This window comes from Pseudomonas sp. ES4, from assembly GCF_050586665.1.
Lineage (GTDB): Bacteria > Pseudomonadota > Gammaproteobacteria > Pseudomonadales > Pseudomonadaceae > Aquipseudomonas > Aquipseudomonas frederiksbergensis.
On sequence record NZ_JBOBDO010000001.1, the window covers coordinates 1 to 230,686 of the forward strand.

Here is a 230,686-nt window from a genome sequence, read left to right on the forward strand (position 1 = left end):
TCTGCGTGGGAATGCCTCTAGGGACGCTCCGCGTCCAGTGACGCGGAGCGTCACGGGCTGCATTCCCACGCAGAGCGTGGGAACGATCATCACGCCCCAACCCGCGCCTGCAAACTCAAATGCGCCCTCTCCCCCGGTGCCAGGCTCAAGCTATCGGTCCCGCCACTCGCCGCTTCAACGCACACAAACTCGGAAATCTCATTCCAGCTCACGCCCAGCAACGGTCGCGAGCCCGGATGCCAGACCACCGTGTCCGCCCTGTCTCCCGTATCGATGCACAACTCGCGCTGCCAGGCGTGGTCCTTGAGCTGTAATTCACCGTCATGCTGGAACACCCGCTGACAGCCACCCTCTACCCGCAATTCGCCTTCCTGATGACAAATCTGCCGATTCAACTGGTCGTAACCCTGGGCCCCGTCCAGGCCAGACAGCGCTACCTCGCCGACGTCGCCAATACGCCAATACGCATGCAACGCCTGACTCAATTGGCACGGCAGGCTGTCCTGATGCTCGGTGCTCAGGCGCAAATCCATGCGTTCGCCCAAATGCGCGTGCAGGTCTACTTGCCAGTCGCACAACTGAAGTTGCCAGTGCAAGCGCACGCCGTCGTCATCAGTGCTGCTGTCCAGCAGCTTCCAGTCGATCAACCGTGCCCAACCATGGGAAGGCCAGGCGTTTTCGCTCGGATGACGGCCATACCACGGCCAGCACACCGGAACGCCACCACGAATCGCACCGACCTGCGGCCACTTCGCCGCGCACCAGAGCCAGGGTTTCTGGCCCTTTGGCTGGAAGTGCAGCAATTGCGCACCCTGGCGACTGAACACCGCCTGACACAGCGGATGGTCGATCACCAGCACGTCGCGCTTCTGATAGCGCTCCCACGCAAACACCGGACGTTCGCGCAAGGATTTGAAGAAGCGTTGTAGCGGATGCTCATGCATGTGCCACGGTCCTGAAAATCATGGGTGTACTCACCATCTCTGAAAACAACAGCGCTTTTGTAGCCAGTGAATGTCTCTGTGGCGAGGGAGCTTGCTCCCGCTGGGCTGCGAAGCTGCCCTAAAACCATTCACTGCGGTGCTTCAGGCAAACCGCATTCGCCGCGTTTACGACTGCTTCGCAGCCGAGCGGGAGCAAGCTCCCTCGCCACGATGCTTTCGCCAGCCGCCTGGCGGATCAGCCCCAAAAAAAAGCGGACAGCCATGGCTGTCCGCAAAAATGCGCACATAGAGAGGAGCTTATCGCAACAGCGTTAGAACACCGACTGAATTTTCAGGCCGGCGACCAGCGCGTTGTCCACTTCATCAACACCACCCGGGTGAGTGATGTATTGCAGGTTAGGACGCACGGTCAGCCAGTTGGTAACGTGGAAGCCGTAGTTGATCTCGTAGTTGTACTCGGTGCTACGCAGCGGCGAGAACAGCGGATCTTGGTAGTCGGTGACGCCATTGGCGGCGTTGACCAGCTCGGCGTTTTTCTTCACGTCATCGTTGACATGGATACGGGCGAAACCGATACCCATGTCATCTTTCGGACGTGCATCGAACGGGCCTTTGTACACAAACATCAGCGACTGATAGTTGTCGACGAAGTTGGTGTCCTTGTCGTGGAAAGTGGCGTTGGCTGCGATGTTCAGACCGCGGGACGCGTCACCGTTGTGGCTGGTGAGTTGTTGCTGCGCCACGAACCAGTAGCCGTGTTTGCTATCGTGGCTGCGATAGGCATTACCGCTGGTGGCTGCGTCATTGCCGTCGGCATCCTTGCGGACGTCATCGGCGTTGGCCGTGCTTTTGTAGTAACCGACACGGTATTCGCCCGGCAGGTTGCCAGGGTTCGGCAACCAGACCAGTTCGACCGGCAAGACGGTGCCCTTGGTACCACTGCCGCTCAGCTTGAAGCCGTTACCATGCTCCAGTTGCGACGGGTTCTGGTTGTACGCGCCGATCTGCGCATAGAACTCAGGCGAAATGTTGTACTTCACGCGGACTGCAGCCTGCATGACCGGCCAGTTGTACCAGATGTTGGTTGCCCAGTTACCCGCCTGGGAACCGCAGAACGCCAGGTTCTGGAACTCGCACGGGAAGGTGTTGAAGTCTTCGCCTTCGCCGAAGTAACCGGCCTTGACGTCCAGTTTGCCGTCGAGGAACTGGTGTTTGATCCACAGTTGGGTCAGGCGGACCATATGGCCGCGGCCGTAGACTTCCTGGGACGAACTCAAGGTGCCGGCACGCGGGTCGCCGACGCGGTCATTGGAAATGTTCTCACCGTTACGGTTGGTGAGCTGGATCTTGGCCTGGGTGTTATCCCAGCCCCACAGTTTTTGCAGGTCCAGCGCCACGCCCAGACCAAACTGGTCGGCGTAACGCGCCGTCTTGTCGTCGTTGTAGCCGCCGTGGAGGTTGGCGCCCACTTCACCGACGTAGTCCATCTTGATGTCGATACCCTGCTCGATCAGCCTGGTCCGCTCGCCACCCCAATCACCGGTCATCCATTCGGAATCGGCGCTGAACGCGTCAGCCGCATGTACGCTGCCGGCCAACATCATTGCCGCAACGGCTGACAACTGGCAGATAAGCTGAGCGTTGTTGTTCTTCTTCATCCCTACATCCTCGTTTTATTGTTATTAACTGTTTTTATCTAACGCGGTGACATCGGTTACGACGGACTACAGACCACCCGCCATGGATTTCCCCCCTGTGGGAGCGAGCCTGCTCGCGATAGCGGTGTATCAGTCGACATCGATGCTGAATGTCAGTCCGTCATCGCGAGCAGGCTCACTCCCACATTTTTTTATTTTCAGCGGCCTTTGAACTGGGCGACGTTGGCGCTGTGAGCTTCGGTTTTTGGCAGGCCGGCCACCCCCAGGCGTTCACCGGTCTTGGCATCGAACAACAGCACTTTCGATGGATCGAATTGCAGGGTCAGGGTCTCGCCCACGGCCGGTGCAACGTCCGGCGCCAGACGGCAGCAGACTTTGGTGTCATTGAGATTGACGAACACCAGGGTGTCGGGACCGGTTGGCTCGGTGACCTGGACTTCGGCACGAATGGTCGGCAAACCATTGGGCTCACTGCCGGCCAAAACGATCTGCTCCGGGCGCATGCCGAGGATCACTTCGCGGTCTTCGAGACCGGCGTCCTGCATGCCCAGCGGCAATTCGCAGCGCGCCTGACCGCTGTCGAGCAGCGCCACCAGACGACCTTCCTTGCGCTGCAAGCGCAGGGGGATGAAGTTCATCGGCGGCGAACCGATGAAGCTCGCCACGAACAGGTTGGCCGGGTTGTTGTAGATGTCTTTGGGCGTGCCGAACTGCTGGATGATCCCGTCCTTCATCACCGCCACTTTGTCGCCCAGGGTCATGGCTTCGATCTGGTCGTGGGTCACGTAGACCGTGGTGGTTTTCAGGCGCTGGTGCATCAGTTTCATTTCGGTGCGCATCTCGACGCGCAGCTTGGCGTCGAGGTTGGACAGCGGTTCGTCGAACAGGTAAATCTTCGGCCGCCGCGCCAGCGCCCGGCCCATTGCCACGCGCTGTTGCTGACCACCGGAGAGCTGGCCGGGTTTGCGGGCGAGCAAATGTTCGATCTGCAACAGCTTGGCCACACGAGCGACTTCTTCGTCGATTTCGGCGGCGGGCATTTTGCGAATCTTCAAGCCGAACGCGATGTTGTCGCGCACGCTCATCGTCGGGTACAGCGCGTAGGACTGGAACACCATGGCGATGTCGCGATCTTTGGGGCTCATGCCGCTGATGTCGGCGTCGTCCACCAGGATCGCGCCGCCGCTGATGTTTTCCAGACCGGCGATGCAGTTCATCAGCGTGGACTTACCACAGCCCGATGGACCGACCAGGATCAGGAACTCACCGTCATTGATCTTCAGTTCGATATTTTTCAGGGTGTCCGGCAAACCGGCACCGTAGGTCTTGTTGACGTTGCGTAATTCGAGAGTTGCCATGTTCTACCCCTTGACCGCGCCGGACGTCAGCCCACGCAGGAAATACTTGCCAGCGAATATGTAGACCAGCAGTGTCGGCAGCCCAGCGATCATCGCGGCAGCCATATCAACGTTGTATTCCTTGGCCCCAGTGCTGGTGTTGACCAGGTTGTTCAGGGCCACGGTAATCGGCTGTGCATCGCCACTGGCGAAGACCACGCCGAACAGGAAGTCATTCCAGATCTGGGTGAACTGCCAGATCAGGCAGACCATCACGATCGGGATCGACATCGGCAGCAGGATCTTCCAGAAAATCGTGAAGAAGCCCGCGCCATCCAGCCGCGCTGCCTTGACCAGCGCATCCGGAATGCTCACGTAGTAGTTGCGGAAGAACAGCGTGGTGAACGCCAGGCCGTAAACCACATGCACCAGCACCAGGCCGGTGGTGGTGTTGGCCAGGCCGATCTTGCCGAGGGTGAACGAGGCTGGCAGGAGCACGGTCTGGAACGGCAGGAAGCAGCCGAACAACAACAGGCCGAAGAACAGTTGCGAACCGCGGAAACGCCACATCGACAGCACATAACCGTTCATGGCACCGATGAACGTGGAGATCAGAACCGCCGGCACGGTGATTTTCACCGAGTTCCAGAAGTAGCTGCCGACACTGTCCCAGGCCTTGATCCAGCCGATGCCGTCAATCACTTGCGGCCAGCTCAGCAGGTTGCCGGTGCGGATGTCTTCCGGGGATTTGAAACTGGTCAGCAGCATCACCACCAGCGGGATCAGGTAGATCGCCGCGGCCAGCAACAGCGTGGCGTAGATTGCGATGCGGCTGAAGCTGATCGCCGGTTTTCCGAGTTGATTACTCATGGCGTTTGCCTCGCAATTCGGAGTACAGGTACGGCACCAGAATCGCCAGGATCGCGCCGAGCATCATCATGGCGCTCGCCGAACCAATGCCCATCTGGCCACGGCTGAAGGTGAAGGAATACATGAACATCGCGGGCAGGTCGGACGAGTAGCCCGGGCCGCCAGCGGTCATGGCCGCCACCAGGTCGAAGCTCTTGATCGCGATGTGCGCGAGGATCATGAAGGCGCTGAAGAACACCGGGCGCAGGCTCGGCAATACGATCTTCAGGTAGATGGTCGGCAGGCTCGCTCCGTCGACTTGCGCAGCTCGGATGATCGATTGATCGACACCCCGCAGGCCGGCCAGGAACATCGCCATCACAAACCCGGAGGCTTGCCAAACGGCGGCTATCACCAGGCAATACACCACGCGATCCTGATCCACCAGCCAGTCGAGACGAAAGCCTTCCCAGCCCCAGTCACGCAGCATCTTGTCCAGGCCCAGGCCTGGGTTGAGCAGCCATTTCCACGCGGTACCGGTGACGATCATCGAGAGCGCCATCGGGTACAGGTAAACGGTGCGGATGAAGCCTTCCTTGCGAATGCGCTGATCCAGCAGCACCGCGAGGAACACCCCCAGCACCAGGCTGATGCCGATGAACATGCCGCCGAACACCGCGAGGTTCTTGCTCGCGACCCACCAGCGATCGTTGTCCATCAGGCGGATGTATTGCTGCAGGCCGACCCATTTGTAGCTCGGCATGAAGCTCGAATTGGTGAAGGACAGAACGAATGTCCAGATGATGTAACCGTAAAAACCAACCAGGACGATCAGCATGCTTGGCGCCAAAACCAGCTTGGGAAGCCAGCGCTGCAATGCGTCGAACGGTGAGGCTTTGCTGAAAACCGCCACAGAGCTCATCGGGATAATCCAGGTGAAGAGGAAAGAAATCGGCACGGCGATCCCTTGTAGGAGTGAGCCTGCTCGCGATAGCGGTGTATCCGTCGACATCCATGTTGAATGTCAGTCAGCTATCGCGAGCAAGCCCGCTCCCACACAGGGTCACGCGGCGTCAGGGATTACTGGGCGGCTTTGACGGCCGATGCCAGTTGGGCGCTGGCCTTGGCCGGGTCAGCGTTCTTGTCGTTCATGAAGTTGGTGACCACATCGAAGATCGCGCCCTGCACAGCCAGGGAAGTGGCCATGTTGTGCGCCATGCTCGGTTGCAGGCCGCCCGTCTTCTCGTCTGCAAGGAAATCCTTGGCGGACGCTTGAGCGCAAGAATCGAAGCCCAGCGTGCTCATGTCGTTAAGCATGTCGGTGCGCACCGGGATCGAGCCTTTGTTGATGCTGAAGACTTTCTGGAAGTCTTTACCCAGCGCGACCTTGGCCAGATCCTGCTGAGCGGCGATGTCGCCTTTGCGATCGGCCTTGAGCTTGAACACAGCCATCGAGTCGATGTTGTAGGTGAAGGCTTTTTCGGTGCCCGGGAATGGCACGCACTGATAGTCCTTGCCGGCTACTTTATTGGCAGCGGTCCATTCGCTCTTCGCCCAGTCGCCCATCATCTGCATGCCGGCCTTGCCGTTGATGACGTCGGCGGCAGCGATGTTCCAGTCACGACCGGCGCGGTTCGGGTCCATGTAGCCGGTGAGTTTTTTCAGCTCGGTGAACGACTTGGTCATCTCGGCGCCCGAGAGGGTTTTCTGATCCAGGTCTACCAGGGCTTTCTTGTAACCGTCGGCGCCCATGACCGAGAGCACCACGTCTTCAAACACGGTGCTGTCCTGCCAAGGCTGGCCACCGTGGGCAAGCGCGATGAAGCCTGCGGCTTTGAGCTTGTCGCCAGCGGCATAGAATTCTTCGAGGGTGGTCGGGGCTTTTTCGATCCCGGCTTTCTTGAAGACTTCCGGGTTGATCCACAGCCAGTTGACGCGGTGAATGTTCACCGGCACGGCGACGTAGTCACCTTCGTACTTGACGGTGTCGGAGACTTTTTTCGACAGCAGGCCATCCCAGCCTTCGGACTTGGCAACGTCTTTGAGGGTGTCGGTGCTGAGCAGGCCAGTGCTGCCCCACTCCTGGATGTCCGGACCTTTGATCTGGGCAACGCCCGGCGGGTTACCGGCGACGGCGCGGCTTTTGAGTACGGTCATGGCAGTGGAACCGCCGCCACCGGCGACTGCGCCGTCCTTCCAGGTAAAGCCGTCTTTTTCGACTTGAGCCTTCAGGACATCGACCGCGGCCTTTTCACCACCAGAGGTCCACCAGTGAACGACTTCCACCGAACCTTTGGAATCGGCGGCAAGCGCACTCAGCGGGAATGCAGACAGGGGAAGCAGTGACGCGAGAGAAATGACAGTAGCGAGGCGAGAAATCGCATTCATCTAGTAGTACCTTTCTTGTTGTTATGCATGCAAGTCTGGTGCTTGCGCTGCATAGGATTCTAAACAGGGGATGCCCCTTCGCAGGTAACGAAGGGACGTTCGAATGTCACCACATGGTTACACAGGAGCGCTCTGGGATAACTGTGCCAGGGCAGTCGCCAAGCTTGGCGCCAGAGGCAATCGCGGGATCAACACGGCTTGCCAGGCGTGATAAAGATCGGGTTTACCGGCCCAGATATCGGCGCTCGGGCGGTTCTGCGGATCGAGTTCGTGGTACCAGCTGCCGCTTTCGCGGTCGATGAAATGGCTGTCGCAGAATTCCCAGAAAAGTCGGTACCAGCGTTCGTATTGCGCATCGCCTGTGCGTTTTAGCAGCGCGCTGGCGGCGGCGCTGGCTTCGCAATGGGTCCAGTGCAGGCGATGGCGAACCACGGCGCGATTGTCCCAGTCGAGGGTGTAGACAATCCCGGGCGCCCCGTCGACATCCCAGCCGTGACGGCAGTTGTGGTCGAAGAGTTTTTGCGCGTCGCCGGCGAGCCAGCCTGGCGTGAGCATCCCGGCCTTAACCCGCGCCGCTTCGAGATGCAGCATCAACCGCGCCCATTCGAAACCGTGGCCTGGCGTGGTGCCGTAGGGGCGAAAACCATCGGCCGGGTTGTCGTGGTTGTATTCGCGCAAGGGTTGCCAGTCGCGGTCGAAATGCTCGACCACCAAGTAATCGTTGGCAGCGGCGTGACCGTGGATCACCCGCTCGACGATGCGCTGGGCGCGGACCAGCCAGCGGTTATCGTCGGTGACATCGGCCAGCGCGAGAAAGGCTTCGGTGGCGTGCATGTTGCTGTTGGCGCCGCGATAGCTTTCCTCTTCACTCCAGTCGCGGTTGAAGGATTCGCGCATCGCGCCCTCCTCCTCGCTCCAGAAATGCGTGTCGATGATGTCGATGGCATCGTCGAGCAAGGCCTGCGCGCCGGGACGCTGAGCGACCACCGCAGAACTGGCGGCCAGCGCGACGAAGGCGTGCAGGTAAGCGGCTTTATCGGTGTTGCCGTCACGATGCTCGGGAGCAGCGAACCAGCCGCCGTGTTCGGCGTCACGCAATGGGCCGCTGAGGGCTTTGACGCCGTGATCCACCAGCTCGGCGAAACCCGGCAAGCCCTGGATGTGGGCCATGGCGAAGCTGTGGGTCATGCGCGCGGTGTTCATGGTTTCGGCGTGGGCGTTGGCCGCAAGGTAGCCCTTTTCATCAAGATTGCCGAAACCTTCGAAAAGCTTCGAAGCCTTGGCAAACGCCAGCAGGCGCAGGCCTTCGGCGGCGAGCCATTGCTGATGGGCGGGGGCGTTCAGCCAACTGCTGAAAGCGGGTTGGAAGATGTCCATGGGGCTGCCTTTTTTTGTTGTTATGACTGGGGGCAGTCTAAACAACGGGCGGTGGCGGGCTTGTAACGAAGGGGGCGAGTTATGTCACCGGGTTGTGACATTGACCGAGATATTGGGGTGAGCGATTACTTGTGGCGAGGGGGCTTGCCCCCGTTCGGCTGCGAAGCAGTCGCAAAACCTGCCAATACATTTCTTCCAGGTAAACCGTGGTGACTGTTTAGGACCGCTTCGCGGTCCAACGGGGGCAAGCCCCCTCGCCACAGGCTAATCAACACTACGCGGTAACTGCAACGTCACCCGCAACCCGCCTTCGCGCAAATTCTGCAGGCTGACCTCACCGCCATGGCTATGCGCAATATTTCGCGCAATCCCCAACCCCAACCCATAACCCTGCTGCTGTCCGGCCAGGCGAAAGTGCGGCTCGAACACCTGCTCCATCCGCTGTTCCGGCACGCCAGGCCCTTCATCGTCCACATGCAGGATGAACGCACTCTGGTCGTCATCAATGTGCAAATGCGCTTTCTGCCCATACTTCAAGGCATTGTCGATCAGGTTGCCGATGCAACGCTTGAGCGCCAGCGGCTTCCCCGGATACGCCGCCAGCGCACGCCCTTGCTGAGTGACGCGACCATTGCCGTTGGGCGCCAGGTACGGCTCCACCAGGCAATCAAGGACATGGTTGAGGTCCACCGGCTCGATGTTTTCGTGGATGTCGGTGTCTTTCACGCATTGCAGCGCGCCTTTGACCAGCAGCTCCAGCTCATCCAGATCACGGCCGAACTTGGCTTGCAGCGTTTCGTCTTCGAGCAGTTCAACGCGTAACCGCAAGCGGGTAATCGGCGTGCGCAAGTCATGGGAAATCGCGCTGAACAACTGGCTGCGCTCGGTCAGGTAACGGCTGATGCGTTCGCGCATCGCATTGAAGGCGCGGCCGACTTCGACCACTTCACTGCCGCCACCCTCTGCCACTGGCTCGACTTCCGCGCCAAGGGACATGTCCCGTGCTGCCCGCGCCAAACGCTTGAGCGGCCGGCTCTGCCAGTGCACCAGCAGGCCGATGAACAACAGCAAGAAGCCGCTCGTGAGCACGATGAACCAGACTTGCTGCGCCGGCAGGCCTTGCTCTTCAAGACTGGTGTAGGGCTCGGGCAACAGCGAGGCGATGTACAGCCACTCGCCCGGCGCCATCTGGATTTGCGTGACCAATACTGGCGGGTTCACCGGTTCCAGGGTCAGCGCGTAGTGCGCCCAGGAGCGCGGCAATTCATCGAGTTTCAGGCCGCCGTTGAAGATCCGCAGGTCTTCAGGACTGACGAACGTCACCGAGATATCCGTGTCCTGGCCCAGGGACTGGCGCAGCACTTCATCCACCGCTTTGAGCACGGCTTCCTTGCGCGGGGTGATCGGCAGCACTTCCATGCCCAAGGGTTTGTCGTTGAGCGTCACCACAAAACGGGTGCCGCCCATGCTGCGCAACTGGTCGAGTACCAATGGCCGAAACGCTACCGGCAGCGAGCGAAAATAACTGACGCTGGCGGTCATCGAATGAGCGAGGCTACGGGCGCTGGTGACCAGGCCTTCAAGTTGGGTGGCGCGCAATTGCGAGACCCAGATCACGCTCGACAACGTCTGGGCGAACAACACTGCCAACAGCGTCAGCAGCAACATCCGCCCGAGCAACGAACGCGGCACGGGAATCCGTGCGGCGAGTTTGCGGAAAAATTCAGTGGCCATTGCTGGCAACCACATTGGCGGCCAGTTGGTAGCCGCTGCCGCGCACGGTACGGATCAGCCGCGGCGGTTTTTCGGTGTCGCGCAGACGCTGGCGCAAACGGCTGACGGCCATATCGACGATGCGGTCGAGCGGCATCAAGTCACGACCACGGGTGGCGTTGCCGATGGTGTCGCGGTCGAGGATTTCCTGAGGGTGATCGAGGAACAGTTTCAGCAGCGCGAAATCCGCACCGGAGAGAATCACTTCTTCGCCGTCGATGTGGAACAGGCGATGGCTGACCATGTCCAGCCGCCAGTCATCGAAGGCCAGCACTTCACCACCGGAGCGCTCCTGCCCGAACTGCGCACGACGCAACAGGGCTTTGATGCGCGCCTGCAATTCACGCGGGCTGAAGGGTTTGCCGAGGTAATCGTCGGCGCCCAGTTCCAGACCGATGACGCGGTCGGCTTCGTCGGAGCTGGCCGTGAGCATGATGATCGGCACCTGAGCCTGACGCGGGTGCTGACGGATCCAGCGGCAGAGGCTGAAGCCGTCTTCGTCCGGCAGCATCACATCGAGGATCACCAGATCGCTCGGCGCCTCGTTCATCGCCTGACGAAAGCCTGCGCCGTCGGGCGTGGTACGAACCTGGAAACCGGCGCGGGTCAGGTAGGTGTCCAGCAACTCGCGTATCTCTTGATCGTCATCGACCAACAAAATCGACTTGTTGACTGAGCTCACGGGGCGGCGTCCTTGTTGTTTGAATTGGGCGGATTATGCCTGATCGTGCGTAAATTCGATCGTTCCCACGCTCTGCGTGGGAATGCCTCAAGGGACGCTCCGCGTCCAGTGACGCGGAGCGTCACGGGCTGCATTCCCACGCAGGAGCGTGGGAACGATCATTACTGTGCTTGCTCCAGCGCCACACCCGCGCCAACAAGGCCGGAATACGGCGCCGTCACCAGCCACACCGGGATGCCTTTGAAGTAATCGCTCATGCAGCCCTTGTCGGCAAAGCACCGGGCAAAGCCGCTTTCGATGAAGAAATCGGCGAACCGTGGAATCACCCCGCCGACGATGTACACACCGCCGCGCGCGCCTGTGGTCAGCACGTTGTTGCCGGCCACACGGCCCAGCCAGCAGCAGAACTGCTCAAGCACTTCCAGGGCAATCGGGTCACCGGCCAGGCCGGCCGCCGTGATCGACTCCGGGGTATCGAGCACCGGTTCATGTCCGTCCACCGCACAAATCGCCCGGTAAACCCGCGGCAAACCGCTGCCGCTCAAGGCCGTTTCAGCGCTGACATGGCCGATCTCATTGAAGATGTGCTGCCACAACTGTGTTTCCCGCGGGCTGCTCAGCGGCAAATCGACGTGACCTCCCTCCCCCGGCAACGCGGCAAACCGTCCTTCACCCAGATCCAGCAACGTGCCAACACCGAGGCCGGTCCCCGGACCGATCACCACCGCCGGCCGCAGCGGTTCCGGCGTGCCTTCACAGACCACGCGAAATTCGCCGGGCTGCAAACGGGTCATGCCCAGCGCCATCGCCGAGAAGTCGTTGACCAGCAACAGTTGATCCACCTGCAAGGCCTTGCAAAACCCCTTGCGGCTAAGTCGCCAGTGATTATTGGTGAACTTGAATTCATCACCGCTCACCGGGCCGGCGACCGACAGGCACACCGAACCGATCGAACCCGGCGCCAGGCCAAGCCCGCTCAGGTAGAGGGCAATCGCCTCTTCCGGGCTGGCATGGTCGGCCGTTGCCAGCACCTGGACCGATTCCAGCTGCTGGTTTTTCCACAACGCGAAACGTGCGTTGGTGCCACCGATGTCACCGACCAAAGCCAGTTTCAATTAAGCGTCTCCAGGGCAGAAGTAAAGGCGCTGGCGCCCTGCTCTGCGGAGCTGAAGGCCATGCGCATGAAACCAAACAGTTCGCGACCGCTGCCGATGTTGTTGCCCAATAGGCCTTTGGCAGGTTCGCGCGCTGCGAATTCTTCGGCGTCCACCTTAAGCTCCAGAGTGCCTTTGACGCCATCGACGCGAATGATATCGCCCTCCTGCACCCGCGCCAAAGCGCCGCCCACATATGCTTCGGGACTGACGTGAATCGCCGCCGGGATTTTCCCCGACGCACCGGACATGCGTCCGTCGGTGACCAGCGCCACTTTGAAGCCGCGATCCTGCAGCACGCCGAGGAACGGCGTCATCTTGTGCAGCTCCGGCATGCCGTTGGAGCGTGGGCCCTGGAAGCGCATTACCGCGACGAAATCCTTCTCCAGCAAACCAGCCTTGAACGCATCGGCCAGATCCTGCTGATCCTGGAACACCATGGCCGGTGCTTCGACGACCTGGTTTTCCAACGCGACGGCGGACACTTTCATGACACCGCGGCCGAGGTTGCCTTCCATCACCCGCAAGCCGCCCTCTGGCGAGAACGCGCGAGCGACCGGACGCAGGATGGTTTCGTCGAGGCTTTCGATCGGGCCTTCGCGCCAGACCAGTTCGCCGTTATCGAGGAACGGTTCCACGGTGTAGCGGCTCAGGCCGTGGCCGAGCACGGTGTTGACATTTTCGTGGAGCAGGCCGGCTTCCAGCAGTTCGCGGATCAGGAACGACATGCCGCCCGCCGCCTGGAAGTGGTTGATGTCGGCTTTGCCGTTCGGGTAGACGTGGCTCAGGGTCGGCACCACCTCGGAGAGGTCGGCCATGTCCTGCCAGGTCAGTTGAATGCCCGCCGCCATGGCGATCGCCGGCATGTGCAGCGTGTGGTTGGTCGAGCCGCCAGTGGCGTGCAGGGCCACGATGGAGTTGACCAGTGAACGTTCGTCGACGATTTCGCCGATCGGCATGAAGTCGCCGTTCTGCTTGGTCAGACGCGTGACTTGATGCGCCGCTTCACGGGTCAGGGCATCGCGCAACGGGGTGTTCGGGTTGACGAAAGAGGCGCCCGGCAAGTGCAGGCCCATGACTTCCATCAGCAACTGATTAGTGTTGGCGGTGCCGTAGAAGGTGCAGGTGCCAGGGCTGTGGTAGGACTTCATCTCCGATTCCAGCAGTTCCTCGCGGCTGGCCTTGCCTTCGGCATAACGCTGGCGCACATCGGCTTTCTGCTTGTTGGAAATGCCCGAGACCATCGGCCCGCCCGGCACGAAGATCGTTGGCAGATGACCGAAACGCAGCGCGCCCATCATCAAACCCGGGACGATCTTGTCGCAGATGCCGAGCATCAGCGCGCCGTCGAACATGTTGTGGGACAGCGCCACGGCGGTCGACAGCGCAATCACTTCACGGCTCGGCAGGCTCAGCTCCATGCCCGGCTCGCCTTGGGTCACGCCATCGCACATCGCAGGGGTGCCGCCGGCGAACTGGCCGACGGAGCCGATTTCGCGCAGGGCCTTTTTGATCTGTTCAGGAAAGACTTCGTACGGCTGGTGCGCCGAGAGCATGTCGTTGTAGGACGAAACAATCGCAATGTTCGCGGAGTTCATCATCCGCAGACTGTTCTTGTCGTCGGTGCCGCAACCGGCCACGCCATGGGCGAAGTTGGCGCATTGCAGCTTGCCGCGCATGGGACCGTCGCTGGCAGCACCACGAATCAGTGCAAGGTAAGCCTCACGCGTGGCGCGGCTACGGGCGATAAGCCGTTCGGTGACCTCAAGGACGCGGGGATGCATGTTTAGAACTCCAGGCTAACGGATGTGGCGACCTGATTGTCTATGCTGAGCAAGAGCCGTTGTCGATGGGATGACAGGCGGTTTTCTTGATCGGTCGGACCAGTTGATTCAGGTCACTCGTTGTAGATTGAACAAAATATTGCCATTAAAAAGGCTTGTTTTCTATTTTTATGCGAATAATCTTGTAATTCCAACAACAAAACGACGGCGGCCCTGTTAAATGACTCTTCGAATCGCAATCAATGGTTTTGGCCGAATTGGCCGTAACGTCCTGCGCGCACTGTATACCCAAGGGTATCGCCAGGATCTGCAGATTGTTGCCATCAATGACCTGGGCGACAGCGAGATGAACGCTCATCTGCTCAAGTACGACACTGTTCACGGCACGTTCGATGCCGATGTCCAGCATGATCGGGAAAGCTTGACCGTCAACGGTGACCGTATTTCTGTCAGCGCCATTCGCAACCCGGCCGAGCTGCCGTGGGCTGCCGAGCAGATCGACGTTGTATTCGAATGCACCGGTTTGTTCACCGATCGCGCCAAAGCCGCCGCGCATATTACGGCCGGTGCACGCAAAGTGATCATCTCCGCCCCGGCCAAAGGTGCCGACGCCACGGTGGTGTATGGCGTTAACCACGACATTCTGCGCCAATCGCACCAGATCATTTCCAATGCTTCGTGCACCACCAACTGCCTGGCCCCGGTGGCCCAGGTGTTGCACCGCGAGCTGGGTATCGAAAGCGGCCTGATGACCACTATTCACGCCTACACCAACGATCAGCACCTGACCGACGTCTATCATGTCGACCCGTATCGTGCGCGTTCGGCCACCCAGAACATGATCCCGAGCAAAACCGGCGCGGCTGAAGCCGTCGGTCTGGTGCTGCCGGAACTGGCGGGCAAACTGACCGGCATGTCGGTACGCGTGCCGGTAATCAACGTGTCACTGGTGGACCTGACCGTGCAACTCAAGCGCGAAGCGTCGGCCGATGAAGTGAACGCGCTGCTGAAAGAAGCCAGCCAGCACTCGAAGATTCTCGGTTACAACACCCTGCCGCTGGTCTCCAGCGACTTCAACCACAACCCGCTGTCGTCGATCTTTGACGCCAACCACACCAAGTCCAGCGGCAAGCTGCTCAAGGTGCTGGCCTGGTATGACAACGAATGGGGCTTCTCCAACCGCATGCTCGATAACTGCCTGGCGCTGTGCAACGCCGAGTAAGCGAAGCTACGAGCAGGAGCAGCACCGATGATCGGTATCAGCTTTACGCAAAAGACCATGGCAGCGCGCAAGCGTATTGCCTTGGTCGCCCATGACCACTGCAAGGTGTTTTTGCTGGACTGGGCCGAGCGACAGAAAGACCGGCTCGCACAGCATGAACTGGTCGCCACCGGCACCACCGGGTTGTTGTTGCAACAACGCCTGGATTTGCCTGTGGAGAGCATGATCAGCGGCCCATTGGGCGGCGACCAGCAACTCGGTGCGCGAATCGCCGAGCAGCGGGTCGACATGCTGGTGTTCTTCTGGGACCCGTTCGAACCACAACCGCACGACCCGGATATCAAGGCATTGTTGCGAGTCGCGGCGGTGTGGAACATTCCGGTGGCGTGTAATGAATGCAGCGCCGACTACCTGCTCAGCAGTCCCTTGATGGAGCAGGCTCACCCACACCGCATCCCGGATTACGCGACCTACCTGTCGGGACGGAGCTAAGACAGGCCTGCGGTCTATCGCCAGGTTTTAACCTCGGGGAATCGCTCGCCGCGCAGGCGTTCAAAATGAGCCTGCGCGTGCTCTTCAGGCCTCGGCTCCCAGTTTTTGATGCCGGGCGTGTGTGTCTCCCTCAGGCGCTCGACAACCAAAAAATGCAGCTGCTCCGGCGTCTGCCATCCCCACCGCTGTGCCAGGTCGAGTTGTTCTATCAGCCAGGCTCTCGGCGACAGCGCTTCCGGCAATCGGGCAAGGTCCTCACTGTGCTCGGCCAACAGGTACTGACCCACATTAACCAACAGAATCGCCCGTTCCTGGTTGACCGGTACCGGGGTCTCCAGCCATTGCGCAGCGTCGGGGACCGGGTATTCGCCCGACGCCGGATTGTCTACGGTCGCCCAATGTTCGCCCTGCCAGTAACAGGCACTGATGACCGGCCCCAGGTATTCGGGATACGCCGACTCGGGAAGATGGGCCAACGCTCGCGCCAACACCCGATTATCGTGAAAACGGTACAACGCCTGCTGCGGTCGTTTCCCGATCAACAGGCGTTCGCGCCAATGTTTCACCAGTATGGCGATCGAGTGATTTTCGATGCTCGCCAGCCATCCCCAATCCCGCGTCTGACCTTCGAACAACTCATTGAGCGATGACGGATTCAGACTATCGATGGAAAAAATAAACGGGCCGCCCACGGACAGCGCGGCAACGGCGGTTTCCCTGTAGACGCTGCGATAGTGTTCATGTGTCAGCTGGTGCAACAAAGCTTGATGGATCCCCGGCACCGCCGTGGAGTCAAGAATCAAACACAGATGACGGCCACGTTGTGATTGCTCGGCCATCCACTGAACAGGCAGGTTGTTCATGCGCTGATTCCTTCGGTTGAACAAACGCCCTCTCGACAGGCCTCGCAGATCGGGCAGAAGTCTGCCGATTGCTCGCCAGCCAATGTCATCAGCACCCTTTGGACAAAGGCGATGACCGGGGCTCGCTCGATCGGGGTCGTCAAAGCCTGCGTTGCCCCCGGTACCAGCGGCGCCACCAGCGTCCCCCGTGCGGGGCTGCCCCCCACCTCGATTGCACAACTGCTGAAAATGCCACTTGAATCGATCACAAGATGCTGATCGCCAGCACACAAGGTCATGTTATGGCCTGCGTCGAGCACCAGCTTCACACCGGCCTTGAAATGAATTTCCTGACCCGCCTCTGCAACCAGCACCTCGCCTACATAGGTATGGCTGCTTTGTGCGACGTGCAGATGATCATTGGCCATCAGTCGGGTTTTACGGTCGCCTGTCGTCGTGCGATGTTCCTCGGTCTCGAACACACTGGTGCTGGTGCCCTTGATGGTTTCCCGGCGCTCGCGACCGACTTCCAGCCGACTGTCGTTTTCAATTTTTTGCTCCATATCACGTTGCGCCCGAAGGTAGATCAACTCTTGCCCCGCGCGATCTTCGACATGCAATTCATTGAACCCCGTGCTCTTGCTCGAACTGCGGCTACGAAAGACGCTTCGGGTCTTGTTCTGCGGCAGTGGATAGGGCACCGGGTTGGTACGGTGAGGCAAACAACCGGAAATTACTGGCCGATCTGGGTCGCCATCCATAAAGGTGACCAACACTTCCATGCCGACACGGGGAATACTGACCACGCCGTAGCCGTCGCCAGCCAAAGCCGTCGAGACTCTTAACCAGCAACTGCTTTTGTCGGTTTGCGGGTCGGTACGGTCCCAGTAAAAACAAACTTTGACCCGACCGTATTCATCACAGTGAATCTCCTCTCCTGCCGGCCCGGTGACTTTGGCGGTCTGACTGCCGGAAATGGTCGGCTTGGGGTGTTTTTTCGGCGGTCGATACGGTGAATCCCAAGGTGTCGCGGCGAAGGTGTTGCGATAGCCTTGAAAATCCGCGGTATGGATCTGGCTGGGCATTGCCTCTTCCAGCACTTGCAATTGCAGGCCTTCATGCGTCACCTCGGTCAGGAGCCAGAGGTCATTCCATTGCGCACGATGATGATCCGTCATGTCGAGGTAATGGCCGCTGTGCAAGTTGCCGAGGTCGCTGGCGCCTTCCGCCAGGCGGTAATCGCTGCGATGTTGCTCCAATTGGCGCGCAGCCAGTCGCTTGCCCTCATCACCGGTTTTGAAACGCCCCGGCGCCCGGTAATCCTCCAGCGGCGGAACGACCGGGCTTTCGCTCTTCTGTTCGAGAAGCCGGTTCGGCTTTTCGAAGTCATAGTCACGAATCGCCACTTGGCTGGGACGCGTGGCGAAACGCACGCCGAACGTATCGATCACCGGGTGATCGGCGACCTGACCATTTTTTTGTCGAAAAGTGGACGGAGCCAACCGTCGAAAGCACGTCTGATCATCCCCAAACACTAATAGGTGCCCGTGTGGGCTGTGCTGAAAATGGTAGTGAATGCCCGACTCTTCACAGAGCCGCTGGATAAAACCCAGGTCGGATTCATTGAACTGAACACAGTATTCACGGGGCAGATAGACGCTTGGACCCAACTGAAACGTGAACGCATCGCCGAGCATGCCGTGCTTGTTTAGGACTTCGGTAATGATCTGTTCGACGCTGCGTTGCTGAAAAATTCGCTGGTCGCTGCACAGCGCCAGATACGCCAGTTGAGGCACTAACGTCAGTTCGTAGCGCGTCAGTCGATTACCGGTCTCGCGCTGCGCAAAATTATAAATCAGCCCGTGCAAGCCCTCGCCGGGAGGACCAAAGCCAAGGAATGCAGGCTTGTGCAGTGGCGTCTCGAGGTCGAGATTTGACCGCTCACTGACCAACTCCAGCGTCACCTCATAGGGCTGGCTGATCGACTCACTGGCTTTGAAGGCCAAGACCTGAAAATCATGCTGCATGCCGCTGATATCAAAGTAGAAGCGCGGCCTGGAGATTGAGTCATGCATCGGATAGTCCTTTAAATGCAGGTTGGCCACACTCAGCAGATCGAATCGATATCCAGCGGCTCGCGAGCCAGTCGAAATCCATCGTCCGGTTGCCTTGGAATCATTGCGTACTGCACCGAGCTGCGGTTTTCAGCGTGTTTTGCCCAACGCTCCACGCTACCGGTGAACTCCGGCAACTGGGCGGCACTGCCGTACACATCCGTCAGGGTCAGGCGGCGATAGCGCACGGTTTGCAGGCGTTCGCGGGTTCTCAGCAGGCGATCCTGCTCCCTGTGGAGGGCACTCATCGCAGCACTTTCATTCTTCGTCGCACCACGCGGCCCCTCGTTATGGCGCACCTTCCGGGCATACTCGTAAAGTTTCTCATTGAGTGTTGCCAAGGCATCTTCGACGACGCGGAACTCTCGTTCGGTGACCACGGACGAGGCGTTCTCCAGGGTTTGCTGCCAGCGCCGCAAAGTCGCCCAGGCGCAAGGGATGTAGCTGGCGATCATCATATGGTCGGTGTAGTTGATCAGTTGCGCGAGCAGGCCATCGCGGGCGGGCATATCACCCCGCCGGATCTTTTCCAGCATGACGGTACAGGCGGCGCCTTCGATGGATTCACAATCCGGATCCCACAAAATCGCCGACCACTCGCGTTCATCAAAGCGCACGGGCATGAAGTGCTGCTGTTGCCCGTGATGCTGATAGGGATCACCACCGATGCGCACCAGACCGGCACCGAACACCAACATGCCATAAGGTCCGGCAAGGACGATCGTCGCCAGGCCCGGGACCCAGACCTTCCAGTTGGCGTCCATCCACGGCGCCGGTACGCCGGGCACCGGGTCGTTATTGTTGACCATGCGGTGATGGACGAGGTCGGTGGCGCCTTCGACGAAGGTTGAGTCGCCGGCACGTGGGGCGCCGTAGGTGTAGAGGAGGATGTTGTATTTAACGCCTGCACGTCGACGGAGCGCTTCTGCCAACAACAAGGCGATGGCACCGCCCAAGCTGTGGCCGCAGATAATGATTTTTTGCCCCGAGTGAAATTTATCCAGATAACGCAAGACGAACGCTTTCATCGCTCGAAACGCGTTGTAAAAGCCTTGATGGACGCTCCCGACACCTTCTTCGAACGGAACTTGCAGCGCGTCCACATCACGCAACGCATCTTTCAGACTGGCCGTTCCACGCACCGAAATCAGCACGACTTCGTCGTGATGACAGATAAACGCCTGGGTATCGCCGCCATTCACCTGATCATCAAAAAAATGCTGGTTCTCGGGGTGTTCCTGGTCTTTGCCTTTGTCCGGATGGTTTTGCTCATACAGCGTCGGGTCGAAGGGCAGGATCTCCAGCCGCTTTGAATACGGCACATCCTCGTACAATGGGTAAAACCTTTGCGACTGGGTCCTATCGACTCGCCAATTCTCCTGATAACCGGCTAACGCCTCGCCAAACCAATTGCCAATGCTCGGGTCCAGCATAAAGTGCACCTTGTCCAGCGGTTTTTCGCGCGGGTATTGAGCGAAATCGGTGTAACTCAAGGTCGCCATCAACGCCAGTTGATAGAGGTTCAAGGCACAGAATTTGTCGTCGGTGGAGAGCATGGGCCGCAAGGCGCGCATGGGCCGCACTTCCAGCACGTTGTGTTTGTTGGGGCTCAGGACAATTCCAAATGAATGCTCGGGGCCGAAACCCAACTCGCCCATGCCCCGCAGCAATACGCTTTGCGGTTCGTAGGAGCGCCCGACCTCCGGTGGCAAATGCGCCCCATCGCGGACCAGGTCCCGCACCTCGACCTGGACGAAGATATCGGCCTCCTTCATCGCCGGGTTGTATTCGCGACGAAATCCGTTTTCGTGGAAGAAGCGGGTTTGTTCGGCGCGGAACTGGAGTTCGGTGATGGGGAGAGGGTAGTGTTTCCTTTTCAACAAAGCGTTGTACACGTCATCCACACCTCGGAATGCGGTACTCAGCGTGAGCACAACGGGGCCGCGATAGTGATTCTCCAACTTGGCAAAACCCTCTCCATCCAACCGTCCGGTATATTCCTGGCCAATGCTGTCCATAACGGTGTAGTGCAAGCCGCCATAGGGTTTTCCATCACCGTGCTCGTCAACTAACCGAAAACTCGTCCAATGTCCCCGTAAAGGACAAGCCAGCATTTTTTTGCTGAAACAAGGGATATCTCGCTCCTGGAGTGCCATATCTGATTTCCTTATTCGGTGCAGTTGGGGTAAACGGTGCAGGTTCTGCCGTCGGGCATTTTGAAAGACTTGAAATCCGTGGTGTTGCCGTGACAGAAGGCATATTGGTCTTCAAGGCTTTTACCCAAGCAACGTTTCCAGCCTTGCGGAAAGCGAATCCAGTTGTCCCCCATGTACGGTTCCTCTTCCTTTGCCATACCGAACACCATCCTCACCGTTCGGCCCGACAACCGATTGCGTTGCAACGCCCCACCCGCCATGCGTTTCATCATCTGTCCGTTCGCATCGACGGCACGGCAGTGCAGGATTTTTATGATCGCCCGCTCGGGTCCCACCGTGCGAAACAACCACTGGCACTGCCCTTGAAACGCCTGAGCGCCAGTGGCTGGAAAACCTGGACGGTCATCGGCAAGTTCGTCGTAAAAGGACAGGCTGGCAAAGTCGCCCCCTATGTCAGACCAACGCGTTCCCCACTTCGCGTCGAGATTCAACCTCAAGCTACTCAACACCAACGGGCAGCCACCTGGGCGAGTCGTCAGCGGGACCTGAAACTCTGCCGTGCGCGCAATGCTTTGGTATTCGCTGGTGAAAAACTTGCGATTCGGCGCCACTTCACCGCGCTGGCGCGGCGGGGCTTCACAGGTTTCTCCGGTGGCCGGCTCGTAATAAGCGTCGACCTTGACCCTGAAATCCGCCGGCACTTCTGCCTGCAACGTGAAGCTTTCTGCCGGCGCAAAAACACAACCGCCCGCGGTGAGCGCCAATGCAATGATTGCCAGTGCGCGGGCAAAATGCCGGCTCGCGAAACACAACGAAGGAGCGTTGTCGAGAATTGGCGTTTCCCATTCCTGGAGTGCCGTCACTTGATGCCCCTGTCAAAAACCACGCTAAAAAAACGAAGTATCAACAGGGGTATAGCAGTCATCCAGAACTGTCTGAGGGGCCAGGAAACGTTTGGGATCGTGCCTACGCCAGTCTCTGAAATATCTGACATTTGCAGCCAAGCAATGGCTGGGAGCTGCGCAATTTTCCGCAAAGCGGACAGTTTTCTATCTGCTTTTGCGCTCTGAACGAATGACGGCTTGGAAACCAGTGCTTGACCACTGATACAGATGATAAGCATTATCATTCGCTAGAAATGGATCAGGTCCTCCCGTGAGTCAATCTCGCTTCAATCACGTCTTCATCGCTCAGCGAGTCTCTCTGCTGCGTACATTGGAGCGGATGGTCAACAATCACAGCACCGCCGAAGACCTCCTGCAGGAGACCTACCTGCGAGTGACCCGGGCGCTCAGCGAGCGGGCCATCGATCACCTTGAACCCTTCGTTTTCCAGACCGCCCGCAACCTGGCGCTGGACCATTTGCGCGCGCGGCGTATTCAGTCCCGCACGATGCTCGAAGACGTGCCGCTGGACGTTGTGGAAAGCGTCGCCGCCCCCGCCAGCAGTGCCGAGGACGCCGCCCATGCCGAACAATTGCTTGAGCGCTTGAACGTGAGCCTCAATGAACTCAGCGCCCGTCAGCAGCAGATTTTCATCCTCAGCCGTCTGCACGGGCACAGCTATCTGGAAATCGCCGAGAAGCTCGGCGTGTCGTTGAGCACGGTGCAAAAGGAGCTGAAATTGATTATGGCGATCTGCATCGGCGTGGCCGAGCGGTTAAACGGCGACTGAATCTGTAGGTTAATTCTCTATGTGTGAGGATGACCTGCACTGGCTATCGGGCTTTGCTACCCTTGCCCCACTTTCGAGCTTCACTAAAAAAACAGCGGTGCCAAGACACTGCCGAGGAAACACCGTGACGGACACGCTCCCAGTGCCTCCCCCCGCCCCTCCGGCGCGGGACCCCGCAAGCGCGATGGACCAGGCCCTGGACTGGCTGATCGTGCTGGACAGTCCGAGCGAGGAACAAACCCGACAGTTTCACGATTGGCTGGCCGCCGATCCGTTGAATGCCGAGGCGTTCGCCAAGGCGAAGGCAATCTGGGAAGGCCAGCAAGTTGTGCAATGCGCGCAAAGCCTGGCTGCCCGGCCGCCGAAAGTGACCGCCCTGTCGCGCCTGCGACCGCACTGGAAACCCTTGGCCACCGCCGCCGTGCTGATCCTCGGTTTGTTCAGCTTCAGCAATCTGCCGATTCGCCTGCAGGCCGATCACCTGACCGTGGTCGGTGAACGCCAGCGGCTGCAACTGGAGGATGGCTCGAAGGTCCTGCTCAATACCAACTCAGCCTTCTCCAGCACCATCAACGATCAACAGCGCGTTGCCCGTTTGTATCAGGGCGAGGCGTTTTTCGAGGTCGCGGCCGACCGCGGCCAGCCGCTGGAAATCGACGCCGGGCCGGTCAAGGCCAGCGTACGGGACACCGCGTTTGCGGTGCGCTATCTGGACGGCGTGGCACAGGTTCGGGTGCAGCGTGGGGATGTCGACTTGCGAGCGACCCGCGACGACGCGCGAATTCGATTGTCCGCCGGACAAAGCATCCGCATCGGCCCCAACGGTTTCGATCGCCCCGCCAGACTCGATGCCGCGACCGACCTGGCATGGGTCCAGGGCCGACTGGTGTTCGAAAACTGCCCGCTGAGCCAGGTGCTGGCGGAGCTGCGTCGTTACTATCCCGGCTGGATCATCAACAACAACGAGCAGTTGGCCGACATCGCCGTCACCGGCAATTACCGCCTCGACCAGCCGTTGGACGTGGTCCGTTCGCTGGCCCAGATCACCTCGGCGCGGCTCCAGGAATTTCCGGCGCTGGTGATTTTGAACTAAATGAGAATTATTTTTACTCGATAGCCAACTTCCGTACGTCTCGTTATAGCCAATGCAATTGATTCGCATCTTCAGATGCCAATCAGCACCTATAAAGATTCGTGCGACACGGAGCGCTATCGATGTCCTCTCGCCTCACCCGCCAATCCTCTTCACCTTCTTGCGTGCTGTCGCTGCTGACCGCCGCCATCCTGATGGCCGGCAGCGCGCAGCTCTACGCCGCCACCGCGGCAGAGCAACCGACCCGCAACATGGGCGATTACGCGTTCGCCATCCCTCAGCAGTCGCTGGTCTCGGCACTCAATGCCTTTACCGCCGTGACCGGTTGGCAGGTCGGCTTGCCGGCAGAACTGGCTGAGGGCGTGGCCTCGCCGGGCGTACGGGGTTCGCTACCACCAGAGAAAGCCCTCGATCGCCTGTTGGTGGGGACCAACCTGAGCTATCGCAAACTGGGCACCAATAACATCGTGCTGGAGAAGCGCAGCAACGGCAGCGCGCTCAACCTGGACCAGGTGACCATCAGCGCCACGCGCCAGGAACAAAGCATCGCCAGCGTGCCGAGCACCGTCACCGTTCACACCCGTGAAGAGCTGGACCGCAACAACGTCAATACCATCAAGGATCTGGTGCGCTACGAACCGGGCGTCTCGGTGGGCGGTGCCGGGACCCGCGGCGGAATCAGCGGCTACAACATTCGCGGCATCGACGGCGACCGGATCCTGACCCAGATCGACGGCGTCGAGATTCCAAACGGCTTCTTCAACGGCCCGTATGCCAAAACCCAGCGTAACTATGTCGACCCGGAAATCATCAAGCGCGTCGAAATTCTGCGCGGCCCGGCCTCGGTGCTCTACGGCAGCAACGCCATCGGCGGCGCCGTCAGCTATTTCACCCTCGACGCGGACGACATCATCAAGCCCGGCCAGGACGTCGGTGCTCGCCTGAAGACCGGGTACAGCTCCGCCGACGAGAGCTGGCTGAAGTCCGCCACCGTCGCCGGCCGCGCCGATCAGTTCGATGGCTTGTTGCATTACAGCCAGCGCGACGGTCACGAAACCGATTCCTTTGGCAGCAACAACGGCACCGGTCTGGACCGTACCGCGGCCAACCCGGAAGACGTACGAGCCACCAACGTATTGGCCAAGATCGGCTGGAACTACAACGAAGATTCACGCCTTGGACTGACCTACGAGAAGTACAAGGACGATCGCGACACCGATCAGAAAAGCGCTTACGGCGGCCCGTACTTCAACGGCCAGCCGACGATCCCGAACAGCATGCTGCCCGGCGGCATGTACCAGTGGCGCACCGGCAACGACACCATTACCCGTGAGCGCTTCGGCCTGGAACACAGCTTCGCACTCGACAGCCTGCTGGCAGACAACGTCAAGTGGAGCCTGAACCACCAGATCGCCAAAACCGATCAAAGCACCGAAGAATTCTATTACCCGATCACCCGTCGAGTGCTGCGCACCCGCGACACGCTTTACGAAGAGAAACAGTGGGTCTTCGATGCCCAACTGGATAAAGCCTTCAACATCGCTGACACCGGGCACTTGCTGACTTACGGCACCACGATCAAGCAACAGAAAGTCACCGGCTCGCGCAGCGGCGACGGCAAGTGCCTGGCGGTCGGTCGCGGCTGTACGGCCGTCGGCGCGACCAGCGCGGCCGATGTGCTGAAGAAATCCAGCGACTTTCCCGACCCGACCATCAATACCTACAGCCTGTTCGCCCAGGACGAGATCAGCTGGAACAAGTGGACCTTCCTGCCAGGCCTGCGCTACGACTACACCCAGCTCAAGCCGCACATCACCCAGGAATTCCTCAATACCGTGGCCGCCGACGGTCGCGGAACCGTCAGCGATGAGAACAAAACCTGGAACAAGGTTTCACCCAAGTTCGGCCTGACTTACGCCCTGACCGATCAGTACACCTGGTATGGCCAGTACGCTGAAGGTTTCCGCACGCCAACCGCCAAGGCGTTGTATGGGCGCTTCGAGAACACCACCACCGGTTATAGCGTGGCGCCGAACCCGGACCTGGAACCGGAAAAAAGCAAAAGCTACGAAACCGGCCTGCGCGGCAACTTCGAGTCGGGCTCGTTCGATGTCGCGGTGTTCTACAACAAGTACCGCGACTTCATTAACGAAGACGCTGTCACGCCCGGTTACAGCGAGCTGACCTTCCAGAGCAACAACATCAAACACGCGACCATCAAGGGCGCAGAGATCAAGGGCCGCCTGAACCTCGACGCGCTCGGCGCACCGCAAGGTCTCTACACCCAGGGCTCGGTGGCCTACGCCTACGGCCGCAACAACGACACCGGCGAGCCGATCAACAGCGTCAACCCGCTGACCGGTGTGTTCGGTCTCGGTTACGACCAGGACAACTATGGTGGTTTGCTCAGCTGGACACTGGTGAAGAAAAAGGATCGCGTCGACGACAGCAACTTCAAATCGCCGGACGGTGTGAGCAGCCAGTTCAAGTCGCCGGGCTTCGGCGTGCTCGATCTGACCGGTTTCTACAAGGTCACCGACGATGTCACCGTCAGCGCTGGCGTCTACAACCTGACCGACAAAAAGTACTGGCTGTGGGATGACGTGCGCGGTTACGACAGCGTCGGCGAAGCGGCAGTGCTGAGCCCGGCCAACCTCGATCGCCTGACCCAACCGGGTCGCAACTTCGCGGTCAATCTGGTCTGGGATATCTGACCCTGCCACCTCACTTCGCCGCTTTCACAGAAGTGGCGCCGTGAGGTTTTTTTACTGTCACGCACCTTGTTGTTCGTCTCGTTACCAAGCGCCTCTTTTCTCAAGGACTTCTCATGACCACTCAGGACACTGCTCAACGCCCTGCTCTGCGTTCGCAACGTTTGAACCAGATCACAAACGAACCTCATACCAAGCTTGATGCCTTGGTCAAAGCCCACGCACCGTTCGAAACCCAGGCCAACTTCGCCCGTTTCGTGGTGGCTCAGTATTTGTTTCAGTCGGAACTGGTGTCGCTGTACAACGATGCCGAATTGACCGCCATCGTCCCGGACCTGCCTGCCCGCTGCCGTGCTGACGCGGCCAAGGCTGACCTGGCCGATCTGGAAACCGAAGTGCCGGCCCCTGTCGCCGGGGCGGTGAAGAATCCAGCCAAAGCCGAGGCGCTGGGTTGGCTTTTCGTCTCGGAAGGTTCGAAACTTGGCGCGGCGTTCCTGATCAAGCGTGCGGTGGGTCTCGGCTTGAGCGAAACCTTTGGCGCTCGCCATCTCGGTGAACCGGCCGGTGGTCGTGCTGAAGGCTGGAAGAGCTTCGTCAAAACCCTCGACGGGCTGGAACTCAGCGCACAAGAAGAAGCCGAGCTGGATAAAGGCGCAATCGACGCGTTCAACCGCTTCACGGTGTTGCTCGAGCAGGCCTACACCCCAGAACTCGCCTGAAGAAACACATCCGCTCTGTAGGAGTGAGCCTGCTCGCGATGACGGAGTGTCAGTCGACATCATTGCCGCCTGACCCACCGCTATCGCGAGCAGGCTCACTCCTACAAGGGACCGAGTGTGCCTGCACGATCCCGATCAAGCTTTAGTCGCGCAACTTGAGTCCAATGCCTCACCTTTCCTCCTCAAAACCCGCCCGAATCCTCTTTGGCCTGCTCGCCTACATCAGCCTGGCCATCGGCCTGATCGCCATCGTCGTACCCGGCCTGCCGACCACCGAGTTCATCCTGCTGGCCGCCTGGGCCGCGACCAAAAGCTCGCCGCGCCTGAGTGCCTGGCTGGAAAACCATCGGCTGTTCGGTTCCATCCTGCGCAACTGGCGCAACGGCAAAATCATCGCCCGCCGCGCCAAGGTCAGCGCCACCGTGAGCATGCTGCTGTGCGCCGGGTTGATGCTGGTGATGCTCGAACCTGGCTGGCCGATCTTTCTGGCGATTGCCGGCATGAGCCTGGGCAATCTGTGGATCTGGTCGCGGCCGGAATCATTGCCGACAATTTCCTGAATTCCTGCGCTTTTCAGGGCTTTTTCCTGCGCAAACGTTCACCTGCTACCGTTCGTCGGCTTAGCGTTCATGCAACCTCTGCCCACGCCGATGAGCATTAAATGGCGCTGAATGGACTTGGCGAATTGGGTCGATCCCGACTCACAGCCAACACCTCATCCATTCGCGAGCTCGTCCTATGTTCGACTCTCTCTCCATCCGCCTGAAAATCGTCCTGCTGTCCGGTCTGTGCCTGCTGGGCGTGGTCGTCCTGATCGTCGGCATGAACATCTACCAGACCGATCAGAACGATGAACTGGTCAGCGCCTCCAGCAGCAAGATGCTCACCGCCAGCGTGCAGAACCTGCTCCAGGCCAAGGCCGCCGAGCAAGCGGTGCGGGTGCAGAAGACCTTCGGTGAAAGCCTGCTGGTGGTGACCGCCCTGGCCGATCAGATCAAGGACCTGCGCAACATGGCGAGCACGCGCTCCCTTGACGCCGGTGCCCTGCGTGAAGAGTTGAATCAGAGCCTGAAAACCGCCTTCGAACGCAACAGCAAAGTGCTCGGCATCTGGCTGGCATTCGAACCCAATGGCCTCGACGGCAAGGACAGCGAGTTCGCCAACGATGCCGCTCGCCAGTCCAACGAAGCCGGTCGTTTTGCCAGCTACTGGAGCCGTGCCGGCGGTGTCGGGATCAACACGATCATGGTCGAAGACGACATGACCAAAACCACCTTGAGCCTCAGCGGCACGCCCTATAACAGCTGGTACACCTGCCCTCGCGACAGCAAGCGCACCTGCCTGCTCGACCCGTATGCCGACACTGTCGCCGGCAAGGAAATGCTGATGACCACCATTTCCGTACCGCTGCTGGTGGATGGCAAGTCCATCGGCGTGGTCGGTGTAGACATCGCCCTCGACGCGCTGCAAGCGGCGGCTGTCGACTCCCAACGCGATCTGTTCAACAGCGCCGGACACATGCTGATCGTCTCCGGCAGCGGCGTACTCGCCGGTTACAGCGTGGACGCGAGCAAGGTCGGCAAAAGCATCGGCGACACTCTGGGCGCAGACGGCAAGGACGTCCTGCAACTGCTCAGCGCCGGCACACCGAAGATTCTCGAACAGGGCGACCTGATCCGCGCGGTGTACCCGGTCAGTCCGATTGCCGATTCCAAAGCCTGGGGCGTGGTGATCGACCTGCCAAAACAGGTGCTGCTGGCCGACTCGGTCAAGTTACAAACCGTTCTCGATGACGCCCAGCAAAGCGGCACGATCAAAGCCGTTTTGGTGGCAGTGATTGCCGGCCTGGTCGGACTGTTGCTGATCTGGCTCACGGCGTCCGGCGTGACCCGGCCGATCAACAGCGTGGCCGAAATGCTCAAGGCGATTGCCAGCGGCGACGGCGACCTGACGCAGCGTCTGCACTACGGCAAGAAAGACGAACTCGGCGAACTGGTGAGCTGGTTCAACCGCTTCCTCGACAAGCTGCAACCGACCATCGCGCAGATCAAACAAAGCATCACCGATGCGCGCGGCACCGCCGACCAGTCTTCGGAAATCGCCCGTCAGACCAGCGAAGGCATGCAAGTGCAGTTCCGCGAAATCGACCAGGTCGCCACCGCGTCCAACGAAATGAGCGCCACCGCCCACGACGTCGCCAACAGTGCCTCGAACGCGGCTAACGCGGCCAAGGGTGCCGACCAGTCGGCCCGCGACGGCATGCAGATCATCGAACGCAGCACCCGCGACATCAATCAATTGGCCGACGAAGTCAGCAAGGCCGTGACCGAAGTCGAAGCATTGGCGGTCAACAGCGAGCAGATCGGCTCGGTGCTGGAAGTGATCCGCAGCATCGCCGAACAAACCAACCTGCTGGCGCTCAACGCGGCGATTGAAGCGGCGCGTGCCGGCGAAAGCGGTCGCGGGTTTGCGGTGGTCGCCGATGAAGTGCGCAACCTGGCCAAACGCACCCAGGATTCGGTGGAAGAAATCCGCATCGTGATCGAGCGCATCCAGACCGGCACTCGCGGCGTGGTGGCCACGATGCATTCGAGCCAGACCCAGGCCCACAGCAACGCCGGGCAGATCCAGCAAGCAGTGCAGGCCTTGAGCAAAATCAGCGACGCAGTGACGGTCATCAGCGACATGAACCTGCAAATCGCCAGCGCCGCCGAACAACAAAGCGCGGTGGCCGAAGAGGTCAACCGCAACGTGTCGGCAATCCGCACCGTCACCGAAACCCTGACCAGTCAGGCCACCGAATCGGCGCAGATCAGTAGCCACCTCAACTCGCTGACCTCGCACCAGATGAAATTGATGGATCAGTTTCGGGTGTAACCCCCTAATGATCGTTCCCACGCTCCGCGTGGGAATGCAGCCCGGGACGCTCCGCGTCCCAAGCGGACGCAGAGCGTCCATTGAGGCATTCCCACGCAGAGCGTGGGAACGATCTATCATGAAGCCCTCTCCCGGAGGGCCTTCGATGACTGGTTTACTCACGTCCATTCAAGCCGCACTCGGCTTGCCTCACACCCAGGTCAAGTTCACCTCGAGCGGCGCCCTGCCCTCGGCGTTTGCCGTCACCGACCTGGCGTGCGCCAGCATTGCCGCTGCCGGCCAGGCTGTCAGCGAATGGCTGCAGCAACAAACCGGCCGCCTACCCACCCTTGAGGTCGACCGCCGCCTCGCCTCTTTCTGGTTCGCCACCTCGATCCGCCCGATAGGCTGGAGCGTCCCGCCACTCTGGGACCCCGTCGCCGGTGACTACGCAGCCAAAGACGGCTGGATCCGCCTGCACACCAACGCACCTCATCACCGCGCCGCAGCCGAAAAAGTGCTCGGTGCCTGTGCCGACCGTACAGCGATGGCGAGCAAGGTTGCTCAATGGGCCAAAAGCGATCTGGAGCAGGCCGTAGTCGATGCCGGTGGCTGCGCCGCCGAGATGCGTAGCTGGGCGCAATGGCAAGCGCATCCCCAAGGTCAGGCGGTGAACGCCGAGCCGCTGATTCAGTTGGCTGACAACAGCCGCCAGAACGCGAAACCATGGCAAGGCTCGGTGGCGCAACCGCTGGCCGGGATCAAGGTGCTGGATTTGACCCGAGTGCTCGCCGGACCGGTTGCCAGCCGTTTCCTGGCAGGCCTCGGCGCCGACGTTTTGCGCATCGACCCACCGACCTGGAACGAACCGGGCGTGGTGCCGGAAGTCACCCTGGGCAAACGCTGCGCGCGTCTGGACCTGCACGACAAGACTGATCGCGCGGTGTTCGAAAGCCTGCTCAAAAACGCCGACATTCTGCTCCACGGCTACCGCGCCGACGCACTGGAACGCTTGGGTTACGGCGCCGCCGAACGCCAGAAACTGACGCCCGGCCTGATCGACGTCAGCCTCAATGCCTACGGCTGGAGCGGCCCGTGGCAGAACCGTCGTGGCTTCGACAGCCTGGTACAAATGAGCAGCGGAATCGCCGACGCCGGCATGCAGTGGAAACGCGCAAACAAACCGACGCCATTGCCCTTGCAAGCGCTCGATCACGCCACCGGCTATTTGATGGCGGCCGCTGCGATTCGATTATTGGGGCGCAGTGGCTCGGCGCGCTTATCGTTGGCGCGTACCGCGAAGTTGCTGATTGAAAACGGCGCGGGAACAGATGAGCCGCTGCGGGCGGAGGATGACAACGATCAAGGGCTGGTGATTGAGCAGACGCCTTGGGGCCCGGCGCATCGACTTCATGTACCGCTGAAGATTACGGGGACGCCGTTGCAGTGGACACTGGCGGCTTCGGAGTTGGGCTCCCATCGCGCGCAGTGGTAACCGACTGATCGTTCTCACGCTCCTGCGTGGGAACGATCAGTTAGAACTCCCGCGCAGGATTTCACCATTGGCCCGCCCCAAGGCATACTTGCCACCCTCCGCACTCCAGAACCCAAAAACGCCCCATGCGTATCCACGTCAGCTTCATCGACCGCGTCGGCATTACCCAGGAAGTCCTGGCCCTGCTGGGTGGGCGCAATCTCAATCTGGATGCGGTGGAAATGGTCCCGCCCAACGTCTACATCGACGCCCCGACCCTGAGCCCGGAAGTTCTCGAAGAACTGCGCGATGCGTTGTTCAGCGTGCGCGGCGTGCAAGCGGTGACGGTGGTCGACATTCTTCCCGGTCAGCGTCGGCACCTGCAACTTGATGCGCTGCTCGCGGCCATGACCGACCCGGTCCTGGCGCTGGACAGTGCCGGCAAGGTGCTGCTGGCCAACCCGGCGCTGATTGCGTTGTACGGTCGCGAGCCTGACGGCGAAAGCATCGCCGAGCTGTTCGCCGACCCGGCACTGCTCGAAGCCCTGCTGGAAAACGGTTTCCGCCTGCCGCTGCGGGAAGTCACCGTCAACGGCCAGACGTTACTGCTGGACGCCACACCGATTACCGACGCTGGTGCCCTGCTGACCCTCTATCAACCCAACCGTATCGGCGAACGCCTCTCGGCGCTGCACCACGACCACGCCGAAGGGTTCGATGCACTGCTCGGAGAATCTCCGGCCATTCGCACCCTCAAGGCCCGCGCCCAGCGCGTTGCGGCTCTCGATGCACCGTTGCTGATTCAGGGCGAAACCGGCACCGGCAAAGAACTGGTGGCGCGTGCCTGCCACGCCATCAGTGCTCGGTACGGTTCACCATTTTTGGCACTGAACTGCGCGGCTTTGCCGGAGAACCTCGCCGAAAGCGAACTGTTCGGCTACGCCCCCGGCGCCTTCACGGGCGCACAAAGGGGCGGCAAACCGGGGCTGATGGAACTGGCCAACCAGGGCACGGTGTTTCTCGATGAGATCGGCGAGATGTCGCCGTACTTGCAGGCCAAGTTACTGCGCTTCTTGAACGACGGCAGCTTCCGCCGGGTGGGCGGGGATCGTGAGGTCAAGGTCAATGTGCGGATCCTCAGCGCCACGCACCGCAACCTGGAAAAAATGGTCAGTGAAGGTTCGTTCCGTGAAGACCTGTTCTATCGCCTCAATGTCCTGAACGTCGAAGTCCCGCCCCTGCGCGAACGCGGCCAGGACATCCTGCTGCTGGCCCGCTACTTCATGCAGCAGGCCTGCGCGCAGATCCAGCGCCCGGTCTGTCGCCTGGCGCCCGGCACCTATCCGGCACTGCTGGGCAATCGCTGGCCGGGCAACGTGCGGCAATTGCAGAACGTGATCTTCCGCGCTGCTGCGATTTGCGAAAGCAGCCTGGTCGACATTGGCGACCTCGATATCGCCGGCACCTCCGTGGCGCGTCAGAGCGACAGCGACGTCGACAGCCTCGAACAGGCGATGGAAGAGTTCGAAAAAACCCTGCTGGAAAAACTCTACGTCAGCTACCCCTCGACCCGCCAACTGGCCAGTCGCTTGCAAACCTCCCACACCGCGATCGCCCATCGATTGCGCAAGTACGGCATTCCCAACAAGCCATAGGTTCTACTCGGTTGATCGTTCCCACGCTCCGCGTGGGAATGCCTCTAGGGACGCTCCGCGTCCAGTGACGCGGAGCGTCACGGGCTGCATTCCCACGCGGAGCGTGGGAACGATCATTTACTCAACCCAAAAGCGACCTATATCTGTACTGAAAGCGCTACAGCGGAACGATATCGCTACACCCTCTCCCGATCACCGCTGTGCAAGGCTTTGATCCACTTAGGCTTTTTTCTTCGCCCCGAGCTGTAGCGATTTCGCTACAGTCAGCCAATCGCTGCATCTCGAACAAACACATAACCTATTGATTTATAACAATAAAAAAACATTGGCCGCGATTTTGCTTAGTAACCATCCATAAAGTACGGCATTGCCGAGTATTCAATCGCGTCCACCAGACGAGTCTGGCCCCCTTAGGAGTTTCCATGAGCGAGTTGCGTTTTACTGAAGATCACGAATGGCTGCGTACCGAAGCTGACGGCACCGTCACAGTCGGCATCACCGCTTTCGCACAGAACGCCCTGGGCGACGTGGTTTTCGTACAACTGCCGGAGCTGCAGTCCTACGACAAAGGCGCTGAAGCCGCCACCGTGGAATCGGTAAAAGCTGCCAGCGGCGTGTACATGCCACTGGACGGTGAAGTGCTGGAAGTGAACCCGGCGCTGGACAGCAGTCCTGAACTGGTCAACGAAGATCCGCTGGGCGAAGGCTGGTTCTTCCGCTTCCAGCCTACCGATGCATCGGCTGTTGCCAAACTGCTGGATCAAGACGCTTACGACCGTCTGATCAAAGCCAACGCCGAAGCCTGAGGAACGCTGACATGACTCAAGTAAGCCTGACCACCGCCAACGAATTCATCGCCCGTCACATCGGCCCGCGCGCCGGCGACGAGCAAGCCATGCTCAACAGCCTCGGCTTCGACTCCCTGGAAGCCCTGAGCGCCAGCGTCATCCCGGACAGCATCAAGGGCACCAGCGTCCTCGGCCTCGAAGACGGCCTGAGCGAAGCCGACGCCCTGGCCTTGATCAAGTCCATCGCCGGCAAAAACCAGCTGTTCAAGACCTTTATCGGCCAGGGCTACTACGGCACCCACACGCCGTCGCCAATCCTGCGCAACCTGCTGGAAAACCCGGCCTGGTACACCGCCTACACCCCGTACCAACCGGAAATTTCCCAGGGTCGTCTCGAAGCGCTGCTGAACTTCCAGACCCTGATCAGCGACCTCACCGGCCTGCCGATCGCCAACGCCTCGCTGCTGGATGAAGCCACCGCCGCCGCCGAAGCGATGACCTTCTGCAAACGCCTGAGCAAGAACAAGGGCAGCCACGCCTTCTTCGCCTCCGTGCATTGCCACCCGCAAACCCTCGACGTGCTGCGCACCCGCGCCGAGCCGCTGGGCATCGACGTAGTGGTCGGTGATGAACTTGAACTGACTGACGTGACACCTTTCTTCGGCGCCCTGTTGCAATACCCGGCGAGCAACGGTGACGTGTTCGATTACCGCGAACTGACCGAACGCTTCCACGCTGCCAACGCCTTGGTGGCCGTGGCCGCTGACCTGCTGGCGCTGACCGTGCTGACCCCGCCGGGCGAATTCGGCGCCGACGTGTCCATAGGCAGTGCGCAACGCTTCGGCGTGCCACTGGGCTTCGGTGGCCCGCACGCGGCGTATTTCTCCACCAAGGATGCGTTCAAGCGCGACATGCCGGGTCGTCTGGTCGGTGTGTCCGTGGACCGTTTCGGCAAGCCGGCCCTGCGCCTGGCGATGCAGACCCGCGAGCAACACATCCGCCGCGAGAAGGCCACCAGCAACATCTGCACCGCGCAAGTCTTGCTGGCCAACATCGCCAGCATGTACGCCGTGTACCACGGCCCGAAAGGCCTGACCCAGATTGCCAACCGCGTACATCACCTGACCGCGATTCTGGCTAAAGGCTTGAGCGCATTGGGCCTGAAGGTCGAGCAGGAAAGCTTCTTCGACACCCTGACCCTCAACACCGGCGCGCACACCGCCACGTTGCATGAAAAGGCGCGTGCCCAGCAGATCAACCTGCGCGTGGTCGATGCCGAGCGTCTGGGCCTGTCCCTCGACGAAACCACGTCGCAAGCTGACGTGGAAACCCTATGGGCCCTGTTCGCCGACGGTAAGGCGCTGCCAGACTTCGCCGCCCTCGCCGCCTCGGTGGTCAGCACTCTCCCGGCCACACTGGTTCGCCAGTCGCCAATCCTCAGCCACCCGGTATTCAACCGCTACCACTCGGAAACCGAGCTGATGCGCTACCTGCGCAAGCTCGCCGACAAGGACCTGGCACTGGATCGCACCATGATCCCGCTGGGCTCGTGCACCATGAAACTCAACGCCGCCAGCGAAATGATCCCGGTGACCTGGGCCGAATTCGGCGCCCTGCACCCGTTCGCCCCGGCCGAGCAAAGCGCCGGTTACCAGCAGCTGACCGACGAACTGGAAGCGATGCTCTGCGCCGCCACCGGTTACGACGCGATTTCGCTGCAACCGAACGCCGGTTCCCAGGGTGAATACGCCGGCCTGTTGGCGATCCGCGCCTATCACCAGAGCCGTGGCGAAGACCGCCGCGACATCTGCCTGATCCCGTCCTCGGCACACGGCACCAACCCGGCCACCGCCAACATGGCCGGCATGCGCGTGGTCGTCACTGCCTGCGATGCCCGCGGCAACGTCGACATCGAAGACCTGCGCGCCAAGGCCATCGAGCACCGCGAACACCTCGCCGCGCTGATGATCACCTACCCGTCGACCCACGGCGTGTTCGAAGAAGGCATCCGCGAAATCTGCGGCATCATTCACGACCACGGCGGCCAGGTGTACATCGACGGCGCCAACATGAACGCGATGGTCGGCCTCTGCGCACCGGGCAAGTTCGGCGGCGATGTATCCCACCTGAACCTGCACAAAACCTTCTGCATTCCGCACGGCGGTGGCGGCCCGGGCGTTGGTCCGATTGGCGTCAAGTCGCACCTGACGCCGTTCCTGCCGGGGCACGCGCAAATGGAGCGCAAGGAAGGCGCGGTTTGCGCCGCACCGTTCGGCAGCGCGAGCATTTTGCCGATCACCTGGATGTACATTCGGATGATGGGTGGCGCCGGCCTCAAACGCGCTTCGCAACTGGCGATCCTCAATGCCAACTACATTTCCCGTCGCCTCGAAGAGCATTACCCGGTGCTGTACACCGGCAGCAACGGCCTGGTGGCCCACGAATGCATCCTCGACCTGCGTCCGCTGAAAGACAGCAGCGGCATCAGCGTCGATGACGTCGCCAAGCGCCTGATCGACTTCGGTTTCCACGCCCCGACCATGTCGTTCCCGGTCGCCGGCACGTTGATGATCGAACCGACCGAAAGCGAATCCAAGGAAGAACTGGACCGTTTCTGCGACGCCATGATCCGCATCCGCGAAGAAATCCGCGCAGTGGAAAACGGCACCCTGGACAAGGAAGACAACCCGCTGAAAAACGCCCCGCACACCGCGGCGGAAATCGTCGGCGAGTGGACGCATCCGTACAGCCGTGAGCAAGCGGTGTACCCGGTTGCGTCGCTGATCGAAGGCAAGTACTGGCCACCGGTCGGTCGCGTCGACAACGTGTTCGGCGACCGCAACCTGATCTGCGCCTGCCCGTCGATCGAAAGCTACGCTTAAAACAGTGTGGGGCGGGTTCGCCTGCCCTCACTTTCAAGAACACCGCATACCCCCTGTGGGAGCGGGCTTGCTCGCGAAAGCGGTGGATCAGTCACTCAACATTGCCTGACCCACCGCTTTCGCGAGCAAGCCCGCTCCCACAGGGGATTTGTACCAGGCCTCAAGCCCGCCATTCCTATAACAAGAAACCGGAGAACAACTCATGTCTTTAAGCGTGTTCGACCTGTTCAAGATTGGCATCGGCCCCTCCAGCTCCCACACCGTCGGCCCGATGCGTGCTGCTGCGCGCTTCGCCGAAGGTTTGCGCCGTGAAGGGCTGCTGGCCGCGACTACTTGCGTCAAAGTCGAGCTCTACGGATCACTCGGCGCCACCGGCAAAGGCCACGGCAGCGACAAGGCTGTGTTGCTGGGCCTGGAAGGCGAACACCCGGACACCGTGAACACCGAAACCGTCGCCGCCCGTCTGCAAGAGATTCGCGGCAATGGTCGTTTGAACCTGCTCGGCGAACACAGCATTGCGTTCAATGAGAAAGAACACCTGGCGATGATCCGCAAACCGTTGGCCTATCACCCCAACGGCATGATTTTTCGCGCTTTCGATGCCGCGGGGATACAAATCCGTAGCCGCGAGTACTACTCGGTCGGCGGCGGTTTTGTCGTCGATGAAGACGCCGCGGGCGCCGACCGTATCGTCGAAGACGCCACGCCACTGACCTTCCCGTTTAAAAGCGCCAAGGACCTGCTCGGTCACTGCACCACCTATGGTCTGTCGATCAGCCAGGTGATGCTGACCAACGAAAGTGCCTGGCGCCCGGAAGCGGAAACCCGCGCCGGCCTGCTGAAAATCTGGCAAGTGATGCAGGATTGCGTCGACGCCGGTTGCCGTAACGAAGGCATCCTGCCGGGTGGCTTGAAGGTCAAACGTCGAGCGGCAGCCCTGCATCGGCAACTGTGCAAGAACCCGGAATCGTCCCTGCGCGATCCGCTGTCGGTGCTGGACTGGGTCAACCTCTACGCACTGGCGGTCAACGAAGAAAACGCCAACGGCGGACGCGTGGTGACGGCGCCGACTAACGGCGCGGCTGGGATCGTCCCGGCTGTTTTGCACTACTACATGCGCTTCATCCCCGGCGCCAACGAAGACGGCGTCGTGCGTTTTCTGCTGACCGCGGCCGCGATCGGCATTCTCTATAAAGAAAACGCCTCGATCTCCGGCGCCGAAGTCGGCTGCCAGGGCGAAGTCGGCGTGGCCTGTTCCATGGCCGCTGGCGCCCTGTGTGAAGTCCTCGGCGGCACCGTGCAACAAGTGGAAAACGCCGCGGAAATCGGCATGGAACACAACCTCGGCCTGACCTGCGACCCGATTGGCGGATTGGTGCAAGTGCCTTGCATCGAGCGCAACGCCATGGGCTCGGTGAAAGCCATCAATGCGGTGCGCATGGCCCTGCGCGGCGACGGTCAGCACTTCGTCTCCCTCGACAAGGTCATCCGCACCATGCGCCAGACCGGCGCCGACATGAAAAGCAAATACAAGGAAACCGCCCGTGGCGGTTTGGCGGTCAACATTATCGAGTGCTGATGCTCACGCGCATCTGCACACTTTTTCAGGAGCTGGATATGTCCACCGAACAACTGTCGAAAACCCCGCTGCACGCACTGCACATCGAACTCGGCGCCCGCATGGTGCCGTTTGCCGGCTACGACATGCCGGTGCAATACCCGCTCGGCGTGATGAAAGAACACCAGCACACCCGTGATCAGGCCGGGCTGTTCGATGTCTCGCACATGGGCCAGATCCGCCTGACCGGCGCGAATGCCGCCAAGGCGCTGGAAAGCCTGGTGCCGGTGGACATCATCGACCTGCCGGTGGGCATGCAGCGTTACGCGATGTTCACCAACGAGACTGGCGGCATCCTCGACGACCTGATGGTCGCCAACCTGGGTAACGACGAACTGTTCCTGGTGGTCAACGCCGCCTGCAAGGATCAAGACCTGGCGCACCTGCGCAAGCACATCGGCGACCAGTGCACCATCGAGCCGCTGTTCGAAGAACGCGCCCTGCTGGCGCTGCAAGGTCCGGCCGCCGTCACCGTGCTCGCACGCCTGGCGCCTGAAGTGGCAAAGATGACCTTCATGCAGTTCACCCGCGTGAAACTGCTGGGCGTGGACTGCTTTGTCAGCCGTTCGGGCTACACCGGTGAAGACGGTTACGAAATCTCCGTGCCGGCTGCCAACGCCGAAGCCCTGGCTCGCGCCCTGCTGGCCGAACCTGAAGTGGCGGCCATCGGCCTTGGCGCTCGCGACTCCCTGCGCCTGGAAGCCGGCCTGTGCCTCTACGGCCACGACATGAACACCGAGACCACCCCGATTGAAGCAAGCCTGCTGTGGGCGATCTCCAAGCCTCGTCGCGCTGATGGCGCACGTGCCGGCGGCTTCCCTGGCGCAGAAACCGTGTTCGCACAGCAACAAACCGGTGTCAGCCGCAAACGCGTTGGCCTGTTGCCCCAGGAACGCACGCCGGTGCGCGAAGGAGCGGAGATCGTCAATGAAGCAGGCGACATCATTGGTGCGGTTTGCAGTGGCGGCTTCGGTCCGACCTTGGGCGGCCCTTTGGCGATGGGTTACGTCGACAGTGCTTACACTGCTCTCGATACGCCGGTATGGGCGATTGTTCGTGGGAAAAAGGTGCCTTTGCTTGTAAGCAAAATGCCATTTGTTCCACAACGCTACTACCGCGGCTGATTGACTGTTTCTATAAGTAACGCGGTTGCGTTAATAGTGCACTAATGTGTAACGCAACCGCCATAAAACAGTGCACACCTTCGATAACGAACTTGGCTTATAACGATCGAAAACAATTGAACACCTCTATCACATAAGCTAACGCTAGTTGCCGCTGAACGGCATCAACGCGAGCAATTCCGGGCCCTCCACAGGGCTTGTTTTTTCTCCCGTAGTTGGCGTAGAGTTTGTTCACTGTGTTTGCATGGGTCGCTTGGAATCGTGACCTGGGCAGTAGCCTACAAGTTAGCTACATCCCGTTCGACGTCTTCTTACTCTCCTGCAACCAGCCCCAGTACTCTTTCACAAGAAAGAGGCTGTCATTAATTTTTGCGTCAAAGGAAATAAGAAATGTCCCAACGTCAGAGCGGTACCGTCAAGTGGTTTAACGACGAGAAAGGGTTTGGTTTTATCACTCCAGAAAGCGGTCCGGATCTGTTCGTGCATTTCCGCGCTATTCAGGGCAACGGCTTCAAGAGCCTGAAAGAAGGCCAGAAAGTGACTTTCGTTGCTGTGCAAGGCCAGAAAGGCATGCAGGCTGACGAAGTACAAGCAGAAGCCTGATCTTCTGTAACGAAAAAGCCCCTGATGCTGACATCAGGGGCTTTTTTGTGCGCGTAAATACGTAAAATGGCTTCTTTTTTCCGTCCAGAGGCTGCCATGTCGAAACATCTTCTCAAACCCCAGGGCGACTTTCCTGCCGCCCCCTTGGGTCGTCGCCTGGCAGCGATGTTCTATGACTTCTTGTTGTGTACTGCCCTGCTGATCGTCACCAGCGGCATTTACAAGATGATCCAGATGGCGATCATCGGCGAAGACAAAATGCGCACCTTGACCGAAGCCGGCGCGCTGGACGGTGATCCATTGCTGTCAACGGTGCTGCTATTTGTGTTGTTCGGTTTCTTCGCCAAGTTCTGGACCTGGTCCGGCCAGACCCTGGGCATGCAGGTCTGGTGCATCCGCGTACAAAACGCCGACGGCTCATCCATCAGCCTGTGGCAGGCATTGCTGCGCTTTGTGGTGTCGATCGCGTCCTTGCTGTGCGTCGGGCTGGGGTTCTTCTGGTCGCTGTTCGACAAACAGAAACGCAGCTGGCATGACATCTACTCCGACACCCAGCTCGTGCGGATTCCAAAGAAAGCCAAGTAGTTCAGCCATACAAAAACCAATGTGGGAGCGAGCCTGCTCGCGATAGAGGCGTATCAGTCAACATGGTTGTGACTGACAGAACGCTATCGCGAGCAGGCTCGCTCCCACAGTTTTTGCGGCTTAACTGACAGATCTCAGGCGTTGCCGGCCAATTTCATCCGCGCGGCCTGTGTGAAGTCGAGCATCCGCTTCAACGGCCGAATCGCTTGCGGAATCAACGCTGGATCGACAAATATCTCGTTTGTCCCTTCCTTCAAGCTCTTGAGCGTGCGCTCAAGGGTATTCATCGCCATCCACGGGCAATGTGCGCAACTACGGCACGCTGCGCCGTTACCGGCCGTTGGCGCTTCGATGAAGACCTTGTCCGGGCACAGCTGCTGCATCTTGTAGAAGATGCCGCGATCAGTGGCAACGATAAAGGTCTTGTTTGGCAGGCTCTGCGCTGCTGCAATCAACTGACTGGTGGAGCCGACGGCATCCGCCAGCTCGATCACCGACGTCGGCGACTCCGGGTGCACCAGAATCGCTGCGTCCGGGTACAGCGCCTTCATATCTTCGAGCTGCTTGGACTTGAACTCTTCGTGAACGATGCAGGCACCGTCCCACAGCAGCATGTCCGCGCCAGTCTGGCGCTGGATGTAGGTGCCCAAATGCTTGTCCGGGCCCCAGATGATGGTTTCGCCGTTATCCATCAGGCTTTCGACGATCTCCAGCGCGCAGCTTGAAGTCACCACCCAATCCGCCCGGGCTTTGACCGCCGCCGACGTGTTGGCATACACCACCACCGTACGTTCCGGGTGCTGATCGCAGAACGCCGAGAACTCGTCCACCGGGCAACCCAGGTCCAGCGAGCAGGTCGCTTCCAGGGTTGGCATCAGGATGCGCTTTTCCGGGTTGAGGATTTTGGCAGTCTCGCCCATGAACTTCACACCGGCGACCACCACGGTCTTGGCCGGGTGAGCATTGCCGAAGCGGGCCATCTCCAATGAGTCGGAGACACAGCCGCCGGTTTCTTCGGCCAGGGCCTGAATGACCGGATCGCAATAGAAGTGAGCAACCAGCACCGCGTCCTGAGCCTTGAGCTCGGCAGCGATGGCAGCACGGTAATAGGCCTCCTCCTCGGCAGTCAGCGGCTTGGGCTGCTTGGCGTCGAGGTGGGCTTGAACCAGAAGGCGTTCGGAAATCTGCGTCATGTTCGCAAGACCTGCAGGCGCGTTCGCGCGAAAGTCGAGTATACACCCGGCTCCGGCCCCTTCAGGGTACCGCCGGGAAAGTGAGTATCATCAGGCACGGACAACGTTGAAGCTGCGCAAGGCTACAGAATATCCCGTAGATGCAAAAGATGATTCTGACCTGCGTCACGCGGCTCAGCCCAGAACCCGGGCAACCTTAAATCGCAGGCAAAAAAAAATCCGGAAATCCTCACTTGCGTGGGCCTTCCAGACTTTTAAAACTGCTACAAAAATGGTGGGTCGTGTGGGATTCGAACCTACGACCAATTGGTTAAAAGCCAACTGCTCTACCAACTGAGCTAACGACCCGCTGTGTGGTGGCGCGTATAATACTGATTTTTAAGGACTATTCAACACCTAATTTGAAATAAATCAAAAATAAGGTGTTGGGTCACTGATTCCGGCTGCCGCAAAGCCTTCTGCACGCAGGCGGCAGCTGTCGCACTTGCCGCATGCACGACCGTTATCGTCGGCCTGATAGCAGGAAACAGTCAGGCCGTAATCAACACCGAGCTTCACGCCCGCCTGGACTATCTGCGCCTTGCTGAGGTTCTGCAGTGGCGCCTGGATACGAAAACCATTCCCCTCGACGCCGGCCTTGGTCGCCAGATTGGCCATGCGCTCGAAGGATTCAATGAACTCAGGACGGCAATCCGGGTAACCGGAGTAATCCACAGCGTTCACACCAATAAAGATGTCGCGGGCGCCGAGCACTTCAGCCCATCCCAACGCCAGGGACAAGAAAACGGTGTTGCGCGCCGGCACGTAAGTCACCGGAATACCTTCGCCCGCTTCTTCCGGCACATCGATGCTGGTGTCGGTCAATGCTGAACCGCCGATCCCGTTCAGGTTCAGGCCGATCACCTTGTGCTCGACCACACCCAGGTCGCGAGCGACACGTTCGGCGGCGTGCAATTCTGCGTGAGAGCGCTGACCGTAGTCGAAGCTCATGGTGTAGCAGCTGTAGCCTTCAGCGCGAGCCATGGCCACCACGGTCGCGGAGTCCAGACCGCCGGACAGCAGGATGACCGCACGTTTTTCAGCAGTGTTCAGTTGTTCAGTCATTTCAGCGCCCCGGCTCGTCATTCCAAAGATATTTATGCAACTGCAATTGCAGACGCACAGGCAGGTTGTCCGCCACCACCCAGTCAGCCAGGTCCCTAGCATTGAGGTCATGGTGACTCGGCGAGAACAGGACTTCGCCGGCACGCTGATCCAGACCGTACTGGATCAGCTTGGACACAGCCCAGTCATAGTCTTCCCGCGAGCAGATGACAAACTTCACCTGATCGTTGCGCGTGAGCAGTTCGATGTTCTCGTAGCGGTTGCGGTGGGCTTCTTTCGAACCCGGGGTTTTCAGGTCGACGACGCGACTGACCCGTGGATCGACCGCCGAGATATCCAGGGCACCGCTGGTTTCCAGCGAGACCTCGTAACCGGCGTCACACAACTGCTTGAGCAATGGGATGGCATTGGGCTGTGCCAGCGGCTCGCCGCCGGTGACACAGACGTAACGCGGACGAAAACCGGCCACTTGCTCGAGGATGTCGTCGAGCGTGCGAAGGGTGCCGCCAGTGAATGCATAAGCGCTGTCACAGTATTGGCAACGCAATGGGCAACCGGTCAAGCGCACAAAAACAGTGGGCAGCCCGGCAGTCCGCGTTTCACCCTGCAACGAGTAGAAAACTTCGGTGATTCTCAATGTGTCTTGCATAGTCGCCACGGGCATGACAGCTAAACAGGCTGTCCGCCTCCGTCAGGCACTTCAAGGAACCCCGCCATCGCGCAGATCCCAAAAAGCGTGTTTCATAAAAAGGGCGTGAATTCTAACGAAAAAACCCGCGACAAGCGCGGGTTTCTTCAAGACGGGTAAAGCCGCCCTTACATTTTTTGCAGATCACGCTGGGCCAGCTGAGCGGCGGAAGTGCCCGGATATTGGGACACAACCTGTTGCAAAATACCTTTGACCTTGTCGGGATGACCAAGACGGCGCTCTACATCAGCCAGCTTGTACAGCGAATCAGGCACTTTTGGATGCTTGGGGTACAGCTGAGAAACCTTGGCAAAAGCCTGACCTGCACCTTGCAGATCGCCTTTGGCCAGGTTCACTTCCCCCAACCAGTACTGGGCATTACCCGCGTACTGACTGTTCGGGTACTTGCGCAGGAATGCGGCAAAAGCCTGACTGGCCTTGTCGAAGTCCTTGGCTTTGATCAGGTCGAAGGCTGCATCGTAATACAGTTTTTCCTTCGCCGGATCAGCCGGCTCGCCACCCGCGGCAGGCGCTTGTGTGGAAGTGGCAGCGGCTGCCGCTCCCGCTGCTGCACCGGGGGCATTCAAACTGCCACCGGTGGAAGAATTATCAGGAGTCGCGGCTGGTGCAACGCCGGTTCCTATGCGCCGATCAAGGTCCTGATATCGCTCCAGGCTCTCTTGCTTCATGCGCGCTACATCATTTTGCAGAACTTCGATGATGCCTTGTTGGCGCGAGATCTGCTCCTGCATCGATTGCAGTTGGTTGAACAGCTCGCCCTGTGCCGAGACAGGGGCCGAAACCCCTCCCCCGGCATAGGCGCCGTTCGTACCGTAACCTGCAGGCGGATTATTAGTCCCGCTATTGGTATAGCCGGAGTCATTATCGACCACAGGAACCGCAGCCCACACCGCAAGCGGTGCGAGGCTGAGAGCCAAAACAGTTACAGCACGACGGCACGTTCGCATGACGAATTACTTACGCAGTTCGACGCGACGGTTTTGAGCCCAGGACTGCTCGTCGTTGCCGGTAGCAACTGGACGCTCTTCGCCGTAGGAAACCAGTTCCAGCTGAGCTGGGGAAACACCTTGCAGTACCAGGTAACGCTGAACGGCTTTCGCACGACGCTCGCCCAGTGCCATGTTGTACTCACGAGTACCACGTTCGTCGGTGTTGCCTTCCAGAACAACGCGAGCGCCGTTTGCTTTCAGGTCCTTGGCGTGAACGTCCAGAGCGCGCATGGCTTCTGGCTTCAGGTCCGAACTGTCGTATTCGAAGTAGAAAGTGGTGATTGCGCGCAGAGCAGCTTCTTCGCTCAGGGAGCCGTCAACTGCACCAGTGTTTGCGCCGTAACCAGCGTTTGGATCTACAGCGCCTTCACCGGCATTGTCGCCGCCTTTGGACGAGCAACCTACAGCTACAGCCATGGCCAGAGCCAGCGCAGCAAATTTACCAAACTTCAGCATTTCCATCGTGAAACTCCTAATGAACCCCAATGTGTTAAGTACAACGTGTAGCGCCGCGTCAGTTCAGGTAAGGGGACCAGGAAGGTTCTCTGACTTCGCCTTGTGCGGTAGGAAGCGGGAGCCTTACGCGTCCATTAATGGACACGAGCATCAAGACTCCCCGGCCCTGCTGGCGGGTGGCGTAGATTACCATGGTGCCGTTGGGCGCAACAGTAGGCGACTCGTCCAGAGTGCTATCAGTAAGGATTTTTACGCTTCCGCGCTGCAAATCCTGGGCCGCCACCTTGAAATTAGTGAAACCTTCCTGACGATGGATCATCACCAGGGTCTTTTCATCAGCCGAAAGCTTAGGGTTGGCGTTGTAGTTACCGATAAAGGTCACACGTTCCGCACCGCCACCACCTGCACTGGTTTTATAGATCTGCGGCTTGCCGCCACGGTCCGAGGTGAAGTAGATGGTCGAACCATCCTTGCCCCAGAACGGTTCGGTGTTGATGCCAGGACCGTTGGTGACACGGGTGATCTGACGCGAACCCAGGTTCATCACATAGATGTCCGGGTTGCCATCTTTCGACAAGACGAATGCCAGGCGATTGCCATCAGGCGACCATGCTGGCGCGCCGTTCAGGCCTTCGAAGTTGGTGATCTGCTCACGGCGACCGGTGTCGATGTTCTGCATGAAGATACGCGGACGCTTCTGCTCGAACGACACATAAGCGATGCGCTTGCCGTCCGGTGCGAAACGCGGCGACAGGATCGGCTCGCGCGATTGCAGCAGGGTCACGGCACGGGCACCGTCATAGTCAGAACGTTGCAGCGTGTAGCGAGTGTTCTTTTCAGAGAAACGCTCAGCCGTCACGTACAGCAGACGAGTCGAGAACGCACCTTTGATACCGGTGAGTTTTTCGAACGACTGGTCCGCGATGTAGTGCGACATGTCGCGCAGTTGATCGACGCTGCCCGACACGCTGCCGGTCAGCACTTGCTGCTCGGTGGCGACGTTGAACAGTGCGTATTGAACCTGCAGGCGACCGCCCGCAGGAGCAATGCTGCCGACCATGACGTACTGGGCGCCCAGCGCCTTGAAGTCACGGAAGATGATTTCGCTGGCCTGGCTTGGCTGGCTGATCATGTTCTGTTTTGGAATCGGCGAGTAATAACCCGAGTTGCGCAGGTCGTTACCGATGATTTCGGCCATGTCGTCCGGCAGAACGCTGCCGCCCTGGTTGCCAAACGGAACGACTGCGATCGGGGTGGCCCGATCACTGCCGCTGGTGACCAGAATGTTTTTCTCATCAGCTGTCGCTATCCCTGCCAGGCAGCAGATAACGACAAGCATTCCTCGAAGAAGGTTTCTCACAAGGCTAGATCCTCAGGTGTGAATGTCATCTTGAATGAACGATACGGAGCGAAATCACTCGGCTTCATTCCCTGCATTTCTGTCAAACGTCCAATGTTCTTGACCGCCGCTACAGCGGAAGCGTCAAACGGACCATCGCCACTGGACTTGGCCACGCTCACCGAAGTCAACGTACCGTCCGGCAACATGCCGATTTGCAACACGACTGTCATGCCTTTGCGGGCCGAAGGTGGACGAGCCCAGCCTTCCGCTGCACGAGCACGAATCAGATCATCGAAACTACCGGCGACTTCGTCACCCTGCTCATCCGCCAAGGCCTGCTGACGCTGCGGCGTGTCAGAAAGCAGATCTGCCAAGGCCTGAGCCTTTTTGTCTTCGGCGGATTTACGTGCTGCTTCCTGCGATTTTTTCTTCGCAGCATCGGCAGCAGCTTTCTTCTTCGCGTCTTCGGCGACTTTCTTCTTCGCCTCTTCAGCTTCAGATTTCTTCTTGGCGTCTTCGGCAGCTTTCTTCTTCGCGTCTTCGACGATCTTTTTCTTCGCTTCTTCAGCGGCCGCTTTCTTGGCCTCTTCTTCAGCTGCTTTCTTGGCTTCTTCTTCAGACTTCTTCTTGGCTATATCAGCCAATTGTTTCTCTTCGGCCTTTTTAGCTTCGGCGGTCTTCTTGGCTTCATCGGCTTTCTTGGCTTCATCAGCCTTTTTTGCCTCTTCCGCTTTCTTCGTCTCGTCGGCTTTTTTGGATTCTTCGGCTTTTTGAGCCGCGTCTTCCTTCTTTTGTTCCGCGGCCTTGATCGCTTCCTGCTCGATCTTTTTCTGTTCCATCTGTTCGACTTCGGTCTGGCGCGCGGCGGATTTCTTCGCCTCACCCGCAATCTTCTGATTGGTCTGGGTGGTCGCCTGACTTTTCGATTTCAGTTGGTACAGGGTCGCCTGGACAATCGGCTTGGCCGGCGGCAGTTCGGGCGTGAAGGCGAAGCTGACGAACAGCATGCCAAAAACCAGCACGTGCAAGACAAGCGCCCAGACGCTAGGCCAGAAGTAGCTTTCCGAGGCGGACGGCTCTCGCATTTGCTGCATCAGGGTGCCTCGGTAATCAAGCCAACATTACCGACCCCGGCTTTCTGCAATCCGCCCATGGCGCCCATGACAGAACCGTAGTCGACGGTCTTGTCGCCGCGGATGAACACCTGGGTACGCTTGCCACCTTCAGTGCCGGCGCGAATGATCTTGGTCACGGCGTCAGTCATCTGCGGCAAGGTCATGGCCTTGTCCTGTTGCTTTTCAGTGTCGACTTCGCTGCCAAGGTTCCAGTAGTAGGTCTTGTCAGCCTTGATCGAAATGGTCAGGACCTGGGTGTTGTTGTCCTGCGGCAAGGCTTCGCTGGAAACCTTGGGCAGATCAACTTTCACGCCCTGATTGAGCATCGGCGCGGTCACCATGAAGATGACCAGCAGCACCAACATCACGTCGATGTAAGGCACCACGTTCATCTCGGCAACCGGCTTGCGCTTTTTGCGAGCTCGAGCGATTAAAGCCATTGGAAATTACCTGCTTATTCTTCGCTGGTGTGCACTTTGCGGTGCAGGATCGCCTGGAATTCATCGGCGAAGGTGTAGTAACGGCCCAGCAGGGTTTCACTGCGCGCAGCAAAACGGTTGTAAGCGATAACGGCCGGGATGGCGGCGAACAAGCCAATCGCGGTAGCAATCAGTGCTTCGGCAATACCCGGGGCCACAGTGGCCAGGGTCGCTTGCTGGGCAGTGGCCAGGCCACGGAAGGAGTTCATGATCCCCCAGACGGTACCGAACAGACCGATATACGGGCTGACGGAACCGACGGTCGCGAGGAACGGCAGGCTCTGCTCGAGCTTTTCTTCTTCACGGGAAATGGCGACGCGCATGGCACGGGCCACGCCTTCCATGACCGCTTCCGGGTCAACGCCTGGCTGCTGGCGCAGACGGGAGAATTCCTTGAAACCGGCACGGAAGATCTGCTCTACGCCTGAATCCGGATCAGGGTTACTGCCAGCCTGACGGTAGAGTTTGGACAGGTCGATACCGGACCAGAAGCGCTCTTCAAAGCTCTCCAGGGCACGTCGACCGGCGCGCAGCAGATTGCTGCGCTGAAAGATCATGATCCATGAGGTCACCGATGCGGCTACCAGGATCAGCATTACCAGTTGCACCACGATACTGGCATTGCTGACCAGGCTCCACATGGAGGAATGGTCGACGACGTTAGCTTCCACGCTTTATCTCCTGCTTTGAGTGTGTACCCGCGCCGCTCACGTCGGCAAAGGCCGCACGTAGAGCTTCGGGAATGGCCCGGGGTTTTAAACTGTTAGTGCGCACACAGGCCACCAGAAACTGCCCTTCGCAGAGCAGCGCATTATCCGTAGCCCGCCTGACCTGCTGCTTGAAGCGCAGGCTGACACGGTTCAATTCGATTACTTCAGCGCTTACCAGCAACTCGTCGTCCAGTCGCGCCGGCGCGTGGTAACGCGCTTCGCTGGAATGCACGACGAACAACAGGTCCTCACCTGCTAGCTGGGATTGGGCAAAGCCCAGCTCCCGGAGCCGCTCGGTTCGAGCCCGTTCCATAAACTTGAGGTAATTGACGTAATACACGATGCCGCCCGCATCGGTGTCCTCGTAATAAACGCGACAACGAAGTGCGAAAGGCTCAAGCCCGTTTTGCGCGCGCATACTCTAGTGCTTACTCCTCAGGTTGCCAATCCGGCCAGGCAACTGTTTTTCATTGATTCACGGCTTTCTGGCGAAAGTACGGTCCTGGGACCACACAAACCCCGAATATATCAGCGCGCAAAGGTTATTAATCGTCCACGGCATCGAGGAACTCGTCTACCACGGGCATCTCGCCCAATCGTGACGGGATGTTTAAACCGAAGTGCAGATACGCATGCCGGGTCACCACCCGCCCCCGTGGCGTACGCATGATGTAGCCCTGCTGGATCAGGTACGGCTCCAGCACGTCTTCAATGGTGTGGCGCTCTTCACTGATGGCGGCGGCAAGGCTATCGACCCCGACCGGCCCACCGTCGAACTTCTCGATCATGGTCAACAACAGACGTCGATCCTGGTGATCGAAGCCTCGCTCGTCGACATCCAGCAGGTTCAAGGCCAGGTCGGCAATCGGCTTGGTGATGTGGCCCTTGGCGCGAACTTCGGCGAAATCGCGAACCCGGCGCAGCAAGCGGTTGGCGATCCGTGGCGTACCACGGGCACGACGGGCGATTTCGAAGGCGCCTTCCGGGTCCAGTGGCAAGCCGAGGATATTCGCCGAACGACTGACAATCGTTGCCAGGTCGGCGGTGTTATAGAACTCCAGGCGCTGGACGATACCGAAACGGTCGCGCAGCGGATTGGTCAGCATCCCCGCCCGCGTCGTCGCACCGACCAGGGTGAACGGCGGCAGATCAAGCTTGATCGAACGCGCGGCCGGCCCTTCGCCGATCATGATGTCGAGCTGGAAATCTTCCATGGCCGGGTACAGCACTTCTTCGACGATCGGTGAAAGCCGATGGATTTCGTCGATGAACAGAACGTCGTGTGGCTCGAGATTGGTCAACAGCGCCGCCAGGTCACCCGGACGTTCAAGCACGGGGCCCGAGGTGCTCTTGATCGACACGCCCATTTCCTGGGCGATGATGTTGGCCAGGGTCGTCTTACCCAGGCCCGGCGGGCCGAAAATCAGCGTGTGGTCCAGGGATTCATTGCGCCCACGGGCGGCCTGGATGAACAACTCCATTTGCTCGCGAACGGTCGGCTGGCCAATGTATTCGGCCAGGCTGACAGGACGAATCGCCCGGTCCTGGACTTCCTCGCGATCACGAGGCCCCGGTGTGGCGGCAATCAGACGATCAGCTTCAATCACTTAGATCATTCCCTTCAGGGCACGACGAATCATGTCTTCACTGCTCAAACCTTTCTCCTTGATCGCAGAAATCGCCTTGCTGGCTTCCTGCGGCTTGTAGCCCAGGGAGATCAGCGCGCTGACCGCGTCATTTTCGGCGGTGGCGACCGGCGTCGTATCAGGCCCACCCGGCTGGTTTGGCACCAGGGCAAACATGGCCGGCACGGTTTCCCAGGCCTTGAAGCGATCCTTGAGTTCCACCAGCAAACGCTCGGCAGTCTTCTTGCCCACGCCCGGCACCTTGGTCAGCGCCGAGGTGTCCTGGGATTGTACGCAACGGACCAGCTCATCGACTTCCAGGCTCGACATCAGGGCCAGGGCCAATTTCGGCCCCACACCATTGAGACGGATCAACTCGCGAAAAAAGTCTCGCTCACGCTTGCCGAAGAAGCCATAGAGTAATTGCGCGTCTTCGCGTACGACCAAATGGGTGTGCAAGGTCAGCGGTTCACCGACCGACGGCAAGCGATAAAGCGTGGTCATGGGCACTTCCAGCTCATACCCCAGACCGTTTACATCCAGAATCAGGTGCGGCGGCTGTTTCTCAGCGAGTGTGCCGCGCAAGCGTCCAATCACGTTTCAGATCCTTGAGCGTTGGCCAGATCAGTGCTGGCGACTGACAGAACGAGGGTTTTGCGCCGACGACACAGGCGCAAAACCCTCGCTCCATAAAAAATGATTGCTGATGCTATCAGAGACGCAGGCGTCCGCCACGACTGCGTGCCGTACCCAGGCCATGGGGCAACAGGCTGGAGCGGGTGTGAGCATGGCAAATAGCAATGGCCAGGGCGTCCGAGGCATCGATTTGCGGCTTGCTGGTCAGTTTCAGCATGTGCATGACCATCATTTGCACCTGCTCTTTATTCGCCGCGCCAGTCCCGGTTACCGCCTGTTTGACTTGGGTCGCCGTGTACTCAGCGATTTCCAGGCTTTCTTCCGCCCCGGCAACGATGGCCGCGCCGCGGGCCTGGCCAAGTTTCAGCGCAGAATCGGCATTGCGCGCCATGAAGACCTTTTCGATGCCCATGGTCACCGGCCCGTAGGTCTGGATGATTTCGCGCACGCCGCGATAGACGATTTGCAGGCGTTCATGCAGCTCGCCGGACCCTGTGCGAATGCAGCCCGACGCCACGTAAACGCATCCACGCCCGGTATCGCGTACCACGCCATAACCGGTGATGCGCGAACCGGGGTCGATACCAAGAATTAAAGTCATAACGCCTGCAGAAAGAGATCGCGGTGGCTTGAGGATAACTGTGTAGGAGCTGCCAAAGGCTGCGATCTTTTGATTTTCGATCTTAAAGTCAAAAGATCGCAGGCTTCGCCAGCTCCTACAGGGGTCAGGTGAAGGCTGCGATCTTTATCAATGCATCAACCGAGCTGAGCGGCCACCGATTCAGGGATGTCCGCGTTGGAGTAGACGTTCTGCACGTCATCCAGGTCTTCAAGCATGTCGATCAGCTTGAGAACCTTCTCGGCGCCTTCCAGGTCGAGTTCGGCACTGGTGGTCGGCAGCATCACGATTTCCGCATCATCACCCTTGAAGCCTGCGGCCTCCAAAGCGTTGCGCACGGAATAGAAACCGGCGAACGAGGTGAACACGTCGATGGAGCCGTCTTCGTGGGTCACCACGTCATCGGCATCGGCTTCCATCGCCGCTTCCATCAGCGCATCTTCATCAACGCCAGGAGCGAAGGATATCTGCCCCTTGCGCTCGAACAGATAGGCCACCGAACCGTCCGTACCGAGGTTGCCGCCGCATTTGCTGAACGCATGACGAACAGCGGCGGCGGTGCGGTTGCGGTTGTCGGTCATGCACTCGACCATCACCGCCACGCCACCCGGGCCGTAGCCTTCGTAGGTCAGCTCGACCATGTCGTCGGTGTCGGCAGCACCGGCGCCGCGGGCGACCGCACGGTCGATGATGTCCCGGCTCATGTTCGCGCCGAGGGCCTTGTCCAGCGCCAGACGCAAACGCGGGTTGGAACCCGGATCGCCACCGCCCTGACGGGCCGCAACGGTCAGTTCACGAATCCACTTGGTGAAAATCTTGCCCTTCTTGGCATCCTGACGTTCTTTGCGGTGCTTGATGTTCGCCCACTTGGAATGACCCGCCATATCTCGCTCCGAATTCTCTTTGAAACATTGCCCGCCGCGCCATGATGCGCCAGCCAGCAAATAAAAATCTCGACCATTCTATAAAGAAAGGGCGCATCCGAAGATGCGCCCTTCTGGTCAGCCTTACTCAGCCTTAGGCGTTTCGCGCAGACGAATGTGCAGTTCGCGCAATGCCTTGGCATCTACCACACCCGGGGCCTGAGTCATGACGCAAGCGGCGCTCTGGGTTTTCGGGAAGGCGATCACTTCACGGATCGACTGGGCGCCGGTCATCAGCATCACCAGACGGTCCAGACCGAAGGCCAGGCCACCGTGCGGCGGTGCGCCGTATTTCAGGGCGTCGAGCAGGAAGCCGAATTTTTCTTCCTGTTCCGCTTCACTGATACCCAGCAGGCGGAACACCGACTGTTGCATTTCCTTGCGGTGGATACGGATCGAACCGCCACCCAGCTCGGTGCCGTTCAGGACCATGTCGTAGGCACGGGACAGAGCGGTCGCCGGGTTGGCTTCCAGTTCTTCCGGGGTGCACTTCGGCGCGGTGAACGGGTGGTGCAAGGCCGCGAAGCTGCCGTCGTCGTTCTCTTCGAACATCGGGAAGTCGACTACCCACATTGGCGCCCACTGACAAGTCAGCAGGTTCAGGTCGTTACCGACCTTGATCCGCAGCGCGCCCAAGGCTTCGCTGACGATCTTGGCCTTGTCGGCACCGAAGAACACGATGTCGCCGTCAACCGCGCCAACGCGATCGAGGATCACATTGAGGTTGGCTTCAGGGATGTTCTTGACGATCGGCGATTGCAGGCCTTCGACGCCTTTGGCGCGCTCGTTGACCTTGATGTACGCCAGGCCCTTGGCACCGTAGATGCCGACGAACTTGGTGTAGTCGTCGATCTGCTTGCGCGGCATGCTCGCTGCGCCAGGAACGCGCAAGGCGGCAACGCGGCATTTCGGGTCGTTGGCCGGGCCGCTGAAGACTTTGAAGTCGACTTCTTTCAGCTGATCGGCAACGTCAACCAGTTCCAACGGGTTACGCAGGTCCGGCTTGTCGGAGCCGTAACGACGCATGGCCTCTTCCCAGGTCATGTGCGGGAAGTCGCCGAATTCCACATCCAGCACTTCCTTGAACAGGTTGCGGATCATGCCTTCGGTAATGCCAATGATGTCTTTTTCATCGAGGAAGCTGGTTTCGATGTCGATCTGAGTGAACTCAGGCTGACGGTCGGCACGCAGGTCTTCGTCGCGGAAGCATTTGGCGATCTGGTAGTAGCGATCGAAGCCAGCCACCATCAGCAGTTGCTTGAACAGCTGCGGCGATTGCGGCAAGGCGAAGAAGGAACCGGCGTGAGTACGGCTCGGCACCAGGTAATCGCGAGCACCTTCCGGGGTAGCGCGGGTCAGGATCGGCGTCTCGACATCGAGGAAGCCGTTCTCGTCCAGGTAACGACGGATGCTGGTGGTCATGCGCGAACGCAGGCGCAGCTTCTCGAGCATTTCCGGACGACGCAGGTCGATGAAGCGATAACGCAGGCGGGTTTCTTCGCCGACGTCGGAGAACTCGTTGAGCGGGAACGGCGGGGTTTCCGCTTCGTTCAATACTTCCAGCTCGTAGCCCAGCACTTCGATCATGCCCGACGCCATGTTGGCGTTGCCGGCACCGGCCGGACGCAGGCGAACCTTGCCGGTGACCTTGACCACGTACTCGCTGCGCACGCGATCGGCGGCGGCGAAAGTTTCAGCGCGGTCCGGGTCGAACACCACCTGGGCCAGACCGTCCCGATCACGGATATCGAGGAAAATCACCCCACCGTGGTCACGGCGACGGTGAACCCATCCGCAAAGGGTAATTTCCTGGCCTTCCAGGCTTTCGTTCAGTTGGCCGCAATAATGGCTGCGCATCATGGTAGTGGTTTCGCTTCTCGTAATTCGAAATTCGGTTGGAGGCCTTGCTCATATCCGGCCCTGGTGAAAGGCGCCAGATGATGCAAGAGCTCGCTCGTGTCGTTCAACTCAGGCTCAAGACCCTAGTCAGCTTTGTCGCCGCCGGCCAGATTCTTCTTGGAACCGGTCTTGAAATCGGTTTCGTACCAGCCGGTGCCGCTAAGGCGGAAGCCCGGCATGGACAGCATCTTCTTAAGCTCTGGCGCCTGGCAGGCAGGGCAGTCGACCAGCGGTGCTGCGCTGATCTTTTGAATGGCTTCCAACTGATGACCACAGGAAGCACATTGATAGTCGTACATCGGCATGGGGGTTGTCTCGGCGATCAGATTGCTACCGCACACGCTGGGTTTTGCGGCAAAGAGCGGGATTATATCCATTAAATGCAGCCTGTGCAGCCGTAAGACTGCACAGACCGACACTCTATTCATTCACCCCTGTGGTCAAGGCATGGCGATGCAGCCACCTTCCTTCAGGCTGTGCACGACACACACAACCCGCACCAGCCCGGTGAAATTCTTGACCCCGCCGTGACGCAAATGCACCTCGCGGTCCACATGGGACAACAGCGCACTGACGGAACAGCAGTTGACCTTGGCCATATCATTCAAAATATCCCAGTACACCTGTTCAAGTCGCAAGCAGGTGGCGAAACCATTCAACCGCACTGATCGGGATAAAGGCTGGGCCAGGCCCATATCAAATTCGCTGACAAATGGATCGATCCTTATCTCCTTGACCGGACCGACCTGCCCCTCGCTTCTCCTGTCTTCGTCATCCATTTCGTTGACACTCCTTAGCCATCCTTGCCTTCTTTAAGAGCAATATCTGTTGCCCTATAGAAGCGCAGGCGCATAGGTATATCCAGATGACTTTATGACCATCAACGTAGGAGAAGCCAACAATTGAAGGGCGATCATGGAGACCGTCCTAGGCCGGACGTTTTCCTACATAGTCAGACGCCATTTGACTAGCGCATAAGGGATTTAAAGAGACAGCAGACCGCAGCACCCACGCAGTTTTCTTATGGAGGGGCATGCGCGCCGATCACCTGCGACAAATCGACTCTCAGAGCACCGCTGGACTGCCTGATTTGAGTAGCCGCAGGCTTTGCTGTTAAATAGGCAGTGTGTCGCTACCGCCTATTTTCCGGGGGCTGCGCATAGGCTGATACCGGGTACGTGCCCAACGCCTCCTATTGTTCTGAAGCGAACCGTGCTCAATCAGCTCTTCCTTGTGATCCGTCTTAACGTGAGTTACTCAAAATGTTGAAAATTGTCCACCTGCTAATGGGCGCAGCAGCCTTGCTGCTGTCCTTCATCCCTAGCCTGCGATCCGAAGCCGTACCTTACCTGCAACAACCTGATGCGCTGTACCTGGCCTTTTTCGGCCTGCTCAACCTCACCCTCGCTCCTGTTATCCCTTACTGGAACAAAGGCCCGCGTCATCAATTGCAAAACCTGGTCAGCGCCCTGCTGGTTCTGGCCGTCGTCCTGCAAACCCTGACGCTGCTCGCGCCAATGCCTGTCATTGCCGGTCAACCTGCCGTTCTGTTCAGCCTGGTCGCTGCCCTGATTGCCGTTCTTCTGCACCTGACCATCAGCTTCTACAAATCTTCACCGGCCGCCGCCTCGCCAAGCTATGACATGAGCAACCGCGATACCGGTACCGTAAAGTGGTTCAACACATCCAAAGGCTTCGGCTTTATTTCCCGTGATTCCGGCGATGATATTTTCGTGCATTTCCGGGCCATTCGTGGCGAGGGTCACCGTGTCCTGGTCGAAGGCCAGCGCGTGGAGTTCTCTGTCATGAATCGTGACAAAGGCCTGCAAGCCGAAGATGTGATCGCCGCACTGCCGCGCCGCTGATCCGAGGCTAAAAAAAACCGCGAACAGCCTGGCTGTTCGCGGTTTTTTATTGCGTGCCGTCTAGTAATGCGGTGGTGGCGCCTCTTCTTCGAACGTCTCGAACTGACCGGCCATTTCTTCTTGCCGCTTGAGCAATGCGGCCATTTGCAGCTGCAAGCGCTCCACTGCACGCTGCTGCGTCGCCAGCACATCGCTCAGTGCCTGGATGGTGTCATCCTGAAACGCCAGTTGGCTCTCCAGATCGGTAACGCGTTCTTCCAGGCTCATGATTCAACCCTCCAGAAACGTAAAATCATCGGTCAATACCAGGCGCAACCGTTCGCGTATCAACGCGATCTGCTCCGAACCATAAGGTTTGGCCGGGTGTTTACCCCAGACCGGTGCCGGCCAGGCGGCGTCTTCACGCTTGCGCACTATCACATGCATGTGCAACTGACTGACGACGTTACCCAGGGCCGCGACATTCAATTTGTCCGCGTCGAACGAGTCCTTGAGCATTTCCGCCAGTGCGGTCGTTTCCTGCCACAGCTGCTGTTGATCTGCGACATCCAACTGAAATATCTCACTGATATCCTCGCGTCGCGGCACCAGAATGAACCAGGGGTAGTTCGAATCATTGGACAGCAGCAACCGGCAGAGTGGGAAATCCCCGATCGGTAACGTGTCTTGTTGAAGCCGTGGATCTAGAACGAACACTGCGCGCACTCCCGCCTGGTCATCAATTTCAGCTTAGCGTCCATTCCGAGAGACGGCGCACCAAGCGACAGGACGGCAGCATACCTGCGAACGCCGCCGGCTTCACGACGAACCATGGCCGAAGCCAACCCGAGAAAGCACAAACGACCAGCCACGCGCCCCGACATGAATCGTTTTCGATCAGGACGCACCATTACAGAACCAGCAACCACACAAAAAACGCCGAACTGACTGATAAACAACGACCCGTTCAATGTTGCCAAACGACCGCACTGTATGAATTCGGTACAGTGATTAAAATTTTTTGCACCAAAACCGCACAGCGCGTCTACGCTGAGTCGGTCAGGCATCCGCCATTTACTCACTGGTGGGGTGAACCGGTAACGTTTTGGGTTGTCATGCAGTCGGCCACAAGGGTGCAACACGACGCAAACCATGGCGTCAAGCCCAAACAAAATATGGATGAACACCCCGGTTTTATGAGGTTTTTACAGCGACAGGCAGGCTTTCAGAAAAAAAACCGTCAGGATTCTGATTTGTGCACGTTTGTTGCATTCACACCCACATCGCCTTTAAAGCGTCCGCTGGAAGTGGACGCCTTAAGGCAAATAAAAACAGCGGCAGGGTTGCCCGATGGAGATTCAAGCGTTTCACCCAGGGACTCTTTTTACCGATGCTCAGGTCCTGGAAAACAACGCTAAAAGTTGTCAGTCCGCTTGCGTCGGGGCTGTAAATTTGCGACATCTACCAAGCTGTTTGCGACAGGGTCGTAAAGAAGCTGAAAGGTTAGATGCGCAAGTATCGCCAACATGGTCGGCGTGATATAAGTTTGCGCCGACACAAAAAGAAAGAGCCGCCCAGATAATAAATCAGGTGGGACGGCAGTACTCTTCTAAAACCAAAGGAGCAAATCACGATGCGCGTGATGAAGTGGAGCATGATCGCACTGGCAGTTGCAGCAGCAGCCAGTACTCAATTGGCTACGGCCGCACCTTTTGTAAGTGACCAGTCTGAAGCCAAAGGCTTTGTTGAAGACGCGAAATTCGACTTGCTGCTACGCAACTATTACTTCAACCGTGACAACAAAGATGGCAGCAGAGACCAGAAAGACTGGACTCAGGGCATCTGGGGCAACCTCAGTTCCGGTTACACTCAAGGTACCGTAGGCGTCGGCGTTGATGCATTCGGTTACCTGGCCGTCAAACTGGACGGTGGCGACGGCACAAGCGGCTCGGGCAACATGTCCCGCGGCGCCGCCGATCCAAACGATCCACGGCGTATTCGCCACGCCAACGACAGCCAAGGAAAGGCAGGCGCAGCCATTAAGGCCCGCATCTCCAAAACCGAGTTGAAATTCGGCGAAATGCAGCCAAGCACCTCACCAGTGTTCGCTGTTGGCGGCTCCCGGATTCTTCCTCAAACGGCCACTGGCTTCCAGCTGCAGAGCAGCGAAGTCAAAGATCTTGACCTGGAAGCCGGTCACTTCTATTCGGCGAGCAGCCAGGATAACAACTCCAGCGATGGCGGCCTGTACGCAAACTACGCTGGCGTAGAAGCCAATAAAATCGACTACTTCGGTGGCAAGTACGGCATCACAGACAACTTGAGCGCATCGCTGTACGGCGCCAAGCTGGAAGACATCTGGAACCAGTACTACGCCAACCTGAACTACACCATCCCGATGGGTAGCGATCAGTCGATTAACCTGGACGGTAACATCTACCGCACTACCGATACCGGTGATGCGAAGGTAGGCGATATCAGCAACACCACGTTCTCCCTGGCAGCCGCTTACTCGTTCCTGAAAGCACACACCATTACCCTCGGCTTCCAGAAGGTCAACGGCGACACTCCGTTCGACTACATCGGTGTAGGCAAGAACAACCGCGGTGGCGACTCGATCTTCCTCGCCAACTCCATCCAGTACTCTGACTTCAACGGTCCGAACGAAAAGTCTGCTCAAATTCGTTATGACCTGAAAATGGCCGAGTACGGCGTTCCTGGTCTGAGCTTCATGACCCGTTACGTAAAAGGCTGGGATATCGATGGCACCGGTCTGGCTGCTAACAGCCAGTACCGCAATTCCGAAGGTGACCCGCTGTACGGTGCAGACGGCAAACACAACGAAACCAACTTCGAAGCCAAGTACGTTGTTCAGTCTGGCCCGGCAAAAGATCTCTCCTTCCGCATTCGTCAAGCATGGCACTTCGCTAATGCCGACCAAGGTGAAGGCGATATCAAAGAGTTCCGCCTGATCGTTGACTACCCGCTGTCGATCTTGTAATCGCAAGCAGTTAATTTGCGGTAACAAACAAAAGGCCCATCTTCGGATGGGCCTTTTTTATTGGCTACAACTCAGCATTTAAATGATCGACTTTTTCCAGAACATGCCTGACCCAACAGTCAGGCATTGTTCGAAGGATCAATCACTGCACCGCTGATTCCTGAACCACCCGAATCACCCGCTGTGGAAACGGGATATCGATACCAGCTGCTTTCAAACGATCACGGGAGTGTTCGTTGAACATGAACAGCACATCCCAATAATCCGCAGTCTTCACCCACACTCGCAGGGAAACAGTAATCGAACTGTCGCCCAGGGTAGAAATCACTGCCTGAGGTTCCGGGTCAGCCAAAACACGCTCATCGTTGGCCAGGTCCAGCAAGACCTGACGGGCTTGCTGCAAGTCCGCTTGGTAATCAACGCCCACATCAAACACAATTTTACGTGTCGGTTGACGGTTGGTATTGGTGATGATGCCGTTCGACAGGTTGCCGTTCGGCATGATGATGGTTTTGTTATCGCCGGTACGCAACACAGTGTGGAAGATCTGGATGCTGTCGACAGTGCCGGCAACACCTTGGGCTTCGATCCAGTCACCAATGCGGAATGGGCGGAACAACAGAATCAGCACACCACCGGCGAAGTTCGCCAGGCTGCCCTGCAAGGCCAAACCGATGGCCAGACCGGCCGCACCGATGGCCGCAACAAACGAAGTGGTTTCCACGCCGATCATCGAGGCGACGCTGACGATCAGCAGAACCTTGAGAATAATGTTCGCCAGGCTGCTGATGAAGCCTTGCAGGGCGAGGTCGGCGTTACGCAGCGCCAACAGGCCACCGAGCTTTTGCGTGACCTTGTTGATCAGCCACCAACCGATGGCCAAGGTAAGCACCGCCAGCAGCACGCGGCTGCCGTATTCCATGATCATTGGAATCCAGGCTTGAGACGCCTTGACCAGGTTGTCCACTTCAGTATTCAAATCCATCTATATTCTCCTGGGTTAAGCACAATCCCGGTGGGAGCGAGCCTGCTCGCGAAAACGGGGTGTCATTCAACAGTGATGTCGACTGATACGCCCTTCTTCGCGAGCAAGCTCGCTCCCACAGGGTTTCCGCCTGAAAGGTCAGTCGCGGAAGTTGTTGAACTGCAGCGGCATATCGAACGTCTTGGCGCGCAGGGCCGCGATGGCTTCCTGCAAATCGTCACGTTTCTTGCCGGTAATGCGCACTTGCTCGCCTTGAATGGCAGCCTGAACCTTGAGTTTGGCGTCTTTGACATGAGCGACGATTTTCTTCGCCAGCTCTTTGTCGATGCCTTCCTTGAGGACTGCTTCCTGCTTCATCAGCTTGCCCGACGCATAGGCATCCTTGACTTCAAGGCACTGCACGTCGATTTTGCGCTTGACCAGGGCCAGCTTGAGGATCTCAATCATCGCTTCGAGCTGGAAATCGGCTTCAGCGGTCAGGTTGACGGTCAGGTCCTTTTCCTTGAACTCGAAGGTGCCTTTGCCTTTCAGGTCATAACGACGATCGAGTTCCTTGACGGCGTTCTCGACCGCGTTGGTGACTTCGTGTTTGTCCAGTTCGGATACCACGTCGAACGACGGCATGTAATCTCTCCAATAAAAGGGCATGCTCGATCACGATGGAGCACGCCTGGCTTGCGGTTAAAATCCGCGCTGATTATAACGGGTCTTTCCCATCATTCACTGCGAGCCACCCATGCGCGCGATAAACAGAGCAAAAAGCTGATGTCCACCACCTGGCATGTTCTTGGCGCCGGCAGCCTTGGCACCTTATGGGCGACTCGACTGGCGCGGGCCGACGTGCCGGTCAAGCTGATCGTGCGGGACGCTGCCCGCTTAGCGGCGTATCAGGCGGCGGGTGGGCTGACGCTGGTCGAGCATGGTGAAGCGAAGTGCTATCCGGTGCCCGCCGAGACACCCGACCACCCTGAACCGATCCACCGCTTGCTGGTGGCCTGTAAAGCCTACGATGCCGAGGCAGCCGTGGCCCAACTGGCCCCCCGCCTGGCCCCCGACGCCGAGCTGATCCTGTTGCAGAATGGTCTTGGCAGCCAGGACGCTGTCGCCACGCAGGTACCGCAAGCCCGCTGCATTTACGCGTCGAGCACCGAGGGTGCCTTTCGCGATGGCGACTGGCGCGTGGTCTTCGCCGGCCACGGTTACACCTGGCTGGGGGATGCAGGGCATCCCGTGGCGCCGATCTGGCTGGATGACCTGAGCATCGCCGGCATTCCCCACGAATGGAGCACCGATATTCTGACCCGGCTGTGGCGAAAACTGGCGCTCAACTGTGCGATCAATCCGCTGACCGTGCTGCACGATTGCCGTAATGGCGGTTTGCAGGAACACCACTGCGAAGTCGCCACCCTTTGCGTCGAATTGACCGAGTTGCTTGAGCGGTGCGGCCAGCCAGCCGCCGCCGAAGACCTTCAACAGGAAGTCGAGCGGGTGATTCAAGCGACCGCCGCCAATTACTCTTCGATGTACCAGGACGTCGCGAACCAGCGCCGCACCGAGATCAGCTATCTATTGGGTCATGCCTGCAAAGTCGCCGCGAGACATCAGTTGAACCTGCCGCACCTCAATCAACTTGAACAAAGATTGATCACCCATCTGCACAGCCTTGGATTGCCCAGCGACTGAGCAGCGGCTACGCTGGCCACTTGTTCCTTTTCAGCGATGAACCAGATGCCATTGCGCCAGCGCCTTGAAAACCTTCCGGTCGGCCAGAAATTGCTGGCCGCCCTGCTGGTGCTGTTGACCACCGTCCTGCTGGTCGCCAACCTGACCTTTATCAGCGCTGCGTACTACATCTCCCAGGAAAGCATGGCACCTCAGGCCTTGCAGACCATCGGCCGCCTGGTGTCCAACCCCAGCCTGGTGTCCGAAGCCTTGCAGTCACCGCAAAGCGCCGAACGCCTGCTCAATGAACTCAACAGCTATTCACCGCTGCGCGCGGCGGCTCTTTACGACGGCAAGGGCGAGCGCCTGGCGCAGTTGCAGCATGGCGAGAAGCTGAACCTGCCAACGCGTTTTCGGCACATTGAAGCCTGGCAAGCCACGGAGTTTCGCAGCAATCAAATCATCACCCTGCCCCGCCCTGGCACCGCGCCTGGCCACCTGTTACTGGTCGCCAGCAGCGAACTGCCGATGGCGTTCTACACCGGGACCCTGACCGCGAGTCTCGGGATTCTGATCTTCAGTGTGCTGTTGTGGCTGGTGATTGCCCGACAAATCAAGCGCCTGATCACCCAGCCGATTCACCAACTCGAAGAGTTGTCCCGGCAAGTAACCCGGGAAGAGAACTACGCCCTGCGCGCCTCCCGCGGCAACCATGATGAAATCGGCAGCCTCGCCGAAGCGTTCAACACCATGCTCTCGCGGATCGAAGCCCGGGAGCAGCAACTCAAGCGCGCCCGGGACGATTCCCAGGCGGCCTATGATCAGGCTCAGGGCCTGGCCGAAGAAACCCGTCATACCAATCGCAAGCTGGAACTCGAAGTTCAGGTGCGCAGCAAGATCGAGAAGAAGCTCACCGGTTTCCAGAACTACCTCAACAGCATCATCGACTCCATGCCCTCGGCGCTGATCGCCCTTGATGAACAGCTCTATGTAACACAGTGGAATCAGGAGGCCAGCGCCCTCTCCGGCACGCGCCTCGACGAGGCCTTGAACCAGCCGATCTTCCTGGCCTTCGAACCACTCAAGCCGTTTCTGCCGCAACTCAAGCAAACCGTCGAGCAGCATACGGTGGCCAAGATCGAACGTGTCACCTGGTTCAAGGACGAAGAACCCAGGCATTACGCCCTGACGTTCTACCCGCTGATGGGTGGCGCCGGGCGCGGTGTGGTGATCCGGATCGACGACATCACTCAACGTCTGTCGCTGGAAGAAATGATGGTGCAGTCGGAAAAAATGCTCTCGGTCGGCGGCCTCGCCGCGGGCATGGCTCATGAGATCAACAACCCGTTAGGCGCGATCCTGCACAACGTGCAAAACATTCGCCGACGCCTTTCGCCTGAGCTGCCGAAGAATCTCGAGCAAGCCGAGCAAATCGGGGTCACGCTGGAAACGGTCAACAAATACCTGCAAGCGCGGGAAGTGCCGCAGTTGCTCGACGGCATTCAACAGGCGGGCGCCCGGGCGGCAAAGATTGTCACGCACATGCTCAGTTTCAGCCGTCGCAGTACCCGGCAAATGGCCCCCTGCGACCTGCCGGCGTTGATCGATCAGGCAGTGGAAATCGCCAGCAACGACTTCGACCTGGCGATCGGTTTCGACTTCAAGGGCCAGGCGATCATTCGTCAGTTCGATCCAGCGTTGGGCCCGGTACCCGGGACCGCCAACGAATTGGAGCAAGTACTGCTCAATCTGTTGAAAAACGCCGCTCAGGCGATTCACCAGCGTGAAGACGACCGCGAGCCGGGACGGATCATTCTGCGCACCAAACTGAATCCACCCTGGGCGGAAATCCAGGTGGAGGACAACGGCATCGGCATGAGCGAGAGCGTGCGCAAACGCACTTTCGAACCGTTCTTCACCACCAAGGAAATCGGTCAGGGCACAGGCCTTGGCCTGTCGGTCTCGTATTTCATCATCACCAACAACCACAAAGGCCAGATGGAAGTGCAATCGACGCCGGGCCAAGGCACCTGTTTCACCTTGCGCCTGCCGTTGTCGGGCACGCCGGTGGTCTCTCAAGAACTCAATCAGCTGTCGAGGTAACCATGGGTTTTCGTTTGTCGAAGATTTACACCCGCACTGGCGACAAAGGCGAAACCGGGCTCGGCGATGGCCGCCGGGTGCCAAAGGACCATCCGCGGATCGAAGCCATTGGCGAGGTCGATACGCTGAACAGTCAGGTGGGTGTGCTATTGGCCGGGTTGGCGGCGGAAAGTGGCGAGTATCCGGGCTTGAACGAAGTCATCGAGGTTTTGGCGCCTTGCCAGCATCGGTTGTTCGACTTGGGCGGTGAGTTGGCGATGCCGGTGTATCAAGCACTGAACACGGCAGAAGTCGAACGGCTGGAAGCCGCGATCGATGTGTGGAATGAAGAGCTGGGACCGCTGGAGAATTTCATTTTGCCAGGTGGCTCGGCGCTGATTGCCCAGGCTCATGTGTGCAGATGTCTGGCGCGCAGTGCCGAGCGGCGGTGTCAGCATTTGAATGCAGTCGAACCGTTGGCCGGGGTTGGGTTGGCGTATATCAATCGATTGTCGGACTTGTTGTTTGTGGTGGCACGGTTGATTGCCAAGCGGCAGGGGATTGCCGAGATTTTGTGGCAGCCTGCGGCGAAACCCTCTAACTGATCGTTCCCACGCTCTGCGTGGGAATGCAGCAAGGGACGCTCCGCGTCCCAAGAGCGGACGCAGAGCGTCCGGGGATGCATTCCCACGCAGAGCGTGGGAACGATCGGGTGCTACGCCTCAGGCCAAAACGCCCGGATCCCCGCCGCACCTTGTGCGCCCGCTTCCCAGGCTTTCTGAAGATCCGCCGGGCCAACACCTCCGAGCAAGAACACCGGTTTGCTGAAACCTTCGATCAACGCGCGAGCCTGCTCCCAACCCAGCGGCTGAGCCCCCGGATGAGTCAGGGTCGGCTGCACCGGTGACAGGGTCACAAAATCCACCCCCATTTCCTCGGCCAACGCCAGTTCTTCAGCGTTATGGCAGGACGCCGCCAGCCAGCGCGACGCCGGTAGCGGGCGGCCAGCCGCCGCATATTTGCGCAGCTGCGCGGAGGTGATGTGCCAACCGGCCGACGGGAAATCTCCCAGCCACTCGAACGGCCCCTTGATCATCAACTGCGCCTTGCCCGCACATAGCCCCGCCGCGTCCACCGCCAGATCACGGTACTTCGGATCGTAGCCGTTGGGTGCCCGCAACTGGATCAGCTTGATGCCGCCGGCAATGGCTTTTTGAATTCCGCGCAGCAAGGCTGGGGTTTCCAGGTCGTCCGGGGTAATCAAATACTGCGCGGGTAACCGTGCAGCCGCGACAATCGGCTGGTTGGCGGCCGGGAACTCGTAGCTCAGCAGATCCCGAGGCGCGACCCATTCCAACGGTTGGCCTTCGGCGCCGTGCGGTTCGCCGGTAAAAGCCGACACTTCCCAAACGTCCAGCAACACTTGCTTGTCCGGGTAATCGTGCCGGACCTTGATCAGCGTGCGAGCCACGTTGACCACAATGCCCAACTCTTCGTGCAGCTCGCGAGCCAGGGCGGTTTCAACGGATTCGTCGGCCTCGACCTTGCCACCGGGAAATTCCCACAAACCGCCCTGATGCTGGGTGTCGGCACGGCGGGCAATGAGGATCTTGCCACTGCCATCGCGAATGACAGCGGCGGCTACGTGTACTCGCTTCACTGCCCGACCTCCTCCAGACCTGCCTTCTGCCAAGCCTTGAAGGCTGGCCATTGGTAGATGGTTTCGACGTAGGCCGCGTCCGCTGCGGGCAGCCTCACCTGATAGGTGCGCAGGCGTACGGCGATCGGTGCGAAGAAGGCATCCGCCAGGGTCGCGCCGCCAAACAGGAACGGACCGGTTTCGGTGGCGGCTGCCCGGCACTCGGCCCACAACGCCAACATGCGCTCGATGTCAGCCTGGACGTCAGCCGGTACCGGCGACAGCGCAGCGTCGTGACTCAAGTCGAATGGCATGTTGCCGCGCATGGCGAAGAAACCGCTGTGCATCTGCGCGCAGGCCGATCGCGCCTGGGCGCGGGCGGCGGTGTCTTTGGGCCAGAGGCCGGCGTCGGGGAACTGCTCTGCCAGATACTCGGCAATCGCCAGGGAGTCGGCGATGGTGCCGTGTTCGGTTTTCAGCAATGGGACTTTTGCAGTCGGCGAGTGCTTGAGCAGACGCTCACGCGTATCCGGCTGGTTCAGCTTGATCAGTTCTTCGGTGTAGGGGGCGCCGGCCAGGTCGAGGGCCAATGCGCCGCGCAGGGACCAGGAGGAATGCAGTTTGTCGCCGATGATCAGGTGCAAGCTCATGTTCGGGACCTTTTGGTGGAGGGAACAAGCCAGTCTATGCAGTGACTGACAGACCGCTTTCGCGAGCAGGCTCGCTCCCACATTGGATCCTGCTGTGCACAAAACCTGTGTCCACTGAAGATCCCCTGTGGGAGCGAGCCTGCTCGCGAATGCAGCGACTCGGTCTAACGGTTGGTTAGGTGCGGTACTCGGCGTTGATTTTCACGTATTCGTGGGACAGGTCGGTGGTCCAGATGGTTTCGCTGCAATCACCGCGACCCAGCTCGATACGGATGGTGATTTCTTCCTGCTGCATCACGGCCGCGCCCTGGGCTTCGGTGTAGGTCGATGCGCGAGCGCCACGGCTGGCGATACACACTTCACCGAGGAACACGTCGATCTTGCTCACATCCAGGTTCGGTACGCCGGCACGACCCACGGCGGCCAGAATGCGGCCCCAGTTCGGATCGGAGGCAAACAGTGCGGTCTTGATCAGCGGCGAGTGAGCCACGGTGTAACCGACGTCCAGGCATTCCTGATGATTGCCGCCTCCGTTGACTTCAACGGTGACAAACTTGGTCGCGCCTTCGCCGTCGCGAACGATGGCCTGGGCCACGTCCATGCACACTTCAAATACAGCCTGTTTCAGCTTGGCGAACAGATCACCGCTGGCCTCAGTGATTTCCGGCAGTGCTGCCTGACCGGTGGCGATCAGCATGCAGCAGTCGTTGGTCGACGTGTCACCGTCGATGGTGATGCGGTTGAACGACTTGTTGGCACCGTCCAGCAGCAGGTTTTGCAGCACGTCGCGGGAGACTTTGGCGTCGGTGGCGATGTAACCGAGCATGGTCGCCATGTTCGGGCGGATCATGCCCGCGCCTTTGCTGATACCGGTGACGGTGATGGTCACGCCGTCATGCTGGAACTGGCGGCTCGCACCTTTTGGCAAGGTGTCGGTGGTCATGATGCCGGTGGCGGCAGCTTCCCAGTTATTGACCGACAGGTCGTCGAGGGCGGCTTGCAGGGCCCCTTCGATTTTCTCGACCGGCAACGGCTCGCCGATCACACCGGTGGAGTACGGCAGCACCAGGCTGGCGTCGACGCCGGTCAGCTCAGCCAGTTTGGCGCAGGTGCGCTCGGCAGCGGCAAGGCCTGGTTCGCCAGTGCCGGCGTTGGCATTGCCGGTATTGGTCAACAGGTAACGCACCGGACCTTGCACACGCTGCTTGGCGAGGATCACGGGAGCGGCGCAAAAGGCGTTCAGGGTGAACACGCCAGCGACCGTGGAGCCTTCGGCACAGCGCATCACCACAACATCCTTGCGCCCCGGGCGCTTGATGCCAGCCGAGGCGATACCGAGTTCAAAACCGGCAACCGGGTGCAACGTTGGCAACGGACCAAGACCAACAGCCATGAATGCGCTCCTTAATAAATGATGTCAGCACCGCTTTCAGGAAGAACGGTGGTTTAAATGGCAAAACGCCGCGACGGCATAAGCCGGTCGCGGCGCGGGTATTTCAGCGTATGAAACGGGTTTTACTGGATCTGCCCGTGGCAATGCTTGAACTTCTTGCCCGAGCCGCAGTAGCAAAGTTCGTTACGGCCCAGCTTCTGTTCATTGCGTACCGGCGCGGTGGCAAGGGCGACATCGACCTCTTCACCCAGCAGCTCCGGTTGCTCAAGCCCCGGTGCTTCGTCGTGCTGGAACTGCATGCGCGCAGCCAGCGCTTCGGCTTCCTGGCGCAGGCGTTGTTCTTCTTCGATCGGATCTTCGCGGCGAACCTGAACGTGAGACAGCACACGGATCGAGTCGCGCTTGATCGAATCCAGCAGCTCGGAGAACAGCGTGAAGGACTCGCGCTTGTACTCTTGCTTCGGGTTCTTCTGTGCATAACCACGCAAGTGGATGCCGTGACGCAGGTGATCCATAGTCGACAGGTGGTCTTTCCACAGGTCGTCCAGTACGCGCAGAACGATTTGCTTCTCGAAGGTGCGCAGTGCCTCGGCACCGGCCTGGTCTTCTTTCTCGTTGTACGCGGCGATCAGCTCGGTCATGAGCTTCTCGCGCAGGGTTTCTTCGTACAGGTGATCGTCTTCGTCGAGCCATTTCTGGATCGGCAGCGCCACGCCGAAGTCGCTCTGCAACGCCGCTTCCAGACCGGCCACGTCCCACTGCTCAGGCAGCGATTGTGGTGGAATGTGTGCGCTGATAGTGGCGTTGAGCACGTCCTGACGGAAGTCGGCGATGGTTTCACCGATGTTGTCGGCGGCCAACAAACTGTTACGCATGTGATAGATCACTTTACGTTGTTCGTTGTTGACGTCGTCGAACTCGAGCAGTTGCTTGCGAATGTCGAAGTTGCGGCCTTCAACCTTGCGCTGAGCCTTCTCGATGGCGTTGGTCACCATGCGGTGCTCGATCGCCTCGCCAGGCTGCATGCCCAGGGCCTTCATGAAGTTCTTCACCCGATCAGAGGCGAAGATGCGCATCAGGCTGTCTTCCAGCGACAGGTAGAAACGGCTGGAACCGGCGTCCCCCTGACGACCGGCACGACCACGCAGCTGGTTGTCGATACGGCGCGATTCGTGACGTTCGGAAGCAATCACCTGCAAACCGCCCGACTCGAGCACTTGCTGGTGACGTTTCTGCCAGTCGGCCTTGATCTGGGCAATCTGCTCAGGGGTCGGGTTTTCCAGGCTTGCCACTTCCACTTCCCAGTTACCGCCCAACAGGATGTCGGTACCACGACCGGCCATGTTGGTGGCGATGGTCAGTGCGCCTGGGCGACCGGCCTGGGCAATGATCTCGGCTTCTTTTTCGTGGAACTTGGCGTTCAGAACCTTGTGTTCGATGCCTTCCTTCTGCAGCAACGCAGACATGTGCTCGGAAGTTTCGATGGTTGCAGTACCCACCAGCACCGGACGGCCCTGGGTCATGCATTCCTTGATGTCGTTGATGATCGCCGCGTATTTCTCTTCGGCGGTCAGGAACACCAGGTCGTTGTAGTCTTTACGCGCCAGCGGTTTGTTCGGCGGGATAACCATCACCGACAGACCGTAGATCTGGTGGAATTCGAACGCTTCGGTGTCAGCGGTACCGGTCATGCCGGACAGCTTGTTGTACAGACGGAAGTAGTTCTGGAACGTGGTCGAAGCCAGCGTCTGGCTTTCGGCCTGAATGTTCAGCCCTTCCTTCGCTTCGATGGCCTGGTGCAGGCCTTCGGACAGACGACGACCCGGCATGGTACGACCGGTGTGTTCGTCGACGAGTACGACCTGACCGTCCTGCACGATGTATTCGACGTTGCGATTGAACAGTTTGTGCGCACGCAGACCGGCATAGACGTGAGTCAGCAGACCGAGGTTGTGCGCCGAGTACAGGCTCTCGCCTTCAGCCAGCAAGCCAACGCGGGTCAGCATGTCTTCGATGAACTGGTGACCGGCTTCGTTGAGCTCGACCTGACGGGTCTTCTCGTCGACGGTGTAGTGGCCGGCCTTGGTGACTTCGCCTTCAACTTCCTCGACGTGCAACTCAAGCTGCGGGATCAGTTTGTTGATCTCGATGTACAGCTTGGAGCTGTCCTCGGCCTGACCGGAAATGATCAGCGGGGTACGGGCTTCGTCGATGAGGATGGAGTCGACTTCGTCGATCACGGCAAAATTGAGTTCGCGCTGGAATTTTTCTTCCATGCTGAACGCCATGTTGTCGCGCAGGTAGTCGAAACCGAATTCGTTGTTGGTGCCGTAGGTGATGTCGGCGGCGTAAGCAGCGCGCTTTTCTTCCGGCGGCTGGAATGGTGTGACCACGCCGACCGTCATGCCGAGGAATTCGTAGAGCGGACGCATCCAGTTGGCGTCACGACGGGCCAGGTAGTCGTTCACCGTCACAACGTGCACGCCCTTGCCGGACAGCGCGTTGAGGTAAACGCCCAGTGTTGCCACCAGGGTCTTGCCTTCACCAGTGCGCATTTCCGCGATCTGGCCTTCATGCAAGGTCATGCCGCCGATCAGCTGGACATCGAAGTGACGCATACCCATGACGCGCTTACCGGCTTCGCGGGCGACCGCAAAGGCTTCTGGCAGCAGCTTGTCGAGGGTTTCCCCTTTGGCGATGCGGGCCTTGAACTCATCTGTCTTGGCACGCAATTGATCGTCCGAAAGGGCCACCATTTGCTCTTCGAAGGCATTGACGAGTTGCACCGTCTTGAGCATGCGTTTGACTTCACGCTCGTTCTTGCTTCCAAAAAGTTTCTTTAACAAAGGCGCAAACATATCGGCAGGATCTTCCACACTAAAGGGATGGAGGGCGGCCCCGTGAGTCGCCCGAGCAGCCCTCATGGCCGCATGCGAACGAGCATTCTACCCGGAAACGGTGGTGAGGAAAGTGGCGTTGTTCCACGATGCCGGCACAGCGTTGTGACGGGGCTCACTTAAAATAAGGGCTTTTTGCTCAACTTCAAGCCATTCACGACAGAAGTTACTTGTTGATTTAATGGGTAAAGCGCTCGCAAAGCAATGGCTCGGGTGCATCCGATGCTTTCTGCTACCATGGCGGCTCTGTTACTTCAGGTGTCTGATCATGGCATTTCGCCCTCTTACGGCCAGAGCACCCGCCGTCCTGCTTCGCGAAGCCAAACCGCTGAAAGCCATCTTCGGCCACGCTCAACGCCTGGGTCATTTACAACGTCTGCTGGAAAGCCAATTGCAGCCCGCCGCCCGCGAGCATTGCCATGTGGCGTCGTGGCGCGAGGGCAGTTTGCTGCTGATCGTGACCGACGGGCATTGGGCGACCCGCCTGCGTTATCAGCAAAAGCGTCTGCAACGGCAATTACAGATGTTCGACGAATTCGCCAGTTTGACTCGGATTCTGTTCAAGGTTCAGCCACCGACCGTTCAGCAAGGGGCGGCTGGCCATACCATCAGTTTGTCGACCGATGCAGGCGCGACCATTCAGGCCACGGCCGACGGGATCAGCGATCCGAATCTTCGGGCGGCGCTGGAACGGCTGGCGGCGCACGCTAAACCCAAGACCTGACTCCTTCTTACCGATCGTTCCCACGCTCTGCGTGGGAATGCCTCTTGTGACGCTCTGCGTCACGCTTTGGGACGCGGAGCGTCCCTGGCTGCATTCCCACGCAGAGCGTGGGAACGATCAATGAATCAGCGGCGTTTGCTGCCGCCGAGCAACGAGCCCATCAGACCGCGCACCAACTGTCGGCCCAATTGATTGGCCGCCTGGCGCATCGCTGATTTCAATGCCTGCCCCGCCGCGGTGCCGAGGAATTCCCCGGCCTTGTCGGTGAAGCTTGGCTCTTCGGCTGCCGGTTTGCCCGGAGCAGCGTCAGGCTCTGGCGCCAGCCCCTTGCGTCCCATCAACACTTCATAAGCCGATTCACGATCAACAGGTTTGTCATATCGCCCCTTGAATGACGACCCCGAGATCAGCGCGGTGCGTTCAGCCTCGCTCAGTGGCCCGATCCGCGATTGCGGCGGTGCCACCAACACCCGCTGAACCATCTCCGGCGTGCCCTTGTCCTGCAACGTGCCGACCAGCGCCTCGCCAATCCCAAGCTCGGTCAGCACCGACAAGGCATCGAACGCCGGGTTCGGCCGGAAGCCTTCGGCCACCGCTCGCAGGGATTTCTGTTCCTTGGCGGTGAACGCGCGCAGGCCATGCTGAACGCGCAAACCGAGCTGGGCCAGCACGTCATCCGGCAAGTCGCCCGGCGATTGCGTGACGAAATACACGCCCACGCCTTTCGAGCGTATCAGCCGCACCACCTGCTCAAGACGATCCTGCAAGGCCTTTGGCGTACCGGCGAACAACAAATGCGCCTCGTCGAAAAACAGTGCCAGCAGCGGTTTGTCCGAATCGCCGCGTTCTGGCAATTGCTCGAACAATTCGGCCAGCAGCCATAACAGGAATGTCGCGTAGACCTTCGGCGCATCATGCACCAGACGGCTGGCATCGAGCAGGTGAATGCGCCCGCGCCCCTCGGCGGTCGGCTGCAGGATGTCTTCGAGTTGCAGCCCTGGCTCACCGAACAGCGCTTCGGCGCCCTGCTGTTCCAGGGTCGCCAGGCGCCGCAACAGCGCCTGGCTGGAACCGGTGGTCATCAGCGCGGCGTCGTCACCCAGTAATTCCGGGTTGTCACGCAGGTGATTGAGCAGCGCCTTCAGGTCCTTGAGGTCCAGCAACAACAGCCCTTCACGGTCCGCCACCTTGAACGCGGCGTACAGCGCCGACTGTTGACTGTCGGTCAGCTCCAGCAGGCTGCCAATCAATAACGGCCCCATTTCGCTCAAGGTTGTGCGCAATGGATGACCGGACTGACCGTGAATGTCCCACAGGGTCACCGGATACGCTTGTGGCGTGTGGTTCAGCCAGGACATCCCGGCGATCCGCTCGGCGATTTTGCCTTGAGGGTTGCCGGCGGCGCCCAGGCCACACAGGTCGCCCTTGATATCGGCGGCGAACACCGCCACGCCGGCATCGCTGAATGCTTCGGCCATCCGTTGCAAGGTGACCGTTTTGCCCGTCCCGGTAGCGCCCGCGATCAAGCCATGACGGTTCGCCAGTCGCATGGCCTGGGCAATCGGCTCCCCGGCAAGGTCGGCACCGATAACGAGTTGTAATGAGTCAGGCATTTTGTCACCCATGGTTAATCTTTGATCCTTCGCGGCCGATAGAAATAAGCGAGAGACCCAATTGAAAGCAAGGTCCGAGATTCCCCTACGGAGAGCAGGAATTACCGACTCGCTCCATTGCGCACTCATTTTGCGCGCATTAGCAGCAACGCGCCCCGAACAATAAGACCTTAGCGGACACCCCGAGCCATGAACAAAAATCTGCGCTTCAGCCATAAAATCCTGCTGGCCGCCGCCCTCATCGTCATCGCCGCCTTCGCCTCGTTCACGCTGTACAACGACTATTTACAGAGCAATGCGATACGCCGCGATCTGGACAACTACTTGCAGGAAATGGGCAGCGTCACTGCAAAAAACATTCAAACCTGGCTGGCCGGTCGCAGTCTGCTGATCGAAAACCTGTCGCAAACCGTTGCCTTGAACGCAGATACAGCCAATGTCTCCAACCTGCTGGAACAGAAGGCCGTGTCGTCGACCTTTATGGGCGCCTACCTGGGCAATAAAGATGGCACTTTCATCATCCGCCCGGACAGCAAGATGCCCGACGGTTATGACCCTCGTGCTCGCCCTTGGTACAAGAGCGCGCAAAGCACCAGCGGTTCTGCCCTGACCGAGCCCTACATCGACCTCGCCTCTGGCCAGCTGGTGATCTCCATCGTTGACAGCGTACTCAAGGACGGACAAAACATCGGCGTGGTGGGGGGTGACTTGAGTTTGCAGGTGATCACCGACAGCCTCAACGCACTGGACTTCGACGGCATGGGTTATGCCTTTCTGGTCAGCGCCGACGGAAAAATCCTGGTCCACCCGGACAAAGCGCTGGTGATGAAGTCCCTGAGCGAGGCGTACCCGAGAAACACCCCGCGCATCAGCAGCGACTTCAGTGAAGTCGACGTCGACGGCAAGACTCGGATCGTGACCTTTACCCCGATCAAAGGGCTGTCCTCAGTCAACTGGTACATCGGTCTGTCGGTGGACAAGGACAAAGCCTTCTCGATGCTCAGCGAATTCCGCGCCTCGGCGGTCGTTGCGACGGTCATTGCCGTGGCCATCATCATCGCTCTGCTGGGCATGCTGATCCGCATCCTGATCCAGCCGCTGCACGTCATGACCCGCGCCATGGCAGACATCGCCGATGGCGAAGGCGACCTGACCAAACGCCTGACCATCGTGAACAACGACGAATTCGGCGTCCTCGGCACCGCGTTCAACCGCTTCGTGGAACGCATTCACGGTTCGATCCGCGAAGTGTCGTCGGCCACCGGGCAAGTCAACGAAGTGGCGCTGCGTGTAGTGGCCGCCTCGAACTCCTCGATGTACAACTCCGACCAACAGGCTTCGCGCACCAGCAGCGTGGCCGCGGCGATCAACCAGCTCGGTGCCGCCGCTCAGGAAATCGCCCGCAACGCAGCACAAGCATCGAGTCAGGCCAGCGATGCCCGCAGCCTGGCTGAAGATGGCCAGCAAGTGGTGGATCGCAGCATTGTCGCGATGAATCAGCTGTCCAGCATGCTCAGCGCCTCGAGCACCAACATCGAATCGCTGAACAGCAAAACCGTGAACATCGGGCAGATTCTCGAAGTGATCACCAGCATCTCCCAGCAAACCAACCTGCTGGCGCTGAACGCGGCTATTGAAGCGGCGCGCGCCGGTGAAGCCGGACGGGGTTTTGCCGTGGTGGCCGATGAGGTGCGCAACCTGGCGCATCGCACCCAGGAATCGGCGCAACAGGTGCAGACCATGATCGAGGAGCTGCAAGTCGGCGCTCGCGAATCCGTCAGCACCATGAGCGACAGCCAGCGCCACAGCCAGGACAGCGTCGAAATCGCCAACCTGGCCGGCGAGCGGTTGAACAGCGTGACCTTGCGTATCGGCGAAATTGACGGGATGAACCAGTCGGTGGCGACGGCGACCGAAGAGCAGACTGCCGTGGTGGAGTCGATCAATGTGGACATTACCGAGATCAACACACTGAATCAGGAAGGGGTGGAAAACCTGCAGTCGACGTTGCGGGCGTGCTCGGATCTTGAGCAGCAGGCGGCGCGGCTTAAACAATTGGTAGGCAGTTTCCGTATTTAGTGTCTGATTAGGGCCCCCTCGCGAGCAGGCTCGCTCCCACAGGTACAGCGCCAGACCCTGTGGGAGTGAGCCTGCTCGCGATAGCGGTCTGTAACACACCGCAAAACCCTCACTGACGCCCCGCCACAAAACCCCAACCGAACATCTATCCTTCATAAAGGTCAACCAAGGGAGAACAACGGACCGGAGGGATGTTCATCGTGCATATCGCTGACATAACCATGTTCTACGCCCCTGCCAGCGGTGGCGTGCGCACTTATCTGGATGCAAAACACCGTCGCCTGAGCATCAAGCCAGGCATTCGCCACAGTCTGTTGATTCCTGGGGCTCACTTGAGCGAACAGGATGGCATTTATACGGTTCCGGCCCCTGCACTGCCCTTCGGCAAAGGTTATCGTTTCCCCCTCCGTCTCGCGCCATGGCGCAATGTTCTGCAGGATTTACAGCCCGACCTGATCGAGGTCGGCGATCCCTACCTCACCGCCTGGGCGGCCCTTGACGCCCGGCGGCAACTGGATGTCCCGGTGATCGGCTTTTACCATTCGGACCTGCCGATGCTGGTCAGCAATCGCATGGGCAATTGGGTCACCACCAACGTTGAAGCCTATGTCAGCAAGCTCTATGGCAATTTCGATCGGGTTCTGGCACCCAGTCAGGTCATGGCCGACAAACTGGTCGGGCTAGGGGTGAAGAACGTTTTCGTGCAACCGCTGGGCGTCGACCTGCAAACCTTCAATCCCGCTGCACGAGACCCGGGTCTGCGGGCCAAACTGGGCATTGATGAGAACACTCATTTACTGATTTTCGCCGGGCGCGGCTCCAAGGAAAAAAACCTGCCGGTGCTGCTCGAGTGCATGAAACGCCTGGGCCGACGCTATCACCTGCTGTTGGTGGGTTCGTCGATGCCGGCCGCAGTGCCCGACAACGTCACCGTGGTCGACAAGTTCTGTCCGGCCGCACAAGTGGCGCGGTTGATGGCCAGTGCCGATGCGCTGTTGCATGCCGGCGATCAGGAAACATTCGGCCTGGTGGTTCTAGAAGCCATGGCCAGTGGCATTCCGGTGGTGGCCGTGGCGGCCGGGGCCTTTCAGGAAATCATCACCGATCAATGCGGCCGGCTCTGCCCGCCGAACAATCCATTGGCGATGGCCAACACGGTCCGCGAGCTGTTCAGTTCGGGCAGCGTGGTTTTGGGCAAACAGGCCCGCAGCCATGTCGAACGGCATTACTCCTGGGACACGGTGGTCACCAGCCTGCTGGGCCACTATCACGCCGTGCTCGGTAGCCACTGGCCGCTGACGGCCAATGGCTGACCCCATGAACCCGCCCAACCTGTTACTCGTCCTGCACGACGTCGCGCCGCAAACCTGGGGCGACTATCAACCCTTTGTCGAGGCCGTCGACGCCTTGGGCGAAGTGCCGATGACCTGGCTGGTGGTGCCCAATTTCCACAAGCACAACGATCTGCAGGAGCACCCGGGATTTCGACGTGTGCTCACCCGCCGTCTCACCCGAGGTGACGAACTGGCCTTGCACGGTTACTTTCATTGCGATGACGCGCCTACTCCCATTACACCAAGAGACTGGTTCATGCGCCGGATCTATACCCACGAAGGCGAGTTTTACAGCCTGTCTCAAGAAACCGCCCTCGCCCGCCTGCACGCCGGTATCGAAGTGTTCCACCGTTATCACTGGCCGCTGGAAGGCTTCGTCGCCCCGGCCTGGTTGATGAGCGAAGGGACGCGCCAGGCTTTGCGCCAGTTACCCCTGAGTTACACCAGCGATTCGCAGCATCTCTATCGCCTGCCGGATTTCACCGCGTTCGACGCGCCGGGGCTGGTCTGGAGTGCGCGCAGTGCCTGGCGCCGTGGGCTGTCGAAGTTCGTCAGCGATCAACGCGAACAACGCTGGCAGCAAGCACCGGTGATTCGTCTTGGCCTGCACCCGGTGGATATGCGTCATGAGTTCTCGCGCACGTACTGGCTGCAAACCCTCAAGCGCTTGCTCGACGAGGGGCGTGTGCCGTTGACCAAGTCACGCTGGCTGGCACTGCAAAGCGAGCGTATGGGGCGCGCCGCATGAGTCGCGGGATTTTGCTGCTCGTCGCCCTGCTCGCTGCGGTGCTGATTCCATCGCTGCTGGGCGGTAACGAAACCTGGTATCGGCTGCGAAGCTTTCCGCTGACCTGGTTACTGATCATGTTCGGCATGATCCTGCTGTGTTGGGTGCTGAACACGATGCGCTTGCGCCTGTTGCTAGGCGATCAGCGCGACAAGGTGAGCCCGCTGAAAAGCCTCGGGGTAGTGATGGCCGCCGAGTTCGCTTACTGCGCCACACCGGGCGGCAGCGGCGGGCCGCTGACCATCATGGCGCTGCTCGCGCGCAATGGCGTGCGTCCGGCCAGGGGCAGCGCCGTGTTTGCCATGGATCAACTGAGCGATTTGCTGTTTTTTCTCTGCGCGCTGAGCGGGATCCTGATTTACGCGTTGTTCCAGCACCTCAGCCAACGCATGGAATGGCTGCTGACCGTCAGCGCCATTTCGATGTTCGGCGGGTTGTTCAGTTGCGTGGTGGTCGCCCGCTACCATCGCGTGCTGATTCGTTTGAGTGGTCGATTGCTCGCTCGCCTGAATGTCAAAACCACCACCCGTGTGCGCTGGGCGCGAAAACTCCTGCATTTCCTCGCGGCGTTCACGGACACCTTGAAGCTGCCTTTTCAGACATTAATTACGGTGTTTGCCCTGACGTGCCTGCATTGGGGCTTGCGCTATAGCGTGCTGTATCTGGCGTTGCGTGGGCTTGGGGCGGATTTGCAGTGGGCCTGGAGCTTTCTGATCCAGATGCTTTCGCTGAGCGCGGGGCAGTTCAGCCTGTTGCCGGGCGGTGCCGGAGCGGCGGAACTGACGTCGGCGGCGCTGCTGGCGCCAATGGTGGGAAAATCCACCGCGGCGGCGGCGATCCTGATCTGGCGGGCGGTGACTTATTACTTCTATTTGCTGGTGGGCGGCCCGGTGTTTTTGCTGATGCTCGGGCGGCCGTTGCTGAAGAAGTTGATGAAGTTCAAGCAGGCTTAGTGTTGTCGTCGGGGTCGTTCTGCAACTGTTCCCACAACTCGGCGGCACCGGGAAACTCCGTGCCGTCTTCAGGGTTCATGTCATCCGGGTCGTAACGGCTCAAACACCCCTCGCCCAATGTGGCGGGAGCCTTGGATGTGGCTTTGTCCAGTGGATCGGCCATGGTCAGTTCTCGTTCTGTAGATCGTTCCCATGCTCTGCGTGGGAACGATCAGCAGCAAGTTATCAGAACACCACGGTTTTGTTGCCGTGCACCAGCACCCGGTCTTCCAGGTGATAGCGCAGGCCACGGGCCAGTACCATCTTTTCGACGTCCCGACCGAAACGCACCATATCGTCGATGCTGTCACTGTGGCTGACGCGAACGACGTCCTGTTCGATGATCGGACCGGCATCCAGCTCTTCGGTCACGTAGTGGCAAGTCGCGCCAATCAACTTCACACCACGCATCGATGCCTGGTGATACGGCTTGGCGCCGACGAACGATGGCAGGAAGCTGTGGTGAATGTTGATGACCTTGTGGGCATATTCGCTGCACAACTCGGGCGGCAGGATTTGCATGTAGCGGGCAAGTACGACCACTTCAGCATCGTGCTGTTTGACCAGGCGCGAGACTTCGGCGAAGGCCGGCTCTTTATCCTGCGGATTGACCGGTACGTGGTAATACGGAATCCCGTGCCACTCGACCATGCTGCGCAAGTCGTCATGGTTGGAAATCACGCAGGAAATTTCGCAATCCAGTTCATCACTGTGCCAGCGGTGCAACAAGTCGGCGAGGCAGTGAGACTCGCGACTGGCCATCAGAACCACGCGCTTTTTCTGCTCGGTATCCGTGATGCGCCAGTTCATCGAGAACTCTTCGGCAATCGGTGCAAACGCCTCGCGAAAGGCATCGATACCGAAGGGCAGCGAATCGGCACGAATTTCGTGACGCATGAAGAACCAGCCACTGAGATTATCCGAGTGATGGCTCGCTTCAGTGATCCAGCCGTTATGTGACGCCAGAAAGTTACTGACTTTAGCAACGATACCGACGCGGTCCGGGCAAGCAATCACCAGCCGAAAAGTGCGCATGAGGGTAAAACTCCAGAACTTCGCAAAGGCGGCCATTCTAGCGATTGCGCAACAAAACTGCAGTATTGATGACGCGTGGCCCGACACAAAGGCAAGCGGCAGAGGTTCTCGCAGCACCTGCAACCCGCGCGATGGTGTCCCTGTTGCCATTCTTCAAGTGCACAATTGTGAATATTCGTGATGACTGCATCACACTTTTAACTGCACCGACAATTTATGCCTATTCATCGTAACTAATTTAAATAAAACCCCGGTTAAATGTTTACTTGGTGAAACACCCTGACTATTATTGCCGCACTGTCACCTGCCATCCAGCGCCCTACATAAGGTAGTCCTCATGTCCTTGATCAACGAATATCGCGCCACCGAAGAAGCTATCAAAGAGCTGCAAGCCCGTTTGAAGAACCTGTCCCAAGACGACAAACTGCAAACCGAGCTGGAATTCGAAGGCAAACTGCGCACCCTGATGGGCGAATACTCCAAGTCTCTGCGTGACATCATTGCCCTGTTGGATCCTGAGTCCAAAACCAAAGCACCACGTGGTGGCGCAGTAAAAACTACTGGCACCAAGCGTGCTCGCAAAGTTAAACAATACAAAAACCCGCACAACGGCGAAGTCATCGAAACCAAAGGTGGCAACCACAAGACTCTGAAAGAGTGGAAAGCCAAGTGGGGCGGTGACGTGGTTGAAGGCTGGGCTACCCTGCTGGGCTAAGCCGTAGCGCTTGTCGCGGACTTACCCGCGACAAAAAAGAACGCCAGCATCTGCTGGCGTTTTTTTATGCCCGGTATTCAGCTCCGAACATTTTCGATTTCAAAGATTCAAACGTTTGCGTAATCCTTCGACATAATTCTGCCATTCATTCAGCACCTCTCGCTGAAACGATGTAGCCGTATTACTCCATTGGGCTGCGGCTTCTGCAAAAGTTTCCAACGTATTTGGCGCCCCCCACTCGGGTGCTGACAAACGTTGCTGACAGAATATTCGCCAGCGTTCTTGCTCTTCGAAATTCAACGTATCGGGGAAGTTGCGTGCGCGATATCGAAACAATAATTCGGGCAATCGCTCATCATCGAAGGGCCATTGTTGTTGCGCTAATTGAGCAGGGTCGGCAGACCTGACTTGCTCACAAAGACGCCGATCCCGATCACCGATAAAACCATCGTACAACTGTTGCTCCGGGTCTTGGCTCGGGGTGAACGCTTCGCTGGCATAAATCGCCTGCACTTTATCTCGCCAAATTGTTTGTGCGTCACTTAGCCGCAGCGCGCGCTCTTGGTAGAGCGACATATCCAGCTCCAAACGTTGCTGATCTTCAGAGCGAAGTACCGCCAACGGCGCCACCACCGGACATTTATTGATGTGGATAAGTTTGAGCGGCACCGGCAACTCGCCCTCGGCCAAGTCATCGCGGCGGGTATACAGCCGTTGACGCAAAGTGTCGGCATCCAGATCGAGCAAGCCCTGAGGATCCAGGTGCAGATCACAGACAATCAAGGCGTTCTTGTTGCGCGGGTGCCAGGCCAAAGGCAACACCACACCGACATAATTACGCGCCGCCGAAAAGCGTCCGGAGATGTGCACCATCGGCTGCAACAGACGAATCTGATCCATCACCTTTTGTTTACCGCGCAACTGAAATAACCAGTCATATAACTTTGGCTGTTTTTCCCGGATCAGACGCGCCAGGGCGATAGTGGCGCGAACGTCCGACAGCGCTTCGTGAGCATTTCCGTGATCAATGCCATTGGCGGCAGTCAGGCGTTCGAGCTTGAGCGTTATCCGCCCCTCGTCGTCCGTCGGCCAAACGATGCCGTCAGGGCGCAAGGCATAGGATGCACGCACCACATCGATCAGGTCCCAGCGACTATTACCGCCCTGCCATTCGCGCGCGTAAGGGTCGAAAAAATTTCGGTAAAGACTGTAACGGGTCATCTCGTCATCGAAACGCAACGTGTTGTACCCCGCCCCGCACGTGCCGGGCGCCGCGAGTTGGGCATGCACCCGGGTCATGAAATCGGCTTCGCTCAAGCCTTGCTCGGCCAGTCGGCCGGGGGTGATACCGGTGATCGCACAGGCCGCCGGATGGGGCAGGATGTCTTCACTGGGCTGGCAGTAAAGGTTGACCGGCTCGTCTATTTCATTGAGATCGAAGTCAGTGCGAATCCCCGCCATCTGGAGCGGGCGGTCGCAACGGGGGTTGATGCCAGTGGTTTCATAGTCGTACCAGAAGATAGAGGTCACGGGCTATTCCTGAACTGAAGATCGGCGAAGTCTAGGCGTTCACATCCCGCCCCGGCCAGTAATCTTGTCATTCAATCACCTCTGGCCACGTGCCGTGCAATACATAGTTATGTCGTTTTCCCTCGAGAGGCTGCTAGCATCGGACGGACATCGAATCCCGAACAGGCCACATCAAGGTTGCCCATGCTCGAGACCACAGCACTGCCAAGGAACGCGACGCTGTCCCCGCCACTGGATACGCGGTATCAAGTCGAAACGCCGGAAGGCATCGACCTGCCACTGCGCCCGGCCGGGTTGATGGTTCGTGCGCTGGCGTTCGCCATCGATCTCGGGCTGCGCGGGTTGATCGTCGGCCTGCTGTTTATTGTCCTGGCGTTCCTCGGGAAACTCGGTGCAGGGCTCGGCTCGATTCTGTTGTTCGTGGTGAGCTGGTGGTACATGGTGCTGTTCGAAGTGCTCAACCAGGGTCGTTCGCCAGGCAAGCAATGGATGGGCCTGCGGGTGGTGCAGGACGATGGCACGCCGATCGGCTGGTCTGCTTCGCTGCTGCGCAACCTGCTGCGATTTGTCGACATGCTGCCGTTCGGCTATTTCCTCGGCGCCATCAGTTGCCTGCAACATCCCACCTTCAAGCGCCTCGGCGATCTGGCCGCCGGCACGCTGGTGATCTACCGCGAACAACCGCTCGCCCGACCACAACTGCCCACCGTCCAGCCCCGACGCCCGACCTTTGCGCTAACGCTGACCGAACAGCGTGCCATCCTCGGTTTTGCCGAGCGCCAGGGTGAACTCTCTGACGCACGGGTCAAAGAGCTGGCGGCGATACTCGCGCAACCGTTGCAGGTGTCGGCGCCAGGGGCCGTGGACGAACTCAATGGCATCGCCCGCGGCTTGTTGGGCCCGACATGAAGCAAAGCCTTTTCGAAAGTCGCCACAAGGCCGAATGGACGCAATTTACCCTCGTGCTTGAACAGCTGGAGCAAGGCAAGCAAGCACAGCAAATCGCCAGTTTCCCCAGCGATTATCGTCGTCTCTGCCAGCATCTGGCGCTGGCCCAGGAACGCGGTTACAGCAGCTTTCTGATCGACTCATTACAGCAACAGGTCCTGCGCGGGCATCAACAACTTTATCGCCACCGCAGTCGACTGGGTGCCAACGTGCTGGGCTTCCTCCTGGCTGACTTCCCGCGATTGGTGCGCGAACAATGGCGCTTCGTGCTCGCCGCCGGCCTGATGTTTTTTGGCAGCCTGATCGGCTTTGCGTTGCTGGTGTATCTGTTTCCCGACCTGGTCTACAACCTGATCCCGGCCGAGCAGGTCAGCGAGATGCAAGGCATGTATGACCCCGAGGCCGGTCACTTGGGGCGTTCGGCAGAACGGGCGGCCAGTGAAGACTGGGTGATGTTCGGTTACTACATCATGCACAACATCGGCATCGCCTTTCAGACCTTCGCCAGCGGCTTGCTGTTTGGCTTGGGCAGTGCGTTTTTCCTGTTCTTCAACGGTTTGATGATTGGTGCGGTGGCCGGGCACCTGACGCACATCGGTTACGGGCAAACGTTCTGGCCATTCGTGGTTGGCCACGGCGCCTTCGAACTGAGTGCCATCGCCCTGGCCGGTGCCGCCGGCCTGCAACTGGGTTGGGCCTTGATCGCGCCGGGACGCCTGCCTCGCTCCGAAGCCCTGCGATTGGCGGCCCGCAAGAGCGTGCTGCTGATTTGCGGGGTCATGCTGTTTCTGCTGATTGCGGCGTTTATCGAGGCTTACTGGTCGTCCACGATCGGGGTCGCGCCCATGACCAAATACCTGGTCGGTGCAGCGCTCTGGTTGTTGGTGGCGACTTATCTGCTGTTTGCTGGACGGACCCGCCATGCGCCTGAGTGACGCCACGGCTGTCATCCGCCCGCGCACCACCTGGGAAGCCATGGACCTGGGCGTCCTGCTGAGCCAACGACACCGGCGTCTGCTGATGACCAGTTGGGCCCTCGTGACCTTGCCGGTTTTCGCCCTGCTCAGTTGGGTGCTATGGGATTCGCCCTCCCTCGCCGTGTTCATTTTCTGGTGGCTGAAACCGGCGTTCGACCGCCTGCCGCTGTACATCCTGTCCAAAGCCATGTTTGGCGAAACGCCCACCCTGAAACAGGCGTTGCGCCAATTTCCGCGGCTGCTGCAACCGCAGCTGCTGGTGAGCCTGACCTGGCGGCGCCTGAGCCTGAGTCGCAGTTTTCTGATGCCGGTGGTGCAACTCGAAGGGCTCAGTGGTGAGCCACGACAACAGCGCTTGCAGGTGCTGTTGCAGCGCAACGCCGGTGCCGCGCGTTGGCTGACCATCATCGGCGTACACCTGGAAACTGCGCTGTGGATCGGCCTGATGGTGCTGTTCTACATGTTCTTGCCGCAACAGGTCGAACTCGACTGGAGCTGGCAGACCTTGATCACCGCCGCCACACAGGACTGGCGATGGCTGGAACACCTGACCAACGCCTTTTACGCACTGGTGCTCATTGTCTGGGAACCGGTTTATGTCGCCTGCGGCTTCAGCCTTTATCTGAACCGGCGCACGGTATTGGAGGCCTGGGATATCGAGCTGGTGTTCCGCCGCATGCGCCAACGCTTGAGCAGCGCCGCCGTCCCCGTGTTGCTGGCAGCATTCCTGTTGATGCCGACAGCACAAACCGTGTGGGCCGCCGAGCCAGTCATTTCACCCGACAGCCCACGCCTGCTGGACCAGCCACTGACCAGTCAGGCATCCCGGGACAGCATCAAGGCGATCCTCGATCAGCCTCCGTTCAAGAACAAGGAGTCCGTCACGCGCTATCGGTTTGGCGAGGACCAACCCGCCGCCGACACGGCGGACGATGACCCAACAACCGAATGGCTGGAGGCGCTGCTCAAGCTTCTGGACAACCAACGCTTCGGCGCAGCGGCCACGCTGATTGAAGTGGTGTTGTGGGCGGTCGTGATCGGTGCCATCGGTTTATTGATCTGGCATTACCGTGACTGGATGCAAGCCTTCGTCAGGCGTCGACCGGCCTTGAACAGCAAGGTCACGCGGCCGTTACCGCAACAGGCTTTCGGCCTGGACCTCAACCGCGAAACCCTGCCCGCCGACATCGCTGCCAGCGCCGAACGCCTCTGGCAAACCCAACCCCGCGAGGCCCTCGGCTTGCTCTATCGCGGTCTGCTCAGCCATTTGCTGCACGACTTCAACCTGTTGCTCAAACCCGCCGACACCGAAGGTGAAGTTCTTCAGCGCATCGAACACCTGCACCAACCTGCCTTGCTGGCCTTCAGTAAAAACCTGACCGGGCACTGGCAGAACATGGCCTACGGGCATCGCCTGCCTCCCGCACATTTGCAACAGGAACTCTGTGACGGCTGGCGGGCGTTGTTCGGCACGGGAGCGTTGCATTGAACCGGCGACACTGGCTGGCGGTCGGCGTGTTCATCGCCGTGCTATTGGGCGCGCTGAGTGTTTATCTGTACGTCAAGGCGACGCCCTATCAGGCAGACATCGATCACGGCCCCTCGCCCGAAGCCCAGGCCAATCCCTATCTCGCTGCCGAATATTTCCTGCGCAAACAGGGCCTGACGGTGAACCACGCCAACAGCCTCGACATCCTGCCCACCCTGGAGCCACATCAGCACAGCCTGTTATTGCTCGGGGACCGCGACAACATGACTCCGCGCCAGGTCGATCAGCTGTTGAACTGGACCCGGGCCGGCGGGCGTCTTTTGTTTGTTGCCCAGTCGCTGTGGGATGAAAAAACCGGCCAAAGCAACGACCTGTTGCTCGACCGGGTGCAACTGCACCAGTCGCTGAGCAAAGACCTCAAGGACCCGCCGCACACTATCGATGACGATCCTTACCCCAAGCTGACCAAGTTGTACCTGGAAGACGAAAACGCGCCGGCCTACGCCGGTTTCGATACCGCATTCCATCTCGAAGACCCGAAAAACCTCGCGCAAGCCTGGGCCAACAGCGGCAAGGCCACGCACATGATGCAGCTCAATCACGGGCTTGGTTCGATCATCGTGGTCACCGACGCCGACCTGTGGAAAACCCCGGCCATCGACCAGTACGACAACGCCTGGCTGCTCTGGTACCTGACCGCGGACACGAACGTGACCCTGCTGTTCAACACCGATCATGACAGTCTGCCGACCTTGCTCCTGCGCTATTTCCCTCAAGCATTGGTCGCCCTTTTTGCCCTGATCGGCCTTGGCTTCTGGCACGTCGGCGTGCGCCAGGGTCCGCTGCTGGAACCGGCCCCGAGAGCCCGCCGTCAACTTCAGGAACACCTACGCGCCAGCGCCGATTTCATGTTGCGCCGCAACGGTCAGCAGCACCTGTTGCACGCCTTGCAGCACGACATCTTGCGTCGTGTGCGGCGCCGTCATCCCGGTTTCGAACAACTCGGCGTTGCCGAACAATGGCTGGTGCTCGCACGCCTGACCGGCCAACCCACACGCGCTATCAGCCAGGCCATGAGCCCGCGACCGAAGCAGCGGCTGTCCAGCGCTGAATTCAGCCGTCAGGTCGCCCACCTGCAAACCTTGAGGAATGCCTTATGAGTGAGATCGAGCCCGGCACACTGAACCACGCTGCGCAGCAACGCCAGCGCGCCAGCCAGTTGGCCCAGGCGGTAAGAACTGAACTGCAAAAAGCCGTGATCGGCCAGAACAGCGTGATCGACGATGTGCTCACCGCGTTGATCGCCGGCGGCCATGTACTGCTCGAAGGCGTTCCGGGGCTGGGCAAGACATTGTTGGTGCGTGCCCTCGCCCGCTGCTTCGGCGGCGAGTTCGCACGTATCCAGTTCACCCCGGACCTGATGCCCAGCGATGTCACCGGGCATGCGGTGTACGACATGCAAACCGAGCAATTCAAACTGCGCAAAGGGCCGTTGTTCACCAACCTGTTGCTGGCCGACGAGATCAATCGCGCCCCGGCGAAAACCCAGGCCGCACTGCTCGAAGCCATGCAGGAACGCCAAGTCACCCTCGAAGGCCGCGCCCTGCCGATTGCGCAACCGTTCATGGTGCTCGCCACGCAAAACCCCATCGAACAGGAAGGCACTTACCCGTTGCCGGAAGCCGAGCTCGATCGCTTCATGCTCAAGGTGCGCATGGACTACCCCGACGCCGATCAGGAACTGAACATGGTGCGCCAGGTCAGCCGCTCGACCCGTGCCGACATGCTCGATGTGCAGCCGTTGCGCACCGTCCTGCAAGCCAAGGATGTGCTGGCTTTGCAGCGCATCGCCAGCGACTTGCCGCTGGACGATCAGGTACTCGATTACGCCGTGCGCCTGGCCCGCACCACCCGAACCTGGCCAGGGTTGACCCTCGGTGCCGGGCCTCGGGCGTCCATCGCGCTGGTACGTTGCGCCCGCGCCCGCGCCTTGTTGCGTGGCGGCGAATTCGTGATTCCCGATGACATCAAGGGCTGCGCGCTGTCGGTGCTGCGCCACCGGGTGCGCATTGCACCGGAGCTGGACATAGAAGGTCTGGAGGTCGATCAAGTGCTCAAGCAACTGCTCGACCAAGTGCCGGCGCCACGCCTGTGAAACCCTCGCGCCTGCTGCTGATCTGGCTGGCAGTATTGCTGGCCATCGGCATCGTGCTGGGCGCGTTGCGGGCATTGGACATCGAGGTTCCATCGAGCCTGTTGTCGATCCACTGGGGATTGCTGCTGGCACTGCTGGCCCTGGCGATACTCGACGCCGTCCGTCTCAAACGACTGCCCTCGCCCCGACTCCACCGACAAATGCCCGGCAGCCTTGCACTCGGTCGATGGGGTGAAGTGCGACTGGAGGTCGAGCATGATTTTGCCCAACCACTGAACATACAGATTTTCGACCATGTGCCGCACGGCCTTAGCTTCGAAAACCTGCCCCTGTCGGTCGAACTGCAACCCGGCCAGCACAGCCAGATCGGCTATCGGCTACGCCCGCTAAAACGCGGTCATTTCACCTTCGAACACTGCGAAATCAACCTGCCGAGCCCACTGGGCCTGTGGTCTGACAAACGCCTGCTCAACGTGACCGATAACGCCCGCGTCTACCCCGACTTCGCCCGCCTCTACGGCGGCCAATTATTGGCGGTGGACAACTGGCTCAGCCAACTCGGCGTACGCCAACGCCAGCGTCGCGGTCTGGGTCTGGAATTTCATCAACTGCGTGAATTTCGCGAGGGCGACAGCCTGCGCCAGATCGACTGGAAAGCCACCGCCCGCCAGCGCACTCCAATTGCCCGCGAATATCAGGACGAGCGCGACCAGCAGATCATCTTCATGCTCGATTGCGGCCGCCGGATGCGCAGCCAGGACGGCGAACTCGCCCATTTCGATCACGCACTCAATGCCTGCCTGTTGCTCAGCTACGTCGCCCTGCGTCAAGGCGATGCGGTAGGCCTGAGCACCTTCGCCAGTGACCGACCGCATTACCTTGCGCCGGTCAAAGGCACCGAGCAACTCAAGGTCTTGCTCAACGCTGTCTATGACCTCAACAGCACCCAGCGTCCGGCCGATTATCAGGCCGCCGCCAACCAACTGCTGGCCCGACAAAAACGCCGGGCGCTGGTGGTGCTGGTGACTAACTTGCGGGATGGAGATGATGAAGAACTGCTCAACGCCGCCAAACGCCTGGGCAAGCAGCATCGGGTACTGGTGGCCAGTTTGCGCGAAGACATCCTCGACCGGTTACACCACGACCCCGTGAAAACCTTGCCCGAAGCGCTGGCCTATTGCGGGACTGTGGATTACTTGAATGAACGGGCCGAACTCCATGATCGGTTGAGTGCTCATGGAGTGTCGGTGGCGGATGCTCGGCCCGGGGAGTTGGGGGCGGCAATAGTAACGAAGTATTTGGAATGGAAGAAGGCCGGAGGCTAATAACGGCTCGCATTCAATGCCTTTTTTCATCGATAAAAGGCATTGATTGCGAGAACTCAGAAACGAACATCAAACAACGCTTTCGTCGTACCGGTTGACGATCCACATTTTGACATAAACATCCGCGTCCACATTTACCGTAACCTCACCGTTTACGTCAGTGCTGCTGCGAGAAGTATCGCTGCCCACTTGTTGGCTGACTGGAACGCCACTTACTGGCACTTTCAAAAACGAGGAGGACGAACGAATTCCATGCAATGTTCGCGGGTATCCTGGAAAACTCTCGGCTGGCTCGCTCCAATGTTGAGCAGTCACCAAGTTATGCGCCAACGACATTGTTAATGGCGATGTCTTTTCCCCAGACTCCAACATCACCTGCAAAGAAAAACTTCCATTCTGGGTAGTGTTCAGACAATTCAGTTCCCACGTCGCCCCTTCCTGCGTCAGCAACTGCTCGTTTGCCAATGAAGGTTTGACCACCACGCCGAGATTTCCCCCACCCATTAACAGCCTGATCTTTTTGTTCAGCAACCAGCTGCAAGGTTTAGGCAGTACCGTGATAGTGTGTTGTGCACCATGGCAGGGATAGACACTCGCTCCGAACGACACCGAAAATTCGTCGAACTTGATCTCCAGTTCCTGCTCCCAATTTGACATTCCAAAATTTACCGGCGGTGACTTCGACATTTCAACAATTTTAGGTATGGCAAATTGCAATACAAAAGATCCGCAAACTGCCCCATCCGCTTTGATAGTCCAACTCAAAGAAGTGGTTCCCTTCGCCATTTCAGCCAACTGCCCCAAAGGTGGGTCAAAAACCAGGCCTTGTCCCTCTTTGCCAGGTTGATACTCCAGCGCAATATGGGCATCCGGATCGCCAATCAACCAACTGTATTCATAGTCCAGTTTCAGCTCGCAAACTTCTCCTGCTAATAATTCCAGATCTAGGTCATCCCACCTTACCCTCTGGCCATTTACGTATGGCATGAATTCCTGATGCCAGGTAGAAAAATGGATTTGTTTAGATTCAGTGCTCACTGGGTAACCTCCCGTTCGATATCCACAACCGGCTTCCATCATAGTGATTGAGCGTCGGCGCTTTTGGATTCGCCCCGTTTAAACTATAGTGTTGCGCGTCACCCTAAAACCAGATAACTGCGTGCAAGGCAATTTATTCAGTGAAACAACAAGCGAATTCAGACAACACTTCCGTCGTATCGATTGACAATCTTCAAATAGCTAACACGTGAACTGTCCTCACCATTCTTACCAGTAACGGAATTAGAAGGAGTGCCATTTTCGTACATTGTTGCAACGCCAGGTGCAAGGGTCTTCAAAAATACGGAGGTGGCACGAACATGCCACAAATAATATTCCAAATCTGGAAAGGCCCAATGTGGCCCAGTTATCCAATGTTCAGCCGTTACTAAATTATGTGCCAACAACATATTCAATGGCGGAATATTTCCCTCAAACTCCACCAACATCACTTGCAAGGAAAAACTTCCCTTCTGGGTAGTGCCCAGACAATCCAGTTCCCACATCACCCCTTCCGGCGTCAGCAACTGCTCGCTCTCCAGTGACGGGCTGACCACCACGCCGAGATTTTCCCCACGCATTAACAGCCTGATTTTTTTGTTCAGCCATTGGCTGCCAGGTTTTGGCAGTACCGTAAACGTGTGCTTTGCCCCATGGCAGGGATAGGCATTCGCTCCGAAGGGCACCGGAAACTCGTCGTACTTAGCCTCCAACTCCTGCGCAAAATCTAATATTGCGCCCGGCAACGGCGGTGACTTCGGCACTTCAACAAATTGAGGCATGGCAAATTGCAATGCAAAAGATCCGCTAGACGCCGCAGTCGCTTTGATAGTCCAACTTAAAGAAGTGGTTCCTTCCGCCATTTCAACCAACTGCCCCAAAGGTGGGTCAAAAACCAGGCCTTGTCCCTCGTTGCCAGGTTGGTACTCCAGCGCAATCTGGGCATCCGGATCGCCAATCAGCCAACTGTATTCATAGTCCAGCTTCAGCTCGCAAACTCCTCCTGCAAATAATTTCAGATCCAGGTCGTCCCACCTTATCCTCTGGCCATTTACGTACGGCATGAATTCCTGATACCAGGTAGAAAAATTGATTTGTTTAGATTCAGTGCTCACTGGATAACCTCCTGTTCGATATCCACAACCGGCACGACAGCCCGCACAACCCTACTGATAGCCGGCGTCTGTTCTTATCCACGCTTTACTAACAATGATTTTTATGCCCGCTGCTCACATTAAAACGTCAACTTCACTCTAGAAGTGTTAATCACGTGGTACCCGGGCATTCCCTTCGGCACCTGCTCTCGTCGCAGCAGCCTTAATGCTTGGATATTCAGCATCACCCGTTATTGTCATAAGTAATTGTAGCCACCCAAACTGCCTCACCATTATTGTACGGTGGTTCGAAAATCTCCTGGCAACTATCAAACTTCCCCTTTACTCGTGAAAGAAGTTGGAACCAACTCAAATTCAATATGCTTTACATCCCAACCACCATATCCCCCCCGCACGGTAGCTGCTAAACGCCCCCGTCTTACACCAGGCAATCTGAACGACACCCGGGCGATCCCTTTGTCATCCGTGCGCGTCGGAAGAAGCGTGACGTTTGGGTAATCCCACATCACCTCAACATCTTGCAAAGGCTCACCCGTCATGGCCGAACCTACAGTAACGACCGCTGAAACCGGAGTCCCTATGGGTGCAATTGGATTCGGACTGGAAAGCGCCTGTATTTCCCGTGGATGGTTCAAGAAATACGGCAAAGAAACCGACACCGAGTGAAGTTCCTCGCCCACCGTCGCGGTCAGTTCGCCCGCTCCCGGAGTGGTTGGAGTAAAGCGAATTTTCGCCACTCCATAAAAATTGGTCCTGACAGACACCGGCTCCAGCTCCGAACCTTCCCAGACAACAACCATTCCAACCATCGGCTTGCCTGACAAAGCAGATACAACTATCACCTGTGCCTCAAACTCTGAGCCCCAGTCAATAAACTCGAAACGGCTGTTGATGGCGGACATTTTTATGACTCTCGAACTGCTCCCCAGTGACACCGCATTAAGAGGCGACAGCGCCAGCAGTCGCGAGGCTGCGAGCCGGAAGGAAAAGCCTCCGTCCTTCTCGTCACCGGCAGTCAGCGTGAAGGGCAGTTCATCCTGCAACGGCCGCCATTGCCCGAACGTGACCGGGCCCATTGTCAAAGCCAGTTCACTTGGCCCGGTTCCCGTCAGTCCAAGGGCCAGGTGCTGACCATGCAAATAGCTGTCCTCGTTCGCCGATACAACAAAATCGAACTGACCGTTTCGTCGGGGGAAGAACGTCGTCTCTGCCCATTTACGAACGGTAGAGTTGTCCTCCGACTGAACGTCAAGGTCCAGCCAGGGATCGTGATCCAGAGCAAAGACCTCACAGATCTCATTGGCGAAAGTGCCGTCATATGGATTCACGACCCGCGCGTCGACACGATTTAATCCAGGCACCTTCGCGTCATAGTCATGACCAGCCCATCCATCCGCATCAGTCTCGGACTGCATTTGTCGGGATGTCGAATCGCGCCACTGCACAGGCATTCCCGAAGCCGGCAAGCCGGTGAACCATGACAGGAACTGAACCTCTAGCCAAGCGTGCTCACCTTTACTCAACACGGGGTCAATTGCTGCGTGACGCACAGCACCCACCTTGAGTTTGTTGTGATCCACCTGGTAAAGCTGCTCAGAAGACTCATAGGAAGAAATCGAGTACGGATGGAACTGAAGCTTGAAATGTGCCTTTCCCGAACTTTTTGAACAGTCAAACGCGTATCGCACGCCGCCTGCCGTGACAAGTGCGGGCGTTTGAGTGTTTGGAGTAATCTCTATCTTTTGCGGCAATGGCTCAGTGATTGAACTCCAAAACATTTCAATCCCCTGCAACGGACTGAATGCATTGGGTAACAGGGTCAACTGGTGAATCGCACCGATGCAAGGATATAGAGGGCTGCGACCGATCGGCGAAGGCATTTGATCAAACACCAGCGTCACTTCATCATCGAAATTCTCAGCCATCAAACGGCCTGTCAGTTCCCGCTTGCGCTGCAAATAGGCGCTTTCAACCTCCAGCTCAAAAATACCGCTACGTTCGTTGCCGGATCTGATTGTCCATTGCAAACCCTCGTTGGTCAGTAAAACAGGACTCCCCAGGGGTGGTTCGAAAACCAGACCCAGGTCCGGGTCGACGCCCTTCCGCCAATTCAGGGTAATCATTTGGCCAATGAACGGGCTGTCCGAGCGTTTCGGGGCAATACCAAAGGTATGGGGTTTGCCGCGCCAGCACAAAATGCCCGCCCCTTGGCTCACGATAGGCTTGGTATCAAAAAAGAAATCAATGTCGTCTTTCCACTCGCTGGTGGTCAACGCAACGATCGGGAATGGACGTGTCAGAGGAGTGGCACCTTCCCGTACTTTGATATGTGCCACCATCTCGTACGGGTCAGCCTCAGCCGGTTTATCGAAGGCACTGGACCAGCCATCGATGCCGGTGTAAGTGGTGAAGCTGCCATGGGGCCAGATCCACTCCACCTGAACATTGAGTGCCGGTTTATTGTTAAGTGTCAGTACCTGCACCATGCAGTACACGCTATCGCCTTCATCCACCGCCGGTGACTTGTTGGCCTCCCGCACTTCGCCAATCTTGAGGTTGTTGTATGCCAGCGACATTGCATTATCACGCGAGTCGTGCAAGAGCATTGGACTTGAGAGAAACAGACCGAATGGCGCGTCAAGCACATCGCCGCACTCAAGCGTCCATTCAAGTTCGGTGCCCGTGACATCCCTCGGCTCGCCAAAGTCAGGCACTGAAGTAATCTCCAGGTCTTCAGGTCCGTACCCACCCTCGCGCCATTCCACGGCAATCTGAGTGTCTGATAACGGGCTATCCGCTGGAATGATCAAGGTAACCGGGTAGGTCGTGCCACGGTCGGGATAGCCGGTTTTTTCGCCCCAGACAGCGGCTTCGCCACCCTCAAACTGGACCTGCACCGTCTTCAATGGATCGTCCTTCAGTACACGGACTTCAAGCAATTCCTGGACTGCAAGGTCTTGGTAGTAAGGACTCGGCACCGATACTTTAATTATCTGTAACCCATCACTGTCGGGTGTGTAGTCGAAAACCGCTTTCCCCTCGCCATCGGAGAGGGCGACATGCAGATCGTCTTCACCCAGGCGCCAGGTAACCTTCACACCCGAAACCGGCTTGCCGGTGTAGTGCGACAACACCTGGACCTCCAGCGGCACTGTCTGGCCATATTCCAGAACCGGCCAAAAAGTGGCACGCTTGAGTACGTTCAACTTCAACCGATGGTGCCCCAGCGATACCGCAATCGGATAAGGATCGGCGGTGTACTTGCTGTAGATATTTAATTCGAACAGATAAGGGGCCTCCCCCTCCAGCTCAGGACAATCAAGCAACCATGGCAATTCGATCCGCTGGTTGATCCCCAATTCAGGCGATGTAATCATCGCTTCCTGCGGGTTGTCATCGGCCCATAAGGCAGTGTCGGTGTCCACCCAATCGCTGTCGGAATGGACTTCAAAACTCAATTCATGACGTTGTTCCTGTGTAGCTCCCAGACACAGATACAGCACCTGGTCAGGATCTATCCGCTGAGTGTCATTGACCAACTTCAGCAATTGCAGCGGCAGCAGTTCAACATGAAGTTCAATGCGGGTGATTCGTATGTCCGCAATGGAAGCGTCGCTCGACGTTCTCTTCGGACTGATCAGGGTAACGTCAAGGTCGTCGCCCTTATGAAGGTCTAACTCAAGCGGCACATACGCCCCCCCTTGATGCAAATCGAGCTCCAAGGGATCCGCGTCGCTGGCCCCTCCAGTGGGGAGCAAGTCGATGCTCAGCTTATCTTTATCCTCAGCACCTTTTTTGCCGATCAGCACTCTGCCCAGCGCTGTCTTGTGCGTGTTTTTGTATAGGAAACCGAGGTGGTAACGTGCGCCCTCTGCAGGCTCGACTTCAACTTCCAGCGTTTGAAAAATCGATGCCTCGTTCTTGAGTTGCGCATAGTTGATGGGATTTCCTTCCCAAGTAGCTCCCTCCACCGAGAAGCCGGCCGGGTTGTTGAGGCTCTCCCAGTTATAGTAGGACTTTTCAAAATACCCATTGAGCACCAGGTTACTGTTCGTGTTGTTTGGCCGCGTCTTCATGATGGCTCCACCTCCGGCTCGAGCTTCGGATCGGCCTGGATTACCCACTCCTGGACTTTTTTGGCAAACGCAGCGTCGCCTACTTTGGCTGTGTAACGGACCTTGATCACGATGTCTGTCATCGATGCCAGCATGGCGGCCTGCTGGGTTCGCAAGTGCCAGGGAAAAGTCAGTTTCCATCGGGAAACCGCGCCGGTGTTCTCGAATGGATTGAGCAAGCCTTCATCGGGCTTGAAGACAGCCATGCCGTTGTCGTCCAGCCCGACAGACAAGGCGACTTGCTGGCCGCTGCTCAAGTTGATCAGCACATCCGCAGGCGCTACCCCGTCGCGAGGACCGTGCAAGTACGCCAGCGATTCGTACGACGGTTGCGTGGCCGTGAAGCTGCCCACCTGCAACAGCGTGGCCCTGGCATCCTCGTAAGCGGATTTGAGCACCGGCAGCGTGACTTCGACGGAACTGATCTGCCGACAGTAGTGGTCCGGGTAGTCACGATCGAACAGTAACTGGCGCAGCTCGAAATTCAGGATGCCTTCTTTTCTCAAATTAGCGAACGCGTCAAGCCAAGATTCAAAACCCGTTTGCCTGCTGGTGGGGTCATCGAACAACTGGCGCAGGGAGATTGTCTTGACCAGTTCCTGGCGTCGCTCATAGCGCCGCAGATAATCAGACTCCATCCGTAACAGATCCGCCTGCAATGAGGAGCCGGCCGTCAAACCGTGACGCTGATCGAGCCAGACATCTGGCCGGATGATGCTTGACGTGAACTCACACGTTTCTGCCTGGAGCGCCCCCTGTGCGCTCAGGCACAACGCCACAGCAGCGTCGTAGGCCTGAAAGTGCAAGGTCTTCATTTGGCCGATCAACCAGCGATACAGCTCCAGGTTGGTGGCCCGTTTTTTCAGGAAATCGAAGAGGCTCAGCGCCTGAGCGTTGGCCTTGAGGGTTTGATCCAGACTGGCCTGGGCCGAATCGATGGCTCGCTCCTGAGCAGTGATTTGAGCATCGATCGCGTTTATTTCGGCGCTGGCCTGGGCCCGTGCCAGCTCCCACTCCTGCTCGCGACGACGATAGCTTTCGGACGTCGCCATTTTATCGGCGGCATGGCGTACGCCATCTGCTGCAATCTGGAAGCCCAAAGCTACAGCCTCGGGCACACCTCCCGGCCTATGGCCGCCGCTTGCAACCCCAAAAATGTTGGGAATCGCGTCAAGGATGCTCGCTGCGGTCCTGAATCCGGTAGAGCCGCTCGCCAGAACGATTGACACATCGAGCAACGTCATGACTTCATACTCGTCTTCGGAGATCCCCCCCTCATACAGCTGTTTGAAATGTAGTTGACGCTCCTCGACCATTATCCGACTGCGCTGCAATGCAATCAGGCTGGCGCGCTGTTGGGCAAGGGATTCTTCTTGCACCTGACGGGCAAAATCGCCCAGTTCGGTCAGATGCCGCTGCTGCATTTCCTCCTGCTCGACACGATCCTGTTGCTCGATCAAGCGGAGCACCTCGTTGCCAAACTCCTGTAGCAATTGCACCGAACGCATTGCCACTTCAAACAATACTCGCCAGCGAAACGCCGGCACCCGCAATTGGCCGCCCATCGGTCGTACGGCTCCCGTACCGCCAGCCGCCAGATGGTTCAACAATGCTCCAGGGTCCATAGCGGTGAACAACGGCATCGACAAAGCCTTGCCGTCAATAGTCAGGTTATGTCGCAGGTTATAGATACGTTTGGCCGGCAGGTCATAGGACTCGAGCAACCGCGAGCTCACCGGCAACTTGAAGGATGTCGTGCCGTATACCCCGGGATGCACGAATTGGGCAGTCGTGACGGGCAACTGGTCGGGCTCCAGTAACAGTGTTTTTTCAAAGTCAGCCAGTGCCGATCGGGTTTCGAGCTCCGCCACCAGATCCTTCAGTGCTTGGGGTGACCATTCGTAGCGGGTTCGACTGTCAGACACTCGGCCCATCAAGTTCAGGGCCCGCACGTATTGCAACTTGGCCGCTACAAGGCTGTCGCGCGTCAGTTGGCGGTACAGCCAGTCGCCCCACGCAATGATGTTGTTCACATAGTCGAGGAAGATCACGATTTGATAATGCCGGGGCGACGAGTAGGCAATCGCGTCCGGGTCGGTTGGCGCAAAGGCTTCGTACTCGATCCTGGCCTGTTTCACCGCCAACGGCCGGCATCGCCAGTAAGCAAGCTGCGCACCGATACTGCCATCGACCGCCTTGGCGGGCGCCTGAGGGTCGAACAGGTAATGCAACCACTGCTGGGCCTCGAGAAAACGATTCTCGTCACGCAAGCGACACGCCACCAAGTGCGGCAAATGGAAGAACAGCTCCCAGAAATACACACCGTTGCTGCTGTCGAACGGGCCGTTCGGTTCAGTCAATTCTGGAAGCGTTGGCTCATTCGGGAACTGGGTCGACCAGTCGAGCACTGCCCCCATTGATACATTGGAGCGAAACACCAGGTCGGCGCCGATCAGCGTGTTCAACCGAACGTACTTGAGCTCGAGTACTGTGTCCGGTTGGTTGAATGCCAGAAACTGAGCGCCTTTATCCGTCGCACCTGCAAGGGGTTTATGAATGCTTGGCAAGGGCCCCTGCGCAGGCAGTGAAGTAGGGACCGTCAAAACAACGGTTTTCCCGTCATCACCTTTTTTTAGTGTGCAAGTAATCGTGAAATTTGCAAACGAAGGCCTGTTTACTTCTAGCCATGGAGTCGACCAACCTCCGTTGAGGGAGTAGCTTCCGGTGATGGAAGATCCGTTATCTCCCGAGTATTCCACCTTCAGCGTGAATTCCTTCTCGGCCCCTGTTTCGCCAGGTTCCTTAAGTGCACAATGCCCCTGAACACGCAATTTGTAGCCAGAACCGTCAGCAACGATGTAAGCCTTGATGCCAAGATAATCGGCGAATTCATCTGTGGCGGTGGAGCTGGAAAGAGAAGGAAAATCGCCTGGTGCTACCCTTTTCTGTACGCTGAGAGGCTCGGCAAACAACACATTGGCCAGATAATCCATGACAGGCCCTTCGTCCGGCAGTTTGCGCATCAGCGGATCACGGGTTTCGTAGATCGCAACGGAACTGTCCGACTTCGCCGTCGCGCCTGCCGTACCATTGGTGAGATGCACAGCCAACCGGCCCTCAGGGTATTGAGTGTCCTGTTCATTTCGCAAGACCACCGCCACCAACCGACAGTCCTTTGATACGTCCTTGTCCAACTGAGACAGGTGCAACCGGATGGGAGGTGACCAACGTCCATTCAACGCAATAAACGCCACTTTGATTTCCAGTTCATAAGGCTTGAGCAAACCCCTGCCCGCAGACCTGTCAAACAGCCCAGTGCGCCATTCGGCCCAAACCATGCACAAACGCCCTTCCCAGAACACCAGTCGGCTGTCCAGCACGCTATCGTCGGTGGGGATGTCCGCCTGCTGCCACTCTCCCCACGCCGTGGGGTTAACCGCGACAGAGTTGGCGGCAAGCTCTATGGCGGCTTTGCGCCAAAAATAACGATAGGGCTCGATACGCTCCCTGCCAACGAAGTAGTAATCGCTCTTCAGCGGGTTGGAGCCGTCCATATAACAGGTGAGAACATTCAAGTTGCAGGTTTCCTCAAAGGTGCGCAGGTACTCTTGCACCCCTTGCTGCACTGAGTCTGCGGTCAGGCGGGCCTGATTCAGATGACCTTCAAGGGCCTTGAACAAACTGCTTTTGCGAATGCGCACAAAAGGCGTGATGTAATCTTCCGGTGTGCACTTGAGCAATTGGCTCGCCGACCAGGGGCCGTAGCTGCTGGCGATATCCCACTCTTGCAGATCATCCGGGTCAAATTTGCGGTCGCTGTAACCCGGCTCGAGCTTTTGATAAACCGCATGGATGTACTGCTGCAGGCAGCTCACGGCTTCCGCCACCCAAGAGGTATTGACCTGCTCGCTGTCCAGAGGATCTGAGCGTAACCATGCGAACAAATCATCAGCCGTTTGCAGACCCATCGGAAAAGGAAATTCTTCCTGGGTATGTTTCGCATTCAAACAGAGGTCAATCAACGCATTGCGCCGCAAAGCCGCCAGTTCACCGAACGATTGCTTGGCCATCACCGTCTCCTGTCAGTGTTAAGTTTTCACGGCTCGCCCTGCCCCTCGCCATGGCGCAAGCCAGCGAACTCATCCGGGTTAAGGAAGTTCTTTAACGAATTTGATGGTTCGAAATACGAGGGAGTTTTCGCCCACCAAAGCCTTGACCTTCACCTGCGCCTCTTCGTCACTGGTGAACGTCAGTTCAGCGACACCCTTGCTGTTGGTCAGAGTATTGATGGGGATTTGACGCAAGGGCTCAATTGTCCACGCCACCTGCTCACCCACAAAGCGGTTCCCATACCGGTCGAGCACCGTCGCTCTGAAGGTAACCAGTGTCCCGAGCAGCACAGGGCCGGGAGGCTCCGGAAAAGGGTTGTCCGTATCAAGGTCCAGCGACTCGCGATCCGGACCGATCTCGACTTCCGGCGCGACGCGTTTTTTGCCCAGGTCCAGCTCCAACGATGGAACAGCCGTGCCCATCAGCGGGCCGGGGTAAAATCTCGCCGTGGCGACTCCCTCATTGTTGGTGGTAACCATTGGCGACTCAAATCGACCCAGCTCGCAGCGCCAATGAACATTGACGAATTTCTGCCTCGCGCCCGCACGGTTTTGCACCGTCACGGTGTACGTGGCGAGGTCTGTAGGATGGTTCGCCACCAACTGCGGTTTGCTAACAGTGCACGTGAGCTGCACATCCTGGCCTATCGCTTCGACGTCATCGGCCAGAGTCGGGTCGGCGCTTTCGGACAAATTGGCACTGACTCGATCCGCAACGGATTCGTAATCATCGAAGACGCTATCCGGGCCCACATTCGCCACGTCCAGAATGGTTTCGGCGTCCAGTCCACTTCGCTGCGCGAACGCTCGAATACGGGTCAGCACATCAAGCTGCACCAATGTGCGGATAAAACCTTCGGACTCATTCGCGTGGACCGCGCAGGCGCGCACTTCCCGGACACTCCAGGCCAAAAGCTCCGCCAGCATTTTCGCCGCCCGTTCCTTAACCAACTCTTTCCCGTCGCCGGCAAGGGGGTCGGGCAAAGCGTTGACGCGTTTCAGGTAATCGAGCAGTTTTTCCTCCGGCTGACCGGTCAACTTGACCGCACGCTTGTAAACCGTGAGGTAATAAAGGGTCGAGAGGGTGAATTCCTGCACAGTCTTCAACCCGAACCATTGGTAACCCACCTGCGTGAAATGCACGAGAAAACCGGCACTCAGTTGCAGCGTCGTGGCCACGTTACTGCGTCGCGAAAACTCGGCCAGCACACTCAGGAACGGATCGCCCGGCGCCTCGGCGGCCTGCCGGCGAGTGGCACTGTCTGCGGCGGCAGGCAAACGATTAAGCACCTCGGACAGTACGCCGTACACCGTAGAACCGGACCATGTCAGCACTGGCAGGACCCGTTCCGAGGTAAGCCCGGCATGCGCGCCCAGGCTTGCTTGCACGACATTGCGCTGGCCGGCCTCGCTGCGCAGCATCACCGCGAGGATTTTCTCGACGATGATCAGTCGCGCGTCGTCGTCGATACCACCAATAGCGGCTGCCACGGCTCGATCGATCATTTCCCGGGCATAGGACTCATACGATTGTTCCGGCGTTTCGGTGAAGTGAACGATCAGCCCGTGTTCATCCACCAGCGCCCGCAACACGTCCAGCCATTGGCGATTATTCGACAGGGTCGGTACACCCACCATGATCAGTGCTTGCTCGGTAAACAACACGGGCAGGAGCTGGACTTGCAATTGGGTAAACAAGCCAAGTTGCGCGTCTGTCGGTTGTGCCGGCTCCACGATGGGCGTCACCTGCTTGATGACCCAATGCACCGGCAACTCGGCGTCGCGACACCAACGAACACAGTCCATGAGGCCGTGGATCACAGTGAGTGCATCCGGTGTTGTTTCACTTCGATTGGTGTTAGTCCGGGGGGTGCCGGCCAGCCGAGTAACCCAATCTTCGCCGCCGAGAATGGCAAGCAGCAGGACGGCCTGGATGGGCGTAATCCCCAGCAGGCGCGGTAACCTGGCCATTCGATAGAAACTGGAAACTATCGGCAAACTGCGCGCAAGCTCTGAGACTCCATGGGCATTGGCCACAAAATACGCAAGGCAGAAATAGGTCTCCAGGTCGATGCTCAGCCCCTTGCGTAACTGGTGGACCGTGACCCACTCCGCGTTGGTTACCGGGATAATCGGAAACCCGACATCGTCGATTTTGAAAGGGTTCAGGAGACTCCCGCCCTCGTTGAAAATGCGATCGAACTGAGCCTTTTCAGTGCCCCGACCGAAGATCGAGATTACCCCGACAAACGCCGCAAAATCCTCGGACGTGCAGGCAAACTGCTCGCGTAATTCCTGGAACAGACCCAGTGTCCGAATGGTGTTGGCCGTCATCTCGTACGTTGGATCAGAAACTGATTTATCTTCAGCGTTCGATCTCTCTTCAGCGTTCATGGCTGCGACGATCACTGCATCGACTTCGTGGCTGGGTAATTGCAGCCAGGCGTCCAGGCGCAGTTTTCGGTTTATGCGGTCGAAACGGTCGTGGCTAAGGTTCCGGAAGTAATTGAAAATCTCAGACCCACTGGTTTCATACACAATGGATATAGGGGGATTGAGCCCCTTATGAATGAAGACCGATCCGGCATGCACCCCCGATACAGGCAGTACAAATGTATCCACAGAACCGGGGCCTGACACATTCTCAGACAAACCGATCGAAAATCCCTCAATCGACAACAACGCTTCCAGGCGCTCATAGTCCAGCTTCGTTCGCTCGTTGAACACTTTCACTTGCCTGAGGTCGCCTCCCAACGGCGCCTGCAGCCCAAAGTAGCGCTGATAAAAATCCCCCGGTTCGCGTGGCGTCTCGGTCAGTATTTTCCGCTGCGCAGGACTAAGTCTCGCGGCCTGGATGAATGACTTGTCATACTTGGCACCCCAAGGTAGTGGGCGAATGAAATACGGAAACGACGGATCACACAGGCGCACGACACTGCCGACCGACTCGTCGCATCGCCGTGTCACATAATCGAGCGTTTCCCAAGGGGTGTGAAACGGCAATGCATTGGGGAAAAAGCGTTCGCTCAAGTCCCTGTCGATGTTCTGCGTCGTGCCGCTCATGTTCTCGATGAAGGTTTCCATTACGCGTGTAATGACCTCCACCGAAGACACCGTGCCATTGACCGTCAGAGTGTCAACCGACAGCGCCTCCAGGTCGGGGCGCCGTCCTGTCAGGGGTAACTTCGTATTATCCGCAGTCCCCAGCCGATGCAGCGCCCAATGCATCAAACACACCAGATAAGCTGCGGGCGAATGAATCGCTTCAATTGCACTGGGTGGGCACATTTCTTCGAAATTTGGTTTGAACAACAGTGAATAGTTCGGACCACTGTTGAGCCCTGCATACGCTTGCACCGGTGCTTCTTCATCGGCCAGCCGGTACTCGATGAACCGACGTACAACCTGCGTCGCCAGACCGTTGATTCGTTCTTGAAAAGCGCGAGCCTGCTGAACGCTCATCCCGTACTCTGACACCAGCCCACTCACGCCTTTTTGCGCCAGAACGCACACCGAACCCTCTTCGTTCAGGTACTTGCCGAGTGCTGAAAACTCTTTGCGCAAAGGCTCGTCGAAGAGTTGCTCGTACAGCTGTCGAGCAATTTGATTGGGGGAGTGGGTCATGCTGTTACTCCTGTGTCCTGGGCATCATCGACGTGAAACGAATGACGGGCCTGTCATTCCCTGTGGCTCCATTAGGTGACATGACAGGTGTAGCGTCTACTGTCACAAATGACAGTAGACGCTACCGTTTGTCGGGGAGCTAAGGGTTCAAATCAGCACCGCGGCCCTGAGCGGGCATGATTTCAAATCGAGCGCTGTCAGCCGTGGCAGATACCTGCTCCCCACCCTCTTTCACGCTTTGCACCGCGCACACCCAGTGCTCGCTTCGGGGTAACTCGTTCGGCGGTGTCGCTTCCCAGTCTTCGCCGACAGCAGGGGATGTGATCAGGTCTATGTCCGGGTTGAACCAGGCTTGCAGCCGAATCTCTGCCCCCGGCATTGCCGTGCCGGCAAACGTCGGCTGGGATTTGACCCATCGGCCAGGGAGCGGCGCGGTAAACTGCGGTGGCTGGGGCCGAAGTTCAACCGGTCTCGGCGTGGTCCATCCAGAGAGGTAGTCCCCGAAGCTTTGTTGAGCCACCAGCGAGGGATGACCGGCCGGTCGATCAAGCAACAACCAGAGCGACCAGGTGCCGTTTTCCAGGACCTGCGTCGTACCGAGAATTACATCGAGTGCGTCAGCGAAGGCAACGCTGACCGTATCGCCCCCGTAGCCAAAGCCGGAAATCGCCACACGTGACTCGATGGCTTCACCGCGGGCCGGTGTTTCGATCACCGGGTGAGCAGGCACGACGCCGAGAACATGATCCAGCGTGAATTCAGATGGCTGCCCCTTGAAGAACTGTTTGAACCGCAAGGTTTCGGTCCCCAACGGCAAGGTCGCGTCGTAGTACCAAGTGCCGTCGTACTTCACTCGAATCCGGTCCCAAGGCTCAGGCTCCTCCCCCCGCCACACCCACACCTGCGCCACCTCCGAACCCGACGCGCGACTGCCATGACCTTCGATTCGGAACGTGCGGGCAACCGTATCCCCCGGTTTCGGCGTGTCGACCGTGGGCGGCAACAACACCGCTTTAAAGCTGATGCGCTCACTTTTGGCAGAAGGCAGTTTGTCGAACGACTGCACGGCGTAAATCTGATAGTCGCGAAATTCGAGTTCCAGAAGCGGCACCGACCAAGCCTCTCCAATCACCATCGCCTTGCCCAATGGCCGGGCGTTCAAGTAATCGTAAATCGTCATCTCGGCACCGGCATATCCGCCGGTGCCTGTAATGATTGGCTCATGGCCCACGGGCGGCGTCATCGGTTTGATGACTGGTGTGGGAACGTCCACGGTGAAGGGTTTGGTCACCTCGTTGGAGGTCTGTCCGCCAAAGGTTTGGGTCGCCTTGACGGTGTAGGAACCTGGTTTGAAAAGCGCCGGGCGGCGGAAGGTCCATAGACCGTCCCTGTCGCTGTCGGGCACGGGATGGGCCGTTGTGATGGCGTCACTGAAGAAGAGCGTGACCACCGCGCCCTTCCAGCAAGTGCCGGTGATGTCCGGGGACAGGCCGTTTTCGACGATGGGATCGATGCCGGGCAGTGGGGCCTTGATAACCACTTGTTGCGCAGGCGATGTCCAGTCCGACGAAAGTTGTGGTTTTCCGGTGGGCGTGAACAGCTGCCGCGCCTCAACAGAATAGGTGCCCGGGTCCCACTGCTCGAGCGCATCGTTGCTCCAACTATTGTTCTTCACATCGACGATCGGCATCGAAGGAAGTATGGAGTTCGAGGAACTGGTGATCTGCAGTTCGACTTTGGCCGGCGCGTGGCCAGCCCAACCGTTACCGGTGCCGGAAAACTTCGGTTTCTGGTCGATACCGACTTGATGCGTGAGCGTCGGAGGTGGGACTTTTACGTCAAAAATGACCGGTTTGGTGTTCCATTCAGAATCAATCCAGGCATTGCTCAAACCTATGACTTTCTGTTTCGCATCGATGCTGTAGGAGCCTGGTAGCCAGTCAGGGTAAGTCTTCGTCCAGGGGGTCTCGGTGACGTCAAAGGTTTTTACAACATTTCCTTTTGTATACCAAATTTCAAGTCTGGCACCGATATACCCCGTACCGGTGATGGTTACCGTGCCGTTTGTTGCAACTGCATCAAGTAACTCGACCTTGGGTGGGCGGATATTGTAGCTGCGCTCCCGACTGGGCCCGGAATGCTCACCGCTGCCAATGAATTGCTCCGCCGCTAGGGAAATAGGTCCCGGTGATACGGTGACAGTGACGTCCCAAAATCCGCCAGCCTTCACTGGACCGGTGCCAAGAACGGTGTGTTTTTCTAGATCCTTAAGAATCTCGACGGTGGCACCTGCCAATCCGGTGTGCCCGCTTAGGGTAAAGGTTTGTTCCAGAGTACTACCACTCACGGGAATGGTAATGAACGGCGGCACACCGGCCACTGTAAAAGTCACGGCGTCCGAATAGTAGAAGGTCCCCCCATACATTTGCCATCGAACCTTTACTTTATATTCTCCAATTGGCAGCATTGGATTCGGCAACACTTCCCAATAACCGGAAGTTGGAACAGTAATCGAAGGGCTGTACACAACATTAAGTTTTTCCGCATCGACTATCTGAAGAGCAGCACCTGCAACGGATTCTCCCGTGAAGATGATATCGTTCTGGCGCAGCACATCACCCTCGCGCGGCTTAAATAGCGTTGCATCGTATAATTTGAAATTTCGAACTGCAGAATTACGAGAAGTAAATCCGGGGCTGGATTGCTCAACGACAATTGAATAATCACCATAAGGCAAGGGCTGATTGAGATTGATGGCCCATTGATTTGCATTGGCCGTGAACGTTGCACTCAGCGGCTCTCCCGAGTGACTATTCATCACCCTGAGGTTACAGCCTTCACCGCCGGTCCCGGTAATCCTTAGCTGGCGATCCGCTACGACTTGATTTTGAGCCGGATACGTAATAACAGGTTGATCACTAACGTATACGTATCTATAAATCTTTTCAGAGTAGTGTGCACCATACTTCCAGTACGCTTCATACACGCCCACACCGGAACTAGCACTATCAACGGGATGGTGATTCCATTTCTCACCCGGGAAATACCGCCATTCAAAAGAATTCGTCAAAGCGCCGTTCACCCAGTAATTAAACCAAACGTGGTGCTGATCCCAGTGCGGAATTTTAAAAATAAAAACATTCGATCGATTGACAATCGTCCAATCAAAGAGACTACTGATCTCTAGTGGAGGAGGAATAAAAACTAATCCTGCCTCATCAGTTGTCAGGATGTTCGCGCCGGCTTGCGGTGCACTCTGAGTCAGAGGCTCTACAGGGTTGTCCGATCTCTCATCGACAGAACCTTGCTCATGAGCAGCATCTGTAAAATCAACTTTCTCATCGGACATGATCCAACTCCTGTACTTGGACGCAAACTCGGCCTGCCGCAACTTGACCCACTGCTTTCTTTTACATCGATCGACGGGCGACCGACTACCTGTCAGATATGACAGTGCCGACGAACGGCCCTCCTATACCCCATCACTTTTCCTAATGTTTTCAACCCTTCAGTCCGCGGCTACAGCGCCTTGCGCATTTGCCTACAGATCCGCCAGAATCCGCCGGCTTGTGCGCCTTGGTCTTGCCCCGTAACTTGATCCGCGTCGCTGCCAATCAGCGATCGGGTTTAGTCGCCCGGCGGTTCGATACGATGTGCATAAGCGTCATCCAGTCGGGAATTCCCTATCCCCGCACTTGATGGTGGCTGTACGCAGGGCGCCCTCGGGCGCGCCGGATTTCGTATCTCCGCCGGTCGACTAACCTGCGTCCAGCCGCCACCCTAATTCGTTTAGTCGCGAGACGGTGGTGGCTCCATTACGGAGATCGACTATGTTCAAGGCAACACCCAATCCCCCCGAAACCGACCCGGTTTCCCCCTATTCCACCCTCGATTCAAAAAAGCTCAACGCCGCCGCCAACAAGGCGCTGGACCATTACCTCAAATCCCACATCAACCGCCGCCCTTCATCCCAGGACCGTGCCATGGAAATGTTCACCGTCGTCCCCGATGCAAACCCCGAAGCCCTGACCATCCAGACTTACGAAACCTTTTCCTCGGTCAGCATTCTGCTGCTCGACCTGGCCGAAAGCCTGGAGGACAAGCCGCGGCATCTGGCGATGGCGATTTATCAGTTGAGTGAGTTGGGGTTGATGCTGGTGGAGCGGTCGCTGGCGAACGAGGCGGCGATCAAGGTGACCTGAGCTTAAATATCAGGCGCCTGCGCTAACGCCTTCGCGGGCAAGCCCGCCCCCACAGGTTCGGTGGTGTACGCCAACATTTTGTTCGACGCGATCACTGTGGGAGCGGGCTTGCCCGCGAAGGCGCCAGTACAGGCACCGCAGGGCATCAAGCAGAAGCAGGCAGCGGCTGAAAACTGAAGTATTGCTTCAAGGCGCTGACCAGTTGCCCATACTCCGGCGGTGCCCGTTGCAGGCTGAACCCGGCGTCGTAATGGTGAGGGGTCGTGTCTTCATGGCACCACAAACAACACCCCTGAAGATCGATGACCTGCATGCAGCCATCGCTGTCGGGGATTTTCAGGCGCAAATCGAAATCGGCGCCGATCATCATCGGCAGCTGGCTGATCAGCATCAGCCCGTCTTCGGACACATTGCCCAGAAAGCCGATGGGTTTGTCGGTGACGCTGTTGAACACTCTTAGAAAATACGGCAGTTGATGCCGCTCGATCCGGCGGTCAGTAAACATGCGCAAATGGCCCAGCAAGGCTCTTAAGCAGAGCCGCACTAATGCTTCGGAACGGGCCTGCTTCTCTTATATAGAAGCATGGGCGCGCTCTCCCCGATCCCGGTGCGACAGTCCATAACGCCGCTGCCGCTTACTCCTGCCGATCACAGGTGTTGCGTCGATCAGAGGCAAGGCTCTAAACCGATCTATTCGACTATAGCTCACCACCGCCGGTGAGCCAGCCTTTGAACGATCAGGACCATCAGAACCGCGTCGGGCGCACGACCGCAGTCGCGTTGCGCAGCGGATAGTGGCCCAGCGACTGCAAGGTTTCCAGGCGTGCGCGGGCACGGTAGGCGTACTCACTTTGCGGGTACGCGGCGATGATGAACTGGTAGGTTTGCGCCGCATCGACAAAAAGTTTCTGCCGTTCCAGGCACAAGCCGCGCATCATCGATGCTTCCGGCCACACGTAAGGCCGCGCTCGGCTGGCGCGTTCGACTTTGGACAGTTCGAGCATCACCTGCTCGCAATTGCCGCGGTCGTAGGCGCTGTAGGCGTTATTCAAATGATGGTTCATCGACCAACGGGTGCAGCCCGTGACGCTGAGGGCACTGATGGCAAGGGCGGCAATGAGCACGAATCGCATGGGGGTTCTCCTGTCTTGAGCTCTGTATCGACCCGTTGGCGAAAATCTTCAATGATCGGGTGCCGGAATGAGCGTGTAGCAGCATAAGACAAGCGGTAACGAATCACCCGCTTCGGAGTATTCGCGCAAGGTGGCACTCAACGTCCTGACCGAGCGAAAAAAAAACCCACTGAGCCGCCAAGGCTCAGTGGGCTTGCAAATGAACGAAGACGTTCCGGTCATTCGACTACGAAGGATCGACTCCGCGACGCAGGCGAAGGCCCATAATTATTGGTCTGGACTGCCGAAATAGTATTCCGACCCTCAGGCAGGTTTTCAGAAGCATTACCTGACCAAGTACCGTCCGACCATACGCGGACTTTCAATAACAAAAGCTTGTCTTCCGTTCTAACCTCAACGATGGCATCTGGAACACCGGTTCCCTTTAATCTGACTGGGTTTTCCACTGTAGCGGCCGTTCCCGGTTCAACGATTACCGGCTCCGCCGGTTGCTGAGAGTTTGTAGTCATGTTGTCATCTCCCTGACTCGTCACCTGTTGACGAAGCTCCAGCGCATTCAATCCCGCCCTCAAGCGCCTGCCTACCTGATAGAACTGACAGTGCCGACAAACGGTAGGCCTATTGAAATCGGTGTGGCTGAAAACTTTCGGGATTGTTCGTTTCAAGAAACAAACGAATAAGTAGTGCAAACGAACAATGACTACAACATCGGACCATAGTAGCCTCACCCAGCGCTTGAACTCAGGAGTCTATGCATGTCCGTCCGTCGCACCAAAATCGTCGCTACCCTTGGCCCGGCCAGTAACTCGCCGGAAGTTCTCGAACAGCTGATTCTGGCTGGCCTGGACGTCGCCCGCCTGAACTTCTCCCACGGCACCCCCGACGAGCACAAGGCTCGCGCGAAGCTGGTGCGTGACCTCGCAGCCAAGCACGGCCGCTTCGTCGCCCTGCTGGGTGACCTGCAAGGCCCGAAAATCCGTATCGCCAAATTCGCCAACAAGAAGATCGAGCTGAAGATCGGTGATCAATTCACCTTCTCCACCAGCCATCCTCTGACCGAAGGCACCCAGACCGTCGTCGGCATCGACTACCCGGACCTGGTTAAAGACTGCGGCGTGGGCGACGAGCTGCTGCTCGACGACGGTCGCGTGGTGATGCGCGTTGATACCGCCAATGCCACCGAACTCAATTGCACCGTATTGATCGGCGGCCCGCTGTCCGACCATAAAGGCATCAACCGTCGCGGTGGCGGCCTGACCGCTCCGGCCCTGACTGAAAAAGACAAGGCCGATATCAAGCTCGCCGCGGAAATGCAGGTCGACTACCTCGCCGTGTCCTTCCCGCGTGACGCCGCCGACATGGAATACGCCCGTCAATTGCGCGACGAAGCCGGCGGTACTGCCTGGCTGGTGGCGAAGATCGAACGCGCCGAAGCCGTGGCCGACGACGAAACCCTTGACGCGCTGATCAAAGCCTCCGACGCCGTCATGGTGGCCCGTGGTGACCTGGGCGTGGAAATCGGCGACGCCGAGCTGGTGGGCATTCAGAAGAAAATCATTCTGCACGCACGCCGCCACAACAAGGCTGTGATCGTGGCGACCCAGATGATGGAGTCGATGATCCAGAACCCGATGCCGACTCGCGCCGAAGTGTCCGACGTAGCCAACGCCGTGCTCGACTACACCGACGCCGTGATGCTCTCGGCGGAAAGTGCTGCCGGCCTGTACCCGCTGGAAGCGGTGCAAGCCATGGCGCGCATCTGTATCGGCGCTGAAAAGCACCCGACCAGCAAGACCTCCAGCCACCGCATCGGCAAGGTCTTCGAAAGCTGCGACCAGAGCATCGCGCTGGCGGCCATGTACACTGCCAACCACTTCCCTGGCGTGAAGGCGATCATCGCCCTGACCGAAAGTGGCTACACGCCGTTGATCATGTCGCGCATCCGTTCCTCGATCCCGATCTACGCGTTCTCCCCGCACCGCGAAACCCAGGCTCGGGCTGCCATGTTCCGTGGCGTCTACACCGTACCGTTCGACCCGGCATCGCTGCCGCCTGAGCAAGTCAGCCAGGCCGCGATCGACGAGTTGCTCAAGCGCGGTGTCGTCGAGAAAGGCGACTGGGTGATCCTGACCAAGGGCGACAGCTACCACACCATCGGCGGCACCAACGGGATGAAAATCCTGCACGTTGGCGACAAGATGGTCTGAGTGATCGGTTGCTGAAAAACAAAAGCCCCGCCATGTGAATGGCGGGGCTTTTTGGTTTCCCTATGATCGTTCCCACGCTCCGCGTGGGAATGCAGCCCGGGACGCTCTGCGTCCCAAAGCCGAACGCGGAGCGTCCGTTGAGGCATTCCCACGCGGAGCGTGGGAACGATCGGCTAGTGTTTACTGATGAACGCTGACAACGCCGCAATCGCTTCCGCCGAGCGCAGCCGTTGAGTGAACTGTGCGCTCTCTTCTTCTATAGCCTTGCGCAGTTGTTCGCGGTTCGCGGCGTTCATCAATGGGCTGACCGGCTCATCCTGAATAACAACTGACCGTCACACGTTCACCGTTACCCTCAGTGGTACCGACGGTGATGATATTCGCGTCGTGCTGTCGTAGCGTTGCCGCAGCGATAGATACCCTGGGTTCCCCTCGGATAACGCCCTCTTGTCCAAAACGGCTATCCAATTGTCCGGAGGGCAGGTAGCGGGCGATGGCATACCGGGTTATGCCTTCCGATGTTTGGCCGCCGCCGACCAGTGTGAGGTGTTGGTTCTGGACAATGACATCGCGCCAGATCACATCCATTTGCGGGATGGACAGCAGGGCAGGCATTCCATTGTTGAACTGCGCATCCGGTTGGCCTTCGGTGTCGATAACCGATAGAAGCCCACGGCCGGTATACCACGCCCCGCCCAGATGTCCTGCGCCGACCGTTTTGCCGTCCTGGGTGAGGGCTATCGGTCCCAGATAAGTGTTTACCCCTGGAATCTCGACCGTGGCATAACCTAGCTCTCCGAATGTCGCGTCGATGCCCCCGTTCTCATGAACCCGTGTCATAAAACTGAACGTGTGTGTACGTATTCGCGTCGTACCGGCGACCAGGTAACGGCCATCGGCTTGCACGGCAACACCTTCAAGCGTCGTCAGCCCAGTGTCTTTGTAAGGGACAGGGACATAGCCTCGGCTATTAAATGTGGTGTCCAGAGAACCATTGGGTTCAAGTCGAATCAGCAGCCCTTCGTATCGGTCGTTCACTATCCTTTGAGGGGTGAGTGTCAGGAGTATTTTATCGCCGGCCAACACCGTTGAATGGCGGCAGAATCCTGTTTGCAGCTCGTCTTGTCCGGCAGGTTTGAGCTGGACGATTTGTTGTCCGTTCTGGCCAAAGGTCGTATCTGCACTGCCATCGCGATGGAACATGGCCAGTGCCGGGTACGTGCCCATTGATGTCGTCTTTTCTGCGACGAGTAGAATTCGACCATCGCGCAGCAGGTGCAGATCAGTGACCGGGGTGATCTCGTTTTCCTGGCCGAACTCTCCAATGACGTATCCATCGATACCAAAGGTCATGTCTGGCGAGCCATCTGGCTGGAGACGAGCCAGCCCGAAGCCGGGGCCAGTGCGAAATCCAACGACGATTTTATTGTCGGGTTGTATTTTTACCGTTTCGCCATAGCCCTCAACACTCAGGTAAATTCGGCCGCCATCGCCGAAGCCGGGATCTAGATCGCCAGAAGCTGAAGGTGACTGGTTGTGTACGTTGGACATGGTCCTGCTCTCCCGACTGAGGATGATGACAATCGTGCCCGAGCCCTTTCGGGCCTGGGTGAAGGGCTACGCCAGGTAACGCAGGATGGCTGATTTTTGCGATTGATCGTCAGCCGCGAGCAGCGTCTTATTGTCGGTCTGCAGCGTCATTGCAGTGACACCATCACCTTTGTCGAAACCGGTACGGGCCCAACCCGATCCGTTGAACACAGGATCCAGGGTGCCATTGCTCTGGAAACGAGCGACAACGCCGTCGAAGTGAATGGCGTCTGAACCCTGTATGGCTCCCGCCACGACGATCTTCCCGTCGGCTTGCATCGCAGCACCTACCCAGCTGGTCGGTTTATCGTCCAGTTGCGTGTAAACCGGGCGCGCGCCATTGAACTGGATGTTTGGACTTCCATCTGGCTCAAGACTCACCATCACGCCTTCATAGGGAGTGGAGAGAACTTCGCCAATAGCGAGAATTCGTTGATTAGGTTGCATCGACATCTGTGTGAAGCGCAGGCGTTTGTCGTCAGAAGGAGAGGCAACGAGAACGAAGCCGTCTTTACCAAAGGTGCGATCCAGGCTCCCGTCCGTGTTGTAACGAGCGACAAAAGCATTTTTTGATTGGTTAAAACTGCCACAGGCCAGGTACTGGCCGTCTGCTTGAAGCAATACGTTGTCAATCAATACCGGCTGATCAGGTGCGTCAGGGTGGCTCAAGGTAATGTAGCCAACACCATTGAAACTCAGATCGAGTGAACCGTTGCTCTGGAGTCTGAAAATCGCTCCTACCCGGGGACGATAGGTGCATACCAGGATTTTACCGTCGGGAAGTACCTGGGCAATGTCTGATGCCTGGCGTGTCGGGGTCATTGCCGTTTGATCCGGTGGGTCAATGGCAGTGGCAAGCGGGGTGTCGATGATGACTTTACCCCCAGTGCCAAAATCTGGATCAAGGCTGCCGTTGTGGTTGTAGCGGGCCAACGCCGGGACGTACGCGAGGTACAGATCTACACGGGTTGAGGCTTGAAGAAGAATGCTCCCGTTTTCAAGAAGGGTAATGGTACTGCCAGCGGAGTCGGGTTCACCTGCGAACGAGTCAATGACAAGACCATGGGTGCCGAATGTCGGGTCAGGCGATCCATCGGCATTGAGGCGTCCGAGCATATATCCGGCATGTTCGTTAGCGATGTAACTCCCGGTGAAATAGATTTTTCCATCGGCCGCCACAGTCAGTCCCTTGATGGTGGCGCTTATCGCTGCGTCGAAGTCAAGGTGGACCTTGCCGTTTACCCCAAAGGCAGGATCGAGCGTGCCAGAGAGCAGGTCTTGTGCTGACATTGTGTTCTCCTTCAAACAATGAATGATCACCGGGTGTTTTAAAGACTGTTCCGGGTCAAAGCATCTGAACAGTGAAGGTGGGGGCCGTCTACTGTCAGACTTGACAGTAGACGGCCCGTGTTTTTTCAGGTTTTGGGCGCACATACGCATAAAGCCCCGGCCTGTGAATGGCGGGGCTTTTTGGTTTCTGATCCGGGATGTGTATTTGCCTGACCTGGCCTCATCGCGAGCAGGCTCGCTCCCACAGGGGTTTGGTTGAACTGGCCTCGGATTTTGTGTACGCCACAGATCAATGTGGGAGTGAGCCTGCTCGCGATGAGGCCCGCCCAGTCACCGCAGAATCAATGCCGTTTGATGAACCCGGTCAACGCCGCAATCGCTTCCGCCGAGCGCAGCCGTTGGGTGAACTGTGCGCTCTCTTCTTCTATGGCCTTGCGCAGTTGTTCGCGGTCCGCGGCTTTCATCAATTGCTTGCTGATGCGCACCGCTTCCGGCGGCAGCGACTCGAAACGCAACGCCATCTCCCGCGCCTTGGCCAACGCCGCTTCGCCACTGTCCAGGGCTTCGGTCGCTATCCCCCACTGTGCGGCTTGTTCACCGCTGAAGCTTTCACCCAACAGTAACAATTGCGCCGCTTTGGCCTGCCCGAGCAACCGCGGCAGGATCAGGCTGGAACCAAACTCCGGGCATAGCCCCAGATTCACGAACGGCATGCGCAGGCGCGCATCGCGGCTGACATACACCAGATCGCAATGCAGCAACATCGTCGTGCCAATGCCCACGGCTGCGCCGGCCACAGCGGCGATCACTGGTTTGCGGCATTCGAGCAAGTTGAGCATGAATTGAAACACCGGGCTGTCGAGGTTGCCCGGCGGTTGCTGGATGAAGTCGGCGATGTCGTTGCCGGCGGTAAAGCACTCGGCAGTCCCGGTGATCAGCACGGCATTGATTTCAGGGTCGGTATCCGCCAGTTTCAGCGCTTCGGCCAAGTGGCTGTACATGGCGCGGGTCAGGGCGTTTTTCTTGTCTGGGCGGTTGAAGCGCAGGGTCAGCAGGCCGCGCTCGCGTTCAAACTGGATGGCATCGCTCATGGTCGGTCTCGCGTCTGAAAAATCAGCGCTCAACCGCGCAGAACAAAGACGTCCGCCAGCAGTTGATTGCGCGGCAATCCCGCCAGGTACAAGCGCCGGGCAAAGGCGTCGACGCTGTCAGGGGCCCCGCAGAGTAAGGCCAGGGTTTGCCGTGAAACAAGCCGCAGTTGCGCCAAAGCCTCGGGCAACTCGGCCGCTGTCCACAGCTCAATGCTCAGGTTCGCGCGGCTGGCGGCCATGGCTTGCAGGGGTTTGGCCAGGTAATGCGCCTCGGCATCATGGGCCAGGTGAATGACGCGAATGGCACCTTGGTGATCTTGCCGTAACGCTTCTCGCAAGATGCCGAACAACGGGCCCAACCCCGTGCCGGCGGCCAGCAGCCAAAGTGGTCGGGCGTTCCAGTCCGGGTCGTAATGCAGCGCTCCGCCGCGCAGTTCGCCGAGGCGGAGCGCATCGCCGATTTTCAGCTGACGGGCCGCATCGCTGAATTCCCCCGACTGGCGACAATCGAGGTGGAACTCCAGAAAACGGTCTTCTTCCGGCAGGCTGGCCAATGAATACGGGCGCGCCACATTGCCTGCCCACAACACCAGATGCTGCCCGGCGCTGTAGCGCAACGGACGCTCGGGGATCAGGCGCAAACGCAACACGTTGGCGCTTAACCAATCGACAGCCGCCACTTCGGCCGGGCGGCCGTCCTGTAGCGGATCGAACGTGTGGACTTGCAAGTCCTCGACCACCTGGCACTGACACGCCAGGCGCCAACCTTGCTGTCGTTGCTCTGCGCTGAGGGCGTCGGGGCGGCTGTCGCTCGGCAGCCCTTGGACACATTGCACCAGACACGCATGGCAACTGCCGGCGCGACAACTGTAGGGCACCGACACGCCGTTCTGATTCAACGCATCGAGCAGGTTGCTGCCCGCCGCCACCGACCATTGGCGTTCGCCGACCCGTAACTCAGGCATCGACGTTCTCCCACGCGGCCGCGCAACGATTGCGGCCGTCACGCTTGGCGCGATAAAGCGCCTGATCGGCACGCTGCAAGGCTTCATCGAGATCGTCGCCCAGTTCGAGCAACGTCATGCCCGCCGACAAGCTGAGATGGGCGACGTCGAGTCCGATCAATTGCACATCGGTGAACGCAATGCGCAGCCGCTCGCAACAGGAGGTCAGGCGCTCGGCGTTGCAATCGGGCAACAGCACGACGAATTCTTCGCCACCGTAACGGGCCAGGACATCGCCATCGCGCAAGCAGGCGGTGGCCACGGCGGCAAAGGCTTGCAGCACCTGATCACCGGCGGCATGGCCGTGCACATCGTTGATCCGCTTGAAATGGTCGAGGTCGATCAGTGCCAGGCCATGCATGACATCGGCGTCCATGGCCTTCAGCTCACGGGAGGCCAGGCGCAGGAAATGCCGGCGATTGAACAGCCCGGTCAGCTCGTCGGTGGCCACCAGGTCTTCGAGCTGGCGCATCATCCCGCGCAGGGTGTCCTGATGCGCCTGCAAGGCAAATCGGCGCTGACGCATGCGTTGACGGGAGGCCTGGACGTGACGGGCATAAAGCTCCAGCCAGACCAGCACGATGAGCAGCACGCACACCTGCAACGCGGCCAGTGCCGGGTCAGGTAACTGAAAGTGGTAACCCTCCCACAGCGTGATCGCACTGAAACTGACGAACACCAACAGCGCGCACCGCAAGAAGGCAAAGCGTGAAAGATGGAACAAGCCGAACAGCAGAATCAGCACGTAGAACACCAGGAACGCGCCGCGTGCCTCGTCCAGATGGGCGATCAGCCAGGTTTGCCAACCCAGCCCCAGCAACACTTGCGCTTCGGTCAGGCTGGGGTCGGAAAAACGCAGGTTGCAGCCGCTGTAAAACACCACGAACAACGCGGCCTGGCTGATGACGACCAGCGCACTGCCGATGGCCACGTTGGCCAGGGATTGCTCGTAATGGCCGGTGAAAAACGCCAGCCACAACAGCACCAAAGCCAGGGCGTAAGTGCCGGCTGCGAGGGCGAAGCGTTTGAGCAACAAGCGCTGGATGGCGTTATGGGTCAATCGTTGACTCACCGTGCGAAGGGAGGCTGCTTGAGTGTCCTACTCTACAGACCGAATGCCACTTTAGTTGCGTGCCTGATAAATGACCATTCAATTTTCAGGGCGAAAAACTGGCGTCAAAGGCATGACCCTAAAATACACATATAGCTGAATATCTGACCCATACCTGTAGTAAAGGCGCCCCTGCTGTGGCGAGGGGGCTTGCCCCCGTTCGGCTGCGAAGCAGTCGCAAAGTCTATGCATGCGGTTCGACTGACACATTGATGTGGACTTTGGGGGACTGCTGCGCAGTCCAACGGGGGCAAGCCCCCTCGCCACAATAACTACAACCATCGCCTTAACCGCTTTATGCGACCAACGATTGACTGTCGGCGGGTGTGCCCGGAACCGAGGCGCGTTATACTGCCGCGCCTTTTTAGCGTCGCGCCAGCAGCCCCGGCGTGCCTTGAAAGGTGCTTGCAACCGACCGATGCACCCAAGCTGCAAGCACCTTATTGAATGTTCCCGTCTTTTAGAGGAGCGCGACTCATGACCGTGATCAAGCAAGACGACCTGATTCAGAGCGTTGCCGACGCCCTGCAATTCATTTCCTACTACCACCCCGTTGACTTCATCCAGGCGATGCACGAAGCCTACCTGCGCGAAGAATCGCCAGCGGCCCGTGATTCCATGGCGCAAATCCTGATCAACTCGCGGATGTGCGCCACCGGCCACCGCCCGATCTGCCAGGACACCGGCATCGTTACCGTCTTCGTTCGCGTGGGCATGGACGTACGCTGGGATGGCGCCACCATGGGCCTGGACGACATGATCAACGAAGGCGTGCGCCGGGCTTACAACCTGCCGGAAAACGTCTTGCGTGCCTCGATCCTCGCCGACCCGGCGGGCGCTCGTAAAAACACCAAGGACAACACCCCGGCCGTTATCCACTACTCCATCGTTCCGGGTAACACCGTGGAAGTGGACGTGGCAGCCAAGGGCGGCGGTTCCGAGAACAAGTCGAAAATGGCCATGCTCAACCCGTCCGACTCGATCGTTGACTGGGTGCTGAAAACCGTTCCGGAAATGGGCGCCGGCTGGTGCCCACCGGGCATGCTTGGCATTGGCATCGGCGGCACCGCCGAGAAAGCCGCGGTGATGGCCAAGGAAGTGTTGATGGAATCCATCGACATTCACGAGCTGAAAAAGCGCGGCCCGTCCAACCGTATCGAAGAGATGCGCCTGGAACTGTTCGAGAAGGTCAACCAACTGGGCATCGGCGCCCAGGGCCTGGGTGGCCTGACCACCGTGCTCGACGTGAAGATCATGGATTACCCGACCCACGCCGCTTCGTTGCCGGTGTGCATGATCCCGAACTGCGCCGCCACCCGTCACGCGCACTTCGTGCTCGACGGTTCCGGCCCGGCCTCCCTGGAAGCGCCACCGCTGGACGCCTACCCGGAAATCGTCTGGGAAGCCGGCCCATCGGCCCGTCGCGTCAACCTCGACACCCTGACCCCGGAAGACGTGCAGAGCTGGAAGCCGGGCGAAACCGTCCTGCTCAACGGCAAGATGCTCACCGGTCGCGACGCGGCGCACAAGCGCATGGTCGAGATGCTGAACAAGGGTGAAACCCTGCCGGTGGACCTCAAGGGTCGCTTCATCTACTACGTCGGCCCGGTTGATCCGGTGCGCGAAGAAGTGGTTGGCCCTGCCGGCCCGACCACCGCGACGCGGATGGACAAGTTCACCCGTCAGATCCTCGAGCAAACCGGCCTATTGGGCATGATCGGCAAATCCGAGCGCGGCCCCACTGCGATCGAAGCGATCAAGGACCACAAAGCCGTGTACCTGATGGCAGTCGGCGGCGCGGCTTACCTGGTGGCACAAGCCATCAAGAAATCCCGCGTGGTGGCTTTCGCCGAACTGGGCATGGAAGCGATCTACGAGTTCGACGTCAAAGACATGCCTGTGACCGTTGCGGTCGACAGCAAGGGCGAGTCGGTACACATCACCGGTCCTGCCATCTGGCAGAAAAAGATCAGTGAAAGCCTGGCGGTAGAAGTGCAGTAAACGCTTGAGCTTGCCCATACGGCCGGGTCGTCTTTCAGATGTCCCGGCCGTTTTTTTGCGCCCCATTTTTACCATTCGCTATAACTCACAGCGTTTTTCAACATATTCGGTCTAGAAACCCCCACCCCACCTGTCAGATGTGACAGGTCACACCTTCCCCTGATTTTGTTAGCGTCGCTCCATCACGCGACTCCGTTGCTATGGGAGAGCGCAAAGCCGATACAGGATCAGCCCCATGGAAGAGCAAGCGTCCCTGAGCATCACTGAACCCTCGATCGCCAAGAGCGCTTCCATTGCCACGATCGGCAAAAGCTGGGGATCGGTCGGCGTAACGGGCAGTGCTTCATTCGAATTGCCGCTGCCCCTTTCAGCAGGGCGCGGTTTCGACCCCGCCATGGCGCTGGGCTATGACAGCCAGGGCGGTAACGGTCCGTTCGGCATTGGCTGGCGTTTGGGGACCAGTGCCATCACTCGCCAGACCAGCAAGGGTGTGCCCGATTACCTCGCCACCGACATCATGGTCGGCCCTGGCGGCGAGGAGTTGATGCCCGAGCTGGATGCCGAGGGCAAGCCAACGTCCAGAGAAGTAACCGAATATCGCGGCCTCTCCATTGGCAAGCACGACGTTGTGCGCTACTGGCCGCGGGTCGAGAGTTCGTTCGAGCTGATCGAGCTGTGGCAACCGGAGGAAAAGCCGCCCTTCTGGCTGGTGCACGGGGCCGATGGCAGCCTGCATGTCTACGGTAAGACCGACGCTTCGCGGCGCGCCGAACCTATAGACACAACCAACCCTGTCGCGGCGCTGCGTATCGGTGTGTGGTTGCTGCTAGAAAGCATGAACCCTCATGGCGAACACATCTGTTTCGACTATAAGCCCGAGGATCAGGCTAACACCCCGGAGGACAAACACGACTATCGTGCCCAGCGTTACCTGCACCGGGTGTATTACGGCAATGCCGATGCCAGCAAAGACTTGTATGCCTGGACAGTGGAAAACCCGGCGAGCCTGGATTGGCATTTCCACCTGCTGTTCGACTACGGCGAACGCACCCTCGACCTGGAAGCGAAGCCGATCTACGGCCCGCCGTTCGATGCTCCCGGCAATGGTCATGGTGAGTGGCAATTGCGCAGCGATCCCTTCCACAGCTACACCTACGGATTTGAACTAGGGACCCGCCGCCTGTGCCATCAGGTCTTGATGTTTCACCATTTCCCCGAGTACTTAGGTCCGAAACCTGTGCTGGTTCGGCGATTGTTGCTGGAATACCCTACGACTCACCGGACATATAACCAACTGAAAAAAGCGCACTATCAGTCATACGACGCCAGCGGCGCCGTGGAAAACATGCCGCCGGTGGTTTTCGACTATTCAGAGTTCGAACTCAACAAGCAGTCGAGTCCGTTTTTTCCGTTCGAAAACATGCCTGGTATCGAGGACGGCGCGCTTCATCAATGCGTTGATCTGTTCGGTGAAGGTGTGCCGGGTTTTCTCTGTCGTTACGACCAGAGCTGGTATTACCGCGAACCCTTGCGCGCGCTGACAGGGCCCGATGACATCCACTACGGTCCCTGGACAGAACTGTCGCGAATTCCCGTAGCCGATCGCAATCAACCGACCTATCAGGCGTTGACCGACCTGACCGGCGACGGCCGGCTGGACTGGATACTCGCGTCCCCCGGCATGAGCGGCTTCCACACCCTCAACCCCGATCGCAGCTGGTCAGGGTTCATTCCCTTTACAGCATTCCCGGTGGAGTTTTTCCAAACGCTTACACAGTCTGGCGATTTGATGGGCGACGGGCTCAGCTCGATGGCGCTGATCGGCCCGCGCAGCGTGCGCCTGTACGCCAATCGGCGTGAGGAAGGTTTCGCGCCGGGCCAGGATGTCGAGCACACACCGGACACCGATCGCCTGCCACTGTTCAGCAACGCTCGCAACGAACTGGTGTTGCTCGGCAATTTACTGGGCAGCGACATGACCGAGCTGTGCCGCATCCGCCACGACGAAATCAAATGCTGGCCAAACCTTGGGCACGGTCGGTTCGGCAAGGGTTTTGTCATGAGTGCCCTGCCCTTCGACTACGCGACATTCGACGCAGCGCGGGTGCGGATTGCCGACCTGGACGGCTCCGGTGCACCGGCACTGATTTATCTGAAGTCCGATTGTTTCGAGATCTATTTCAATCACGGCGGCAATGGTCTGGAGCAAATCCCCGTAACGGTGCCGTGGCCCGAAGAAATCCGCTACGACAACCTGTGCCAGGTCACCCTCGCCGACTTGCAGGGTTTGGGGTGCGCGAGCCTGATCTTGACCGTGCCGCACATGAAACCACGGCACTGGCGCTACGATTTCGTCAGCGCCAAACCGTACATGCTGGTCGCCAGCAACAACAACATGGGCTGCAGCACCCAGGTGGTGTATCGCAGTTCGGCGCAGGAATGGCTGGATGAAAAAAATCGGATACTCAAGCTCAAACGTCTGCCGATTTCCTACTTGCCGTTCCCGGTGCCCGTGGTCAAGCAACAAAGCCAGCTCGATGAAATCACCGGCAACTGCCTGAACCAGTTTTTCCAGTATTTGCAGGGTTACTACGATGGCCGGAACCGAGAGTTTCGTGGCTTTGGCCTGCTGCGCCAGACCGACAGCGAAACGGCCACACGGGCAGATGACACCGGTTTTACCGCCCCGGCGCTGGTCTGCACCTGGTTCCACACCGGACGGCAAATCGACCTGCCACGCGATGGCTATTTCAACCGTGACTCCGAAGCCTGTGATTTGAAACCCACGCTGTTCTGCCAGTACCACCACAACGACGCTTTCGATGAGCCGATCCCGCCGCCCGACGAAGCCACCGCCCACGAAATCGCCAACGCCCTCGCCGGTTCGGTGTTGCGCGTGGAGACCTACGCCGCCGACGATGACCTGGCCACGGCGGTGCCGTTCGCGGTGGAGGAAAGCCGTTACAAGGTTCGCGAACAGCGCAAAAAGGCAGACCATGACGCGCACCCGGTCATGCTGCCCTTGCAACTGGAAACGATCAGTTACCAGTACGAACGCTTCGTGAATGACCCGCTGTGCCGACATGAAATCACCTTGAGCCACGACGAGTTCGGGCTGCCTGTGCATGCCATCACGGTTAGCTATGCACGACGCAGGACCGAGCAGGATGAACCGCCCTTTGACGATGTCGATGAACAGAAATGGTGGCTTGATGCCCATGACCCGGCGCAACAGTCCTATTACCTGAACGAAACCCGCGCCAAGTTCATTCATTTGCAGAAGTTGGAGGACTGGCAAGGCTGGCAAAGCTGGCGACTGGGTCTGCCCTATCTGCAACGGGGCAATGCGTTGGTACTGCCCAAGAAGCCAGCCGCCGGGGGACTCGCCCCCGCAGACATTTCTTATGAAGGGCTTCTCGAACTGTACGCCTCGCCCGAATGGGTGGCTCAGCGGCTACTGACCACGCAGTCGGTCTATCGCTACTTCAAGACCGACAACCGAACACTGCTTGCCGACGGCGAGGCTGATTTCGAGGCACTGCGGGCACCGCTGGAAATTGCCCAACTGGACAAGACCGCACTGCAAGCCTACGACACGGTGCCGTTGCTGGATATTCGGGACGAACTGGAAAAAATCGGTTATTCGGCCATGCCTCTGGTGCTGGGGATAGACCCAGAGACAGACGAGGAAGAGAACAAGGAGAGAAACCTATGGTCGTCCCGGTACGGTTTTGCCAAGTACGGCGAGCTCGATAGTTTTTACAAAGTGATGGCGTACAACGAAACGCCCAGTTACGGCATCACCACAGCCTGCTACGACGCCTACAGTCTGCTGCCGAAAAGCATCACCCAGCCGGACTTGTGCGAAGCCCGTTTCGAATATGACTACCACGCGCTGCAACTCATGCGCCGCTTCGATGCCAATGACAATGTCGAGGAAGCCCTTTACGAGCCGTCCGGACAACCCCTTGCCATCAGTTTTTATGGCACTGAAGGCGGCGAAAAAGTTGGTTTTCGCCCCCTCGACGAACACGAACGTCCCATTGACCATCGTCCAGACCCGGCCATCGAAGATCCCAAAGGCGCCCTGCAAAAAGCAGCCAGCGTATTGCGCAAGGACCTGTTCAGCTGGATGGGCGAACTCCCCCCCTCCGTCAGCCAGACACCTGACTGGCTGGCCGCCTGGATCGCCCAGGGTTACGTGCTACCCAGCCTGCACATTTGTGCCAGCGCCCGCCGTCGCCTGTCCCGGCTCAAGTCCCTGACCGCGCCTGAACAAGCGCTGCTCGACCTGATCCGCACGGTGCCCCGCGAACCGGTGCACAGCGTCGTCCTCACCGCCGACCGCTATTGGGATGATGAGCTGCAACAAATCCAGATCGTCAAAGTCTTTGTGGACGGTTTCGGCCGGACACTGCAGACCAAACAGTTGGTCGAACCGGGGCTGGCGTTTGTGGTGGTCAACGGTGAGCTGGTGATTGAAGACGGCAAACCCAAGGTCGCGCACGCCGATCCGCGCTGGCGCGTTAGCGAACGTGTGGAATACAACAACAAGGGGTTAGCCGTTCGGGCATTTCGCCCTTATTTCGCCGATGGACATTGCTATATCAATGACCATTCCTTCCGGGAGTTCGGCCATCACGATCAGAACTTTTACGACGTGCTGGGTCGCCTGTACAAAGTCATCAACGCCAAAGGAGATGTCGCGTTCGAAATTATCCATCCCTGGTACACCACCAGCCTGGATTTCAACGACACCTACGTTGCGCCGCCGGAAGGAGAACTGAAGGCAGGCAAGCCATGACGACCTCGGTTGATTGGCGCACTCCGAACCTGACGGTCATCGATAGTCGGGGCTTGCCGATTCGCCAGGTCGCATACTTGCGCAAGGTCGCTGCCGGCCCCGTGGAACCAATGATCGGCCGCCAGCGCTACGACGTTGCCGGGCGACTGCTGGAGCAATGGGACCCGCGACTGTTCGGTATCGTCCCCAACATGAGCAGTGTCTACGGTCTCTCCGGCGAACCGCTGAAAGTCGAATCCGTCGATGCTGGTTGGCGTTTGAGCCTGCCGGGGCTGGCGGGGGAAGAGCTCCAGCGCTGGGACCAACGCGGCAATCATTGGCGCACCACCTACGACCGTCAGTTGCGTCCGATTGCCGTCGAGGAAAATGGCCAGCCGAACGTCGAAACCTTCTATGCCGATGACTCCGCCGATCCCGCATTTAACCTGCGCGGCCAATTGACCGGGCAACTCGACCGCTCCGGCACCTTGAGTTTCGACAGCTATAGCCTGCTCGGACACCCCCTACGCGAAACCCGAACCCTGGCCGAGGACCAGCCCTACGTCAGCAGTCGCACCTTCAGCCCACTGGGCACGGTGCTGAGCCAGACCGATGCCGGTGAGCATCAGCAACAGTCGCGCTACGACATCGCCGGGCAGCTCAAGCAGGTTGAACTGCGGATCAAAGACAGCCCGAACTGGCAGCCGGTTCTGCAAGACGCGCAGTACAACGCCGCCGGCCAGATCATCGAACAACGCGCCGGCAACGAGGTGCTCAGCACCTGGACCTACGACCCGGCCGATGGGCGCCTGGCGACACAACGGGCACAAAAAAAAGCCGAGCAGGCGCTGCAGGATCTGGAATATTTCTATGATCGTGTCGGCAACATCACCCGCCTCGAAGACCACACCTTCCAGCCGATCCATTTCGCCAACCAGCTGGTCGACGGCCACCGCGATTTCACCTATGACTCGCTGTACCGCCTGACCCGCGCCAGCGGTTACGACGATGCACCGCCGTCGGATGTTCCGGGTCGGCCCCTGCCCGGGGATCCGAACAATCGGCTCAATTACACCCAACACTACGAGTACGACGCCGGTAACAACCTGATCGAACTGCGTCACATGCGGGCGGGAGCCTCACACACCCGCGGGATGTTCATCGACCCTGCCAGCAACCGCGGCGTGCGCTGGAAAGAGGGAGATCCTGTCCCGGTTTTCCCCGCGTTGTTCGATGTTCATGGCAACCTCCAGCACTTGCAGCCGGGCAAGACCTTGACGTGGAACACCCTGGACCAACTGGCATCGGTGACGCTGGTCAAACGCGACAACGGCACCAATGACCAGGAGTTCTACCGCTACAGCCAGGGCGTGCGCGTGTTCAAACGCCATGAAACCCACACACCTTCGCTGACTCACTTCCAGGAAGTGATCTACCTGCCGGGCCTGGAAATCCGCACCCGTGACAACGGCGAAGAACTGCACGTGATCACCCTGCCCGGTGGGCACGGCAGCGTGCGTTGCCTGCACTGGGTCAGCGGCCAACCCGCGAACATCGCCGCCGATCAAGTGCGCTACAGCGTCGATGACCATCTGGGTTCCTCCACGCTGGAGCTCGATCAAAATGCACAGGTGATCAGCGAGGAAGGTTATTACCCGTTCGGCGCCACGGCCTGGTTCGCGCGGGGAAGTGAGGTGGACGTCGACTACAAAACCATCCGCTATTCGGGCAAGGAAATGGATGACAGCGGGCTGTATTACTACGGTGCGCGCTATTACGCGCCGTGGTTGCAGCGTTGGGTGAGTGCTGACCCGGCGGGGGATGTGGATGGGCTGAATTTGTATGCGATGGTAGGGAATAATCCTTTGACGTATTGCGATCATGAAGGTGGCTTCAAGTTGGCGTTCGGTATCGCGGCGAAATTCAAAGCTGCAAATGCCTTCGGTGACCCAAGCAGGAGATTTGACTTGCAAATTTACAAACACCTGGAACTGCTGGATGCAGTCTCCAAGGGCGCACGTGATGTCGAGCAGCAAATCCTCAATCACCGATCACCCGAAGAACATGCTGTGTCCAGTGGCAAGCGAACAGGGTACTTTCTGGCCGAACGCGTTGCCTCTCACCTTACCGGTGTAGGTATTGGTGCTGCGATAGGGAGCATCGGGGGGCCCTTAGGTATGGTTGCAGGGGGAGTAGTAGGAGGGCTGGCAGGGCCAGCAGGCTCTAAAGCCATCGGAAAGGCTATGGAATCCATCGGAAAAAAAACCGCCTTAAACACCTCGGTAAGCCTGGAGCCGGGCCGGCTGAACCATAGTGAGGTGATGGCCGATATCAACTCGGACTTCTCGAATTATGACATCCGCGACTCATGGGCCAAACTCAAGACAACAAGCGGACAAGTAAAGGTGGCCGAAAAAGCGACGTCATTGGGGCTGGGTTTAATCCCAGTCGTGGGGACGTCTCTAAAAATCGGGTTAAAAGCCATACCCATCATTCTCGAAGTGAATGCAGCAGGAACAGATCTCACTGAAGACGAGGTCACAACGCAGGATAACGACATCACCAACATGATCGGCGCGTTGGAACGGGGGAAACGCCGGCTGGTAGCCAGGTTTGATGAGTTCAACAGGACCGAAGTTGGCGGTTATACGCAACAACGAATCGCAGAGAAAACCGACAAGAGGATCAAAGTGTTGAATGATCTACGGTCCGTGCTTCATTCAAACTCCAGGAAGTTCACAGCGGTATAGCTCAACCAAGCACAAGCCCTGAAACAAGTTCAGGGCCACATGCTATCGTGCCCGCCCGAATACCTATATTTGCCAAAAGCATGCTTGTAACCTCTCGCGCCTTGAGACTGATGCTCTACATCTTGCTGATCATCGCGGGCGCCATCTTTGCCGCCGGGCTTGCCGTGCGCCACACCGAACGCCAGGCGCTGGTCGAAGACGCCGCCCGCGCCAATCAGCAATTGGCGCTCTACGCCAATTCCCTGCACACCCTGATCGACCGCTACCGCGCCCTGCCGGCCGTGCTCGCGCTGGACCCGGAGTTACGCGCCGCGCTCAAGGGTTCGGTGTCCGCTGAACAGCAGGACGCACTGAACCGCAAACTGGAAAAGATCAACGGCGCGGCGCAATCCTCGACCCTGGAATTGCTGGACCGCACCGGTCTGGCGGTGGCCGCGAGTAATTGGCGTTTGCCCAGCAGTTACGTCGGTCACAACTATGGCTTTCGCCCCTATTTCAGCCAAACACGCACCCAGGGCACCGGGCGCTTTTACGCGGTGGGCGTGACCAGCGGGATTCCCGGTTACTTCCTGTCCAGCGCGGTCACCGGTGACGACGGCCAGTTCCTCGGTGCAATGGTGGTGAAACTCGAATTTCCGGAACTGGAGCGCGAGTGGCGTCAGGGCAGCGACACGCTGCTGGTCAGTGATGCACGCGGGATTGTTTTTATCGCCAACCAGCCGGGCTGGCGCTATCGCCTGTTGAAACCGCTGAATGACAGCGATCACGCCGAACTCAAGGCCACCCGTCAATACGACAAACAACCGCTGACACCGCTCGAATATCAATCGGTGCGGCGCTTCGATGACAACAGTGACCTGACGCGGGTCGTGGGGCCTGGCGGGACGGCGAATTACCTGTGGGAATCGCTGCCGCTGAGCACCGAAGGCTGGACCTTGCACCTGCTGCGTCGCCCGCAAATCGCGTTCGAAGACAGGCGCAACGCCGGGCTCGCCGCCGCCGGGTTGTGGTTGGCCGTGGTGTTTCTGTTGCTGTTTCTCAATCAGCGCTGGCGTCTGGCCAAACTGCGCCAGCGCAGTCGTGAAGAGCTGGAACAATTGGTGGAAGAACGCACCCGCGACCTGCGCACCGCCCAGGACGGTCTGGTGCAGTCGGCCAAACTCGCCGCTCTCGGCCAGATGTCTGCCGCGCTGGCTCATGAAATCAACCAGCCGCTGACTGCCCAGCGCATGCAGCTTGCCACGCTGAGGCTGCTGCTCGATCACGGTCGGGTCGACGACGCTTACAAGGCGCTCAAACCGGTGGATGACATGCTGACGCGCATGGCGGCCCTCACCGGCCATCTGAAAACCTTCGCCCGCAAAAGCCCCAGCGGGCTGCGTGAGCGCCTGGATTTGGCGGCGGTGGTGGATCAATCCTTGCAATTGCTGGATGCGCGCCTGCGTGACGAACACATCAGCACCGTGCTGCATCTGACGCGCCCGGCCTGGGTGCGTGGCGATGCGATTCGCCTGGAACAGGTGCTGATCAATTTGCTGCGCAACGCCCTGGACGCCATGCAGGACAAACCCTGCAAACGCCTGGAAATCCGTCTCGAAGCCGACGAGCAACTCTGGCGCCTGACAGTTTCTGACAATGGTGGTGGCATTGCCGAAGAGCACTTGGCCAACGTGTTCGATCCGTTCTTCACCACCAAACCGGTGGGTGATGGCCTGGGCCTTGGGCTGGCCGTATCCTTTGCCATCGTTCACGAATCGGGCGGACGCCTGAGCGCCGACAATCATGCCAACGGCGCGGTGTTCACCGTGACCTTGCCCATCGACCTGGAGGCCCCTGGCTCATGCTGAATTCCGTGATGGTGGTCGACGACGAAAGCAGCATTCGCAGTGCCGTCGAACAATGGCTGAGCCTCTCGGGGTTCGAGGTGCAGTTGTTCAGCCGCGCCGATGAGTGCCTGGCGCAGCTGCCCAAGCATTTCCCCGGGGTGATCCTCAGCGATGTGCGCATGCCTGGCATGACCGGCCTGGAACTGCTGGCCGAGGTTAAGCGCCGCGATGCCGACTTGCCGGTGATTCTGCTGACCGGTCACGGCGATGTGCCGATGGCGGTCGAAGCGATGCGCGATGGCGCCTACGACTTCCTGGAAAAACCCTTCAGCCCCGAAACCCTGCTCGGCAGTCTGCGCCGCGCACTGGACAAGCGGCGGCTGGTGCTGGAAAACCGCGCCCTGCATGAGCAGGCGGACAACCGCGCCAAACTCGATGCGACGTTGCTGGGCGTGTCCCGTGGTTTGCAGACGCTGCGTCGGCAAGTGCTGGACCTGGCGTCGCTGCCGGTCAATGTGTTGATTCGCGGTGAAACCGGCAGCGGCAAGGAATTGGTTGCCCGGTGCCTGCACGACTTCGGTCCGCGTGCCGACAAACCGTTTGTGGCGCTGAATTGCGCAGCAATTCCCGAGCAGTTGTTCGAGGCCGAGCTGTTCGGTCACGAGAGCGGCGCGTTCACCGGTGCCTCGGGCAAACGCATCGGCAAGCTCGAATACGCCGATGGCGGCACGCTGTTTCTCGATGAAATCGAAAGCATGCCGCTGGCCCAGCAGGTGAAATTGCTGCGGGTGTTGCAGGAGCAGAAGCTGGAGCGGTTGGGCTCGAACCAGAGCATCCGCGTGGATTTGCGGATCATCGCCGCAACCAAACCCGACTTGCTCGACGAAGCCCGGGCCGGACGTTTTCGTGAGGACCTGGCCTATCGGTTGAACGTGGCCGAGTTGCGGCTGCCACCGTTGCGCGAGCGGCGTGAAGACATTCCGTTGTTGTTCGAGTCGTTCGCGCAAAATGCCGCCGAACGGTTGGGACGCACGTTTCCACCGCTGAGCGGCCCGCAGTTGAGCCACCTGCTGAGCCACGACTGGCCGGGCAATGTGCGCGAATTGGCGAACGTCGCTGAGCGACAAGTGTTGGGCCTGGGCGAGCCGGAACCGGCGGGGATCGACCCCGGCCAGTCACTGGCGGCGCAGCAGGAAGCGTTTGAAGCACATTGCTTGCGCGCGGCGTTGACCCGGCACAAGGGGGATGTGAAAGCGGTGCTTGAAGAACTGCAACTGCCGCGCCGGACGTTCAATGAAAAGATGCAGCGCCATGGCCTGACCCGGGAGATGTTCCTGCACGACTGATCGTTCCCACGCTCCGCGTGGGAATGCAGCCTGGGACGCTCCGCGTCCCATCTAGAGCCGAACGCGGAGCGTCCGTTGAGGCATTCCCACGCAGAGCGTGGGAACGATCAGATTCGGCGTAAATCCGCTTGTCACCCAACGCTCCATAAGCGGATTTCCGCTCACTCAAGCTGCAAACCCCCTCTAAACCGGCCCTCCTCCCCTTGGCACATCTCCTGCTATAGCCCCAGCAGGCTGCGTTTCAACGCGCTCCACAAAAACAATTAAACGAGGATCCTTCAATGGATAACTCCAACACCCTGCCCCTTGGTTCGGCTGCCCTGCCGGCCAAAGAAAGAACCACTGCCAGTCGCATCAAATCGATCTTCAGCGGCTCTGTCGGCAACATGGTCGAGTGGTACGACTGGTATGTCTACGCCGCCTTCTCCCTGTACTTTGCCAAGGCTTTTTTCCCCAAAGGCGACACCACCGCGCAACTGCTGAACACCGCCGCGATCTTCGCCGTGGGCTTCCTGATGCGCCCGATCGGTGGCTGGTTGATGGGCCTCTACGCCGACAAGGCCGGTCGCAAGAAAGCACTGATGGCTTCGGTGTATCTGATGTGTTTCGGCTCGCTGCTGATCGCCCTGAGCCCTGGGTATGAAACCATTGGCATTGGCGCACCGATCCTGCTGATTTTCGCTCGCCTGCTGCAAGGCCTGTCGGTCGGTGGCGAGTACGGCACCTCGGCAACGTACCTCAGCGAGATGGCCACCAAGGATCGTCGCGGCTTCTACTCCAGCTTCCAGTACGTGACCCTGATCTCCGGCCAGCTCATCGCGTTGGCAGTGCTGATCGTGCTGCAACAGACCCTGACCACTGAAGAACTGTACGCCTGGGGCTGGCGCATCCCGTTCGCCATCGGCGCGCTGTGTGCCGTGGTCGCGCTGTACCTGCGTCGTGGCATGGAAGAAACCGAGTCGTTCACCAAGAAAGAGAAGGCCAAGGAAAGCGCGATGCGCACCTTGATGCGCCATCCGAAGGAACTGATGACCGTGGTCGGCCTGACCATGGGCGGCACCCTGGCGTTCTACACCTACACCACGTACATGCAGAAATACCTGGTGAACACCGTCGGCATGAGCATCTCCGACTCCACCACTATTTCGGCTGCCACGCTGTTCCTGTTCATGTGCCTGCAACCACTCGTTGGCGGACTCTCGGATAAAGTCGGTCGCCGGCCAATCCTGATTGCCTTCGGTATCCTCGGGACGCTGTTCACCGTGCCGATCCTGACCACCCTGCACACCGTGCAAACCTGGTGGGGCGCGTTCTTCCTGATCATGGCGGCGCTGATCATCGTCAGCGGCTACACCTCGATCAACGCGGTGGTCAAAGCCGAACTGTTCCCGACCGAAATCCGCGCGCTGGGCGTCGGCCTGCCGTACGCGCTGACCGTGTCGATCTTCGGTGGCACCGCTGAATACATCGCACTGTGGTTCAAGAGCATTGGCATGGAAACCGGTTACTACTGGTATGTCACGGCGTGCATCGCGGTGTCGTTGCTGGTGTACATCACCATGAAAGACACCCGCAAACACTCGCGGATCGAGACGGACTGATCCCGCCCGCGCAATAAAAAACAGGGGCAGACCTTAACGGGTCTGCCCCTTTTTATTTGCCTCAACCCTAACCCTGTGGGAGTGAGCCTGCTCCGGGCGGCGTTCCGACGATTGCGGTGTGTCAGGCAACCAATTTGTTGTCTGTGACGCCGCTATCGTCGGAACGCCGCCCGGAGCAGGCTCACTCCCACATTATTCGGATCTCATCGCTGGAAATTATCTGTTCGTCCCAGCACTATGAGCGCCCACGAATACAGCTTCTGGAACCCACGCCCATGCCCGACGACATCCACTTCTACGAACCCGCCAACGGCCACGGCCTGCCGCATGACCCGTTCAATGCCATCGTCGGTCCGCGCCCCATTGGCTGGATTTCCTCCCAGGATACCGATGGCCGCTTGAACCTGGCGCCTTACAGTTTCTTCAACGCCTTCAACTACATTCCGCCGATCATTGGTTTTTCCAGTGTCGGGCGCAAAGACAGCCTGAACAACATCGAGCGCACCGGTGAGTTCGCCTGGAACCTGGCGACCCGTCCGCTGGCCGAGCAGATGAACCAGAGCTGCGCCATGGTCGGGCCTGAGGTCAACGAGTTCGAGCTGTCCGGACTGACCCCGGCAGCGTCGAAAATCATTCAGGTGCCACGCGTCGCCGAAAGCCCGGTGTCCTTCGAGTGCAAGGTCACGCAGATCATTCAGTTGCAGCGGGCCGATGGCAACGTGGTGCCGAGCTGGCTGATTCTCGGCGAAGTGGTCGCCGTGCATATCGCCAAGTGGCTGTTGAAGGATGGGGTGTACGACACCGCCGCGGCAGAACCGATTCTGCGCGGCGGCGGGCCAGCGGATTATTTCCAGCTGGGGCCTGAGGCATTGTTCAAGATGTATCGCCCGGGGGCGGTCAAGTAGTTACCAGATCAGGTCGCCGTCTTCGCTGACATCTTTGAGGTGGGTCAGTTGCAGCGCGGCGGCTTCATCGGCCTCGCGGGCCGTTTTGAAAGTCTGCTCTTCGAGCAGCTTGTGAAAGCGCGGTGCACCCGAACCACCGATGGCCTTGGTGGCAATCGCGGCGTTATAACCGCCTTCACGGGGTACTACGGCCGATACGGCTTCGAAGGTTTCAAAGGCTTTGCGTGCCATTTCGCGGATCCTGCTGAATGGAGAATTGAGCCATTAAACCCTCAACCCGCCATTTTGTGTACCCATGACTGGGACTGCCCCTGCGCCTGGGCGGCCGACACATCCTTGAAGGTATGAAAATCCAGGCTGTTGACCACCAGGTCTTGCACCAACCCGGCAAAAACCTGCATGGCCGGGGTGCTGAAATAAGCGGTCATGGCCTGCTGGTTCATCCAGAAACCGGACACCAGCCACAATTCCGGATCGCACTGCGATTGTTGCAGGGCAAAACTCAGGCAACCCGGCGCGCTGCGGGACGGCTCGATCAAGGCACTCAGGCGTGCACCGAGTTCCGCCGAACGCCCGGCGCGGGCGCGGACAAAGGCCATATGACTGACGGGGATCTGCGTAGACATGTTCAACCCTCCCAGGTACTCGAGTGGCAGCCGTGGGACGGGCTGCGACAGGATCCAAGGTTAAGCGCGCCGGTGGAAGCGCGGTTAGTCGATTCCTGCAGGCTTGTTGCACAATCCTGCGAAGCTGCACCCCCGCACCTGTAACACCGTGTAAATCCTGTCACAGGACTGAAACACGGCTTTCAAGCAAGTTTTCCTGGGGTTGCCCTGTCATTGAGGTGCCGTCAATTCACTCCGTGCAGAATCAGGCAAGGTTGAGGCAGGATGTGTCTACCGCTTCGTATTGCACAAACTTAAGCTCACCTCATTACCAACGCCCCACCGAGGATGCCTTGCATGTCGTCGCTCGATCATTTTCAAGCCCCGCTGGACACCGACATGGAGAAACAGCGCGCAGAACTGGCCGCCATCATTCGCCGCAACACGACGGACGATGGCACTTATGCGACTGCCGTCGGCTCGCTCTTCATGTCTCGCCATAGCCAGTCCCATGAGTTTGCCCCGGTACTGGCGCAACCCGCGTTGTGCATCATGGCGCAGGGCCGTAAAGAGGTCAGGCTGGCCGATGAATACTTCAATTACGATCCGCTGAACTACCTGGTGGTCTCCGTCTCGATGCCATTGAGCGGACGCGTGGTGAACGTCACGTCTGAAGAACCGATCCTCGCGGTGCGGCTGGATATCGACCCGGCGGAAATCTCCGCGCTGATTGCCGATGCCGGTCCTCTCGGTGTGCCCACCCGACCGACTGGGCGCGGCTTGTATGTCGAACGGATCGACACTGCGATGCTCGACGCCGTGCTGCGTCTGGCTCGTTTGCTGGATGCGCCGAAAGACATCGCCATGCTCGCGCCGTTGATTCGCCGGGAAATTCTTTATCGGTTGTTGCGCAGTCAGCAGGGCCAGCGGCTGTACGAAATCGCTATCGCCAACAGCCAGAGCCATCGCATCAGCCAGGCGATCAAATGGCTCAACGGCAACTATGAACAGCCGTTGCGCATCGATGATCTGGCGAAGGAAGTGAACCTGAGCGTGTCGACCTTGCATCACCGGTTCAAGGCGATGACGGCGATGAGTCCGCTGCAGTATCAGAAGCAATTGCGCCTGCAAGAAGCGCGGCGGTTGATGCTGGCCGAAGGCTTGGAGGCTTCGGCGGCGGGGTATCGGGTGGGGTATGAAAGCCCTTCGCAATTCAGCCGGGAGTACAGCCGATTGTTCGGGGCTCCGCCGTTGCGGGATTTGGCGCGGTTGCGCTTGTCGGTTTGATTCAGTTTTTGTGGTGCTGCGACTTACGCCTTCGCGAGCAAGCCCGCTCCCACATTAGACCGAGTTGTTCATGAGAACGCGGTCAACTGTGGGAGCGGGCTTGCTCGCGAAGAGGCCAGTACAGTCAATCCACCTCTAAAGTCAGGCGCTGAGTACTCGGCACGCCTCAGCCGGAAGGGTCACCGACACCGGATTGCCAATGCTCAACCCAAACCCCTGACACGGCGTACTCAACGCCGTAAACGACACCCCGGAACACTCCACGGTCGTTTCAATCGTCGCGCCAATATCACGCACGAACGTCACCTTGCCGAGCAACCGATTCCCCGCCGTCGCCTGCGGATGCGACAGTTGCAGGTCCTCAGGGCGAATCAGCATCTTCACTTTCTCACCGACCACAATGCTGCTGCAGATTGGCACTTGCAGCGCATCGCCACCGGGCAAGCTGACCTTGCCGTTGCCCAGCGCCGTGGCCGGGAAAATGTTTCCTGAACCAATAAAATCCGCGACGAATTCATTGGCCGGATGCCGGTAGATCTCAATCGGCGAGCCCACTTGCTGCACCCGATGTTCCCCCAATACCACGACGATATCGGCCATGGTCATGGCTTCACGCTGGTCGTGGGTCACCATGATGGTGGTGATGTTCAAGCGTTGTTGCAGCTGACGGATTTCCACCTGCATCGATTCACGCAGCTTGGCGTCCAGTGCCGACAGCGGCTCGTCGAGCAAGAGGATTTTCGGACGGCTGGCAATCGCCCGGGCAATCGCCACGCGCTGGCGTTGACCGCCAGAGAGTTTCGACACCGGACGGTCGATCATTTCCTGCAACTGAATCAGTTGCAGCAACTCCGCCACCCGCGCCTGCTGATCAGCCTTGCTGACGCCACGCAGTTTCAGCGGGTAGGCGATGTTCTCCCCCACCGTCATGTGCGGGAACAGCGCCAGGGATTGAAACACCATGCCGAAATTACGTTGATGCGCCGGGGTGTGGCCGATGTCTTCACCGTCCAGGCGAATCTCTCCGCCGCTCAGGGTTTCAAGCCCTGCGATCATCCGCAGCAAGGTGGTTTTGCCGCAGCCCGACGGGCCGAGAAAACACACCAGCTTGCCCTCGGGCAAATGCAGGTTTACATCCTTTACCGCGCAGGCCGAGCCGTAATGTTTCTCGACGTTTTCCAGAATCAGACCAGTCATTTGAATCACCTCAAGAAATCAGAACGAAACGCCGCCTTCGCCAACCAACTTTTCCAGCGCCCAGATGAGCACGAAGTCGATCAGCACGATCAGCACGGCAAACGAGAATACGGTTGGGTCGAGCGAAGACACGGTGCGGCTGTACATCCAGATCGGCACGGTCATGACGTCGATGGTGTAGAGGAAATAGGTCACGGTGAATTCGTTGAACGAGACGATGAACGCCAGCAGCATCCCCGCCAGAATCCCCGACTTCATCAGCGGCACCACCACATCGATAATCGCCCGGGTCGGTGAAGCGCCCAGCATCTGCGCGGCTTCTTCGACTTCGCTGCCAATGGAGAGCATCGCGGCGGTGCAGTTTTTCACCACGAACGGCAGCGCCAGGATCACGTGGGCAATCACCAACCGCGAGGTCGTGATGTGGAACGGCAAGCTGTCGAACACCAGCAATAACGCCAGCCCCAACACCACCATCGGGAACACCAGTGGCAGCGACATCAGTTGCAGCGCTACGGCTTTGCCGCGGAATTCACAACGGGTCAGGGCATAGGCTGCCGGTACCGCAATAATCGTCGCGAAGATCATGGTCAGGCACGCCACCATCAGGCTGGTGGTCATGGCTTTGCCCAGGCTCAGCACATCGCTGGAATCCGGCGACACGAAGGTGTTCCAGGCGGCCTCGTACCATTGCAGGCTGTAGCTGCTCGGCGGGAAATCGAGGTTCGATGCACCGCTGAACGACATGACGATCATGGTCAGGATCGGCAGCACCGCCAGCAGCAGGATGAAGCCCGAGAGAATGCCGGCGAACTTGCCGGTCTCGCCGGGCAACAGCCCATAACGCTTTTTGATCAGGGTGCTCATTGGGAAGCCTCCAGCATGCGCCGACGACGGCCAGTGATGTATTCGGACAAAGTCATGATCGCGAGCGTGGTGACAATCAGCACCACACCGGCAGCGGAGGCGGCGGGCCAGTTCATCAGCGGGGCGATCTGGTCATGGACCATCACGGCCAGCATCGGCACGCGTCGACCACCGAGCAGCAAGGGCACCACGAAGCTGCTGGCGTTGTAGGCGAATACCAATGTCGCACCCGTGATGATCCCCGGCATGCTCATCGGCAGCACCACTTGGCGGAACACCTGAAAACGGCTGGCGCCCAGGGTGGCGGCGGCCTCTTCATAGGTCCGGGCGACGCCGCGCATGGCGCTGGCAATCGGCAGCACGGCCAGCGGAAACGCGGTTTGCACCAGGCCCATCAACACGCCGTTCTGGTTGTAGAGCAGCATGATCGGACGCTTGATCAGGCCCAGGCCCATCAGCGCCTGATTGAGCATCCCGCCGGGACCGAGAATCACCAGCCAGCCGTAGCTTTGCAGCAACAGGTTGACCAGCAATGGCAGCAGCACCGCGGCGAGGAAGATCCGTCGCACGAAGGGCGAGGTCAGCCGCGACATGGTGTAGGCCACCGGGATCGCCAGCACCACGGCGATCACTGCGCTGATCAGCGCCAGACGCAGGGTCAGCAGCAAGGATTTGAGGTAATACGGTTCCAGCAATTGGGCGTAACTGGCCAGGCTGAACCCGGTCCATTCCGCGCCTTTGGTGCCCACACTCATGCGCAGTACCAGCAGGCTGGCGGCGATCAATACGCCCAGAAACAGCATCGACGGCGAGAGGAAAAACCAGGCACGCGTCGTCGGCGAAACACCCCGATTGGCGCGCACTGCAGCGGCGGCAACCGGATGAGTCAGAGGTTGGTGTTCCATAGCAAGGGTCTCGTCAATGGAAAGCAGCTGAGCAAGCACAGGTCTCGAAATCACATTGGCCCCTTGTGGGTGCGAGCCTTTGTGGCGAGGGGGCTTGCCCCCGTTCGGCTGCGAAGCAGTCGTTATCCTGTCATCGCGGTGCACCTGATGCACCGCGATGACAGGATTTAGGGACGCTTCGCGTCCCAACGGGGGCAAGCCCCCTCGCCACAAAGGCTCGCTCCCACAGGGGATCTTCAGTGGTTGAAGATCCTGTGTTCGTCACTCGATCAGGAAGAAAAGATTTCCGTGTAACGACGAATCCATTGGTCATGCACGGAGGCCAGGAAGGCGTTGTCGTGCATGATCGCTTTCTCGGCAATCTGCTCCGGCGTGAGGATGTACGGGCTCTTTCGCGCTTCGGCGGAGATGATCGCCTTGGCGTTGACCGGACCGTTGTAGATGTCCTCAGCCATCTTGCCCTGCACCAGTGGGTCCAGGGAGTGGTTGATAAAGGCGTAGGCCAGGTCGATATCGCCCGGACGGCTTTTCGGCATGACCGAGAGCATCAGGTCGGTGTAGAAACCTTCCTTCATGCCAAAGGTGGCGCCCAGGCCGTAAGCCGGGTCGCGGATCTGTTTCGGGAAGAACGCCGGCGCGTACAAGCCACCCATGTCCAGCGAACCGGTGCGGAACAGTTCGGCGATCTGGTTCGGGTTTTCACCCAGGGTCACGACGCGATCTTTGAGCTCGGCGAGCTTCTTGAAGCCCGGCTCGATGTTGTGTTCGTCACCACCGGCCAATTTGGCGGCGATGATGATCAGGTCCATGGCCTCGGTCCAGTTTGGCGGCGGCAGGAAGATGTTCGGCGACAGCTCCGCGTCCCACAGGGCTGCGTAGCTGTCCGGCGCTTCCTTGATGGTGCGGGTGCTGTAGACGAGGCTGTTGCACCACAGCAGGTAACCGATGCCGTGACCGTTGGCGCCGGTGCGGTATTTCTCCGGTACGTCGATCAGGTTGGGAATGCGGTTGAGGTCGGGTTTTTCCAGCAGGTTGGCGGCGGCCAGACCTTCGGCGCCGACGCCTGCCAGGGTGATGATGTCGTACTGCGGACGATCACCGCCGGCCTTGAGTTTGGCGACCATTTCCGAGGTGCTGCCGGTGCGGTCGGCGATGACTTTGCAGCCGTACTTGGCTTCGAAGGTCGCGGCGATATTGCGCAGGGCTGCCAAACCGGTGTCATCGGACCAAGTCAGCAAGCGCAGGGTTTTGCCCTGGAAGCGTGTGTCGCTGGCATTGGCCTTGATGAACGGCATGCTCATGGCGGCCGCTGCCACCGAGGCTACGCCTACGGTCTTGATGAATTGACGTCTGTTCAGATCATGTTCGCCCATTACGGACTCCCTTTGTTTTTGTAGGTATAAGGCAGGTCGAAACTGTTGCATCCGCGCGACCGATTCAGCATTAGCCCCCGTATTTTCGGGGGTTTGGCTGAGCCAGCGAGTTCATCCTGAGGTCGTGTAAAACACCTGACTATCGATAAAAACTCATCGAAGCCATGACGCCAGTGCATGCCTCATCACGAGGCATGCGCTCACCTTTTTCGTGCCGTCAGACAGCCCGAATCACGTGTTTGATTTCCTGGAAAGCCTGCAAGCCCCACGGCCCCAATTCGCGACCGATGCTGCTCTGTTTGTAGCCACCCCAGGCGGTCTGCGGGAAGATCACTTGCGGCGCGTTGATCCACACAAGCCCCGCCTGCAAGGCGTTGGCGACCCGATCGGCCGCTTCGGCGTCGCGGGTGACCACGCTGGCCACCAGGCCGAACTGGCTGTCGTTGGCCAGGGCAATCGCCTCGGCTTCGCTGGCAAAACTGCGCACGCAGATCACCGGGCCGAAGATCTCTTCGCACCACAGCGCACTGCCTGAGGGCACATCGGTGAAAATCGTCGGCTGTAAAAAATAACCGCGCGGCAGGTCTGCCGGACGATTGCCGCCGCAAACCAGTTTGGCGCCGGCACTCAAACCGCGATCGATGTGACCGAGCACGCGTTGGTATTGCGCCTGGTTGACCAGTGCGCCCATTTCCACGTTCGGGTCGAACGGGTCGGCCACGCGAATGGCTTCGGCGCGGGCCTTCAAACGGATGAGGAATTCGTCCGCCAGTTCATCGGCCACCAGCACGCGACTGGTGGCCGAACACATCTGCCCGGCGTTGAAGAAACCGCCACCACAGGCCACTTCCACGGCCAGCTCGATGTCCGCGTCCTTGAGCACCAGCAGCGAGGATTTGCCGCCCAGTTCAAGGCTCACGCCCTTCACGGTTTCTGCCGCCCGCTGCATCACCTGCACGCCCACCGCGTTACTACCAGTGAAGGAAATCTTGGCGATGCGCGGATCCGCCGACAGCGGCGCGCCGACGGCCAGGCCGGTGCCGCAAATCAGATTGAACACACCGTTTGGCAGACCGGCCTCGGCGATGATCGTCGCCAGTTCCAGCTCCGGCAGCGGCGTCACTTCGGACGGCTTGAGTACCACGCAGCAACCGGCGGCCAGGGCCGGGGCGAGTTTCCAGGCGGTGGTGACCATGGGGAAATTCCACGGCACGATCAGGCCGACCACACCGCACGGCTCGCGGCGCACACGAGCGCTGAAGTCGTCGGTTGGCAGCTCGACGTTACTGTCTTGTTTGGCATCGAGCCCTTCGGCTAAACCTGCGTAGTACTCGAAGGTGGCGATCACGTCATCGACGTCGATGGCCGCTTCAAACAGTGGTTTGCCGTTGTTGCTCGACTGCAATTTCATCAATTGCTCACGACCGGCCTGCACACCCGCGGCGATTCTGCGCAGGATCGCCCCGCGCTCGGCGCCAGTGGTTGTCGACCATTGCTTGAAGGCGTTGGTCGCAGCAGTAACGGCTTGCTCGACTGCGCGTTCATCGCCGCCATTCACGGTGGTCAACAGCGCTTCGGTCGCCGGGTTGATCACGCGCAAATGCTCGTTGCCGGCGGACCATTGGCCGTTGATGTACAGGCCATCAAGAGTGGTTGGAAAACTCATTTCGACACCGCCTTCATCCACTGGGTCTGATCGATTTCAATCAGGGTCGGTCCCTGGCGATCGGTGGCGGCGCGCAGTGCGCTACGCAGTTGCTCGACACCGCAGGCGGCTTCGGCGGCACAGCCCAGCGCCTTGGCCACGCCGATGAAGTCCGGGGTGTAGATGTCCACGCCGACCGGCTCGATGGCGCGGTTGACCATGTATTTCTTGATCTCTTCGTAGCCCTGGTTATTCCACAGCAGGACGATCACCGGGGTGCGCGCTTCAACGGCGCTGGCCAGTTCCGGCAGGGTAAATTGCAGGCCGCCGTCGCCAATCAGGCACACCACCGGAGGACGTGCGCCGTTTTCAACATTGCCGCCGAGCCAGGCGCCAATCGCGGCCGGCAAGGCGTAACCGAGGGTGCCGTAACCGGTGGACGAATTGAACCAGCGACGCGGGCGTTCCGGGTTGAATGTGAGGTTGCCGGTGTACACCGGTTGGGTCGAATCGCCGACGAAGACTGCGTTTGGCAGTTCGTGCAAGACGGTTTCCAGGAAACGGGTCTGGGCCAACGTCGGGGCATCCCAGGATGCGGCCAATTCATCGCGCAAACGCGCAGCTCGCACCTGGCCCCAATCGTTGCGGCGCTCGGCCAGCGAGTGGTGGGACAGTTCGCTCAGCAAGGCTTGTGCGGCGTTGCGCGAGTCGGCTACCAACGCGACTTTCGGCGGGTAGTTGCGTACGGTCTGGTCGGGGTCGATGTCCACACGCAGCAGCACGCCAGGAATTTCGAAACCGCCGGCGAAGGTGATGTCGTAATCGGTTTCGGCCAGTTCGGTGCCGATTGCCAGTACCACGTCAGCTTCAGCCACCAAAGCGCGAGTCGCGACCAGGCTTTGGGTCGAGCCGATCAGCAACGGGTGATTGGATTCGAGCATGCCTTTGGCGTTGATGGTCAGGGCCACCGGGGCGTCCAGCCGTTCGGCCAGTTCAGTCAACTCGGCGGCGGCATCGATGGCGCCGCCACCGGCGAGAATCAGTGGGCGCTTGGCACCGGCCAGCAGCGCGGTCATGCGACTGATTGCGCTCGGCGAGGCACCGGCGCGGTCGATGTTCACCGGTACGCTGTTGAGCAGGTCATCGGCCTCTTCGACCAGCACGTCCAACGGAATTTCGATATGCACCGGGCGCGGACGGCCGGCCTGGAACAGCGCAAAAGCGCGCGCCAGGACACCCGGCAATTCAGCCGCCGACATCAAGGTGTGGGAGAACGCCGCCACGCCGCCGACCAATGCGCTCTGGTTCGGCAGCTCGTGCAGCTTGCCGCGACCGCCGCCCAACTGGCTGCGCGATTGCACGCTGGAGATCACCAGCATCGGGATCGAGTCGGCGTAAGCCTGGCCCATGGCGGTGGTGATGTTGGTCATGCCTGGGCCGGTGATGATGAAGCACACACCCGGTTTGCCGCTGGTGCGAGCGTAACCGTCGGCCATGAAACCGGCGCCCTGTTCGTGCCGCGGAGTGACGTGGTTGATGCTCGAACGGGCCAGCCCGCGATACAGCTCCACGGTGTGAACCCCGGGAATGCCGAACACCTGCTCGACCCCGTAATCTTCGAGTAACTTGACCAATACTTCGCCGCACGTCGCCATGTCTTTGCCCTTCTTGTTCGTTTGAGACGCCGGACCTGCGCAGTGTTTATGATGGGTCGGCAAGTCCAGGGATGGCCTCATTGGAACGGGCGACACGTAGCCGCAACAATGGATAAAAAGTCATACTAGCCATGTCCTCACGTCATACCTTGGATCCCAATGAAACGACTGCCTCCCCTGCCGGCGCTGCACACTTTTCTGATCACCGCGCAGTGCTGCAACTTCACCCGGGCCGCCGAACAGCTGCACATCACCCAAGGCGCGGTGAGCCGGCAGATCGCCGGGCTGGAAGATCACCTCGGTTATGAGCTGTTCATTCGCCAGGCGCGGGGCTTGAGCCTGACCGCCGAAGGACGGGAATGGCTGCCACGGGTGCAGCAGGTTTTCGGCCTGATCGACGAGGCCGTGGAGCAGATCGGCGAGAAGCGCGAAACCCTGCAACTCAAGGCCCCGACGTGTGTCATGCGCTGGTTGTTGCCACGGCTGTTGCAGTGGCAACGGGAACGCCCGGATGTGCCAGTGGAATTGACCACCACGGTCAAGCACGGCGTGGATTTTCATCGCGAGCAGTTCGATGCCGCGGTGATGTACGGCGCACCGCCGGACAGCGCGCTGGCCTCTTTTCATTTGTTCGATGAGCAACTGACACCGGTCTGCTCCAAACCTCTGCTGGAAGGTCCAGTGCCGCTGATGACGCCGCAGGATCTGGAGCAGCACATGTTGCTGCACCCGACCCGGGATGAACGGGACTGGAAAGCCTGGCTGGCCACGGCGGATATTCGCTTGAGCAATGTCGGCAAGGGTCAGCATTTCGAAACGCTGGACCTGGCGATGTCGATGGCGTCCCAAGGGACCGGCGTGGCGATCGGGGATTGGTCGTTGATCGGCGATGATCTGAGTGCCGGGCGGCTGGTCATGCCGTTTGAATTGAAGGTAAAGACCGGGCTCGCGTATTACCTGGTTTTCCCCGAAAAACCCGGACCCTCGCCGAAATTGCGCGACTTGATGGGGTGGTTGGTGGAACAGGCTCAATCGCGGTGATTGATGATCGTTCCCACGCTCCGCGGGGGAATGCAGCCCGGGACGCTCCGCGTTCCTTCCAAAGCGAACGCGGAGCGTCCGTTGAGGCAATTCCCACGCAGCGTGGGAACGATCATTGTGTGGGTTATCATGCCCACCCTCACCCCGCCTCGACCCCAGACCATGACCTACAGCGTTTCCCCCATCGGCTTTGTGCGCTCCTGTTTCAAGGAGAAGTTCGCCATCCCGCGCCAGCCACAACTGGCTCCGGCCGCTCGCGGCGTGCTGGAACTGGTGGCGCCGTTCGATCAGGGCGATGCGGTGCAAGGTCTGGAACAGGTCAGCCACGTGTGGCTGCTGTTCCTGTTTCACCAGGCCCTGGAAGAAAAGCCACGACTGAAAGTCCGCCCTCCTCGTCTCGGCGGTAACAAATCCATGGGTGTGTTCGCCACCCGCGCGACGCATCGGCCCAATGGCATCGGCCAATCCGTGGTGAAGCTGGACAAGGTTGAAGCCAATCGCCTGTGGATATCCGGCATTGACCTGCTGGACGGCACGCCAATTCTCGACATCAAGCCCTACGTGCCTTACGCCGACATCATCGATACGGCCTCCAACCGCATCGCCAGCGCCGCGCCGCAGCTGATTCCCGTGCAGTGGACGGATTCAGCGCTGCAACAGGCTCACGACCATGCTCAGCGCCTTGAAGAACCGCTGGTGGAGTTGATCGAGCAATGCCTGGCACAAGACCCACGTCCGGCGTACCAGATTCCTACACCCGAACGGGAATACGGTGCGCAGTTCTGGGATGTGGATGTGCGCTGGCATTACCCGACGCCTGACCTGATCCGCGTTCTGGAAGTCATTCCCGCGAACGTCTGAACGCCAAAAACGAAAAAGCCCGCGCTGCCATTACAGGCAACGCGGGCTTTTTATGGTCACCACCAAACCAATGTGGGAGCGAGCCTGTTCGCGATGGCGGCGAAACATTCAACGATGACGTTGACTGACGGTCCGCTATCGCGAGCAGGCTCGCTCCCACATGGATTGCAGCGCTGCTTACTTCTCGACGAACGCTCGCTCGATCAGGTAATCACCCGGCTCGCGCATCCGCGGCGACACTTTCAGACCGAAGCTGTTCAACACTTCGCTGGTCTCGTCGAGCATGCTCGGGCTGCCGCACAGCATGGCGCGGTCGTCCTGCGGGTTGATCGGTGGCAAACCGATGTCGCTGAACAGCTTGCCGCTGCGCATCAGGTCGGTCAGGCGACCTTCGTTCTCGAACGGCTCGCGGGTCACGGTCGGGTAGTAGATCAACTTGTCACGCAGGGCCTCGCCGAAGAACTCGTTCTGCGGCAAGTGCTCGGTGATGAATTCGCGGTAAGCGACTTCGTTGACGTAACGTACGCCGTGACACAGGATCACTTTTTCGAAACGCTCGTAGGTTTCCGGGTCCTGGATGACGCTCATGAAAGGCGCCAGACCGGTACCGGTGCTCAGCAGGTACAAATGTTTGCCAGGCTTCAAGTCGTCCAGCACCAGCGTGCCGGTAGGCTTCTTGCTGATGATGATCTCGTCGCCTTCCTTCAGATGCTGCAGCTGGGAAGTCAGCGGGCCGTCAGGCACCTTGATGCTGAAGAACTCGAGATGCTCTTCCCAGTTCGGGCTGGCAATCGAGTAAGCGCGCATGAGCGGCCGGCCGTTGGGCTGTTGCAGGCCGATCATCACGAACTGACCGTTCTCGAAGCGCAGGCCCGGATCGCGGGTGCACTTGAAGCTGAACAGAGTGTCGTTCCAGTGATGAACACTGAGGACACGCTCGTGGTTCATGTTGCTCATGTACGTGGGACTCCTGGAGATTGGTCTGCGCGAGCTCTGCGCCGGCTCTGCAAAAAAATGAGCTGCTGTGCGCAATTGCATCGCATTCTAATGGCAGCCACAATATCTGTTAACTGGATTATTAAGATAAGGGTTATCGGTTATATCGATATGCGATTTACTCTCCGTCAACTTCAAGTATTCGTCGCCGTCGCCCAGCAGGAAAGCGTATCCCGTGCTGCGGGTCTGCTCAACCTCTCGCAATCGGCGGCGAGCACCTCGATCACCGAGCTAGAGCGCCAGTCCAGCTGCCAGCTGTTCGACCGCGCCGGCAAACGGCTGAGTCTCAATGCCCTCGGCAAACAGCTGTTGCCGCAAGCGGTGGCGCTGCTCGACCAGTCCAAGGAAATCGAAGACTTGCTCAATGGCAAGTCCGGATTTGGCTCTCTGGCGGTCGGCGCGACCCTGACCATCGGCAATTACCTGGCCACCTTGCTGATTGGCAGCTTCATGCAGCGCCATCCGGAAAGCCAGGTGAAGCTGCACGTGCAGAACACTGCCAACATTGTGCAGCAGGTCGCCCACTATGAAATTGATCTGGGTCTAATCGAAGGTGACTGCAGTCATCCAGACATCGAAGTGCAGAGCTGGGTCGAGGATGAACTGGTGGTGTTCTGCGCGCCCCAGCACCCACTGGCCAAGCGCGGCACGGCGACCATGGAAGAGCTGACCCACGAGGCCTGGATTCTGCGGGAACAGGGCTCCGGCACGCGACTGACCTTTGACCAGGCCATGCGTCACCATCGCAGCTCGCTGAATATCCGGCTGGAACTGGAACACACCGAAGCGATCAAGCGTGCGGTGGAGTCCGGGTTGGGGATTGGTTGCATTTCTCGCCTGGCACTGCGCGACGCATTCCGTCGCGGCAGTCTCGTGGCGGTAGAGACGCCGGATCTGGATCTGGCGCGGCAGTTCTATTTCATCTGGCACAAACAGAAATATCAGACGTCGGCGATGCGTGAATTCCTCGACCTGTGCCGCGCTTTCACCGCCGGGGTTCAGCGCAGCGACGAGATCGTCCTGCCTACCATCGCTTAAAGCAGGATGACCGCCCACACCAGCCCGATCATGGTTAACGCCACTAACTGAGCAGCGCTGCCCATGTCCTTGGCGTTCTTGGACAACGGGTGCAACTCAAGGGAAATGCGGTCGATGGCCGCTTCCACGGCCGAATTGAGCAATTCGACAATCAACGCCAACAGACAGACTGCAATCAGCAACGCCTGCTCGACGCGACTGACGTTCAGGAAGAACGACAGCGGGATCAATATGACGTTAAGCAATACCAGTTGCCGAAAGGCCGCTTCGCCAGTGAAGGCTGCACGCAGACCGTCCAGCGAATAACCGGAGGCGTTGAGGATGCGTTTCAGGCCGGTTTGGCCTTTGAAAGGTGACATAAATTAGGCAACTGACCAAAAAGGAAGTGGGAAAGCTAGAGTAAGCCAAGTCAAAAAAGCGTGAACGCGCCGCGCCTGCTTAGCTCGAAATTGACTCAAGTTGTTGCAGAAGCAACGCCGCCTGGGTCCGGGTCCGCACATTCAGCTTGCGAAAAATCGCCGTCACGTGGGCCTTGATCGTCGCTTCGGAAACGCTCAGCTCGTAGGCAATCTGCTTGTTCAACAAGCCTTCACAGACCATGGTCAGCACACGAAACTGCTGCGGCGTCAGGCTCGCAAGGCCTTCGCTGGCGGCCTTGGCTTCGGCGGAAACGCTGACCGCCTCGAACGCCTGGGGCGGCCAGAACACATCACCATCGAGCACCGCGCGCACGGCTTTCTGGATGACACTCAGATCACTGGACTTGGGGATGAAGCCGCTGGCGCCAAACTCACGGGACTTGACCATGATCGAGGCTTCTTCCTGAGCCGACACCATGACCACCGGAATCTGCGGATACTGACCGCGCAACAACACCAGCCCTGAAAAACCGTAGGCCCCCGGCATGTTCAGGTCCAGCAGCACTAGATCCCAGTCGGACTTCTCGTCCAGACGGGTTTCCAGTTCGGCAATGCTTGCCACTTCCACCAGACGGACTTGCGGGCCCAGGCCCAGGGTCAACGCTTGATGCAGGGCGCTACGGAAAAGAGGGTGGTCATCGGCAATCAGGATTTCGTATGTGGCCATTTTTCAAATGATCCTGTTTTTCAAACAACTCGAGGTACAGCCACGGAGCTGTACCAACAGGGCACGTTCAACGCCAATCACATGGTTATCCCACGTAAAGAATACGGCGTATCAAACTTTGGCCGCGCCCTAATCGGCGCCAAGCATGCCCAGCGAAGTCGGGGTGGTCAAGGTGCTTGGCCAGTACAGTTCTTTGCAGTATGGGCGACAATCGGCGCGGGACAGGGCGCCGATTTACACAAAAGGCATCAGTTCGGCGTGTGCCGGTGTTGAAACATTCATTTCAAGCTGATGCTTGGCATCAAGGTAATGCTGGCTGAACACATCAAAATAAGCGTCCAGTGCCGACGCCGCCGCGGTATCACCCGCCAGATCGAGACACAACGCCGCCACTTCGGCTGTGCATAAATGCTCGCTACGGGTCGATCGGCGCAACCGGTACCGCGATAACTTCTCGGGCAACAGGCTCAGGATCGGCAGCCGGTCAAAGTAGGGGCTTTTGCGGAAAATCTTCCGGGCTTCTGTCCAGGTGGCATCCAGCAGAATGAACAGCGGACGCTTCGAACTATCGGCATCGACGCTGTTTGTGACACGTTCGGGTTCGACGTACTCTCCCGGAAACACCAGATAAGGCTGCCATTGCGGATCGGCCAGCAGCGCCAGCAGTTGCTCGTCAACTTCTGTACGCGACCAGATGAACGCATGGTTATCGCGCACCACATCGGCGATCAGCCAACCGGTGTTGCTCGGTTTGAACACTTCCTTGCCCGTCATAATCAGGCACACGCCAGAACGGGCCTCGACCTGTGGGCGCCAGGCGCACAGGCAGTGGCTCTCGATCACGCGGCAGGCTCGGCAACGCGGCGCCCTCCAGCCTCGGGCCTGAATCGGCTTGATGCCCTCTTCCTCTCGCTCATCGCGCAAGCGGGCTACTGCGTTTGCAGCAAAGCGTGGGGTTGCTGGGATCATCGCAGGCAACGCCGGCAGGGGAAGAAAATCGACACGAAAAACACTCGGCAGGGCAGAAAGTGGCGGCAGTTTATCAGAGCAGCCGGCGCAAGCCTGTACCGTCCAGGCCTCGTCCCCTATAATTCGCCGCCACTGAACGCACAGTCATGTGACGGGTCGAACCACCAGTCACTGAACCAGGAGAGTTTCATGCTGCGCCTTATCGTTCCCACCGCTGCCATTTTGCTGGCGTCGTCCTTCAGCGCTCAGGCTGCTTCCTTGAGTGAGCAGAATCTCAACAGAGAGCTGCGAAACGTCGCCACACAAAGCAGTGTTGGTACTCCACGGGCGATCAACGAAGACATTCTTGATCAGGGCTACACCGTCGAAGGCAACACGCTGATCAATCATCTGAGCGTACAAAGCAGCCACGCCAACAAGATGCGTGCCGACCCGAAAGCTGTGTATTTCCAGCTTGGCGCCTCTGTATGCAACAACCCATCGTTCCGCAAACTGATGGCCAAGGGTGCGGTCATGCGTTACGACTTCACTGAAGTGAAGACCAACCGCTCAGTCGGCTCCGCCAGCTATCAGGAATCGGACTGCCCGAAAGCGGCTCCGACCAAGAAGAAGTAATCATTGGGAATTGGCGCGCCGCTGTTCATCCTCGGCGCGCAGTTCTGCCAACAGCGCTTGCAAGTAACGCGAGCGTCGGTCGGCGCCCTCCAGACGTCGGCAACACTCCTCTTCAAGACTCAAATGATTGGTCTCGGCCGATGATTTCAGTAATCGATACAGTTGCGTATCGATCTCCAGAATAACTCTGGTCATACCTTCCCGCCTCCATGCTTCTCGCCCTTGCTTGAGCGATAAAAATCCTTCAACCGCTTGTAACGAGCGTCCTGCCTTTGACGCAAAGTTGTCGTGTGGTGCCTGTAATTCAGTAAATCAGACTGTCGGACACTCGCCTTGTGTTCGGACGAGCGGTGAAAGCACCTTGCAAATCCCCAATAAGCGGTTGCCAGGAAAGACTTTGCGGCGCAATGATCAGTCAGCGAAAAACACTATGAGGGTCTAAATTCATAGTGTTCACGTTTACTTTTCAGGGCAGGAAAGGGGCTGCCCAATATGTGACTTGTTGTGCCAATGTTTCCTTCATCCAAGGGAAAAACAGAGCCTGTATGGAAGGAGAAGTTGATGCCTTACCAACCGAATGACCTACTGAGCCGTCATTTTGAAGAAAGCGGCCACGACCTCATCAGAAAGGTCGAAGAGCAACTCAACCTGGTTTCACCCAACAGCCCCAACATCCCGATTTACCGCGACATGATCCTGACCGTGCTACGCATGGCCCAGGAAGATCACAACCGCTGGAATGCCAAGATCACCCTTCAAGCCCTTCGTGAACTGGAACACGCTTTCCGTGTTCTGGAGCAATTCAGGGGGCGCCGAAAGGTCACTGTCTTTGGCTCGGCCCGAACACCTATAGAACATCCCTTATACGGTCTGGCCCGGGAACTTGGCGCCGAGCTGGCGCGCTCGGACCTGATGGTCATTACCGGTGCCGGTGGCGGCATCATGGCGGCGGCCCACGAAGGTGCTGGCCTGGAACACAGCCTGGGATTCAATATCACCCTGCCCTTCGAGCAACATGCCAATCCCACCGTCAATGGCACCACCAACCTGCTGCCCTTCCACTTCTTCTTTACCCGCAAGTTGTTTTTCGTCAAGGAAGCCGATGCGCTGGTCCTGTGCCCTGGCGGTTTCGGCACCCTGGATGAAGCGCTGGAAGTGCTGACACTGATCCAGACAGGCAAAAGTCCGCTGGTGCCCGTGATATTGCTGGACGCGCCCGGCGGCAAGTTCTGGCAAGGTGCGCTGGACTTCATCCACCATCAACTGGAGGAAAATCGCTACATCCTGCCGACCGATATGAAACTTGTCAGTCTGGTCTACAGCGCGGAAGACGCTGTTGAGCAGATCAACCAGTTCTACAGTAACTTTCACTCCAGTCGCTGGCTCAAGCATCAATTCGTGATCCGCATGAATCACAAGCTCAACGACCAGGCGCTCGAACACATGCAAGAAGCATTTGCCGACCTGTGCCTGAGCGATCACTTCCATCAACACGCTTACAGCGGAGAAGAACACGACGAAGCGCAGTTCAGCCACTTGGCGCGGCTCGCCTTCACCTTCAACGCCCGTGATCATGGACGCCTGCGGGAACTGGTGGACTACATCAACCTGCCGGAAAACTGGGCGCAATCCCAACCCCAGGCGCAACAGCGCTCGCGGGAACCGTTCAAGGTAACGTAGTCAAAAAAAACGGCCCGCTATCGAAATAGCGAGCCGTTTCAGTCAATCGTCCATCCCTCGGCCGCTGAACAAGCGGCTGATCATTTCCATGGAATATCCCCGATAACTCAGGAACCTGCCCTGTTTGGCACGTTCCCGGGCGTCTATCGGTAAATGCCCGGAAAACTTTCGCCGCCAGGTGTCTTCCAGTTGTTCCTGCCAGTTGATACCACTCTCGCGCAAAGCAAGTTCGATGTCGGTACGTTGCAGGCCGCGCTGGCTCAACTCTTCACGAATACGCAAAGGGCCATAACCGGAACGGGCACGGTAGGAAACAAAGCTTTCTAGATAACGGGATTCGGACAGCAAGCCTTCTTCCGTCAAGCGGTCGAGTGCCGTGTCGATCATTTCAGGGAGGGCGCCGCGTTGACGCAGTTTACGCGTCAACTCGACTCGACCGTGCTCGCGTCGAGCGAGCAGGTCCATTGCGGTTCGCCGCACCGCGACGAGTGTATCGAGTACGGCGGTCATCGGATCAATCAGATATCAGCGTCAGCCAGGTCATCAGCAGTCTCTTTGACTGGCGATGCTTTAACGTCCGGCGCTGGAGTCAGCAACTTGTCGCGCAGTTGCTTCTCGAGCTTGGCGGCAATTTCCGGATTGTCTGCCAGGAACTTGGCCGAGTTAGCCTTGCCCTGACCGATCTTGGTGCCTTCATAGGCATACCAGGCGCCGGACTTCTCGACGAAACCGTGCAGCACGCCCAAGTCGATCATCTCACCGTTAAGGTAGATGCCCTTGCCGTAAAGAATCTGGAACTCGGCCTGACGGAATGGCGAAGCCACCTTGTTCTTCACAACCTTGACGCGGGTTTCGCTACCGACAACCTCGTCACCTTCTTTCACCGCGCCAGTACGGCGGATGTCCAGACGAACCGAAGCGTAGAACTTCAGCGCGTTACCACCGGTGGTGGTTTCCGGGCTGCCGAACATCACACCGATTTTCATACGGATCTGGTTGATGAAGATAACCAAGCAGTTGGCATTCTTGATGTTACCGGTGATTTTACGCAGCGCCTGGGACATCAGACGGGCTTGCAGGCCCACGTGCATGTCGCCCATTTCGCCTTCGATTTCAGCCTTTGGAACCAGGGCCGCCACGGAGTCGACGATGATCACGTCAACCGCGTTGGAACGCACCAGCATGTCGGTGATTTCCAGGGCTTGCTCGCCGGTGTCCGGCTGCGAAACCAGCAGGTCGTCGACGTTGACGCCCAGTTTGCCGGCATACTCAGGGTCAAGGGCGTGTTCGGCGTCGACGAATGCGCAGGTCGCGCCGGCTTTTTGAGCCTGGGCGATCACCGACAGTGTCAGCGTGGTTTTACCGGAGGATTCAGGACCGTAGATTTCAACGATACGGCCTTTTGGCAGACCGCCAATGCCGAGCGCGATGTCCAGACCCAGAGAGCCAGTGGAAATAGCCGGGATCGCCTGACGGTCCTGATCGCCCATACGCATTACGGCACCCTTGCCGAATTGACGTTCGATCTGACCCAGGGCCGCAGCCAAGGCTTTCTTCTTGTTGTCGTCCATTAAAGTCCTCACGTAATCAATAAGGCCTGACGGCCAACACCTGTATAAGTAGCCAGTATTATTCCACAGCGTTTCAGGATCGCCTACCCCTGATTTGAGATTTCTCCAGCGGCATGGCGCAGCAGCCCCTCTAGCGCGGCCTTGACCGTTTGTCGGCGGACCTCGTCACGGCTGCCTCGAAAGTACTGCACCTCGCTGAACACCTGTTCTCCAACGCCCCAGGCCAGCCACACGGTACCCACCGGTTTCCTCGGCGAACCACCATCCGGTCCCGCCACACCACTCACCGCTACGGCAAATCGCGCCTGGCTTTTCTCCTGCGCGCCCCGGACCATGGCCTCGACCACCTCACGACTGACCGCCCCCGCTGTCTCGAACAACACCTCGGGTACATTCAGTTGCAAGGTTTTCTGACGGTTGGAATAAGTGACATACCCGGCCTCGAACCACGCCGAACTCCCGGGAATGCGGGTGATCGCCTCGCTGATCCCGCCGCCGGTGCAGGACTCTGCAGCGGTGACATGGGCATTGAGAACCCGCAAGCGCCGGCCAAGTTCAGCGGCCAGTTGGGTGATTTCTTTCACGGTCATCTCCTGAGCAAGCGGAATGAGAACTACCGTACACGAGCGGATAACGCTTGCAAGGCGCAGGATCGATCAAAATGTTAGCGAGCGAGGGCTCTGATATAAGCCTGACAGGCTTGCAAGGCAATCAGTCCGCGGTTCCGGGCATCGGTGATGGCGATAATTCGTTGCACGCTGCCTGTTCCGCCAGTTGCCGGCCATAACGCCAATCCTGAAAGCGCCACCTCAGCGCCGCCGAGCCACCAGACAACACAGCCAGAAACACAACAACGCCAATGATGCGGTAAGACATCGGCATCAAACCGACGGCTGACATAACACCGCCCTCGCCCGCGCCCAGAGTTGCAAGCGGTCCTGTAAACCGTTCAGGCCGCCGTTGATGCGACGGGTGATACTGTTGAACTGGTCACGGTCGGCCAGTTCGTTGAAGCCATTGCGCTCCCAGAACCAGGCAGCCGATTCAGCGGCCCACCGGGGTTTTTCCAGAAGTGCTGGTAAAAACAGCAAACGATCATCACCGAAGAGTCCGAGACTGCACTGACGGTAATTGTCGCGACCCGTGATCTGAATCAGGCCTCGGCCACGGTATTTTTGCCCGTCGCCGTCGGCCTCTGGCGTATTACCCAGGCGTACAGACAGTGCGCCTGTGTCGTACTTTTTCATATATTGAACGCTGCCCAACTCACGCACGTGCTGCAACTGCCCCGACTCGTGGCCGACTTGCGCAAGAAACGCAGCGATGCGTTTCGAGGTGTTGATGTTGTGGCGGGTCATGGCTGTGTTGAGTGCGGAAATGAAAACGCCCGCTTGGGAGCAGGCGTTGGGCATAACGATTTGTAGTTGTTGCTGCGTAACAGTCATATAGCCTCCAAAATGCCGTCGGCGACTCGATGTACAAGACTTGGGCAATGATCATGCAGTGGGTCGATCAGCGGAGTGATCTTCATGGGGGTTTCATCGGGTAATAAAAACCCGCTTAAGTGCGGGTTTGAGTGAAAGGTACTTGGCCTTGGGAAACCCGCATCCTTGCGGGTCGGATGCCGGTCGGCACCGCTGCTCGCCAGTCCATTGGGCTTTGTGTTCAGCGATCCTGGCGGGTATCTCGCGGCGGCACTTCGCAAACGCCAATCCGCTTGGCCGCCCAGCGCTCATAAAGGCCAATGGCAACGTCTGCCCCAGCCATCGCCGTCAGGCAACCGAATGCGCAAGCCGTCCAGATCGACACGCCGGCGGCATACAGCAGCATGATGGCCGAGACCCCGCAGACCATGCAGGCCCCGGATCGCAAGGCCAGACGCCGCAGCAATGACCAGCCGCGGGCGCCCTCCTTGTCGGCGCGCCACATTTCGCCGGACACCCCACCCACCAGGGCGAGGACGATGACGAGCCAGATCGGCATCTCCAGCAACGCTTGTTGCTCGTTTGTCATGTCGCGTCTCCTGAGGGGGGGATTGATGAGTGATGGGGGTGTCTTTCAAACGGTGTCTCTTGAGTTGCCTGACGGTAGGTGGGCATTCCAAAAAGCCCGGCGCTAACCGTAATACTGTTCACTTAAGCGCGGCGTCCACATTTGTGGCGAGGGGATTTAGCGAAACGTCGCACCACCCCGTTGGGCTGCGAAGCGGCCCCAGCGTCTTTTCAGACAGACTAAGCTGTCTGGATTACGACTGCTTCGCAGCCGAACGGGGTGGTGCGGCATTCCGATAACCCCCCTCGCCACAGGTTCTAGCTCGACTGAAGAATGTCTTAAGTGAACCGCATTACGGCGCTAACCGGACTTTTCAGAATGCGATCCTTCGCGTCGACCTTTCGGCGCTACTGGCGCGGTACGGGCCCATTCATATTATTTTTCCGACCGCGGTCCCTGCCCGCCGGATAACTGCTTGCGGTGCTTTACGCTGCACACCCGGGTCAGTTGCCAACCCTCTGAACCGTTGAGGCCGGTTCATCGCTGCCTTTGTGGTGGAACTAGAGATCTTCGTTTCGAGCTGCTTTGTTGAGCGGCTTGAGACAAAGAATATGCATTGATGCATACACAGTCAATGCACCAACGCATTTATTTGTGCGATAGAAATGCACAAACGCATTAACGCCCTGCAGACAAAGGCGCTGGTGGTTTTTTGCAGGCGAAAAAAAACCCACTCAGTGGTGGGTTTTATCTGACACCGGTGAGGCTAACGGGCGTACATGCCCCACCAGAAGACGTGACCGAGGATGACAATCTGCTCTTCCTGGATTTCCTGGAAGGTGTAGTCCTCGTCTGGATGTTCATCGCGATTGAAGCTGCGCAGGCGTATCCCTGTCGGCAGGCGATAAAGCTGTTTCACTCGCAACTGGCCGTTGTGGTTGATGGCGTAGAGGTCACCGTCGACGATGTCACCAATCCCGCACTTGCCGGCGTTGACGCCTACCGTGGCGCCGTCGCGCAGCACCGGCAACATACTGTTGCCGCGCACGGTCACGCATTTGGCCTGGTCGAACTGCACGCCGTTGTGGCGCAGACTCCGCTTGCCGAAACGCAGGCTAGAGCGCTCGCTCTCTTCGATGACGAATCTTCCTGATCCTGCCGCCAATTCAACCTCGCGAAGAAAGGGGACCGATACCTCGTCATCATCAACAGGCGTATCGTCGTCCCACAGACTTATGTCCTTGAGTTCCGAATGCAATTGATCGCGCCCGGCGCTGGCTGCCGGCACGACATCCGCTCGCCCCCGCAACTGGTCGGTGCTCACGCCGAAGTACTCGGCGATCTTCGAGATGTGTTTGTCCGAGGGATCGACGATCTTCCCGCTGAGGATCCGCGAGAGAGTGGATTGAGGCACGCCGGTACGACGGTGAAGCTCCGTGGGGGAGATCCCGGCCTGATCGAGCAGCGCTCTTAAGACGGTAGAAACATTGCGTTTTTGCATAAAACGCATAGTGCTTGTTCTTTTCGCGGAAGACAAATGCCAAATTGCATAAATTGCGCATATGCGGTGCATACACCGAAGAAATGTATCGCGGGGCTTTCATGCCTGCGTCGGGTGGACCGCCCATGTTAACCTTGCGCCCATCGCGGAAAAGCCGGGCCGATGCCCCTCCTTTGCCCTACACCTTTCAACGAATTTGCCTGATTATCCGATGAATAAAGCCCTTTCTGATCTGTCCTCCCACACGCCAATGATGCAGCAGTACTGGCGCCTGAAAAACCAGCACCCTGACCAGTTGATGTTCTACCGCATGGGCGACTTCTACGAGATCTTCTATGAAGACGCGAAGAAGGCCGCCAAGTTGCTGGACATCACCTTGACCGCCCGTGGGCAGTCGGCGGGCCAGGCGATTCCGATGTGTGGGATTCCTTACCACGCCGCGGAAGGTTACCTGGCGAAACTGGTCAAGCTCGGCGAGTCGGTGGTGATCTGTGAGCAGGTCGGCGACCCGGCGACCAGCAAGGGACCGGTGGATCGTCAGGTGGTGCGGATCATCACGCCGGGTACGGTTAGCGATGAAGCGCTGCTGGATGAGCGTCGGGACAACCTGATCGCAGCGGTGCTGGGTGACGAGCGTCTGTTCGGCCTGGCGGTGCTGGATATCACCAGCGGCAACTTCACCGTGCTGGAGATCAAGGGCTGGGAAAACCTGCTGGCGGAACTGGAGCGGGTCAATCCGGTAGAACTGATGATCCCGGACGATTGGCCGAAAGACCTGCCGGCGGAGAAACGTCGTGGGGTTCGTCGCCGCGCGCCGTGGGATTTCGAGCGTGACTCGGCACTGAAAAGTCTTTGCCAGCAGTTTTCCACCCAGGACCTGAAAGGTTTCGACTGCGAGAACCTGACCCTGGCCATCGGCGCCGCCGGTTGCCTGCTCAGCTACGCCAAGGAAACCCAGCGCACCGCCCTGCCCCATTTGCGCAGCCTGCGCCATGAACGCCTGGACGACACCGTGGTGCTGGACGGCGCGAGCCGTCGCAACCTGGAACTGGACACCAACCTGGCCGGCGGTCGCGACAACACGTTGCAATCGGTGGTCGATCGCTGCCAGACCGCCATGGGCAGCCGTCTGCTGACCCGCTGGCTGAACCGCCCGTTACGGGATTTGACCGTATTGCTGGCGCGCCAGACCTCGATCACCTGCCTGCTCGACGGTTACCGTTTCGAGAAACTGCAACCGCAGCTCAAGGAAATCGGCGACATCGAGCGGATCCTGGCGCGGATCGGCCTGCGTAATGCCCGTCCTCGCGACCTGGCTCGCCTGCGCGATGCGCTTGGTGCATTGCCTGAGTTGCAAGTGGCGATGACGGAGCTGGAAGCTCCGCACATCATTCAACTGGCGAAGACCACCAGCACCTACCCGGAACTGGCGGCGCTGCTGGCAAAAGCCATCATCGACAACCCACCGGCCGTTATCCGTGACGGCGGCGTGTTAAAAACCGGATACGACGCCGAACTGGACGATTTGCAATCGCTCAGCGAAAACGCCGGGCAATTCCTGATCGACCTCGAAGCCCGCGAGAAGGCCCGTACCGGTCTGTCGCACCTGAAAGTCGGTTACAACCGCATTCATGGCTACTTCATCGAGTTACCAAGCAAGCAGGCTGAATCGGCGCCGGCAGACTATATCCGTCGCCAGACGTTGAAAGGTGCCGAGCGCTTCATTACGCCGGAACTGAAGGCATTCGAGGACAAGGCCCTGTCGGCGAAGAGCCGCGCCCTGGCGCGCGAGAAGATGCTCTATGAAGCACTGCTCGAAGATTTGATCGCCCAGTTGCCGCCGTTGCAGGACACCGCGGCGGCACTGGCCGAACTGGACGTGCTGAGCAACCTTGCCGAGCGCGCGCTGAACCTCGATCTGAACTGTCCGCGCTTCGTCAGCGAGCCGTGCATGCGCATCAGCCAGGGTCGTCACCCGGTGGTCGAGCAAGTGCTGACCACGCCGTTCGTGGCCAACGACCTGAGCCTCGATGACAACACCCGCATGTTGGTGATTACCGGTCCGAACATGGGCGGTAAATCCACCTACATGCGCCAGACCGCACTGATCGTGCTGCTGGCACACATCGGCAGCTTCGTGCCGGCGGCCAGTTGCGAGTTGTCTCTGGTGGATAGGATCTTTACCCGGATCGGTTCCAGTGATGACCTGGCCGGCGGACGTTCGACCTTCATGGTCGAAATGAGCGAAACCGCGAACATTCTGCACAACGCCACCGAGCGCAGCCTGGTGCTGATGGACGAAGTCGGTCGCGGCACCAGCACCTTCGACGGTCTGTCCCTGGCGTGGGCGGCGGCCGAACGCCTGGCGCATCTGCGGGCTTATACGCTGTTTGCCACCCACTACTTCGAGCTGACCGTGTTGCCGGAAGCCCAGCCATTGGTGGCTAACGTCCACCTTAACGCCACCGAGCACAACGAACGCATCGTGTTCCTGCACCACGTGCTGCCAGGGCCTGCCAGCCAAAGCTACGGCCTTGCGGTAGCGCAGTTGGCCGGTGTGCCGAGCGAAGTGATCGTGCGCGCTCGCGAACACTTGGGCCGGCTGGAAGCGACCGCCCTGCCTCATGAAGCTCCCAAGACCGCCAAAGGCAAACCAGCCACGCCGCAACAGAGCGACATGTTCGCCAGCCTGCCGCATCCGGTGCTGGATGATCTGGCCAAACTTGATCTGGACGACATGACGCCGCGTCGTGCGCTCGAAATGCTCTATACACTAAAGACACGGATCTAACGCACTTGCCTGCAAGCTGTTAGAATCTCGCGCGGTTTGGGATGCTGCTGGCTTATAGCCTGACCAGCAGACTATCGCTCCCAAACCTGGCGACCCCAACGTGAAGGGGCTCCGCTGCCGCCGCCTGAGGAGAAAATTAGAAATGACCTTCGTCGTCACCGACAACTGCATCAAGTGCAAGTACACCGACTGCGTAGAAGTGTGTCCGGTGGACTGCTTTTACGAAGGCCCGAATTTCCTGGTGATTCACCCGGATGAGTGCATCGACTGCGCACTGTGCGAACCAGAATGCCCTGCCGTGGCCATCTTCTCCGAAGATGAAGTCCCGGAAGACATGCAGCAATTCATTCAGCTGAACGTTGAGCTGGCGGAAATCTGGCCCAACATCACCGAGAAGAAAGAATCTTTGCCCGATGCCGAAGAGTGGGATGGTGTCAAAGGCAAGATCAAAGATCTCGAACGCTGATTGCCCCCGCGTTCCCGAAAAGGCCCCTTGTGGGCCTTTTTGCTTTTCTGCAGGCAAAAAAAGGGGCGGTTTGACCCGCCCACATTTTTTCCCTATTCCCTGTGTTCCTTTTCATCGTCCTGATGAATCGCTTCCTACGATGTCCTTCCCCTCATCCTTGAAGGGTGTGTCTGTCCGTCGACACAGTTCAGATACTAGAGAATTCCCTACCAAGAGCAATCGCCTCCAATAGCTGAAGTTTTCTGTCACACGCTATTCACATAAAAAAATAAGCATATAAATCAATAAGTTAATCTTCGCTCTTGTAGGAATATGTACGACTGCTACGCATTGAAATTAGCGAACACTTACGAAAGAGTAAGCAAACTCTTACAGCGGGAGACTACAAACCAGAGGAACTACGGACGGAACTCCCAGCCTGTCTTCCAGGCAATAAAAAACCCCGAACAGTCGGGGCTTTTTAATGCCAGCCAGAAAATTACTTATTGAAACAGCGACTCGCTCGACAGGCCGTTCTTCTCGAGAATCTCCCGAAGACGCTTCAGGCCTTCAACCTGAATCTGTCTGACCCGCTCCCGGGTCAGGCCAATTTCCAGGCCTACATCTTCAAGCGTGCTGCTCTCGTGACCGCGCAGGCCGAAGCGGCGTATCACCACTTCGCGTTGCTTGTCGGTCAGCTCCGAGAGCCATTGATCAATGCTCTGGGACAGGTCGTCATCCTGCAACAGTTCACATGGATCGGTTGGACGGTCATCGGTAAGGGTGTCCAGCAGGGTTTTATCCGAATCCGGACCCAGTGAGACGTCGACCGAAGAAACCCGTTCGTTCAGGCCGAGCATGCGCTTGACCTCGCCCACCGGTTTTTCCAGCAGGTTGGCAATTTCTTCGGGTGAGGGTTCGTGATCGAGTTTTTGCGTCAGCTCCCGTGCAGCCCGCAGGTACACGTTGAGCTCTTTGACCACATGAATCGGCAACCGGATGGTCCGGGTCTGGTTCATGATCGCGCGCTCGATGGTCTGACGAATCCACCAGGTCGCGTAGGTCGAAAAGCGGAAGCCGCGTTCGGGGTCGAACTTCTCTACCGCCCGGATAAGACCGAGGTTGCCCTCTTCGATCAGGTCAAGCAGCGACAGACCACGATTGACGTAACGCCGGGCGATTTTCACCACCAGCCGCAGGTTACTTTCAATCATGCGTTTGCGCCCGGCCGGATCTCCACTTTGCGACAAGCGCGCAAAATGAACTTCTTCTTCGGGGGATAACAGAGGGGAAAAACCAATCTCATTGAGGTACAGCTGCGTGGCATCGAGCGCACGCGTGTAGTCAATGTACTTGTGTTGCTTTAACGAGGCGGAGTGTTTGGATTTGGCACGAACGGAAGGTGGAGCAGCCCCTTCATCATTCGACATCGAATCCGTACCGATGCCGGTCTCCATCAGGAGAACCTCATCGTCGATGTCAAACTCCGGCACTTCTTTACTGAGAGCCATTGTTATAGTCCTTTGGTGAGTTCGACCTCAGGCTCAAGCGGCGCCTTTATCCCTGGCAACGCTGGAACCTGTTCCCTCTACGCGACGGAACAGGCTGGAAAGCGATCAACGACGTGGCAGGAATTGCAGCGGATCTACTGGTTTACCTTGTCGGCGAATCTCAAAATGCAGCTTCACCCGGTCTGTACCCGTTGACCCCATTTCGGCAATTGTCTGTCCGACCTTGACCTGCTGCCCCTCCCGAACCAACAGCCTGCGGTTATGTCCGTAGGCACTGACGTAGGTGTCGCTGTGTTTGATGATGACTAATTCGCCGTAGCCCCTTAAGCCACTCCCGGCGTATACCACCGTCCCATCAGACGCAGCTAAAACAGGCTGTCCCAAATCCCCGGCGATATCAATTCCTTTATTCAAACTCCCGTTTGAAGAGAATTTTCCAATAAGAATGCCATTAGATGGCCACCCCCAGCCGGTCGGGGCCGGACCGGCAGGAGGCATCGGAACAGGGGTCGGCTTGCTGCCGACGGACGGTGTAACCACCGCAGTACTGGTGGTTGCGCCATTCGCCTGGCGCCGGATTACCGTGGTTTTCAGCGACGAAGAAGGCGTTGAATCGGCGGTGCTGGCCATCGGCGTCGGCGTTGAACCGGTGCGACCGTCAAAGCGAATCGTCTGACCCGGATGGATCGTGTAAGGCGTAGGAATGTTGTTGCGTGCCGCGAGGGCTTTGTAGTCCCAACCGTAGCGAAAGGCAATGGAGAACAAGGTGTCTTTAGGCCGGACGACGTATTGACCCGTGGTCACTGCCGGACGCTGGGCGACGGCTTTGTTGCGATCGACGACGCGAACATCACTCGACTTGTTGCTGGAGCAACCTACCAGCAAGGTGCTCAAGACAAGGCCAGTCACCAGGCGCTGAAAGCTCGTTTTACCCATTCGCTGCGCAATGACTGTGAGACTCACCCGCCGCTCCCTTTGTGGTGGCTGAAAATGTGGATTGCCGTGTTCCGGCATGAAATGTCGCAAGTATAACGAGCCGTGCAGGCTTTACCTTTAATGAAGCGAAATGGCTTCGCGCACACGTTTGCTGCCTGACGATGAAATCCGTTTAACTGATCGATGCCGGTGTAAGACACAAGCAATCGAAGAGAATTCAGCGCCCTGAAACAAATGCTCAGGCCAGTGGCCCATTGAGCAACGGGACGAAGCGAACAGCCCCCAGCACACGCCGGGAAAAGCCCTGCTCTTCCCGGATGATCAGCATCAATTGTTGAACCTCGCCCGAGCCGACCGGAATCACCAGCCGCCCTCCCGGTGCCAACTGATCGAGCAGCGCCTGAGGTACATCGGTCGCCACCGCCGTCACGATAATGCCGTTGTAAGGCGCCAGCGCCGGCCAGCCTTCCCAACCATCGCCCCAGCGGAACACTACGTTGCGCAGGTTCAGTTCCACCAGGCGTTCCTTGGCCCGGTCCTGCAGAACCTTGATGCGCTCGACTGAAAATACCCGTTCGACCAGTTGCGACAGTACCGCCGTCTGATAGCCCGAGCCGGTGCCGATTTCCATCACCTTGTCGAGAGGACCTGCCTCCAGCAGCAGCTCGCTCATGCGAGCCACCATATAAGGCTGCGAGATGGTCTGGTTATTGCCGATCGGCAGTGCCGTGTCTTCGTAGGCACGATGAGCCAGCGCCTCGTCGACAAACAGGTGACGCGGTGTACGGCGAATGACTTCCAGCACCTTGGCGTTGGAAATTCCTTCTTCATACAGGCGTTGAATGAGGCGCTCACGAGTCCGTTGCGAGGTCATCCCGATGCCACGACGCAGAATATCGTCTTGTTCACGAGCCATTAGTTCAGCCCCTCCAGCCAGCCATCGAGACTTCTGAAGGCATCATTAAAGGTGCGATCCAGTTGCAGTGGGGTGATTGAAACATAGCCTTGCATCACCGCATGAAAATCGGTGCCCGGGCCGCCGTCTTCGGCATCCCCCGCCGCCGCAATCCAGTAACCGGATTTGCCGCGCGGATCGACCACTTTGATCGGCGCCGCAGCACGTGCGCGATGACCGAGGCGGGTCAGTTGAACACCGCGAATATGGTCCAGCGGCAAATTCGGAATGTTCACGTTCAGTACCGTACGCGGTGGCAGTTCAAGGTCCGCGTGAGCCTCTACCAGTTTGCGCGCGAAGTACGCGGCTGTGGGAAGGTTCTCCACTTGCCGTGAGACCAACGAAAAGGCAAACGAAGGGCGCGCCAGGAAACGTCCCTCAAGGGCTGCCGCCACGGTGCCGGAATACAACACGTCATCACCCAGGTTGGCGCCCAGGTTGATACCTGAAACCACCATGTCCGCCTCGCACTCCAGCAAGCCATTAAGGCCCAGGTGCACGCAATCGGTCGGTGTGCCATTGAGGCTGATAAAGCCGTTGGCCAGGGTTTGCGGGTGTAACGGACGGTCGAGCGTCAGCGAGCTGCTGGCGCCGCTTTTGTCTTGGTCCGGGGCGATAACCACGCATTCGGTGTAATCCGCCAGCGCAGCATAAAGCGCGGCGAGACCGGGTGCGGTTACCCCATCGTCGTTAGAAATCAGAATACGCATGGGCTGTCCGTCTGCCCCACCGGCACCAGATCAACAAGCTCGCGCACCAATACGGTGGCAAAGCATCCGGCCGGAAGGACGAATTCCAGTTGCAGAATGTCAGGCTCGGGATAATGCCACGTCAACCCACCAATGGGCAGTCGCAGGATGCGACGTTCGTGGCTCATACCGGCGTTAATCAACCAATCACGCAAGTCCGCTTCGCGCGTGGCGATTGCCTGCTCCAGTTCATGGACAGCGCCAGTGGCCGGCGAGTCACCTTCGCCCCACTGCGGACCGGTCGGGTGCAGATCGAGAATCGCCAGGCGCGGGTCGCTGCACTCGGCTTCACCGGCCGGAAAGAAGCTGCGACTGTCGGTGAAGGCCAGCAGATCGCCAACCAGGGCACGCTGCCAGGTGCCATCGGCGACACGCGCCGCCAACACCTGATTAAACAGAAAGCTGCGCGCCGTAGAGAGCAGACGCGAACGCACGTTGCGCTGCTCCGGCAACGCTTTACGCGCCGCCCAGGCACGGGCATCGACCACGTTACCGCCGTCAAACCCAAAACGCTGGGCGCCGAAATAATTGGGAATACCTTGCTTGGCGATCAGTTGCAGACGCTCGTCGATCGCCGCTTTGTCGCCAGCGAATTGCGTCAGTCGCAACGTGAAACCATTGGCCGAGTGAGCACCGCGTTGCAGCTTGCGTTTGTGCCGGCCGGTCTTGAGGATCTTCAGCGTATCGTTTTCTGCCGCCGACAGATCAGGATCAGCCTTGCCCGGCAGCTGCACGCTGAACCACTGGCGAGTCAGCGCCTGACGATCCTTGAGGCCCGCGTAACTGACGGTGCGCAATGGCACGCCTGCCGCCTTGGCGATCCGCCGTGCCGCTTCTTCGGTATTCAGACCGCGCTTTTCCACCCAGATCCACAAGTGTTCGCCGTCGCCGCTGAGGGGAATATCGAGGACTTCATCGACCTGGAAATCTTCCGCCGTGGCTTTCAGTACGGCGGTGCCGAGGGCTTCGCCATAGGCCCGCGGGCCGAGCAATTGCAGTTCGTTCATGCGCGCAGCAACAAGGCAATGGAGTGCACGGCAATGCCTTCTTCGCGACCGACAAAGCCGAGCTTTTCGGTGGTGGTAGCTTTCACGTTCACTTGATCCAACTCAACTTGAAGATCCGCGGCAATCAGCGCGCGCATCGATTCGATATGCGGGGCCATTTTCGGCGCCTGGGCGACGATGGTGTTATCGACGTTGCCGACTTTCCAGCCCTTGGCGTGGATCAGTGCGACGACGTGGCGCAACAGCACTCGGCTGTCGGCGCCTTTGTATGTCGGGTCGGTGTCCGGGAAATGTTTGCCGATATCACCCAGCGCAGCGGCGCCGAGCAAGGCATCGCTCAAGGCGTGCAGCAGGACGTCACCGTCGGAATGAGCGAGCAGCCCGAAGCCGTGTGCAATGCGCACGCCGCCCAGAGTAATGAAATCGCCTTCAGCGAAACGGTGCACATCATAGCCGTGGCCAATACGCATAAAAAAACGCCCCGATTTTTGTCAGGGCGTGATTCTACCTGCATTAGGCGCCTAGGGCGCGTGCGTGATGCTGCAAGTGGTCATCAATGAAGCTGGCGATGAAGAAATAGCTGTGGTCGTAGCCGGGTTGCAGGCGCAACGTCAGCGGATGACCGGCCAGTTTGGCGGCCTGTTGCAAGGCTTCAGGTTTGAGCTGGGTGGCCAGGAAATCGTCGCGATCACCTTGGTCTACCAGCAGAGGCAGCTTTTCGTTCGCCTCGGCAATCAAGACGCAGGCATCCCACTCGCGCCATTTCGATCGGTCTTCTCCCAAGTAGCGGGAAAAAGCTTTCTGCCCCCAGGGACAGTCCATCGGATTGTTGATCGGCGAGAACGCCGACACCGACTGATAACGCCCAGGATTGCGCAACGCGCAGACCAGCGCGCCGTGGCCACCCATGGAATGACCGCTGATGCCGCGCTTGTCCGAGGCAGGGAAATGGGCTTCGACCAATGCGGGCAATTCCTGCACGACATAGTCATGCATCCGATAATGCCGCGACCAGGGTTCCTGCGTGGCATTCAGATAAAACCCGGCACCGAGACCGAAGTCCCAGGCGCCATCCGGATCACCCGGCACATCAGGACCGCGAGGGCTGGTGTCCGGGGCAACGATGATCAGCCCCAGCTCGGCGGCCATGCGCATGGCGCCGGCCTTTTGCATGAAGTTTTCGTCGGTGCAGGTCAGGCCGGATAACCAGTACAGCACTGGCAACTTGCCGCCCTGTTCCGCCTGCGGCGGCAGGTACACGGCAAACACCATGTCGCAGCCGAGCACATCGGAGCGGTGCCGATAGCGTTTGTGCCAGCCGCCGAAGCTTTTCTGGCAGGAGATATTTTCCAGGCTCATGACCGACCTCAGAAATGGATGACGGAACGGATGCTCTTGCCTTCATGCATCAGGTCGAACGCCTTGTTGATATCTTCCAGGCCCATGGTGTGGGTGATGAACGTATCCAGCGGGATCTCGCCGGTTTCAGCCATCTCGACATAGCTTGGCAACTCGGTACGACCACGCACGCCGCCGAACGCCGAACCGCGCCAGACGCGACCGGTCACCAGCTGGAATGGACGGGTGGAGATTTCCTGGCCAGCACCGGCGACGCCGATGATTACCGACTCGCCCCACCCCTTGTGGCAACACTCGAGTGCAGCGCGCATCAACTGGACGTTACCGATGCACTCGAAGGAAAAGTCGACGCCACCGTCAGTCATGTCGACGATGACTTCCTGGATCGGACGATCGAAATCTTTCGGGTTCACACAATCGGTTGCACCCAACTGCTTGGCGATCTCGAATTTGGCCGGGTTGATGTCGATGGCGATGATCCTTGCAGCCTTGGCTTTGACGGCGCCGATGACTGCCGAAAGACCGATGCCGCCGAGACCGAAAATAGCGACGGTATCACCTGGTTTTACCTTGGCGGTATTAAGAACGGCACCGATGCCGGTGGTGACACCGCAGCCCAGCAGGCAGACTTTCTCCAGTGGCGCTTCTTTTTGAATTTTGGCGACGGAGATTTCCGGCAGCACGGTGTACTCGGAGAACGTCGAGGTCCCCATGTAGTGAAAAATGGGTTGGCCTTTGTAGGAAAAGCGCGAAGTGCCATCCGGCATCAGGCCTTTACCCTGAGTCGCGCGAATCGCCTGACACAGGTTGGTTTTACCCGACAGACAGAATTTGCACTGGCGGCATTCCGGGGTGTACAGCGGGATCACGTGATCGCCGACGGCCACGGAGGTAACGCCTTCACCGATCGCCTCGACCACCGCGCCACCTTCGTGACCGAGGATCGACGGGAAGATACCTTCCGGGTCAGCGCCCGACAGTGTGTAGGCGTCGGTATGGCAGACACCGGAGGCAACCACACGCAGCAGGACTTCACCGGCCTTGGGCATGGCGACATCGACTTCAACGATCTCGAGGGGTTTCTGGGCCTCGAAGGCAACGGCAGCGCGCGACTTGATCATGTGGATTCTCCAGTGAATTAAAACAAGACAAGGAGTGTAATACAGCGCCTTACGATGAATAATCCAGGCAAAAGCAAAACATTATTGCCATACAGGGATAATCCTTGATGTCCGAAAACCGCTGGGAAGGTATCGACGAGTTTGTCGCCGTGGCCGAGTGCAGTCAGTTCACGGCTGCCGCAGAACGCCTCGGGGTTTCGTCCTCCCACATCAGTCGACAAATAGTACGTCTCGAAGAGCGCCTTCAGACGCGACTGCTGTATCGCAGCACCCGCCGGGTCACGCTGACCGAAGCCGGGCAAACCTTCCTGCAACATTGCCAGCGCCTGCAGGATGGTCGCGAAGAAGCACTGCGTGCGGTGGGCGACCTGACCAGCGAACCCAAAGGCATGCTGCGCATGACTTGCGCCGTAGCGTACGGCGAACGATTTATCGTGCCGCTGGTAACCCGTTTCATGGGGCTCTATCCGCAACTGCGCATCGACATCGAACTGAGCAATCGTCAACTCGACCTCGTGCACGAAGGGCTGGACCTGGCGATCCGTCTCGGTCGCCTGCAGGACTCGCGGCTGGTAGCGACACGCCTGGCGCCACGACGCATGTACCTGTGTGCATCGCCGTCCTATCTGGAACGCTACGGCCGGCCGCACAGTTTGTCGGAACTGAGCCGCCACAACTGCCTCATCGGTAGCTCGGACCTCTGGCAACTGGAACAGAACGGGCGGGAATTTTCCCAGCGAGTGCAGGGAAACTGGCGCTGCAACAGTGGGCAAGCGGTGCTGGATGCGGCGTTACAGGGAGTGGGTTTGTGTCAGTTGCCGGACTACTACGTGCTGGAGCACCTTAAAAGCGGCGAGTTGATTTCGCTGCTGGAAGCCCACCAACCGCCGAACACTGCCGTGTGGGCGCTTTATCCACAGCAACGGCATTTGTCGCCGAAGGTGCGCAAGTTGGTGGATTACTTGAAGGAAGGATTGGCTGAGCGGCCGGAGTATCGGAGCTAAGGTATGTTTCAGTGCCAGTTTTATTGACTGAGATACCGCTTTCGCGAGCAAGTCGAAAGTAATCTGCCAGATACCACAGCAATCAGCGGCGGTTAGCCCAACGCTGGCGCAACCATTCGAGATCTTCAGGGCGCGTGACCTTGAGATTGTCGGACCGGCCTTCAATCAGTCGCGGCGCCAGCCCCGCCCACTCCATCGCCGAAGCTTCGTCAGTAATCACCGCATCGGCCACCAGACTGTCCGCCAACGCCCGATGCAATGCACCCAGACGAAACATCTGCGGCGTATAGGCTTGCCAGATCACACTGCGATCCACGGTTTCGACCACGCGACCGTGCTTGTCGACCCGCTTGAGGGTATCGCGTGCCGGAACCGCCAGCAGTCCGCCAACCGGATCATCTGCGAGTTCACCCAGCAACTTGTCCAGATCATCACGGCTCAGATTCGGCCGCGCCGCATCGTGAACCAGCACCCAATCGTCATCGTCAGCGCCTTGCGCATGCAAATGCAGCAACGCATTGAGTACCGACCCGGAACGCTCGGAACCACCTTCAACCCGCTGAATTCGTGGATCGCCAGCGCATGCCAGGTTCGGCCAATAAGGATCATCAACAGCAAGACTGACCACCAATCCCTTCAGGGCAGGATGATCAAGGAAACAGCCGAGGCTGTGTTCGAGAATAGTGCGCCCGTCCAATTGCAAATATTGCTTGGGACGGTCCGCGGCCATACGGGCACCGACGCCCGCGGCAGGAATTACAGCCCAGAAGGCCGGTAACGAAAGGTTCATTGAGCCAGCTGGTAAAGGGTTTCACCGTCCTTGACCATGCCCAATTCATGACGAGCCCGCTCTTCAACGGTCTCCATGCCCTTTTTCAATTCACTGACTTCAGCGTCCATCACCCGATTGCGCTCAAGCAGCCCCTCGTTCTCAGCGTGTTGATCTGCGATCTGCTGAGTCAGTTCGGCCACTTGCGCCAGACTGCCATTACCCACCCACAGGCGGTATTGCAGGCCAGCCAGCAGCAGGAGCAAGACGAGGAACAACCAATTGGGACTGCGCATCGAATATCAGGTATCCAGTGAAAAAAGACAGCCATGCCAAAACTTTGAAGCTTCTGATAGCACGAAGCCTGGAAGATCCAGGCTTGTGCTTATAAGGCATCAGATTAGTGGCAAATCCATCGCTGCTGCGATTTTTCCGACACAATCCGGTGTCTTTTTTACCAATTAACGATTAACCGCGGAATTCGCTGCGACCGTTGTACTTGGCTTTGCCATTCAACTGCTCTTCGATACGCAGCAGTTGGTTGTACTTGGAAACACGGTCCGAACGGCACAGGGAACCGGTCTTGATCTGGCCAGCCGCGGTGCCCACAGCCAGGTCGGCAATGGTCGAATCTTCGGTTTCGCCGGAGCGGTGCGAGATCACGGCAGTGTAACCAGCGGCCTTGGCCATCTGGATGGCTTCCAGGGTTTCGGTCAGGGTGCCGATCTGGTTGAACTTGATCAGGATCGAGTTGGCGATCTTTTTATCGATGCCTTCTTTCAGGATCTTGGTGTTGGTCACGAACAGGTCGTCGCCCACCAACTGGGTTTTCTCGCCGATCTTGTCGGTGAGGATTTTCCAGCCAGCCCAGTCGGACTCGTCCAGACCGTCTTCGATCGAGATGATCGGATAACGCTCGGTCAGGCCTTTCAGGTAGTCAGCGAAACCTTCGGCGGTGAACACCTGGCCTTCGCCGGACAGGTTGTATTTACCGTCTTCGTAAAACTCGCTGGCAGCGCAGTCCAGCGCCAGGGTCACGTCGGTGCCCAGCTTGTAACCGGCATTCGCCACGGCTTCGGAGATCACTTTCAAAGCGTCTTCGTTGGAAGCCAGGTTCGGTGCGAAACCACCTTCGTCACCCACAGCAGTGCTCAGGCCACGGGCCTTCAGAACAGCTTTGAGGTGATGGAAAATCTCGGTGCCCATGCGCAGACCTTCCGAGAAAGACTTGGCGCCTACTGGCTGAACCATGAATTCCTGGATGTCGACGTTGTTATCGGCGTGCTCGCCACCGTTGATGATGTTCATCATCGGAACCGGCATCGAGTAAACACCCGGGGTGCCGTTCAGGTTGGCGATGTGAGCGTACAGCGGCAGGTCCTGGTCCTGTGCGGCTGCCTTGGCGGCGGCCAGGGAAACGGCGAGGATCGCGTTGGCGCCCAGGGAGCCTTTGTTTTCAGTACCGTCGAGCTTGATCATCGCGTGATCCAGCGCTTTCTGGTCGCTTGGGTCTGTACCCAGCAACAGGTCACGGATCGGACCGTTGATGTTGGCGACGGCTTTCAGAACGCCTTTGCCCAGGTAACGGCTCTTGTCGCCATCACGCAGCTCGAGTGCTTCACGCGAGCCAGTGGAAGCACCGGACGGCGCGCAAGCACTGCCGATGATGCCGTTATCGAGAAGCACGTCTGCTTCCACAGTGGGGTTGCCACGGGAGTCGAGAACTTCACGACCTTTGATGTCGACGATTTTTGCCATTGTTGTAAACACTCCAAAGTTGACGAAAACGACGCAGCTGAAGGAAATCTTGTATCGCCGGCAAGCAATGTGCAGCGGGCAGACTTGCGGACGAGAAGGCCCAGACCCGAGGGCCTGAGCATTAATTCGTGCGGTACTTTACCGGAGAAATGAGGATTACGCGGTTTCTACCGTCGGAAAACTCTTCACCAGTTCGTCCAAAGCTTTGAGCTGGGCCAGGAATGGCTCCAGTTTGTCCAGACGCAAGGCGCAAGGGCCATCGCATTTGGCGTTGTCCGGGTCCGGATGCGCTTCGAGGAACAGACCGGCCAGCGACTGGCTCATGCCAGCCTTGGCCAGATCGAGGACCTGAGCGCGACGACCGCCGGCGGAATCGGAACGACCACCAGGCATTTGCAGCGCGTGGGTCACATCGAAGAACACCGGGTATTCGAACTGCTTCATGATGCCGAAGCCAAGCATGTCGACGACCAGGTTGTTGTAGCCGAAGCTCGAACCGCGCTCGCAGAGGATCAACTGATCGTTACCGGCTTCCACGCACTTGTTCAGGATGTGTTTCATTTCCTGAGGCGCAAGGAACTGGGCTTTCTTGATGTTGATCACCGCACCGGTCTTGGCCATCGCGACCACCAGGTCGGTCTGGCGCGACAAGAAGGCTGGCAGCTGGATGATATCGCAGACTTCAGCGACGACCGCGGCCTGATCAGGCTCGTGGACGTCGGTGATGATCGGCACGCCGAACGCTTGCTTGATGTCCTGGAAAATCCGCATGCCCTCTTCCAGGCCAGGGCCACGGTAAGAGGTCACGGAGGAACGGTTGGCCTTGTCGAAGCTGGCCTTGAACACGTAAGGGATACCGAGTTTCTCGGTGACCTTTACGTATTCTTCACAGACCTGCATCGCCATGTCGCGGCTTTCCAGCACGTTCATGCCACCGAAAAGCACCATTGGCTTGTCGTTGGCAATCTCGATATCGCCTACGCGGATGATCTTCTGGGCCATCGGATTTACGCCTTCTTCTGGTGTTGAACCAAAGCTGCTTTAACGAAACCGCTGAACAACGGGTGACCGTCGCGTGGTGTCGAGGTGAACTCAGGGTGGAACTGGCAAGCGACGAACCATGGATGATCCGGAGCTTCAACCACTTCAACCAGCGCGCCATCACCGGAACGGCCAGTGACTTTCAGGCCAGCCTCCATGATTTGCGGCAGCAGGTTGTTGTTCACTTCGTAGCGGTGACGGTGACGCTCGACGATCACGTCCTTGGCGTAGCAATCGTGCACCAGGGAACCCTGCTCCAGCAGGCAATCCTGAGCGCCGAGGCGCATGGTGCCGCCCAGATCGGACGTTTCGGTACGGGTTTCGACGGCGCCGGTGGCATCTTCCCACTCGGTGATCAGCCCCACGACCGGATGGCCGCTGGCGCGATCGAACTCGGTGGAGTTGGCGTCTTTCCAGCCCAGCACGTTACGAGCGAACTCGATCACGGCCACTTGCATGCCCAGGCAGATACCCAGGTACGGAACCTTGTTTTCGCGAGCGAATTGAACGGCAGTGATCTTGCCTTCCACGCCACGCAGACCAAAGCCACCCGGTACCAGAATCGCGTCGACACCTTCCAGCAGCGCAGTGCCCTGGTTTTCGATGTCTTCGGAGTCGATGTAGCGCAGGTTGACCTTGGTGCGGTTGCTGATGCCGGCGTGACTCATCGCTTCGATCAGCGACTTGTAGGCGTCCAGCAGTTCCATGTACTTGCCGACCATCGCGATGGTGACTTCATGCTCAGGGTTGAGCTTGGCATCGACCACGGCTTCCCACTCGGACAGATCGGCGCCGCCACATTGCAGGCCGAAACGCTCGACAACGAAATCATCCAGGCCCTGGGAGTGCAGGATGCCCGGGATCTTGTAGATGGTGTCGGCGTCTTCCAGCGCAATCACCGCACGCTCTTCAACGTTGGTGAACTGAGCGATCTTGCGACGCGAGGAGATGTCGATCGGGTGATCGGAACGGCAAACCAGCACGTCAGGCTGCAGGCCGATGGAACGCAGTTCCTTGACCGAGTGCTGGGTAGGCTTGGTTTTGGTTTCACCGGCAGTGGCGATGTAGGGCACCAGTGTCAGGTGCATCAGCATCGCGCGCTTGGCGCCGACTTCGAAACGCAATTGACGGATCGCTTCGAGGAACGGTTGCGATTCGATGTCACCCACGGTGCCACCGATCTCGACCATGGCCACGTCGGCATCGCCGGCGCCCTTGATGATCCGGCGCTTGATTTCGTCGGTGATGTGCGGGATCACCTGAATGGTGGCGCCCAGGTAATCACCACGGCGCTCTTTGCGCAGGACGTGTTCGTAGACACGGCCGGTGGTGAAGTTGTTGTTCTGGGTCATGGTCGTGCGGATGAACCGCTCGTAGTGGCCCAGGTCCAGGTCGGTCTCGGCGCCGTCGTGGGTGACGAACACTTCACCGTGCTGGAACGGGCTCATGGTGCCCGGGTCAACGTTGATGTACGGGTCCAGCTTCAGCATGGTGACCTTAAGTCCCCGCGCCTCCAGGATGGCCGCCAATGAAGCCGATGCGATGCCTTTCCCCAATGAAGAAACAACACCGCCCGTGACGAATATGTAGCGCGTCATGAAAAACCCTAGAAGTCTGCGTTAAAGCGGTCCGAGCCGCCGGGGAAAGCGAAGGAAGGCCGAAGCCCCCGATCACCTGCATTAATCACAGTGCACCTTTCAAAAAAACCGCCGCGTTGGGACAGACCGGAAGATGAAACACCGGTAGGTTGCTCGCTACACATTTTTTGGAATCGCCCAGCAAAGACTGCTTGGTAATCGGCAACTCCTGCAATTCAGGCGAATCCACAGAAGTTGTATCAAGAAGGGAGCGTAGTCTACCGGAAAGCCCCTTTCAGCTCAAACCTAGATCTTCGTGCGGTGGCTGCCAATGCAAATTCCAACGGTCCTTTGCATTGCCATCCAAGCCCCGCAGGTTGGCCACCGCCAGCAATTGCTCGCCTCGATAGAGCAGCGGCAATCTGCCACGGACAAATCCCGGCACGCCGCTTTCATTGAGCAATCGCTTCAGATCGCGATGGCCGCGACCGGGTAAATTCATCACCTCACCTCCCTCACGATAGCGGATATGCAGCAGGCCATCGGGGATTTGACCGGTGAGTGTGAGCACGCCGTTATCCGGCAACACCAGTGATACCGAGGGCTCAGCCCAAGACACCGGGGATGGCGGAGTGCGCAGCCAGCCACCTGACAACCACCAGAGACGCCCACCCGCGCGATGCAACTCACCCGCCGCCAGCCGCCAGAGCGGACGCGCATCGCCGGTCGCATCGCGCACATTCTCCCAACCCGACCAATGGTCACTGTCCGGCAAGGTCGTCAGCGGTTTGAGCCAATGACTCAGCGCATTGCGCTGACGTGCATCAGACAGTTTCTCCAGCAGTGCCAACTCCAGCGACGGCAAACCCAACCAATCGAAATCACTGGCGGTGCTGGCGTGGGCCAGATCGATTTGCGCCAATTCGTCGAGCAATCCCTGCGCTTCGCTCAGATGCGCAGCGCTGCGCGCCATGGTCGCCACCGCTTGCGGCCAGCGCGCGGTCAGTACGGGGAACACTTGATGACGCAGATAATTGCGTGAGAACTGGTGGTCCTGGTTCGACGGATCCTCGATCCAGCTCAACTGATGCTCAGTCGCGTAGGCTTCAAGCTCGGCGCGAGTGATATTGAGCAACGGTCGCAACAGATGCCCCCGCCCCAATGGACGCTCGCTTGGCATCCCCGACAACCCCCTCACCCCTGCCCCACGCAACAGTCGAAACAACAAGGTTTCCGCCTGATCGTCACGGTGCTGGGCGGTCATCAACACCTCATTGGCTTGAGTCGCCTCGATGAACGCGGCATATCGCGCATCCCGGGCTGCACGCTCGATACTGGCGCCGGGTTGAACCTGCACACGAACAACCTGCAGCGGCACCCCCAGCGCATCACAGACCGACTGACAATGATCCGGCCACGCATCAGCCGCCGCTTGAAGGCCGTGATGAACATGGATGGCGCTTAGCGTCGGCAGGGATTCGGTTTTCGCGAGGTGTACAAGAAGGTGCAGCAGGACGGTGGAGTCGAGACCACCGGAGAACGCGATGCGCCAGGTTGTAGCATTGCGCCACGGTTTCAGATTCAGCAACAACTTGGCAGGCAAATCAATCATTGGCCGACTCATAGCGTTCCCTTTACACAAAACAAATGTGGGAGCGAGCCTGCTCGCGATAGGGGCATAACAACCAACAGATTAGTTGAATGTTAAGCCGCCATCGCGAGCGGGCTCGCTCCCACATGGGTATAGCGAGGTCAGATCAGAGACCGTAGCTCATCAGGCGCTCGTAACGGCGAGCCAACAGCGCTTCGTTATCGAACTTCTTCAGCATCGCCAGTTGCGAACTCAGTTCTGCACGGATCGATGCAGCCGCAGCCGCCGGATTACGGTGCGCGCCGCCCAAAGGCTCGCTGATCACTTTATCCACAATACCCAGGCCTTTCAGGCGCTCGGCGGTGATGCCCATGGCCTCGGCTGCGTCCGGCGCTTTCTCGGCGGTCTTCCACAGAATCGAGGCGCAACCTTCCGGCGAAATCACCGCGTAGGTCGAGTACTGCAGCATGTTCAGTTGATCGCAAACACCGATCGCCAGAGCACCGCCAGAACCACCCTCACCGATCACGGTGGCGATGATTGGGGTTTTCAGGCGAGCCATGACGCGCAGGTTCCAGGCAATCGCTTCGCTCTGGTTGCGCTCTTCAGCGTCGATACCTGGGTAAGCGCCCGGGGTGTCGATGAAGGTCAGGATTGGCATCTTGAAGCGTTCGGCCATTTCCATCAGGCGGCACGCCTTGCGGTAGCCTTCCGGACGCGGCATGCCGAAGTTGCGGCGAACTTTCTCGCGAACTTCACGGCCTTTCTGGTGACCGATGATCATCACCGGCTGGTCGTCCAGACGGGCAATGCCGCCCACGATCGCAGCGTCGTCGGAGAAGTGACGGTCGCCGTGCAGTTCGTCGAACTCGGTGAAGATATGTTCGATGTAGTCCAGGGTGTATGGACGTTTCGGGTGACGCGCCAGACGCGCGATCTGCCAGCTGGTCAGCTTGCCGAAGATGTCTTCGGTCAGCGTGCTGCTTTTGTCCTGCAGGCGGGAGATCTCATCGCCGATATTCAGCGAATTGTCATTACCGACCAAGCGCAACTCTTCGATCTTGGCTTGCAGGTCGGCGATCGGCTGTTCGAAATCTAGAAAATTCGGGTTCATAGGCGTCCGTCTTGGGTCGACATCCAAGAGAGCTTGGGCCGGCCGGTTGTCTATTCGCGCCCTACCTTAAGGGAGAGGCGCGTTCAGGTCGAGATTAAAAATTCAGGTCGAGATCAGGCGCGTCTATTGCACCTGACCGTCAACGGTATTGGAGGAAGACGTTGTCTCGCCCGAACTGGTCACGCAGGGCTTGAATCAAGGCATCCGCCGGGTCGATCCGCCAGGTCTCGCCGAACTGCAGCAAGGCCTTCGCATCGGGACTGGTGTATTCCATGGTGATCGGGCACGCGCCACGGTGACGCTTGAACAACTCACCGAGCCAGCGTAGCTGATCGCCTTTCAAATCCTGGGTCTGCAGCTTCAAGCGCAGGCTTTCGGCCAAATTGGTGCGCGCATCTTCCATGCTCATCACCCGCTTGACGCGCAGCCGCAGCCCACCGGAGAAATCATCGTTGCTGACTTCGCCTTCGACCACCACCATCGCGTCGGTCTGCAACAGCGACTGCGCCGAATGGAATGCTTCGGCGAACAGCGACGCTTCGATCCGGCCCGAACGGTCGTCGAGGGTGATGAAACCCATCTTGTCGCCCTTTTTGTTCTTCATGACTCGCAGGGCGATGATCATGCCCGCGACGGTCTGGGTATCACGGGCCGGTTTCAGGTCGATGATGCGCTGACGGGCGAAACGGCGGATCTCACCTTCGTATTCGTCGATCGGGTGACCGGTCAGGTACAGGCCGAGGGTATCTTTCTCCCCCTTCAGGCGCTCCTTGAGGGTCAGCTCCTTGGCCTTGCGGTGATTGGCGTAGACATCGGCGTCTTCTTCTACGAACAGACCGCCAAACAGGTCGACATGACCGCTGTCATGGGTACGCGCGGTTTGTTCGGCCGCCTTGATCGCCCCTTCCATGGCATTCAGCAAAACCGCCCGGTTGCGGTCGATATTGGCCTGATAGGCTTTCTGCTCGTCATGGAAGTAAGGGCCCAGGCGATCCAACGCACCGCTGCGGATCAAACCGTCCAAGGTGCGCTTGTTGATACGCTTGAGATCGACGCGGGCGCAGAAATCGAACAGATCCTTGAACGGACCTTCCTGACGCGCCTCGGTGATGGCTTCCACCGGACCTTCGCCCACCCCTTTGATCGCGCCGAGGCCGTAGATAATCCGGCCTTCGTCATTCACCGTGAACTTGAACTCCGAAGTATTCACATCCGGCGCGTCGAGACGCAGCTTCATGGTGCGAATTTCTTCGATCAAGGTCACGACCTTGTCGGTGTTGTGCATATCCGCTGACAGTACCGCGGCCATGAACGGCGCCGGGTAGTGCGTTTTCAGCCAGGCGGTCTGGTAGGACACCAAGCCATAAGCGGCGGAGTGGGATTTGTTGAAGCCGTAACCGGCGAACTTTTCTACCAGGTCGAAAATGTTGCCGGCCAGGTCGGCGTCGATATTGTTGGTCTTGCAACCGTCAATGAAACCGCCGCGCTGCTTGGCCATTTCTTCGGGTTTTTTCTTACCCATGGCTCGACGCAGCATGTCCGCGCCGCCGAGGGTGTAACCGGCCATGACCTGGGCAATCTGCATCACCTGTTCCTGATACAGGATGATGCCGTAAGTCGGTGCCAGAACCGGTTTGAGGCCTTCGTACTGGTAGTCCGAGTGCGGGTACGCGAGTTCGGCGCGACCGTGCTTACGGTTGATAAAGTCGTCCACCATGCCCGATTGCAACGGGCCCGGACGGAACAGGGCCACCAGTGCGATCAAGTCTTCCAGGCAGTCGGGCTTGAGCTTTTTGATCAGCTCTTTCATGCCGCGCGACTCGAGCTGGAACACCGCGGTGGTTTCGGCTTTTTGCAGCAACTGGTAGGTCGGCTTGTCATCCAGCGGGATGAACGCGATATCCAGCGGCGGCTCATCGACCTTGGCGCGATCGCGGTTGATGGTTTTCAGCGCCCAGTCAATGACCGTCAGGGTCCGCAGACCGAGGAAGTCGAACTTCACCAGGCCAGCAGCCTCAACGTCATCCTTGTCGAACTGGGTCACCAGGCCGTCACCGGCTTCATCGCAATAAATCGGCGAGAAGTCAGTCAGCTTGGTCGGAGCAATAACCACACCACCGGCGTGCTTGCCGACGTTACGCACAACGCCTTCCAGTTTGCGGGCCATTTCCCAGATTTCGGCGGCTTCTTCATCGACCTTGATGAAGTCACGGAGGATTTCTTCCTGTTCGTAGGCTTTTTCCAGGGTCATGCCGACTTCGAACGGAATCATCTTCGACAGACGATCCGCCAGGCCGTAAGACTTGCCCTGCACCCGCGCCACGTCACGGACCACCGCTTTCGCCGCCATGGAACCGAAGGTGATGATCTGGCTTACCGCGTTGCGGCCGTACTTCTCGGCCACATAGTCGATTACACGGTCACGACCGTCCATGCAGAAGTCGACGTCGAAGTCGGGCATCGATACCCGTTCCGGGTTAAGGAAACGTTCGAACAGCAGGTCATATTCCAGCGGGTCAAGGTCGGTGATCTTCTGCACGTAGGCCACCAGCGACCCGGCACCCGATCCACGGCCCGGACCTACCGGCACGCCGTTGCTCTTTGCCCACTGGATAAAGTCCATAACGATCAGGAAGTAACCCGGGAACCCCATCTGGATGATGATATCCAGCTCGAAGTTCAACCGGTCGACGTAGACCTGACGCTTGGCTTCGTAATCTTCGGTAGTGTCCTTGGGCAGCAGAACGCTGAGGCGATCCTCCAGGCCATCGAAGGAAACCTTGCGGAAATACTCGTCGATGGTCATGCCATCGGGGATCGGGAAGTTGGGCAGGAAGTGAGTGCCCAGCTTCACTTCGATGTTGCAGCGCTTGGCAATCTCGACGGTGTTTTCCAGCGCTTCGGGAATGTCGCTGAACAGCTCGGCCATTTCCTCGGCGCTTTTGAGGTATTGCTGATCGCTGTAATTCTTCGAACGCCGCGGATCGTCGAGGGCGCGGCCTTCACCGATGCAAACGCGGGTTTCGTGGGCGGCGAAGTCTTCCTGCTTGATGAAGCGCACGTCGTTGGTCGCGACCAGCGGCGCACCGATTTTTTCAGCCAGGGCCACGGCGCCATGCAACTGTTCTTCGTCATTGGGGCGGTTGGTGCGCTGGATCTCCAGATAGAAACGATCCGGGAACACGGCCATCCATTCGCGCGCCAGGTTTTCCGCTTCGGCCGGGTTGCCGCTGAGCATCGCCAGGCCGATCTCGCCTTCTTTTGCCGCCGACAGCATGATCAAGCCTTCGCTGGCTTCGGCCACCCACTCGCGCTCGATGATGACCGAGCCATTGCGCTGGCCGTCGATGAAGCCGCGGGAAATCAGTTCGGTGAGGTTGCGATAACCCACGGCGTTCATCGCCAGCAGGCTGATCCGGCTCAGGGCGTTATCCGGATCCTTGTTCGACAGCCACAGGTCGGCGCCACAGATCGGCTTGATCCCGGCGCCCATGGCGGCTTTATAGAATTTGACCAGGGAACACATGTTGTTCTGGTCGGTGACCGCTACGGCAGGCATGTTCATGCCGACCAGGGTCTTGACCAGCGGTTTGATCCGCACCAGACCGTCGACCAGGGAGTACTCAGTGTGCAGGCGTAGATGAACGAATGAAGCCGGCATAGTGATCCTGTCTAGAAACTAGAAACGTGAAGACAACAAGGCCCGGATTGTACCGGGCCTTGGCAAAAACATCAGCCTTGCGACTAACTCTCGATCAGGTTTTCCCGCGCCTCGTAAGCCAGGCGTACCGGGGCGAACGAGCGGCGGTGAATCGGCGTCGGCCCCAGGCGGGCCAGCGCCTCCAGGTGAACGGGCGTCGGGTAGCCTTTGTGGCCACCGATACCGTAACCCGGGTAAATCAATTCGAACGCTGCCATCTCGCGGTCGCGGCTGACCTTGGCCAGAATCGACGCTGCAGCGATGGCCGGTACCTTGCCGTCGCCCTGCACCACCGATTCGGCACGCATGGACAGTTTCGGGCAACGGTTGCCGTCAATCATCGCCAGTTTCGGCTGAATGTGCAGCCCTTCGACGGCACGCTGCATGGCCAGCATGGTGGCGTGCAGGATGTTCAGGTCGTCGATTTCTTCTACTTCAGCGCGGGCGATATACCAACTCAAGGCCTTTTCGCAGATTTCGTCGTAAAGCGCTTCACGGCGAGCCTCGGTGAGCTTCTTCGAGTCGTTGAGGCCCAGGATGGGGCGGCTCGGATCGAGGATCACTGCCGCCGTCACCACCGCACCACACAGCGGGCCGCGACCGACTTCATCGACACCCGCCACCAGATCTTCAAGCTCATCGACTAGCATAAAATCCAGGCCCATCTGCTTGCTTGCTTTGCTCATTATGCTCTGCCAATCAGGTTCAGTACCGCGTCTGCTGCCTGATTGGAGGCGTCCAAGCGCAGGGTTCGGTGGATTTCGTCAAAGCCTCGGGTCTGTTCCTGGCCACCTTCAATCAGTGGCGACAGGGTTTGGGCCAAAGCCTCTACCGTCGCATCGTCCTGCAACAACTCCGGCACCAGCAGGCGCTGGGCCAGCAAATTCGGCAACGAGATGTAGGGACTCTTCACCATCCGCTTGAGAATCCAGAACGTCAGCGGTGCCAAGCGATAAGCGACCACCATCGGCCGCTTGTATAACAATGCTTCCAGCGTAGCGGTGCCCGAAGCAATCAACACGGCGTCGCAAGCAGCCAGGGCCAGGTGGGATTTACCGTCGAGCAAGGTCAGCGGCAGATCGCGACCGGCCAGCAGCTCTTCAAGCTGGGCCCGGCGCTGCGGGCTCGCGCATGGCATGACGAAGCGTACGCCCGGACGCAGGGCCCGCAAGCGCTGGGCGGTATCGAGGAACAGCGCACCAAGGCGCCCAACCTCACCGCCACGGCTGCCCGGCATCAGGGCGACCAGCGGCCCTTCCGGCAAGCCAAGTTCGGCCCGAGCGGCGGAACGATCGGCCTCCAGCGGGATAGCGTCAGCCAGTGAATGCCCGACAAACCGCACCGGCACGCCCTTCTCTTCATAGAATTTCGCTTCGAACGGGAACAGCGTCAGCATCAGATCGCAACCTTCGCGAATCTTCAGCACCCGTTTCTGCCGCCAGGCCCAAACCGACGGACTCACGTAATGTACGGTCTTGATGCCGGCCTGACGCAGCTTGAGTTCGATATTGAGGTTGAAGTCCGGGGCATCGATACCGATGAACACGTCCGGCTTCTCGGCGATCAGGTCGGCAACCAGCTTTTTGCGGCGTGCCAGCAACTCGCGCAACCGGCCCAGCACTTCCACCAGGCCCATGACCGAAAGACGTTCCATCGGGAAATACGAAGTCAGGCCTTCGGCCTGCATCAGCGGACCGCCGACACCGATGAACTCGACTGCCGGGTGCTGTGCCTTGAGTGCGCGCATGAGACCCGCGCCGAGAATGTCGCCGGAAGCCTCACCCGCCACCAGCGCTATACGCAGATTAGCCATGATTAACGAGTGATGCCGCGGGTCGAAGACTGGATGGAATCACGAAACACCGCGACTTCCGGGAACTGATCCGAAGGTTCGGCCAGCTCGGCGAGTGCCTGTTCAACCGTCAGGCCCTGGCGATAAACCACTTTGTAGGCACGACGCAGAGCGTGGATCGCATCTTCGCTGAAACCGCGACGACGCATGCCTTCGAAGTTCATGCTGCGGGCTTCGGCCGGGTTGCCGAACACCGTGACGTACGCCGGGACATCCTTGCCGATTGCGGTGCCCATACCGGAAAAACTGTGGGCGCCGATATGGCAATACTGGTGAACCAGGGTAAAACCGGACAGGATCGCCCAGTCTTCAACGTGCACATGGCCCGCCAACGCGGTGTTGTTGACCAGGATGCAGTGGTTGCCGATGACGCTGTCGTGGCCGATGTGGGCATAGGCCATGATCAGATTGTGATCGCCCAAGGTCGTTTCAGCACGATCCTGGATGGTCCCACGGTGAATCGTCACGCCTTCACGGATGACGTTGTGGTCACCAATGACTAAGCGAGTTTCTTCACCCTTGTATTTCAGATCGGGCGTGTCCTCGCCTACCGAAGAAAACTGGTAGATGCGGTTGTGCTTTCCGATTCGGGTCGGGCCTTTGAGAATCACATGCGGCCCGATCACTGTCCCCTCGCCGATTTCCACACCTGCACCGATGATCGACCAAGGGCCGACCTCGACGCCGTCGGCCAGGATAGCCGCCGGATCGATGATTGCGCGAGGGTCAATCAAACTCATAGTTTGCGTTCCGCGCAGATGATTTCAGCAGAGCAGACTGGCTTGCCATCGACCGAAGCCTGGCACTCGAACTTCCAGATCTGGCGCTTGCAGCTGATGAAGCGGGCTTCGAGGATCAACTGATCGCCTGGGGTGACGGGCTGGCGAAAGCGCAGCTTGTCGGAGCCGACGAAGTAGTAGAGCGTACCGTCGGCAGGCTTCACATCGAGCATTTTGAAGCCAAGGATGCCAGCAGCCTGAGCCATCGCTTCGATGATCAATACGCCCGGCATGATTGGATGCGCAGGGAAGTGACCATTGAAGAAAGGTTCGTTGATGCTGACATTCTTGTAGGCGCGAATGCGCTTGCCTTCCACATCCAGATCCACGACCCGGTCCACCAGCAGGAACGGGTAACGGTGAGGCAGGTATTCGCGAATCTCGTTGATGTCCATCATTTCGGGGGGAAGCCTATGTAAAGATTGGGAGGCGCGACTGACGCGCACCCCTCTAGCAAATCAAGGAGGCAGTCTAGCGGCTGTGCACACTTGATATGGAAATGGTATCAGCCATCAGATGAAGCATTACCGTCAGGGGTCACGTCCCCTACACGCTTTTCCAGCTGTCGCAGACGCCGCGCGATGTCATCGAGCTGACGGATACGGGCCGCGCTTTTGCGCCATTCGGCCGCCGGTTGCATGGCCGTACCGGAAGAATAGGAACCCTTTTCGGTAATCGAGTGGGTCACCATGGTCATCCCGGTGATAAAAACGTTGTCGCAAATTTCGATATGCCCCACCAGCCCTACACCACCGGCGAGCATGCAATGCTTGCCGATTTTGGTGCTGCCGGAGATCCCCACGCACGCGGCCATGGCGGTGTGATCACCGACCTGGACGTTGTGGGCGATCTGAATCTGGTTGTCGAGTTTCACCCCGTTACCCAGAACGGTATCGGCCAGCGCACCGCGATCAATAGCGGTATTCACGCCGATCTCAACGTCGTCACCGACCAGCACACCACCGATCTGGGCGATCTTCTGCCAGACACCTTTCTCGTTGGCAAAACCGAAACCTTCGCCACCCAGTACGGCACCGGATTGAATCACTACCCGCTTACCGATGCGTACGTCGTGATACAGCGTGACTCGCGGGGCCAACCAACCGCCCTCGCCAATCTCGCAGCGGGCACCGATGAAGCAGTGCGCGCCAACGGTCACCCCCGCTGCAATTCGTGCGCAGCTTTCGATCACCACGAACGCGCCAATGCTCGCTGCTGGATCGACCACTGCATCCGGCGCTACAACAGCTGTCGGATGAACACCGGCAGCGGCCTTTGGCTTGGGATCGAACAGATGGGAAATCCGCGCGTAGGCCAGGTACGGATCAGGCACGACCAGCGCATTACCTGCAAAACCTTCAGCGTCAGCGGCCTTCAGCAACAGGGCTGCGGCCCGGCTGTCAGCCAGGTATTTACGGTATTGGGGGTTTGCGAGAAAGCTCAACTGAGCTGGGCCAGCCTCTTGCAAAGTGGCTAGCCCAGAAATTTCTTTCTCCGGGTCGCCACGCAGTGTGGCGCCGAGGAACTCGGCCAATTGGCCGAGCTTTATAGTCGCTGTCATGGTTACTTCAGCTGATTCATGCGCTCGATAACCTGGCGAGTGATGTCGTACTGAGGCTTGACATCAATCACTGCGCCACGCTCGAAGACCAGGTCAAAAGCACCTTTCTTGATGACTTCTTCCACAGCGCTGTCCAGTTTCGGCTTGAGCTGTTTCAGCATTTCACGGTCGGCAACGGCTTTGGCTTCGTTCAGTTCCTTGGACTGGAACTGGAAGTCACGGGCCTTTTGCTTGAACTCGAGTTCCAGGCGTTCACGCTCACCTTGCTGCATCTTGTCGCCGCCAGCCATCAGACGGTCCTGGATACCCTTGGCGCTGCTTTCCAGTGTCTTGAGCTTGGTCAGCTGTGGGCCGAACTTCTTCTCGGCATCAACGGCATACTTCTTGGCCGCATCGGATTCCAGCAGAGCCATCTGATAGTTCAGAACGGCGATTTTCATGTCGGCAAAAGCCGGACCTGCGACCAGTACGGTCGCCAGGAGAACCAATTGAGTCAACTTACGCACGATGCACTCCTACAAAATCCATTGTCGTTATCTTGGGTCAGACGCTTAGAACGTCTGGCCGAGGGAGAATTGGAACACTTGAGTCTCAGCGTCATCCGGTTTCTTGACCGGCATGGCCAACGCGAAGCTCAAAGGACCCAGCGCGGTAACCCAGGTCACGCCGATACCGACGGAGCTGGCCATGTTGCTCAGGCTGATGTCGTTGCACTGCGTATTGGACTTCGAACCGTCAGCGTTCCTGGTCTCTTTGCACGTCGAATCGAACACGTTACCCACGTCCCAGAATACCGAAGTACGCAGGGAACGCTGATCCTTGACGAACGGCAGTGGGAACAGAACCTCAACACCGCCCTGGATCAGGACATTACCACCGAACGGCAGCGGATCCTGATCCGGGTCAAACGACGTACCCGGGTTTTTACCGGTACTTGGTGTACTGCGAGGCCCCAGAGTGCTGTCCTTGAAGCCACGAACCGAGTTGAAACCACCAGCATAGTAGTTTTCATAGAACGGCAAGCCATCGGTAGAACCATAACCATCGCCATAGCCCAGCTCGGTGTGCAGGCGCATGGTGTAGTTTTCGGACAATGGCTGGAACAACTGGCCACGGTAATCGAGCTTGAAGAACGACAAGTCGCTGCCAGGGGTGGTGGTTTCCAGAGTCAGGCTCTGGGAACGACCACGGGTCGCCAGTACGCCTTTGTTCAGGGTGGACTCGGACCAACCGGCCGAAGCCTTGAAGTTCAGGTAGTTGTCGCCTTCCTTGTTAACGAAGTCGAAGATCTCGTCAACGGTGTATTGACCGGTCTTGATCTTGTCTTGTTGCGCAGTCAGGCCGAAGGTCAGACGCGAAGTCTCGCTGATCGGGTAACCGACGCTCACGCCAGCACCCAGGCTGTCTACGGCATAGCTGGCAACATCGACGTCGAGGTCGTCGTAGTCAGTGGTGCGATAGAACGCGTTGTAACCCAGGCTGACGCCATCAGCAGTCCAGTACGGGTCGACATAACCGAAGTTATAACGGCTCTGGTATTCACTGCGGGTCAAGCCGACGCTGACCTTGTTACCCGTACCCAGGAAGTTGTTCTGGGTGATCGAACCGCCGAGGATCAAACCGGCGCTCTGGGCAAAACCGACGCTGGCGGTAATCGAACCGGAGGCCTGTTCTTCAACGCTGTAGTTCACGTCTACCTGGTCGTCGACGCCCGGCACGGCCGGTGTTTCGACGTTGACTTCCTTGAAGAAGCCCAGACGTTCAAGACGGGTCTTGGATTGGTCGATCAGGTAGGTCGAAGCCCAGCCGCCTTCCATCTGACGCATTTCGCGGCGCAGCACTTCGTCCTCGGACTTGGTGTTGCCACGGAAGTTGATGCGGTTCACGTAAGCACGCTTGCCCGGATCGACGGCGAATGTAATGTCGACGGTGTTGTCTTCATCGTGCGGCTGAGGCACGCCATTGACGTTGGCGAAGGTATAACCCTCGTTACCCAGGCGGCGGGTAATCAGTTCGGATGTGGTGGTCATCAACTTGCGCGAGAACACCTGGCCTTTCTGCACCAGCAGCAGGGACTTGACCTGGTCTTCAGGGACTTTCAGGTCGCCGCTCAGCTTGACGTCACGGACGGTGTACTTCTCGCCCTCATTGACGTTGACGGTGATATAGACGTGCTTCTTGTCCGGGGTGATGGACACCTGGGTCGAAGCGATATCCATGTTGATATAGCCACGGTCCAGGTAGTAGGAACGCAGACGCTCCAGGTCACCGGAAAGTTTTTCACGAGCGTACTTGTCATCGTTCTTGAAGAACGACAGCCAGTTGGTGGTCTTGAGCTCAAACAGGTCGATCAGGTCTTCTTCAGGGAAGACGGTGTTACCCACCACGTTGATGTGCTGGATGGCAGCAACGGTGCCTTCGTTGATATTGACCTTCAACGCAACGCGGTTACGCGGCTGCGGCACCACTTCGGTGTCAACGGTGGCCGAGTAGCGGCCTTGAGCGACGTATTGACGCTGCAGCTCGTTACGCACACCTTCGAGGGTGGCGCGCTGGAAGATCTCGCCTTCGGCCAGACCGGATTGCTTGAGCCCTTTCATCAGGTCTTCAGTGGAGATCGCCTTGTTACCCTCGATCTCGATACTGGCGACCGACGGGCGCTCGACTACAGTAATGACCAGGACGTTGCCATCGCGGCCCAGCTGGATATCTTGAAAGAAACCGGTTTTGAACAACGCACGAGTGGATTCCACCAGGCGACGATCATCCGCCTGTTCACCGACGTTCAACGGCAAAGCACCAAAGACGCTACCCGCGGAGACCCGCTGGAGGCCATTGACGCGAATATCAGAGATAGTGAAGGACTCGGCGTGAACTTCGGCGATCATCAATACGGTGAGAACCGCAGTTAGCAGCAGACGTTTCATGAAGTCCTTTCTTATTCCAACTGGCAATAAACAAACTGCCGCAAAATGCGGCAGATTCGCAATTCAGCGAAGCGTTACAGTCGGCCCAGATCATTGACAAGAGCAAGCAACATCACCCCGATCACCAAACTGATACCGATCTGTATCCCCCAACCCTGCACCCGATCCGACAAGGGGCGACCACGCGCCCACTCGATCAGATAAAACAACAAATGCCCCCCATCCAGTACAGGAATGGGCAACAAATTCAGAACTCCCAAGCTAATACTCAGATAAGCAAGGAAATTCAGGAAATCAGCGACACCCGACTGGGCAGAAGCGCCCGCCACTTTAGCAATGGTTATCGGTCCACTCAAGTTTTTTACCGAGAGCTCACCGAACAACATTTTCTTGAGCGAATCGAGGGTCAGTACGCTCATGGTCCAGGTGCGTCGAGCACCCTCCCCAATCGCGGCCACAGGACCATAACTAACTTCGCGAATCATCTCTGGCGGCCAATCAACAGCCTTCACCCCAGCCCCTAGATAACCACTGGGTGCCTTCTTTTCGCCGCGAGCGGCCAGCGTCACTGGGGCGTCGATTTGAGCACCATCGCGCTCGACGCGCAGCATGATTTTGGTATCAGGGTGCATACGGACTATGTCCACCACCTGTTGCCAGTCATCTAGTGGCTTGCCGTCCAGGGCCAACAGTCGGTCACCGGTCTTCAGGCCAGCAGCCTGCGCCGGGCCTTTCGGGTCAAGTTCGGCCAGGACCGGCGGCAGTGCCGGACGCCAAGGGCGCAATCCCAGCGAACGAATCGGATCAGGCTCATCGGCACCCTTGAGCCATTTATCCAGCATCAGCTCACGGGGCGAATCCACCGTGGAACCCTGGTCACGGACCAGCAATTGCAGGGAACCGCTCTCCCCAAGACGACGGACCAACTGCAGGTTCACCGCAGCCCAGCCGGAAGTTGGCTCGCCATCGATGGCAATGATTTCCTGACCCGCGCTCAAACCAGCCCTGGCGGCGATACTGCCGGATTCGACTGCCCCAATGATCGGGCGCACTTGCTCGCTGCCGAGCATGGCCAGCACCCAGAAAAAAAACATCGCCAGTAAAAAGTTGGCAATCGGCCCCGCCGACACAATAGCGATACGCTGGCGGACGGATTTGCGATTGAAAGATTGATCAAGCTGATCGGCGGGCACTTCACCTTCGCGCTCGTCGAGCATTTTCACGTAACCGCCCAGCGGGATCGCGGCGACAACGAACTCAGTGCCTTTCTTGTCGTGCCAGCGCAGCAACGGCATACCGAAGCCCACGGAGAAACGCAGCACTTTGACCCCACAGCGACGTGCGACCCAGAAGTGGCCGAATTCGTGGAAGGTGACCAGCACACCCAAAGCCACCAGGGTGCCGACAATCATATAGAGCGCGCTCATCTACTTTCTCCGCAATCCTGTCCAGTGCCGCATGGGTCAACGTATTGCAGCATTTACCGCCCGTGACGACTCAACCATTGTTCGGCCAGTACTCGCGCTTTCGCGTCGGCCGTGAACACTGCCTCGAGATCGCCAACCGCAACCACGGGCTCGATGTTCAACACCTCTTCGATGATACTCGCGATTTCCGGGTAGCGAACCCGCCCGTCGAGAAAGGCCGCGACCGCCACTTCATTCGCCGCGTTCAGCATGGCCGGCGCGCTGTTGCCGGCTTCGGCCGCCTGACGTGCGAGGCGCAGACACGGGAATCGCTCTTCGTCAGGCGCCTGGAAGTCCAGCCGCGCAATTGCAAACAGGTCCAGCGGCGCAACACCCGAATCGATTCGCTCCGGCCAGGCCAGCGCGTTGGCAATCGGCGTGCGCATGTCAGGGTTACCTAACTGGGCCAATACCGAACCGTCGATGTAATCGACCAGCGAATGAATCACGCTCTGAGGATGAATCACCACTTCGACCTGGGACGGCTTGGCATCAAACAGCCAGCAGGCTTCGATCAACTCCAGCCCCTTGTTCATCATGCTGGCCGAATCCACCGAAATCTTGCGCCCCATGGACCAGTTCGGATGAGCACACGCCTGCTCAGGGGAAACATGCACCAGTTCAGCCATAGGTGTCTGTCGGAACGGACCGCCAGAGGCCGTGAGTAAAATCCGACGCACCCCGACGGCACCCAGCCCACGAGCGAAATCCTGAGGCATGCACTGGAAAATCGCGTTGTGCTCGCTATCGATCGGCAGCAACACCGAACCACTCTTGCGCACCGCCTGCATGAACAGCGCACCGGACATCACAAGCGCTTCTTTGTTGGCCAGGAGGATTTTCTTGCCGGCTTCGACCGCCGCCAGAGTCGGTCGCAAGCCCGCAGCGCCAACGATGGCCGCCATGACCGCATCGACCTCAGGGTCGGAAGCAACCTGACACAGGCCCTCTTCACCCACCAACACGCGAGTCGACAGACCTGCGGCACGCAATTCGTCCTGCAAGCCTCGGGCAGCACCCGCCTCAGGCACCACGGCGAACCGCGGCGCATGACGAACGCACAGCGCCAACAGCTCGTTCAGCCGGGTGAAGCCGCTCAAGGCGAAAACCTGATAACGCTCGGGATGACGAGCGATGACGTCAAGCGTGCTCAGACCAATCGAACCGGTCGCCCCCAGGACGGTAATCTGCTGCGGGCGGCTCACGGTGCCGCCATCCACAGCAGCACGGCGAACACTGGAATCGCTGCCGTCAGGCTGTCGATACGGTCCAGCACGCCGCCGTGCCCGGGAAGCAGATTACTGCTGTCCTTGATCCCGGACTGACGCTTGAACATGCTTTCGGTGAGGTCACCTACTACAGAGATAAACACGATGATGGCTGCACCGATCAGACCTTTGAACAGCTGCGCCACCGTCCAGTCCCGAACCAGTCCGACAATGACAGTAATGACCAGACTCACCGCGAGGCCGCCGTAGACGCCCTCCCAGCTTTTGCCGGGACTGACCTGTGGCGCCAGCTTGCGCTTGCCAAAAGCCCGGCCAGAGAAATAGGCACCGATATCAGCACCCCAGACCAGCACCATCACCGCCATGATCAACCAGTTGCCCAAAGGCTCCTGCTTGATCTGGACCAGGCCTTGCCAGGCCGGCAGCAGGATCAGCAGACCGATCATCAGTTTGCAGGCAGCACTGGACCAAAGTTCGCTGGAGCGCGGATACGTCAGCACCAGATAGGTTGCAACGCCCCACCACAGCACCGAAGCACCTAATACCCAAGGCGCGAGCCCAGGCACGACATGCATGACAAACAGCATCAACGCGACCACAGCCGCATAGGCAACGCGGGCCGGCTGTTCAGTGAAACCCGCCAGGCGAGCCCACTCCCATGCACCGAGGGTCACGACCAGCCCGATGAACAGCGCAAAACCGGTGCCTTCGAGCAGGAAAAACCCACCCAAGGCAATCGGCAGCAGGATCAGCGCGGTGATGATTCGTTGTTTAAGCATTAAACCCGGGCTCCAGCCTCGACCTGCTCGCTCGTTTTACCGAAGCGGCGCTGCCGAGAAGCAAAATCGGCCAGCGCGGTACGCATGGCATCGTGTTTGAAGTCCGGCCAGAACAGGTCGGAGAAGTACAACTCGGCGTATGCCAGTTGCCACAGCAGGAAGTTACTGATGCGGTGCTCGCCACCGGTACGGATGCACAAGTCCGGCAACGGTAAATCGCCGGTAGCCAGACAGGTTTGCAACAGTTCCGGGGTAATGTCTTCCGGACGCAGGTGCCCGGCCTGAACTTCCCGAGCCAGACGTTGTGCGGCCTGCGCGATATCCCACTGCCCACCATAGTTGGCAGCGATCTGCAGGACGAAGCGATTGGCGCCCGCCGTCATTGCCTCGGCTTCACGCATGGCTGCCTGAAGCTCTGGGTGAAAGCGCGAACGATCGCCAATGATGCGCAAACTGATGTTGTTCTCGTTCAGGCGCTTGGCCTCGCGACGCAATGCCTTGAAGAACAGATCCATCAAGGCGCTGACCTCGTCGGCCGGGCGCTGCCAGTTCTCGCTGGAGAAGGCGAACAGGGTCAATACTTCGACCCCGGCCTCGGCGCACACCTCGATTACCGCACGAACCGCATCCACGCCCGCTTTATGACCGGCGACACCCGGCATAAAGCGTTTTTTCGCCCAGCGATTATTACCATCCATGATGATCGCGACATGGCGCGGCACCGCGGACGGCGCAGTCTGCTTTGTCTTATCCATTAAAACGTGACCCTTATACGGCCATCAGGTCTTTTTCTTTCTGCGCCAGATTCGCGTCGATTTCAGCCACGTATTTTTTGGTCAGATCATCGATCTCGCCAGTGGCGCGACGCTCTTCGTCTTCGCTGATTTCCTTTTCCTTGACCAGATCCTTGAGCTGGCTGTTCGCATCACGACGGATGTTGCGCACCGCAACACGAGCATCTTCAGCGACATCGCGAGCCTGCTTGGTGAAGCCCTTGCGGGTTTCTTCGGTCAGGGCCGGCATGGAGATCAGCAGCAATTCACCCAGGTTGGTTGGGTTGAGGTTCAGACCCGCGCTGCCGATGGCTTTGTCGACGGCACCTAGCATATTGCGCTCAAAGGCAACGACTTGCAGGGTACGCGCATCTTTGACGGTGATGTTCGCGACCTGCTTGATCGGGGTGTCGGAGCCGTAATACGGCACCATCACGCCTTCCAGAATGCTTGGGTGCGCCTGGCCAGTACGAATACGGCCGAAGTTGTGCATCAGCGACTCGACGGATTTTTTCATGCGCTCTTGAGCGTCTTTCTTGATTTCGTTGATCATTGTTGGCCTTCCTCGATCAGGGTCCCTTCAGCGCCGCCATGCACGATATTCAGCAGGGCGCCGGGCTTGTTCATGTTAAATACGCGCAACGGCATCTTGTGGTCGCGGCACAGGCAAATGGCGGTCAGATCCATCACGCCCAGCTTGCGATCCAGCACTTCATCGTAAGTCAGATGATCGAACTTCTCGGCATGCGGGTCTTTGAATGGGTCAGCGGTATAGACGCCATCGACCTTGGTCGCCTTGAGCACGACATCGGCATCGATTTCGATCGCACGCAAGCACGCTGCCGAATCCGTGGTGAAGAACGGATTGCCGGTACCGGCCGCGAAAATCACGACTTCCTTGGCGTTCAAGTGGCGCATGGCTTTGCGGCGATCATAGTGATCGGTTACGCCAACCATGGAAATGGCCGACATCACGATGGCCGAGATATTGGCACGTTCCAGCGCATCGCGCATGGCCAGGGCGTTCATCACAGTGGCCAGCATGCCCATGTGGTCACCGGTGACCCGATCCATGCCGGCCGCGCTCAGCGCTGCACCGCGGAACAGGTTACCGCCGCCGATCACCAGACCGACCTGAACGCCGATGCCGACCAGTTGGCCGACTTCCAGCGCCATGCGATCCAGAACTTTCGGATCGATCCCGAACTCTTCCGAGCCCATCAGGGCCTCGCCGCTAAGCTTGAGTAGAATGCGTTTATAGCGAGCCTGATAACCACTGCCCTGCTGAGCCATTGCGAATCTCTCCTGCGGCGTATTTTAAAAATTCTTTGCGAGCTGTTTACAGCTGGCGTTCACTCTAACTTGGCGCTGCTTCAGCGCCATCGGAACATGGCTTTGTAAGCCAGTTCCAAAGGGAAACCAATTAAAAATTGGTGCCCCATCTGAAAAGAGGCTGCGCGCGTGAGCGGGCAGCCTCTTCAGGGCGACAGTTAAAAAACCGTCTTATTGCTTGGCGGCAGCCAGCTGGGCAGCAACTTCTTCAGCGAAGTTGTCGACCGGCTTCTCGATGCCTTCGCCTACTTTGAAGTAGGTGAAAGAAACGATTTCAGCACCGGCTTTCTTGGCCAGTTCGCCAACCTTGATTTCAGGGTTCTTGACGAACGCCTGCTCAACCAGGCTCGCTTCAGCCAGGAACTTGCTGATACGGCCTTTGACCATGTTTTCAACGATGTTTTCTGGCTTGCCAGCGATCTTGTCAGCGTTGAGGGTCAGGAACACGCCTTTCTCGCGCTCGACCGCTTCAGCGGAAACTTCCGATGGCAGCAGGAATTCAGGGTTGGTGGCCGCTACGTGCATAGCGATGTCTTTGGCCAGCTCAACGGTGCCGCCTTTAAGAACAACCGCAACACCGATCTTGTTGCCGTGCAGGTAACCACCAACAACATCACCTTCAACGCGAGCCAGGCGACGGATGTTGACGTTTTCGCCAACCTTGCCGACCAGAACCAGGCGATCAGCTTCTTGAGCTTCGATCAGCGGAGCGACGTCAGTCAGTTTGTCAGCGAACGCTTTTTCAACGCTGCTGGCAACAAATGCCTTGAAGTCGTCCTGCAGGGCCAGGAAGTCGGTCTGCGAGTTCACTTCCAGCAGAACGGCGGTTTTACCGTCTTCTTTCAGAGCGATCGCGCCTTCAGCGGCAACGTTGCCAGCTTTCTTGGCAGCCTTGATGGCGCCCGAAGCACGCATGTCATCAATGGCTTTTTCGATGTCGCCGCCAGCCTTGGTCAAGGCCTTTTTGCAGTCCATCATGCCTTCGCCAGTACGCTCGCGCAGTTCTTTGACCAACGCTGCAGTAATCTCTGCCATTTCAAAATTCCTCTTGGATAGGTTTTCAACCATTCCACCCGATCGAACGGGCGATCAATTCTTCCCGAACTACCTTTGCTGGCTGCTGCAGCCTACAAAGGCTGTAACTGCGCTGCCGACAAACGGTTTTCGAGGTGGCAAAAAGGGGGCCAAGCCCCCTTTTTGCTTACTGAGTCAACGCCTGGGCGTCAATTACTCAGCTGCTGCTACCGGAGCTTCTTCAACGAACTGCTCGGTGCCGCCAGCAACGTGGTTGCGACCGCGGATAACAGCGTCAGCCATCGAACCCATGTACAGCTGGATAGCGCGGATTGCGTCATCGTTGCCTGGGATGATGTAGTCAACGCCTTCCGGGCTGCTGTTGGTATCGACTACGCCGATAACCGGGATGCCCAGCTTGTTGGCTTCGGTGATCGCGATGCGCTCGTGATCAACGTCGATAACGAACAGTGCGTCTGGCAGACCGCCCATGTCCTTGATACCACCCAGGGAACGATCGAGCTTCTCAAGATCGCGAGTGCGCATCAGCGCTTCTTTCTTGGTCAGCTTGGCGAAAGTACCGTCTTCGGCTTGCACTTCAAGGTCACGCAGACGCTTGATGGAAGCACGGATGGTTTTGAAGTTGGTCAGCATGCCGCCCAACCAGCGGTGATCGACGTACGGCGAACCGCAACGTGCTGCTTCTTCAGCAACGATCTTGCCAGCGGAACGCTTGGTGCCGACGAACAGAATCTTGTTTTTGCCCTGGGCCAGACGCTCTACGAAAGTCAGAGCTTCGTTGAACATTGGCAGGGTTTTTTCAAGGTTGATGATGTGGATCTTGTTACGCGCGCCGAAAATGTACTTACCCATTTTCGGGTTCCAGTAACGGGTCTGGTGACCGAAGTGCACACCGGCCTTCAGCATATCGCGCATGTTGACTTGGGACATGATAGTTCCTTAATAAGTCGGGTTTGGCCTCCACGTATCCCAATGACCAACCAGCAGCATCAGCTGAAGGCACCCAGGTCATCGTGTCGACACGTGTGTGGATTTAGGCTTTTCAGGGGATCCCCGGAAAGCGGCGCATTTTATATCACAAGGCAGAAAAAAACGGAACCCGGATTGTTAAATCCTGGCGCGTGCTTTGGTTCTGGCCCTTGGAATCCTCCAAGAATGCGCCATTCTATAAGGAGAAGCGATGCACAGAGGCTCAGATTTGCGCTGCTCGTCTGTTAGAATCGCGTTTTTAAGGGCCGCGAAGATCAATCGCGCAACGCCCATTCCGTTTTAGAAGGCGCCATCGAGCGCAGAGAGAGCCTGTATGACCGTCACCCTCAAAACCCCAGAGGACATCGCAAAAATGCGCATCGCCGGCAAACTGGCCGCCGATGTGCTGGAAATGATTGCCGAACATGTCAAGCCGGGCGTTACAACTGAAGAACTGGACCGCATCTGCCACGACTATATCGTCAATGAGCAGAAAGCCATCCCTGCCCCGCTCAACTACAAAGGCTTCCCGAAGTCGATCTGCACCTCGATCAACCATGTGGTCTGCCACGGCATCCCGAACGAGAAGCCGCTGAAGGATGGCGACACGCTGAACATCGACGTCACCGTCATCAAGGACGGCTACCACGGCGACACCAGCCGCATGTTCCATGTCGGTACCGTACCGGTCTGGGCCGAACGCCTGTCGCAAGTGACCCAGGAATGCATGTACAAGGCCATCGAAATCGTCAAACCCGGCTGCCGCCTGGGCGACATCGGTGAAGTGATCCAGAAGCACGCGGAAAAGAACGGTTTTTCCGTGGTTCGCGAATTCTGCGGTCACGGCATCGGCAAGGTATTCCACGAAGAGCCGCAGATCCTGCACTACGGCCGCGCGGGCACCGGCATGGAGCTGAAAGCGGGCATGACGTTCACCATCGAGCCGATGATCAACCAGGGCAAGGCCGACACCAAGGTTTTGGGGGACGGCTGGACCGCGATCACCAAGGACCGCAAGCTGTCGGCACAGTGGGAACACACCCTGCTGGTAACCGAAACCGGTTATGAGATCTTCACCCTGCGCGCCGACGACACCATCCCGCGCGTTTCGGCCTGATCCGGGCGCGCAGTTCCACAGCCTTATAGACAGGAAAGCCAATCGATGCCGCAGGTGGATCCAGAACTCTTCGACCGTGGCCAGTTCCAGGCTGAACTGGCCCTGAAGGCAAGCCCGATCGCAGCCTTCAAGAAAGCGATTCGCCAGGCCCGCGAGGTGCTCGACGAGCGTTTTCGCAGCGGCCGCGACATTCGCCGGTTGATCGAGGATCGCGCCTGGTTCGTCGATAACATCCTGCAAAAGGCCTGGGAACAGTTCGATTGGAGCGAAGACGCCGACATCGCGCTGGTCGCGGTCGGCGGCTACGGTCGCGGGGAGTTGCACCCTTATTCCGACATCGATCTGCTGATCCTGCTGGACAGCGCAGATCACGAAGTTTTCCGAGATTCCATCGAGCGTTTTCTGACGCTGTTGTGGGACATCGGCCTTGAAGTGGGCCAGAGCGTTCGCTCCGTTGACGAATGCGTCCAAGAGGCCCGCGCCGACCTGACGGTCGTCACCAACCTGATGGAAAGCCGCACCATCTGCGGCCCCGAGCGCTTGCGCCAACGCATGCTGGACGTGACCAGCACCGCGCACATGTGGCCGAGCAAGGATTTCTTCCTGGCCAAACGCGCCGAGCAGAAGGCCCGTCATCACAAGTACAACGACACCGAATACAACCTGGAACCCAACGTCAAAGGCTCGCCCGGCGGCCTACGGGATATTCAGACGATTCTGTGGGTGGCCCGTCGTGAATACGGCACCCTGAACCTGCGAGCCCTGGCCGGCGAAGGGTTCCTGGTCGAGAGCGAAAACGCGCTGCTGGCCTCCTCCCAGGAATTCCTGTGGAAGGTTCGTTACGCCCTGCACATGCTCGCCGGCCGTTCCGAAGACCGCTTGCTGTTTGATCACCAGCGCACCATCGCCGGGCTGCTGGGATTCAAAGGTGATGACGCCAAGCAAGCCATCGAAAACTTCATGCAGCAGTATTACCGGGTGGTCATGAGCATTGCCCAGCTCAGCGACCTGATCATCCAGCACTTCGAGGAAGTGATCCTCGCGCCGGAAGACGAAGCGCCGCCGCAGCCGATCAACTCGCGATTCCAGCTGCACGACGGATACATCGAGGCGCGCAACGACAATGTGTTCCGTCGTACACCGTTCGCCATGCTGGAAATCTTCGTACTGATGGCCCAGCAGCCGGAAATCAAAGGCGTGCGCGCCGACACCATTCGTTTGCTGCGAGAAAACCGTCACCTGATCGACGACGATTTCCGTAACGACATCCGCAACACCAGCCTGTTTATCGAGCTGTTCAAGTGCAAGATCGGCATTCACCGCAACCTGCGCCGGATGAACCGTTACGGTATCCTCGGGCGCTACTTGCCGGAATTCGGCTTTATCGTCGGGCAGATGCAGCACGACCTGTTTCACATCTATACGGTCGATGCTCACACCCTGAACCTGATCAAGCATCTGCGTAAGTTGCAGTACACCCAAGTGTCGGAAAAATTCCCGCTGGCCAGCAAGCTCATGGGCAAATTGCCCAAACCCGAGCTGATCTACCTGGCCGGCCTGTACCACGACATCGGCAAGGGCCGGCATGGTGATCACTCGGAAATCGGCGCCGTGGATGCCGAAGCCTTTTGCCAGCGCCACCAATTGCCCGTGTGGGACAGCCGCCTGATCGTCTGGCTGGTGCAGAACCATTTGCTGATGTCGACCACCGCCCAGCGCAAGGACCTGTCCGACCCGCAGGTCATCCACGATTTTGCGCAGATCGTCGGCGACGAAACCCACCTCGATTATCTGTACGTGCTGACGGTCGCCGACATCAACGCCACCAATCCGACGCTGTGGAATTCCTGGCGCGCCAGCCTGTTGCGCCAGCTCTACACCGAGACCAAGCGTGCCTTGCGTCGCGGCCTGGAAAACCCGGTGGACCGCGAAGAGCAGATTCGCCAGACCCAAAGCGCAGCGCTGGACATTCTGGTACGCGGCGGCACCGATCCGGACGACGTCGAGCAACTGTGGGCGCAATTGGGCGATGACTACTTCCTGCGTCACACCGCTGGCGACGTGGCCTGGCACAGCGACGCGATCCTCCAGCAGCCAGCCGACGGCGGTCCGCTGGTGCTGATCAAGGAAACCACCCAGCGCGAGTTCGAAGGCGGCACGCAGATCTTCATCTATGCGCCGGATCAGCACGACTTCTTCGCCGTGACCGTGGCCGCGATGGACCAGCTCAACCTGAACATTCACGACGCCCGGGTCATCACCTCCAGCAGCCAGTTCACCCTCGACACCTACATCGTGCTCGACACCGACGGCGACTCGATCGGTGATAACCCGGCGCGGGTCAAACAGATTCGCGACGGCCTGACCGAAGCCCTGCGCAACCCGGACGACTACCCGACCATCATTCAGCGTCGGGTACCGCGCCAGCTCAAGCATTTCGCGTTTGCGCCACAGGTGACGATCCACAACGACGCCCAGCGTCCGGTGACCGTGCTGGAGCTCAGCGCGCCCGATCGCCCGGGCCTGCTCGCACGCATCGGCACGATCTTTCTGGAGTTCGATTTGTCGCTGCAGAACGCCAAGATCGCCACCTTGGGCGAGCGCGTGGAAGACGTGTTCTTCATCACCGATGCGAACAACCAGCCGTTGTCCGATCCATTGCTGTGCAGCCGCTTGCAAGACGCGATCGTGGAACAGCTGACTGTCAATCAGGAATCAGAAATCAAACTGTCGCGTCTCAGTATCTGAATTAACAAAATTTCCCCCTGTGGGAATGGACTTCCTGTGGAGAGGGGCTTGTTGTGGCGAGGGGGCTCGCCCCCGTTGGGCTGCGAAGCGGCCCCAAAACCTGCATCGCGATGTATCAGACACACCGCATACAAAGGTTTTACGACTGCTGCGCAGCCGAACGGGGGCAAGCCCCCTCACCACACAAGCCCCCAACACCAGACTAGCCCTCCCACATTGAACGAGGCCCCCATGAACAACGCTTTGAACCAGTTGCAGCCTTACCCGTTCGAGAAGCTCCGCGCCCTGCTCGGCAGCGTCACGCCAAACCCGGACAAGCGTGCCATTGCGCTGTCCATTGGTGAGCCGAAACACAGCTCGCCAAGCTTTGTCGCCGAAGCCCTGGCAAGCAATCTGGACAAGATGGCCGTGTACCCGACCACCCTCGGCATTCCGGCCCTGCGCGAAGCCATCGCCGCGTGGTGCGAACGTCGTTTCAGCGTTCCGCTCGGCTGGCTCGACCCGGCGCGCAATGTGCTGCCGGTCAATGGCACTCGTGAAGCGTTGTTCGCGTTCACCCAGACCGTGGTCAACCGTGGCGACGATGCGCTGGTGGTCAGCCCGAACCCGTTCTATCAAATCTACGAGGGCGCCGCGTTCCTTGCCGGGGCCAAGCCGCATTACCTGCCGTGCCTGGACGAAAACGGCTTCAACCCGGATTTCGACGCGGTTTCACCGGACATCTGGAAACGCTGCCAGATCCTGTTCCTGTGCTCGCCGGGCAACCCGACCGGCGCATTGATCCCGGTTGAAACCCTGAAGAAGCTGATCGCCCTGGCCGACGAATACGATTTCGTGATCGCCGCCGACGAGTGCTACAGCGAACTTTACTTCGATGAACAAACCCCGCCGGCCGGATTGCTCAGCGCTTGCGTGGAACTGGGCCGCCAGGACTTCAAGCGTTGCGTGGTGTTCCACAGCCTGTCCAAGCGTTCCAACCTTCCAGGCCTGCGTTCAGGCTTCGTGGCCGGTGATGCCGACATTCTCAAAGGCTTCCTGCTGTACCGCACCTACCACGGTTGCGCGATGCCGGTTCAGACCCAACTGGCCAGCGTTGCCGCATGGAATGACGAAGTGCACGTGCGCGCCAACCGTGCGTTGTATCGCGAAAAGTATGACGCGGTACTGGAGATCCTCAGCCCGGTCATGGATGTGCAGCGCCCGGACGGCGGCTTTTACTTGTGGCCAAGTGTTGATGGTGATGACGAAGCGTTTTGCCGCGAACTGTTTGTCGAAGAGCATGTGACCGTCGTGCCAGGGTCTTATCTGTCCCGTGACGTCGACGGTGCAAATCCGGGCGCTGGTCGTGTACGCATGGCGTTAGTCGCGCCGTTGGCCGAATGCATAGAAGCCGCAGAACGAATTCGCGCGTTCATTACCCGTAACAAGTAATCTCCCGCCCGCACTGTGCAACGCAGTGCGGGCACACATTTATAACCGGTAACACTTCCCCCGAAATTAAAACTCACCGAACTGCAGAGCCCCCTTACTCTCAAGCAGCGCATTAGCGCGTATTCACCCCACTCACTTCAAGGAAGAAGTAGCCAATGAACAGTATTGAAGACTGCACCCTTATCCAATGGCCCGACGATCAACAAGCCTATGAAGCCGCCATCAACGAGAACCCAGAGAATGCCGGCGCCGGCGGCAATACTCGTCGCAAGCGCTCTCTGATCAATTACTCAAAGCTGTGGGCAAACGGACGCACGCTCAAGATCGCGTTTATCGACGGCCCCACTGATGAACACAAACAGAAGATCATCAAAGCAGCACGCCAATGGCTGCCCCATATCAATCTGAGCTTCGATTTCGTTGAAGGGCTCGACGGTGATATCCGGATCGCAACCAAAAACAACGACAACAGCTCAATGTTGGGCACTGACGCGTTATTGATCCATCCAGACTGGCCCACCATGAATCTGGGGGTCAAACCTGAACATGAAGATTTTGAAGTAATCGTGACTCATGAGTTTGGGCATGCTTTAGGCGCGATGCATGAACACCAACACCCGGAGGCCAACATTCCCTGGGATAAACCGAAGGTGTATGAGTTCTACCAGAATCGGGAAATGAATCCACTGACCAAAGAGCAAGTCGATAGAAACCTCTTTCAACCCTTCAATACAATCGAAGCGATTTATACGCCTTACGACAGAAAGTCGATCATGCACCACCCAGTCGCTAACACACTGACAGAGGGCGATTGGGAGTTACCTATCAACCGAAAGATCAGTAAAAAAGATAAAAAACTCATGAAGTTGCTTTATCCCAAACGTTAACAGTCAAGCGGTCCATCAAGTCAAGTGAGCCTCACCCCGAGATTGGCCTCATCCCAATCCGGTTCTTCCGAGACACCTCTCGCAGACGTCATCACCAGCGGGTGATGACGTCTGCGCTTGCCCTTTCCAAATGCTGCACCGTCAGTCCGGCAATGTCCTGAGCGCATTCACCAAGCCAATCGATAGCATTGAAGTGCCATATTCGCCGTCTAGACTGCGTGCGTACCGTTACACCCATGTCGCACGCAATAGCTGATCGCCATGACCTACAGACAAACCCGACCATCGCCGACGCGAAACCGTCCGGTCATGGCATAATCCGTCACCTTTTATTTTCAGCACCTGCAAAGGGGGCAATTCCTTGACCGTTTCAAGCAAAACGTTGCACCTTTTCGGCATCAAAGCCTGCGACACCATGAAAAAGGCGCGCACCTGGCTCGATGAACACGCTGTCAGCTATGACTTTCATGATTACAAAACTGTCGGAATCGACCGTGAACACTTGACCCAATGGTGCGACGAGCACGGCTGGCAATTGGTGTTGAACCGTGCTGGCACGACCTTTCGCAAGCTCGACGACGAACGCAAAGCCGATCTCGACCAGCCGAAAGCCATCGAACTGATGCTCGCACAACCCTCGATGATCAAGCGCCCGGTGCTTGATCTCGGTGACCGAACCCTGATTGGCTTCAAGCCAGATATCTACGCGGCAGCACTCAAGTAAGGCAGCCCGTTCCATTTTGTTAGAGGTATCAACATGTCCACTACCCTGTTCAGCCTGGCCTTTGGTGTCGGCACTCAAAACCGTCAAGGCGCATGGCTGGAAGTGTTTTACGCGCAGCCACTGCTCAACCCGTCGGCCGATTTGGTCGCTGCCATTGCGCCAATCCTGGGCTACACCGACGGCAATCAGGCCATCGCTTTCAGCACCGCCCAGGCCTCGCAACTGGCTGAGGCCCTGAAAAGCGTCGACGCTGCCCAGGCTGCCTTGCTGACCCGTCTGGCCGAGAGCCACAAGCCGCTGGTCGCGACCATTCTGGCCGAAGACGCTCAGTTGACCTCCACCCCTGAGGCTTACCTCAAGCTGCACCTGCTGTCCCATCGCCTGGTCAAGCCGCACGGCCTGAACCTGGCGGGTGTGTTCCCGTTGCTGCCGAACGTGGCATGGACCAGCCAGGGCGCAATCGACCTGGCCGAACTGGCCGAGCATCAACTGGAAGCCCGTCTGCGTGGCGAGCTGCTGGAAGTGTTCTCGGTGGACAAGTTCCCGAAAATGACCGACTACGTGGTTCCGGCCGGCGTGCGTATCGCTGACGCGGCACGTATTCGTCTGGGCGCCTACGTCGGCGAAGGCACCACCGTGATGCACGAAGGTTTCGTCAACTTCAACGCCGGCACCGAAGGCCCGGGCATGATCGAAGGCCGCGTTTCCGCTGGCGTATTCGTCGGCAAGGGTTCGGACCTGGGCGGCGGTTGCTCGACCATGGGCACCCTGTCGGGCGGCGGCAACATCGTGATCAAGGTTGGCGAAGGCTGCCTGATCGGCGCGAATGCCGGTATCGGCATTCCGTTGGGCGATCGCAACACCGTTGAGTCGGGCCTGTACGTGACCGCTGGTACCAAAGTGGCGCTGCTGGACGAAAACAACAAACTGGTCAAAGTCGTGAAGGCCCGTGAACTGGCCGGTCAGCCTGACCTGCTGTTCCGTCGCAATTCGGAGACCGGTGCCGTGGAATGCAAAACCCACAAATCGGCCATCGAACTGAACGAAGCGCTGCACGCTCACAACTAAGCAGAGCGTCAAACGATCACCTGACCTGTAGGAGCGAGGCTTGTTCGCGATGGGGCCCTTGAGGCCGCCAAAAGCATCGCGAGCAAGCTTTGCTCCTACAAGGTTCAGGCGTACACCCGCCCATGTTTAACAGGGCTCGATAGCATGATGATTCCTTCTCCCTGGCGCGCCGATTTTCCGGCCATCGCCGCATTGCAACGGCAAGACCAGACCTATCTGGACAACGCCGCCACCACGCAAAAACCTCAAGCCCTGCTGGATGCCCTGGCGCATTACTACGCCAATGGCGCGGCCAACGTGCATCGGGCGCAACACCTGCCCGGCGCCCACGCCACCCAGGCGTTCGAGGCCAGCCGCAGTAAAGTCGCCCATTGGCTCAATGCCGGCGATTGCGGGCAGATTGTCTTTACCCACGGCGCAACGTCGGCGCTGAACCTCCTGGCTTATGGCCTGGAACATCTTTTCAATCCGGGCGATGAAGTAGTCATCAGCGCCCTGGAGCATCACGCCAACCTGTTGCCATGGCAGCAACTGACCCAGCGTCGCGACCTGAAGCTGGTGATCCTGCCTCTGGACGCCGACGGTTTGATCGACCTTGAAGCCGCCGCGCAGTTGATCGGTCCGCGAACCCGCTTGCTGGCGGTCAGTCAGCTGTCCAACGTGCTCGGTGCCTGGCAGCCGTTGCCCGCCCTCTTGACGATGGCCAAGGCGCATAACGCGCTGACCGTGGTCGATGGCGCCCAAGGCGTGGTGCATGGCCGGCATGACGTGCAGGCGCTGGGTTGCGACTTCTATGTGTTTTCCAGCCACAAGCTCTACGGCCCCGATGGACTGGGCGTGCTGTTCGGTCGCAATGAATCGCTTGAGCAGCTGCGCCATTGGCAGTTCGGCGGTGAAATGGTGCTGGATGTGGATTACCACAGCGCACGGTTCCGCCCGGCGCCACTGGGTTTTGAGGCAGGTACGCCGCCGATTGCCGGGGTGATTGGTTTGGGGGCGACGCTGGATTATCTTGCGGGGCTTGATCAGGACGCGGTTTGCGCCCATGAAGCAGCGCTGCATGACTATTTGCTCAAAGGCCTTGAAGCGCGCAACGGCATTCGGTTGCTGGGCAAGCCGCAACTGGCGCTGGCCAGTTTTGTCGTCGAGGGTGTGCATAACTCTGATCTGGCGCATTTGTTGACCGAACAGGGGATCGCGGTGCGCGCCGGTCATCACTGCGCCATGCCGTTGCTGAAAAGCTTTGAATTGGCCGGGGCGATTCGGGTGTCGTTGGCGTTGTACAACGATTCCGAAGATCTGGAACGGTTCTTTGAAGCGCTGGATCAGGCGCTGGAGTTGTTGCGATGAACTTGCCTGCCGATGCGGTTGCGGCGCTGGAGGTTTTTCAGAATGCTGCCGGTTGGGAACAACGGGCGCGGCGGTTGATGCAGTGGGGCGACCGTCTGCCCGCCTTGAGCGATGTGGATAAAGTCGAGGCCAACCGCGTGCATGGCTGTGAAAGTCAGGTGTGGCTGATGGGCGCGCTGGATGACGGTCACTGGCAATTTGCCGCGAGCAGCGATGCGCGGTTGATTCGTGGGTTGGTGGCGTTGCTGCTGGCCCGGGTTAACGGGTTGTCAGCGGTTGAGTTGCAGCAGGTGGATCTGCCGGATTGGTTCAATCAGTTGGGGCTGAGCAGACAGCTGTCGCCGTCGCGCAGTAATGGCCTGAATGCCGTGCTACAGCGGATGCGTGAACTGGCCGCCTGACCGATCGTTCCCACGCTCTGCGTGGGAATGCCTCAAGGGACGCTCCGCGTTCCAGCTCCTGAAAGGGACGCGGAGCGTCCCGGGCTGCATTCCCACGCAGAGCGTGGGAACGATCAGGTTAGGCCGGTTTGATGCGATCGGCGGGGCGACGTACCCCGGCAACAATCTTATCCACAGCCTTGGTCGCCGCGACCATGCCAAACGTCGCCGTCACCATCATCACCGCACCGAACCCGCCGGCACAGTCGAGCTTCACGCCGTCACCGACAAAACTCTTCTGCAAGCAAATGCTGCCATCCGGTTTCGGGTAGCGCAGTTGTTCGGTGGAAAACACACACGGGACGCTGTAGTGGCGGGTCACGGTGCGCGAGAAGTTGTAATCGCGGCGCAAGGTCGAGCGCACTTTCGAAGCCAACGGATCATTGAAGGTCCGGTTCAAATCGCACACCTGAATCAACGTCGGATCGATCTGCCCGCCCGCACCGCCGGTGGTGATGATCTGGATCTTGCGGCGCTTGCACCAGGCGATCAGCGCCGCTTTGGCGTTGACGCTGTCGATGCAATCAATGACGCAGTCGATGTTAGGCGTGATGTACTCGGCCATGGTTTCCCGGGTGACGAAGTCCGCCACCGCATGCACGGTGCAGTCCGGGTTGATCCCGCGCAGGCGCTCGGCCATTACCTCGACCTTGGGTTTGCCGACGGTGCTGTCCAGCGCATGCAACTGACGGTTGGCGTTGCTGACGCAAACGTCGTCCAGGTCAAACAGCGAAATCTCGCCCACGCCACAACGGGCGACGGCTTCAGCCGCCCAGGAACCGACGCCACCGACGCCGACGATCGCCACATGGGCCGCGCGCAAACGCTCCAGGCCTTCGATGCCATACAAACGGGCGATGCCTGCAAACCGCGGATCTTCTGTACTCATGACCATTACCCCAAAAACCGGCGCGCATTATAGGGCCGTCAGCGGGCAAGAGCACCTTTGGGCTATGGACGGCAGTCTTGAGGGCTTCAATTGACGACAAATTTATTGGAATTGAGCTACAGCGCCCAGGTCAAAGAACTTAAGTCGACTTGGATTGCCCAACGTCCGGCCTTTCCCTGTCCGCTGTACGGTCAGTGAACGCCCGGTGTAGGATGCGCGCCCCCAGCCTCTTGGCAATCGGCCGCCGACCGTTCCTTCGTTCAGCAGCTCCTGGAACCTGAAATAGCTATGTCATCGCGTAAATTTGGACTCAACCTGGTCGTGGTGCTCGCCATCGCAGCCTTGTTTACCGGCTTCTGGGCGCTGATCAATCGCCCGGTCACCGCCCCCAACTGGCCTGAACAGATCTCCGGCTTTTCGTACTCGCCGTTCCAGCAAGGGCAGTACCCGCAAAAAGAGCAATACCCGACCGACGATGAAATGCGTCGCGATCTGGAGATCATGAGCAAGCTGACGGACAACATCCGTACTTACTCGGTCGATGGCAGCCTGGGTGATATTCCCAGGCTCGCCGAAGAGTTCGGTTTGCGCGTGACGCTGGGTATCTGGATCAGCCCGGACCTTGAACGCAACGAGCGTGAAATCCTGCGCGCCATCGACCTGGCCAAGACCTCCCGTAGCGTGGTTCGTGTAGTGGTCGGTAACGAGGCGATTTTTCGTAAGGAAATTACCGCCGCCGAACTGAGCGTGATCCTTGATCGCGTCCGCGCGGCCGTGAAAGTACCGGTGACGACCTCCGAGCAATGGCACATCTGGAAAGATAACCCGAGCCTGGCCAAGCACGTCGACCTGATCGCCGCCCACGTCCTGCCGTACTGGGAACATGTGCCGATGGAGCAGTCCGGACAGTTCGTCCTCGACCGCGCCCGCGACCTGAAAAAGATGTTCCCGAAAAAACCGCTGCTGCTGTCGGAAGTCGGCTGGCCGAGCAACGGCCGTATGCGCGGTGGCGCCGACGCGTCGCCGGCAGACCAGGCGATTTATCTGCGGACCTTGGTCAACAAGCTCAATCGCCAGGGTTTCAACTACTTCGTGATCGAAGCCTTTGACCAGCCGTGGAAGGCCAGTGACGAAGGTTCCGTGGGCGCTTACTGGGGCGTGTTCAACGCCGCACGCCAGCAGAAATTCAACTTTGAAGGCCCGGTCGTCGCGATCCCGCAATGGCGCGTGCTGGCCATCGGTTCGGTAGTGTTGGCATTGCTGTCCCTGACCCTGCTGATGATCGACGGCTCGGCCTTGCGTCAGCGTGGCCGCACCTTCCTGACCTTCATCGCGTTCCTCTGTGGTTCGGTGCTGGTGTGGATCGGTTACGACTACAGCCAGCAATACAGCACTTGGTTCAGCCTGACGGTGGGCTTCTTGCTTGCCCTCGGCGCACTCGGGGTGTTTATCGTGCTGCTGACCGAGGCCCATGAACTGGCCGAAGCGGTCTGGACCCACAAACGCCGGCGCGAATTCCTGCCGGTGGTCGGCGATTCGGACTACCGACCGAAAGTATCGATTCACGTACCTTGCTACAACGAGCCGCCGGAGATGGTCAAACAGACCCTCAACGCCCTGGCCAACCTCGACTATCCGGACTTCGAAGTCCTGATCATCGACAACAACACCAAGGACCCGGCGGTCTGGGAACCGGTGCGCGACTATTGCGAAACCCTCGGCCCGCGCTTCAAGTTCTTCCACGTCGCGCCATTGGCCGGCTTCAAGGGTGGCGCGCTGAATTACCTGATTCCGCACACTGCCAAGGATGCCGAAGTCATTGCGGTGATCGACTCGGACTACTGCGTCGACCCGAACTGGCTCAAGCACATGGTGCCGCACTTCGCCGACCCGAAAATTGCTGTGGTGCAGTCGCCACAGGATTACCGCGACCAGAACGAAAGCACCTTCAAGAAGCTCTGCTACGCGGAATACAAAGGCTTCTTCCACATCGGCATGGTCACCCGTAACGACCGTGACGCGATCATTCAGCACGGCACCATGACCATGACCCGACGCTCGGTGCTCGAGGAACTGGGCTGGGCCGACTGGTGCATCTGTGAAGACGCCGAGTTGGGTCTGCGCGTGTTCGAAAAAGGCTTGTCAGCGGCGTATTACCACACCAGCTACGGCAAAGGCCTGATGCCCGATACCTTTATCGACTTCAAGAAACAGCGTTTCCGCTGGGCTTACGGTGCGATTCAGATCATCAAGCGTCACACCGCCAGCCTGCTGCGCGGCAAGGACACCGAGCTGACCCGTGGCCAGCGTTACCACTTCCTCGCGGGCTGGTTGCCGTGGGTCGCGGATGGCATGAACATCTTCTTCACCGTCGGCGCCCTGTTGTGGTCGGCGGCGATGATCATCGTGCCGCAGCGGGTCGATCCACCGTTGCTGATTTTCGCGATCCCGCCATTGGCGCTGTTCGTGTTCAAGGTGGGCAAGATCATCTTCCTTTACCGTCGCGCCGTTGGCGTGAACCTGAAGGATGCGTTCTGCGCGGCGCTGGCAGGGCTGGCGTTGTCGCACACCATCGCCAAAGCGGTGCTGTACGGCTTCTTCACCAGCAGCATTCCGTTCTTCCGCACCCCGAAAAACGCCGATAACCACGGCTTCTGGGTGGCGATTTCGGAGGCTCGCGAAGAAATGTTCATCATGCTGCTGCTGTGGAGCGCGGCGCTGGGGATTTTCCTGGTGAACGGCATGCCGAGCAACGACATGCGCTTCTGGGTGACGATGTTGCTGGTGCAGTCGCTGCCGTACCTGGCGGCGCTGATCATGGCGTTCTTGTCTTCGCTGCCGAAACCGGCGGTCGAGGGCGAGACGGCTCCGGCGGTCTAAATCGTTCCAGATGCACTAAACGGCGGCCAATGGCCGCCGTTTTGCTTTAAGATAACCGCCATTTTGCAGGCCTTGGCGTGAATCCATCCCTGTGGGAGCGAGCCTGCTCGCGATGGCAATGTAACAATCACAGTTTATGTTGACTGCCACACCGCCATCGCCAGCAGGCTGGCTCCCACATTTAGTTAGTCCGCGCCCATATTCAAGTTTTTCGGAGTTTCCCATGACGGCCCACGCCGACCTTTCGCCGACCCTTCAACTCGCCATCGACCTGATCCGCCGTCCGTCCGTGACGCCGGTCGACGCCGATTGCCAGAAGCAGATGATGCAGCGCCTGGGCGATGCCGGTTTTATGCTGGAACCCATGCGCATCGAAGATGTGGATAACTTCTGGGCGACCCACGGTAAACACGACGGTCCGGTACTGTGCTTCGCCGGTCACACCGACGTAGTGCCGACCGGCCCGGTGACCGCCTGGCAGATCGATCCGTTCAACGCGGTGATCGACGAACACGGCATGCTCTGCGGTCGCGGCGCGGCGGACATGAAAGGCAGCCTCGCTTCCATGACCGTGGCGGCCGAGCGCTTCGTCACCGACTACCCGGATCACAAGGGCAAGGTCGCTTTCCTGATCACCAGCGACGAAGAAGGCCCGGCGCACCACGGCACCAAAGCGGTGATCGAGCGCCTCGCCGCCCGCAAGGAGCGTCTGGACTGGTGCATCGTCGGCGAACCGTCGAGCACCACCCTGGTGGGCGATGTGGTCAAGAACGGCCGTCGCGGCTCCCTTGGCGCCAAATTGACCGTGCGCGGCGTGCAGGGTCACGTGGCCTATCCGCACCTGGCGAAGAACCCGATCCACCTCGCCGCCCCGGCGCTGGCCGAACTGGCCGCCGAGCACTGGGACCACGGCAACGATTTCTTCCCGCCGACCAGCTTCCAGATCTCCAACGTGAATTCCGGCACTGGCGCGACCAACGTGATCCCGGGCGACCTGGTGGCGGTGTTCAACTTCCGTTTCTCCACCGAATCCACCGTTGAAGGCCTGCAAAAACGCGTCGCCGATATCCTCGACAAGCATGGCCTGGACTGGCACATCGACTGGGCGCTGTCCGGCCTGCCGTTCCTCACCGAACCGGGGGCATTGCTGGATGCCGTCGCGTCGAGCATCAAGGACATCACCGGGCGCGAAACCAAAGCTTCCACCAGTGGCGGCACCTCCGACGGGCGCTTCATCGCGACCATGGGTACGCAGGTGGTTGAACTGGGCCCGGTCAACGCGACGATCCATCAGGTCAACGAGCGCGTGCTGGCTGCCGACCTCGATGTGCTGACCGAAATCTACTACCAGACCCTGATCAAGTTGCTCGCCTGATGCTCGCCTGCCCGATCTGCAGCGAACCGCTGAACGCGGTGGACAACGGCGTGGCCTGCCCCGCCGGGCATCGTTTCGACCGTGCGCGCCAGGGTTACCTGAACCTGTTGCCGGTGCAGCACAAGAACAGCCGCGACCCTGGGGATAACCTGGCGATGGTCGAGGCCCGCCGCGATTTTTTGAATGCCGGCCATTACGCGCCGGTGGCCAAGCGTCTGGCTGAACTGGCAGCGCAATACGCACCGCAGCGCTGGCTGGACATCGGTTGTGGCGAGGGTTACTACACCGCGCAAATCGCCGAGGCTTTGCCGAATGCCGACGGTTACGCGCTGGACATCTCCCGGGAAGCGGTCAAACGCGCCTGCAAACGCAACCCGCAACTGACGTGGTTGATCGCCAGCATGGCGCGGGTACCGTTGGCCTCCGGCAGCTGCCAGTTTCTCGCCAGCGTGTTCAGCCCGCTGGACTGGGAGGAAGCCAAGCGCCTGCTCAGCCCCGGCGGCGGTTTGATGAAAGTCGGGCCGACCAGCGGCCATCTGATGGAATTGCGCGAGCGTCTGTACGACGAAGTGCGTGAATACACCGACGACAAGCATCTGGCTTTGGTGCCTGAAGGCATGACGCTGCAACACAGTGAAACCCTGGAGTTCAAACTGACGCTGGAAAAGGGTCAGGACCGTGCAAACCTGTTGGCCATGACGCCCCACGGCTGGCGCGCCAGTGCTGAACGCCGGGCGGCGGTCATCGAACAGGTCGAGCCGTTCGAGGTCACTGTTTCGATGCGCTACGATTACTTCGTACTTCAATAATTTTTAATTTTTTGGTCTTCGGCATTTGCCCTAGGCCGGCTAAATCCGCGAATGGATTTTTCAGACCCGCAGTGAGGACATCCATGCGCCAACCCGATATCGAGATTTACCTGAAAGACGCCGACGTCGACTACAAGGCCGTCGCGGCCTGGCTCGGCACTGCTTTGGGCCCATGCACCGACTGGGTCCAGAAAGGCCAGACCTACAAGTGCAAGGCCGGCAACGTGTCGGTCACCTGGTTGCCGAAAGCCGTGGGCAAATGGAACAGCCTGTTCCTGGACAGCGACCAGACCCCGTGGGAAGACGACATCGCCTGCGCCCGCGCCGCGTTTGCCGCGCTGAACGTCGAAGTGCGTTGCGCACCGGGTAGCTGGGTCGAGGAAGAAGGTGAAGAGACAGCGGATCGCTGGATGCGCATCAGCGCGGACGGTGAAGAAGAAATCACCTGGAAAACAGTCTAAAAGCTGTACACAAAACCTGTGGGAGCGAGCCTGCTCGCGATGAGGCCCTTTCAGTCAACATTGATGTTGAATGTCAGTCAGCTATCGCGAGCAGGCTCGCTCCCACAGTAGTTTTTGGTGATCTGAAGATCGGATTTACAAGCCTACAACGTCCTCAGCCTGCAAGCCTTTCTCGCCAGTCACCACGCCGTATTCAACCTGCTGGCCTTCAGCCAGCGAACGATGCCCCTCGCCGCGGATCGCGCGGTAATGCACGAACACGTCCACCCCATCCTCGCGCTGAATGAAGCCATAACCTTTGGCGTCGTTGAACCACTTCACATTGCCGGTTTCGCGCGTAGCCATGTCAGTACCCCCTTGTTTTTATTTTGAACGGCCGAGTATATGACAGCCGCCAAAACTCTCAACTCACTTTACTTAGCCGCTTTTTTGCCGATTTTCGGCGAATACGGCACACTATCGGCCGCCCGAGCATTTGCTCGGTTTTTTCCACTCATGCAGAAGCCGTATGACCCGTTCCCCGTTCCGCCGTCTTGTGTTTGGCACCCTGCGCCGACTGCTCTACCTCTGGGTTCGCTCGGAGACGATCAATCAGTCGTCGTTCACCCTCAACCTCGACCGCAGCCGCCCGGTGTTCTACGTCCTGCAAAATCCTTCACTGACCGACCTCGCCGTGGTCGACACCGAATGCAGCAAGGCCGGCCTGCCGCGCCCGGTGTTGCCGGTTTCAGTAGGTACGCTGGAAGAACCCGCCGCGTTCTTTTACCTGACGCCGGAGCCAGACTGGATCGGCCGCCAGGACAAACGCGGCGCGCCGCCGACCCTCACCCGCCTGGTCAGCGCCCTCAGCCAGAACGCCGCCGAAGATGCGCAGATCATTCCGGTCAGCGTGTTCTGGGGCCAGTCGCCGGACAGCGAATCGAGCCCGTGGAAGCTGCTCTTCGCCGATAGCTGGGCGGTCACCGGGCGTTTGCGTCGGTTGCTGAGCATCATTGTGCTGGGGCGCAAGACCCGCGTTCAGTTCTCCGCGCCGATCCATTTGCGCGAGCTGATCGATCACAACAAAGGCCACGAGCGCACCGTGCGCATGGCCCAGCGAATTCTGCGGGTGCACTTCCGCAACCTGAAAGCCGCGGTGATCGGCCCGGACATTTCCCACCGCCGCAACCTGGTCAAAGGCCTGCTCAATCAGCCCTTGGTCAAGCAAGCGATCCTCGACGAAGCCGAGCGTGAAAACATCTCCCCGGAGAAAGCCAAGGCCCAGGCCCTGCGCTATGGCAACGAGATCGCCTCCGACTACACCTACACCGCGATCCGCTTTCTGGAAGTGGTGCTGAGCTGGTTCTGGAACAAGATCTACGACGGGATCAAGGTCAACCACATCGAAGGCGTGCAGAAGGTCGCCCAGGGTCACGAAGTGATCTATGTGCCGTGCCATCGCAGCCACATCGACTACCTGCTGCTGTCCTATCTGCTGTTCCGCAACGGCCTGACCCCGCCGCACATTGCCGCCGGGATCAACCTCAACATGCCAGTGATCGGCAGCCTGCTGCGCCGTGGCGGTGCGTTCTTCATGCGCCGCACCTTCAAGGGCAATCCGCTCTACACCTCGGTGTTCAACGAGTACTTGCACACCCTGTTTACCAAAGGCTTCCCGGTGGAGTACTTCGTCGAGGGCGGCCGTTCGCGCACCGGGCGCATGCTGCAACCAAAAACCGGGATGCTGGCGATCACCCTGCGCAGCTTCCTGCGTTCGTCACGGATGCCGATCGTTTTCATCCCGGTCTACATCGGCTACGAGCGTGTGCTGGAAGGCCGGACCTACCTTGGCGAACTGCGCGGGGCGACGAAGAAGAAAGAATCGATTTTCGACATCTTTAAAGTCATCGGCGCGCTCAAGCAGCGCTTCGGCCAAGTGGCGGTGAACTTTGGCGAGCCGATCAAACTGGCGGAATTCCTCGACAGCGAGCAGCCGGACTGGCGTCAGCAGGAACTCGGTCCGCAATTCAAACCGGCCTGGCTCAACGAAACCACCAACCGCCTCGGCGAGAAAGTCGCGCAACACCTGAACGAGGCGGCAGCGATCAACCCGGTCAACCTGGTGGCCCTGGCGCTGCTGTCCACCAGCCGTCTCGCGCTGGATGATCGCGCCATGGCGCGCGTCCTCGATCTGTACCTGGCACTGCTGCGCAAGGTCCCGTATTCGCCGCACACCACGTTGCCCGAAGGTAACGGTCGCGCGTTGATCGAGCATGTGAAGGACATGGATTTGCTGTCCGAGCAGAGCGATGCCCTGGGCAAGATTTTGTATCTGGACGAACAAAACGCCGTCCTGATGACCTACTACCGCAACAATGTTTTGCACATCTTCGCCTTGCCGGCGCTGCTGGCGAGCTTCTTCCAGAGTGCCTCGCGCATGAGCCGCGAACAGATCCTGCGCTACACCCGCGCGCTGTATCCGTACCTGCAATCGGAGCTGTTCATTCGCTGGTCGCTGGACGAACTGGATGCGGTGATCGATCAATGGCTCGAAGCCTTCGTCGAGCAAGGTCTGCTTCGCTTCGAGAACGACGTCTACCTGCGGCCGGCGCCGAGCTCGCGGCATTTCGTGCTGCTGACCCTGCTGTCGAAAAGCATCGCCCAGACCCTGCAACGCTTCTACATGACGGTCTCGCTGCTGCTCAACAGCGGTCAGAACAGCATCAGCGCCGAAGAGCTGGAAGACTTGTGCACGGTCATGGCCCAGCGCCTGTCGATCCTCCATGGCCTCAACGCCCCGGAGTTTTTCGACAAGAGCCTGTTCCGCCACTTCATCCAGACTCTGCTCGACCTCGACGTGCTCAAGCGCGACGAAGCCGGCAAGCTGAGCTATCACGAACTGCTCGGCGAACTGGCCGAAGGTGCGGCCAAGCGAGTGCTGCCCGCGGAGATTCGCTTGTCGATTCGTCAAGTTGCGTTGCATCGCAGTGAAGATGCGGCGGATCAAGTTTAGTTGAGATTAGCTGTAACTTTCTGACAATGATTATAAGAACAAGGATGTTTTTATAATCACCCAGTTATGAATTAATAAAGACCCTCTACAACTAATCCCGATACGGATATCGCGATGAACCCATTAGAAAACACCACCCCACATGTAACCCTCACCTTTAGTTTGCCTGAAGACTATCTGCCGCCCAGCGGGGGCGAAGGCGAAACTTATATAAGCGTTCATACCGCAAACTCTTCCACCCCCATCAAAGTGGCGCAATCCCGTGAACCTGTACTGCGCAGTGGGCGCTGGAACTTTTACTTCGCACACAACTATTCCGATGTCAGCGTTAAATACCTTGTCACCGTCAGCATGACCCACAACGGCGTTCCACTGCTGATTGACCTGGACTACTTCGTGATCGTCCACCGTGCGCCGCACCGACAAACCCTTCACCTTAGCCCCATCGGCCGCCTCTATCTCCAGGCACAGGAACCTCGGGCAGTACAACCTGAACACGCAGTGACTGTTGTCGCCCACGAACACGACGATACGGCTGCACAACTGACGCAAATACATATCAGCGAAAAAATGGCGGAGGCGTTTTATCTGGAATACGATCCGGACACTGTCGTACCCGGCAAGCGCTATACGCTGGCAGCCACTGAAAATGAGTACCACAATTCAATTACGGTCTATCCAGGATCCGTTGTATTGAAACCTTTTGGTAGAACCTGAAAAAAGCGCTTATCGAAAGATTCATGGGGAGAAATCACCGGAAAATTCCGTTAAATTGCTGTTGGCGCTCGTCTACTTCGGGCGCCAACGACAGGGATTCAACTCATGAAAAAACGCTCGCTTCTAGGGCTTACGGCTCTACTCGCTGCCTGCCAATCAATACAACCTGCTGCGAAAACCAGCCTCAATGGCGAAGTGTTCTACCTGCAACGCATCGCCCTGCCGCCGAGTGCGACCTTAAGCGTCAGCTTGCAGGACGTTTCCCTGGCCGACGCGCCCGCCGTGGTCCTCGACGAACACAAAGGCCCGGTCAAAGGCCAGGTGCCGCTGCCGTTTCATCTGAGTTACGATCCAACGCAGGTCAAACCGGGCCATCGTTATTCGGTCAGCGCACGGATCGAAGTGAATGGCGAACTGATGTTCATCACCACCGAACATCACGCCGTTCAGCTGGATGGCAGCGATCCGCAGCCACTGAAAATCCGCGTCGACGCCGCCCGCTAACTTTCTATTTTGAACAAGGAAGCTGCCATGTTCCGTCCTACCCTTCGCTTCGCCGGCCTGTGCGCAGGCTTGATGATCTCCGCCAGCGCCCTGGCACTGTCGCTCAACGACCTGTCCCAACAAGACGCCACCGGCGGCCTCAAGGATGCCCTGACCCAAGGTGCGCAACTGGCCGTGAAACAACTCGGCACGCCGGGCGGCTTCAGCAACAACCCGGACGTGAAAATCGAATTGCCGGGCAAACTGGGCAAAGTCGCCAGCAAGATGAAACAGTTCGGCATGGGCGCCCAGGTCGATCAGCTGGAAACCAGCATGAACAAAGCGGCTGAAACCGCGGTGACGCAAGCCCAGCCGATCCTGGTGGACGCGGTGAAGAAGATGAGCGTGGAGGACGCCAAGGGCATTCTCAGCGGCGGCAAGGACTCGGCCACGCAGTACCTGAGCAAATCCAGTCGCGAACAGATCCGCGTCAAGTTTCTGCCCATCGTCAAGCAAGCCACCGATCAGGTGGGCCTGGCCAAGCAGTACAACTCGTTCGCCGGGCAAGCCGCGACGCTGGGTGTGGTGGATGCGAAGAACGCCAACATCGAAAGCTACGTGACCGAGCAGGCGTTGAACGGTTTGTTCGAAATGATTGGTAAACAGGAAGAAACCATTCGCCAGAATCCTGCGGCGGCAGCGACCAGTTTGGCGAAGAAGGTGTTTGGCACCCTCTAGTACTCTCTCCCGCTGATCATTCACACGCTCTGCGTGGGAATGATCAGAACGGGGTTGTGTTTTGAACCCGCAGAAAGAACACCCACTCGCGTCCCATCTTCCTTTTCTCAAACACCTCCAGTTCGACCAGGCCATTCAATGTGGCCGACGCGGTGTTGTAGGAACAGCCCAGGTTCTCCTTCACATTGACCGCCGTAAACTCCTTGGCCATTCCACTCTTGGCCACCTGGAATACGGCTCGTTGCTTCTCGGTCAATCGGTCTAACAAACCGGATTCCAACAACCAACGATCAAAGCTTTCGGCATACGCCAGACTTTTCCGATAAGCATCGGTAAAACCGCTGACAGCCCGCAGGATGACCGAACACTGGAAGTCGATGAAATAAGTCAGATCGAGGTCATCAGCCTCAGTATTCAGATACGACCGTCCGTATTTCACCGGCGCACTGCGCAGCAAAATGCTGATCGCAATGTAGCGAAAGGCAGAGAAGTCATTCTTGAACATGAACCAATAAAACAGCGCCCGCGCCACCCGGCCGTTGCCATCACGAAAAGGATGCTCATAACCCAGAGCAAAATGCAGTGCGATGCCTTTGATCAGTGGATGAAGGTAATCCTCTTGATCGGGATCGTTGTGGGGCTGATTGATCCACGTCGACAGCACCCGCAATCGTGACGCCAGCCCTGCGGCGGGCGGCGGTGTATGCACGGTGTTTCCCTCACCGTCCTGCACCACCACATCATCGTTGCCCCTGAACTCCCCCGGTGAATATTGCGTGTCATCAATGCCCTCGACACCCACCCGGTGCATGGCTGAAATCAGTTCGGCACTCAGTGCGTCATAACGCTTTTCCCAGGCGAAATTCATCATCTTGTAGTTGCCGATCACCATTCGCTCATCCGGTGTGCGCGGCGGGCGATTGCGCTTGAGCATGTCCTTGGCCACCCGCGTGGTGGTCGCTGCGCCTTCCAGCTGACTGCTGCTAATGGCTTCGTCTTCAATCAAATCGTTGAGCAGATAGCTGAAGTGCGCATGCTCACCAATCTGACTGGTCATGTACTCCAGCGCGGCCGTCGTGGCTTTTCGATCGACAGCGGAAATAGCTTTCTGCGCGAGCGGAGTGAGCACGAAGTTGCCCCATTGAAGCGGCTCGCCCAAAGGCAAAAGACTTGAGTACTGCGCAGTCCGTGCTTTCTTCACCAACGCCCAGCACAGATTCGAATCCAGCCCCGGCGCCCAGCGGTAGCGCAATTCATCGAACGGCAGATAACGCCCCTGGTCGTCCATCGGCTTGAGCAAGCCGAGGTAATCCGAGAGGCGTTCCTTGTGGGGCGACTTCCCCAACAGGTCGAATACCGGGTCGGTCCTTCCCCTAAAAATGGGCGGCTTTTTCATTATTGTTGTCTCAAACACTCGTAAAGCTGAGTTTTGAGTACAGCATTCCGATCCCTTTGACTCAATATCGGAAGATTCTGAAACAACTGTAGGAGCAAAGCTTGCTCGCGATGGCTGCACCTCGGTCGGCCATTTGAACCGAGGCGCCTGCATCGCGAGCAAGCTTTGCTCCTACAGAGGTTTAGGCTGGGTCCTTTTTGATTCGGAACCACGCCGCATACAGCGCTGGCAGAAACAGCAACGTCAGCGCCGTCGCGACAATCAACCCGCCCATGATCGCCACCGCCATCGGACCGAAGAACACACTGCGCGACAGCGGAATCATTGCCAGCACCGCCGCGAGCGCAGTCAACACAATCGGCCGGAAACGCCGCACCGTGGCTTCAATAATCGCCTGCCAGGGCTTGAGCCCGGAAGCGATATCCTGCTCGATCTGGTCAACCAGAATCACCGAGTTACGCATGATCATCCCGGACAGCGCGATGGTGCCGAGCATGGCAACGAAACCGAACGGCTGACGGAACACCATCAGGAACATGGTCACACCGATCAACCCCAACGGCGCCGTCAGAAACACCATCACCGTGCGTGAGAAACTGCGCAGTTGCAGCATCAGTAACGTCAGCACCACCACGATGAAAAGCGGCACACCGGCCTTCACCGAATTCTGCCCGCGAGCCGAGTCTTCCACCGTACCGCCGACATCCAGCAAATACCCGTCCGGCAGTTCGGCGCGAATCGGATCGAGGGTCGGCATGATCTGCTTCACCAGCGTCGCCGGTTGTTCCTTGCCGTAGATGTCAGCGCGGACCGTCACGTTCGGCAAGCGGTTGCGGTGCCAGATGATGCCTTCTTCGAAGCCGTATTCCAGGGTCGCGACTTGCGACAGTGCAACACTGCGACCATTGTCGGTCGGCACCGCCAGGCTTGGCAGCAGCGACAGTTCGGAGCGTTCGTGCAACGTGCCGCGCAACAGAATCTCGATCAACTCGTTGTCTTCACGGTACTGGCTGACGCTGGAACCGGTCAGCGAGCTTTGCAGGAACCTCGACAGGTTCGCAGTGCTCACGCCCAGCGCCCGGGCCCGGTCCTGATCGACGTTCAGATAAACGACTTTGCTTGGCTCTTCCCAATCCAGATGGACGTTGACCACGTGCGGGTTCTCGCGAACCTTGGCCGCGACTTTACGGGCCAGCGCGCGAACTTCCTCGATGTGCTCACCGGTGACCCGGAACTGCACCGGATAGCCGACCGGAGGCCCGTTCTCCAGACGTGTCACCCGCGCGCGCAGGGCCGGGAATTGTTCCTTGAGGGCTTCGATCAGCCAGGTGCGCAGGACTTCGCGCTCTTCGATGGTTTTGGCCAGGACAACAAACTGCGCAAAGCTCGCGGCAGGAAGTTGTTGATCCAGGGGCAGGTAAAAACGTGGCGAACCGGTGCCGACGTACGCGACATAGTTGTCGATACCGGCGTGATCCTTGAGCAGGGCTTCGAGTCGTTTGACCTCATCGCGGGTGTTGCTCAACGAAGCGCCTTCCGCCAGCTTCAGATCGACCATCAATTCCAGACGACCCGACGCCGGGAAGAACTGTTGCGGCACGAAGCGAAACAGGATGACAGAACCGATAAACAACACCGCCGTCAGGACAATGACCGTCTTGCGCCGCCGTACGCACCACTCCACCAGGCGCCTGACGCGCTGATAGAACGGGGTGCCATAAGGGTCGGGCTGGCCATTGCCGGTGCCATGTTTGGCGGCATGAATCTTCGCCAGATCCGGCAGGAGTTTTTCCCCCAGATAAGGCACAAACACAACCGCGGCCACCCACGAGGCCAGCAACGCGATGGTCACCACCTGGAAGATCGAGCGGGTGTATTCACCCGTGCCCGATTGCGCAGTGGCAATCGGCAGGAAGCCGGCAGCAGTGATCAGCGTACCGGTGAGCATCGGGAATGCGGTGCTGGTCCAGGCGTAGCTGGCTGCCTTGATGCGGTCGAAGCCCTGCTCCATTTTGATCGCCATCATTTCCACGGCGATGATCGCGTCGTCCACCAACAAACCCAGCGCCAGTACCAACGCCCCCAGGGAAATTTTGTGCAGGCCGATTCCCAGGTAATACATGCAGGCGAACGTCATCGCCAATACCAAAGGAATCGCCAGCGCAACCACCATGCCGGTGCGCACGCCGAGGGAGAAGAAACTCACCAGCAGGACGATTGCCAGCGCTTCCACCAGCACCTGAACAAATTCGCCGACACTGCTTTTCACGGCGGCGGGCTGGTCGGAGACCTTGCGCAGCTGCATACCGGCAGGAAGGTTTTTCTGGATTCGGTCGAACTCGATTTCCAGTGCCTTGCCCAGCACCAGAATGTCGCCACCGTCCTTCATGGCAACGGCCAGGCCAATGGCGTTTTCCGCCATGAAGCGCATGCTCGGCGCTGGGGGATCGTTGAAACCCCGCCGCACATCCGCCACATCGGCGATGCGGAACGTACGATCACCGACGCGGATCGGGAAGCTCTTGATCTCTTCGACCGTCTGAAAATTCCCCGAGACGCGTAGTTGCAATCGCTCGCTGGAGGTCTCGAAGAACCCGGCGGTGGACACCGCATTCTGCTCTTCAAGGGCCTGCTGCACCGCCGACAAAGGCAGGCCGAGGGTGGCGAGCTTGACGTTGGAGAGCTCGATCCAGACTTTCTCGTCCTGCAACCCGAGCAGATCGACCTTGCCCACATCCTTGACCCGTTGCAGCTGAATCTGCACACGGTCGGCGTAGTCCTTGAGCACCGCGTAATCAAAACCATCGCCGGTCAGGGCGTAGATATTGCCAAACGTCGTGCCGAACTCATCATTGAAGAATGGCCCCTGGATGCCCGGTGGCAGGGTGTGACGAATGTCGTTGATCTTCTTGCGAACCTGGTACCAGAGGTCCGGGATTTCCACCGAATGCATGGAATCACGGGCAACGAACGTCACTTGGGATTCGCCCGGACGGGAGAACGAAACGATGCGTTCGTACTCGCCGGTTTCCATCAGTTTCTTTTCAATACGCTCGGTGACCTGGCGCGACACTTCCTGCGCCGTGGCCCCTGGCCAGATGGTCCGAATCACCATGGCCTTGAAGGTGAACGGCGGGTCTTCACTTTGGCCGAGCTTGGTGTAGGACAGTGCGCCGACAATGGCCAGCAAGAGCATCAGGAACAGTACGATCTGGCGATTGCGCAGCGCCCATTCGGAAAGATTGAAACCCATCGGGGATTACTCCTTGTCCGCCAGATTGACCACGCGGTTGGAGCGATCCACCGGACGCACCTGCTGCCCTTCCAGCAGCACATGGACGCCAGCGGCCACCACCCAGTCGCTGGCGCTCAGTCCTTCGAGTACCGGAACGGTTTTCTCGCCGAAGGCACCGACCCGTACCGGGGTTTTCTTCAGGGTGTTGTTGGAATTGACGACCCAGACGTAGGTCGCGCCGTTTTCCGCAGTCAGCGCGGAAAGCGGCACCGACAGCGGCACCACATCGGAGGTTTGAACGAACACCCGGGCACTCTGGCCGAGTTCGGCAGGCACCTTGCCGGCGGTGAAGGCGATGCGGGCGGCAAAGGTGCGCGATTTTGGGTCGGCAGCGGGCGACAGCTCACGGATGCGCCCGGCAAAACGTTGGTCGGGTTGGGTCCAGAGTTCCACCGATACTGGCTGACCGACCTTGAAGCGGCCAAAGCTTTGCTCCGGCAAGCTGATCAACACTTCGCGCTCGCCATCGGTGGCGAGGGTAAATACGGTTTGCCCCGCCGCCACGACTTGCCCGACTTCAACCGAGCGTTTCGCCACCACACCATCCTGCGGCGCACGCAGCACCGCGTAACTGGCCTGGTTGGTCGAGACGTTGAATTCGGCTTTGATTTGCTTGAGGCGTGCTTCACCGGATCGGTAAAGGTTTTCGGCATTGTCGTACTGCGAACGGCTGACCATCTGACGTTCCATCAGGGTCTTGTAGCGGTCACGTTCGGCGCGCACCAGGCTCAGGTTGGCCTCGGCAGCGGCGACCTGGGCGCGAGTGGCTTCCAGTTGCAGGCGCACGTCCTGAGGATCGAGCTCCGCCAGAGGCTGGTCGGCCTTGACCCGCTGCCCCTCTTCGACCAGTCGTCGACTGACCTTACCGCCAATGCGAAACGCCAGCTCCGGCTCATACCTTGCCCGGACTTCACCCGGAAAACTCTCCATCGCCTGGGATGACGGCTCTGGCTGCACGACCATGGCCGGACGAACGGTGACTTGAGGCGCCTCTTCGTGACCACACGCAGACAATAAAAACGCCAGGCTGACTGGCAACGCGAGGGGCAAGGCATAGCGGAACATGGTGAAGGACCTTTCGCTAATGGTGCTTGGAATAATTATACTGGGCGGTATGTTATTAATAGCAAACTCACCAGTCCAGTATTAAAAGCGAAGAATGTCGAACAATCTCCCAGCACCCAACGGTCCGGGCCGTCCCAAGGATCTGGCCAAGCGCCAGGCAATCCTCGATGCGGCGAAAATTCTGTTTCTGAGCAAGGGTTATGCGAATACCAGCATGGACGCCGTCGCGGCCGAGGCCGGTGTGTCGAAGCTGACGGTCTACAGCCATTTCAACGACAAGGAGACGCTGTTCTCCGCCGCCGTGATGGCCAAGTGCGAAGAGCAATTGCCGACGCTGTTTTTCGAATTGCCGGACGGCGTTGCCGTAGAAACGGTGCTGTTGAACATCGCGCGCGGCTTTCATCAGCTGATCAACAGCGACGAATCGGTCAACCTGCATCGGCTGATGATGACGCTGGGCAGCCAGGACCCGAAACTATCGCTGATCTTCTTCGAGGCCGGACCTGAGCGCATGCTGCAAGGCATGGAGCGGTTGCTGAGCAAGGTTGATCACAGCGGCGCGCTGAGCATCGACAAACCGCGCAATGCGGCCGAGCATTTCTTCTGCCTGCTCAAGGGGGCAGGGAATTTCAGGCTGCTTTATGGTTGTGGCGAACCGTTGATCGGGGATGCGGCCGAGAGCCATGTGCAGGAAGTGGTGGAATTGTTTATGCGGGCGTATCGGCCTGAGCAATGATCGTTCCCACGCTCTGCGTGGGAATGCAGCCCGGGACGCTCTGCGTCCCATCCAAAGCCGAACGCGGAGCGTCCGTTGAGGCATTCCCACGCAGAGCGTGGGAACGATCAGTGTTGAGTCAGGGCTTGAGCGCTTTCTTCGGATAAATGTCATACCGGCTGGATTTACCGTCCAGCGCATGACTCGGCTTCGGCCCTTCGATGCAGGGCGCCTTGCGCGGGCGCTTGACCACCACCCGATGGCTGGCCAACGCCAACGCCGCTTCGAGCAGTGCAGGCGCATCCGGGTCATCGCCTACCAGCGGCCGGAACAGGCGCATTTCCTTCTTCACCAAGGCCGTTTTCTCACGATGGGGAAACATCGGGTCGAGGTAAATCACCTGTGGCGGCTCGCCTTCCCAATTGCGCATCACCTCGATCGAATTGCCCTTGAGCAAGCGCATCCGCGCCACGATCGGCGCCACCTCAAAGTCTTCCGCGCCGCGCGCCAGGCCATCTTCAAGCAACGCGCCAATCAGCGGCTGACGCTCGATCAGGCTCATCTCGCAGCCCAGGCTCGCCAGCACGAACGCATCTTTGCCCAGCCCCGCCGTGGCATCCAGCACGCGCGGACGCACGCCTTGGGCAACCCCGACAGCCTTGGCGATCATCTGACCGCTGCCGCCACCGTACAACCGACGATGGGCCGCACCGCCCTCGACAAAGTCCACCCGCACCGGTCCCGGCGCGTCCGGGCCCAGTTGCTGCAGCTGCAACCCCTGGTCGCCGACCTGCAAGGCGAACTCACCGTCATCCACCTGCATCGGCAAACCCAGGCGCTCGGCCCATTGTTCGGCCTGTGGCTGAAAAGTCGCGGCCAGGGCCTCGACATGGATGCGGCAGGCCGCAGGTTGCTCAATCATGAGAAAACACGCTCAAAAAATTAATGATCGGCAAAAACGGCCGATAACAAAACTATCGAGCATTTTGCCAGAGCTGAGCGTCGACCGAGAGAAATGTCAGACATTCAACGCACATCGATAGGCTACATCTCGCCCCACGGCGATTTTGGCCTGCGAAACTCCCAAGCACTGAGCGGCGTCAGTCACCTGTGGCAGGATTTCTTTGCCCAGGCCCTGGCCGATCAGTCGGGCGATGTCGTACCGGCTTCTCTCAACTTTCCACCGGTCGATCTCGACAGCCCGGTCGAACCCACCGTTGGCAGCGAACTGCTGGCGCACATCATTTCCCAACGCGAATGCGATGTGAAAGAAACCGAGGTCCGCCCGCCCGAGCCACTGTTCCTGCCGATTGCCGAGTTCGAAATGGAGCTGGCCGACAAACCTTTCCCACCGTTCCCGCCGCAAGAAATCGTCGCTCAGCAGAAACAACAGGACTTCGAAAGCAGTTGGGTCCGCCCGATCGTGCTCACCGCAGGTCAGCCTGTGCCGCAAGCAGGTCCGGCGCCACAACCGCGTGCGCTGCACCTGCCAATCGCCGAATTCGAACTCGATCTGCTGGACAAGCCCTTCCCGCCGTTCTCGCCCGAAGAGCTGATGGAACAACAGAAACAATTCGACTTCGATAACGGCTGGGCTCGTCCGATCGTCCTGCAAAACCTGCGCATCGCCGCCTGACTTTCAATAACAAGCCCTCAGCGACACACCCACCACGGCCCGACATCCACATGAAAGTGATTGCGGTGGGCGGCGTTGTAATCCGGACTCAAGACCACACTGAACATGTCGCAGGCGCCATCGCGGACCTGACGTAAAAACCGCGCGTCCTGATTATCCTTCGACCAATCCTTGAGCACGTTGATGGTGCGGCCATCGGCCAAGCGAAAACCGGCGATATCCAGCGCATCGGCACTGGCATGCTGGCTGCGCCTGCCGTTCTCGCGGCTGTAGACGTTGCGACAGGCAAAGCTGCCGAGATGGTCGACTCGCGTGACCGCTTGGCCGTAGACCGCTTGTGCGGCGGGTTGCAGGGCGTGGTGTTCGAACAGGGCGAACGACACCGCCAGGCGGCAACTGGCGAGGAAACTGCTGCTCAGCGCCACCTCGCCGCCTTGCACACGCAAGGTGTTGAGCAACGGGCACGTCGCGTCGGGGCTGTCGGCCTGATGGGTTACGCGCAATCCAGAGCTGCTCAAGGCTTGATCGCACAACTGCTGATCATTGCGTAGGCGCATCAGTTTGTAGCGGGTCAGAAAATTGGGCGCGGCCTTCACGTCCAGCGGCGCCCAGGGATTCCACTGCGCCGGCACTGAGACCCAGCCACGCCAGACGCTCACGGCCGCCATGCCGATGATCAACAGCATCAACAGCAGCCACCACCGAAACCGCATCGTCAGCCTTTGAACAATTTATTGGCCTGGGCGTACGGCATGGAACGCGACGTGAAGCCGAAGGTGCCCGACGTCTTGATCTCTTCGGCCGCGCGGAAAAACTCGCCGTAGGCGGCCAAGGCCAGTGCCGAACCGACGCTGATGCGTTTGACGCCCATTTCGCTCAACTGCTCGACCGTCAATTTCAGTCCGCCAGACATCAACACATTGACCGGTTTCGGCGCCACCGCGCGAACCACCGCCAACACCTCTTCAGCACTGCGCAGCCCCGGCGCATAAAGCACGTCGGCACCCGCCTCGGAAAATGCCTGCAAGCGGCGAATGGTATCGGCGAGATCAGGATTGCCGTGCAAAAAGTTTTCCGCTCGGGCTGTGAGCATGAACGGGAACGGCAAGCTACGAGCGGCGGCCACGGCAGCCTCAATGCGCGCGACGGCGTGCTCAAAACAGTAGATCGGCGCTTCTTCACGGCCGGTGGCATCTTCGATAGAGCCGCCGACCGCCCCGGCCTCTGCCGCACGCAAAATGCTCTGTGCGCATTCGGCGGGATCGTCAGCGAAGCCGTTTTCCAGGTCGACGGCGACGGGCAGATCAGTTGCCGCCACAATCGCCCGAACGTTTGCCAGGGTGTCGTCCAGCGTCAGCCCGCCATCGGGGCGGGCGTTGGAAAAAGCGTATCCGGCGCTGGTAGTCGCCAGCGCTTCGAAACCAAGGCTGGCGAGCATCTTCGCCGAGCCGGCATCCCACGGGTTGGGAATGACAAAAGCCCCCGCGCGTTCGTGCAGTGCTTTGAACGCTTGGGCTCGAAGGGTTTGCGCATCCATTGGCAGGCTCCTGAAAAAGACAAGGAATCCGCTTCAGAGCAGGCCAAGTTGCTCGGCAGCGGGCTCTCTGTATAGCTCAGGCAGCGGCGGCAGGCCAGGTAAACGCAGCATCAGTTTTGCGTGAAAACGTTGCGCCAGTTTGGCGGCCAGCAAATTGTCGGCGGTGTGCAGGAAGATATAGGGCGTACGCCCCTCTTCGATCCACACGGCGATTTTCTCGACCCACGGCATCAGGAACGGATCGTTGGCCTCGAGCTGCGGATGGCCGATGAAACGCACCTGCGGACATTGCGTGAAGGCGGCCGGACGGGGTGGCACCCGGGGCTTTTTCGATTGGGCATGTAGTACCGAGGGATCGGTCGATGTGCAGCTGAACAACGCGCGGGGATCGAGGCAGATACGCTCGACACCGCGATCCAATAGCAGGCGATTGAGCATTCTCTCGGCATCGCCCTTGGCGAAGAACTCGTCATGTCGCACTTCAACCGCCAAAGGCCGGTCCACCGCATCAATAAAACCGGCAAGTTCCGACAGTCGCTGCGGCGTGAAGCTTTTCGACAGTTGCAGCCACAGCGGTGAAACCCGTTCGCCGAGGGGGCTGAGCAATTGCAGGAAGGTTTCGGCAGCGGCCAATTGTTCGCGCAGGTCACCGCTGTGGCTGATGTCACCGGGGAACTTGGCAGTGAAGCGAAAGTGTTCGGGCATGGTCTCGGCCCAACGCTGCACGGTGGTCGCAGCCGGGCTCGCGTAGAAGGTCGTGTTGCCTTCCACGGCGTTGAAAACCTGGGAATAGAGATTCAGAAATTCGGTGGGTTTTGCGTCTTGCGGATACAGGTAATCGCGCCAGGCGTTTTCACTCCAGGACGGACAGCCCAGGTAGTAAGGCAACTGCATCAGATGTACAGGTCGAGGCCCAGCACATCCGAATCCCAATCGACAAAACCGGCGGTGCTCAGGTAGCTGGCCAGGGCCTTGGCGACACTGCTGCTCATGGCACGGTGATAAAGCATGTCTTGTTGACGGGCGGGGAGATTACTCAAGCGTTGCGCAGAAGCCTTGGCGGCGCGGGCGGCCATTTGCTCTTCGGATGGAATTTCCAGCTCGCCGTCGATATCGACGTAGTCGTCATCCGCCACGGGGCCTTTGCGAGGCTTGCGCTTGATGGGGTAGGACTGAGAGGGAACGCCGTCTATACGCATGAGTACATGTCCGGTATCAATGATGGCAGTTTAGTGGCGCATAGCCCGCTTCGCAAACCGCCGAGTGATAACTAGAACACAGAAAATGGAAAAGGTTTAAAAGCTGGGGGATATAAAACGACGATTGGCTGCGTTGGTACACATTGTGGCGAGGGAGCTTGCTCCCGCTCGGCTGCGAAGCAGTCGTAAAATCAGACGGCGGGGGTGTACTTGCCTACGATTGGGGCCGCTTCGCAGCCCAGCGGGAGCAAGCTCCCTCGCCACAAAAGCAATGCGGATTATCGTGCTTTGGGCGTCGCGACTTTATCGCGCAAGTACACCGGCTGAGCCTCATCAGCCACGATCGCCTCACCCCGCGCCCAGGCAAAACGTGCCAGGGTCAGCAGGTCCTCAGCGTGAGGCAACATGCCCGCATCCTGCCCGGTCAGGCTGACCGCGATTCGCTCGGCATAACCCCAGCCAGTGCCGGCGCCAAACCACTCACCGCTGGCGTCAGCCGGCAACGCGGCCACTTCCGGCGACAGCACTGCCTCATTGCCGACCAGGCGCATCTCCCCCGCCGTTTCGCGATAGCAACCCCAATACACTTCGTCCATGCGCGCATCGATGGCGGCCGCGACCTGGCTCACGCCATGTTCGCGATAGGCCCGCTGCGCCAACACGGCCAGGTTCGACACCGGCAATACCGGGCGATCCAGCGCAAACGCCAGCCCCTGCACCACGCCGATGGCGATCCGCACGCCGGTGAACGCCCCCGGACCACGGCCGAAAGCGATGGCATCGACCGCTTGCAGGGTGGTCCCGGCATCCGCCAGCAACTGCTGGATCATCGGCAGCAGCTTCTGCGCATGCAGGCGTGGGATCACCTCGTAATGGCTCGTGACTTTGCCGTCATGCAGCAAGGCAACGGAGCAAGCTTCAGTCGCGGTGTCCAGGGCCAGCAAGGTGCTCATCGATGTTTCCGTAAGAGAGGTCAGAAAAAGTGCGCCAGTATAAACAACTACGGCCCGCAAGCGGGCCGTAGAAGATGAAGCGTTTTTTTAGCTCAGTGCTTCAAGCACTTTGCCGGTGATCGCTTCAACCGAGCCAACACCTTCGACGTGGCTGTACTTCGGTTTGCCTTGAGCGACGGACAGCTCCTGGTAAAACTTCACCAGAGGCTCGGTCTGGGCATGGTAGACCGACAGGCGATGACGCACGGTTTCTTCAGTGTCGTCTTTGCGCTGCACCAGTTCGTCGCCGGTGATGTCGTCTTTACCGGCAATTTTTGGCGGGTTGTAGACGATGTGGTACACGCGGCCGCTGGCCTCGTGAACACGACGGCCAGCGATACGCTGAACGATGTCTTCGTCTTTAACGTCGATTTCCAACACGTGATCCAGCTCGACGCCGGCTTTCACCAGGGCTTCAGCCTGAGGAATGGTGCGCGGGAAACCGTCGAACAGGAAACCGTTGGCGCAATCGGCCTGGCTGATGCGTTCCTTGACCAGGTTGATGATCAGGTCATCGGAAACCAGACCACCGCTGTCCATGACGCTCTTGGCGATCAGGCCCAGCTCGGTGCCGGCCTTGACCGCGGCACGCAGCATGTCGCCGGTGGAGATTTGCGGAATGCCGAATTTTTCGGTGATGAACTTAGCCTGAGTACCTTTACCGGCCCCGGGAGCTCCCAGCAGAATGACGCGCATCGATGTGCTCCTCAATTTTTTATATGGATAACGTCAGATTCGCCTCGTGGGGCCAATCTCAAAAAAAGGGTCGTGACCGCCCAAACGGCCAAAGGCTGATCAAGATACACAGCAGGCCCGGACCACACAAGCCGCCGAAAGTCGGAGAAACCCGCGTCTGATGTGGCCTTTCGTCGGGGTAACCCTAGTCGCAACCCCATCACTAACTGTCGCCTGGCAGCACTTTTCAACCCCTCGCCCACCGGCAACCCGACGCTCGCGCCGAGTGCCTTGCCGACGACAAAAACCTTAGCCGGTATTACGCAAACCGGCGGCAATCCCCGCCACAGACACCAGCAGCGCCTGTTCTACAGGGCTGCCCTGCGCCACTTCCTGTTGTCGCGAACGCGCCAACAACTCAGCCTGCAATAGATGAAGCGGGTCGAGGTAAGTGTTGCGCAAGCGGATGAATTCAAGTGTGGCTGGGCTATGTGCCAGTAGCTGCGACTGACCGGTCAGCCCCAGGACCACCGAGCAGGCCTGCGACAATAGGTCGCGTAAATGCGCACCCAAAGGGAGCAGATCCGGCTCGACCAAACGCTCATCGTAAGACCGGGCGATATCGGCATCGGCCTTGGCCAACACCATTTCCAGCATATCGATGCGCGTACGGAAGAACGGCCACTGCTCGCGCATCTGCCCCAGCAGCTCGCCTTCGCCACGCTCCAGCGCCTTGCTCAGCGCTGCTTCCCAGCCGAGCCAGGCCGGTAACATCAGGCGCGTCTGGGTCCAGCCGAAGATCCACGGGATCGCCCGCAGGCTTTCAATCCCGCCGGCGCGGCGCTTGGCCGGGCGACTGCCCAGCGGCAAGCGCCCCAGTTCCTGCTCCGGAGTGGACTGGCGGAAATACTCGACGAACTGAGGGTTTTCCCGCACCACGGCGCGATAAGCGCTGACACCGTCAGCGGCCAATTCGTCCATCAGATTGCGCCAGGCAGGCTCCGGTGGTGGTGGCGGCAGCAAGGTCGCTTCCAGTACCGCTGCCAGGTACAGATTGAGGTTCTGCTCGGCGATGTCCGGCAGGCCAAATTTGAAACGAATCATTTCCCCCTGCTCGGTGGTACGGAAACGCCCCGCCACCGACCCCGGCGGCTGCGACAGAATCGCCGCGTGTGCCGGACCGCCGCCGCGTCCCACGGTGCCACCGCGACCGTGGAACAACAGCAGTTCCACTTGCTGCTCGCGGCAGATGTCGACCAAGCGCTCCTGCGCCCGGTACTGCGCCCAGGCCGCCGCCGTCGTGCCGGCGTCCTTGGCCGAGTCCGAGTAGCCAATCATCACTTCCTGCGGCCCTTGCAGGCGCGAGCGATAACCGGGCAGCAGCAACAGCTGTTCGATCACCGGGCCGGCGTTGTCGAGGTCGGCAAGGGTCTCGAACAACGGCACCACGCGCATCGGCCGCAATACGCCAGACTCTTTGAGCAGCAGTTGCACGGCCAGCACGTCGGAAGCGGCGCCGGCCATGGAAATCACATACGAACCGAGCGAAGCACTCGGTGCAGCAGCGATTTCCCGGCAGGTCGCCAACACTTCGGCGGTGTCGGCCGATGGCTTGAAGTACGCCGGCAACAACGGCCGGCGGTTATTCAGCTCGCGCATCAAGAAAGCGATGCGCTCTTCCTCGCTCCAGTCCTCGTAGCGTCCCAGGCCCAAGTAGTCGGTGATCTCGGTCATCGCCGCGGTATGTCGCGTCGAGTCCTGACGCACATCGAGCCGCACCAGGAACAACCCGAACGTCACCGCCCGGCGCAGGCAATCGAGCAACGGCCCATCAGCGATCACGCTCATGCCGCACTCATGCAGCGAGTGGTAGCACAACTCCAGCGGATCAAGCAGCTCGCGGTTGTTTTGCAACACATCGGCAGGTGCCGGCGTGGTCTTAGTCAAGGAGGCGTGAGCCCAGTTACGCGTCGCGCGCAGGCGTTCACGCAGCTGTTTAAGCACCGCACGGTAAGGTTCGGCGCTGTCCCCGGCCTTGGCCTTCAAGTCATCGCTGGCCTGCTGCATCGACAACTCAGCCGCCAGGTGATCAACATCGCGCAAGTACAAGTCCGCGGCCATCCAGCGCGCCAGCAGCAAGACTTCACGGGTCACGGCGGCGGTCACGTTGGGGTTGCCATCGCGGTCGCCGCCCATCCACGAGGCAAAGCGAATCGGCGCTGCCTCCAGTGGGAGGTGCAGGCCCGTGGCGTCATGCAGGGCTTTATCGGCCTTGCGCAAATAGTTGGGGATCGCCTGCCACAGCGAATGCTCGATCACCGCGAAGCCCCACTTGGCTTCATCCACTGGGGTTGGGCGAGTGCGGCGGATTTCTTCGGTGTGCCAGGCTTCGGCGATCAGGCGCTGCAACGTCGTTTGGATCTGCTCGCGCTCGGCAGTGGTCAGGTCGCGATGGTCCTGGGCGGCCAGTTGCGCGGCAATCGCGTCGTACTTCTGGATCAGCGTGCGGCGCGCGACTTCGGTCGGGTGCGCGGTGAGGACCAACTCGATCTCCAGCCGTCCCAGTTGCCGGGCCAGGGAGTCGGCGCCATGACCTTCAGCACTCAGGCGGGCGAGCAGTTCTGGCAGTACCCGCGCTTCGAACGGCGCAGGCTGTGACTCTTCGCGACGGTGAATCAGCTGATATTGCTCGGCGATATTGGCCAGGTTGAGAAACTGGTTGAACGCCCGCGCCACCGGCAGCAACTCTGCTTCGCTCAATTGGTTGAGGCTGGCGCTCAGTTCAGCGTCCATTGAACCGCGACGGTCGGCCTTGGCGCCTTTGCGGATCTGCTCGATCTTGTCGAGAAAACCGTCCCCGTACTGTTCACGAATGGTGTTGCCCAACAGCTCACCCAACAGGTGAACATCCTCGCGCAAGCGTGCATCAATATCGGTCATCAGCAGTTCTCCAGCGAAAATCCGGGTGACTTGAGGTCCATGCTCTTGGGTTAGAGAGTGCCGCTGTAAAGCGGTTCTTACAAGCGGACGAGAATGGGAATGCTGTTCGCCTGAGAAAGTTTGGGGTTGGGGGTGGGGATTGGGATTGCTGGGGGCATATCCGTTTCTGCGGTAACGGCTGCTGGCGGTTTCGCTTTTACAGCGAGTCACTTGGAAAAGCCCCAAGTAACCAAGGGCTCCTGCCCCGCCATTCGGTGCCTCGCCTAGGCTCGGCATGCCCTCACTCCGGCATTGCTCCGGGGGCCCGCCGCCATCGGCCATCCATGGCCGGGGGCGGCTACCGCGGCATCCTTGCCGCGGTGCCCCCTGCGCAACGCCTGCGTTCGGCCTCTGGGAAAGGGGCAGGCAGATCAAGATCAAAAGCCAGAGCCAGAGCCAGAGCCAGATCAACAGCTCCCGACACCCTCTGATCGTTCCCACGCTCTGCGTGGGAATGCATCCCGTGACGCTCCGCGTCACCCCTGCGCAAGACTCGAGCCTTGCGTCGACAGCGGAACGCGGAGCGTCCCCGGCGGCATTCCCACGCGGAGCATGGGAACGATCAATACGTGCAAGCGTTGAGGAAACAGGCCGGCCGGTAGGCCGCCTTGCTTTGCTTTTGCGGTGCACGCCCCCTCGGGAGGCCGAGTGGAGGTTCTGCGCAGTGGGCAACCCGGCATGGATGCCGGGTTAGCCGCCCCCGGCCATGGATGGCCGATGGCGGCGGGCCCACGGAGCAGGACCGGAGCGAGGGCATGGCGAGCCTTAGCGAGGCACCGAACGACAGGGGCAAGAGCCCTTGGTTACTTGGGGCTCTTCCAAGTGACTCGCTGTAAAAGCGAAACCGTAATCAGCCATCACCCCAAAAACGGATATACACCCAATTCCCCAATGAACCCCATGCCCCCCATGCCTCCCAACGCCATAAGACGACGAAGGGACTTTAAACCCTGAGCGTTAAAGCTAGTCTGAAGAATAAGCCGTACAACGGCTGCCACCGGCAATGGCCGGACACTGACACTGCCTGCCACGAGCAGGTGCGCATTGAGGTCACTATGAAAATCCGCGAGCTTGCCCAACATTGGGAAGAAAACGCCAAAGGTCGCCTGACCGACACCGGATACTCGATTCATCTGGATGTGGAGGCCGCCGCTCGGTTGGCGGCCATTATCGAGATGTACCCCAAACGGCAGCCCGAAGAACTGCTCGGCGAACTGATCGGCGCCGCCCTGGAAGAACTCGAAAAAAGCTTCCCGTACGTGAAGGGCTCAACCGTCGTGGCCACCGACGAAGAAGGTGACCCGCTGTACGAAGACATTGGCCCGACTCCGCGCTTTCTCGCATTGTCCCGTCGTCATTTGCATGATTTATCGGCCGTCGACGACAAACAAAAACACTGATTACCGCACTTCTTTCCCCCTCCAAAATGCGTATTCCTGACCCCTACAGGGCCCGGAATACGGCTACTTGCGGCAAGAACTCCCGGTTTAGAGCCTTGTCCACCCGGTCAATTTTTTTGGGCAATGAGCCATATTCTCTGAACTTTCGAAAAACCCCTCGGGTCACACCCATTAACCACGCCTGGGACGGCCGTTTCAAAACACCCCCGGAAATTGAAGGTTGCGGCTCCATACCCAGGATGGATTTTTAAGTTTCTCAGGAGTTATTCCAATGGAGTTGAAGACTATGAAAACCCGAATTGCCAAATCCTCGTTCCCCCCTCTGCGCAGCCTGAAACTGGCAGCACTGGCCATCGGCAGCAGCCTCGTTCTGGCCGGTTGTGCCGGTAACCCGCCAAGCGAGCAATTCGCCGTGACGGAATCGGCAGTCAACAGCGCCGTCAGTGCCGGCGGTACCGAGTTCGCGGCCGTGGAAATGAAGTCCGCGCAGGACAAGCTCAAACAAGCCGAAATCGCCATGCACGACAAAAAGTATGACGAAGCCAAAGTCCTGGCCGAACAGGCCGAGTGGGACGCTCGCGTGGCTGAGCGCAAAGCCCAGGCGATCAAAGCTGAACAGGCTGT

Annotated in this window: 190 protein-coding genes, 1 tRNA gene and 5 pseudogenes (1 of these 196 cut by a window edge); 73 read left to right on the top strand and 123 right to left on the bottom strand. The window is 58.8% G+C overall.

Annotated features, from left to right (window positions below; all coding sequences use genetic code 11):
• Positions 1–89: 89 nt before the first annotated feature.
• The 11 genes from ACQ4OB_RS00005 to edd all read right to left on the bottom strand — a co-directional run bounded on the left by ACQ4OB_RS00005 (position 90) and on the right by edd (position 13,946).
• Positions 90–944: a D-hexose-6-phosphate mutarotase gene (locus ACQ4OB_RS00005; protein ID WP_430954911.1), complete on the bottom strand. Its 855-nt coding sequence runs from the start codon at positions 942–944 to the stop codon at positions 90–92.
• A gap of 311 nt (positions 945–1,255) precedes the next feature.
• Entirely contained in the window at positions 1,256–2,602 is a 1,347-nt protein-coding gene (locus ACQ4OB_RS00010; RefSeq protein WP_074879383.1) for a carbohydrate porin, read from the bottom strand.
• A gap of 197 nt (positions 2,603–2,799) precedes the next feature.
• On the bottom strand, positions 2,800–3,960 hold the full coding sequence (locus ACQ4OB_RS00015) for an ABC transporter ATP-binding protein (RefSeq protein ID WP_074879386.1): 1,161 nt from the start codon (positions 3,958–3,960) through the stop codon (positions 2,800–2,802).
• A 3-nt stretch (positions 3,961–3,963) separates the two neighbouring features.
• Positions 3,964–4,809, bottom strand: coding sequence for a carbohydrate ABC transporter permease (locus ACQ4OB_RS00020; RefSeq protein ID WP_007902370.1), 846 nt, complete (start codon positions 4,807–4,809; stop codon positions 3,964–3,966).
• Complete coding sequence (locus ACQ4OB_RS00025) at positions 4,802–5,710, bottom strand: carbohydrate ABC transporter permease (RefSeq protein WP_007902369.1); 909 nt, start codon at positions 5,708–5,710, stop codon at positions 4,802–4,804. The genes ACQ4OB_RS00020 and ACQ4OB_RS00025 overlap by 8 nt, the downstream gene beginning before the upstream one ends.
• 158 nt (positions 5,711–5,868) lie before the next feature.
• A complete protein-coding gene (locus ACQ4OB_RS00030; RefSeq protein WP_102616684.1) occupies positions 5,869–7,176 on the bottom strand; it encodes an ABC transporter substrate-binding protein in 1,308 nt (435 codons plus the stop codon).
• A gap of 117 nt (positions 7,177–7,293) precedes the next feature.
• A complete protein-coding gene (locus ACQ4OB_RS00035) occupies positions 7,294–8,553 on the bottom strand; it encodes an AGE family epimerase/isomerase (protein ID WP_430954912.1) in 1,260 nt (419 codons plus the stop codon).
• A 264-nt stretch (positions 8,554–8,817) separates the two neighbouring features.
• The gene (locus tag ACQ4OB_RS00040; RefSeq protein WP_074879393.1) at positions 8,818–10,287 is read right to left on the bottom strand and encodes an ATP-binding protein; all 1,470 of its coding nucleotides are present in this window, start codon (positions 10,285–10,287) and stop codon (positions 8,818–8,820) included.
• On the bottom strand, positions 10,277–11,008 hold the full coding sequence (locus ACQ4OB_RS00045) for a response regulator (protein WP_010457397.1): 732 nt from the start codon (positions 11,006–11,008) through the stop codon (positions 10,277–10,279). Before ACQ4OB_RS00045 ends, ACQ4OB_RS00040 begins: the two co-directional genes overlap by 11 nt.
• A 161-nt stretch (positions 11,009–11,169) precedes the next feature.
• Complete coding sequence (locus tag ACQ4OB_RS00050) at positions 11,170–12,123, bottom strand: glucokinase (RefSeq protein WP_074879396.1); 954 nt, start codon at positions 12,121–12,123, stop codon at positions 11,170–11,172.
• Positions 12,120–13,946 (bottom strand): phosphogluconate dehydratase, encoded by a 1,827-nt coding sequence (gene edd / locus ACQ4OB_RS00055; RefSeq protein ID WP_074879399.1) that lies wholly within the window; start codon positions 13,944–13,946, stop codon positions 12,120–12,122. Before edd ends, ACQ4OB_RS00050 begins: the two co-directional genes overlap by 4 nt.
• Positions 13,947–14,166: 220 nt before the next feature.
• On the opposite strand from edd, the gene gap reads away from it, so the two are divergent.
• Positions 14,167–15,168, top strand: a complete 1,002-nt coding sequence (gap, locus tag ACQ4OB_RS00060) for a type I glyceraldehyde-3-phosphate dehydrogenase (protein ID WP_074879402.1) — start codon at positions 14,167–14,169, stop codon at positions 15,166–15,168.
• Between the two features lie 27 nt (positions 15,169–15,195).
• Entirely contained in the window at positions 15,196–15,660 is a 465-nt protein-coding gene (locus tag ACQ4OB_RS00065; RefSeq protein WP_074879404.1) for a methylglyoxal synthase, read from the top strand.
• A gap of 14 nt (positions 15,661–15,674) precedes the next feature.
• On the opposite strand, the gene ACQ4OB_RS00070 is transcribed toward ACQ4OB_RS00065, so the two are convergent.
• The 4 genes from ACQ4OB_RS00070 to ACQ4OB_RS00085 are packed head-to-tail and all read right to left on the bottom strand — an operon-like array spanning position 15,675 to position 21,635.
• Positions 15,675–16,523 carry a DUF4123 domain-containing protein gene (locus ACQ4OB_RS00070; RefSeq protein ID WP_430954913.1) on the bottom strand — a complete coding sequence of 283 codons (849 nt, stop codon included), beginning with the start codon at positions 16,521–16,523 and terminating at the stop codon, positions 15,675–15,677.
• Complete coding sequence (gene tssI, locus ACQ4OB_RS00075; RefSeq protein ID WP_430954914.1) at positions 16,520–18,577, bottom strand: type VI secretion system tip protein TssI/VgrG; 2,058 nt, start codon at positions 18,575–18,577, stop codon at positions 16,520–16,522. The genes ACQ4OB_RS00070 and tssI overlap by 4 nt, the downstream gene beginning before the upstream one ends.
• 32 nt (positions 18,578–18,609) lie before the next feature.
• Complete coding sequence (locus ACQ4OB_RS00080; RefSeq protein ID WP_430954915.1) at positions 18,610–20,772, bottom strand: lipase family protein; 2,163 nt, start codon at positions 20,770–20,772, stop codon at positions 18,610–18,612.
• 11 nt (positions 20,773–20,783) lie between these two features.
• On the bottom strand, positions 20,784–21,635 hold the full coding sequence (locus tag ACQ4OB_RS00085) for a hypothetical protein (protein ID WP_430954916.1): 852 nt from the start codon (positions 21,633–21,635) through the stop codon (positions 20,784–20,786).
• Positions 21,636–21,927: 292 nt separating this feature from the next.
• Between ACQ4OB_RS00085 and ACQ4OB_RS00090 the strand changes: the two genes are divergently transcribed.
• From ACQ4OB_RS00090 to ACQ4OB_RS00160, 15 genes and pseudogenes are all read left to right on the top strand, one after another.
• Complete coding sequence (locus ACQ4OB_RS00090) at positions 21,928–22,446, top strand: RNA polymerase sigma factor (RefSeq protein ID WP_074879418.1); 519 nt, start codon at positions 21,928–21,930, stop codon at positions 22,444–22,446.
• A gap of 124 nt (positions 22,447–22,570) precedes the next feature.
• Entirely contained in the window at positions 22,571–23,539 is a 969-nt protein-coding gene (locus ACQ4OB_RS00095; RefSeq protein ID WP_430954917.1) for a FecR family protein, read from the top strand.
• A gap of 122 nt (positions 23,540–23,661) precedes the next feature.
• The gene (locus ACQ4OB_RS00100) at positions 23,662–26,253 is read left to right on the top strand and encodes a TonB-dependent receptor (protein ID WP_430954918.1); all 2,592 of its coding nucleotides are present in this window, start codon (positions 23,662–23,664) and stop codon (positions 26,251–26,253) included.
• Between the two features lie 113 nt (positions 26,254–26,366).
• Positions 26,367–26,969: a biliverdin-producing heme oxygenase gene (locus tag ACQ4OB_RS00105; RefSeq protein WP_102616680.1), complete on the top strand. Its 603-nt coding sequence runs from the start codon at positions 26,367–26,369 to the stop codon at positions 26,967–26,969.
• A 164-nt stretch (positions 26,970–27,133) separates the two neighbouring features.
• Entirely contained in the window at positions 27,134–27,529 is a 396-nt protein-coding gene (locus ACQ4OB_RS00110) for a YbaN family protein (protein ID WP_430954919.1), read from the top strand.
• A gap of 451 nt (positions 27,530–27,980) precedes the next feature.
• Positions 27,981–28,940 (top strand): annotated as a pseudogene (locus ACQ4OB_RS00115) (chemotaxis protein); the annotation flags it as partial.
• Positions 28,941–29,318: 378 nt separating this feature from the next.
• Positions 29,319–29,846: pseudogene (locus ACQ4OB_RS00120) on the top strand (methyl-accepting chemotaxis protein); the annotation flags it as partial.
• Between the two features lie 145 nt (positions 29,847–29,991).
• Positions 29,992–31,320 carry a CoA transferase gene (locus ACQ4OB_RS00125; protein ID WP_430954920.1) on the top strand — a complete coding sequence of 443 codons (1,329 nt, stop codon included), beginning with the start codon at positions 29,992–29,994 and terminating at the stop codon, positions 31,318–31,320.
• A 125-nt stretch (positions 31,321–31,445) separates the two neighbouring features.
• Complete coding sequence (locus tag ACQ4OB_RS00130; protein ID WP_074879441.1) at positions 31,446–32,954, top strand: sigma-54-dependent transcriptional regulator; 1,509 nt, start codon at positions 31,446–31,448, stop codon at positions 32,952–32,954.
• A 422-nt stretch (positions 32,955–33,376) separates the two neighbouring features.
• Positions 33,377–33,760, top strand: coding sequence for a glycine cleavage system protein GcvH (gene gcvH, locus ACQ4OB_RS00135; RefSeq protein ID WP_007949423.1), 384 nt, complete (start codon positions 33,377–33,379; stop codon positions 33,758–33,760).
• Between the two features lie 11 nt (positions 33,761–33,771).
• Positions 33,772–36,624: an aminomethyl-transferring glycine dehydrogenase gene (gene gcvP, locus ACQ4OB_RS00140; protein WP_430954921.1), complete on the top strand. Its 2,853-nt coding sequence runs from the start codon at positions 33,772–33,774 to the stop codon at positions 36,622–36,624.
• 202 nt (positions 36,625–36,826) lie between these two features.
• A complete protein-coding gene (locus tag ACQ4OB_RS00145; protein ID WP_008146925.1) occupies positions 36,827–38,203 on the top strand; it encodes an L-serine ammonia-lyase in 1,377 nt (458 codons plus the stop codon).
• A gap of 38 nt (positions 38,204–38,241) precedes the next feature.
• Positions 38,242–39,366, top strand: a complete 1,125-nt coding sequence (gene gcvT / locus ACQ4OB_RS00150; RefSeq protein WP_430954922.1) for a glycine cleavage system aminomethyltransferase GcvT — start codon at positions 38,242–38,244, stop codon at positions 39,364–39,366.
• Positions 39,367–39,756: 390 nt separating this feature from the next.
• Positions 39,757–39,969: a cold-shock protein gene (locus tag ACQ4OB_RS00155; RefSeq protein ID WP_003175786.1), complete on the top strand. Its 213-nt coding sequence runs from the start codon at positions 39,757–39,759 to the stop codon at positions 39,967–39,969.
• A gap of 96 nt (positions 39,970–40,065) precedes the next feature.
• The gene (locus ACQ4OB_RS00160; protein WP_074879451.1) at positions 40,066–40,554 is read left to right on the top strand and encodes an RDD family protein; all 489 of its coding nucleotides are present in this window, start codon (positions 40,066–40,068) and stop codon (positions 40,552–40,554) included.
• A 134-nt stretch (positions 40,555–40,688) separates the two neighbouring features.
• Here ACQ4OB_RS00160 and nadA read toward each other — a convergent pair whose 3' ends face one another.
• From nadA to ACQ4OB_RS00250, 18 genes are all read right to left on the bottom strand, one after another.
• Positions 40,689–41,747 (bottom strand): quinolinate synthase NadA, encoded by a 1,059-nt coding sequence (gene nadA, locus ACQ4OB_RS00165; RefSeq protein WP_008146918.1) that lies wholly within the window; start codon positions 41,745–41,747, stop codon positions 40,689–40,691.
• Between the two features lie 272 nt (positions 41,748–42,019).
• Positions 42,020–42,095: transfer RNA gene (locus ACQ4OB_RS00170), tRNA-Lys, on the bottom strand.
• Positions 42,096–42,158: 63 nt separating this feature from the next.
• Positions 42,159–42,851 (bottom strand): 7-cyano-7-deazaguanine synthase QueC, encoded by a 693-nt coding sequence (queC, locus tag ACQ4OB_RS00175; protein WP_123367888.1) that lies wholly within the window; start codon positions 42,849–42,851, stop codon positions 42,159–42,161.
• Position 42,852: 1 nt separating this feature from the next.
• Positions 42,853–43,500, bottom strand: coding sequence for a 7-carboxy-7-deazaguanine synthase QueE (queE, locus tag ACQ4OB_RS00180; protein WP_074880837.1), 648 nt, complete (start codon positions 43,498–43,500; stop codon positions 42,853–42,855).
• A gap of 167 nt (positions 43,501–43,667) precedes the next feature.
• Complete coding sequence (gene ybgF, locus ACQ4OB_RS00185) at positions 43,668–44,507, bottom strand: tol-pal system protein YbgF (RefSeq protein ID WP_074879457.1); 840 nt, start codon at positions 44,505–44,507, stop codon at positions 43,668–43,670.
• 6 nt (positions 44,508–44,513) lie between these two features.
• The gene (gene pal / locus ACQ4OB_RS00190; protein WP_003178634.1) at positions 44,514–45,011 is read right to left on the bottom strand and encodes a peptidoglycan-associated lipoprotein Pal; all 498 of its coding nucleotides are present in this window, start codon (positions 45,009–45,011) and stop codon (positions 44,514–44,516) included.
• A 52-nt stretch (positions 45,012–45,063) separates the two neighbouring features.
• The gene (gene tolB, locus ACQ4OB_RS00195; RefSeq protein ID WP_076028397.1) at positions 45,064–46,365 is read right to left on the bottom strand and encodes a Tol-Pal system beta propeller repeat protein TolB; all 1,302 of its coding nucleotides are present in this window, start codon (positions 46,363–46,365) and stop codon (positions 45,064–45,066) included.
• Positions 46,362–47,441 (bottom strand): cell envelope integrity protein TolA, encoded by a 1,080-nt coding sequence (tolA, locus tag ACQ4OB_RS00200; RefSeq protein ID WP_074879466.1) that lies wholly within the window; start codon positions 47,439–47,441, stop codon positions 46,362–46,364. Before tolA ends, tolB begins: the two co-directional genes overlap by 4 nt.
• Entirely contained in the window at positions 47,441–47,893 is a 453-nt protein-coding gene (gene tolR / locus ACQ4OB_RS00205) for a protein TolR (RefSeq protein WP_161807482.1), read from the bottom strand. The genes tolA and tolR overlap by 1 nt, the downstream gene beginning before the upstream one ends.
• Positions 47,894–47,916: 23 nt before the next feature.
• A complete protein-coding gene (tolQ, locus tag ACQ4OB_RS00210) occupies positions 47,917–48,612 on the bottom strand; it encodes a protein TolQ (RefSeq protein ID WP_008147369.1) in 696 nt (231 codons plus the stop codon).
• Positions 48,602–49,069 (bottom strand): tol-pal system-associated acyl-CoA thioesterase, encoded by a 468-nt coding sequence (gene ybgC, locus ACQ4OB_RS00215; protein ID WP_008147372.1) that lies wholly within the window; start codon positions 49,067–49,069, stop codon positions 48,602–48,604. The genes tolQ and ybgC overlap by 11 nt, the downstream gene beginning before the upstream one ends.
• 127 nt (positions 49,070–49,196) lie before the next feature.
• Complete coding sequence (gene ruvB / locus ACQ4OB_RS00220; RefSeq protein ID WP_008147374.1) at positions 49,197–50,258, bottom strand: Holliday junction branch migration DNA helicase RuvB; 1,062 nt, start codon at positions 50,256–50,258, stop codon at positions 49,197–49,199.
• On the bottom strand, positions 50,259–50,873 hold the full coding sequence (ruvA, locus tag ACQ4OB_RS00225) for a Holliday junction branch migration protein RuvA (RefSeq protein WP_046049661.1): 615 nt from the start codon (positions 50,871–50,873) through the stop codon (positions 50,259–50,261).
• Positions 50,874–50,988: 115 nt separating this feature from the next.
• On the bottom strand, positions 50,989–51,513 hold the full coding sequence (ruvC, locus tag ACQ4OB_RS00230) for a crossover junction endodeoxyribonuclease RuvC (protein ID WP_007945844.1): 525 nt from the start codon (positions 51,511–51,513) through the stop codon (positions 50,989–50,991).
• A gap of 155 nt (positions 51,514–51,668) precedes the next feature.
• A complete protein-coding gene (locus ACQ4OB_RS00235) occupies positions 51,669–52,415 on the bottom strand; it encodes a YebC/PmpR family DNA-binding transcriptional regulator (RefSeq protein WP_008072427.1) in 747 nt (248 codons plus the stop codon).
• Between the two features lie 123 nt (positions 52,416–52,538).
• Positions 52,539–54,314 carry an aspartate--tRNA ligase gene (gene aspS, locus ACQ4OB_RS00240; protein ID WP_074879473.1) on the bottom strand — a complete coding sequence of 592 codons (1,776 nt, stop codon included), beginning with the start codon at positions 54,312–54,314 and terminating at the stop codon, positions 52,539–52,541.
• A gap of 122 nt (positions 54,315–54,436) precedes the next feature.
• A complete protein-coding gene (locus ACQ4OB_RS00245; RefSeq protein ID WP_010457489.1) occupies positions 54,437–54,658 on the bottom strand; it encodes an FmdB family zinc ribbon protein in 222 nt (73 codons plus the stop codon).
• Positions 54,659–54,793: 135 nt separating this feature from the next.
• A complete protein-coding gene (locus ACQ4OB_RS00250) occupies positions 54,794–55,132 on the bottom strand; it encodes a ribbon-helix-helix domain-containing protein (RefSeq protein ID WP_074879475.1) in 339 nt (112 codons plus the stop codon).
• Positions 55,133–55,615: 483 nt separating this feature from the next.
• Here ACQ4OB_RS00250 and ACQ4OB_RS00255 point away from each other — a divergent pair, with 483 nt between their 5' ends.
• Positions 55,616–56,218 (top strand): cold-shock protein, encoded by a 603-nt coding sequence (locus ACQ4OB_RS00255; RefSeq protein ID WP_102615380.1) that lies wholly within the window; start codon positions 55,616–55,618, stop codon positions 56,216–56,218.
• 60 nt (positions 56,219–56,278) lie between these two features.
• On the opposite strand, the gene ACQ4OB_RS00260 is transcribed toward ACQ4OB_RS00255, so the two are convergent.
• Positions 56,279–56,485 (bottom strand): SlyX family protein, encoded by a 207-nt coding sequence (locus tag ACQ4OB_RS00260; RefSeq protein WP_008029236.1) that lies wholly within the window; start codon positions 56,483–56,485, stop codon positions 56,279–56,281.
• Positions 56,486–56,488: 3 nt separating this feature from the next.
• Positions 56,489–56,914, bottom strand: a complete 426-nt coding sequence (locus ACQ4OB_RS00265) for an HIT domain-containing protein (RefSeq protein ID WP_074879481.1) — start codon at positions 56,912–56,914, stop codon at positions 56,489–56,491.
• A 916-nt stretch (positions 56,915–57,830) separates the two neighbouring features.
• On the opposite strand from ACQ4OB_RS00265, the gene ACQ4OB_RS00270 reads away from it, so the two are divergent.
• Positions 57,831–59,198, top strand: a complete 1,368-nt coding sequence (locus tag ACQ4OB_RS00270; RefSeq protein ID WP_430954923.1) for an OprD family porin — start codon at positions 57,831–57,833, stop codon at positions 59,196–59,198.
• A 142-nt stretch (positions 59,199–59,340) separates the two neighbouring features.
• Here ACQ4OB_RS00270 and ACQ4OB_RS00275 read toward each other — a convergent pair whose 3' ends face one another.
• Positions 59,341–60,183 (bottom strand): mechanosensitive ion channel family protein, encoded by an 843-nt coding sequence (locus tag ACQ4OB_RS00275; protein WP_074879487.1) that lies wholly within the window; start codon positions 60,181–60,183, stop codon positions 59,341–59,343.
• Positions 60,184–60,321: 138 nt separating this feature from the next.
• Positions 60,322–60,807: a YajQ family cyclic di-GMP-binding protein gene (locus ACQ4OB_RS00280; RefSeq protein ID WP_007906601.1), complete on the bottom strand. Its 486-nt coding sequence runs from the start codon at positions 60,805–60,807 to the stop codon at positions 60,322–60,324.
• A 141-nt stretch (positions 60,808–60,948) separates the two neighbouring features.
• On the opposite strand from ACQ4OB_RS00280, the gene ACQ4OB_RS00285 reads away from it, so the two are divergent.
• Genes ACQ4OB_RS00285 through ACQ4OB_RS00295 form a run of 3 tightly spaced genes read left to right on the top strand, consistent with a single transcriptional unit; the run spans position 60,949 to position 64,532 of the window.
• On the top strand, positions 60,949–61,866 hold the full coding sequence (locus ACQ4OB_RS00285) for a putative 2-dehydropantoate 2-reductase (RefSeq protein ID WP_430954924.1): 918 nt from the start codon (positions 60,949–60,951) through the stop codon (positions 61,864–61,866).
• Positions 61,867–61,911: 45 nt separating this feature from the next.
• Positions 61,912–63,948 carry a sensor histidine kinase gene (locus tag ACQ4OB_RS00290; RefSeq protein ID WP_074879494.1) on the top strand — a complete coding sequence of 679 codons (2,037 nt, stop codon included), beginning with the start codon at positions 61,912–61,914 and terminating at the stop codon, positions 63,946–63,948.
• 2 nt (positions 63,949–63,950) lie between these two features.
• Positions 63,951–64,532: a cob(I)yrinic acid a,c-diamide adenosyltransferase gene (locus tag ACQ4OB_RS00295; protein ID WP_074879497.1), complete on the top strand. Its 582-nt coding sequence runs from the start codon at positions 63,951–63,953 to the stop codon at positions 64,530–64,532.
• A gap of 110 nt (positions 64,533–64,642) precedes the next feature.
• On the opposite strand, the gene ACQ4OB_RS00300 is transcribed toward ACQ4OB_RS00295, so the two are convergent.
• The 4 genes from ACQ4OB_RS00300 to secA form a co-directional block, all read right to left on the bottom strand.
• A complete protein-coding gene (locus ACQ4OB_RS00300; protein WP_430954925.1) occupies positions 64,643–65,587 on the bottom strand; it encodes a Nudix family hydrolase in 945 nt (314 codons plus the stop codon).
• A complete protein-coding gene (locus ACQ4OB_RS00305; RefSeq protein WP_102615376.1) occupies positions 65,584–66,216 on the bottom strand; it encodes a glutathione S-transferase family protein in 633 nt (210 codons plus the stop codon). Before ACQ4OB_RS00305 ends, ACQ4OB_RS00300 begins: the two co-directional genes overlap by 4 nt.
• Before the next feature lie 175 nt (positions 66,217–66,391).
• The gene (gene argJ, locus ACQ4OB_RS00310) at positions 66,392–67,609 is read right to left on the bottom strand and encodes a bifunctional glutamate N-acetyltransferase/amino-acid acetyltransferase ArgJ (RefSeq protein WP_008147411.1); all 1,218 of its coding nucleotides are present in this window, start codon (positions 67,607–67,609) and stop codon (positions 66,392–66,394) included.
• A gap of 122 nt (positions 67,610–67,731) precedes the next feature.
• Positions 67,732–70,467 (bottom strand): preprotein translocase subunit SecA, encoded by a 2,736-nt coding sequence (gene secA / locus ACQ4OB_RS00315; RefSeq protein WP_074879505.1) that lies wholly within the window; start codon positions 70,465–70,467, stop codon positions 67,732–67,734.
• Positions 70,468–70,774: 307 nt separating this feature from the next.
• Here secA and ACQ4OB_RS00320 point away from each other — a divergent pair, with 307 nt between their 5' ends.
• Positions 70,775–71,230, top strand: a complete 456-nt coding sequence (locus ACQ4OB_RS00320) for a DUF721 domain-containing protein (protein ID WP_008147416.1) — start codon at positions 70,775–70,777, stop codon at positions 71,228–71,230.
• A 125-nt stretch (positions 71,231–71,355) separates the two neighbouring features.
• Here the strand turns inward: ACQ4OB_RS00320 and ACQ4OB_RS00325 are convergent, their stop codons facing one another.
• The gene (locus ACQ4OB_RS00325) at positions 71,356–72,843 is read right to left on the bottom strand and encodes a helicase HerA-like domain-containing protein (RefSeq protein WP_430954926.1); all 1,488 of its coding nucleotides are present in this window, start codon (positions 72,841–72,843) and stop codon (positions 71,356–71,358) included.
• Between the two features lie 189 nt (positions 72,844–73,032).
• Here ACQ4OB_RS00325 and ACQ4OB_RS00330 point away from each other — a divergent pair.
• The 5 genes and pseudogenes from ACQ4OB_RS00330 to ACQ4OB_RS00350 all read left to right on the top strand — a co-directional run.
• Positions 73,033–74,064: pseudogene (locus ACQ4OB_RS00330) on the top strand (HAMP domain-containing protein); the annotation flags it as partial.
• Between the two features lie 93 nt (positions 74,065–74,157).
• Positions 74,158–74,922, top strand: a complete 765-nt coding sequence (locus ACQ4OB_RS00335) for a methyl-accepting chemotaxis protein (protein ID WP_430955024.1) — start codon at positions 74,158–74,160, stop codon at positions 74,920–74,922.
• Positions 74,923–75,113: 191 nt separating this feature from the next.
• Positions 75,114–76,235, top strand: a complete 1,122-nt coding sequence (locus ACQ4OB_RS00340) for a glycosyltransferase family 4 protein (protein WP_102615374.1) — start codon at positions 75,114–75,116, stop codon at positions 76,233–76,235.
• Positions 76,228–77,004: a DUF2334 domain-containing protein gene (locus ACQ4OB_RS00345; RefSeq protein ID WP_430954927.1), complete on the top strand. Its 777-nt coding sequence runs from the start codon at positions 76,228–76,230 to the stop codon at positions 77,002–77,004. Before ACQ4OB_RS00340 ends, ACQ4OB_RS00345 begins: the two co-directional genes overlap by 8 nt.
• Positions 77,001–77,996, top strand: a complete 996-nt coding sequence (locus ACQ4OB_RS00350) for a lysylphosphatidylglycerol synthase transmembrane domain-containing protein (RefSeq protein ID WP_074879517.1) — start codon at positions 77,001–77,003, stop codon at positions 77,994–77,996. Before ACQ4OB_RS00345 ends, ACQ4OB_RS00350 begins: the two co-directional genes overlap by 4 nt.
• On the opposite strand, the gene ACQ4OB_RS00355 is transcribed toward ACQ4OB_RS00350, so the two are convergent.
• Together ACQ4OB_RS00355 and purU are read right to left on the bottom strand one after the other, a co-directional pair.
• Positions 77,983–78,159, bottom strand: a complete 177-nt coding sequence (locus tag ACQ4OB_RS00355) for a hypothetical protein (RefSeq protein WP_162842866.1) — start codon at positions 78,157–78,159, stop codon at positions 77,983–77,985. The genes ACQ4OB_RS00350 and ACQ4OB_RS00355 overlap by 14 nt on opposite strands.
• A 62-nt stretch (positions 78,160–78,221) precedes the next feature.
• Complete coding sequence (purU, locus tag ACQ4OB_RS00360; RefSeq protein ID WP_074879520.1) at positions 78,222–79,070, bottom strand: formyltetrahydrofolate deformylase; 849 nt, start codon at positions 79,068–79,070, stop codon at positions 78,222–78,224.
• Between the two features lie 337 nt (positions 79,071–79,407).
• Here purU and mvaT point away from each other — a divergent pair, with 337 nt between their 5' ends.
• Positions 79,408–79,785 (top strand): histone-like nucleoid-structuring protein MvaT, encoded by a 378-nt coding sequence (mvaT, locus tag ACQ4OB_RS00365; RefSeq protein WP_007933316.1) that lies wholly within the window; start codon positions 79,408–79,410, stop codon positions 79,783–79,785.
• Between the two features lie 99 nt (positions 79,786–79,884).
• Here mvaT and sbcB read toward each other — a convergent pair whose 3' ends face one another.
• On the bottom strand, positions 79,885–81,315 hold the full coding sequence (gene sbcB, locus ACQ4OB_RS00370; RefSeq protein WP_430954928.1) for an exodeoxyribonuclease I: 1,431 nt from the start codon (positions 81,313–81,315) through the stop codon (positions 79,885–79,887).
• A 183-nt stretch (positions 81,316–81,498) separates the two neighbouring features.
• Here sbcB and ACQ4OB_RS00375 point away from each other — a divergent pair, with 183 nt between their 5' ends.
• From ACQ4OB_RS00375 to ACQ4OB_RS00400, 6 genes are read left to right on the top strand one after another with little or no spacing between them, the layout of a single operon-like run.
• On the top strand, positions 81,499–82,224 hold the full coding sequence (locus ACQ4OB_RS00375; protein WP_430954929.1) for an RDD family protein: 726 nt from the start codon (positions 81,499–81,501) through the stop codon (positions 82,222–82,224).
• Positions 82,221–83,198 (top strand): stage II sporulation protein M, encoded by a 978-nt coding sequence (locus ACQ4OB_RS00380; RefSeq protein WP_430954930.1) that lies wholly within the window; start codon positions 82,221–82,223, stop codon positions 83,196–83,198. The genes ACQ4OB_RS00375 and ACQ4OB_RS00380 overlap by 4 nt, the downstream gene beginning before the upstream one ends.
• A complete protein-coding gene (locus ACQ4OB_RS00385) occupies positions 83,185–84,729 on the top strand; it encodes a DUF4129 domain-containing protein (RefSeq protein ID WP_430954931.1) in 1,545 nt (514 codons plus the stop codon). The genes ACQ4OB_RS00380 and ACQ4OB_RS00385 overlap by 14 nt, the downstream gene beginning before the upstream one ends.
• Positions 84,726–85,889: a DUF4350 domain-containing protein gene (locus ACQ4OB_RS00390; RefSeq protein WP_430954932.1), complete on the top strand. Its 1,164-nt coding sequence runs from the start codon at positions 84,726–84,728 to the stop codon at positions 85,887–85,889. Before ACQ4OB_RS00385 ends, ACQ4OB_RS00390 begins: the two co-directional genes overlap by 4 nt.
• A complete protein-coding gene (locus ACQ4OB_RS00395; RefSeq protein ID WP_074879540.1) occupies positions 85,886–86,884 on the top strand; it encodes an AAA family ATPase in 999 nt (332 codons plus the stop codon). Before ACQ4OB_RS00390 ends, ACQ4OB_RS00395 begins: the two co-directional genes overlap by 4 nt.
• Entirely contained in the window at positions 86,881–88,209 is a 1,329-nt protein-coding gene (locus ACQ4OB_RS00400; protein ID WP_430954933.1) for a DUF58 domain-containing protein, read from the top strand. Before ACQ4OB_RS00395 ends, ACQ4OB_RS00400 begins: the two co-directional genes overlap by 4 nt.
• A 69-nt stretch (positions 88,210–88,278) precedes the next feature.
• Here the strand turns inward: ACQ4OB_RS00400 and ACQ4OB_RS00405 are convergent, their stop codons facing one another.
• From ACQ4OB_RS00405 to ACQ4OB_RS00430, 6 genes are all read right to left on the bottom strand, one after another.
• Positions 88,279–89,247 carry a hypothetical protein gene (locus ACQ4OB_RS00405; protein WP_430954934.1) on the bottom strand — a complete coding sequence of 323 codons (969 nt, stop codon included), beginning with the start codon at positions 89,245–89,247 and terminating at the stop codon, positions 88,279–88,281.
• Positions 89,248–89,405: 158 nt separating this feature from the next.
• The gene (locus tag ACQ4OB_RS00410) at positions 89,406–90,362 is read right to left on the bottom strand and encodes a hypothetical protein (protein ID WP_430954935.1); all 957 of its coding nucleotides are present in this window, start codon (positions 90,360–90,362) and stop codon (positions 89,406–89,408) included.
• A 308-nt stretch (positions 90,363–90,670) separates the two neighbouring features.
• On the bottom strand, positions 90,671–94,438 hold the full coding sequence (locus ACQ4OB_RS00415; RefSeq protein ID WP_430954936.1) for a hypothetical protein: 3,768 nt from the start codon (positions 94,436–94,438) through the stop codon (positions 90,671–90,673).
• Positions 94,435–98,547 (bottom strand): neuraminidase-like domain-containing protein, encoded by a 4,113-nt coding sequence (locus ACQ4OB_RS00420; RefSeq protein ID WP_430954937.1) that lies wholly within the window; start codon positions 98,545–98,547, stop codon positions 94,435–94,437. The genes ACQ4OB_RS00415 and ACQ4OB_RS00420 overlap by 4 nt, the downstream gene beginning before the upstream one ends.
• Before the next feature lie 78 nt (positions 98,548–98,625).
• The gene (locus tag ACQ4OB_RS00425) at positions 98,626–102,210 is read right to left on the bottom strand and encodes a Tc toxin subunit A (RefSeq protein ID WP_430954938.1); all 3,585 of its coding nucleotides are present in this window, start codon (positions 102,208–102,210) and stop codon (positions 98,626–98,628) included.
• Positions 102,211–102,349: 139 nt separating this feature from the next.
• The gene (locus tag ACQ4OB_RS00430; RefSeq protein WP_430954939.1) at positions 102,350–105,559 is read right to left on the bottom strand and encodes a hypothetical protein; all 3,210 of its coding nucleotides are present in this window, start codon (positions 105,557–105,559) and stop codon (positions 102,350–102,352) included.
• A gap of 481 nt (positions 105,560–106,040) precedes the next feature.
• On the opposite strand from ACQ4OB_RS00430, the gene ACQ4OB_RS00435 reads away from it, so the two are divergent.
• Complete coding sequence (locus tag ACQ4OB_RS00435) at positions 106,041–106,412, top strand: DUF6124 family protein (protein WP_430954940.1); 372 nt, start codon at positions 106,041–106,043, stop codon at positions 106,410–106,412.
• 145 nt (positions 106,413–106,557) lie between these two features.
• Here ACQ4OB_RS00435 and ACQ4OB_RS00440 read toward each other — a convergent pair whose 3' ends face one another.
• Together ACQ4OB_RS00440 and ACQ4OB_RS00445 are read right to left on the bottom strand one after the other, a co-directional pair.
• Positions 106,558–106,917 carry a PilZ domain-containing protein gene (locus tag ACQ4OB_RS00440; RefSeq protein WP_074879553.1) on the bottom strand — a complete coding sequence of 120 codons (360 nt, stop codon included), beginning with the start codon at positions 106,915–106,917 and terminating at the stop codon, positions 106,558–106,560.
• A 241-nt stretch (positions 106,918–107,158) separates the two neighbouring features.
• Positions 107,159–107,545, bottom strand: a complete 387-nt coding sequence (locus tag ACQ4OB_RS00445) for a tetratricopeptide repeat protein (RefSeq protein WP_430954941.1) — start codon at positions 107,543–107,545, stop codon at positions 107,159–107,161.
• 755 nt (positions 107,546–108,300) lie between these two features.
• Here ACQ4OB_RS00445 and pyk point away from each other — a divergent pair.
• Positions 108,301–109,752 (top strand): pyruvate kinase, encoded by a 1,452-nt coding sequence (gene pyk, locus ACQ4OB_RS00450; RefSeq protein WP_111451931.1) that lies wholly within the window; start codon positions 108,301–108,303, stop codon positions 109,750–109,752.
• 173 nt (positions 109,753–109,925) lie between these two features.
• Here the strand turns inward: pyk and ACQ4OB_RS00455 are convergent.
• The 6 genes and pseudogenes from ACQ4OB_RS00455 to ACQ4OB_RS00480 form a co-directional block, all read right to left on the bottom strand.
• Positions 109,926–110,051, bottom strand: a pseudogene (locus ACQ4OB_RS00455) (enoyl-CoA hydratase); the annotation flags it as partial.
• 13 nt (positions 110,052–110,064) lie between these two features.
• A complete protein-coding gene (locus ACQ4OB_RS00460; RefSeq protein WP_430954942.1) occupies positions 110,065–111,303 on the bottom strand; it encodes a hypothetical protein in 1,239 nt (412 codons plus the stop codon).
• 66 nt (positions 111,304–111,369) lie between these two features.
• Entirely contained in the window at positions 111,370–112,632 is a 1,263-nt protein-coding gene (locus ACQ4OB_RS00465; protein WP_430954943.1) for a hypothetical protein, read from the bottom strand.
• Between the two features lie 341 nt (positions 112,633–112,973).
• Positions 112,974–113,723, bottom strand: a complete 750-nt coding sequence (locus ACQ4OB_RS00470) for an enoyl-CoA hydratase-related protein (protein ID WP_074879570.1) — start codon at positions 113,721–113,723, stop codon at positions 112,974–112,976.
• A 29-nt stretch (positions 113,724–113,752) separates the two neighbouring features.
• A complete protein-coding gene (locus ACQ4OB_RS00475) occupies positions 113,753–114,688 on the bottom strand; it encodes an iron-sulfur-binding ferredoxin reductase (protein ID WP_102615359.1) in 936 nt (311 codons plus the stop codon).
• On the bottom strand, positions 114,681–115,787 hold the full coding sequence (locus ACQ4OB_RS00480; RefSeq protein ID WP_430954944.1) for a diguanylate cyclase domain-containing protein: 1,107 nt from the start codon (positions 115,785–115,787) through the stop codon (positions 114,681–114,683). Before ACQ4OB_RS00480 ends, ACQ4OB_RS00475 begins: the two co-directional genes overlap by 8 nt.
• Before the next feature lie 528 nt (positions 115,788–116,315).
• Here ACQ4OB_RS00480 and ACQ4OB_RS00485 point away from each other — a divergent pair.
• The 7 genes from ACQ4OB_RS00485 (at position 116,316) to ACQ4OB_RS00515 (ending at position 131,050) form a co-directional block, all read left to right on the top strand.
• The gene (locus ACQ4OB_RS00485; protein ID WP_008156025.1) at positions 116,316–117,839 is read left to right on the top strand and encodes a fumarate hydratase; all 1,524 of its coding nucleotides are present in this window, start codon (positions 116,316–116,318) and stop codon (positions 117,837–117,839) included.
• A gap of 235 nt (positions 117,840–118,074) precedes the next feature.
• Complete coding sequence (locus ACQ4OB_RS00490; protein WP_430954945.1) at positions 118,075–122,643, top strand: SpvB/TcaC N-terminal domain-containing protein; 4,569 nt, start codon at positions 118,075–118,077, stop codon at positions 122,641–122,643.
• Positions 122,640–125,372: an RHS repeat domain-containing protein gene (locus ACQ4OB_RS00495; protein ID WP_430954946.1), complete on the top strand. Its 2,733-nt coding sequence runs from the start codon at positions 122,640–122,642 to the stop codon at positions 125,370–125,372. The genes ACQ4OB_RS00490 and ACQ4OB_RS00495 overlap by 4 nt, the downstream gene beginning before the upstream one ends.
• A gap of 80 nt (positions 125,373–125,452) precedes the next feature.
• A complete protein-coding gene (locus tag ACQ4OB_RS00500; RefSeq protein WP_430954947.1) occupies positions 125,453–127,219 on the top strand; it encodes a sensor histidine kinase in 1,767 nt (588 codons plus the stop codon).
• The gene (locus tag ACQ4OB_RS00505; protein WP_430954948.1) at positions 127,213–128,544 is read left to right on the top strand and encodes a sigma-54-dependent transcriptional regulator; all 1,332 of its coding nucleotides are present in this window, start codon (positions 127,213–127,215) and stop codon (positions 128,542–128,544) included. The genes ACQ4OB_RS00500 and ACQ4OB_RS00505 overlap by 7 nt, the downstream gene beginning before the upstream one ends.
• Positions 128,545–128,825: 281 nt before the next feature.
• The gene (locus tag ACQ4OB_RS00510) at positions 128,826–130,145 is read left to right on the top strand and encodes an MFS transporter (protein WP_074879592.1); all 1,320 of its coding nucleotides are present in this window, start codon (positions 128,826–128,828) and stop codon (positions 130,143–130,145) included.
• Positions 130,146–130,420: 275 nt separating this feature from the next.
• The gene (locus tag ACQ4OB_RS00515) at positions 130,421–131,050 is read left to right on the top strand and encodes a flavin reductase family protein (RefSeq protein WP_074879595.1); all 630 of its coding nucleotides are present in this window, start codon (positions 130,421–130,423) and stop codon (positions 131,048–131,050) included.
• Here ACQ4OB_RS00515 and ACQ4OB_RS00520 read toward each other — a convergent pair whose 3' ends face one another.
• Together ACQ4OB_RS00520 and ACQ4OB_RS00525 are read right to left on the bottom strand one after the other, a co-directional pair.
• Entirely contained in the window at positions 131,051–131,281 is a 231-nt protein-coding gene (locus ACQ4OB_RS00520; protein ID WP_033057544.1) for a hypothetical protein, read from the bottom strand.
• Between the two features lie 41 nt (positions 131,282–131,322).
• Positions 131,323–131,676, bottom strand: coding sequence for a putative quinol monooxygenase (locus ACQ4OB_RS00525; protein WP_430954949.1), 354 nt, complete (start codon positions 131,674–131,676; stop codon positions 131,323–131,325).
• Between the two features lie 336 nt (positions 131,677–132,012).
• On the opposite strand from ACQ4OB_RS00525, the gene ACQ4OB_RS00530 reads away from it, so the two are divergent.
• The gene (locus tag ACQ4OB_RS00530; RefSeq protein ID WP_430954950.1) at positions 132,013–132,942 is read left to right on the top strand and encodes an AraC family transcriptional regulator N-terminal domain-containing protein; all 930 of its coding nucleotides are present in this window, start codon (positions 132,013–132,015) and stop codon (positions 132,940–132,942) included.
• Between the two features lie 141 nt (positions 132,943–133,083).
• Here the strand turns inward: ACQ4OB_RS00530 and ACQ4OB_RS00535 are convergent, their stop codons facing one another.
• From ACQ4OB_RS00535 to ACQ4OB_RS00560, 6 genes are all read right to left on the bottom strand, one after another.
• Entirely contained in the window at positions 133,084–134,139 is a 1,056-nt protein-coding gene (locus ACQ4OB_RS00535; protein ID WP_074879601.1) for an ABC transporter ATP-binding protein, read from the bottom strand.
• Positions 134,140–134,157: 18 nt separating this feature from the next.
• Positions 134,158–135,006, bottom strand: coding sequence for an ABC transporter permease (locus ACQ4OB_RS00540; RefSeq protein ID WP_074879603.1), 849 nt, complete (start codon positions 135,004–135,006; stop codon positions 134,158–134,160).
• Positions 135,003–135,911, bottom strand: a complete 909-nt coding sequence (locus ACQ4OB_RS00545; protein WP_074879606.1) for an ABC transporter permease — start codon at positions 135,909–135,911, stop codon at positions 135,003–135,005. Before ACQ4OB_RS00545 ends, ACQ4OB_RS00540 begins: the two co-directional genes overlap by 4 nt.
• A gap of 269 nt (positions 135,912–136,180) precedes the next feature.
• Positions 136,181–137,284, bottom strand: a complete 1,104-nt coding sequence (locus tag ACQ4OB_RS00550) for an extracellular solute-binding protein (RefSeq protein WP_050682563.1) — start codon at positions 137,282–137,284, stop codon at positions 136,181–136,183.
• Positions 137,285–137,501: 217 nt separating this feature from the next.
• Positions 137,502–138,950: an aldehyde dehydrogenase family protein gene (locus tag ACQ4OB_RS00555; RefSeq protein WP_430954951.1), complete on the bottom strand. Its 1,449-nt coding sequence runs from the start codon at positions 138,948–138,950 to the stop codon at positions 137,502–137,504.
• Complete coding sequence (locus tag ACQ4OB_RS00560) at positions 138,947–140,584, bottom strand: 5-guanidino-2-oxopentanoate decarboxylase (protein ID WP_430954952.1); 1,638 nt, start codon at positions 140,582–140,584, stop codon at positions 138,947–138,949. Before ACQ4OB_RS00560 ends, ACQ4OB_RS00555 begins: the two co-directional genes overlap by 4 nt.
• Before the next feature lie 159 nt (positions 140,585–140,743).
• Between ACQ4OB_RS00560 and ACQ4OB_RS00565 the strand changes: the two genes are divergently transcribed.
• Together ACQ4OB_RS00565 and tsaA are read left to right on the top strand one after the other, a co-directional pair.
• A complete protein-coding gene (locus ACQ4OB_RS00565) occupies positions 140,744–141,625 on the top strand; it encodes a LysR substrate-binding domain-containing protein (RefSeq protein ID WP_074879613.1) in 882 nt (293 codons plus the stop codon).
• Positions 141,626–141,787: 162 nt separating this feature from the next.
• Positions 141,788–142,486 carry a tRNA (N6-threonylcarbamoyladenosine(37)-N6)-methyltransferase TrmO gene (tsaA, locus tag ACQ4OB_RS00570; protein ID WP_430955025.1) on the top strand — a complete coding sequence of 233 codons (699 nt, stop codon included), beginning with the start codon at positions 141,788–141,790 and terminating at the stop codon, positions 142,484–142,486.
• 177 nt (positions 142,487–142,663) lie between these two features.
• Here tsaA and fpr read toward each other — a convergent pair whose 3' ends face one another.
• Positions 142,664–143,443, bottom strand: a complete 780-nt coding sequence (gene fpr, locus ACQ4OB_RS00575) for a ferredoxin-NADP reductase (RefSeq protein WP_003443014.1) — start codon at positions 143,441–143,443, stop codon at positions 142,664–142,666.
• A gap of 150 nt (positions 143,444–143,593) precedes the next feature.
• Here fpr and ACQ4OB_RS00580 point away from each other — a divergent pair, with 150 nt between their 5' ends.
• A complete protein-coding gene (locus ACQ4OB_RS00580) occupies positions 143,594–144,520 on the top strand; it encodes a LysR family transcriptional regulator (RefSeq protein ID WP_074879619.1) in 927 nt (308 codons plus the stop codon).
• On the opposite strand, the gene ACQ4OB_RS00585 is transcribed toward ACQ4OB_RS00580, so the two are convergent.
• From ACQ4OB_RS00585 to ACQ4OB_RS00595, 3 genes are all read right to left on the bottom strand, one after another.
• The gene (locus tag ACQ4OB_RS00585; RefSeq protein ID WP_074879622.1) at positions 144,517–144,879 is read right to left on the bottom strand and encodes a diacylglycerol kinase; all 363 of its coding nucleotides are present in this window, start codon (positions 144,877–144,879) and stop codon (positions 144,517–144,519) included. The genes ACQ4OB_RS00580 and ACQ4OB_RS00585 overlap by 4 nt on opposite strands.
• A gap of 79 nt (positions 144,880–144,958) precedes the next feature.
• On the bottom strand, positions 144,959–145,606 hold the full coding sequence (gene erdR, locus ACQ4OB_RS00590) for a response regulator transcription factor ErdR (RefSeq protein WP_074879624.1): 648 nt from the start codon (positions 145,604–145,606) through the stop codon (positions 144,959–144,961).
• A gap of 234 nt (positions 145,607–145,840) precedes the next feature.
• Complete coding sequence (locus ACQ4OB_RS00595) at positions 145,841–146,575, bottom strand: tRNA-uridine aminocarboxypropyltransferase (RefSeq protein WP_074879627.1); 735 nt, start codon at positions 146,573–146,575, stop codon at positions 145,841–145,843.
• Positions 146,576–146,764: 189 nt separating this feature from the next.
• Between ACQ4OB_RS00595 and ACQ4OB_RS00600 the strand changes: the two genes are divergently transcribed.
• A complete protein-coding gene (locus ACQ4OB_RS00600) occupies positions 146,765–147,190 on the top strand; it encodes a PA3611 family quorum-sensing-regulated virulence factor (protein ID WP_033053929.1) in 426 nt (141 codons plus the stop codon).
• Here ACQ4OB_RS00600 and ACQ4OB_RS00605 read toward each other — a convergent pair whose 3' ends face one another.
• Complete coding sequence (locus tag ACQ4OB_RS00605) at positions 147,191–147,385, bottom strand: hypothetical protein (protein ID WP_074879630.1); 195 nt, start codon at positions 147,383–147,385, stop codon at positions 147,191–147,193.
• A gap of 366 nt (positions 147,386–147,751) precedes the next feature.
• On the opposite strand from ACQ4OB_RS00605, the gene ACQ4OB_RS00610 reads away from it, so the two are divergent.
• Positions 147,752–148,870: a TIGR00730 family Rossman fold protein gene (locus tag ACQ4OB_RS00610; protein WP_430954953.1), complete on the top strand. Its 1,119-nt coding sequence runs from the start codon at positions 147,752–147,754 to the stop codon at positions 148,868–148,870.
• Positions 148,871–148,912: 42 nt separating this feature from the next.
• On the opposite strand, the gene recX is transcribed toward ACQ4OB_RS00610, so the two are convergent.
• The 7 genes and pseudogenes from recX to ACQ4OB_RS00645 all read right to left on the bottom strand — a co-directional run bounded on the left by recX (position 148,913) and on the right by ACQ4OB_RS00645 (position 153,934).
• Positions 148,913–149,380: a recombination regulator RecX gene (recX, locus tag ACQ4OB_RS00615; protein WP_008010154.1), complete on the bottom strand. Its 468-nt coding sequence runs from the start codon at positions 149,378–149,380 to the stop codon at positions 148,913–148,915.
• Positions 149,381–149,388: 8 nt separating this feature from the next.
• A complete protein-coding gene (gene recA / locus ACQ4OB_RS00620) occupies positions 149,389–150,441 on the bottom strand; it encodes a recombinase RecA (protein ID WP_007907270.1) in 1,053 nt (350 codons plus the stop codon).
• Positions 150,442–150,524: 83 nt separating this feature from the next.
• Complete coding sequence (locus ACQ4OB_RS00625) at positions 150,525–151,025, bottom strand: CinA family protein (protein ID WP_430954954.1); 501 nt, start codon at positions 151,023–151,025, stop codon at positions 150,525–150,527.
• 80 nt (positions 151,026–151,105) lie between these two features.
• Positions 151,106–151,222 (bottom strand): annotated as a pseudogene (locus ACQ4OB_RS00630) (lysis protein); the annotation flags it as partial.
• 100 nt (positions 151,223–151,322) lie between these two features.
• On the bottom strand, positions 151,323–151,886 hold the full coding sequence (locus ACQ4OB_RS00635) for a glycoside hydrolase family 19 protein (protein ID WP_430954955.1): 564 nt from the start codon (positions 151,884–151,886) through the stop codon (positions 151,323–151,325).
• Positions 151,887–152,106: 220 nt separating this feature from the next.
• On the bottom strand, positions 152,107–152,454 hold the full coding sequence (locus ACQ4OB_RS00640) for a phage holin family protein (protein WP_074879641.1): 348 nt from the start codon (positions 152,452–152,454) through the stop codon (positions 152,107–152,109).
• 745 nt (positions 152,455–153,199) lie between these two features.
• Positions 153,200–153,934, bottom strand: a complete 735-nt coding sequence (locus ACQ4OB_RS00645; RefSeq protein WP_074880849.1) for a LexA family transcriptional regulator — start codon at positions 153,932–153,934, stop codon at positions 153,200–153,202.
• Between the two features lie 211 nt (positions 153,935–154,145).
• Between ACQ4OB_RS00645 and mutS the strand changes: the two genes are divergently transcribed.
• Both mutS and fdxA read left to right on the top strand, forming a co-directional pair.
• The gene (gene mutS, locus ACQ4OB_RS00650) at positions 154,146–156,725 is read left to right on the top strand and encodes a DNA mismatch repair protein MutS (protein ID WP_430954956.1); all 2,580 of its coding nucleotides are present in this window, start codon (positions 154,146–154,148) and stop codon (positions 156,723–156,725) included.
• Between the two features lie 142 nt (positions 156,726–156,867).
• Positions 156,868–157,191: a ferredoxin FdxA gene (gene fdxA, locus ACQ4OB_RS00655; protein ID WP_008154011.1), complete on the top strand. Its 324-nt coding sequence runs from the start codon at positions 156,868–156,870 to the stop codon at positions 157,189–157,191.
• A gap of 482 nt (positions 157,192–157,673) precedes the next feature.
• Here the strand turns inward: fdxA and rpoS are convergent, their stop codons facing one another.
• The 8 genes from rpoS to ACQ4OB_RS00695 form a co-directional block, all read right to left on the bottom strand.
• The gene (gene rpoS / locus ACQ4OB_RS00660) at positions 157,674–158,681 is read right to left on the bottom strand and encodes an RNA polymerase sigma factor RpoS (RefSeq protein WP_008154012.1); all 1,008 of its coding nucleotides are present in this window, start codon (positions 158,679–158,681) and stop codon (positions 157,674–157,676) included.
• A gap of 105 nt (positions 158,682–158,786) precedes the next feature.
• Positions 158,787–159,644 (bottom strand): peptidoglycan DD-metalloendopeptidase family protein, encoded by an 858-nt coding sequence (locus ACQ4OB_RS00665; RefSeq protein WP_102615346.1) that lies wholly within the window; start codon positions 159,642–159,644, stop codon positions 158,787–158,789.
• Positions 159,645–159,855: 211 nt separating this feature from the next.
• A complete protein-coding gene (locus tag ACQ4OB_RS00670; RefSeq protein ID WP_173860469.1) occupies positions 159,856–160,491 on the bottom strand; it encodes a protein-L-isoaspartate(D-aspartate) O-methyltransferase in 636 nt (211 codons plus the stop codon).
• A gap of 41 nt (positions 160,492–160,532) precedes the next feature.
• On the bottom strand, positions 160,533–161,282 hold the full coding sequence (gene surE / locus ACQ4OB_RS00675) for a 5'/3'-nucleotidase SurE (RefSeq protein ID WP_074879649.1): 750 nt from the start codon (positions 161,280–161,282) through the stop codon (positions 160,533–160,535).
• Positions 161,270–162,328 (bottom strand): tRNA pseudouridine(13) synthase TruD, encoded by a 1,059-nt coding sequence (truD, locus tag ACQ4OB_RS00680; RefSeq protein WP_430954957.1) that lies wholly within the window; start codon positions 162,326–162,328, stop codon positions 161,270–161,272. The genes surE and truD overlap by 13 nt, the downstream gene beginning before the upstream one ends.
• Positions 162,325–162,798, bottom strand: a complete 474-nt coding sequence (ispF, locus tag ACQ4OB_RS00685; RefSeq protein WP_076029935.1) for a 2-C-methyl-D-erythritol 2,4-cyclodiphosphate synthase — start codon at positions 162,796–162,798, stop codon at positions 162,325–162,327. Before ispF ends, truD begins: the two co-directional genes overlap by 4 nt.
• 43 nt (positions 162,799–162,841) lie before the next feature.
• Entirely contained in the window at positions 162,842–163,687 is an 846-nt protein-coding gene (gene fghA, locus ACQ4OB_RS00690) for an S-formylglutathione hydrolase (protein ID WP_074879658.1), read from the bottom strand.
• A gap of 8 nt (positions 163,688–163,695) precedes the next feature.
• Entirely contained in the window at positions 163,696–164,808 is a 1,113-nt protein-coding gene (locus ACQ4OB_RS00695) for an S-(hydroxymethyl)glutathione dehydrogenase/class III alcohol dehydrogenase (protein WP_430954958.1), read from the bottom strand.
• Between the two features lie 107 nt (positions 164,809–164,915).
• Here ACQ4OB_RS00695 and ACQ4OB_RS00700 point away from each other — a divergent pair, with 107 nt between their 5' ends.
• The gene (locus tag ACQ4OB_RS00700; RefSeq protein WP_008039411.1) at positions 164,916–165,812 is read left to right on the top strand and encodes a LysR substrate-binding domain-containing protein; all 897 of its coding nucleotides are present in this window, start codon (positions 164,916–164,918) and stop codon (positions 165,810–165,812) included.
• 82 nt (positions 165,813–165,894) lie between these two features.
• Here ACQ4OB_RS00700 and ispD read toward each other — a convergent pair whose 3' ends face one another.
• The 23 genes from ispD to rpsB all read right to left on the bottom strand — a co-directional run bounded on the left by ispD (position 165,895) and on the right by rpsB (position 192,025).
• Positions 165,895–166,602 carry a 2-C-methyl-D-erythritol 4-phosphate cytidylyltransferase gene (gene ispD, locus ACQ4OB_RS00705; protein ID WP_430954959.1) on the bottom strand — a complete coding sequence of 236 codons (708 nt, stop codon included), beginning with the start codon at positions 166,600–166,602 and terminating at the stop codon, positions 165,895–165,897.
• Positions 166,599–166,877, bottom strand: coding sequence for a cell division protein FtsB (gene ftsB, locus ACQ4OB_RS00710; protein WP_008028992.1), 279 nt, complete (start codon positions 166,875–166,877; stop codon positions 166,599–166,601). Before ftsB ends, ispD begins: the two co-directional genes overlap by 4 nt.
• A gap of 172 nt (positions 166,878–167,049) precedes the next feature.
• A complete protein-coding gene (gene eno, locus ACQ4OB_RS00715; protein ID WP_010462792.1) occupies positions 167,050–168,339 on the bottom strand; it encodes a phosphopyruvate hydratase in 1,290 nt (429 codons plus the stop codon).
• A 156-nt stretch (positions 168,340–168,495) separates the two neighbouring features.
• Positions 168,496–169,341, bottom strand: a complete 846-nt coding sequence (gene kdsA, locus ACQ4OB_RS00720; RefSeq protein ID WP_056720954.1) for a 3-deoxy-8-phosphooctulonate synthase — start codon at positions 169,339–169,341, stop codon at positions 168,496–168,498.
• Positions 169,342–169,346: 5 nt separating this feature from the next.
• Entirely contained in the window at positions 169,347–170,978 is a 1,632-nt protein-coding gene (locus tag ACQ4OB_RS00725) for a CTP synthase (protein WP_074879667.1), read from the bottom strand.
• A 274-nt stretch (positions 170,979–171,252) separates the two neighbouring features.
• On the bottom strand, positions 171,253–172,581 hold the full coding sequence (tilS, locus tag ACQ4OB_RS00730) for a tRNA lysidine(34) synthetase TilS (protein ID WP_430954960.1): 1,329 nt from the start codon (positions 172,579–172,581) through the stop codon (positions 171,253–171,255).
• A gap of 133 nt (positions 172,582–172,714) precedes the next feature.
• Entirely contained in the window at positions 172,715–173,662 is a 948-nt protein-coding gene (locus tag ACQ4OB_RS00735) for an acetyl-CoA carboxylase carboxyltransferase subunit alpha (protein WP_008154040.1), read from the bottom strand.
• A gap of 139 nt (positions 173,663–173,801) precedes the next feature.
• A complete protein-coding gene (dnaE, locus tag ACQ4OB_RS00740) occupies positions 173,802–177,323 on the bottom strand; it encodes a DNA polymerase III subunit alpha (RefSeq protein WP_033056286.1) in 3,522 nt (1,173 codons plus the stop codon).
• A gap of 83 nt (positions 177,324–177,406) precedes the next feature.
• On the bottom strand, positions 177,407–178,048 hold the full coding sequence (gene rnhB / locus ACQ4OB_RS00745) for a ribonuclease HII (RefSeq protein WP_074879676.1): 642 nt from the start codon (positions 178,046–178,048) through the stop codon (positions 177,407–177,409).
• On the bottom strand, positions 178,048–179,175 hold the full coding sequence (lpxB, locus tag ACQ4OB_RS00750; RefSeq protein ID WP_074879677.1) for a lipid-A-disaccharide synthase: 1,128 nt from the start codon (positions 179,173–179,175) through the stop codon (positions 178,048–178,050). The genes rnhB and lpxB overlap by 1 nt, the downstream gene beginning before the upstream one ends.
• Before the next feature lie 2 nt (positions 179,176–179,177).
• Positions 179,178–179,954, bottom strand: a complete 777-nt coding sequence (gene lpxA / locus ACQ4OB_RS00755) for an acyl-ACP--UDP-N-acetylglucosamine O-acyltransferase (protein ID WP_074879681.1) — start codon at positions 179,952–179,954, stop codon at positions 179,178–179,180.
• Complete coding sequence (fabZ, locus tag ACQ4OB_RS00760) at positions 179,951–180,391, bottom strand: 3-hydroxyacyl-ACP dehydratase FabZ (RefSeq protein WP_008154051.1); 441 nt, start codon at positions 180,389–180,391, stop codon at positions 179,951–179,953. Before fabZ ends, lpxA begins: the two co-directional genes overlap by 4 nt.
• Positions 180,392–180,498: 107 nt before the next feature.
• Entirely contained in the window at positions 180,499–181,554 is a 1,056-nt protein-coding gene (lpxD, locus tag ACQ4OB_RS00765; protein ID WP_074879684.1) for a UDP-3-O-(3-hydroxymyristoyl)glucosamine N-acyltransferase, read from the bottom strand.
• A gap of 2 nt (positions 181,555–181,556) precedes the next feature.
• Positions 181,557–182,060 (bottom strand): OmpH family outer membrane protein, encoded by a 504-nt coding sequence (locus tag ACQ4OB_RS00770; RefSeq protein WP_008028980.1) that lies wholly within the window; start codon positions 182,058–182,060, stop codon positions 181,557–181,559.
• Between the two features lie 45 nt (positions 182,061–182,105).
• A complete protein-coding gene (gene bamA, locus ACQ4OB_RS00775) occupies positions 182,106–184,481 on the bottom strand; it encodes an outer membrane protein assembly factor BamA (protein ID WP_074879687.1) in 2,376 nt (791 codons plus the stop codon).
• A 74-nt stretch (positions 184,482–184,555) separates the two neighbouring features.
• A complete protein-coding gene (rseP, locus tag ACQ4OB_RS00780; protein ID WP_102615580.1) occupies positions 184,556–185,908 on the bottom strand; it encodes a sigma E protease regulator RseP in 1,353 nt (450 codons plus the stop codon).
• Between the two features lie 53 nt (positions 185,909–185,961).
• Positions 185,962–187,152 carry a 1-deoxy-D-xylulose-5-phosphate reductoisomerase gene (ispC, locus tag ACQ4OB_RS00785; RefSeq protein WP_074879690.1) on the bottom strand — a complete coding sequence of 397 codons (1,191 nt, stop codon included), beginning with the start codon at positions 187,150–187,152 and terminating at the stop codon, positions 185,962–185,964.
• Positions 187,149–187,955: a phosphatidate cytidylyltransferase gene (locus ACQ4OB_RS00790; protein ID WP_074879693.1), complete on the bottom strand. Its 807-nt coding sequence runs from the start codon at positions 187,953–187,955 to the stop codon at positions 187,149–187,151. Before ACQ4OB_RS00790 ends, ispC begins: the two co-directional genes overlap by 4 nt.
• Positions 187,955–188,710, bottom strand: coding sequence for a polyprenyl diphosphate synthase (gene uppS, locus ACQ4OB_RS00795; protein ID WP_074879695.1), 756 nt, complete (start codon positions 188,708–188,710; stop codon positions 187,955–187,957). The genes ACQ4OB_RS00790 and uppS overlap by 1 nt, the downstream gene beginning before the upstream one ends.
• Before the next feature lie 13 nt (positions 188,711–188,723).
• Entirely contained in the window at positions 188,724–189,281 is a 558-nt protein-coding gene (gene frr / locus ACQ4OB_RS00800; RefSeq protein ID WP_074879698.1) for a ribosome recycling factor, read from the bottom strand.
• Positions 189,278–190,021, bottom strand: a complete 744-nt coding sequence (pyrH, locus tag ACQ4OB_RS00805; RefSeq protein ID WP_003172271.1) for a UMP kinase — start codon at positions 190,019–190,021, stop codon at positions 189,278–189,280. The genes frr and pyrH overlap by 4 nt, the downstream gene beginning before the upstream one ends.
• A 210-nt stretch (positions 190,022–190,231) precedes the next feature.
• The gene (gene tsf / locus ACQ4OB_RS00810; RefSeq protein ID WP_010462832.1) at positions 190,232–191,095 is read right to left on the bottom strand and encodes a translation elongation factor Ts; all 864 of its coding nucleotides are present in this window, start codon (positions 191,093–191,095) and stop codon (positions 190,232–190,234) included.
• A 192-nt stretch (positions 191,096–191,287) separates the two neighbouring features.
• The gene (rpsB, locus tag ACQ4OB_RS00815) at positions 191,288–192,025 is read right to left on the bottom strand and encodes a 30S ribosomal protein S2 (RefSeq protein WP_003219330.1); all 738 of its coding nucleotides are present in this window, start codon (positions 192,023–192,025) and stop codon (positions 191,288–191,290) included.
• Between the two features lie 373 nt (positions 192,026–192,398).
• On the opposite strand from rpsB, the gene map reads away from it, so the two are divergent.
• The 8 genes from map (at position 192,399) to ACQ4OB_RS00855 (ending at position 201,790) form a co-directional block, all read left to right on the top strand.
• On the top strand, positions 192,399–193,181 hold the full coding sequence (map, locus tag ACQ4OB_RS00820) for a type I methionyl aminopeptidase (protein ID WP_074879701.1): 783 nt from the start codon (positions 192,399–192,401) through the stop codon (positions 193,179–193,181).
• A gap of 45 nt (positions 193,182–193,226) precedes the next feature.
• On the top strand, positions 193,227–195,929 hold the full coding sequence (locus ACQ4OB_RS00825; protein ID WP_076029922.1) for a [protein-PII] uridylyltransferase: 2,703 nt from the start codon (positions 193,227–193,229) through the stop codon (positions 195,927–195,929).
• 231 nt (positions 195,930–196,160) lie between these two features.
• Positions 196,161–197,360: a succinyldiaminopimelate transaminase gene (gene dapC, locus ACQ4OB_RS00830; RefSeq protein WP_430954961.1), complete on the top strand. Its 1,200-nt coding sequence runs from the start codon at positions 196,161–196,163 to the stop codon at positions 197,358–197,360.
• A 155-nt stretch (positions 197,361–197,515) separates the two neighbouring features.
• The gene (locus ACQ4OB_RS00835) at positions 197,516–198,247 is read left to right on the top strand and encodes a M12 family metallopeptidase (RefSeq protein ID WP_430954962.1); all 732 of its coding nucleotides are present in this window, start codon (positions 197,516–197,518) and stop codon (positions 198,245–198,247) included.
• A gap of 361 nt (positions 198,248–198,608) precedes the next feature.
• Positions 198,609–198,971, top strand: a complete 363-nt coding sequence (locus ACQ4OB_RS00840) for an ArsC family reductase (protein ID WP_430954963.1) — start codon at positions 198,609–198,611, stop codon at positions 198,969–198,971.
• Between the two features lie 33 nt (positions 198,972–199,004).
• The gene (gene dapD / locus ACQ4OB_RS00845) at positions 199,005–200,039 is read left to right on the top strand and encodes a 2,3,4,5-tetrahydropyridine-2,6-dicarboxylate N-succinyltransferase (RefSeq protein WP_074879716.1); all 1,035 of its coding nucleotides are present in this window, start codon (positions 199,005–199,007) and stop codon (positions 200,037–200,039) included.
• Between the two features lie 144 nt (positions 200,040–200,183).
• Positions 200,184–201,389 (top strand): aminotransferase class V-fold PLP-dependent enzyme, encoded by a 1,206-nt coding sequence (locus ACQ4OB_RS00850; RefSeq protein ID WP_430954964.1) that lies wholly within the window; start codon positions 200,184–200,186, stop codon positions 201,387–201,389.
• Entirely contained in the window at positions 201,386–201,790 is a 405-nt protein-coding gene (locus ACQ4OB_RS00855) for a SufE family protein (RefSeq protein ID WP_430954965.1), read from the top strand. The genes ACQ4OB_RS00850 and ACQ4OB_RS00855 overlap by 4 nt, the downstream gene beginning before the upstream one ends.
• A 118-nt stretch (positions 201,791–201,908) precedes the next feature.
• On the opposite strand, the gene tcdA is transcribed toward ACQ4OB_RS00855, so the two are convergent.
• Positions 201,909–202,718: a tRNA cyclic N6-threonylcarbamoyladenosine(37) synthase TcdA gene (gene tcdA, locus ACQ4OB_RS00860; RefSeq protein ID WP_173860471.1), complete on the bottom strand. Its 810-nt coding sequence runs from the start codon at positions 202,716–202,718 to the stop codon at positions 201,909–201,911.
• A 288-nt stretch (positions 202,719–203,006) separates the two neighbouring features.
• Between tcdA and ACQ4OB_RS00865 the strand changes: the two genes are divergently transcribed.
• From ACQ4OB_RS00865 to ACQ4OB_RS00880, 4 genes are all read left to right on the top strand, one after another.
• On the top strand, positions 203,007–205,598 hold the full coding sequence (locus ACQ4OB_RS00865) for a glycosyltransferase (RefSeq protein ID WP_430954966.1): 2,592 nt from the start codon (positions 203,007–203,009) through the stop codon (positions 205,596–205,598).
• Between the two features lie 223 nt (positions 205,599–205,821).
• Positions 205,822–206,973, top strand: coding sequence for a succinyl-diaminopimelate desuccinylase (gene dapE / locus ACQ4OB_RS00870; protein ID WP_430954967.1), 1,152 nt, complete (start codon positions 205,822–205,824; stop codon positions 206,971–206,973).
• Positions 206,973–207,782 (top strand): putative RNA methyltransferase, encoded by an 810-nt coding sequence (locus ACQ4OB_RS00875; RefSeq protein WP_056739139.1) that lies wholly within the window; start codon positions 206,973–206,975, stop codon positions 207,780–207,782. The genes dapE and ACQ4OB_RS00875 overlap by 1 nt, the downstream gene beginning before the upstream one ends.
• Before the next feature lie 83 nt (positions 207,783–207,865).
• Positions 207,866–208,243 (top strand): hypothetical protein, encoded by a 378-nt coding sequence (locus ACQ4OB_RS00880; RefSeq protein ID WP_008146702.1) that lies wholly within the window; start codon positions 207,866–207,868, stop codon positions 208,241–208,243.
• A gap of 135 nt (positions 208,244–208,378) precedes the next feature.
• Here the strand turns inward: ACQ4OB_RS00880 and ACQ4OB_RS00885 are convergent, their stop codons facing one another.
• Positions 208,379–208,588, bottom strand: a complete 210-nt coding sequence (locus ACQ4OB_RS00885) for a cold-shock protein (RefSeq protein ID WP_008146705.1) — start codon at positions 208,586–208,588, stop codon at positions 208,379–208,381.
• 163 nt (positions 208,589–208,751) lie between these two features.
• Here ACQ4OB_RS00885 and plsB point away from each other — a divergent pair, with 163 nt between their 5' ends.
• From plsB to ACQ4OB_RS00905, 4 genes are all read left to right on the top strand, one after another.
• The gene (plsB, locus tag ACQ4OB_RS00890; RefSeq protein WP_074879742.1) at positions 208,752–211,235 is read left to right on the top strand and encodes a glycerol-3-phosphate 1-O-acyltransferase PlsB; all 2,484 of its coding nucleotides are present in this window, start codon (positions 208,752–208,754) and stop codon (positions 211,233–211,235) included.
• Positions 211,236–211,349: 114 nt separating this feature from the next.
• Entirely contained in the window at positions 211,350–211,952 is a 603-nt protein-coding gene (locus ACQ4OB_RS00895; RefSeq protein ID WP_430954968.1) for a hypothetical protein, read from the top strand.
• 105 nt (positions 211,953–212,057) lie between these two features.
• Positions 212,058–212,456, top strand: coding sequence for a YbaY family lipoprotein (locus tag ACQ4OB_RS00900; RefSeq protein ID WP_074879748.1), 399 nt, complete (start codon positions 212,058–212,060; stop codon positions 212,454–212,456).
• 27 nt (positions 212,457–212,483) lie between these two features.
• Entirely contained in the window at positions 212,484–213,173 is a 690-nt protein-coding gene (locus ACQ4OB_RS00905; RefSeq protein ID WP_430954969.1) for a DUF4197 domain-containing protein, read from the top strand.
• Between the two features lie 43 nt (positions 213,174–213,216).
• Here ACQ4OB_RS00905 and ACQ4OB_RS00910 read toward each other — a convergent pair whose 3' ends face one another.
• The 3 genes from ACQ4OB_RS00910 to ACQ4OB_RS00920 form a co-directional block, all read right to left on the bottom strand.
• Positions 213,217–214,569 (bottom strand): Fic family protein, encoded by a 1,353-nt coding sequence (locus ACQ4OB_RS00910; protein WP_430955026.1) that lies wholly within the window; start codon positions 214,567–214,569, stop codon positions 213,217–213,219.
• Between the two features lie 181 nt (positions 214,570–214,750).
• Entirely contained in the window at positions 214,751–217,822 is a 3,072-nt protein-coding gene (locus ACQ4OB_RS00915; protein ID WP_430954970.1) for an efflux RND transporter permease subunit, read from the bottom strand.
• Positions 217,823–217,828: 6 nt separating this feature from the next.
• A complete protein-coding gene (locus tag ACQ4OB_RS00920) occupies positions 217,829–218,929 on the bottom strand; it encodes an efflux RND transporter periplasmic adaptor subunit (protein WP_430954971.1) in 1,101 nt (366 codons plus the stop codon).
• A gap of 94 nt (positions 218,930–219,023) precedes the next feature.
• Between ACQ4OB_RS00920 and ACQ4OB_RS00925 the strand changes: the two genes are divergently transcribed.
• The gene (locus ACQ4OB_RS00925; protein WP_102615592.1) at positions 219,024–219,665 is read left to right on the top strand and encodes a TetR/AcrR family transcriptional regulator; all 642 of its coding nucleotides are present in this window, start codon (positions 219,024–219,026) and stop codon (positions 219,663–219,665) included.
• A 118-nt stretch (positions 219,666–219,783) separates the two neighbouring features.
• Here the strand turns inward: ACQ4OB_RS00925 and ACQ4OB_RS00930 are convergent, their stop codons facing one another.
• A complete protein-coding gene (locus ACQ4OB_RS00930; protein ID WP_008146717.1) occupies positions 219,784–220,566 on the bottom strand; it encodes a class I SAM-dependent methyltransferase in 783 nt (260 codons plus the stop codon).
• 93 nt (positions 220,567–220,659) lie between these two features.
• On the opposite strand from ACQ4OB_RS00930, the gene ACQ4OB_RS00935 reads away from it, so the two are divergent.
• Positions 220,660–221,280 (top strand): energy transducer TonB, encoded by a 621-nt coding sequence (locus ACQ4OB_RS00935; protein ID WP_102615593.1) that lies wholly within the window; start codon positions 220,660–220,662, stop codon positions 221,278–221,280.
• Between the two features lie 17 nt (positions 221,281–221,297).
• Here the strand turns inward: ACQ4OB_RS00935 and ACQ4OB_RS00940 are convergent, their stop codons facing one another.
• The 7 genes from ACQ4OB_RS00940 to ppc form a co-directional block, all read right to left on the bottom strand.
• Complete coding sequence (locus ACQ4OB_RS00940; protein ID WP_074879767.1) at positions 221,298–221,993, bottom strand: extensin family protein; 696 nt, start codon at positions 221,991–221,993, stop codon at positions 221,298–221,300.
• 2 nt (positions 221,994–221,995) lie between these two features.
• Positions 221,996–222,817, bottom strand: a complete 822-nt coding sequence (locus ACQ4OB_RS00945; RefSeq protein ID WP_430954972.1) for an isocitrate lyase/PEP mutase family protein — start codon at positions 222,815–222,817, stop codon at positions 221,996–221,998.
• Between the two features lie 33 nt (positions 222,818–222,850).
• A complete protein-coding gene (locus ACQ4OB_RS00950) occupies positions 222,851–223,711 on the bottom strand; it encodes a DUF72 domain-containing protein (RefSeq protein ID WP_102615595.1) in 861 nt (286 codons plus the stop codon).
• The gene (locus ACQ4OB_RS00955) at positions 223,711–224,016 is read right to left on the bottom strand and encodes a hypothetical protein (RefSeq protein ID WP_008156859.1); all 306 of its coding nucleotides are present in this window, start codon (positions 224,014–224,016) and stop codon (positions 223,711–223,713) included. Before ACQ4OB_RS00955 ends, ACQ4OB_RS00950 begins: the two co-directional genes overlap by 1 nt.
• Positions 224,017–224,294: 278 nt before the next feature.
• Entirely contained in the window at positions 224,295–224,969 is a 675-nt protein-coding gene (gene tsaB, locus ACQ4OB_RS00960) for a tRNA (adenosine(37)-N6)-threonylcarbamoyltransferase complex dimerization subunit type 1 TsaB (RefSeq protein ID WP_074879772.1), read from the bottom strand.
• An 87-nt stretch (positions 224,970–225,056) separates the two neighbouring features.
• Positions 225,057–225,704 carry an adenylate kinase gene (gene adk / locus ACQ4OB_RS00965; protein ID WP_074879776.1) on the bottom strand — a complete coding sequence of 216 codons (648 nt, stop codon included), beginning with the start codon at positions 225,702–225,704 and terminating at the stop codon, positions 225,057–225,059.
• Between the two features lie 288 nt (positions 225,705–225,992).
• On the bottom strand, positions 225,993–228,623 hold the full coding sequence (ppc, locus tag ACQ4OB_RS00970; protein WP_430954973.1) for a phosphoenolpyruvate carboxylase: 2,631 nt from the start codon (positions 228,621–228,623) through the stop codon (positions 225,993–225,995).
• Positions 228,624–229,717: 1,094 nt separating this feature from the next.
• Here ppc and ACQ4OB_RS00975 point away from each other — a divergent pair.
• Together ACQ4OB_RS00975 and ACQ4OB_RS00980 are read left to right on the top strand one after the other, a co-directional pair.
• Positions 229,718–230,062, top strand: coding sequence for a pilin assembly protein (locus ACQ4OB_RS00975; protein WP_076029900.1), 345 nt, complete (start codon positions 229,718–229,720; stop codon positions 230,060–230,062).
• A 271-nt stretch (positions 230,063–230,333) separates the two neighbouring features.
• Positions 230,334–230,686, top strand: partial view of a DUF4398 domain-containing protein gene (locus ACQ4OB_RS00980; protein ID WP_074879783.1) — the 5' portion only. The gene runs 61 nt beyond the window's last position; the window shows 353 of its 414 coding nt (coding positions 1–353); its start codon is at positions 230,334–230,336; its stop codon lies off the right edge, out of view.

Bases quoted from the DNA above. Each gene is read 5' to 3' on its own strand.
- ACQ4OB_RS00275 (WP_074879487.1), bottom strand. From the start codon at position 60,183: ATGGATTTGAATACTGAAGTGGACAACCTGGTCAAGGCGTCTCAAGCC.
- ACQ4OB_RS00295 (WP_074879497.1), top strand. From the start codon at position 63,951: ATGGGTTTTCGTTTGTCGAAGATTTACACCCGCACTGGCGACAAAGGC.
- ACQ4OB_RS00435 (WP_430954940.1), top strand. From the start codon at position 106,041: ATGTTCAAGGCAACACCCAATCCCCCCGAAACCGACCCGGTTTCCCCC.
- fdxA (WP_008154011.1), top strand. From the start codon at position 156,868: ATGACCTTCGTCGTCACCGACAACTGCATCAAGTGCAAGTACACCGAC.
- ACQ4OB_RS00005 (WP_430954911.1), bottom strand. From the start codon at position 944: ATGCATGAGCATCCGCTACAACGCTTCTTCAAATCCTTGCGCGAACGT.
- ACQ4OB_RS00540 (WP_074879603.1), bottom strand. From the start codon at position 135,006: ATGAGCACCCTGATCAAAAAGCGTTATGGGCTGTTGCCCGGCGAGACC.
- ACQ4OB_RS00950 (WP_102615595.1), bottom strand. From the start codon at position 223,711: ATGCAGTTGCCTTACTACCTGGGCTGTCCGTCCTGGAGTGAAAACGCC.
- ACQ4OB_RS00420 (WP_430954937.1), bottom strand. From the start codon at position 98,547: ATGGCCAAGCAATCGTTCGGTGAACTGGCGGCTTTGCGGCGCAATGCG.
- ACQ4OB_RS00340 (WP_102615374.1), top strand. From the start codon at position 75,114: ATGTTCATCGTGCATATCGCTGACATAACCATGTTCTACGCCCCTGCC.
- secA (WP_074879505.1), bottom strand. From the start codon at position 70,467: ATGTTTGCGCCTTTGTTAAAGAAACTTTTTGGAAGCAAGAACGAGCGT.
- ACQ4OB_RS00525 (WP_430954949.1), bottom strand. From the start codon at position 131,676: ATGTCTACGCAGATCCCCGTCAGTCATATGGCCTTTGTCCGCGCCCGC.
- ACQ4OB_RS00515 (WP_074879595.1), top strand. From the start codon at position 130,421: ATGCCCGACGACATCCACTTCTACGAACCCGCCAACGGCCACGGCCTG.
- pyrH (WP_003172271.1), bottom strand. From the start codon at position 190,021: ATGGCTCAGCAGGGCAGTGGTTATCAGGCTCGCTATAAACGCATTCTA.
- fghA (WP_074879658.1), bottom strand. From the start codon at position 163,687: ATGAGCCTGGAAAATATCTCCTGCCAGAAAAGCTTCGGCGGCTGGCAC.
- pyk (WP_111451931.1), top strand. From the start codon at position 108,301: ATGTCCGTCCGTCGCACCAAAATCGTCGCTACCCTTGGCCCGGCCAGT.
- ACQ4OB_RS00065 (WP_074879404.1), top strand. From the start codon at position 15,196: ATGATCGGTATCAGCTTTACGCAAAAGACCATGGCAGCGCGCAAGCGT.
- ACQ4OB_RS00635 (WP_430954955.1), bottom strand. From the start codon at position 151,886: ATGACTGTTACGCAGCAACAACTACAAATCGTTATGCCCAACGCCTGC.
- recA (WP_007907270.1), bottom strand. From the start codon at position 150,441: ATGGACGACAACAAGAAGAAAGCCTTGGCTGCGGCCCTGGGTCAGATC.
- ACQ4OB_RS00320 (WP_008147416.1), top strand. From the start codon at position 70,775: ATGGCATTTCGCCCTCTTACGGCCAGAGCACCCGCCGTCCTGCTTCGC.
- bamA (WP_074879687.1), bottom strand. From the start codon at position 184,481: ATGAAACGTCTGCTGCTAACTGCGGTTCTCACCGTATTGATGATCGCC.
- tilS (WP_430954960.1), bottom strand. From the start codon at position 172,581: ATGAGTCGGCCAATGATTGATTTGCCTGCCAAGTTGTTGCTGAATCTG.
- adk (WP_074879776.1), bottom strand. From the start codon at position 225,704: ATGCGCGTCATTCTGCTGGGAGCTCCCGGGGCCGGTAAAGGTACTCAG.
- ruvC (WP_007945844.1), bottom strand. From the start codon at position 51,513: ATGACTTTAATTCTTGGTATCGACCCCGGTTCGCGCATCACCGGTTAT.
- tsaA (WP_430955025.1), top strand. From the start codon at position 141,788: ATGACCTACAGCGTTTCCCCCATCGGCTTTGTGCGCTCCTGTTTCAAG.
- frr (WP_074879698.1), bottom strand. From the start codon at position 189,281: ATGATCAACGAAATCAAGAAAGACGCTCAAGAGCGCATGAAAAAATCC.
- plsB (WP_074879742.1), top strand. From the start codon at position 208,752: ATGACCCGTTCCCCGTTCCGCCGTCTTGTGTTTGGCACCCTGCGCCGA.
- ACQ4OB_RS00445 (WP_430954941.1), bottom strand. From the start codon at position 107,545: ATGCGATTCGTGCTCATTGCCGCCCTTGCCATCAGTGCCCTCAGCGTC.
- rpoS (WP_008154012.1), bottom strand. From the start codon at position 158,681: ATGGCTCTCAGTAAAGAAGTGCCGGAGTTTGACATCGACGATGAGGTT.
- mvaT (WP_007933316.1), top strand. From the start codon at position 79,408: ATGTCCTTGATCAACGAATATCGCGCCACCGAAGAAGCTATCAAAGAG.
- tsf (WP_010462832.1), bottom strand. From the start codon at position 191,095: ATGGCAGAGATTACTGCAGCGTTGGTCAAAGAACTGCGCGAGCGTACT.
- tolA (WP_074879466.1), bottom strand. From the start codon at position 47,441: ATGCAGCAAATGCGAGAGCCGTCCGCCTCGGAAAGCTACTTCTGGCCT.
- gcvH (WP_007949423.1), top strand. From the start codon at position 33,377: ATGAGCGAGTTGCGTTTTACTGAAGATCACGAATGGCTGCGTACCGAA.
- ACQ4OB_RS00040 (WP_074879393.1), bottom strand. From the start codon at position 10,287: ATGGCCACTGAATTTTTCCGCAAACTCGCCGCACGGATTCCCGTGCCG.
- ACQ4OB_RS00490 (WP_430954945.1), top strand. From the start codon at position 118,075: ATGGAAGAGCAAGCGTCCCTGAGCATCACTGAACCCTCGATCGCCAAG.
- lpxA (WP_074879681.1), bottom strand. From the start codon at position 179,954: ATGAGTTTGATTGACCCTCGCGCAATCATCGATCCGGCGGCTATCCTG.
- gap (WP_074879402.1), top strand. From the start codon at position 14,167: ATGACTCTTCGAATCGCAATCAATGGTTTTGGCCGAATTGGCCGTAAC.
- ACQ4OB_RS00580 (WP_074879619.1), top strand. From the start codon at position 143,594: ATGCGATTTACTCTCCGTCAACTTCAAGTATTCGTCGCCGTCGCCCAG.
- ACQ4OB_RS00015 (WP_074879386.1), bottom strand. From the start codon at position 3,960: ATGGCAACTCTCGAATTACGCAACGTCAACAAGACCTACGGTGCCGGT.
- ACQ4OB_RS00125 (WP_430954920.1), top strand. From the start codon at position 29,992: ATGACTGGTTTACTCACGTCCATTCAAGCCGCACTCGGCTTGCCTCAC.
- dnaE (WP_033056286.1), bottom strand. From the start codon at position 177,323: ATGCCGGCTTCATTCGTTCATCTACGCCTGCACACTGAGTACTCCCTG.
- ACQ4OB_RS00925 (WP_102615592.1), top strand. From the start codon at position 219,024: ATGTCGAACAATCTCCCAGCACCCAACGGTCCGGGCCGTCCCAAGGAT.
- ACQ4OB_RS00790 (WP_074879693.1), bottom strand. From the start codon at position 187,955: ATGCTTAAACAACGAATCATCACCGCGCTGATCCTGCTGCCGATTGCC.
- ACQ4OB_RS00130 (WP_074879441.1), top strand. From the start codon at position 31,446: ATGCGTATCCACGTCAGCTTCATCGACCGCGTCGGCATTACCCAGGAA.
- ACQ4OB_RS00850 (WP_430954964.1), top strand. From the start codon at position 200,184: ATGATGATTCCTTCTCCCTGGCGCGCCGATTTTCCGGCCATCGCCGCA.
- ACQ4OB_RS00145 (WP_008146925.1), top strand. From the start codon at position 36,827: ATGTCTTTAAGCGTGTTCGACCTGTTCAAGATTGGCATCGGCCCCTCC.
- ACQ4OB_RS00415 (WP_430954936.1), bottom strand. From the start codon at position 94,438: ATGAAGACGCGGCCAAACAACACGAACAGTAACCTGGTGCTCAATGGG.
- ACQ4OB_RS00530 (WP_430954950.1), top strand. From the start codon at position 132,013: ATGTCGTCGCTCGATCATTTTCAAGCCCCGCTGGACACCGACATGGAG.
- ACQ4OB_RS00380 (WP_430954930.1), top strand. From the start codon at position 82,221: ATGAAGCAAAGCCTTTTCGAAAGTCGCCACAAGGCCGAATGGACGCAA.
- ACQ4OB_RS00945 (WP_430954972.1), bottom strand. From the start codon at position 222,817: ATGGATGCGCAAACCCTTCGAGCCCAAGCGTTCAAAGCACTGCACGAA.
- tssI (WP_430954914.1), bottom strand. From the start codon at position 18,577: ATGCATGACTCAATCTCCAGGCCGCGCTTCTACTTTGATATCAGCGGC.
- ACQ4OB_RS00010 (WP_074879383.1), bottom strand. From the start codon at position 2,602: ATGAAGAAGAACAACAACGCTCAGCTTATCTGCCAGTTGTCAGCCGTT.
- ACQ4OB_RS00305 (WP_102615376.1), bottom strand. From the start codon at position 66,216: ATGAGCTTGCACCTGATCATCGGCGACAAACTGCATTCCTCCTGGTCC.
- gcvT (WP_430954922.1), top strand. From the start codon at position 38,242: ATGTCCACCGAACAACTGTCGAAAACCCCGCTGCACGCACTGCACATC.
- dapC (WP_430954961.1), top strand. From the start codon at position 196,161: ATGAACAACGCTTTGAACCAGTTGCAGCCTTACCCGTTCGAGAAGCTC.
- ACQ4OB_RS00510 (WP_074879592.1), top strand. From the start codon at position 128,826: ATGGATAACTCCAACACCCTGCCCCTTGGTTCGGCTGCCCTGCCGGCC.
- ACQ4OB_RS00640 (WP_074879641.1), bottom strand. From the start codon at position 152,454: ATGACAAACGAGCAACAAGCGTTGCTGGAGATGCCGATCTGGCTCGTC.
- ACQ4OB_RS00915 (WP_430954970.1), bottom strand. From the start codon at position 217,822: ATGGGTTTCAATCTTTCCGAATGGGCGCTGCGCAATCGCCAGATCGTA.
- ybgC (WP_008147372.1), bottom strand. From the start codon at position 49,069: ATGCGCGCGCAAAACGGGCTTGAGCCTTTCGCACTTCGTTGTCGCGTT.
- recX (WP_008010154.1), bottom strand. From the start codon at position 149,380: ATGACCGCCGTACTCGATACACTCGTCGCGGTGCGGCGAACCGCAATG.
- edd (WP_074879399.1), bottom strand. From the start codon at position 13,946: ATGCATCCCCGCGTCCTTGAGGTCACCGAACGGCTTATCGCCCGTAGC.
- ACQ4OB_RS00975 (WP_076029900.1), top strand. From the start codon at position 229,718: ATGAAAATCCGCGAGCTTGCCCAACATTGGGAAGAAAACGCCAAAGGT.
- ACQ4OB_RS00325 (WP_430954926.1), bottom strand. From the start codon at position 72,843: ATGCCTGACTCATTACAACTCGTTATCGGTGCCGACCTTGCCGGGGAG.
- ACQ4OB_RS00235 (WP_008072427.1), bottom strand. From the start codon at position 52,415: ATGGCGGGTCATTCCAAGTGGGCGAACATCAAGCACCGCAAAGAACGT.
- ACQ4OB_RS00430 (WP_430954939.1), bottom strand. From the start codon at position 105,559: ATGTCCGATGAGAAAGTTGATTTTACAGATGCTGCTCATGAGCAAGGT.
- tcdA (WP_173860471.1), bottom strand. From the start codon at position 202,718: ATGAGTACAGAAGATCCGCGGTTTGCAGGCATCGCCCGTTTGTATGGC.
- surE (WP_074879649.1), bottom strand. From the start codon at position 161,282: ATGCGTATTCTGATTTCTAACGACGATGGGGTAACCGCACCCGGTCTC.
- ACQ4OB_RS00875 (WP_056739139.1), top strand. From the start codon at position 206,973: ATGCTCGCCTGCCCGATCTGCAGCGAACCGCTGAACGCGGTGGACAAC.
- ACQ4OB_RS00930 (WP_008146717.1), bottom strand. From the start codon at position 220,566: ATGATTGAGCAACCTGCGGCCTGCCGCATCCATGTCGAGGCCCTGGCC.
- ACQ4OB_RS00070 (WP_430954913.1), bottom strand. From the start codon at position 16,523: ATGAACAACCTGCCTGTTCAGTGGATGGCCGAGCAATCACAACGTGGC.
- ACQ4OB_RS00565 (WP_074879613.1), top strand. From the start codon at position 140,744: ATGAAACGACTGCCTCCCCTGCCGGCGCTGCACACTTTTCTGATCACC.
- ACQ4OB_RS00610 (WP_430954953.1), top strand. From the start codon at position 147,752: ATGCCTTACCAACCGAATGACCTACTGAGCCGTCATTTTGAAGAAAGC.
- ACQ4OB_RS00355 (WP_162842866.1), bottom strand. From the start codon at position 78,159: ATGGCCGATCCACTGGACAAAGCCACATCCAAGGCTCCCGCCACATTG.
- uppS (WP_074879695.1), bottom strand. From the start codon at position 188,710: ATGGATAAGACAAAGCAGACTGCGCCGTCCGCGGTGCCGCGCCATGTC.
- ACQ4OB_RS00735 (WP_008154040.1), bottom strand. From the start codon at position 173,662: ATGAACCCGAATTTTCTAGATTTCGAACAGCCGATCGCCGACCTGCAA.
- ACQ4OB_RS00425 (WP_430954938.1), bottom strand. From the start codon at position 102,210: ATGACCCACTCCCCCAATCAAATTGCTCGACAGCTGTACGAGCAACTC.
- ACQ4OB_RS00105 (WP_102616680.1), top strand. From the start codon at position 26,367: ATGACCACTCAGGACACTGCTCAACGCCCTGCTCTGCGTTCGCAACGT.
- ACQ4OB_RS00505 (WP_430954948.1), top strand. From the start codon at position 127,213: ATGCTGAATTCCGTGATGGTGGTCGACGACGAAAGCAGCATTCGCAGT.
- aspS (WP_074879473.1), bottom strand. From the start codon at position 54,314: ATGATGCGCAGCCATTATTGCGGCCAACTGAACGAAAGCCTGGAAGGC.
- ACQ4OB_RS00600 (WP_033053929.1), top strand. From the start codon at position 146,765: ATGCTGCGCCTTATCGTTCCCACCGCTGCCATTTTGCTGGCGTCGTCC.
- ACQ4OB_RS00900 (WP_074879748.1), top strand. From the start codon at position 212,058: ATGAAAAAACGCTCGCTTCTAGGGCTTACGGCTCTACTCGCTGCCTGC.
- ACQ4OB_RS00550 (WP_050682563.1), bottom strand. From the start codon at position 137,284: ATGGGCGAACATGATCTGAACAGACGTCAATTCATCAAGACCGTAGGC.
- ACQ4OB_RS00260 (WP_008029236.1), bottom strand. From the start codon at position 56,485: ATGAGCCTGGAAGAACGCGTTACCGATCTGGAGAGCCAACTGGCGTTT.
- ACQ4OB_RS00020 (WP_007902370.1), bottom strand. From the start codon at position 4,809: ATGAGTAATCAACTCGGAAAACCGGCGATCAGCTTCAGCCGCATCGCA.
- ACQ4OB_RS00110 (WP_430954919.1), top strand. From the start codon at position 27,134: ATGCCTCACCTTTCCTCCTCAAAACCCGCCCGAATCCTCTTTGGCCTG.
- truD (WP_430954957.1), bottom strand. From the start codon at position 162,328: ATGAACGAACTGCAATTGCTCGGCCCGCGGGCCTATGGCGAAGCCCTC.
- erdR (WP_074879624.1), bottom strand. From the start codon at position 145,606: ATGGCCACATACGAAATCCTGATTGCCGATGACCACCCTCTTTTCCGT.
- ispD (WP_430954959.1), bottom strand. From the start codon at position 166,602: ATGAACCTTTCGTTACCGGCCTTCTGGGCTGTAATTCCTGCCGCGGGC.
- pal (WP_003178634.1), bottom strand. From the start codon at position 45,011: ATGGAAATGCTGAAGTTTGGTAAATTTGCTGCGCTGGCTCTGGCCATG.
- ACQ4OB_RS00375 (WP_430954929.1), top strand. From the start codon at position 81,499: ATGCTCGAGACCACAGCACTGCCAAGGAACGCGACGCTGTCCCCGCCA.
- nadA (WP_008146918.1), bottom strand. From the start codon at position 41,747: ATGACGCAGATTTCCGAACGCCTTCTGGTTCAAGCCCACCTCGACGCC.
- map (WP_074879701.1), top strand. From the start codon at position 192,399: ATGACCGTCACCCTCAAAACCCCAGAGGACATCGCAAAAATGCGCATC.
- lpxD (WP_074879684.1), bottom strand. From the start codon at position 181,554: ATGACAGCGACTATAAAGCTCGGCCAATTGGCCGAGTTCCTCGGCGCC.
- ACQ4OB_RS00035 (WP_430954912.1), bottom strand. From the start codon at position 8,553: ATGGACATCTTCCAACCCGCTTTCAGCAGTTGGCTGAACGCCCCCGCC.
- ACQ4OB_RS00080 (WP_430954915.1), bottom strand. From the start codon at position 20,772: ATGGCACTCCAGGAGCGAGATATCCCTTGTTTCAGCAAAAAAATGCTG.
- ACQ4OB_RS00605 (WP_074879630.1), bottom strand. From the start codon at position 147,385: ATGACCAGAGTTATTCTGGAGATCGATACGCAACTGTATCGATTACTG.
- lpxB (WP_074879677.1), bottom strand. From the start codon at position 179,175: ATGGCTAATCTGCGTATAGCGCTGGTGGCGGGTGAGGCTTCCGGCGAC.
- ACQ4OB_RS00545 (WP_074879606.1), bottom strand. From the start codon at position 135,911: ATGGAACACCAACCTCTGACTCATCCGGTTGCCGCCGCTGCAGTGCGC.
- ACQ4OB_RS00335 (WP_430955024.1), top strand. From the start codon at position 74,158: ATGTACAACTCCGACCAACAGGCTTCGCGCACCAGCAGCGTGGCCGCG.
- ACQ4OB_RS00270 (WP_430954923.1), top strand. From the start codon at position 57,831: ATGCGCGTGATGAAGTGGAGCATGATCGCACTGGCAGTTGCAGCAGCA.
- ACQ4OB_RS00560 (WP_430954952.1), bottom strand. From the start codon at position 140,584: ATGGCGACGTGCGGCGAAGTATTGGTCAAGTTACTCGAAGATTACGGG.
- queC (WP_123367888.1), bottom strand. From the start codon at position 42,851: ATGACTGAACAACTGAACACTGCTGAAAAACGTGCGGTCATCCTGCTG.
- ACQ4OB_RS00250 (WP_074879475.1), bottom strand. From the start codon at position 55,132: ATGGATGACGAAGACAGGAGAAGCGAGGGGCAGGTCGGTCCGGTCAAG.
- ACQ4OB_RS00285 (WP_430954924.1), top strand. From the start codon at position 60,949: ATGTCCACCACCTGGCATGTTCTTGGCGCCGGCAGCCTTGGCACCTTA.
- ACQ4OB_RS00955 (WP_008156859.1), bottom strand. From the start codon at position 224,016: ATGCGTATAGACGGCGTTCCCTCTCAGTCCTACCCCATCAAGCGCAAG.
- ACQ4OB_RS00345 (WP_430954927.1), top strand. From the start codon at position 76,228: ATGGCTGACCCCATGAACCCGCCCAACCTGTTACTCGTCCTGCACGAC.
- ACQ4OB_RS00535 (WP_074879601.1), bottom strand. From the start codon at position 134,139: ATGACTGGTCTGATTCTGGAAAACGTCGAGAAACATTACGGCTCGGCC.
- ACQ4OB_RS00865 (WP_430954966.1), top strand. From the start codon at position 203,007: ATGTCATCGCGTAAATTTGGACTCAACCTGGTCGTGGTGCTCGCCATC.
- dapE (WP_430954967.1), top strand. From the start codon at position 205,822: ATGACGGCCCACGCCGACCTTTCGCCGACCCTTCAACTCGCCATCGAC.
- ACQ4OB_RS00025 (WP_007902369.1), bottom strand. From the start codon at position 5,710: ATGAGCTCTGTGGCGGTTTTCAGCAAAGCCTCACCGTTCGACGCATTG.
- ACQ4OB_RS00460 (WP_430954942.1), bottom strand. From the start codon at position 111,303: ATGTCCAACGTACACAACCAGTCACCTTCAGCTTCTGGCGATCTAGAT.
- eno (WP_010462792.1), bottom strand. From the start codon at position 168,339: ATGGCAAAAATCGTCGACATCAAAGGTCGTGAAGTTCTCGACTCCCGT.
- fabZ (WP_008154051.1), bottom strand. From the start codon at position 180,391: ATGATGGACATCAACGAGATTCGCGAATACCTGCCTCACCGTTACCCG.
- ACQ4OB_RS00920 (WP_430954971.1), bottom strand. From the start codon at position 218,929: ATGTTCCGCTATGCCTTGCCCCTCGCGTTGCCAGTCAGCCTGGCGTTT.
- ACQ4OB_RS00725 (WP_074879667.1), bottom strand. From the start codon at position 170,978: ATGACGCGCTACATATTCGTCACGGGCGGTGTTGTTTCTTCATTGGGG.
- ACQ4OB_RS00280 (WP_007906601.1), bottom strand. From the start codon at position 60,807: ATGCCGTCGTTCGACGTGGTATCCGAACTGGACAAACACGAAGTCACC.
- ACQ4OB_RS00465 (WP_430954943.1), bottom strand. From the start codon at position 112,632: ATGTCAGCACAAGACCTGCTCTCTGGCACGCTCGATCCTGCCTTTGGG.
- ACQ4OB_RS00670 (WP_173860469.1), bottom strand. From the start codon at position 160,491: ATGACCTCGCAACGGACTCGTGAGCGCCTCATTCAACGCCTGTATGAA.
- ACQ4OB_RS00585 (WP_074879622.1), bottom strand. From the start codon at position 144,879: ATGTCACCTTTCAAAGGCCAAACCGGCCTGAAACGCATCCTCAACGCC.
- rnhB (WP_074879676.1), bottom strand. From the start codon at position 178,048: ATGAGCAAAGCAAGCAAGCAGATGGGCCTGGATTTTATGCTAGTCGAT.
- rseP (WP_102615580.1), bottom strand. From the start codon at position 185,908: ATGAGCGCGCTCTATATGATTGTCGGCACCCTGGTGGCTTTGGGTGTG.
- mutS (WP_430954956.1), top strand. From the start codon at position 154,146: ATGAATAAAGCCCTTTCTGATCTGTCCTCCCACACGCCAATGATGCAG.
- ACQ4OB_RS00905 (WP_430954969.1), top strand. From the start codon at position 212,484: ATGTTCCGTCCTACCCTTCGCTTCGCCGGCCTGTGCGCAGGCTTGATG.
- ACQ4OB_RS00855 (WP_430954965.1), top strand. From the start codon at position 201,386: ATGAACTTGCCTGCCGATGCGGTTGCGGCGCTGGAGGTTTTTCAGAAT.
- ACQ4OB_RS00910 (WP_430955026.1), bottom strand. From the start codon at position 214,569: ATGAAAAAGCCGCCCATTTTTAGGGGAAGGACCGACCCGGTATTCGAC.
- ftsB (WP_008028992.1), bottom strand. From the start codon at position 166,877: ATGCGCAGTCCCAATTGGTTGTTCCTCGTCTTGCTCCTGCTGCTGGCT.
- ACQ4OB_RS00160 (WP_074879451.1), top strand. From the start codon at position 40,066: ATGTCGAAACATCTTCTCAAACCCCAGGGCGACTTTCCTGCCGCCCCC.
- ACQ4OB_RS00835 (WP_430954962.1), top strand. From the start codon at position 197,516: ATGAACAGTATTGAAGACTGCACCCTTATCCAATGGCCCGACGATCAA.
- ACQ4OB_RS00935 (WP_102615593.1), top strand. From the start codon at position 220,660: ATGTCAGACATTCAACGCACATCGATAGGCTACATCTCGCCCCACGGC.
- ACQ4OB_RS00485 (WP_008156025.1), top strand. From the start codon at position 116,316: ATGACCGTGATCAAGCAAGACGACCTGATTCAGAGCGTTGCCGACGCC.
- ybgF (WP_074879457.1), bottom strand. From the start codon at position 44,507: ATGCGAACGTGCCGTCGTGCTGTAACTGTTTTGGCTCTCAGCCTCGCA.
- ACQ4OB_RS00155 (WP_003175786.1), top strand. From the start codon at position 39,757: ATGTCCCAACGTCAGAGCGGTACCGTCAAGTGGTTTAACGACGAGAAA.
- ACQ4OB_RS00885 (WP_008146705.1), bottom strand. From the start codon at position 208,588: ATGGCTACGCGCGAAACCGGCAATGTGAAGTGGTTCAACGACGCCAAA.
- ACQ4OB_RS00475 (WP_102615359.1), bottom strand. From the start codon at position 114,688: ATGCCTGAGTTACGGGTCGGCGAACGCCAATGGTCGGTGGCGGCGGGC.
- ACQ4OB_RS00555 (WP_430954951.1), bottom strand. From the start codon at position 138,950: ATGAGTTTTCCAACCACTCTTGATGGCCTGTACATCAACGGCCAATGG.
- purU (WP_074879520.1), bottom strand. From the start codon at position 79,070: ATGCGCACTTTTCGGCTGGTGATTGCTTGCCCGGACCGCGTCGGTATC.
- ACQ4OB_RS00825 (WP_076029922.1), top strand. From the start codon at position 193,227: ATGCCGCAGGTGGATCCAGAACTCTTCGACCGTGGCCAGTTCCAGGCT.
- ACQ4OB_RS00100 (WP_430954918.1), top strand. From the start codon at position 23,662: ATGTCCTCTCGCCTCACCCGCCAATCCTCTTCACCTTCTTGCGTGCTG.
- ACQ4OB_RS00395 (WP_074879540.1), top strand. From the start codon at position 85,886: ATGAGTGAGATCGAGCCCGGCACACTGAACCACGCTGCGCAGCAACGC.
- ACQ4OB_RS00290 (WP_074879494.1), top strand. From the start codon at position 61,912: ATGCCATTGCGCCAGCGCCTTGAAAACCTTCCGGTCGGCCAGAAATTG.
- gcvP (WP_430954921.1), top strand. From the start codon at position 33,772: ATGACTCAAGTAAGCCTGACCACCGCCAACGAATTCATCGCCCGTCAC.
- ACQ4OB_RS00350 (WP_074879517.1), top strand. From the start codon at position 77,001: ATGAGTCGCGGGATTTTGCTGCTCGTCGCCCTGCTCGCTGCGGTGCTG.
- ACQ4OB_RS00500 (WP_430954947.1), top strand. From the start codon at position 125,453: ATGCTTGTAACCTCTCGCGCCTTGAGACTGATGCTCTACATCTTGCTG.
- kdsA (WP_056720954.1), bottom strand. From the start codon at position 169,341: ATGGCCCAGAAGATCATCCGCGTAGGCGATATCGAGATTGCCAACGAC.
- ACQ4OB_RS00030 (WP_102616684.1), bottom strand. From the start codon at position 7,176: ATGAATGCGATTTCTCGCCTCGCTACTGTCATTTCTCTCGCGTCACTG.
- ACQ4OB_RS00520 (WP_033057544.1), bottom strand. From the start codon at position 131,281: ATGGCACGCAAAGCCTTTGAAACCTTCGAAGCCGTATCGGCCGTAGTA.
- argJ (WP_008147411.1), bottom strand. From the start codon at position 67,609: ATGGCTGTTGGTCTTGGTCCGTTGCCAACGTTGCACCCGGTTGCCGGT.
- ACQ4OB_RS00385 (WP_430954931.1), top strand. From the start codon at position 83,185: ATGCGCCTGAGTGACGCCACGGCTGTCATCCGCCCGCGCACCACCTGG.
- tsaB (WP_074879772.1), bottom strand. From the start codon at position 224,969: ATGAGCACCTTGCTGGCCCTGGACACCGCGACTGAAGCTTGCTCCGTT.
- ACQ4OB_RS00940 (WP_074879767.1), bottom strand. From the start codon at position 221,993: ATGCGGTTTCGGTGGTGGCTGCTGTTGATGCTGTTGATCATCGGCATG.
- ACQ4OB_RS00880 (WP_008146702.1), top strand. From the start codon at position 207,866: ATGCGCCAACCCGATATCGAGATTTACCTGAAAGACGCCGACGTCGAC.
- ACQ4OB_RS00245 (WP_010457489.1), bottom strand. From the start codon at position 54,658: ATGCCGATGTACGACTATCAATGTGCTTCCTGTGGTCATCAGTTGGAA.
- ACQ4OB_RS00695 (WP_430954958.1), bottom strand. From the start codon at position 164,808: ATGATCAAGTCGCGCGCTGCCGTTGCCTTCGAGGCCCAGAAACCCCTC.
- ppc (WP_430954973.1), bottom strand. From the start codon at position 228,623: ATGACCGATATTGATGCACGCTTGCGCGAGGATGTTCACCTGTTGGGT.
- ACQ4OB_RS00470 (WP_074879570.1), bottom strand. From the start codon at position 113,723: ATGAGCGATGCCATCCAGTTTGAACGCGAGCGCGGCCTGCTGACCCTG.
- ACQ4OB_RS00595 (WP_074879627.1), bottom strand. From the start codon at position 146,575: ATGATCCCAGCAACCCCACGCTTTGCTGCAAACGCAGTAGCCCGCTTG.
- ACQ4OB_RS00440 (WP_074879553.1), bottom strand. From the start codon at position 106,917: ATGTTTACTGACCGCCGGATCGAGCGGCATCAACTGCCGTATTTTCTA.
- ACQ4OB_RS00645 (WP_074880849.1), bottom strand. From the start codon at position 153,934: ATGCAAAAACGCAATGTTTCTACCGTCTTAAGAGCGCTGCTCGATCAG.
- rpsB (WP_003219330.1), bottom strand. From the start codon at position 192,025: ATGTCCCAAGTCAACATGCGCGATATGCTGAAGGCCGGTGTGCACTTC.
- ACQ4OB_RS00895 (WP_430954968.1), top strand. From the start codon at position 211,350: ATGAACCCATTAGAAAACACCACCCCACATGTAACCCTCACCTTTAGT.
- fpr (WP_003443014.1), bottom strand. From the start codon at position 143,443: ATGAGCAACATGAACCACGAGCGTGTCCTCAGTGTTCATCACTGGAAC.
- ACQ4OB_RS00700 (WP_008039411.1), top strand. From the start codon at position 164,916: ATGTCCGAAAACCGCTGGGAAGGTATCGACGAGTTTGTCGCCGTGGCC.
- ACQ4OB_RS00255 (WP_102615380.1), top strand. From the start codon at position 55,616: ATGTTGAAAATTGTCCACCTGCTAATGGGCGCAGCAGCCTTGCTGCTG.
- ispF (WP_076029935.1), bottom strand. From the start codon at position 162,798: ATGCGTATTGGCCACGGCTATGATGTGCACCGTTTCGCTGAAGGCGAT.
- dapD (WP_074879716.1), top strand. From the start codon at position 199,005: ATGTCCACTACCCTGTTCAGCCTGGCCTTTGGTGTCGGCACTCAAAAC.
- queE (WP_074880837.1), bottom strand. From the start codon at position 43,500: ATGCAAGACACATTGAGAATCACCGAAGTTTTCTACTCGTTGCAGGGT.
- ACQ4OB_RS00495 (WP_430954946.1), top strand. From the start codon at position 122,640: ATGACGACCTCGGTTGATTGGCGCACTCCGAACCTGACGGTCATCGAT.